The 203,412-nt window shown below is 63.5% G+C and carries 193 protein-coding genes and 5 tRNA genes; 86 read left to right on the top strand and 112 right to left on the bottom strand.

Annotated features, from left to right (window positions below; genetic code table 11):
- Nucleotides 1-227 precede the first annotated feature (227 nt).
- The 5 genes from QZ497_RS01500 (at nt 228) to QZ497_RS01480 (ending at nt 6,531) form a co-directional block, all read left to right on the top strand.
- Entirely contained in the window at nt 228-1,157 is a 930-nt protein-coding gene (locus tag QZ497_RS01500) for an IS110 family transposase (protein ID WP_295470456.1), read from the top strand.
- 286 nt (nt 1,158-1,443) lie between these two features.
- A complete protein-coding gene (locus QZ497_RS01495; protein ID WP_295470455.1) occupies nt 1,444-1,995 on the top strand; it encodes a fimbrial protein in 552 nt (183 codons plus the stop codon).
- Between the two features lie 88 nt (nt 1,996-2,083).
- A complete protein-coding gene (locus QZ497_RS01490) occupies nt 2,084-2,824 on the top strand; it encodes a molecular chaperone (RefSeq protein ID WP_295470454.1) in 741 nt (246 codons plus the stop codon).
- 39 nt (nt 2,825-2,863) lie between these two features.
- Nucleotides 2,864-5,374: a fimbria/pilus outer membrane usher protein gene (locus tag QZ497_RS01485; RefSeq protein WP_295470452.1), complete on the top strand. Its 2,511-nt coding sequence runs from the start codon at nt 2,864-2,866 to the stop codon at nt 5,372-5,374.
- Between the two features lie 44 nt (nt 5,375-5,418).
- Nucleotides 5,419-6,531: a fimbrial protein gene (locus QZ497_RS01480; protein WP_295470450.1), complete on the top strand. Its 1,113-nt coding sequence runs from the start codon at nt 5,419-5,421 to the stop codon at nt 6,529-6,531.
- A gap of 33 nt (nt 6,532-6,564) precedes the next feature.
- Here the strand turns inward: QZ497_RS01480 and QZ497_RS01475 are convergent, their stop codons facing one another.
- The 3 genes from QZ497_RS01475 to QZ497_RS01465 all read right to left on the bottom strand — a co-directional run bounded on the left by QZ497_RS01475 (nt 6,565) and on the right by QZ497_RS01465 (nt 12,515).
- Complete coding sequence (locus QZ497_RS01475) at nt 6,565-8,028, bottom strand: hypothetical protein (RefSeq protein ID WP_295470449.1); 1,464 nt, start codon at nt 8,026-8,028, stop codon at nt 6,565-6,567.
- A gap of 142 nt (nt 8,029-8,170) precedes the next feature.
- The gene (locus tag QZ497_RS01470; RefSeq protein WP_295470447.1) at nt 8,171-10,363 is read right to left on the bottom strand and encodes an autotransporter outer membrane beta-barrel domain-containing protein; all 2,193 of its coding nucleotides are present in this window, start codon (nt 10,361-10,363) and stop codon (nt 8,171-8,173) included.
- A gap of 154 nt (nt 10,364-10,517) precedes the next feature.
- Nucleotides 10,518-12,515 carry a hypothetical protein gene (locus QZ497_RS01465; RefSeq protein WP_295470446.1) on the bottom strand — a complete coding sequence of 666 codons (1,998 nt, stop codon included), beginning with the start codon at nt 12,513-12,515 and terminating at the stop codon, nt 10,518-10,520.
- Nucleotides 12,516-12,815: 300 nt separating this feature from the next.
- Here QZ497_RS01465 and QZ497_RS01460 point away from each other — a divergent pair, with 300 nt between their 5' ends.
- From QZ497_RS01460 to xopAW, 3 genes are all read left to right on the top strand, one after another.
- Complete coding sequence (locus QZ497_RS01460; protein WP_295470444.1) at nt 12,816-13,565, top strand: response regulator; 750 nt, start codon at nt 12,816-12,818, stop codon at nt 13,563-13,565.
- Nucleotides 13,562-14,626, top strand: coding sequence for a HAMP domain-containing sensor histidine kinase (locus QZ497_RS01455; RefSeq protein ID WP_295470443.1), 1,065 nt, complete (start codon nt 13,562-13,564; stop codon nt 14,624-14,626). Before QZ497_RS01460 ends, QZ497_RS01455 begins: the two co-directional genes overlap by 4 nt.
- A gap of 107 nt (nt 14,627-14,733) precedes the next feature.
- Nucleotides 14,734-15,474: a XopAW family type III secretion system calcium-binding effector gene (gene xopAW / locus QZ497_RS01450; protein ID WP_295470441.1), complete on the top strand. Its 741-nt coding sequence runs from the start codon at nt 14,734-14,736 to the stop codon at nt 15,472-15,474.
- A 134-nt stretch (nt 15,475-15,608) separates the two neighbouring features.
- On the opposite strand, the gene QZ497_RS01445 is transcribed toward xopAW, so the two are convergent.
- The 8 genes from QZ497_RS01445 to QZ497_RS01410 all read right to left on the bottom strand — a co-directional run bounded on the left by QZ497_RS01445 (nt 15,609) and on the right by QZ497_RS01410 (nt 21,826).
- Complete coding sequence (locus QZ497_RS01445) at nt 15,609-16,658, bottom strand: AI-2E family transporter (protein WP_295470440.1); 1,050 nt, start codon at nt 16,656-16,658, stop codon at nt 15,609-15,611.
- Nucleotides 16,659-16,764: 106 nt separating this feature from the next.
- Complete coding sequence (locus QZ497_RS01440; RefSeq protein WP_295470438.1) at nt 16,765-17,592, bottom strand: DUF4892 domain-containing protein; 828 nt, start codon at nt 17,590-17,592, stop codon at nt 16,765-16,767.
- 112 nt (nt 17,593-17,704) lie between these two features.
- Nucleotides 17,705-18,559 carry an alpha/beta hydrolase gene (locus QZ497_RS01435; protein WP_295470436.1) on the bottom strand — a complete coding sequence of 285 codons (855 nt, stop codon included), beginning with the start codon at nt 18,557-18,559 and terminating at the stop codon, nt 17,705-17,707.
- A complete protein-coding gene (locus tag QZ497_RS01430; RefSeq protein WP_295470435.1) occupies nt 18,556-19,371 on the bottom strand; it encodes an alpha/beta hydrolase in 816 nt (271 codons plus the stop codon). The genes QZ497_RS01435 and QZ497_RS01430 overlap by 4 nt, the downstream gene beginning before the upstream one ends.
- Before the next feature lie 126 nt (nt 19,372-19,497).
- On the bottom strand, nt 19,498-19,941 hold the full coding sequence (locus QZ497_RS01425; RefSeq protein ID WP_295470434.1) for a hotdog fold thioesterase: 444 nt from the start codon (nt 19,939-19,941) through the stop codon (nt 19,498-19,500).
- 36 nt (nt 19,942-19,977) lie between these two features.
- The gene (gene sixA, locus QZ497_RS01420) at nt 19,978-20,433 is read right to left on the bottom strand and encodes a phosphohistidine phosphatase SixA (RefSeq protein ID WP_295470433.1); all 456 of its coding nucleotides are present in this window, start codon (nt 20,431-20,433) and stop codon (nt 19,978-19,980) included.
- Nucleotides 20,430-20,720 carry a DUF4389 domain-containing protein gene (locus tag QZ497_RS01415; protein WP_295470462.1) on the bottom strand — a complete coding sequence of 97 codons (291 nt, stop codon included), beginning with the start codon at nt 20,718-20,720 and terminating at the stop codon, nt 20,430-20,432. Before QZ497_RS01415 ends, sixA begins: the two co-directional genes overlap by 4 nt.
- 80 nt (nt 20,721-20,800) lie before the next feature.
- Nucleotides 20,801-21,826, bottom strand: coding sequence for an NAD(P)H-dependent glycerol-3-phosphate dehydrogenase (locus tag QZ497_RS01410; RefSeq protein WP_295470432.1), 1,026 nt, complete (start codon nt 21,824-21,826; stop codon nt 20,801-20,803).
- A 292-nt stretch (nt 21,827-22,118) separates the two neighbouring features.
- Between QZ497_RS01410 and QZ497_RS01405 the strand changes: the two genes are divergently transcribed.
- The 3 genes from QZ497_RS01405 to fabB all read left to right on the top strand — a co-directional run bounded on the left by QZ497_RS01405 (nt 22,119) and on the right by fabB (nt 26,000).
- Nucleotides 22,119-24,032, top strand: coding sequence for an ATP-binding protein (locus tag QZ497_RS01405; protein WP_295470430.1), 1,914 nt, complete (start codon nt 22,119-22,121; stop codon nt 24,030-24,032).
- Between the two features lie 221 nt (nt 24,033-24,253).
- Nucleotides 24,254-24,769, top strand: a complete 516-nt coding sequence (gene fabA, locus QZ497_RS01400) for a 3-hydroxyacyl-[acyl-carrier-protein] dehydratase FabA (RefSeq protein ID WP_295470429.1) — start codon at nt 24,254-24,256, stop codon at nt 24,767-24,769.
- Nucleotides 24,770-24,779: 10 nt separating this feature from the next.
- On the top strand, nt 24,780-26,000 hold the full coding sequence (fabB, locus tag QZ497_RS01395; RefSeq protein ID WP_295470427.1) for a beta-ketoacyl-ACP synthase I: 1,221 nt from the start codon (nt 24,780-24,782) through the stop codon (nt 25,998-26,000).
- Nucleotides 26,001-26,273: 273 nt separating this feature from the next.
- Here fabB and QZ497_RS01390 read toward each other — a convergent pair whose 3' ends face one another.
- The 6 genes from QZ497_RS01390 to QZ497_RS01365 form a co-directional block, all read right to left on the bottom strand.
- On the bottom strand, nt 26,274-27,365 hold the full coding sequence (locus tag QZ497_RS01390) for a GlxA family transcriptional regulator (protein ID WP_295470425.1): 1,092 nt from the start codon (nt 27,363-27,365) through the stop codon (nt 26,274-26,276).
- Nucleotides 27,366-27,435: 70 nt separating this feature from the next.
- Nucleotides 27,436-28,287, bottom strand: a complete 852-nt coding sequence (locus QZ497_RS01385) for a proline/glycine betaine ABC transporter permease (protein WP_295470424.1) — start codon at nt 28,285-28,287, stop codon at nt 27,436-27,438.
- Entirely contained in the window at nt 28,284-29,138 is an 855-nt protein-coding gene (locus QZ497_RS01380; protein ID WP_295470423.1) for a proline/glycine betaine ABC transporter permease, read from the bottom strand. The genes QZ497_RS01385 and QZ497_RS01380 overlap by 4 nt, the downstream gene beginning before the upstream one ends.
- Nucleotides 29,135-30,253 carry a betaine/proline/choline family ABC transporter ATP-binding protein gene (locus QZ497_RS01375; RefSeq protein WP_295470422.1) on the bottom strand — a complete coding sequence of 373 codons (1,119 nt, stop codon included), beginning with the start codon at nt 30,251-30,253 and terminating at the stop codon, nt 29,135-29,137. Before QZ497_RS01375 ends, QZ497_RS01380 begins: the two co-directional genes overlap by 4 nt.
- A 129-nt stretch (nt 30,254-30,382) precedes the next feature.
- A complete protein-coding gene (locus QZ497_RS01370) occupies nt 30,383-31,234 on the bottom strand; it encodes a glycine betaine ABC transporter substrate-binding protein (protein WP_295470419.1) in 852 nt (283 codons plus the stop codon).
- A gap of 287 nt (nt 31,235-31,521) precedes the next feature.
- Nucleotides 31,522-31,674, bottom strand: a complete 153-nt coding sequence (locus QZ497_RS01365) for a hypothetical protein (protein WP_295470417.1) — start codon at nt 31,672-31,674, stop codon at nt 31,522-31,524.
- Nucleotides 31,675-31,791: 117 nt separating this feature from the next.
- On the opposite strand from QZ497_RS01365, the gene QZ497_RS01360 reads away from it, so the two are divergent.
- Entirely contained in the window at nt 31,792-32,499 is a 708-nt protein-coding gene (locus tag QZ497_RS01360; RefSeq protein ID WP_295470415.1) for a GntR family transcriptional regulator, read from the top strand.
- A gap of 34 nt (nt 32,500-32,533) precedes the next feature.
- Complete coding sequence (locus QZ497_RS01355; RefSeq protein WP_295470412.1) at nt 32,534-33,388, top strand: pirin family protein; 855 nt, start codon at nt 32,534-32,536, stop codon at nt 33,386-33,388.
- A gap of 267 nt (nt 33,389-33,655) precedes the next feature.
- Here the strand turns inward: QZ497_RS01355 and QZ497_RS01350 are convergent, their stop codons facing one another.
- Both QZ497_RS01350 and htpG read right to left on the bottom strand, forming a co-directional pair.
- Complete coding sequence (locus tag QZ497_RS01350) at nt 33,656-34,384, bottom strand: dienelactone hydrolase family protein (protein ID WP_295470410.1); 729 nt, start codon at nt 34,382-34,384, stop codon at nt 33,656-33,658.
- A gap of 84 nt (nt 34,385-34,468) precedes the next feature.
- Entirely contained in the window at nt 34,469-36,373 is a 1,905-nt protein-coding gene (gene htpG, locus QZ497_RS01345; RefSeq protein WP_295470406.1) for a molecular chaperone HtpG, read from the bottom strand.
- Nucleotides 36,374-36,676: 303 nt separating this feature from the next.
- On the opposite strand from htpG, the gene QZ497_RS01340 reads away from it, so the two are divergent.
- Nucleotides 36,677-36,946: a hypothetical protein gene (locus QZ497_RS01340; RefSeq protein WP_295470403.1), complete on the top strand. Its 270-nt coding sequence runs from the start codon at nt 36,677-36,679 to the stop codon at nt 36,944-36,946.
- 111 nt (nt 36,947-37,057) lie between these two features.
- Here the strand turns inward: QZ497_RS01340 and brnQ are convergent, their stop codons facing one another.
- The 10 genes from brnQ to sdhC form a co-directional block, all read right to left on the bottom strand.
- A complete protein-coding gene (brnQ, locus tag QZ497_RS01335) occupies nt 37,058-38,371 on the bottom strand; it encodes a branched-chain amino acid transport system II carrier protein (protein WP_295470401.1) in 1,314 nt (437 codons plus the stop codon).
- A gap of 427 nt (nt 38,372-38,798) precedes the next feature.
- Nucleotides 38,799-39,683: a succinate--CoA ligase subunit alpha gene (gene sucD / locus QZ497_RS01330; RefSeq protein ID WP_295470399.1), complete on the bottom strand. Its 885-nt coding sequence runs from the start codon at nt 39,681-39,683 to the stop codon at nt 38,799-38,801.
- Nucleotides 39,683-40,849: an ADP-forming succinate--CoA ligase subunit beta gene (gene sucC, locus QZ497_RS01325; protein WP_295470396.1), complete on the bottom strand. Its 1,167-nt coding sequence runs from the start codon at nt 40,847-40,849 to the stop codon at nt 39,683-39,685. The genes sucD and sucC overlap by 1 nt, the downstream gene beginning before the upstream one ends.
- 193 nt (nt 40,850-41,042) lie before the next feature.
- The gene (lpdA, locus tag QZ497_RS01320) at nt 41,043-42,479 is read right to left on the bottom strand and encodes a dihydrolipoyl dehydrogenase (RefSeq protein ID WP_295470395.1); all 1,437 of its coding nucleotides are present in this window, start codon (nt 42,477-42,479) and stop codon (nt 41,043-41,045) included.
- A 174-nt stretch (nt 42,480-42,653) separates the two neighbouring features.
- Nucleotides 42,654-43,877, bottom strand: coding sequence for a 2-oxoglutarate dehydrogenase complex dihydrolipoyllysine-residue succinyltransferase (gene odhB / locus QZ497_RS01315; RefSeq protein WP_295470392.1), 1,224 nt, complete (start codon nt 43,875-43,877; stop codon nt 42,654-42,656).
- A 41-nt stretch (nt 43,878-43,918) separates the two neighbouring features.
- The gene (locus QZ497_RS01310; protein ID WP_295470390.1) at nt 43,919-46,750 is read right to left on the bottom strand and encodes a 2-oxoglutarate dehydrogenase E1 component; all 2,832 of its coding nucleotides are present in this window, start codon (nt 46,748-46,750) and stop codon (nt 43,919-43,921) included.
- 257 nt (nt 46,751-47,007) lie between these two features.
- Complete coding sequence (locus QZ497_RS01305; protein ID WP_295470387.1) at nt 47,008-47,712, bottom strand: succinate dehydrogenase iron-sulfur subunit; 705 nt, start codon at nt 47,710-47,712, stop codon at nt 47,008-47,010.
- An 11-nt stretch (nt 47,713-47,723) separates the two neighbouring features.
- Nucleotides 47,724-49,496 (bottom strand): succinate dehydrogenase flavoprotein subunit, encoded by a 1,773-nt coding sequence (sdhA, locus tag QZ497_RS01300; RefSeq protein ID WP_295470385.1) that lies wholly within the window; start codon nt 49,494-49,496, stop codon nt 47,724-47,726.
- Nucleotides 49,497-49,499: 3 nt separating this feature from the next.
- The gene (gene sdhD / locus QZ497_RS01295) at nt 49,500-49,868 is read right to left on the bottom strand and encodes a succinate dehydrogenase, hydrophobic membrane anchor protein (protein ID WP_295470383.1); all 369 of its coding nucleotides are present in this window, start codon (nt 49,866-49,868) and stop codon (nt 49,500-49,502) included.
- Nucleotides 49,862-50,236 carry a succinate dehydrogenase, cytochrome b556 subunit gene (gene sdhC / locus QZ497_RS01290; RefSeq protein ID WP_056840038.1) on the bottom strand — a complete coding sequence of 125 codons (375 nt, stop codon included), beginning with the start codon at nt 50,234-50,236 and terminating at the stop codon, nt 49,862-49,864. Before sdhC ends, sdhD begins: the two co-directional genes overlap by 7 nt.
- 364 nt (nt 50,237-50,600) lie before the next feature.
- Between sdhC and gltA the strand changes: the two genes are divergently transcribed.
- Nucleotides 50,601-51,890 (top strand): citrate synthase, encoded by a 1,290-nt coding sequence (gene gltA / locus QZ497_RS01285; protein ID WP_295470377.1) that lies wholly within the window; start codon nt 50,601-50,603, stop codon nt 51,888-51,890.
- 95 nt (nt 51,891-51,985) lie between these two features.
- Here the strand turns inward: gltA and QZ497_RS01280 are convergent, their stop codons facing one another.
- The 9 genes from QZ497_RS01280 to QZ497_RS01240 form a co-directional block, all read right to left on the bottom strand.
- A complete protein-coding gene (locus QZ497_RS01280) occupies nt 51,986-52,597 on the bottom strand; it encodes an START domain-containing protein (protein WP_295470375.1) in 612 nt (203 codons plus the stop codon).
- 44 nt (nt 52,598-52,641) lie between these two features.
- Nucleotides 52,642-52,896, bottom strand: coding sequence for a YkgJ family cysteine cluster protein (locus QZ497_RS01275; RefSeq protein ID WP_295470373.1), 255 nt, complete (start codon nt 52,894-52,896; stop codon nt 52,642-52,644).
- Nucleotides 52,897-53,011: 115 nt separating this feature from the next.
- On the bottom strand, nt 53,012-53,725 hold the full coding sequence (locus QZ497_RS01270) for a translation initiation factor 2 (RefSeq protein WP_295470371.1): 714 nt from the start codon (nt 53,723-53,725) through the stop codon (nt 53,012-53,014).
- Nucleotides 53,726-53,819: 94 nt separating this feature from the next.
- On the bottom strand, nt 53,820-55,259 hold the full coding sequence (locus QZ497_RS01265) for a PLP-dependent aminotransferase family protein (protein WP_295470369.1): 1,440 nt from the start codon (nt 55,257-55,259) through the stop codon (nt 53,820-53,822).
- A 231-nt stretch (nt 55,260-55,490) separates the two neighbouring features.
- The gene (locus tag QZ497_RS01260; protein ID WP_295470366.1) at nt 55,491-56,324 is read right to left on the bottom strand and encodes an OmpA family protein; all 834 of its coding nucleotides are present in this window, start codon (nt 56,322-56,324) and stop codon (nt 55,491-55,493) included.
- Nucleotides 56,321-56,677: a DUF4398 domain-containing protein gene (locus QZ497_RS01255; protein ID WP_295470364.1), complete on the bottom strand. Its 357-nt coding sequence runs from the start codon at nt 56,675-56,677 to the stop codon at nt 56,321-56,323. The genes QZ497_RS01260 and QZ497_RS01255 overlap by 4 nt, the downstream gene beginning before the upstream one ends.
- A 10-nt stretch (nt 56,678-56,687) precedes the next feature.
- Nucleotides 56,688-57,506, bottom strand: a complete 819-nt coding sequence (locus QZ497_RS01250) for a transporter substrate-binding domain-containing protein (RefSeq protein WP_295470361.1) — start codon at nt 57,504-57,506, stop codon at nt 56,688-56,690.
- A 185-nt stretch (nt 57,507-57,691) separates the two neighbouring features.
- Complete coding sequence (locus tag QZ497_RS01245) at nt 57,692-58,621, bottom strand: FAD-binding protein (RefSeq protein ID WP_295470358.1); 930 nt, start codon at nt 58,619-58,621, stop codon at nt 57,692-57,694.
- Complete coding sequence (locus QZ497_RS01240) at nt 58,622-59,371, bottom strand: electron transfer flavoprotein subunit beta/FixA family protein (protein ID WP_295470356.1); 750 nt, start codon at nt 59,369-59,371, stop codon at nt 58,622-58,624. It abuts the gene before it with no gap.
- Nucleotides 59,372-59,938: 567 nt separating this feature from the next.
- Here QZ497_RS01240 and QZ497_RS01235 point away from each other — a divergent pair.
- The gene (locus tag QZ497_RS01235; protein ID WP_295470353.1) at nt 59,939-61,594 is read left to right on the top strand and encodes an electron transfer flavoprotein-ubiquinone oxidoreductase; all 1,656 of its coding nucleotides are present in this window, start codon (nt 59,939-59,941) and stop codon (nt 61,592-61,594) included.
- 36 nt (nt 61,595-61,630) lie between these two features.
- Here QZ497_RS01235 and QZ497_RS01230 read toward each other — a convergent pair whose 3' ends face one another.
- Entirely contained in the window at nt 61,631-62,536 is a 906-nt protein-coding gene (locus QZ497_RS01230; RefSeq protein ID WP_295470350.1) for an AraC family transcriptional regulator, read from the bottom strand.
- Nucleotides 62,537-62,715: 179 nt separating this feature from the next.
- On the opposite strand from QZ497_RS01230, the gene QZ497_RS01225 reads away from it, so the two are divergent.
- Nucleotides 62,716-63,768: an NAD(P)-dependent alcohol dehydrogenase gene (locus QZ497_RS01225; RefSeq protein WP_295470348.1), complete on the top strand. Its 1,053-nt coding sequence runs from the start codon at nt 62,716-62,718 to the stop codon at nt 63,766-63,768.
- Here QZ497_RS01225 and QZ497_RS01220 read toward each other — a convergent pair whose 3' ends face one another.
- The 10 genes from QZ497_RS01220 to leuC all read right to left on the bottom strand — a co-directional run bounded on the left by QZ497_RS01220 (nt 63,769) and on the right by leuC (nt 74,253).
- On the bottom strand, nt 63,769-64,575 hold the full coding sequence (locus QZ497_RS01220; RefSeq protein WP_295470345.1) for an IclR family transcriptional regulator: 807 nt from the start codon (nt 64,573-64,575) through the stop codon (nt 63,769-63,771).
- Nucleotides 64,576-64,641: 66 nt separating this feature from the next.
- On the bottom strand, nt 64,642-65,952 hold the full coding sequence (locus QZ497_RS01215; protein ID WP_295470342.1) for an MFS transporter: 1,311 nt from the start codon (nt 65,950-65,952) through the stop codon (nt 64,642-64,644).
- 50 nt (nt 65,953-66,002) lie between these two features.
- Entirely contained in the window at nt 66,003-67,151 is a 1,149-nt protein-coding gene (gene dgoD / locus QZ497_RS01210) for a galactonate dehydratase (RefSeq protein WP_295470338.1), read from the bottom strand.
- A 25-nt stretch (nt 67,152-67,176) separates the two neighbouring features.
- A complete protein-coding gene (locus QZ497_RS01205; protein ID WP_295470336.1) occupies nt 67,177-67,812 on the bottom strand; it encodes a 2-dehydro-3-deoxy-6-phosphogalactonate aldolase in 636 nt (211 codons plus the stop codon).
- Nucleotide 67,813: 1 nt separating this feature from the next.
- Complete coding sequence (locus QZ497_RS01200) at nt 67,814-68,797, bottom strand: 2-dehydro-3-deoxygalactonokinase (protein ID WP_295470333.1); 984 nt, start codon at nt 68,795-68,797, stop codon at nt 67,814-67,816.
- Nucleotides 68,798-69,013: 216 nt separating this feature from the next.
- Nucleotides 69,014-70,126, bottom strand: a complete 1,113-nt coding sequence (gene asd, locus QZ497_RS01195; protein ID WP_295470330.1) for an aspartate-semialdehyde dehydrogenase — start codon at nt 70,124-70,126, stop codon at nt 69,014-69,016.
- Nucleotides 70,127-70,193: 67 nt separating this feature from the next.
- A complete protein-coding gene (leuB, locus tag QZ497_RS01190) occupies nt 70,194-71,276 on the bottom strand; it encodes a 3-isopropylmalate dehydrogenase (protein WP_295470327.1) in 1,083 nt (360 codons plus the stop codon).
- 63 nt (nt 71,277-71,339) lie between these two features.
- The gene (locus QZ497_RS01185; protein ID WP_295470325.1) at nt 71,340-72,104 is read right to left on the bottom strand and encodes a class I SAM-dependent methyltransferase; all 765 of its coding nucleotides are present in this window, start codon (nt 72,102-72,104) and stop codon (nt 71,340-71,342) included.
- A gap of 72 nt (nt 72,105-72,176) precedes the next feature.
- A complete protein-coding gene (leuD, locus tag QZ497_RS01180) occupies nt 72,177-72,818 on the bottom strand; it encodes a 3-isopropylmalate dehydratase small subunit (RefSeq protein WP_295470323.1) in 642 nt (213 codons plus the stop codon).
- A gap of 10 nt (nt 72,819-72,828) precedes the next feature.
- On the bottom strand, nt 72,829-74,253 hold the full coding sequence (gene leuC, locus QZ497_RS01175) for a 3-isopropylmalate dehydratase large subunit (protein ID WP_295470320.1): 1,425 nt from the start codon (nt 74,251-74,253) through the stop codon (nt 72,829-72,831).
- A gap of 147 nt (nt 74,254-74,400) precedes the next feature.
- Here leuC and QZ497_RS01170 point away from each other — a divergent pair, with 147 nt between their 5' ends.
- Nucleotides 74,401-75,279: a LysR family transcriptional regulator gene (locus tag QZ497_RS01170; RefSeq protein ID WP_295470317.1), complete on the top strand. Its 879-nt coding sequence runs from the start codon at nt 74,401-74,403 to the stop codon at nt 75,277-75,279.
- A 115-nt stretch (nt 75,280-75,394) separates the two neighbouring features.
- Here the strand turns inward: QZ497_RS01170 and QZ497_RS01165 are convergent, their stop codons facing one another.
- From QZ497_RS01165 to uvrB, 9 genes are all read right to left on the bottom strand, one after another.
- Nucleotides 75,395-75,850 carry an Hsp20 family protein gene (locus QZ497_RS01165; RefSeq protein WP_295470315.1) on the bottom strand — a complete coding sequence of 152 codons (456 nt, stop codon included), beginning with the start codon at nt 75,848-75,850 and terminating at the stop codon, nt 75,395-75,397.
- A gap of 118 nt (nt 75,851-75,968) precedes the next feature.
- Nucleotides 75,969-76,940 carry a tRNA-dihydrouridine synthase family protein gene (locus QZ497_RS01160; protein WP_295470312.1) on the bottom strand — a complete coding sequence of 324 codons (972 nt, stop codon included), beginning with the start codon at nt 76,938-76,940 and terminating at the stop codon, nt 75,969-75,971.
- A 28-nt stretch (nt 76,941-76,968) separates the two neighbouring features.
- The gene (locus tag QZ497_RS01155; RefSeq protein WP_295470309.1) at nt 76,969-77,424 is read right to left on the bottom strand and encodes a thioesterase family protein; all 456 of its coding nucleotides are present in this window, start codon (nt 77,422-77,424) and stop codon (nt 76,969-76,971) included.
- A gap of 141 nt (nt 77,425-77,565) precedes the next feature.
- Nucleotides 77,566-77,641 (bottom strand) — tRNA-Glu (locus QZ497_RS01150).
- A gap of 44 nt (nt 77,642-77,685) precedes the next feature.
- Nucleotides 77,686-77,761: transfer RNA gene (locus QZ497_RS01145), tRNA-Ala, on the bottom strand.
- Nucleotides 77,762-77,811: 50 nt separating this feature from the next.
- Nucleotides 77,812-77,887 (bottom strand) — tRNA-Glu (locus QZ497_RS01140).
- Between the two features lie 69 nt (nt 77,888-77,956).
- Nucleotides 77,957-78,032, bottom strand: a tRNA-Ala gene (locus QZ497_RS01135).
- Between the two features lie 167 nt (nt 78,033-78,199).
- A complete protein-coding gene (gene gltX, locus QZ497_RS01130) occupies nt 78,200-79,681 on the bottom strand; it encodes a glutamate--tRNA ligase (RefSeq protein WP_295470307.1) in 1,482 nt (493 codons plus the stop codon).
- Between the two features lie 183 nt (nt 79,682-79,864).
- Nucleotides 79,865-81,880 carry an excinuclease ABC subunit UvrB gene (uvrB, locus tag QZ497_RS01125; protein WP_295470305.1) on the bottom strand — a complete coding sequence of 672 codons (2,016 nt, stop codon included), beginning with the start codon at nt 81,878-81,880 and terminating at the stop codon, nt 79,865-79,867.
- 330 nt (nt 81,881-82,210) lie between these two features.
- Between uvrB and QZ497_RS01120 the strand changes: the two genes are divergently transcribed.
- From QZ497_RS01120 to QZ497_RS01080, 9 genes are all read left to right on the top strand, one after another.
- The gene (locus QZ497_RS01120; protein ID WP_295470302.1) at nt 82,211-83,407 is read left to right on the top strand and encodes an amino acid aminotransferase; all 1,197 of its coding nucleotides are present in this window, start codon (nt 82,211-82,213) and stop codon (nt 83,405-83,407) included.
- A gap of 241 nt (nt 83,408-83,648) precedes the next feature.
- Nucleotides 83,649-84,866 (top strand): PepSY domain-containing protein, encoded by a 1,218-nt coding sequence (locus QZ497_RS01115; protein WP_295470300.1) that lies wholly within the window; start codon nt 83,649-83,651, stop codon nt 84,864-84,866.
- Nucleotides 84,863-85,408, top strand: a complete 546-nt coding sequence (locus QZ497_RS01110; RefSeq protein ID WP_295470298.1) for a thiamine pyrophosphate-binding protein — start codon at nt 84,863-84,865, stop codon at nt 85,406-85,408. Before QZ497_RS01115 ends, QZ497_RS01110 begins: the two co-directional genes overlap by 4 nt.
- Nucleotides 85,405-85,737, top strand: coding sequence for a hypothetical protein (locus QZ497_RS01105; RefSeq protein ID WP_295470296.1), 333 nt, complete (start codon nt 85,405-85,407; stop codon nt 85,735-85,737). The genes QZ497_RS01110 and QZ497_RS01105 overlap by 4 nt, the downstream gene beginning before the upstream one ends.
- Nucleotides 85,734-86,312, top strand: coding sequence for a DUF6162 family protein (locus tag QZ497_RS01100; RefSeq protein ID WP_295470293.1), 579 nt, complete (start codon nt 85,734-85,736; stop codon nt 86,310-86,312). Before QZ497_RS01105 ends, QZ497_RS01100 begins: the two co-directional genes overlap by 4 nt.
- A gap of 34 nt (nt 86,313-86,346) precedes the next feature.
- On the top strand, nt 86,347-87,261 hold the full coding sequence (locus QZ497_RS01095) for a metal ABC transporter substrate-binding protein (RefSeq protein WP_295470291.1): 915 nt from the start codon (nt 86,347-86,349) through the stop codon (nt 87,259-87,261).
- A complete protein-coding gene (locus QZ497_RS01090) occupies nt 87,258-88,010 on the top strand; it encodes a metal ABC transporter ATP-binding protein (protein ID WP_295470288.1) in 753 nt (250 codons plus the stop codon). The genes QZ497_RS01095 and QZ497_RS01090 overlap by 4 nt, the downstream gene beginning before the upstream one ends.
- Nucleotides 88,010-88,909: a metal ABC transporter permease gene (locus QZ497_RS01085; protein ID WP_295470285.1), complete on the top strand. Its 900-nt coding sequence runs from the start codon at nt 88,010-88,012 to the stop codon at nt 88,907-88,909. The genes QZ497_RS01090 and QZ497_RS01085 overlap by 1 nt, the downstream gene beginning before the upstream one ends.
- Nucleotides 88,910-89,827, top strand: a complete 918-nt coding sequence (locus QZ497_RS01080) for a zinc ABC transporter substrate-binding protein (protein ID WP_295470282.1) — start codon at nt 88,910-88,912, stop codon at nt 89,825-89,827.
- Between the two features lie 24 nt (nt 89,828-89,851).
- On the opposite strand, the gene QZ497_RS01075 is transcribed toward QZ497_RS01080, so the two are convergent.
- Nucleotides 89,852-90,373, bottom strand: a complete 522-nt coding sequence (locus QZ497_RS01075) for an SgcJ/EcaC family oxidoreductase (RefSeq protein ID WP_295470279.1) — start codon at nt 90,371-90,373, stop codon at nt 89,852-89,854.
- A gap of 167 nt (nt 90,374-90,540) precedes the next feature.
- Between QZ497_RS01075 and QZ497_RS01070 the strand changes: the two genes are divergently transcribed.
- From QZ497_RS01070 to QZ497_RS01055, 4 genes are read left to right on the top strand one after another with little or no spacing between them, the layout of a single operon-like run.
- Nucleotides 90,541-91,728: a sensor histidine kinase gene (locus QZ497_RS01070; RefSeq protein WP_295470277.1), complete on the top strand. Its 1,188-nt coding sequence runs from the start codon at nt 90,541-90,543 to the stop codon at nt 91,726-91,728.
- The gene (locus tag QZ497_RS01065; RefSeq protein ID WP_295470274.1) at nt 91,725-92,390 is read left to right on the top strand and encodes a response regulator transcription factor; all 666 of its coding nucleotides are present in this window, start codon (nt 91,725-91,727) and stop codon (nt 92,388-92,390) included. Before QZ497_RS01070 ends, QZ497_RS01065 begins: the two co-directional genes overlap by 4 nt.
- Nucleotides 92,387-94,717: an ATP-binding protein gene (locus QZ497_RS01060; protein WP_295470272.1), complete on the top strand. Its 2,331-nt coding sequence runs from the start codon at nt 92,387-92,389 to the stop codon at nt 94,715-94,717. The genes QZ497_RS01065 and QZ497_RS01060 overlap by 4 nt, the downstream gene beginning before the upstream one ends.
- A complete protein-coding gene (locus tag QZ497_RS01055) occupies nt 94,714-95,193 on the top strand; it encodes a response regulator (RefSeq protein WP_295470269.1) in 480 nt (159 codons plus the stop codon). Before QZ497_RS01060 ends, QZ497_RS01055 begins: the two co-directional genes overlap by 4 nt.
- Here QZ497_RS01055 and QZ497_RS01050 read toward each other — a convergent pair.
- The 4 genes from QZ497_RS01050 to QZ497_RS01035 form a co-directional block, all read right to left on the bottom strand.
- Nucleotides 95,186-95,617, bottom strand: a complete 432-nt coding sequence (locus QZ497_RS01050) for a universal stress protein (RefSeq protein ID WP_295470267.1) — start codon at nt 95,615-95,617, stop codon at nt 95,186-95,188. The two genes, QZ497_RS01055 and QZ497_RS01050, sit on opposite strands and share 8 nt — an antisense overlap.
- Before the next feature lie 268 nt (nt 95,618-95,885).
- Complete coding sequence (dusA, locus tag QZ497_RS01045; RefSeq protein WP_295470265.1) at nt 95,886-96,893, bottom strand: tRNA dihydrouridine(20/20a) synthase DusA; 1,008 nt, start codon at nt 96,891-96,893, stop codon at nt 95,886-95,888.
- Between the two features lie 138 nt (nt 96,894-97,031).
- On the bottom strand, nt 97,032-97,667 hold the full coding sequence (locus QZ497_RS01040) for a LysE family translocator (protein ID WP_295470262.1): 636 nt from the start codon (nt 97,665-97,667) through the stop codon (nt 97,032-97,034).
- 95 nt (nt 97,668-97,762) lie between these two features.
- A complete protein-coding gene (locus QZ497_RS01035; RefSeq protein WP_295470259.1) occupies nt 97,763-98,299 on the bottom strand; it encodes a glycoside hydrolase family 104 protein in 537 nt (178 codons plus the stop codon).
- Nucleotides 98,300-98,367: 68 nt separating this feature from the next.
- On the opposite strand from QZ497_RS01035, the gene QZ497_RS01030 reads away from it, so the two are divergent.
- On the top strand, nt 98,368-98,655 hold the full coding sequence (locus tag QZ497_RS01030; RefSeq protein WP_295470256.1) for a hypothetical protein: 288 nt from the start codon (nt 98,368-98,370) through the stop codon (nt 98,653-98,655).
- Between the two features lie 4 nt (nt 98,656-98,659).
- Here QZ497_RS01030 and QZ497_RS01025 read toward each other — a convergent pair whose 3' ends face one another.
- Nucleotides 98,660-98,956 carry a DUF1654 domain-containing protein gene (locus QZ497_RS01025; protein WP_295470254.1) on the bottom strand — a complete coding sequence of 99 codons (297 nt, stop codon included), beginning with the start codon at nt 98,954-98,956 and terminating at the stop codon, nt 98,660-98,662.
- 287 nt (nt 98,957-99,243) lie between these two features.
- Between QZ497_RS01025 and tal the strand changes: the two genes are divergently transcribed.
- Nucleotides 99,244-100,170 (top strand): transaldolase, encoded by a 927-nt coding sequence (gene tal / locus QZ497_RS01020; protein WP_295470251.1) that lies wholly within the window; start codon nt 99,244-99,246, stop codon nt 100,168-100,170.
- A gap of 69 nt (nt 100,171-100,239) precedes the next feature.
- On the opposite strand, the gene rssC is transcribed toward tal, so the two are convergent.
- Both rssC and rssB read right to left on the bottom strand, forming a co-directional pair.
- Nucleotides 100,240-100,725 (bottom strand): anti-sigma factor antagonist RssC, encoded by a 486-nt coding sequence (rssC, locus tag QZ497_RS01015; RefSeq protein ID WP_295470248.1) that lies wholly within the window; start codon nt 100,723-100,725, stop codon nt 100,240-100,242.
- Nucleotides 100,725-101,906 carry a two-component system response regulator RssB gene (gene rssB / locus QZ497_RS01010; protein WP_295470245.1) on the bottom strand — a complete coding sequence of 394 codons (1,182 nt, stop codon included), beginning with the start codon at nt 101,904-101,906 and terminating at the stop codon, nt 100,725-100,727. Before rssB ends, rssC begins: the two co-directional genes overlap by 1 nt.
- Before the next feature lie 251 nt (nt 101,907-102,157).
- Between rssB and QZ497_RS01005 the strand changes: the two genes are divergently transcribed.
- Nucleotides 102,158-102,457 carry a PilZ domain-containing protein gene (locus QZ497_RS01005; protein ID WP_295470242.1) on the top strand — a complete coding sequence of 100 codons (300 nt, stop codon included), beginning with the start codon at nt 102,158-102,160 and terminating at the stop codon, nt 102,455-102,457.
- 14 nt (nt 102,458-102,471) lie between these two features.
- Here QZ497_RS01005 and QZ497_RS01000 read toward each other — a convergent pair whose 3' ends face one another.
- A complete protein-coding gene (locus tag QZ497_RS01000) occupies nt 102,472-103,401 on the bottom strand; it encodes a LysR family transcriptional regulator (RefSeq protein WP_295470240.1) in 930 nt (309 codons plus the stop codon).
- A gap of 89 nt (nt 103,402-103,490) precedes the next feature.
- Here QZ497_RS01000 and QZ497_RS00995 point away from each other — a divergent pair, with 89 nt between their 5' ends.
- On the top strand, nt 103,491-103,970 hold the full coding sequence (locus QZ497_RS00995; RefSeq protein WP_295470237.1) for a GNAT family N-acetyltransferase: 480 nt from the start codon (nt 103,491-103,493) through the stop codon (nt 103,968-103,970).
- A gap of 57 nt (nt 103,971-104,027) precedes the next feature.
- On the opposite strand, the gene QZ497_RS00990 is transcribed toward QZ497_RS00995, so the two are convergent.
- Nucleotides 104,028-104,729, bottom strand: a complete 702-nt coding sequence (locus QZ497_RS00990) for a VacJ family lipoprotein (protein WP_295470235.1) — start codon at nt 104,727-104,729, stop codon at nt 104,028-104,030.
- Nucleotides 104,730-104,905: 176 nt separating this feature from the next.
- On the opposite strand from QZ497_RS00990, the gene QZ497_RS00985 reads away from it, so the two are divergent.
- Together QZ497_RS00985 and QZ497_RS00980 are read left to right on the top strand one after the other, a co-directional pair.
- The gene (locus tag QZ497_RS00985) at nt 104,906-105,526 is read left to right on the top strand and encodes an HAD family phosphatase (RefSeq protein WP_295470232.1); all 621 of its coding nucleotides are present in this window, start codon (nt 104,906-104,908) and stop codon (nt 105,524-105,526) included.
- Nucleotides 105,527-105,635: 109 nt separating this feature from the next.
- Entirely contained in the window at nt 105,636-105,905 is a 270-nt protein-coding gene (locus QZ497_RS00980) for a DUF4404 family protein (RefSeq protein ID WP_295470230.1), read from the top strand.
- 58 nt (nt 105,906-105,963) lie between these two features.
- Here the strand turns inward: QZ497_RS00980 and queF are convergent, their stop codons facing one another.
- Nucleotides 105,964-106,794, bottom strand: coding sequence for an NADPH-dependent 7-cyano-7-deazaguanine reductase QueF (queF, locus tag QZ497_RS00975; protein WP_295470227.1), 831 nt, complete (start codon nt 106,792-106,794; stop codon nt 105,964-105,966).
- A 162-nt stretch (nt 106,795-106,956) separates the two neighbouring features.
- Between queF and QZ497_RS00970 the strand changes: the two genes are divergently transcribed.
- Nucleotides 106,957-107,631 (top strand): heavy metal response regulator transcription factor, encoded by a 675-nt coding sequence (locus QZ497_RS00970; RefSeq protein WP_295470225.1) that lies wholly within the window; start codon nt 106,957-106,959, stop codon nt 107,629-107,631.
- Nucleotides 107,628-108,980, top strand: a complete 1,353-nt coding sequence (locus QZ497_RS00965) for a heavy metal sensor histidine kinase (protein ID WP_295470222.1) — start codon at nt 107,628-107,630, stop codon at nt 108,978-108,980. Before QZ497_RS00970 ends, QZ497_RS00965 begins: the two co-directional genes overlap by 4 nt.
- Here the strand turns inward: QZ497_RS00965 and QZ497_RS00960 are convergent.
- From QZ497_RS00960 to QZ497_RS00950, 3 genes are read right to left on the bottom strand one after another with little or no spacing between them, the layout of a single operon-like run.
- A complete protein-coding gene (locus QZ497_RS00960; protein WP_295470218.1) occupies nt 108,971-110,215 on the bottom strand; it encodes a lipoprotein-releasing ABC transporter permease subunit in 1,245 nt (414 codons plus the stop codon). The two genes, QZ497_RS00965 and QZ497_RS00960, sit on opposite strands and share 10 nt — an antisense overlap.
- Before the next feature lie 24 nt (nt 110,216-110,239).
- Entirely contained in the window at nt 110,240-110,923 is a 684-nt protein-coding gene (gene lolD / locus QZ497_RS00955) for a lipoprotein-releasing ABC transporter ATP-binding protein LolD (protein WP_295470216.1), read from the bottom strand.
- 7 nt (nt 110,924-110,930) lie between these two features.
- Entirely contained in the window at nt 110,931-112,181 is a 1,251-nt protein-coding gene (locus QZ497_RS00950; RefSeq protein WP_295470213.1) for a lipoprotein-releasing ABC transporter permease subunit, read from the bottom strand.
- Nucleotides 112,182-112,282: 101 nt separating this feature from the next.
- Here QZ497_RS00950 and QZ497_RS00945 point away from each other — a divergent pair, with 101 nt between their 5' ends.
- Together QZ497_RS00945 and QZ497_RS00940 are read left to right on the top strand one after the other, a co-directional pair.
- Nucleotides 112,283-112,858, top strand: coding sequence for a PilZ domain-containing protein (locus QZ497_RS00945; RefSeq protein WP_295470211.1), 576 nt, complete (start codon nt 112,283-112,285; stop codon nt 112,856-112,858).
- Between the two features lie 43 nt (nt 112,859-112,901).
- Nucleotides 112,902-113,624, top strand: coding sequence for a glycerophosphodiester phosphodiesterase (locus QZ497_RS00940; protein WP_295470209.1), 723 nt, complete (start codon nt 112,902-112,904; stop codon nt 113,622-113,624).
- A gap of 42 nt (nt 113,625-113,666) precedes the next feature.
- Here the strand turns inward: QZ497_RS00940 and sthA are convergent, their stop codons facing one another.
- Both sthA and QZ497_RS00930 read right to left on the bottom strand, forming a co-directional pair.
- Nucleotides 113,667-115,061 carry a Si-specific NAD(P)(+) transhydrogenase gene (gene sthA / locus QZ497_RS00935; protein WP_295470207.1) on the bottom strand — a complete coding sequence of 465 codons (1,395 nt, stop codon included), beginning with the start codon at nt 115,059-115,061 and terminating at the stop codon, nt 113,667-113,669.
- Nucleotides 115,062-115,383: 322 nt separating this feature from the next.
- Nucleotides 115,384-115,695 (bottom strand): hypothetical protein, encoded by a 312-nt coding sequence (locus QZ497_RS00930; protein WP_295470204.1) that lies wholly within the window; start codon nt 115,693-115,695, stop codon nt 115,384-115,386.
- Nucleotides 115,696-116,739: 1,044 nt separating this feature from the next.
- Between QZ497_RS00930 and QZ497_RS00925 the strand changes: the two genes are divergently transcribed.
- Nucleotides 116,740-118,026 carry an MFS transporter gene (locus QZ497_RS00925; protein WP_295470202.1) on the top strand — a complete coding sequence of 429 codons (1,287 nt, stop codon included), beginning with the start codon at nt 116,740-116,742 and terminating at the stop codon, nt 118,024-118,026.
- 102 nt (nt 118,027-118,128) lie between these two features.
- Here the strand turns inward: QZ497_RS00925 and QZ497_RS00920 are convergent, their stop codons facing one another.
- Complete coding sequence (locus QZ497_RS00920) at nt 118,129-119,592, bottom strand: glyceraldehyde-3-phosphate dehydrogenase (protein WP_295470200.1); 1,464 nt, start codon at nt 119,590-119,592, stop codon at nt 118,129-118,131.
- Between the two features lie 190 nt (nt 119,593-119,782).
- Here QZ497_RS00920 and mfd point away from each other — a divergent pair, with 190 nt between their 5' ends.
- The 3 genes from mfd to QZ497_RS00905 all read left to right on the top strand — a co-directional run bounded on the left by mfd (nt 119,783) and on the right by QZ497_RS00905 (nt 126,601).
- The gene (gene mfd, locus QZ497_RS00915; protein ID WP_295470198.1) at nt 119,783-123,232 is read left to right on the top strand and encodes a transcription-repair coupling factor; all 3,450 of its coding nucleotides are present in this window, start codon (nt 119,783-119,785) and stop codon (nt 123,230-123,232) included.
- Nucleotides 123,233-123,243: 11 nt separating this feature from the next.
- Complete coding sequence (locus QZ497_RS00910) at nt 123,244-123,780, top strand: CsiV family protein (protein WP_295470196.1); 537 nt, start codon at nt 123,244-123,246, stop codon at nt 123,778-123,780.
- Between the two features lie 88 nt (nt 123,781-123,868).
- Entirely contained in the window at nt 123,869-126,601 is a 2,733-nt protein-coding gene (locus QZ497_RS00905) for a DEAD/DEAH box helicase (protein ID WP_295470194.1), read from the top strand.
- 159 nt (nt 126,602-126,760) lie between these two features.
- On the opposite strand, the gene QZ497_RS00900 is transcribed toward QZ497_RS00905, so the two are convergent.
- The 3 genes from QZ497_RS00900 to QZ497_RS00890 form a co-directional block, all read right to left on the bottom strand.
- The gene (locus tag QZ497_RS00900) at nt 126,761-127,735 is read right to left on the bottom strand and encodes an aldo/keto reductase (protein WP_295470192.1); all 975 of its coding nucleotides are present in this window, start codon (nt 127,733-127,735) and stop codon (nt 126,761-126,763) included.
- 88 nt (nt 127,736-127,823) lie between these two features.
- The gene (gene ligD, locus QZ497_RS00895; RefSeq protein WP_295470190.1) at nt 127,824-130,319 is read right to left on the bottom strand and encodes a DNA ligase D; all 2,496 of its coding nucleotides are present in this window, start codon (nt 130,317-130,319) and stop codon (nt 127,824-127,826) included.
- A 14-nt stretch (nt 130,320-130,333) separates the two neighbouring features.
- Complete coding sequence (locus QZ497_RS00890; RefSeq protein WP_295470188.1) at nt 130,334-131,230, bottom strand: Ku protein; 897 nt, start codon at nt 131,228-131,230, stop codon at nt 130,334-130,336.
- A 255-nt stretch (nt 131,231-131,485) separates the two neighbouring features.
- Between QZ497_RS00890 and ssuD the strand changes: the two genes are divergently transcribed.
- Complete coding sequence (ssuD, locus tag QZ497_RS00885) at nt 131,486-132,631, top strand: FMNH2-dependent alkanesulfonate monooxygenase (RefSeq protein WP_295470186.1); 1,146 nt, start codon at nt 131,486-131,488, stop codon at nt 132,629-132,631.
- On the opposite strand, the gene QZ497_RS00880 is transcribed toward ssuD, so the two are convergent.
- Nucleotides 132,632-132,949 carry an antibiotic biosynthesis monooxygenase gene (locus QZ497_RS00880; RefSeq protein WP_295470184.1) on the bottom strand — a complete coding sequence of 106 codons (318 nt, stop codon included), beginning with the start codon at nt 132,947-132,949 and terminating at the stop codon, nt 132,632-132,634.
- Nucleotides 132,950-133,049: 100 nt separating this feature from the next.
- On the opposite strand from QZ497_RS00880, the gene soxR reads away from it, so the two are divergent.
- A complete protein-coding gene (gene soxR, locus QZ497_RS00875) occupies nt 133,050-133,511 on the top strand; it encodes a redox-sensitive transcriptional activator SoxR (RefSeq protein WP_295470182.1) in 462 nt (153 codons plus the stop codon).
- 309 nt (nt 133,512-133,820) lie between these two features.
- Here soxR and QZ497_RS00870 read toward each other — a convergent pair whose 3' ends face one another.
- Entirely contained in the window at nt 133,821-134,390 is a 570-nt protein-coding gene (locus tag QZ497_RS00870) for an XRE family transcriptional regulator (RefSeq protein ID WP_295470181.1), read from the bottom strand.
- 101 nt (nt 134,391-134,491) lie between these two features.
- Between QZ497_RS00870 and QZ497_RS00865 the strand changes: the two genes are divergently transcribed.
- The 7 genes from QZ497_RS00865 to QZ497_RS00835 all read left to right on the top strand — a co-directional run bounded on the left by QZ497_RS00865 (nt 134,492) and on the right by QZ497_RS00835 (nt 141,753).
- Nucleotides 134,492-135,409, top strand: a complete 918-nt coding sequence (locus QZ497_RS00865) for a DMT family transporter (RefSeq protein WP_295470179.1) — start codon at nt 134,492-134,494, stop codon at nt 135,407-135,409.
- A 253-nt stretch (nt 135,410-135,662) separates the two neighbouring features.
- Nucleotides 135,663-138,614 (top strand): monovalent cation/H+ antiporter subunit A, encoded by a 2,952-nt coding sequence (locus QZ497_RS00860; protein ID WP_295470177.1) that lies wholly within the window; start codon nt 135,663-135,665, stop codon nt 138,612-138,614.
- Entirely contained in the window at nt 138,614-138,958 is a 345-nt protein-coding gene (locus QZ497_RS00855) for a Na+/H+ antiporter subunit C (RefSeq protein WP_295470175.1), read from the top strand. The genes QZ497_RS00860 and QZ497_RS00855 overlap by 1 nt, the downstream gene beginning before the upstream one ends.
- Complete coding sequence (locus QZ497_RS00850; protein WP_295470173.1) at nt 138,955-140,634, top strand: monovalent cation/H+ antiporter subunit D; 1,680 nt, start codon at nt 138,955-138,957, stop codon at nt 140,632-140,634. The genes QZ497_RS00855 and QZ497_RS00850 overlap by 4 nt, the downstream gene beginning before the upstream one ends.
- Nucleotides 140,631-141,119, top strand: a complete 489-nt coding sequence (locus QZ497_RS00845) for a Na+/H+ antiporter subunit E (RefSeq protein WP_295470171.1) — start codon at nt 140,631-140,633, stop codon at nt 141,117-141,119. Before QZ497_RS00850 ends, QZ497_RS00845 begins: the two co-directional genes overlap by 4 nt.
- Nucleotides 141,116-141,394 carry a K+/H+ antiporter subunit F gene (locus QZ497_RS00840; protein WP_295470169.1) on the top strand — a complete coding sequence of 93 codons (279 nt, stop codon included), beginning with the start codon at nt 141,116-141,118 and terminating at the stop codon, nt 141,392-141,394. Before QZ497_RS00845 ends, QZ497_RS00840 begins: the two co-directional genes overlap by 4 nt.
- Nucleotides 141,391-141,753 carry a Na+/H+ antiporter subunit G gene (locus QZ497_RS00835; RefSeq protein WP_295470166.1) on the top strand — a complete coding sequence of 121 codons (363 nt, stop codon included), beginning with the start codon at nt 141,391-141,393 and terminating at the stop codon, nt 141,751-141,753. The genes QZ497_RS00840 and QZ497_RS00835 overlap by 4 nt, the downstream gene beginning before the upstream one ends.
- Before the next feature lie 27 nt (nt 141,754-141,780).
- On the opposite strand, the gene QZ497_RS00830 is transcribed toward QZ497_RS00835, so the two are convergent.
- The gene (locus QZ497_RS00830) at nt 141,781-142,248 is read right to left on the bottom strand and encodes a hypothetical protein (RefSeq protein ID WP_295470164.1); all 468 of its coding nucleotides are present in this window, start codon (nt 142,246-142,248) and stop codon (nt 141,781-141,783) included.
- Between the two features lie 290 nt (nt 142,249-142,538).
- Here QZ497_RS00830 and QZ497_RS00825 point away from each other — a divergent pair, with 290 nt between their 5' ends.
- On the top strand, nt 142,539-142,781 hold the full coding sequence (locus QZ497_RS00825) for a DUF2789 domain-containing protein (protein WP_295470162.1): 243 nt from the start codon (nt 142,539-142,541) through the stop codon (nt 142,779-142,781).
- 41 nt (nt 142,782-142,822) lie between these two features.
- Here QZ497_RS00825 and QZ497_RS00820 read toward each other — a convergent pair whose 3' ends face one another.
- From QZ497_RS00820 to QZ497_RS00805, 4 genes are all read right to left on the bottom strand, one after another.
- The gene (locus QZ497_RS00820) at nt 142,823-144,304 is read right to left on the bottom strand and encodes a DUF2235 domain-containing protein (RefSeq protein ID WP_295470160.1); all 1,482 of its coding nucleotides are present in this window, start codon (nt 144,302-144,304) and stop codon (nt 142,823-142,825) included.
- A 199-nt stretch (nt 144,305-144,503) separates the two neighbouring features.
- Complete coding sequence (locus tag QZ497_RS00815; RefSeq protein WP_295470158.1) at nt 144,504-146,123, bottom strand: methyl-accepting chemotaxis protein; 1,620 nt, start codon at nt 146,121-146,123, stop codon at nt 144,504-144,506.
- Nucleotides 146,124-146,317: 194 nt separating this feature from the next.
- Nucleotides 146,318-146,722 (bottom strand): TraR/DksA C4-type zinc finger protein, encoded by a 405-nt coding sequence (locus QZ497_RS00810; protein ID WP_295470156.1) that lies wholly within the window; start codon nt 146,720-146,722, stop codon nt 146,318-146,320.
- Nucleotides 146,723-146,961: 239 nt separating this feature from the next.
- Entirely contained in the window at nt 146,962-147,756 is a 795-nt protein-coding gene (locus QZ497_RS00805) for a 5-deoxy-glucuronate isomerase (RefSeq protein ID WP_295470154.1), read from the bottom strand.
- A 471-nt stretch (nt 147,757-148,227) separates the two neighbouring features.
- Here QZ497_RS00805 and QZ497_RS00800 point away from each other — a divergent pair, with 471 nt between their 5' ends.
- Nucleotides 148,228-149,541: a PAS domain-containing methyl-accepting chemotaxis protein gene (locus QZ497_RS00800; protein WP_295470461.1), complete on the top strand. Its 1,314-nt coding sequence runs from the start codon at nt 148,228-148,230 to the stop codon at nt 149,539-149,541.
- A gap of 12 nt (nt 149,542-149,553) precedes the next feature.
- Here QZ497_RS00800 and QZ497_RS00795 read toward each other — a convergent pair whose 3' ends face one another.
- From QZ497_RS00795 to QZ497_RS00785, 3 genes are read right to left on the bottom strand one after another with little or no spacing between them, the layout of a single operon-like run.
- Nucleotides 149,554-150,531, bottom strand: coding sequence for a lysylphosphatidylglycerol synthase domain-containing protein (locus tag QZ497_RS00795; protein ID WP_295470152.1), 978 nt, complete (start codon nt 150,529-150,531; stop codon nt 149,554-149,556).
- The gene (gene clsB, locus QZ497_RS00790; RefSeq protein ID WP_295470150.1) at nt 150,528-151,778 is read right to left on the bottom strand and encodes a cardiolipin synthase ClsB; all 1,251 of its coding nucleotides are present in this window, start codon (nt 151,776-151,778) and stop codon (nt 150,528-150,530) included. The genes QZ497_RS00795 and clsB overlap by 4 nt, the downstream gene beginning before the upstream one ends.
- A complete protein-coding gene (locus tag QZ497_RS00785; RefSeq protein WP_295470459.1) occupies nt 151,775-152,560 on the bottom strand; it encodes an endonuclease/exonuclease/phosphatase family protein in 786 nt (261 codons plus the stop codon). Before QZ497_RS00785 ends, clsB begins: the two co-directional genes overlap by 4 nt.
- A 216-nt stretch (nt 152,561-152,776) precedes the next feature.
- Between QZ497_RS00785 and QZ497_RS00780 the strand changes: the two genes are divergently transcribed.
- The 9 genes from QZ497_RS00780 (at nt 152,777) to QZ497_RS00740 (ending at nt 160,364) form a co-directional block, all read left to right on the top strand.
- Nucleotides 152,777-153,214 carry a hypothetical protein gene (locus QZ497_RS00780; protein ID WP_295470148.1) on the top strand — a complete coding sequence of 146 codons (438 nt, stop codon included), beginning with the start codon at nt 152,777-152,779 and terminating at the stop codon, nt 153,212-153,214.
- Between the two features lie 288 nt (nt 153,215-153,502).
- Entirely contained in the window at nt 153,503-154,042 is a 540-nt protein-coding gene (locus tag QZ497_RS00775; protein ID WP_295470146.1) for a cytochrome b, read from the top strand.
- 97 nt (nt 154,043-154,139) lie between these two features.
- Nucleotides 154,140-156,311 carry an outer membrane assembly lipoprotein YfiO gene (locus QZ497_RS00770; RefSeq protein WP_295470144.1) on the top strand — a complete coding sequence of 724 codons (2,172 nt, stop codon included), beginning with the start codon at nt 154,140-154,142 and terminating at the stop codon, nt 156,309-156,311.
- The gene (locus QZ497_RS00765; RefSeq protein ID WP_295470141.1) at nt 156,281-157,024 is read left to right on the top strand and encodes a DUF3142 domain-containing protein; all 744 of its coding nucleotides are present in this window, start codon (nt 156,281-156,283) and stop codon (nt 157,022-157,024) included. Before QZ497_RS00770 ends, QZ497_RS00765 begins: the two co-directional genes overlap by 31 nt.
- A gap of 119 nt (nt 157,025-157,143) precedes the next feature.
- Nucleotides 157,144-157,233, top strand: a tRNA-Ser gene (locus tag QZ497_RS00760).
- 162 nt (nt 157,234-157,395) lie between these two features.
- Complete coding sequence (locus tag QZ497_RS00755; protein ID WP_295470139.1) at nt 157,396-159,222, top strand: hypothetical protein; 1,827 nt, start codon at nt 157,396-157,398, stop codon at nt 159,220-159,222.
- 79 nt (nt 159,223-159,301) lie between these two features.
- Nucleotides 159,302-159,565: a hypothetical protein gene (locus QZ497_RS00750; RefSeq protein WP_295470136.1), complete on the top strand. Its 264-nt coding sequence runs from the start codon at nt 159,302-159,304 to the stop codon at nt 159,563-159,565.
- 113 nt (nt 159,566-159,678) lie between these two features.
- Complete coding sequence (locus QZ497_RS00745) at nt 159,679-159,915, top strand: hypothetical protein (RefSeq protein ID WP_295470134.1); 237 nt, start codon at nt 159,679-159,681, stop codon at nt 159,913-159,915.
- Between the two features lie 77 nt (nt 159,916-159,992).
- A complete protein-coding gene (locus tag QZ497_RS00740) occupies nt 159,993-160,364 on the top strand; it encodes a c-type cytochrome (RefSeq protein WP_295470132.1) in 372 nt (123 codons plus the stop codon).
- A gap of 3 nt (nt 160,365-160,367) precedes the next feature.
- Here QZ497_RS00740 and QZ497_RS00735 read toward each other — a convergent pair whose 3' ends face one another.
- Nucleotides 160,368-160,532 (bottom strand): DUF6021 family protein, encoded by a 165-nt coding sequence (locus tag QZ497_RS00735; RefSeq protein ID WP_295470130.1) that lies wholly within the window; start codon nt 160,530-160,532, stop codon nt 160,368-160,370.
- Nucleotides 160,533-160,671: 139 nt separating this feature from the next.
- On the opposite strand from QZ497_RS00735, the gene QZ497_RS00730 reads away from it, so the two are divergent.
- The 4 genes from QZ497_RS00730 (at nt 160,672) to QZ497_RS00715 (ending at nt 163,339) form a co-directional block, all read left to right on the top strand.
- Complete coding sequence (locus QZ497_RS00730; RefSeq protein ID WP_295470128.1) at nt 160,672-161,133, top strand: DUF4124 domain-containing protein; 462 nt, start codon at nt 160,672-160,674, stop codon at nt 161,131-161,133.
- A gap of 39 nt (nt 161,134-161,172) precedes the next feature.
- On the top strand, nt 161,173-161,466 hold the full coding sequence (locus QZ497_RS00725) for a DUF6388 family protein (protein WP_295470126.1): 294 nt from the start codon (nt 161,173-161,175) through the stop codon (nt 161,464-161,466).
- Nucleotides 161,467-161,578: 112 nt separating this feature from the next.
- Nucleotides 161,579-162,268: a crotonase/enoyl-CoA hydratase family protein gene (locus tag QZ497_RS00720; protein ID WP_295470124.1), complete on the top strand. Its 690-nt coding sequence runs from the start codon at nt 161,579-161,581 to the stop codon at nt 162,266-162,268.
- Between the two features lie 99 nt (nt 162,269-162,367).
- Nucleotides 162,368-163,339: a magnesium and cobalt transport protein CorA gene (locus QZ497_RS00715; protein WP_295470122.1), complete on the top strand. Its 972-nt coding sequence runs from the start codon at nt 162,368-162,370 to the stop codon at nt 163,337-163,339.
- 240 nt (nt 163,340-163,579) lie between these two features.
- Here the strand turns inward: QZ497_RS00715 and QZ497_RS00710 are convergent, their stop codons facing one another.
- A complete protein-coding gene (locus tag QZ497_RS00710; protein ID WP_295470120.1) occupies nt 163,580-164,293 on the bottom strand; it encodes an amidotransferase in 714 nt (237 codons plus the stop codon).
- A gap of 728 nt (nt 164,294-165,021) precedes the next feature.
- Here QZ497_RS00710 and QZ497_RS00705 point away from each other — a divergent pair.
- Nucleotides 165,022-165,393: a rhodanese-like domain-containing protein gene (locus QZ497_RS00705; protein WP_295470118.1), complete on the top strand. Its 372-nt coding sequence runs from the start codon at nt 165,022-165,024 to the stop codon at nt 165,391-165,393.
- A 45-nt stretch (nt 165,394-165,438) separates the two neighbouring features.
- On the opposite strand, the gene QZ497_RS00700 is transcribed toward QZ497_RS00705, so the two are convergent.
- The 7 genes from QZ497_RS00700 to QZ497_RS00670 form a co-directional block, all read right to left on the bottom strand.
- Complete coding sequence (locus QZ497_RS00700) at nt 165,439-166,245, bottom strand: transglutaminase family protein (protein WP_295470115.1); 807 nt, start codon at nt 166,243-166,245, stop codon at nt 165,439-165,441.
- Nucleotides 166,242-167,201 carry an alpha-E domain-containing protein gene (locus QZ497_RS00695; protein ID WP_295470113.1) on the bottom strand — a complete coding sequence of 320 codons (960 nt, stop codon included), beginning with the start codon at nt 167,199-167,201 and terminating at the stop codon, nt 166,242-166,244. The genes QZ497_RS00700 and QZ497_RS00695 overlap by 4 nt, the downstream gene beginning before the upstream one ends.
- Before the next feature lie 12 nt (nt 167,202-167,213).
- Complete coding sequence (locus QZ497_RS00690; protein WP_295470111.1) at nt 167,214-168,623, bottom strand: circularly permuted type 2 ATP-grasp protein; 1,410 nt, start codon at nt 168,621-168,623, stop codon at nt 167,214-167,216.
- A gap of 434 nt (nt 168,624-169,057) precedes the next feature.
- Nucleotides 169,058-169,396: a ribonuclease E inhibitor RraB gene (locus tag QZ497_RS00685; RefSeq protein WP_295470109.1), complete on the bottom strand. Its 339-nt coding sequence runs from the start codon at nt 169,394-169,396 to the stop codon at nt 169,058-169,060.
- A 194-nt stretch (nt 169,397-169,590) separates the two neighbouring features.
- Entirely contained in the window at nt 169,591-169,830 is a 240-nt protein-coding gene (locus QZ497_RS00680) for a hypothetical protein (RefSeq protein WP_295470107.1), read from the bottom strand.
- A gap of 243 nt (nt 169,831-170,073) precedes the next feature.
- The gene (locus QZ497_RS00675; RefSeq protein WP_295470104.1) at nt 170,074-172,155 is read right to left on the bottom strand and encodes an LTA synthase family protein; all 2,082 of its coding nucleotides are present in this window, start codon (nt 172,153-172,155) and stop codon (nt 170,074-170,076) included.
- 223 nt (nt 172,156-172,378) lie between these two features.
- A complete protein-coding gene (locus QZ497_RS00670) occupies nt 172,379-172,570 on the bottom strand; it encodes a PLD nuclease N-terminal domain-containing protein (protein ID WP_295470101.1) in 192 nt (63 codons plus the stop codon).
- Between the two features lie 172 nt (nt 172,571-172,742).
- On the opposite strand from QZ497_RS00670, the gene QZ497_RS00665 reads away from it, so the two are divergent.
- Nucleotides 172,743-173,669, top strand: a complete 927-nt coding sequence (locus tag QZ497_RS00665; protein WP_295470098.1) for a ZIP family metal transporter — start codon at nt 172,743-172,745, stop codon at nt 173,667-173,669.
- A 4-nt stretch (nt 173,670-173,673) separates the two neighbouring features.
- Here the strand turns inward: QZ497_RS00665 and QZ497_RS00660 are convergent, their stop codons facing one another.
- Together QZ497_RS00660 and QZ497_RS00655 are read right to left on the bottom strand one after the other, a co-directional pair.
- Nucleotides 173,674-174,198 carry a hypothetical protein gene (locus QZ497_RS00660; protein ID WP_295470096.1) on the bottom strand — a complete coding sequence of 175 codons (525 nt, stop codon included), beginning with the start codon at nt 174,196-174,198 and terminating at the stop codon, nt 173,674-173,676.
- 70 nt (nt 174,199-174,268) lie between these two features.
- The gene (locus QZ497_RS00655; RefSeq protein WP_295470093.1) at nt 174,269-174,796 is read right to left on the bottom strand and encodes an ankyrin repeat domain-containing protein; all 528 of its coding nucleotides are present in this window, start codon (nt 174,794-174,796) and stop codon (nt 174,269-174,271) included.
- 330 nt (nt 174,797-175,126) lie between these two features.
- Here QZ497_RS00655 and QZ497_RS00650 point away from each other — a divergent pair, with 330 nt between their 5' ends.
- On the top strand, nt 175,127-175,405 hold the full coding sequence (locus QZ497_RS00650) for a DUF3509 domain-containing protein (RefSeq protein WP_295470090.1): 279 nt from the start codon (nt 175,127-175,129) through the stop codon (nt 175,403-175,405).
- 101 nt (nt 175,406-175,506) lie between these two features.
- On the opposite strand, the gene QZ497_RS00645 is transcribed toward QZ497_RS00650, so the two are convergent.
- The 4 genes from QZ497_RS00645 to aroC form a co-directional block, all read right to left on the bottom strand.
- Nucleotides 175,507-176,199 carry a LuxR family transcriptional regulator gene (locus QZ497_RS00645; protein ID WP_295470087.1) on the bottom strand — a complete coding sequence of 231 codons (693 nt, stop codon included), beginning with the start codon at nt 176,197-176,199 and terminating at the stop codon, nt 175,507-175,509.
- A gap of 299 nt (nt 176,200-176,498) precedes the next feature.
- On the bottom strand, nt 176,499-177,023 hold the full coding sequence (locus tag QZ497_RS00640; RefSeq protein ID WP_295470085.1) for an acireductone dioxygenase: 525 nt from the start codon (nt 177,021-177,023) through the stop codon (nt 176,499-176,501).
- A gap of 73 nt (nt 177,024-177,096) precedes the next feature.
- Nucleotides 177,097-178,257, bottom strand: coding sequence for an MFS transporter (locus QZ497_RS00635; protein WP_295470082.1), 1,161 nt, complete (start codon nt 178,255-178,257; stop codon nt 177,097-177,099).
- Between the two features lie 6 nt (nt 178,258-178,263).
- The gene (aroC, locus tag QZ497_RS00630; protein WP_295470080.1) at nt 178,264-179,355 is read right to left on the bottom strand and encodes a chorismate synthase; all 1,092 of its coding nucleotides are present in this window, start codon (nt 179,353-179,355) and stop codon (nt 178,264-178,266) included.
- A 184-nt stretch (nt 179,356-179,539) separates the two neighbouring features.
- Here aroC and QZ497_RS00625 point away from each other — a divergent pair, with 184 nt between their 5' ends.
- Both QZ497_RS00625 and QZ497_RS00620 read left to right on the top strand, forming a co-directional pair.
- The gene (locus QZ497_RS00625) at nt 179,540-180,529 is read left to right on the top strand and encodes an alpha/beta fold hydrolase (protein ID WP_295470077.1); all 990 of its coding nucleotides are present in this window, start codon (nt 179,540-179,542) and stop codon (nt 180,527-180,529) included.
- A 76-nt stretch (nt 180,530-180,605) separates the two neighbouring features.
- Nucleotides 180,606-181,397, top strand: coding sequence for a hypothetical protein (locus QZ497_RS00620; RefSeq protein WP_295470075.1), 792 nt, complete (start codon nt 180,606-180,608; stop codon nt 181,395-181,397).
- A 272-nt stretch (nt 181,398-181,669) separates the two neighbouring features.
- Here QZ497_RS00620 and prmB read toward each other — a convergent pair whose 3' ends face one another.
- A complete protein-coding gene (prmB, locus tag QZ497_RS00615; RefSeq protein ID WP_295470073.1) occupies nt 181,670-182,578 on the bottom strand; it encodes a 50S ribosomal protein L3 N(5)-glutamine methyltransferase in 909 nt (302 codons plus the stop codon).
- Between the two features lie 388 nt (nt 182,579-182,966).
- On the opposite strand from prmB, the gene QZ497_RS00610 reads away from it, so the two are divergent.
- The 4 genes from QZ497_RS00610 to QZ497_RS00595 all read left to right on the top strand — a co-directional run bounded on the left by QZ497_RS00610 (nt 182,967) and on the right by QZ497_RS00595 (nt 185,581).
- Nucleotides 182,967-183,557, top strand: coding sequence for a cysteine hydrolase family protein (locus QZ497_RS00610; RefSeq protein ID WP_295470070.1), 591 nt, complete (start codon nt 182,967-182,969; stop codon nt 183,555-183,557).
- A gap of 85 nt (nt 183,558-183,642) precedes the next feature.
- Nucleotides 183,643-184,200, top strand: a complete 558-nt coding sequence (locus QZ497_RS00605) for a Smr/MutS family protein (RefSeq protein ID WP_295470067.1) — start codon at nt 183,643-183,645, stop codon at nt 184,198-184,200.
- A gap of 402 nt (nt 184,201-184,602) precedes the next feature.
- Complete coding sequence (folE, locus tag QZ497_RS00600; protein WP_295470064.1) at nt 184,603-185,148, top strand: GTP cyclohydrolase I FolE; 546 nt, start codon at nt 184,603-184,605, stop codon at nt 185,146-185,148.
- Nucleotides 185,149-185,209: 61 nt separating this feature from the next.
- Nucleotides 185,210-185,581, top strand: coding sequence for a glutathione S-transferase N-terminal domain-containing protein (locus QZ497_RS00595; protein ID WP_295470062.1), 372 nt, complete (start codon nt 185,210-185,212; stop codon nt 185,579-185,581).
- Nucleotides 185,582-185,670: 89 nt separating this feature from the next.
- Here the strand turns inward: QZ497_RS00595 and QZ497_RS00590 are convergent, their stop codons facing one another.
- Nucleotides 185,671-186,882, bottom strand: coding sequence for a PLP-dependent aminotransferase family protein (locus tag QZ497_RS00590; protein ID WP_295470060.1), 1,212 nt, complete (start codon nt 186,880-186,882; stop codon nt 185,671-185,673).
- A gap of 83 nt (nt 186,883-186,965) precedes the next feature.
- Between QZ497_RS00590 and QZ497_RS00585 the strand changes: the two genes are divergently transcribed.
- The gene (locus tag QZ497_RS00585) at nt 186,966-187,433 is read left to right on the top strand and encodes a MarR family transcriptional regulator (RefSeq protein ID WP_295470057.1); all 468 of its coding nucleotides are present in this window, start codon (nt 186,966-186,968) and stop codon (nt 187,431-187,433) included.
- A 98-nt stretch (nt 187,434-187,531) separates the two neighbouring features.
- On the top strand, nt 187,532-188,725 hold the full coding sequence (locus QZ497_RS00580) for a benzoate/H(+) symporter BenE family transporter (RefSeq protein WP_295470055.1): 1,194 nt from the start codon (nt 187,532-187,534) through the stop codon (nt 188,723-188,725).
- Nucleotides 188,726-188,943: 218 nt separating this feature from the next.
- On the opposite strand, the gene QZ497_RS00575 is transcribed toward QZ497_RS00580, so the two are convergent.
- Nucleotides 188,944-190,905 carry a methyl-accepting chemotaxis protein gene (locus tag QZ497_RS00575; protein WP_295470052.1) on the bottom strand — a complete coding sequence of 654 codons (1,962 nt, stop codon included), beginning with the start codon at nt 190,903-190,905 and terminating at the stop codon, nt 188,944-188,946.
- Between the two features lie 137 nt (nt 190,906-191,042).
- On the bottom strand, nt 191,043-191,978 hold the full coding sequence (locus QZ497_RS00570; protein WP_295470050.1) for an LD-carboxypeptidase: 936 nt from the start codon (nt 191,976-191,978) through the stop codon (nt 191,043-191,045).
- 140 nt (nt 191,979-192,118) lie between these two features.
- On the opposite strand from QZ497_RS00570, the gene QZ497_RS00565 reads away from it, so the two are divergent.
- Nucleotides 192,119-193,123 (top strand): NADP-dependent oxidoreductase, encoded by a 1,005-nt coding sequence (locus QZ497_RS00565; protein WP_295470048.1) that lies wholly within the window; start codon nt 192,119-192,121, stop codon nt 193,121-193,123.
- Nucleotides 193,124-193,139: 16 nt separating this feature from the next.
- Here the strand turns inward: QZ497_RS00565 and pyrF are convergent, their stop codons facing one another.
- The gene (gene pyrF, locus QZ497_RS00560) at nt 193,140-193,838 is read right to left on the bottom strand and encodes an orotidine-5'-phosphate decarboxylase (protein WP_295470046.1); all 699 of its coding nucleotides are present in this window, start codon (nt 193,836-193,838) and stop codon (nt 193,140-193,142) included.
- A gap of 142 nt (nt 193,839-193,980) precedes the next feature.
- Here pyrF and QZ497_RS00555 point away from each other — a divergent pair, with 142 nt between their 5' ends.
- From QZ497_RS00555 to QZ497_RS00545, 3 genes are all read left to right on the top strand, one after another.
- Entirely contained in the window at nt 193,981-194,148 is a 168-nt protein-coding gene (locus QZ497_RS00555) for a DUF2897 family protein (protein WP_295470043.1), read from the top strand.
- Between the two features lie 240 nt (nt 194,149-194,388).
- Complete coding sequence (locus QZ497_RS00550) at nt 194,389-194,931, top strand: exonuclease domain-containing protein (RefSeq protein WP_295470041.1); 543 nt, start codon at nt 194,389-194,391, stop codon at nt 194,929-194,931.
- Nucleotides 194,932-195,001: 70 nt separating this feature from the next.
- Entirely contained in the window at nt 195,002-195,283 is a 282-nt protein-coding gene (locus tag QZ497_RS00545; protein ID WP_295470039.1) for a pyrimidine/purine nucleoside phosphorylase, read from the top strand.
- Between the two features lie 53 nt (nt 195,284-195,336).
- On the opposite strand, the gene QZ497_RS00540 is transcribed toward QZ497_RS00545, so the two are convergent.
- The gene (locus tag QZ497_RS00540; protein WP_295470037.1) at nt 195,337-197,103 is read right to left on the bottom strand and encodes an ABC transporter transmembrane domain-containing protein; all 1,767 of its coding nucleotides are present in this window, start codon (nt 197,101-197,103) and stop codon (nt 195,337-195,339) included.
- 183 nt (nt 197,104-197,286) lie between these two features.
- Between QZ497_RS00540 and QZ497_RS00535 the strand changes: the two genes are divergently transcribed.
- Nucleotides 197,287-197,475: a PA1571 family protein gene (locus tag QZ497_RS00535; protein WP_295470034.1), complete on the top strand. Its 189-nt coding sequence runs from the start codon at nt 197,287-197,289 to the stop codon at nt 197,473-197,475.
- A 188-nt stretch (nt 197,476-197,663) separates the two neighbouring features.
- Here QZ497_RS00535 and pdxB read toward each other — a convergent pair whose 3' ends face one another.
- The 3 genes from pdxB to rlmM all read right to left on the bottom strand — a co-directional run bounded on the left by pdxB (nt 197,664) and on the right by rlmM (nt 200,231).
- Entirely contained in the window at nt 197,664-198,815 is a 1,152-nt protein-coding gene (pdxB, locus tag QZ497_RS00530) for a 4-phosphoerythronate dehydrogenase PdxB (RefSeq protein WP_295470032.1), read from the bottom strand.
- 42 nt (nt 198,816-198,857) lie between these two features.
- Nucleotides 198,858-199,100: a sulfurtransferase TusA gene (gene tusA / locus QZ497_RS00525; RefSeq protein WP_295470458.1), complete on the bottom strand. Its 243-nt coding sequence runs from the start codon at nt 199,098-199,100 to the stop codon at nt 198,858-198,860.
- 66 nt (nt 199,101-199,166) lie between these two features.
- Nucleotides 199,167-200,231: a 23S rRNA (cytidine(2498)-2'-O)-methyltransferase RlmM gene (gene rlmM, locus QZ497_RS00520; protein ID WP_295470030.1), complete on the bottom strand. Its 1,065-nt coding sequence runs from the start codon at nt 200,229-200,231 to the stop codon at nt 199,167-199,169.
- 202 nt (nt 200,232-200,433) lie between these two features.
- Between rlmM and acnA the strand changes: the two genes are divergently transcribed.
- Nucleotides 200,434-203,178: an aconitate hydratase AcnA gene (gene acnA, locus QZ497_RS00515; protein WP_295470027.1), complete on the top strand. Its 2,745-nt coding sequence runs from the start codon at nt 200,434-200,436 to the stop codon at nt 203,176-203,178.
- Nucleotides 203,179-203,412: the final 234 nt, after the last annotated feature.

The following is a 203,412-nucleotide window of genomic DNA, read 5'->3' as shown; positions in this document are numbered from 1 at the left end:
TTCGCGGCTGAAGCCGCTTGTGTCTTTCGACAGGGTAAAGTCAGAGGTGAGAGGGGTGGATGGCAACTGTTAAGCCGCGGTGCCCTGGAGCACGTGTAGGAGCCCAACTGCCATCCACTCTTTTCACTCTGACTCCAAGCTCGAACAGTTGACTGAGTCCGACCTCGAACAACAAGCGTGAGCCCGTTCAGAGTGACCTCTCGCCCTTAAGCCTAGAGGTTTTTCTTATGACCGCCTACGCCGGAATCGATGTCGCCAAAGATACCCTGCAGATTGCGCTGTATCCCCAGAGCAATAGCTTCTGCACCACCAACACCTCTGAAGGAATCCACCAGCTTATCCAATGGTTAAGTGATAACCGGGTCGAGCAGGTACTGGTTGAGGCCACAGGCGGCTACGAAAGGTTATCGATCAAACTCCTGGCCAAGGCCAGATTCAAGGTCATGCGTATCAATCCGCTGCGTGCTCGCCAGTTCGCTCTGGCGATGGGCAAGCAAGCCAAAACCGACTCGATCGATGCGCAGATGCTGGCCATGTTCGCCCATGCCTTGCGAAAGAAAGAGTTTGTGGTGGTCGATGAAGCGCGCGATAAGTTGACCGAACTGGTGAACCAGCGTGACGCCTTCGTTCAGCAGCGTGATGACAACCGTCGCCGTATTCAACAAGCGCAAGAACCTGAAGTGCAGCAGGCCTATCGGGAGCTCAATGCCAAAATCCAAGAGATGATCAAGGCGGCAGACCGACGCATTGCTGCACAGACTCGACAGGTCGATGGGGCCTTGGTGGACCGCCTGCAAGCGATCAAAGGCATCGGCGCGGTGTCGATCTCCAGCCTGTTTTGCTATCTGCCCGAGCTGGGGGATCTGAGTCGTGGACAGGTGGCGGCCTTGGCAGGAGTGGCGCCTTACAACAACGACAGTGGGACTAAGCGCGGTAACCGGCACATTTACGGCGGACGCGCGAAGCTACGCCGTGCGATGTACATGAGTACCTTGGTGATGGTCCGTTACAACGAGGACTTCAAGAACCGATACGCTCAACTTCGCGCCCGAGGTAAGTGCGCGAAGGTGGCGCTGACGGCGTGCATGCGAGTCCTGCTGGTGAGGTTAAACGCCATGGTGCGAGATGGTGCACCATGGCGAGAGGGTGCAATTTGACCGTTGGTCGATCTTCGGTGAAAGACAGTTGGCTCCTACTCGGCTTGACTGATCAGATCGACCTTAGTCCGTCACACTCATATGAAAATGCGTCGATAAGTTACATCAAATAACGCAGAAAATTCTTACAGACACCGCTGCAAGACGCCGCCTGCCTTCCTCTATGCGTGCAAGACATCTGTGCTTAGCATGCCGCCCCGTCATGACGAAGCATAAAACTTCACCCTTAACTCCATAATTATTTGTTTGGGTCATTAGTGAGCCACCGAACGATAAGGACATTTACGTGAAACAGACTTTCCTCGCACTTTCCCTGGGCGTTTTATCGGCACTGGCCGGCACTTCGGCCATGGCCACTACCGGCACTATCAACTTCGAAGGCAAGATCACCAGCAGCACCTGCCCGATCGAGGTGGTCAACCCCGGTGACGGTTCGGTGGGCAACCTGGTGAAGATGGGCAGTATAGAAGCTTCGCGCTTCACCGCCGTGGGCCAGGAATACAGCGGCAAAAGCTTCGCCCTGCGCCTCACCGACGACGGCAACTGCGGCCTGACCGGCACCGACGACGTCGCCACCGTGACCTTCAATGGCAGCGCGGACACGAGCGGCCAGTATTTCGCGGTGACCCCCACCACAGACGGCGCCAAGGGCGTAGCCATCGTCATCAAGGACAAGACCGGCAGCGTCGTGGCCCCTGGTGCCGAATCGGCCCCCTATGACCTGATCCAGAACGGCAGCACCGACATGGTCTTCAACGCCTACTACCGCTCGCTGGCCGCCACGGTCAGCGCCGGTGCCGCCTCCGCCGACGTGCAGTTCGTCGTCGCCGTCAACTGATAATCCCGTGCCCGCCGCCTGGCTGCCTCCCCCGCGTGGCAGCCAGGCCACGCCCGACACCTCGGTGTCGGGCCTGAGGAAGACACCCATGCCAGGCTTTTTCAAACCCGCTACCGTGCTGCAAGGCGCCTGCCTTGCCATGGCGCTGGCGTTCGCACCGGCCAGCCAGGCCGCCCTGACCCTCAGCACCACCCGTGTCGTCTTCGACGGCGAACGCCGCAGCGCGTCGTTGATCGTCAGCAATCCCAGCAACCGGCCGTTCGCCGTGCAGACCTGGGTCAACACCGCCGCCGATGATGCGGTCACACCGGTGCCTTTCATGCCCTCGCCGGCGCTGTTTCGCCTCGACCCGGGCAAGGAGCAGCAAGTGCAGATCAACGGCCTGCCCCATGACCTGCCAGGCGATCACGAGTCGCTGTTCTACTTCAACGTGCAGGAAATTCCCCAGGCCAGCGGCGACCAGGGCAACCTGCTGAACATCGCCCTGCGCACCCGTATCAAGCTGTTCTATCGGCCCGCCGGATTGCGCGACAACCCGGTGAAGCGCCTGCCAGAGCTGCGCTGGTCTGTCGAGCAGCAGGCCGGCAAAACCCTGCTGGTAGCCCACAACCCAACGCCTTTTCATGTGTCGTTCTCGCGCCTGGAAGTCAGCCAGGGCCAGCAAAACGAACGCGTGAAGAACCCTCGAATGCTGGCGCCACTGCACAGCCAGTCTTACCCGTTGGGCACCCTGAGGCCCGCTGCGGGCCTGAAGGTCACTTGGTCGGCCATCAACGACTATGGCGGGCAGACCAGCCCATTGAGCCAGGACGTTCACGTCTCCCCCTGACGCGGTAACCACCGCGCTTCACACGCAGGACTCTTCATCATGAAGCTTTTACCCGGATGCGGGCACAGGCGCGTACCCGCGTGCCTGCCTGTCGTTCATCCATTCATTCTGGGCAGCAGCGCGCTGCTGCTGGCGACACCCTGCAGCGCCGCGCCGCCCACCGTCGAGTTCCAGTCGTCGTTCATGCGTCAGGCACCTGGCCAGGCCCATGACGCAGGCCTGCAGGCCCTGCAGGCGCTGGCGGCAGGCCAGGACCTGGCGCCGGGCGACTACAAGGTGCAGATCTCCATCAACCGTCGCTACTTCGGCATCCGCGAACTGCGTTTCGATCTCGACCCCAGCGACCAATCGTTGCGCCCCTGCCTGTCCGCCGAACTGCTGGAACAGCTGGGCGTACGGTTGCAAGGCCTGGAACCGCCAGCACTCCAGGGTTGCGTGGACCTGCCCAAGCTGTTGCCGGGCGCCACACTGGACTTCGATACCCGGCAGCTGCAACTGGCCGTATCGGTGCCCCAGATCGCCATGCGCCGCAGCGCCATCGGCGAAGTCGACCCGGCCTTGTGGGACCACGGCATCAACGCCGCCTTCGTCAACTATCAGGTCTCCGCCCAGCAAAGCAGCCACCGGCAGACTGGCCAGCGCAACTCGGACGACCTGTACCTGAATGCCGGCCTCAACCTCGGTGCCTGGCGCCTGCGCAGCAACCACTCGATGCGCCACGACGAACAGGGACGTCGGGACTGGACCCGGGCCTACACCTACCTGCAGCGCGACATGCCGGGCACCCGGGCGACCATGACCCTGGGCGAGACCTTCACCGGCGGCGAGGTGTTCCGCAGCGTACCGATCCGTGGCCTGCTGATACGCTCGGACCTGGAGATGCTTTCCGACAGCCTGCAAGGCTACGCGCCGGTGATTCGCGGCGTGGCGCAGAGCCGCGCCAAACTGGAGGTGCTGCAGAACGGCTACCCCATCTACTCCACCTACGTGAGCGCCGGCCCGTACGCGATCGATGACTTGACCACCGCCGGCAGCGGCGAACTGGAAATCGTACTCACTGAAGAAGATGGCCAGGTACGCCGCTTCACCCAGCCCTACTCGACCATCAACAACCTGCTGCGCGAAGGGGTATGGCAGTACAGCGGCGCGATTGGCCGTTACCACACGCTCTACGACAGCGAAACGCCGCTGCTCTGGCAAGGCACGCTGAGCGTCGGCCTGGGCTGGAACGCCACGCTCTATGGCGGGTTGCTGGCCAGCGACGGCTACCGTGCAACCGCCCTGGGGCTGGCCAGGGACCTGGGGGCCCTGGGCGGGGCGGCCTTCGACGTGACGCGTTCCGAGGCGGATATCCTCACCGCAGACACCCGCGCCGTGCAGGGGCTCAGCTATGCATTGAAGTACGGTAAGGCGTTCACCAGCGGCACCCATCTGCGTTTTGCTGGCTACCGCTACTCCACCGAGGGCTACCGGGACTTCGACGAAGCCATCAGCCAGCGCAGCACTCGCACCCGCTGGCGGGGTAGCCGCCGTAGCCGCCTGGAAGCCTCCGTACACCAGAAGATCGGCAACCACAGCAGCCTGAGCCTGACCTTTTCGCACCAGGACTACTGGGGCAGCGACCATGAGCAACGCCAGTACCAGCTCAATTTCAGCACCCGCCACGCCAACGTGACCTACAACCTGCATGCCTCGCAGTCACTGAGCAACGCGCGCAACAGGGCCGACCGCCAGCTCGGGCTGAGCATCTCGATGCCGCTGGACTGGAAGCACGCGAGCAACGCCACCTTCGACCTGCTGCATCAGGGCGACCGCCAGAGCCAACGGGTGAGCCTGGGCGGCAGCCTGGACCGCAACCGCCTGAGCTACCGGGTAGGCGTGAACCACGAATCCGAGCAGGGCCAGGTCGGCAGCCTGTCGGTGGGCTATCAGGCCCCCTTTGCCAGTGTCGGCGCAGGGGTCGCGCAAGGTCACGATTACCGCAGCGTCTCGCTCAACGCCAGCGGCGCCGTGCTGCTGCACGCTGGCGGTGTCGAGCTGGGCACCAGCCTGGGCGAAACCAATGCCCTGGTCGAGGTGCCGGGGATCGAAGGCGTCGGCGTGCAGAACGCCATCGGTGCACGCACCAGCCAGCACGGCTATGCCCTGGTGCCTTACCTGCGGCCCTACCGCTTCAATGCCGTGACGCTGGAAACCGACGACCTGGGCCCGGAAGTCGAAATCGACAACGGCACCACCCAGGTCGTGCCCAGCCGCGGTGCGGTGGTCAAGGCGCGCTTCGCCGCCCGCAAGGTCAGCCGCCTGATGCTCACCGCGCGCAGCGTGGACGGTCGTCCATTGCCCTTCGGAGCCCAGGTGACCGACCGCCATGGCGAGGTGCTGGGGACCGTGGGCCAGGCCGGCCAGGTGTTGCTGGCCACCCGGCCTGAAGCCCAGACGCTGCAGGTCAGCTGGGGCGAGAGCAGCGCCCCGCAGTGCCGGCTGTCCATCGACCCGTCGACCATGCCACAGCGCCAGGGCTACCGAATGCAGGAGGTCACGTGCGACTGACCCGCCGGCCTCCTTCCCACCCGCCGTCATCCGGAAACGACACCATGACCCCCTTCCGTCCTCGCGCCTTGCCCTGGCTGGCCGCCGCGGTCTGCCTGCAGGCCAGCTCGGCACTGGCCGACAACTATTGCTACTGGCAAATGCCCGCCGGGCCAACCATGCTCTCCTTCGTGCAGAACATCGGAACCCTGTACGTGCCCCGCGACGCACCGGTCGGCACCGTGATCGGCCAGCCCCTGCGCCCCGCGTTCATCCAGCACCCCGGCCCGCACCGGCCCATGTGTTTCTACAAGGACATGAACGGCGGCAATCTGTGGTTCCATGCCCAGGCGTCGGTGCCCATCCATCCGTCACCCTTGCCACCGATCGGCGGCGAGGACACCACGGGCAAGATTCTGCAAACGTCCATCCCTGGCGTCGGCGCGATGATCAGGCTGGGTACCCCCCACCACAGCACCCTGGCCATCAATGCCTTCGTAGCCGATGACGGACGCCCGTTCGTGCCCTTCACGGGCACCCGCCGACCGCACCGCAACCCACTCGAACTCGACATCGAGCTGTACTACATTCGCCCCACGGTGACCCTGGTCAAGACCGGCACGATCCCGACCGGGCCGAACACGCTGACCGGCAGCGAGCTGTTTGGCGGCTATGTGCAGGACCTGGGCAAAGTGTTCCAGTACGGAATGACGGGCACGGTGATCCAGGCGCAGTGCAGTGTCAGCGCCAACCCGGTCAGCGCCGACCCGGTGATGCTCGGGGAATGGGACAGTGCGGACTTCACCGGGCCTGGCCACACCACCCCGGTGGTGCCGTTCAGCATCAACCTGAGCAATTGTGAAACCGACCCTGGCGGCCCGGTCACCACCGCGCACCTGCGCCTCGACGGCCTCAACGGCTCGCAGCCGGTGGGCCCGACCAGCAATGGCGTGTTCAGCCTGACCACCGACTCTGGCGCACAAGGTGTGGGCATCCAGATTCTCAAGGCCGATGGCATCACCCCCATGGAACTGGCAACCGAGGTGCCGATGACCACCCTCACCCCCGGTGACATGGCGCTGCACTTCAATGCCCGCTTCTACCAGACCGAAGCCAGCCGGGACGTAAGGCCCGGCCTGGCCAAGGGTGCGCTGAGTTTCACCCTCACTTACCAGTGAGGCCACGGCCTGCCGGTGCGACCCGGCAGGCCGTCAGGCGCGCAGCGTCGCATTGGCGGTGCCAAAAGCCTGCCAAGTCGTCCCGTTGTCAAAGCTCACCGAAGCCTTGATCTCCAGCGGGCTGCCAACCTTGAAACGCCGCAGCTCCGTGCTGGACAGCTTGCCGGCGGGAAACACCTCGACCGCTGCGTCGACCGGCTGCCTCACCAACACCTCGATGCTGAGCATCTGCCCGGCCTGATCCAGCCCATTGACCTTGAGGTTGACGAGCTGCCCGCTGGCCATGAACGACCAGCGCTGCAGCGAGAAATGCGCCTGGCCACCGCTGGCATCCACGGCAGCGATACTGATCTCGCCAGCGTGGATGGCGTCGCACTGCACCGTCGGCAGGCCATTCAGGCCGCCAACCTTGAGGTTCGATTTGCTCGAACCCTGCGGGTCGTCCACACCTGTTTCGACCACCTCGTAATACACAGGCACGTTGATGTGGCCGATATGTGGCGAAATATGCGCGACAGGCACCCGATACTCGCGCGAGCCAGGCGCGGTCTCGGTGTCGCCGCGCCAACTGCCCAATTCGCCGGGCTGCGCCCACTGCATGAACACCTGATCGGTCTCGTAGAGCACGGCATCGGGGGGAATCACCAGCGTCACACCGTTGATGCCATTGAGCGGGTCAAGGAGCCAATTGCTGCCGCTGCCGGCCGCTTCCTTGATTCGCGGGGCAGGAAGTCTACGCGGTGGCTTGTGCGCGGCAACCGTCAGGACTGTGGCTTGAGCCTGTCGGCTGGCGTTGCCGGCGCGATCCTCGATCTTATAGCTGGCGTAGCGCTGGCCATCGCCACGATCACGGATCAGCTGGCCTTCGAACACCACCTTGATAGGCTGGCCGATGTCATCGCGGGTCAGGGTGCAGCGACCGGCCAGATCAGCCGAGGTAGCCCCTGCCCCCCAGTACCAGCTCAGCACATCACCGGGGGCGGCTACCTGATACGCAGGGAGCGTGCCCTGCAAGCGGTCGTCGTGGCCAAGCAGGTACTGCCAGTCGACGGTCGCCGTATCGAACACCAGGCGCTCGTTGACATTGAGCACCGGCGGGGTCAGGTCGATGGTCACGGGCGTCCTGCCCGACTGCGCCACACTGCCGCTGGGCTGGGTCAGCTCGTACCAGACCTGATGCTCGCCCTGCACCAGATGGAGCACCGGCACGGTGAAGTAGCGATCCTGGTCAGGTATGGCATCGGGATGATCGTCGCTGTGCCATTCGCGCTGCTCGACCAGCTGAGTGGTGACACCGGAGGTCCAGAACAACTTGAGGAGGGTCTTCTGCCCCGGAATGGGCAAGTGTTCCCACGCCGGTACTTCGACCGGCAATGGGACATAGGTCGCGGCGGTTGGCAACAGGTGGGTCTGGTCCCACTGGGGGTCGTCGGGCAGCAAGCCCTCGACCACGGGACCGGGCAGCTCGCGGGGTTGTATCGCAGGGGCGTTGCTCATGCTGGACTCTCCCTGAACAGGGTGTCGAGCGCCAGGCTCGACACCGGTGGTCTGAGTCCATTTAACTCAACACCCGCCGGGGGCGACACTGGTAGAACTGAGCGGCCCGCGATGAGCGCCGCCGCTTGGCGGTGCGAACCCGCTACCAGTTGTAACGAGCCCCCAGGCTGGCCCCCCAAGGCTGTTCGATTCGCTCGCCGTGGCTGAAGGCGAAGTCGGCGTAGACCTGCCAGGTGTCGGAGAACGAGGCCGCCGCGCCGAAACCCAGTTCGCCGCGTGACCCGGACAGGTCGTTGTTGAAACGGTTGTCGTTGACCCGCACCTGGTTGTCATCGGCGAACTCGTGAGCCCACGCCGCTCTGACATAAGGCTGCAGCACCCGCCCCTGACCCAGGTCGAAGTTGCGCCCGGCGGTTGCCCCTAGCTTGCCTAGCAGGGAACGGGTCTGTTCGCCCTCGGCGTACATGCCGTTATCCAGGCGATAGTCCTTGCTGCCCATGACCAGACCCGACAGTTGGGCGAAGGGTTCGAGAAAATAACCGTTATCCAGCTTCAGGTGCCGACCCAGTTCCAGCGAGGCGCCCAGGCCGTTATTGCTGTAGTCGCCGTTGCTCCGCTGCCCATCGCTCAGGGCCACCTCGGCCTTGTTACGCATGCGGTTGAACTTCAGTACGCCATCGAAATACCAGCCACTGGCCTCGTCCAGCCAGGTGGCATAGGCACCGGCGTAGTAGCTGTCGACCTTGCCGTTGGTTGCCCGTCCCAGGTCGAGGTCGGAGTGGCTGTAGCCGGCCATCACCCCGGCCAACCACTGCCCGTCGCCGTAGGCCAGCGGCGTATCGACGCCCAGGCTCAGGCCCTGCATCGACTGGCGATAGCCAAGGCCGGCGCTGTGCTCGACGTCGTAGCGGCTGCCATAGCCACGCATCCAGCCGCCGGCATTGCCGGGATTCAGACGCAGCTCGCCCATCCGCGTGCGCAGGCTGGCCAGTTCGCCATACCAGACCGTCGGCGCGGCATTGAACAGGGCCAGGACGGTTCGGGTGCCCGGGCTGATGGTTTTGGATTCGGTGTCCAGATACCAGTCGTTGTCGCCGCGCTTGACCAGGTCGTACGACCAGGTGCCGAGATCCACCGGCCCCCCCAGCAGGCTGAACTGCGCGTCCCCACCGCCGATATGCACCATGTGCAGGCTGGCTTCGCCCGAGAGATCCCGGCCACTGGCAGTGACTGCCAACTGGTGGCTGCCGCTGGCGTTGCCGGTGACCTCGAGGAAATCGTGCAGGCCGTCGGTGAAGTCGGCCTTCATGGCGAAGGTGCCATTGCCGGAGAGCTGGCCCACCGAGAGCGTATAGAAGGACCGCGGCTGGCCCTGTTCGCCGAAACGCACCGTGCCGTTGTCCAGGCTCAGATTGGCCACCTGGCCATCACCCGCCATGATCCATTGCGCCTGGCTGTTGACCGTCAGGCGCTCGACATTCTTGAGGTTACCGGTGAGGCTGGCGTTGTTCTGCAGCGTCAAGTGAGCCACGGCGCCTGGCTCGGCCACGACATCCCCGCGCAACTGGCTGTTGTCTACGCTCATGTCGGCCTGTGCAGTGCCGATCACTTCCAGCAGCACCCCATTGGCGCCCTTCAGGGTGGAACCGTTGTTGACCAGGATCTCGGCCGTGCTGTCGGGCAGCCCGTAGTCACCCACCAGAATGGCTGAGCCGTGGGTGCCTTCTACGCTGGAGCCGTCGAGGATCAGCCGGTTGGGGGATGCCAGGTCGCTGCCGGGGTTGATGCCCACGCCAACGCCACCGCTGACCGTGGTGTTCTGCAGGCGGGCCTGGCCATTGCCCATTTGCAGGCCCTGGGTGCCACCGCTGATCTGGCTGTCACGTGCGCTGAAGTCGGCCCCGGTTCCCACCTGGACGCCGATGACACCCCCTTCGATGCGGCTGCCCTGCACGCTGGCCGTCGAACCACCGGGAATCCCGGCGATGCTGCCCAGGCTCAGACCCAGCGTAGCGCCGTAAATACGACTGCCAGTCACGTTCGCGTTAGCGTTACGCAGCTGTACGCCAGTGCCGTTGGCGGAAGCGACATCGGAATCCTCCAGCACCAGGCCGCTGGTGGGATCAACGACGATCGCCAGGGTGCTGGCCCCCTGGGCCGTCAAGGTGGCGCCGTTGATGACGCGATAATCCTGAACAGGGTCGCTTTGAGTGATGGTTCTATCGGCGGGAACAAACTCGGCACGTACCTGGTGCCCGATCAACAGCAACGGCAACAATGCAACGGGTCTTAGCCTGTAAAGCGGACGATACAAGTTGCCAGGCAAGTCATACATACGGGCGTCTCCAGCCACTCAACGAAAGGGCGGCAAGACTAAGAAGATGCCCTTTCATTATCCATAAGACTATTCAACATTTCCCGTAGGAATCCTCCTACAACAACCTGGCAACTTGAAGTGCATTTCATCGGCTGCGCTTTTTATATAACGTTCAGGGTATTTCCGGGATCGCCGTCAGATCGCAAGTTTGTCCAGGCGCATCGAGATCCTGCAAGCCAACAATCTTCAACTCGAACTTCGACTCCACCTCTTTGTTATTAACGGTCAACTTGTAAGTCACTTTGGCATAGCCCCAGCCGTTGGCCGTGTCTGTATGCGCGGGCAGGATGTAATCGACGTAGGGCTGCACGAACCATGGCAGGCCACTGGTCTCGGCACCTGCAGGAATGGTCAGGGTCGCGACCAATTCGCTGCCCGACACCTCGGTGGTCTGATCGGCCTCCAACAGCACCCAACGTAGTTCGACCGACTCGCCCGCCACCAGATAGGCGGATGCCGGCACCGCGACCCGATAGCCGATGGCAGCATCTGCCGCACGTTGGCGCAGGGACTGGCAGTTCAGCAACAGGTTGCCGCTGCCTGGGTCAGACAGGTCCGGGAAGGTCGGCGCTGGCAGCTCCACCGGCACGGCCTCGACCTGTACCAAAGTGTCCTTCGAGCGCTGCTCATTGACAAAGTCGGCATGGCTGATGCTGTAGAACACCGGCACTACGCCCGATTGACCGGCCTCGATTTCACTCCACAGTACGTTGAATTCGATAGGGTCTCCTGCTGTCTCGCTGCCGTCGAGAGTACGCGAATCGGCCAGTGGCACACCGTTCCAGTACACCGTGATGACCTCTCCCGCGCCAGGGGGATCGTAGAGCGTGAGGCTGGCCGTGGCATTCTTGCCGGCATCGGCTGGCGTCAGGTGGTTGGGCGTGCCCGAGTCGCCGGTCACCACCAGCGGTGGCAGCCTCCCGTTGATCGGGTCAGGCTCATCCGGGTTGACCGGACCGGGATAGGCCAGGTTCACATCGACCGTGATGCCGTCACCAGCAGGTAACGGAAACGGCGTGGTGCCACGCCTGACCAGGTAAGTCACCGGCACCGACTGGGTGTCTGGGGCGTTGGTGTATTCGTCACGCAGGTGCGCCCAGCTTAACGGGACAACCACCGGAAACGGCGGAAAGCCCTCGCCCACTCGCTTGGGCGTCAACAGCGCACTACCCCAGCGCACGATCACATCATCATCCGGATGGTAGGCGTCAAAGGCGGGAATCTCCACGGTCACCCCAAGGCGCGCATCGGCCAGGTCGATCAGCCCATCGCTGGCCAGGGGCACCACCGGCGAGCGCAGATTGACGGGTAATGGCCCCCTGGCCACCTGGACAGTCTGCACACGCGAGGGGCGGCTGCGGTTGCCGGCCTTGTCGAACAGTTCATAGGCCACGTAATGATCGCCCGACGCGAAACGCTCGATCAGTGCACGCTCGATGAACACCCGGTTATCGAGCGCAAGCAACTGAACGATATCAGGCACGATGGGCTGGTCGGCCGGCGGTACGGTATCGGACCAGACCACAGCCACCTTGACGAACTCACGCTTGTCTTCGACGAAGTCCGGCACGCTCAGCCAAATGCCGCCGTCCGCGTCCAGCTGCGTATCGACAACCGGTGGGATCGGCACCACGGCCGGGGGATCCTCGGCGCCGTAAGGTGGGGTACGGTCCAGGGTGACCGGCTGGTCAGGGGAGTAGTCGAACTGCCCGGAGTTCCAGCTGCGTACGCCATAACGAAATTGGAAAGTGCCTTCCCGGCCATTGAAGTAGCGTGGATCGATACTTTGCAGCAGAGGAAAGGCCTCACTGATGGGGTGGGTGAATTGCTGGCTCCATAGAGGCGAATAGACGGGGTCATCGGGCAGCCGCCACTCCAGAACCAGCTCATCGCTAAGGCCGGGAGGTGGATTGTTGATTCGCCAGTCCGGGACCTTGACCTTGATAGGCGCCGACAACGCCGAAACCGGCAACAGTCCGTCTGCGTCACCGGCAATCGCATCGGGAAATTCCGCCAGCGCCAAGTCATTTCTAGCGCCGTTACGCTCGGCCCGCTGCCGGATGTAAGCCTGTCTTGCCTGGTCCGCACTCTGCTTGCGGTTCGGGTCCATGGCGGAGTCCTCCCTGTCTGTGCCATTGGATTCACGGCTGACCGGCGAGCCGGCACCGCGCTGTACGCCAGTTAACCGCCCAGGCCTGCGCCCGGCCACTGCCAGACTTGCCAGCTTGACAAGCCGACCAGGCCCGACCGGCAGCGCACCGGGCAATTTGTGTCAAACCTGATACATTGGCGACATGCCCACGACATTCACCGCCCGCAAGCTTGCGCAGCGCTTACTGGCGATATGACAGCCAGCGACTCGTTCACGATTCGCCGCCCGCCCTGGCGGCCCCTCAGGCAACAAAGGCCCATGCAAGCATTCACCGACAGCCCCGCCGACGACTCGACCCCAGAACAACGCTGGATCACCCGCGCCTTGATCGTCGATGACGACGTGGCGATCCGTGAACTGCTCTGCGATTACCTGGCGCGCTTCAATATCCAGGCGCGTGGCGTAACCGACGGTGTGCAGATGCGCCAGGCCCTGGCCGAGGGCAACTTCGACGTGGTGGTGCTCGACCTCATGCTGCCCGGCGAGGACGGCCTGTCGCTGTGCCGCTGGCTGCGCAGCACCTCGGACGTGCCGATCCTGATGCTCACCGCGCGCTGCGAGCCCACCGACCGCATCATCGGCCTGGAACTGGGCGCCGATGACTACATGGCCAAGCCCTTCGAGCCTCGCGAACTGGTCGCACGCATCCAGACCGTGCTGCGCCGGGTACGCGACGACCGCAGCGACCAACGCACCACCATCCGCTTCGATGCCTGGCGGCTGAACAGCGTGCTGCGCCAGCTGATCGCCCCGGATGGCCTGGTGGTGCCGCTGTCCAACGCCGAATTCCGCCTGCTGCGGGTGTTCCTCGAACGCCCGCATCGGGTACTGAGTCGTGAGCAGCTGCTCGACGCCGCCCGCGGACGCTCCATCGAGGCCTTCGACCGCAGCATCGACCTGCTGGTCTCGCGCCTGCGCCAGAAGCTCGGCGACGACCCGAAGAATCCGCAACTGATCAAGACCGTGCGCGGCGAAGGCTACCTGTTCGATGCACGGGAGCTGGCGTGATCCGCGCCGCCGACACCCTCTTCGCACGGCTGTTCGGCGGGGCGCTGGCGGCCATCGTGCTGGCCCACCTGTTGGCCTTTGCCTGGTTCACCTACTACGGACAGCAGCCACCCCCTCGCCACGAGCCGCCGCCCCATTTCCAGGCTCAAGAAGCGCACGGGCCGCCGTTTGACCACCGGCCGCCGGCCCCGGGTGAACGCCCCAGGCCGCCGCTGCTCGGGGGGCCGATCGTGCCGCTGGTCTTCCAGTTGATCACCCTGGTCGTCGCCGCCTGGTACGGCGCCAAGGCGCTGGCCAACCCGGTGCAGCGTCTCAGCGAAGCCGCCGAGAGACTCTCGGAGAACCTCGACAGCCCGCCGCTGACCATCACCGGTCCGCGCGAAGCCCGCCAGGCCGCACAGACCTTCAACCTGATGCAGCAGAAGATTCGCGACCAGCTGCAGCAGCGCGGGCGCATGCTTGCGGCGGTCTCCCACGACTTGCGTACCCCCCTCGCCCGTCTGAAACTGCGCGTCGAACAGATTGCCGATGCGCGCCTGCACGACCAGATGAGCCAGGACCTCAACGATATGATCGGCATGATCGATGCGACCCTGAGCTACTTCAACCAGAACCGCCAGAGCGAGGCCATGCAGCAGTTCGATGTGCAGGCCCTGATCGAATCCTTGGCCGAGAACGCTCAGGACAACGGCGACGATGTGACCTACCAGGGAATCTGCCGCCCCCTCAAGACCCAGCCCATGGCGCTGCGCTCGTGCCTGCACAACCTGATCGACAATGCCTTGCGCTATGCCGGCAGCGCCCATGTGGACATCCTGGAAGAGGTCGGACAAGTGCGTATCGCGGTGATCGATCATGGGCCTGGTATCACCGCGCACTTCCACGAGGCGGTGTTCGAGCCCTTCTACCGCCTGGAAGGCTCGCGCAATCGCAACTCGGGAGGGGTCGGCATGGGCATGACCATCGCCCGCGACGCGGCACGACGGATGGGCGGAGATCTGAAACTCGCTGAAACGCCAGGCGGCGGCCTGACCGCGATCCTGCACTTGCCCCGGGCCTGATGTAACACCGCCGATACACAGGCCACATCCCGGCGACAACTGAACCGCTGAAGCTGGCAGCGCCGATGGAAAACCGTCGGCGTCCAACCCTTCAGGGAGTCAGCCCGATGATCAATGGAATCAGTAGCGGTTATTCCAGCTATACCAGCAGCACCCTCGCCAGCACTCAGAGCAAGCGCTTCCAGGAAACGCTGTTGAGCAAACTGGATGCCGATGAAGATGGCAGTGTCAGCCAGGAAGAGCTCAGCTCTGCACTGAGCAGCGACAGCAAGGACGGTATCACCGTCAGCCTGAGCCAGGCGTTCAGTTCGCTGGACAGCGACGATGACGATAACCTGAGCGCCGAGGAACTCGCCGCCTTCGCCCCACCGGCGCCACCGAAGGAAGGCTTCGACGCCTCGGCGCTGGCTGAAGACCTGCTGGGCGCGCTGGACAGCGACAGCGACGGCGCGATCAGCAACGACGAGCTGACCACCGGCCTGAGCGCCGCCGGCAGCAGCGCGGACAGCAGTAAAGTGTTCGATGCGCTGGACACCAATAAGGATGGCAGTGTCAGCGTCGAAGAACTCACTGCTGCACTGCAGCCGCAGCAACCGCCTGGCGGCATGCCACCTGCCCCTCCACAAGGCCAGGCGAGCAGCAGCTTGGGCAGCGAAGGCCTGTTCAGTGCCCTGGACACTGACGATGAAAGCAGCGCCAGCGAGCTGAGCCAGGCTGATAACGCTCAGACCCGCAACGCCAACCCGATGAGCGCACAAGCCCTGAACCGGATGATCGCCGCCCTGGGCGAGCGCTATGACACCGAGGGTTCGCAGAAGGCCGGCCGCTACCTGAATACCGCGGCCTGAGCCGCGGCATTCGAAGCTTGCCTTCCCCTGTAGAAGCGGCTTTAGCCGCGAAAGCGCCAGGAAATTCACCGCAACTGCTGTGAACATCAGGCGCTTCGCGGCTGAAGCCGCTCCTACTGAAAGCCTAAAGAAGCTCAGACGCGAGACGGACGCCGTGCCTCCTCCACCCAGTTGGTCAGCAGGCTGTAGGCCACCGCCAGCAAGGTCGGGCCGATGAACAGGCCGATGAAACCAAAGGCAAGCAGGCCACCAAACACTCCGAGCAGCACGATGACCAGTGGCAGGTTGCCGCCGCGGCTGATCAGGTAAGGCTTGAGCACGTTGTCCACGCCACTGATGACGAAGGTTCCCCACAGGCCCATGAACACCGCCATGCCGTACTCGCCCTGCCAGACCAGCCAGGCGGTGGCGGGAATCCACACCAGCGGCGGCCCCATGGGGATCAGGCTGAACAGGAAAGTCAGAATGCCCAGTACCAGCGCACCGGGAATGCCGGCGATGAGAAAGCCGATCAGCGCCAGCAGCGCTTGGGCCGCTGCGGTACCGATCACTCCATTGACGACCCGCTGTACCGTGCCGGCCACCAGGTCGAGGTACTCCTGGGCACGATCGCCGATCAAGCGCTCCAGCAGGCGCAGCACGAAGGCTGCCAGGCGCGGCCCGTCGCGGTAGAAGAAGAACGCGAAGACGATGCTCAGGCTCAGTTCGAGAATGCCGCCGCCGATCTGTGCACTGCGCGCCAGCAACCAGTTGCCGACCTGGCCCAGGTAAGGCTTGACCGCCGCCATCATCGCCGCGCCCTGCTCGTCGATGGTGTTCCAGAAACCCACCAGGCGCTCGCCCACCAGGGGCAGACCGGCCAGCCACTGGGGCGGGTCCGGCAGGCCGTCGACCTGCACATCACGAATGAAATTGGTGGCATCACGAACGTGATCGGCGAGGTTGAAACCCAACCATACCAAGGGGGCGGCCACCAGAATCAGCCAGCCCAGACACATCAGCGTCGCCGCCACGCTTTCCCGCCCCCGGCACAGGCGGGTCAACAGGCGCATAAGCGGCCAGCTGGCGAAGGCCAGCACCGCGCCCCAGACCAGTGCCGACCAGAACGGCGCCATCACCCAGAAGCACGCCCCCAGCAAGGCCAGCAGCAGAATCTGCACCAGCAGACGGTCGTTATTGAGCATCAAGGCACCCGTTTACGAGTAGGGAAAGACTGAAGGCCCGAGCATAGCGGGCCGGCAGTATCGCCGTCTGCACTGACGTGCGGTCGAGGCAGGTTCAGGGGCAAGGCTAGCGGATTACCTCGAGGCGCAGGCCAGGCTTCTGTGCCTCGGCCACTTCGAGGCGAGCGGCACGCACGCCCTTGGCGATCAGGGCCTCGCGCCAGGCCTCGGCGTGGGCGCCCGCAAGCGTGACCCGCAACGAGCTGTCGAGGTTGAGTCCGCGGGCCAGGGCCATCACCCAGTTATCCTGCGGATCGCCCTTGAGCCGCGCCAGCTCCAGACTGCCGCTGCTGCGCAGTTGGCGCATCAGGGTCGCGGCGGTCGGCAGCAGGTCACCCAGCGGTGCCTGCGCGGCCAGCTGCTCGACATGCAGGTAAGCCCGCCGGTTGCCACGGGTGATGGCGTATAACGCGACCAGGGTGTCCTGCTCAGGCTCGGCCAGGCGCAGCAGCAGATAAGCTTGGCGCTCGTCGGCGCCATACAGCCGCGCGTTGCCGAATACCTGATTGGCCCACAGGCTGCTTTCACCACAGTCGCGGGCCTGGCACCAGAACAGCAATTCGGCACTGCGTGCCTGCAGCGCCTGGCGAGCGGCCTCGAACGCGTCATTGGAGGTGTGGCCGGGAGGCAGTTCGTAGGTCACCGACTGCAGTTGCCCGCGCGCCAGAACCTGGCCGTCGTAGCGTACCTGCCCGCTGATCTTGCGGATCGAACCCAACGGATAGGTACGCTCCTGCTCGGCCGGTGCGCGGTAGTCGACGATCTCGGTATCCAGGGGCCGGGGCACGATATCCAGGTCGCGGCTGCCGGCAACGTCAGCGGCCTGCAGCGTGGTCGGCAGCGACAGGCACAAAGGCAGAAGAAAGGCGCTGAACCCGCGCACTGCGCTCTTCATGGGCAGGCCCGCACAAGAGCGCTATGGAGGCGGAGGGTCGGCGAAGCGGGTTGGTCCATCATGTCTGGCTCCTTTGCAAACCCGCTCAGCCTCGGCAGTTGCCCGGCGCAAGTCAAGAATCGGCGAACAATCGATTGAAACAGTGTGCGACAGCGCAGGCACCGACCTCGTCATCCAGATGCAGGTGATGGCCGCCTGGCAGTTGGCAGACCTCCAGGGGCAGGCCGTCGAGTTGCTCCAGGCGCGGCGCCAGCAGGCCATCCTCGGCCACCACCAGCAGGCCCGGGCACGACAGGCGCCGCACGAAGGCCATGGCCTGCGGCAGGGTGAAACGTACCGGAGTGGGCAGGGTCAGCCGACTGTCGCTACGCCAGGTGTAACCGCCTGGCACCGGCATCAATCCGCGCTGGGCCAGCAGCTCGGCGGCTTCGCGGCTGACCGCCAGCCGCCCGCTCATGCGCGCCAGCACAGCCCGTTCGCAATCACCGTAGACGGGCTTTTTCTTGTCGGCCAGGGCCAGTTGCGCCAGCAACGCCTCACCCAGCCGGGCGGGCGCATCGGTGGCCTCGTCGGTAAGCGGTAGCAGCCCGTCGATGAGCGCCAGGCGTGTGACTTTGTCTGGCACAGCCCCGGCCAGCAGCACGGCAATGATGGCGCCCAGCGAATGGCCGAGCAGGGAGAAGCGCTGCCAACCCAGTTGCCTGGCCACCTGCAATACGTCTTGCACGTAGTCGGGCAGGCTGTAGCCCGTACCGGGTGGACGGTGCCCGGAATGACCATGTCCGGCCAGGTCCAGGGCCACGATGCGCAGGCCCTGCAGTTGCGGAGCCAACCGCGCGAAGCTGTTGGCGTTATCCAGCCAGCCATGCAGGGCGATCACCGGCTGGCCGTCTTCAGGACCATACAGATGCGCCGCCAGCTCGATATGCCCCAGGTCGATGCGCACCTCTTCCACGCGGGTGTTCATGGGCGACGCTCTGCGTGCATGCCCGCCCCCTGGCTCCAACGCTCGAACAGCGTCTTGAGCAGGGCGGCGGTCTCCAGCGGGTGTTCGAGTGGAAACATGTGTCCTCCCAGCATCGACAGGTACTCGCCACGTCGCAAACGCCTGGCCTGCAGGCCATGATGCGGCATCACCACCCTGCTCTGCCGGCCACGGACCATGGCCAGCGGCACGTCCAGAAGCCTGGCGGGCCTTGGGCTGGCGTGGGGAATGCTGCGATAGATGCTGATTTCCGTGGCCGGGTCGAAACGCAGCCTGAAGGTTTCGCCCTCCTGGCGCAGGCCGTGCTGCAAGTAGGCTTCCAGGCACTCGGGATCAAAGCGCCGGAACAGCTGCTTGCTGGCGAAATAGTCCCTGGCCGCATCCAGGCTTTCGAAGGCTTCGCGACGCCCCAGGGTGCGCCCGGCCGGGGTGATGCGATCGATGAACCCCAGGCGCTTGGCCAGGCGGATCAGCCACTGGTCAGTGAGGCCCAGCACCGGAGAGTCGAGCATCACCACCCCGCGATACAACTCGGGACACCGCAGCGCGGCATGCAGATGCAGCAGGCCGCCCAGCGAATGGCCCACACCCCACACCGGCTGGCCCCGTTCGCGCAGGTGGTGGAGCAGTTCGTCGACCAGGTTCAACCAGTTGTCGTTGACCGGAAATCGCGGGTCGTGGGCATGCTGCTCCAGGTGCTCGACGCTGAACTCCGGCGCCAGCGCCGCGAACAGCTTGCCGTAGGTGCCCGAGGGAAAGCCGTTGGCGTGGGCGAAGAACACCGGTTGCGACATGTCTGCGCGCTCTATGGCAATACGATGATCATGATTCTGCGCAGCGGCCCCAGCGCGGGCAATGACCGGAACCGCCATCACACACGACACTCCGGCCATGCCTGTCGCGCAGAACACGGCGCCGGTTCAGCGCGCAGGTGGTTCCTGGCCATGCGGCACCACGGCGACGGTCAGCCGCGAAATGCAGCACAGCTTGCCCTCGTCGTTGCTGATGCGGATATCCCAGACATGGGTGGTGCGGCCGATGTGTACCGGGCGCACCACACCCGTGACGCGACCGCTGCGCACGCCGCGCACATGGTTGGCGTTGACTTCCAGCCCCACGCAGAAGAACTTCGTGGGGTCGATGACCAGGTAGCTGGCCATCGACCCCAGGGACTCGGCCAACACCACCGAAGCCCCGCCATGCAACAGGCCGAACGGCTGGTGGGTGCGCGGGTCGACCACCATGCTCGCGGTCAGCGTGTCGTCGTCGAAGGATTCGAAACGGATGTCCAGCATGGCGGCGATGGTCTTGGCACCGGCCGCGTTGATTGCATCGATCTGCGGAGTTTCACGCCATAGGGTCATGGTCGGTCCTTGATAGTGTTATTGGCGGTTTTGCCGTTATACGTGGCGAATGCCCTGCAGGCGCAGGCTGCCGGCCAGCAGGAAATCGCCCTCCAGCTCTGCCAGGCTGGCCGTGCCCATGGGCGCCGCATCCTGCACGCTGCCATGCGCGAGCAGGCCCACCAGACAACCCACCAACGGCTGGTGGCTGACCAGCAGCACCTCGTCCAGACCCAGCGCTTCGAGCTGGGCCAACGCCTCCGCCGGTGGGCTGTCCGGGGTCAACCAGTTCACCGTGAGCCGGGGGATATCGACAGCCAGTACCTGCTGGACTTCGTCGGCGGTCTGCTGTGCACGCACATAAGGGCTGACCAGGATGCGCTGCAGCGACCGGCCCTGCAGGTGCCGGGCGCTGCAGCGCGCCTGCTCGCGGCCTTCGGTGGTCAGCTCACGCTCGGCGTCGCTACGTGCCTGGTTCTGCGCCTGCCCGTGGCGCAGGATCCACAGCTTCATAGCTTGGGTTCCTCGTCACGCACCGGGTGGGCGGCGGGCGGCACCTCGTGCGGCGCCTCGCCTTGCGGGGCGCGCGGCGTCGGCCAGTCGGCGAACGGCCAGGGCTTCTGGTCGGTATGGAAGGTGCCGAAACGACCGATATGGGCGAGGAACTGGCTCAGGCTGTCGCCGAAGCTCATCAGACTGGCGCTGGGGGCGCCGTAGAACAGCCGGTAGCCCAGTTGCAGCAGGACTACGCCGGCAAGGACGATTTCCGCCAGTTGCCAGACCACCAGGAACACCAGCATCCAGACGATGCGCAGGACAATGGATTCGTGCCGCTTGAGATTGGAGTCGCTCAAGACCTTCTCCCTGATCGATGAGGGCTTCAGTTGAAGCCGGTGGTAGAAATGAAATCGACGTCGGTCTTGGGTTCGCCACGCATCAGCGCCTCGATGACCTGCGCCAGGGTGCGCCCCTCAAAGAGGATCGCATGCAGACCGGCCACCAGCGGCATGTAGACCTTGACCTCCTGCGACTTGGCCTTGAGCACCTTGAGGGTATTGACCCCTTCGGCCACTTCACCCAGGCGGCTGACAGCTTCGTCGAGACTCAGGCCCTGCCCCAGAGCGTAGCCCACCTGGTAGTTACGGCTCTTGGGCGATGAGCAGGTGACGATCAGGTCACCGACTCCGGCCAGGCCCAGGAACGTCATGGGGTTGGCCCCCTGACTGACCGCGAAGCGGGTCATTTCCGCCAGGGCGCGGGTGATCAGCATGCTTTTGGTGTTCTCGCCCATGCCCAAGGCCACCGCCATGCCGGCGACGATGGCGTAGACGTTCTTCAAGGCGCCGCCCAACTCCACGCCGAAACGATCGTTGCTGGCATAGACTCGGAACGTCGGGCCATGCAGCGCGGCCTGGACCTTCTGGCACAGCGCCTCGTCCTCGCTGGCGACCACGGTGGCGGTCAGCGCGTGCTCGGCGATCTCGCGGGCCAGATTCGGCCCGGACAACACGCCGATGCGGGCTTTGGGGGCAATTTCTTCGAGGATCTGGCTCATCAGCTTGAAGCTCTGCGCCTCGATACCTTTGGTGAGGCTGACCAGCATCTTGCCTGCCAGGCGCTCGACATGCTCGGCCAGTACGGCGCGCAGCGCACTGGAAGGCAAGGCGACGAAAAGCAGTTCACAATCGTCGAGGGTCGCGGTGAGGTCGGTGACCGGCTCGACCCCCGGCAGCACCTTGATGCCCTTGAGGTAGCGCGGATTCTCGCGATTCACGCGGATCGCCTCGGCCTGCTCGGGATCACGCATCCACTGGCGTACCGGGTGGCCGTTGGCGGCCAGCAGATTTGCGATGGCGGTGCCGAAGCTGCCGCCACCAAGGACCGCTACAGGTTGCAGTGTGCTCATATACCCATCCATCCGGGGCCATTCGTTCTGGCGACGAGGCATTATACGGTCATGGCAAGGCTCTGTAATGCCGCCTTGCGGCACGGCATGGCAGTCTGCCCATGAAATGCCAGGCAATCTTGGTTAACATGCGCCGCAAAACATGGACAGGCCGCCACCGCGCCCCATGCTCCCGGACGCACATCGACAGGCCTGGCCAAGATCGTCCCGCCCGGGGTCACAGGTCGGTGCCGACAAGGCAAGGGTAGATGTACGCTTCAGAGGCTTTACAGACGCAGCAGGGGTTCATGCCATGAGGCTGCGCCATTGGGACATTCATACACGCACCCAGTTCATCAGCCTCGGCCCGGCGCTGTTGCTGACGCTGGCGCTGACCGCATTCTTTACCTTCGTGCGCCTGCAGGACCTGCGCGAGGAAATCAACCACACCGGCCAGCTCATCGCCAACCAGCTGGCGCCTGCCGCCGAACGCGGCGTGATCACCGATGACGAGGAGTCCCTCAAGGCGCTGATGCGCGCGACCCTGTCGATGCCCAGCGTGCAGTACGTGGAGATCCAGGACAGCAGCAACATGCCGCTGACCTACGTCGAGCAGCCGCCCGACCGGACCCAGCCCGGCCGCCAGCTGGATATTTTCCAGGCGCCCATCCAGGCCAGCGCGCACAGCGCCGGAGCCATGGACCCGCGCCGCTATTCCGCCAACGGTGCGGGCTACCTGGGCCGCGTACTGGTCGGCATGTCCAGCGACACCTTCAATCAGCGTCAGCAGGAAATCCTCCTCAAGGCCGGCCTGCTGGCGTTCATCGCCCTGCTGTTCACCTTCCTGCTGGCCCGGCGCCTGGCGCGCAGCCTGTCGCGACCGGTGAGCGAAATGGGCGAGGCGCTCAAGGCCATGCAGAAAGGTGACTACCACACGCCCCTGCCGGTCATCGACGATGCCGAGCTGGGCGCCCTGGCCCGGCACATCAACAACCTGGCGGCCAATCTGGAAAAGGCCAGCCAGGAACAGCAGCACTCCATGGCGCAATTGATTCAGACCCGCGAGCAGGCCGAGCAGGCCAGCAAGGCGAAATCGGACTTCCTGGCGATGATGAGCCATGAACTGCGCACCCCCATGAACGGCGTGCTGGGTATGCTGCAACTGATGGGCACCACCTCGATGACCGTCGAGCAGGCCGAATACGCCGCCCTGGCCACCGAATCCACCGAGCACCTGCTCAAGGTCATCAACGACATCCTCGATTTCTCGCGTATCGAACGCGACGCCTTGCAGCTCGAGGGCATTGCCTTCAACCTCGCCGAACTCATCGTCGCCTCGACCCAGGCCTTCAACCCCACCGCCCAGCAGCGCAAGCTGTCACTGGAACTCGACCTGCAGGAAGGCCTGGAACGCCTGGACGCGATCGGTGACCCGACGCGGATCCGGCAGATCCTGGTCAACCTGATCGGCAACGCGCTGAAGTTCACCGAAGTCGGCGGCGTCAAGGTGCGTGCCGGCTGGGTCGCGACGGACGATGAGCAGGTCATGCTCACCTGCGCGGTGCAGGACACCGGCATCGGCATCCGTGCCGAGTGCCTGGAGTCGATGTTCGAAGCCTTCCAGCAGGCTGACAGTTCGATTTCTCGGCGTTATGGCGGCACCGGCCTGGGCCTGCCGATCGCCAGGACCCTGGCGGAGCGCATGGGCGGCGACCTGCAGGCGCGTAGCGAGGAAGGCGTGGGCTCGGTGTTCACCCTCACCCTGCCATTGCGCCGAGCCTTGCCAGCGGTGGCGGACAATGCAGTGGCCGATACCGACAGCGAAGAGGCCGTCGGCGAGCGCTGCGTGCTGTTGGTCGAGGACAACCCGGTCAACAGCACCGTGGTCAAGGCCATGCTCAAATCGCTGGGCCTGCGTGTCGAAGTCGCCGTCAACGGTGCCGAAGCCGTGCAGATGGCGCGCTCAGGCCACTATGCGCTGATTCTCATGGACTGCCGACTGCCGGTGCTGGACGGCTACGAGGCCACTCGCCAGATTCGCCAGATCGAGGGCCTGGAACGCCTGCCGATCATCGCCCTGACTGCCAACGCCCTGCAGGGTGACCGTGATGCCTGCCTGCAGGCCGGCATGACCGATTACCTGGCAAAGCCCTTCAAGCAGGCCGATCTGCAGCAGGTTTTACGCCGTTGGCTGGCCTTTCGGGCACCTGTGACTGGCGAGAAATGAGAATTTCCGGCAGTCTTGGCAGTCTGTTCATGAACGGGTCACGGTCGGACGACGAATTTCAGTGTACAGGTGTACATTCATTTCATCGCCACTGTGACTTTCATTACAACGCAACAGTCTATGACTAGGCTGCCGGACATCGTCCTGGCGAAACCGTCCGCCAGGACTGGCGCGTGGCCCCGCTCGGCCAGCGTCGCTAGAGAACATTTTGAGGAGCTCGCATGACCAAACAACACGCCTTTACCCGGGAAGACCTGCTGCGCTGCAGTCGCGGCGAGCTGTTCGGCCCAGGTAATGCGCAATTGCCCGCCCCGAACATGCTGATGGTCGATCGCATCACTCACATCAGCGAAGAAGGCGGCAAGTACGGCAAGGGTGAATTGGTCGCCGAGCTGGATATCAACCCCGACCTGTGGTTCTTCGCCTGCCACTTCGAAGGCGACCCCGTCATGCCGGGCTGCCTGGGCCTCGACGCCATGTGGCAGCTGGTCGGTTTCTACCTGGGCTGGCAGGGCAACCCCGGCCGCGGCCGTGCACTCGGCTCGGGCGAAGTGAAGTTCTTCGGCCAGGTCCTGCCGTCGGCGAAGAAGGTCACCTATAACATCCATATCAAGCGCACCATGCGCGGCAAGCTGGTCCTGGCAATCGCCGACGGCACCGTGAGCGTCGATGGTCGCGAAATCTACAGCGCCGAAGGTCTGCGCGTCGGCCTGTTCACTTCTACTGACAACTTCTAAGGGTACCCGCATGCGCCGCGTCGTTATCACTGGTCTGGGCATCGTTTCGTGCTTGGGCAATGACAAAGACACCGTCTCCGCCAACCTGCGTGCTAGCCGCCCTGGCATCCGTTACAACCCGGAATATGCCGAAATGGGTCTGCGTAGCCAGGTTTCCGGCTCCATCGACCTCAACCTCGAAGAACTGATCGACCGCAAGGTGTTCCGCTTCGTCGGCCACGCGGCAGCCTACGCCTACCTGGCCATGGCCGATGCCATCAAGGACTCGGGCCTCACCGAAGAGCAGATCTCCAACCCGCGTACCGGCCTGATCGCCGGCTCCGGCGGCGCCTCGACCCTGAACCAGATGGAAGCGCTGGATATCCTGCGCGAGAAAGGCGTCAAGCGTGTCGGCCCGTACCGCGTCACCCGCACCATGAGCAGCACCGTGTCGGCGTGCCTGGCCACTCCGTTCAAGATCAAGGGCCTGAACTACTCCATCGCTTCGGCCTGCGCCACCAGCGCGCACTGCATCGGCACCGCGATGGAACAGATCCAGATGGGCAAGCAGGACATCGTCTTCGCCGGTGGCGGTGAAGAAGAGCACTGGAGCCAGTCGTTCCTGTTCGACGCCATGGGCGCCCTGTCCAGCAAGCGTAACGACACCCCCGAAAAAGCCTCGCGCGCCTACGACGCCGATCGTGACGGTTTCGTCATCGCCGGCGGTGGTGGCATGGTGGTGGTCGAGGAGCTGGAGCACGCCCTGGCACGTGGTGCGAAGATCTACGCGGAAGTGGTCGGCTACGGCGCGACCTCCGACGGCTACGACATGGTCGCACCAAGCGGCGAAGGTGCCATTCGTTGCATGCAACAGGCGCTGTCCACCGTCGACACCCCTATCGACTACCTCAACACCCACGGCACTTCCACGCCGGTCGGTGACGTGGCAGAGATGAAAGGCGTGCGCGAAGTGTTCGGCGACAAGGCTCCGGCGATCAGCTCCACCAAGAGCCTCTCCGGCCACTCGCTGGGCGCCGCTGGCGTTCACGAAGCCATCTATTGCATGCTGATGATGGAAGGCAACTTCATCGCCGGCTCGGCCAACATCGACGAGCTGGACCCAGAAGTCGCCGACCTGCCGATCGTGCGTCAGACCCAGGAAAACGCCAAGATCGATACCGTGATGAGCAACAGCTTCGGTTTCGGCGGCACCAACGCCACGCTGGTGCTCAAGCGCTGGCAGGGCAAGTGATCGACTGCTGATCGCTGAAAAGAAAAAGGCCAGTCTGCGGACTGGCCTTTTTTATGCCACTACTGTTCGATCAAGCGCTTTGCTCTGTGGGAGCGAGCCTACTCGCGAAAGCTGACAAAGTCGCTGAGTTTGCTGTGAACGTGAGGCCGCCTTCGCGAGCACGCTCGCTCTCACGGCCTAACTGACCCGTATTGTTTTTTATGCCCGTTGGTTCGGCATCGAGCGCAACCACCTGGCGCATTCAGCCGCAAGGAGGCAGGCCAGGTCCCACGGTCATACCTCTTTCAGCGCCGCCTTCTGTCGCGCCGAGCGCTGGCCGCTGACATTGCCGAAGCGCACCTCCCGAGACGGCGAATAGCCGTAGAACGAGGCGTAGCATTTGCTGAAATGGCTGGGCGAAACGAAGCCGCAGGCCACCCCTACTTCGACTATTGGCAGATCCGAGTGCTGCAGCAAACGGCGGCTCTCGGTGATGCGCAGCTCCAGGTAGTAGCGCACGGGCGTGGTGCCCAGTTGTTCCTTGAACAATCGCTCGATCTGCCGCTTGGAGCGGCCCACGTAGCTGGAAAGCTGGTCCTGACTCAACGGCTCTTCGATATTGGCGCTCATCAGGTTGATCGCCTCGCGCAACGGCTCGCTCATTTTCTCGTGCAGCGATGGCTTGGCGCGCCGGTAGCGCGACTCCTCGAAGGCCAGGATGTCGACGATGGCATCGACCAGCCCGCGGCCGTGCAGGGTGTTGATCCACTCCAGCACCATGTTGAACGCACCGGTCGGACTCGCCGCCGTCAGCCGGTCACGGTCGACCCGGTAGCTTTCACTGGTCACCCGGGCCTCCCGCGCCGTCTCGGCCAATACCGCCCGCTGTTCGGGATGCACGGCGCACTGGTAGCCATCCAGCAGGCCGGCCTGGCCAAGGAACCACGCGCCACTCCATAGCCCGGCCAGCGCCACGCCTTTTTCGGCGGCCAGGTGCAGCAACGCGTTGAGCGCCGGGTGGGCCCGCAGAGGCGTACGCAACCCGGAACACAGCACCAGCAGGTCCAGGCCCTGCAAGGCCATGGGCTCGAGACAGGCATCCGGGCAGATCACCAGGCCCAGATCACTGACCACCGAATCGCCGCTCAGGCTGAAGGTTCGGGTGACGAACAACCCCGAGCGGATCAGGTTGGCGGTGACCAGGGTATCCAGGGCCTGGGTGAAGGCCGGCAACGAAAAATGCTCGAGCAGCAGAAAGCCGACCCGAGCCTGACGTGGCGTATCGCCCTTGTCCCCTACATAACGAAGGTTCTGCCCTTGCAGACCTTCGCTGAATTGTCTTCTCTCGACCAATCGCGGCCTCTTAGCGAAATACTTGTTGTTCATTCCGACTGATCGCCGGCCTGACCGTAGCAGCAAGCGAGAGAGGGCATCATACCCCCTCCCCCAGGCCACACTAGCCAGCCAACGACACCCGGCTACGCTGCAACGCCCCACGGGACAGCCGATCAAGCAGCAAGGCTACCGCCACGATCGCCAGGCCGGCGCGCAAGCCCAACCCCATCTCCATGCGTGTCAGGCCACGGGTGACTTCAGCGCCCAGGCCACCGGCACCGACCAGCCCGGCCAGGACGACCATGGCCAGCGACAGCAGGATGCATTGGTTGAGCCCCACCAGCAGCGTCGGCATCGCGGCAGGAATCTCGATCTTGAACAGAATCGCCCGCGGCGGAGCGCCCAGGGCCTGGCCCAGCTCCAGCAGATCCTTGGGCAGCTGCTTGAAGGCCAGGGTGGTCAGCCGCATCATCGGCGGCACGCCGTAGATGATGGTGGCAATGATTGCCGGGACCTTGCCCAGGCTGAAGACCATCACCGCCGGAATCAGATAGACCCACGGCGGCACGGTCTGCATGACATTCAGCAAAGGGCCTACGGCGGCATCCATACGCTTGTAGCGAGCCGCCAGGATACCCAGCGCAAAAGCGATGCTGACGGATATCAGCACTGACACGCTGACCAGCGCCATGGTCTGCATCGAAGCCACCCACAGTCCGGACAGCAGGCAGAAGCCCAGCATGGCCATAGCCAGCAGCGCCGCCCGCAGGTTGATGAAGAAATACGCCAGAGCGGTTACCGCGGCGATGAGCAGCCAGGCAGGAATGGACAGCAGGGCCATCTCACAGCCCCCCAGAACCCACTCGATCAGCCGGCTGATGGCGGCGAACAGCGGGTGCAGGTTGGCGTTGAGCCAATCCACTGCCGGAGCCAGGTATTCACCCGGCGAAAATCGAATGTCGGCAAGGCTCATGAACGGCCTCCAGTTTCGTTACCCGGGACCAGCCCCTGGGTCATCCGGTCGAGAATCAGGGTGAGGATGACGATGGCGATGGACGCGTTGATCGACTTGGCGATGTCCAGGGTGCGGATCGCGCCATAGATCGACTCGCCCAGACCGCCGGAACCGACGATGCCCGCGATGACCACCATGCCGAAAGCCATCATCAGGCTCTGGTTGACACCCGCCATGATGCTCGGCAGGGCGAACGGCAGGCGGATCTTGAAGAACAGCTGCCAGCCAGTGGTGCCATTGGACTCCCCCAGCTCCAGGAACGGCTTGGGTGTCATGCGTACACCCAGCGCGGTCAGGCGCAGCACCGGCGGTACGGCGACGATGAAGGTGGCGACCAGAGCGGTTCCCGCACCGTAGCCGAGCAAGGCAATGGCCGGCAGCAGATAGATGTACGGCGGCAACGTCTGCAGCAGATCGAGCACGGGCCCGGTAAGCCGATCGAGTGCCGGTATCAGGCCGGCGGCGACCCCCACCGGAATGCCGACTGCCAGCGCCAGGCTGGTGGCGGCCAGTACCAGCGCCAGAGTGCTCATGGTTTCCGGCCACAGGCCCATCAGCTCGCAGAAGCACAAGGCCAGGGCGGTGCCCACCGCGAAGCGCGCACTGCGCGACAGTCGCCAGGCCAGTAGCGCGATCAGTACGGCAACGACATAGAACGGCGCCACGCTGAACAGCCAGTAGGTCACCTGGTAAAGCGCCTTGAGTCCGGCGTTGAAGGCATCGAAGGCCGTCGACCAGTTATCAGCCATCCAGCCGAGGACTGCATCGACGCGCTCGTCGAACGCAGCGGCAAAATCGGCCGGATTCATGACAGATTCTCCAGCGCAGCATCGTGGTGCGCCTCCTGGAACTCATTGGCCACACCCTGCACACCGCGCAGCAGGTCGCGTTGAGTCACCACCCCTACCCGGCGGCCATGCTCGACCACTGCCAGCGCGTCGCGGTCACTGCGGATCAGCAGGTTGATCAGTTCGTCCAGATCGGCACTGGCATCCGCCGTCGGCAGCGTGTCGACATCGCGTTGCGGTTGTGCCGCCCGCCAGACGTCGAGCGGCGTCATCACCGCCGCCGCCTTGACCAGATGCAAGCGCGAGATGCCCGCGACGAAATCGGCTACGTAATCATCGGCCGGGTGCAGGACGATTTCTTCCGCCGTGCCCTCCTGGATGATCATCCCGTCTTTCATGATCGCGATACGGTCACCGATGCGGATCGCCTCTTCCAGGTCGTGGGTGATGAACACCGCCGATTTGCCCAGCGACTTGGCCAGGTCACGGAATTCATCCTGCAGCTGGCGACGAATCAAGGGGTCCAGGGCACTGAACGGCTCGTCCATGAGGATGACTTCGGGGTCGGAGGTGATCGCCCGGGCCAGGCCCACGCGCTGCTGCATGCCCCCCGACAGTTCGGACGGGTAACGATTGACCCAGTCGGACAGACCGACCTTGGCCAGTGCCTGCTCGGCCACGCGATGCCGCTCGGCCTTCGACACACCACGCACCTCCAGACCGAAGGCGGCGTTCTCCAGTACGGTGCGGTGCGGCAGCAGGGCCACGCTCTGGAACACCATGCCGATATGCCGGGCGCGAATTTCGCGCAGCTCGGCCCCCTCGAGCTTGGCGAGGTCCTTGCCCTTGATAAGAATCTGCCCGGAAGTGGGCGCAATGAGTTTGTTGAACATGCGAATCAAGGTGGACTTGCCGCTGCCGGACAACCCCATGATGCAAAAGATCTCGCCGCGTCGCAGCTGGATATTCACATCGGAAACACCTACCACACAGCCGAAATCCTGCAGGATCTGCTTCTTGCTCAAGCCGCGTTCGATATACGCCTGCATGGCGGCCGAGGCGTTCTCGCCGAACACCTTCCAGACCGACTGACAGCTGACCAACACTTCATCAGTGTCATGTTTGACTGTATTCATTTCACACCCGTCGAACCAGAAGCTTCTGGTCTGATTATTGATATCAAGTTCGGCAGATAAGGGCCGCCTGACATCCCGGCGACAGTGATGCCGGGAATTGACGAGACGGCCGCGGGGCGGGTCAGCGCCTCAGTATTTCTTCATGTTTTCCCAGCGCTTGACGAGGTCGGCATTGTTGTCGGTCCAGTCCTTGACTGCCTGGTCCATGGTCTTGCCGTCTTTCACTTCGCCGTTGATGGAGGTGATCACCGACAGCGGTACATAGATGCCCGCGATGGTCTCGCGCGCTTGCGGGTTTTCCGCCGAAAAGCCCTTGCGACCGATCCAGTAGTAGCTCTGTGGCGGAGCGAAGATGCCCTTGGGGTCCTTGAGGAACTTGACGTCGTATTTCTGCGTCATCCAGGACGGTTCCCAGACCGTCACGGCGATCCATTCCTTGCGGTCCACGGCAGACTTGAGCGCCGCGCTCATGGCCGCGCTGCTGCCTTCGATGAGGTTGAGCTTGATGCCGTACGCCTTGACTGCCGCACTGGCTTCATTCATCAGCCCCGAACCCGGCTCGATACCGACGATGCGATTGTTGAATTTGTCGGCGTTGTCGTTGAGCTGCTCCAGCGAGTCGACCGGTACATATTTGGGTACCGCGACACCTTGGTAGAGGCCATGGGAGACCGGCGAGATTTTCTCCAGGCGGTTCTTGTTCTTGTTCCAGTAGTCCTGGGCGACGTAGTCGATCTGCGAGGCAAGAATCTGGATATCGCCCTTGCTCAAGGCGGCGTAGGCGATGCCCCATTCGGAGAAGGTGGTGACCTTCACGGTATAGCCGGAGTCTTCCAGTACCTTCTTGGTGATACCGGTGATGGGGGTGACATCTTCATAGGAAATGGTCCCCATGTTGATGACTTTCTCTTCTGCGTGAACTGGTGCGGCGGCCATGGCGACAACCGACAATGCACAAAGCGCCTTAAACAAACGTTTCATGGTTCATTCCCCTGGTACACAAGTGTTCGGGCCTCTGATGGGAAGCCCCGCTCTTCAAACAGCCGTGTCACAGGAACACGGCTGGTTATTCTTTTTGTTCTGCTTGAGAGCTCACACCCGACATCGACTTGCTGGCAGGACGAGGCGTTGCGCTCTTTGCGCATGCAAGGCAGGGATCAGCCTGAACGGTGTCCAGCCCCCGCATGCGCGAGTTGATGAGGCGAGACTCGCATGCGCAAGAACGGCGGTCAACGGAAATGTATTCTTTGTGTATACCTAAATAAAACTCAAAAAATACAGCTGAACGCCAGGTTTTCCTTGGCTTTCAAGCGATTAGCGAGTGAATTCAAGGTTGTGCGCTTGTCGCTGTCGAACAGGACCCTGTCGTTTTTACGAATGGGCGACGAGCGCTTTTCTGGATGGGTGGTCGGCAGCGGCATCAGAAGGATTCCGGCGCGCGGAGCCAGGCGAAAAACCGGTGGACAGGCGCAGGGCCAGCTTTCAATATCCGTAATACAAATAGCAGACAATCCATCATGACGATCAGAAAACCCACGATGAAAGCCGCCCCCGAACCCGATATTTCTCCCGATCGCAAGGTCGTGCTCGGCGACACCTTGCGTCGGCGCATCCTCAGCATGGAGCTGGCACCGGGCGCGGTGGTCGATGAGCTGGCGCTGTGCGACGAATTCGGCCTTTCTCGTCCGCCGGTGCGCGAACTCCTGCGCCAGATCGCCGCAGAAGGCTATATCGAACTGGAAGCCAACCGCGCCCCACGGGTCGCGGCCATGAGCCACGAATCGCTGCACAGCTTCTTCCTCGCTGCCCCTCTGGTGTACATCGCGACCACCCAGCTGGCAGCCCTGCACGCCAGCGCAGCGGAAATCGAAAAACTGCGCGCCATCCAGGCGCAGTTCCGCCAGGCCATCGAAGCCAAGGACGTCGAGAACCGCATCATCTACAACGACGAGTTCCATCTGGAAATCGGCAAGATGGCCCATAACGACTACCTGATGCCCAGCCTGCGTCGGTTGCTGATCGATCATGCACGCTTGGGCAAGACCTTCTACCGGCATCCAACCAGCCCCGACATGCAGCAGGACCTGGAGCTGGCCTGTGCCCAGCACGATCAGATGATCGAAGCCATCGAGCGCCGCGATCCGCAAGCGGCAGCGGAAATCGTCCGTGAGCATTTCGAGCTGTCGCGCCGGCGCATGGCCGAATATGCCGCGCCCGTAGGGGTAGAAGTCATGCTGGTGTACTGATAGCGCTGGCGTAGACACTCACTGGAGGGCAGCCATGCTGACCATCACCCCACGGCCCGAAACCGTCGAGGGCCATCCGATCCTGCGCCCCCTGCCTTCGGCTCGCTGTCGCAGCGTTGGGCCATTCGTGTTCTTCGATCACATGCTGCCGCATACCTACGCTCCCGGCAGCGGCATGGACATCCAGCAGCATCCGCACATCGGTCTGTCGACCCTCACCTATCTCTTCGAAGGTCAGCTGCAGCACAAGGACAGCCTGGGCAGCGATCAGCAGGTAAGCCCCGGCGAGGTCAGCTGGATGAACGCCGGCAAAGGCATTGCGCATGTCGAGAGAACCCCGCTGGCACTTCGGCAAAGCGGCTCGCGGCTGCATGGCCTGCAAGTGTGGCTGGCGTCGCCGCGGGACCACGAACAGGGCCAGAGCGCCTACAGCCATCACCCGGCATCGCAATTGCCGCAGACTGACAACCTGGGTATTCGCATCCGCCTGATCGCCGGCGAAGGCTTTGGCCTGCGCTCGCCAGTTCCTGTGCTGTCAGCGACGCTGTACGCCGAGTTGCATATGGCGACCGCCACCACGCTGGCGATTCCCAGCGAGCACGAACAGCGCGCGCTGTATCTGCTCGATGGCGATGCCAGCCTGGATGGCGAGCCGCTGCAGCGTCGCACGCTGGTGGTACTGGAGCCGGGCGAAACACCGAACCTGTGCGCCGACTCAGACTGCCACGCGGTGTTACTCGGCGGAGCCCCGCTGGATGGTCCACGACGCATGAGATGGAATTTCGTGGCCAGTGACCTGGCGCTGATCGAGCAGGCCCAGCAGCGCTGGGTAGACGGAGACTGGCCTGTGGTGCCAGGAGAGAACGGCAGGATCGAATGGCCGACCTGACGCCGGACACTCGACTCTGCCGCCGGCAAGCGGCTTTCGCCGCAAGACAGTTCAGGCCGTGGGAGCGAGCTTGCTCGCGAAGACGACGTCACGTTCACCGCAGGTTCAGCGACTTTGCCAGCTTTTCGCGAGGAAGCTCGCTCCCACAGAGCCGCAAAGCGCCTAACTGAACAGTATTGCTTTAGCCGCTACAGAACCAGGACATTCACTGCATCTGCTGCGAATGTGAAGCCGCTGCTACCGAGGCCTGGCTGACCTGTATCCGTGTCAGGCGAAGACTTCACACAGCAGGTTGTACATGCTGGTGAACGCCCGCTTGGAGACCTTGGCGTCGTACATCATCTTGCCCGGCACGTTGGCCGCCGGGTCGGTAAAGGAATGCGCGGCGCCGCCATAGCTGGTGAGCTGCCAGTCGACACCGGCCGCTTCCATCTCTGCCTCGAACGCTGGCAGTTGCTCATCAGGCACCAACGGATCGATGGCGCCATGCAACACCAGCACCGAACCCTTGATGTTCCTGGCATCGGCCGGATCAGGCGTATCCAGGGTGCCATGGAAGGACACTGCGGCCTTCAGGTCGGCACCGGCACGCGCCAGTTCCAAGGCACAGCAGCCACCGAAGCAGAAACCGAAGCTGGCGATACGCTGCGGGTCGAGGCCGACGTCGCTCTGCGCCAGCAGCTGCGTCAGGGCCACCTGCATACGCTGGCGCAGCAACGCTCGGTCGTCCTTCAGCGGCATCATCGCGGCCCCGGCTTCGTCACCGTTCGTCGGACGCACGGATTGGCCGTACAGGTCGGCGAGCAATACCACATACCCCTGCCCCGCCACTTCACGAGCGATGGCTTCGGCGCCCTGGCTGACGCCCATCCAGTTCGGCGCCATGAGCAGGCCCGGACGCGCAGGACCAGGCTCGGCCGGATAGGCCAGGCGCCCTTCGAAGACTTGCCCGTCGATCTGCCAGGTCAGGGTACGAACGGTCACATTGTTGTTCATCAATGACTCCTTAACGAACGGTGGGAATATCATTCATTGCAGAAACAGAAAACCCGCCGAAGCGGGTTTTCATTCAGGCGTTCATCACACCGACAACTCGACCAGCAGCTTGTTCAGACGGCGCACGTAGGCGGCGGGGTCCTTCAGGCTGTCGCCAGCGGCCAGGGCCGCCTGATCGAAGAGAATGTGCGACAGCTCGACGAAGCGGTCTTCGTCCGGCTCGCCGTCGAGCTTGTTGATCAACGGGTGGGCCGGGTTGAATTCGAAGATCGGCTTGGAGTCCGGAACCTTCTGGCCGCTGGCCTCGAGGATCTGACGCATCTGCAGGCCGAGGTCCTGCTCGCCGATGGCCAGGATCGCCGGAGAGTCGGTCAGACGGTGCGAGACGCGCACTTCGCTCACCGACTCACCCAAGGCGGTCTTCAGGCGTTCGACCAGACCTTCCTTCTCCTTGGCGACTTCTTCCTGGGCCTTCTTGTCCTCTTCGGAGTCCAGCTTGCCCAGGTCCAGGTCACCGCGAGCCACATCGACGAAGCCCTTGCCGTCGAAGTCGGTCAGGTAGCTCATCAGCCACTCGTCGATACGATCGGTGAGCAGCAGCACCTCGATGCCTTTCTTGCGGAATACTTCCAGGTGCGGGCTGTTACGCACCTGCGCATAGGATTCGCCGGTGAGGTAGTAGATCTTGTCTTGACCTTCCTTGGCGCGAGCCAGGTAGTCGGCCAGGGACACACTCTGCTCGCCGCTCTCGTCGGAGGTCGAGGCGAAACGCAGCAGGCCGGCGATCTTCTCCTTGTTGGCGAAGTCTTCGGCGGGACCTTCCTTGAGCACCTGACCGAAATTCTTCCAGAAGCCCTTGTACTGTTCGGGCTCGTTCTTGGCCAGTTTCTCCAGCATGTCCAGCACACGCTTGGTGAGTGCCGACTTCATCGAGTCGATGATCGGATCCTTCTGCAGGATCTCGCGGGAAACGTTCAGCGACAGGTCGTTGGAGTCCACCACCCCCTTGATGAAGCGCAGGTACAGCGGCAGGAACGACTCGGCCTGGTCCATGATGAACACGCGCTGCACGTAGAGTTTCAGGCCACGAGGTGCTTCACGCTGATACAGGTCGAACGGTGCACGCGCCGGTACGTACAGCAGCGAGCTGTACTCCAGCTTGCCTTCGACCTTGTTGTGGCTCCAGCTCAGCGGATTCTCGAAGTCATGACCGATGTGCTTGTAGAACTCCTGGTATTCCTCGTCCTTGATCTCGGTACGCGGACGGGTCCACAGGGCGCTGGCACGGTTGACGGTTTCCCACTCTTCGGCCGGCGCTTCTTCACCCTCTGCTGCAGCCTGCTGCTTGGGCAGCTCGATGGGCAAGGCGATGTGATCGGAATACTTCTTGACGATGTTGCGCAGACGCCAGCCGTCGGCGAACTCTTCTTCGCCGTTCTTGAGGTGCAGCACGATACGGGTACCGCGCTCGTCCTTCTCGACGTTGGCCACCTCGAACTCGCCCTCGCCTTTCGACGACCAATGCACGCCCTCGCTGGCTGGCAGGCCGGCACGACGGGTGAACACGTCGACCTGGTCGGCGACGATGAACGCCGAATAGAAGCCCACACCAAATTGGCCGATGAGGTGCGAGTCCTTCTTCTGGTCGCCGGTGAGGTTCTTCATGAAGTCGGCAGTGCCCGACTTGGCGATGGTGCCCAGGTGAGCGATCACATCGTCGCGGCTCATACCGATGCCGTTGTCTTCGATGGTGACGGTCTTGGCGTCCTTGTCGAAGCTGACGCGAATCTTCAGCTCGGCACCACCTTCGAGCAGCTCAGGCTTGGCCAGCGCCTCGAAGCGCAGCTTATCGACGGCATCCGAAGCGTTGGAGATCAACTCGCGCAGGAAAATTTCCTTGTTGGAATACAGCGAGTGGATCATGAGGTGCAGCAGTTGCTTTACCTCGGTCTGGAAGCCCAGGGTTTCCTTTTGAGTTTCCACACTCATGGTCATCAAACTCCAATCAGATGGCACAAGCTGCCGAGGGCGCGGTGGCTGGCAGCGGGTTGTCATCTAGGTGGGGACGCCGTCGAGGATTTCAAGAGCCCCGCGCATAAAGAACCGCCGCTTGAAGCTGCCGCGCGTCAATCAGTGCATTGTGTTGCAACTTTGCAACAACACGAAGCAAGTTTCACAGCCGCCTGAAAGTTCCCCATTCATATCACTTTAATATTCTGACGAATCGCTGGAACTTACGATGAAGTGTCAGGCTCTTAGGCACGTTAGGTATTCAATAAGGAGAAACACCCCATGCGTAAATCTTTTGCCTATGCCTTGATGCTTGCTGCTGCCGTCGGCCTGACCGCCTGCGACAAGAAATCCGAGAACACCCAGCAAGAGGCCAATAAAGCGGCCCAGCAGTCCCAGGAGTCCATGGAGAAGGCCCAGGAAAAAGTGAACGACGCGGCCAAGGAAAGCCAGGAAGCGGCGCAGAAGAATGCAGAAGCCGCCCAACAACGCGCCCAGGAAAACGCCAGCCAGGCACCGGCCACTACGCCGGAAACCGCGCCGAAGCAATAAGTTCCCCGATATAAATAATAAGGCCCGCTTAGTGCGGGCCTTATTATTTTCAAACGCAGCTCGATGTTTATATGGCTTAACGCCATTCATTGTTTCCGACCGCTGTACTGCTTAGGCCAGCGACTCGCGCGGCGCGCCCAGCCAGCGATCCACGGCCACCATGAAGGCGAGCGTGATAACCGAAGGCACCAGCCAGGCCAGACCTTGCGCACTCAGCGGCAGGTTCGCCAGCGCCTGCGGCAGATACTCGGTCAGGCCTGCCGTCTTGATGGCATCCACTGCACCGAACAACAGCGACACCAGCATCACCGGCGCAACGACACGGCTTGGGTGGCGCCACAGGCCATGGCAGAAGCTCAGGGCGACCAGCACGATGCAAGGCGGGTAGATGCCGGTCAGCACGGGTACCGACACTTCGATCAGGCGGGTCAGGCCGAGGTTGGAAACCAGCAGCGAGAACCCGGCCAAGCCTATCACCAGCGTACGATACGAAAGTGGCAGCAGGCGGCTGAAATACTCGGCGCAGGCACAGGTCAGACCGACGGCTGTCACCAGACAGGCCAGGGCGATCAGCGCGGCCAGGAAGCCACTGCCCAGCGTGCCGAAACTGTATTGCACATAGGCATGCAGCACCGCCGCACCGTTACTGGCACCTGCGGCAATCGCGTGGCTGCCCGACCCCAGACGGAACAGGCTGATGTACACCAGCGCAAGCCCTACTCCGGCGATCACGCCGGCGATCACGGCATAACGGGTAATCAGCTTTGGCGACTCCACGCCCCGCGAACGGATGGCGTTGACGATCACGATGCCGAACACCAGCGCACCCAGGGTATCCATGGTCAGATAGCCTTCGGTGAAACCCTTGGAAAATGCTCCATTGCTGTAGGCCGGCAGCGCCGCACCAATATCACCGGCGGGCATCACGAAGGCCGCCACGCCCAGCACGCCCAGGGCAATGATCTTCAACGGGCCCAGGAAACGACCAACGGTGTCCAGCAGGCGGCCGGGATACAACGACACCACCAGCACGATCAGGAAGTACACGAGGCTGTAGAGAAACAGCGCCAGGGGCGTATCACCGGTCAGCGGGGCGACGCCCACTTCAAAGGACACCGTGGCGGTGCGCGGGGTGGCGAAGAACGGCCCCACGGCCAGGTAACAGACGGTGGCGAGGATCAGGCCAGCGACGCGGCCGATTGGAGTGCTGAGGCTGTCCATGGCGCCACCGACACGCGCCAGGGCGATGACGGTCAGGACCGGAAGGCCCACGGCGGTGACCAGGAAACCCAAGGCCGCGGCCCACACGTTAGGACCGGCCTGCAGGCCGACGATGGGCGGAAAAATAATGTTACCAGCCCCTACGAACAGGGCGAACGTCATGAAGCCCAGTGCCAGGATGTCCCGGCCTTTCAATACTTTCATCTAGGAAAACCACACTGCCGGATCAGGAACGATAAAGAAGACTCCCGCGTGGCCGGATAGGGACAGGGGAAATTTGCCGCTCTCGTGAAGCAGGCGTGCAGCGCCTCGGGTCCTTGTGGGAGCCGGGCCGCACCGCGAAGCGTGCAAGGCTATCGAAATAACGCACAAAACGCACTAGTAAAGGGCGCAATACCGATGATCTGCACGGTTTCAAGGCTTTCAATGACGCATGAACGACAGTATTTGCCGGCTGCATGCACGATATGCTCGCAAAGCCAATGATGGGAGCAGCGGCTCGGCCGCGAAGAAACCCGAACGTCAGCGAGAATGCGTCGCTGCCCTCGCGGCTGAAGCCCTTGTAGAGGGTCAGACGTGCAGAAAAGACAAAGGCCACCCGAAGGTGGCCTTTGTACGAAGCAAGTATGACTTACTTCTTCATTTCCCAACCGGTCAGCTCGGCCAGAGCCTTGCCGATGTCAGCCAGGGAACGAACGGTCTTCACGCCAGCGTCTTGCAGAGCGGCGAATTTCTCGTCCGCAGTGCCTTTGCCGCCAGAGATGATCGCGCCTGCGTGGCCCATGCGCTTGCCCGGAGGAGCAGTCACACCAGCGATGTAGGAAACCACTGGCTTGGTCACGTTGGCCTTGATGTAGGCAGCAGCTTCTTCTTCAGCGGAACCGCCGATCTCACCGATCATGACGATCGCTTCGGTCTTCGGGTCTTCCTGGAACAGCTTCAGGATGTCGATGAAGTTGGAGCCTGGAATCGGGTCACCACCGATACCGACGCAGGTGGACTGACCGAAACCGGCGTCAGTGGTCTGCTTGACGGCTTCGTAGGTCAGGGTGCCGGAACGCGAAACGATACCGACCTTGCCTGGCAGGTGGATGTGACCTGGCATGATGCCGATCTTGCACTCGCCTGGAGTGATGACACCCGGGCAGTTAGGGCCGATCAGGCGTACGCCCAGCTCGTCGCACTTGACCTTGGCATCCAGCATGTCCAGGGTAGGAATGCCTTCGGTGATGCACACGATCAGCTTGATGCCGGCGAATGCGGCTTCCAGGATCGAGTCCTTGCAGAAAGGAGCCGGAACGTAGATCACCGAAGCATCGGCGCCGGTGGCTTCAACGGCTTCCTTGACAGTGTTGAACACTGGCAGGCCCAGGTGAGTGGTGCCGCCTTTGCCCGGAGTCACGCCGCCAACCATCTGGGTGCCGTAGGCGATGGCTTGTTCGGAGTGGAAGGTACCTTGCGAGCCGGTGAAGCCCTGGCAGATAACCTTGGTGTCTTTATTGATCAGAACGCTCATTACTTGCCCTCCGCAGCTTTGACAACTTGTTGAGCAGCATCGGTCAGGCTGGTAGCTGCGATGATGTTCAAGCCACTTTCTGCCAGTACTTTAGCGCCCAGTTCAGCGTTGTTGCCTTCGAGGCGAACAACGACCGGGATTTTCACGCCGACTTCTTTCACGGCGCCGATGATGCCTTCGGCAATCATGTCGCAGCGAACGATGCCGCCGAAGATGTTGACCAGCACTGCCGCCACGTTGCTGTCGGACAGGATGATCTTGAAGGCTTCGGTTACGCGCTCTTTGGTCGCGCCGCCGCCTACGTCAAGGAAGTTGGCTGGCTTGCCGCCGTGCAGGTTGACGATGTCCATGGTACCCATGGCCAGACCGGCACCGTTGACCATGCAGCCGATGTTGCCTTCCAGGGCCACGTAGTTCAGTTCGAACTTGGCAGCGTGAGCTTCGCGAGGGTCGTCCTGCGAAGGATCGTGGAAAGCCTTCAGCTTGGGCTGACGGTAGACAGCGTTGCTGTCGATGTTGATCTTGGCATCCAGGCAGTGCAGGTTGCCGTCGGCCTTGATCACCAGCGGGTTGATTTCCAGCAGGGCCAGGTCGTAGTCCTGGAACAGCTTGGCCAGGCCAACGAAGATGTTGGTGAACTGCTTGATCTGGTCGCCTTGCAGGCCCAGTTGGAAAGCCAGCTCGCGGCCCTGGTAAGGCTGAGCGCCAACCAGCGGGTCAACGGTGGCCTTGAGAATCTTCTCAGGAGTGTCGTGAGCGATCTTCTCGATGTCCACGCCGCCTTCGGTGGAGGCCATGAACACGATACGACGGCTGGAACGGTCTACTACAGCGCCCAGGTAAAGTTCCTTGGCGATGTCGGTGCAGGATTCGACCAGGATCTTGGTCACTGGCTGACCATTGGCGTCGGTCTGGTAGGTCACCAGACGCTTGCCCAGCCACTGCTGAGCGAAAGCAGCTGCGTCTTCCTTGCTGCGAACCAGCTTGACGCCGCCCGCTTTACCGCGGCCACCAGCGTGAACCTGAGCTTTTACGACCCACTCGTTGCCGCCGATCTTGTCGCAAGCTTCTGCGGCTGCTTCCGGGGTGTCTACTGCAAAGCCCTTGGATACTGGCAGGCCGTACTCAGCGAACAGCTGCTTACCCTGATACTCGTGAAGATTCATGCTTATTACCGTCTTTGTTTAGGCATTGCGCATTCGGTGCTGCACATCGGGTGTGCCGCACCACCTGTGACCGCTACTCCGGGTCGACTGCGGGAAATTCCGCAGCCGCCTGAGAGGTCGAGTCCGACGGGCTTTCCGCGGTGAGCCCTGGGAACAGGACTCACGACGGGCACCCCGCCGAGGTTTCCGTGTCTTAGCGCTTCTTGCGGTTCTGGATGTGGATGGCGCCGCCATTCACTGCCAGTGCCGCTTCGTGCATCGCTTCGGACAGAGTCGGGTGGGAGAAGACCATCATGCCCAGGTCTTCGGCGCTGGAGCCGAATTCCATGGCGATCGCACCCTGTTGAACCAGTTCTGCAGCGCTCGGGCCGATCACGTGTACACCCAGTACGCGGTCGGTCTTGGCGTCGGCGATGATCTTGACGAAACCGCCGGTGTCGTTGGCAGCCAGGGCACGGCCGCTGGCAGCGAACGGGAAGGTCCCGACGTTGACTTCGACGCCTTCACCCTTGAGGGTCTGCTCGGTCTTGCCGACCCACGCGATTTCCGGGTGGGTGTAGATAACCGACGGGATCAGGTTGTAGTTCATCTGGGCCTTGTGGCCCTTGATGCGCTCGACGACCATGATGCCCTCTTCCGAGGCCTTGTGGGCCAGCATCAGACCACGTACGACGTCACCGATGGCGTAGACGCCTGGAACGCTGGTAGCGCAGTAGTCGTCGACGTAGATGTAGCCACGCTCGTCCAGGGTCACGCCACTGTCGGCGGCCAGCAGGTCGGTGGTGACTGGGCGACGGCCGACGGCCACGATCAGGCGGTCGAAGGTGATCTTCTGCTCGCCGTTGGCATCGGTGTAGGTCACTTCGACTTCTTCGCCGTTGACCTGGGAACCGGTCACGCGAGCGCCCAGCTTGATGTCCAGACCCTGGTTGGTGAAGGTCTTCAGCGCTTCCTTGGCCACGGCTTCGTCAGCGGCTGGCAGGAACTTGTCCAGCGCTTCCAGGACGGTGACCTGAGCACCCAGGCGAGCCCATACCGAGCCCAGCTCCAGACCGATCACGCCAGCACCGATCACGCCCAGGCGCTTAGGAACCTGTTGGAATTCCAGCGCGCCGGTGGAGTCGACGATGACCTTCTGGTCGACCGGAGCCGGCGGAATGTCGATCGGACGGGAACCGGAAGCCAGGATAACGTGTTCGGCTTCGATGACTTCGACAGTGCCGTCGACCTTGGTCAGCTCGACCTTCTTGCCGGCCAGCAGCTTGCCGTGACCTTGCAGGGAGGTGACGCCATTGGCCTTGAACAGGCTGGCGACGCCGCCGGTCAGACCCTTGACGATGGTTGCCTTGCGGCCAACCATGGTCGGAACGTCGATGGAGACGTCACCGGTGCTGATACCGTGGACGTTGAAGCTCTTCTTGGCTTCGTAGTATTTCCAGGAGCTGTCCAGCAGAGCCTTGGAAGGAATGCAACCGACGTTCAGGCAGGTACCGCCCAGCGCCAGCTTGCCGTCCTTGTCCTGGTACTTCTCGATGCACGCGGTCTTGAAACCGAGTTGTGCGGCCTTGATGGCCGCCACATAGCCGCCTGGGCCCGCGCCGATCACTACGACGTCGAATTTCTGAGACATATAAAAGGATTCCTTTTTTAGCTTCGAGCTATCAGCTGCAAGCTGCAAGCTGAGCTGCGGAAAACCGCAGGCCAGCATTACAACACGATAATGACATTTGGGTTACAGCCTCAAGCGCAGTGTCTTGCCGCATTCAACTGCGGCTCGCCGACTGCTGCCTGAGGCGGCCCTACATCAGATATCCAGCAGCAGGCGAGCCGGATCTTCCAGCAGGTTCTTGATGGTCACCAGGAACGTCACCGCTTCCTTGCCATCGATCAGACGGTGGTCATAGGACAGCGCCAGGTACATCATCGGGCGAATCACGACCTGGCCGTTGACGGCCATCGGGCGCTGCAGAATGTTGTGCATGCCCAGGATAGCGGCCTGTGGCGGGTTGACGATCGGGGTCGACATCATCGAGCCGAAGGTACCGCCATTGGTGATGGTGAAGGTGCCGCCAGTCATTTCGTCGATGGACAGCTTGCCGTCGCGAGCCTTCTTGCCGAAGGTGGCGATGCCGCCTTCGATTTCGGCCAGGCTCATGTGCTCGGCATTACGCAGTACCGGTACCACCAGGCCACGGTCGCTGGAAACGGCTACGCCGATGTCCGCATAGCCGTGGTAGACGATGTCGTTGCCGTCGATGGAAGCGTTGACAGCCGGGAAGCGCTTCAGGGCTTCGGTAGCGGCCTTGACGAAGAACGACATGAAGCCCAGGCGTACGCCGTTGTGGGACTTCTCGAACTGGTCCTTGTACTTGGCACGCAGCGCCATGATCTCGGTCATGTCGACTTCGTTGAAGGTGGTCAACATGGCCATGTTCGACTGGGCTTCAACCAGGCGACGGGCCACGGTGGCACGCACGCGGGTCATCGGCACACGCTTCTCGGTGCGGTCGCCAGCGGCAACCACAGGCGCGGCAGCGGCGGCAGCCGGCTGGGCAGCCGGTGCAGCGGCGCCGGACTTCTTGGCTTCAACGGCAGCGACAACGTCTTCCTTGGTGATACGACCGTCTTTGCCGGTGCCTTTCACGTTGGCCAGGTTGATGCCGTTTTCTTCGGCCAGCTTGCGCGCGGCAGGCGCGGCAATGGCGTCTTCATCGGCAGCAGCGGCAGGTGCAGCGGCGGCAGGTGCAGCAGCAGGAGCCGCGGCGGCAGCAGGCGCGGCAGCAGCGGTGGCGCCCGCGTCCAGGGTCGCGATCACTTCGTTGGACAGGACGATGTCGCCCTCGCCTTTCACGATCGACGCCAGCACGCCGTCGGCTTCGGCCAGCACTTCCAGGACGACCTTGTCGGTCTCGATATCGACCAGCAGTTCGTCACGCTTGACCGCTTCGCCCGGCTGCTTGTGCCACTTGGAAATCGTGCCATCGGCAACGGATTCCGGGAAAGAAGGGGCTTTGATCTCGATAGCCATTATCTGTAATTCCTTAATTCGATTACTAATGCGCGAAGGCGTTAAACAGTGAAGGCATCTTGCAGCAGTTTTTCCTGCTGCTCGGCGTGCATCGAAGCGTAGCCACAAGCTGGCGCGGCGGAGGCGTCACGACCGGCATACTCGAGCACGAGGTTGCGGTTGTGGTTGCCCATGCTGCGACGCAGATGGTGCTGGCTGCTGTACCAGGCGCCCTGGTTCATCGGTTCTTCCTGGCACCAGACCACATGCTTGAGGTTGGTATAAGGCGCGATGGCCTCCATCAGGTCGTCCTCGGGGAACGGATACAGCTGTTCGATACGCACGATGGCGATGTCTTCGCGGCCTTCGGCACGGCGCTTCTCGAGCAGGTCGTAGTAGACCTTGCCGCTGCACAGTACCAGGCGCTCTACCTTGGCCGGATCGAGGCTGTCGATTTCCGGGATCACGGTCTGGAAGGAGCCTTCGGCCAGGTCTTCCAGGGTCGAGATCGCCAGCTTGTGACGCAGCAGCGACTTCGGCGACAGGACCACCAGCGGCTTGCGCAGCGGACGGATGACCTGACGACGCAGCAGGTGGTAGATCTGAGCCGGGGTGGTCGGCACGCAGACCTGGATGTTGTGCTCGGCGCACAGCTGCAGGTAACGCTCCAGACGCGCAGAGGAGTGCTCCGGACCCTGGCCTTCGTAGCCGTGCGGCAGCAGCATGGTCAAGCCGCACAAGCGACCCCACTTGTGCTCGCCACTGGTGATGAACTGGTCGATCACGACCTGGGCACCGTTGGCGAAGTCGCCGAACTGGGCTTCCCAGATAACCAGCGCGTTCGGCTGGGTGGTCGAATAGCCATATTCGAACGCCAGCACGGCCTCTTCGGACAGGAAGGAGTCGTACAGTTCGAAGCTCGGCTGGTTCGGCGCCAGATTTTTCAGCGGCACGTAGGCGCTGGCATCTTTCTGGTTGTGCAGTACCGCATGGCGGTGCGAGAACGTACCGCGACCCACGTCCTGGCCGGTGATGCGCACGGGGTGACCTTCGTGCAGCAACGTGGCGTAGGCCATGGTTTCGGCGTAGCCCCAGTTGATCGGCAAGCCACCGGCCTGCATCTTCTGGCGGTCTTCGTAGATCTTCTGCACCTGGCGCTGAACGACCAGACCTTCAGGCAGCTCCAGCAGCTTGGCGGACAGCTCCTGCAAGGTCTTGAGGTCGAAGCGGGTGTCGTGACGCGCGGTCCAGACGTGACCCAGGTAGGGACGCCAGTCGACGAACAGATCGCGGTTCGGCTCCTTGACCAGGCTCTTGACCACGTGCTGGCCGTTGTCCAGCGCGGTACGGTATTCGTCGACCTTGGCCTGTACACCTGCCTCGTCGAAGGCACCGGACTTGACCAGTTGCTCGGCGTACAGCTCACGGGTCGTGCGCTGCTTGCTGATCTGCTGGTACATCAGCGGCTGGGTGCCGCTTGGCTCGTCGGCCTCGTTGTGGCCGCGACGACGGTAGCAGACCAGGTCGATGACGATGTCACGCTTGAACTGCATGCGGTAGTCGATCGCCAGCTGGGTGACGAACACCACGGCTTCAGGATCGTCGCCATTCACGTGCAGGATCGGCGCCTGGATCATCTTGGCAACGTCGGTGGCGTACTCGGTGGAGCGCGAGTCCAGCGGGTTGCTGATGGTGAAGCCGACCTGGTTGTTGATGACGATGTGCACGGTACCGCCGGTCTTGAAACCGCGGGTCTGCGACATCTGGAAGGTTTCCAGGACCACGCCCTGCCCCGCGAACGCGGCATCACCGTGGATGGAAATGGGCAGGACCTTCTCGCCGGTCGAATCGTTGCGGCGATCCTGACGGGCACGAACGGAACCTTCGACCACCGGAGAGACGATCTCCAGGTGCGAGGGGTTGAACGCCATGGCCAGGTGGACTTCGCCGCCTGCGGTCATGACGTTGGACGAGAAGCCCTGGTGATACTTGACGTCACCGGAACCCAGCTCGACCATCTTCTTGCCTTCGAACTCGTCGAACAGCTCGCGCGGGTTCTTGCCGAAGGTGTTGACCAGCACGTTCAGACGGCCACGGTGGGCCATGCCGATCACGACTTCCTTCACGCCATAGGAACCGGAGCGCTGGATGAGTTCGTCCAGCATCGGGATGAGGCTCTCGCCGCCTTCCAGACCGAAACGCTTGGTGCCCGGGTACTTGGTGCCCAGGTACTTTTCCAGGCCTTCGGCGGCGGTAACGCGCTCAAGCAGGTGACCCTGGTTCTCGGCAGAGAACACCGGACGGCCACGGACGCTTTCCAGACGCTGCATGAACCAGTTGCGCTGCTCGGAATCCACGATGTGGGCGAACTCGGCGCCGATGGTGCGACAATATGTCTGCTGCAACGCCTCGAGGATTTCGCGTAGGCTCGCCTCCTCCTTGCCGATGAACAGGTCGCCGGCACGGAACACGGTATCCAGGTCCGCATTGGTCAGGCCGTAATGGTTGATCGACAGATCAGCCGGCACGGGACGTTGCCACAACCCCAGCGGGTCGAGCTGGGCCGCTTGATGGCCACGTACACGGTAAGCCTGGATCAACCGCAACACTTCAACCTGCTTCTTCTCGTGCTCGCTGCTCACACTGCCGGCGGACACCGGTTGAGCACGGCGCTGGTTCTTGGCCAGCAGCACGAAATGATCGCGGATCGTCGAGTGCGATACATCTGTGGCGGCGCTGCCATCGATCGGCAACGTCTGGAAAAAGGTGCGCCACTCTTCTGGCACAGCGTTAGGGTCGTGCAGGTAGAGCTCATAAAGCTCTTCCACATAGGCAGCGTTACCACCGGAAAGGTGGGCGCTGTTCCACATGCGCTGCATCACGCTTTCTTGCATGCTTGGTCACCCTCGGTAAGGGGACACCACCGGCGAAGACACAGAGCAATCTTGAGACGGTCGTGTGCAGCGACCGCAACAAGCCACTAAGGATCACGCAGATAGTCCGGGCACCAGCCCGGATGCCCCTGCTGGTCTCATTTCTTCAAAAGTTAGAGCGATAGCCCACGGGCCACACCCTGGTTAAGACTGCGGCGCCGACAAGCGCCTGCGCCGCAGAGATTACAGTTACAGCGGTGCTACGGTACAGCGGTGTATCAGACGCCACTACCCAGCAGCATGTTGCGCACGTGACCGATGGCCTTGGTAGGGTTCAGGCCTTTCGGACAGACGTTGACGCAGTTCATGATGCCGCGGCAGCGGAATACGCTGAACGGATCGTCCAGGGACGCCAGACGCTCGGCGGTGCGAGTGTCACGACTGTCGGCCAGGAAGCGATAAGCCTGCAGCAGAGCAGCTGGGCCCAGGAACTTGTCTGGGTTCCACCAGAAGGATGGGCAGGAGGTCGAGCAGCAAGCGCACAGGATGCACTCGTACAGACCATCGAGCTTCTCGCGATCTTCCGGGGTCTGCAGACGCTCGATGGCCGGAGCCGGCGTGTCGTTCTGCAGGAAAGGCTTAACCTTCTCGTACTGCTTGTAGAAGATGCTCATATCGACGACCAGGTCACGAATAACCGGCAGGCCTGGCAGCGGACGCAGGACCAGCTTGTTGTTCTTGACCACGGCAGACAGCGGCGTGATACACGCCAGGCCGTTCTTGCCGTTGATGTTCATGCCGTCGGAACCACACACGCCTTCGCGGCAGGAGCGACGATACGAGAAACCTTCATCCTGTTCTTTGATCAGTGCCAATACATCCAGCACCATCAGATCCTTACCGCCGGTATCGACCTGGAAGACCTGGGTCGATGGCGCCGAGTCGGTATCTGGGTTGTAGCGATAAACTTCGACTTGCAACATAGCGGCCACCCTTAGTAAGTACGGACTTTAGGCTCGAACGCCGGTACGGTCTTCGGCGCAAAGTTGACTGAGCGCTTGGCAACCCGCTTCTCGCCCGGGAAGTACAGGGTATGGCACAGCCAGTTTTCGTCATCACGATCTTCGAAGTCTTCACGCGCATGTGCACCGCGGGACTCCTTGCGGGCCTCGGCAGCGACGGCGGTGGCTTCGGCGACTTCCAGCAGGTTCTGCAGCTCCAGCGCTTCGATACGCGCGGTGTTGAAGGCCTGGGACTTGTCGTTGATCTTGACGTTGGCGATACGCTCACGCAGACCAGCCAGTTGCTCGATACCCTTGAGCATGTACTCGCCGGTACGGAACACACCAAAGTAGTTCTGCATGCAGTTCTGCAGCTCGCGACGCAGGGTTGCCACGTCTTCACCGGTGGTGCGCTCGTTCAGAGCGTTCAGGCGGCCCAGCGCGACGTCGATGTCGGTGTCGCTGGCATCGCGGTATTCGACGCCTTCGGACAGCGCCTTCTCCAGGTGCAGGCCGGCAGCACGGCCGAAGACCACCAGGTCGAGCAGCGAGTTGCCGCCCAGACGGTTGGCGCCGTGAACCGATACGCAGGCCACTTCACCGACCGCGAACAGACCGTGGATGACCTGGTCGACGCCGTTGGCGTCCTGGGTGATGGCCTGGCCATGAATGTTGGTGGCGATACCACCCATCATGTAGTGGCAGGTCGGCACGACCGGAACCGGGGCCAGCACTGGGTCGACGTGAGCGAAGGTCTTGGACAGCTCGCAGATGCCTGGCAGACGTGCATGCAGCACTTCCTCACCCAGGTGGTCGAGCTTGAGCATCACGTGGTCGCCATTCGGGCCACAGCCGTTGCCGGCGATGATTTCCTTGACCATGGAACGGGCCACGACGTCACGACCGGCAAGGTCCTTGGCGTTGGGCGCGTAACGCTCCATGAAACGCTCGCCGTGCTTGTTGATCAGATAACCACCCTCACCACGGCAGCCTTCGGTGACCAGTACACCTGCGCCGGCGATACCGGTCGGGTGGAACTGCCACATCTCGATGTCCTGGACCGGTACGCCAGCACGCAGAGCCATGCCCACACCGTCGCCGGTGTTGATCAGGGCGTTGGTGGTCGAGGCGTAGATACGACCCGCGCCGCCGGTGGCCAGTACGGTAGCCTTGGAGCGGATGTACATGGTCTCGCCGGTTTCGATGCAGATGGCGATGATGCCGACGAAGGCGCCATCCTGGTTCTTCACCAGATCCACTGCATAGTACTCGTTGAGGAACACGGTACCGGCCTTCAGGTTGGCCTGGTACAGGGTGTGCAGCAGGGCGTGACCGGTACGGTCGGCCGCCGCGCAGGTACGTGCCGCCTGGCCGCCCTTGCCGAAGTCCTTGGACTGACCACCGAACGGACGCTGATAGATACGACCGGTCTCGGTACGCGAGAACGGCAGACCCATGTGGTCCAGCTCGAAGACCGCTTCCGGCCCAACCTGGCACATGTATTCGATTGCGTCCTGGTCACCGATGTAGTCCGACCCCTTGACGGTGTCGTACATGTGCCAGCGCCAGTCGTCGTTCGGGTCGGCAGAAGCGATGGCACAGGTGATGCCACCCTGGGCCGATACGGTGTGGGAACGGGTCGGGAACACCTTGGTGACCACGGCAGTCTTGTGACCGCCCTGAGCCAGCTGCAGGGCCGCGCGCATGCCCGCGCCGCCGCCACCGACGATGATGGCGTCGAAAGAAAGAGTTTTAGTGCTAGCCATTGATCAGATACCCCAAAGAATCTGCACGCCCCAGACGAAGTAAGCGAACATCGCAACGCCGCAAACGGTCTGGAAGAGGAAACGAATCGCAGTCGCCGACTTGCCCAGCGCCATCGGCGTCAGGTAGTCGGTGGAAATGGTCCACATGCCGACCCAGGCGTGGGCGCCCAGGGCAACCATGGCCAGCAGACTGAAGATACGCATCCAGTTGCTCGAGAACAGCGCATGCCATTCGGCGAAGCCGATGCCGGGGTGAGTGACGAGGTAGCCAATCAGGAAGATGAAATAAGCCGCGAGCACGACCGCAGAGACGCGCTGCGCCATCCAGTCATACAGGCCGGAGCGAGAAAGGTTAGTGACGTTGGTTACCATATCCAGACTCCCGCCAGCACGATCAGTACCACAGAAACGACGATTACGATTTTGGAGCCCAGCTTGCCGCCTTCCAGCGTCTCGCCGACTCCTGCGTCCATGATCAGGTGGCGCACGCCAGCCACCAGGTGATACAGAAGGGCAGACAGCAAGCCCCAGATGACAAGCTTCGCCAGCGGGCTGGTCAGACACGCTTTCACCTCACCGAAGCCTTCCTCGGACGCCAGGGATTTGTCCAATGCATAAAGCATGATGGCAATACCGACGAAGAGAATGACACCGGAGATACGGTGAAGAATGGACGTGTAAGCAGTGACTGGGAGCTTGATTGTCCTTAGGTCTAGATTTACAGGTCGTTGGCTTTTCACGGCTTTTTTTCACACTGAAGAGCCCCTAAACAACAGGGCAAGTTGTTGGGAAGTGCACTGGTCAGGTACCCACTACCCACGAAGTGACGACTGCCTGAAACTGGCTGGAAAGCCCGTGGCGGTCGGACGCCGAGTATAGACAGTTAGGCCACTAATGACAACGCGCAGACCAACCGCCAAAGGTGCATTGCGGCAGTTGGATAAAAGGCGTAAAGGAGTAGGAATAATACGAAAATTCTTATTGCCGGAGCCGCTTTGGAACACGACTTTAGGCAAATTGACTTTAGAATTTATCTCACTATAGTGATGCGGGCCCTGCGTGGGGGGCCTGTCTGATGATTCGAGGCATAAAACAGGAGGCCATATGGCTGACAAAAAAGCGCAGTTGATCATCGAGGGCACAGCCCCCGTCGAGCTGCCCATTCTGACCGGAAGCGTTGGTCCAGACGTGATCGATGTCCGCGGTCTTACCGCCACCGGCCGCTTCACGTTCGACCCCGGCTTCATGTCGACCGCCTCTTGCGAGTCGAAGATCACTTACATCGATGGCGACCAGGGTATCCTGCTGCACCGTGGCTATCCCATCGAGCAACTGGCCAGCCAGTCCGACTACCTGGAAACCTGCTACCTGCTGCTCAACGGCGAACTGCCGACCGCCGAGCAGAAGGCCCAGTTCGTCGCCGTGGTGAAAAATCACACCATGGTCCACGAACAGCTCAAGACCTTCTTCAACGGCTTCCGCCGTGACGCCCACCCGATGGCCGTGATGTGCGGCGTGGTCGGCGCCCTGTCGGCGTTCTACCACGACTCGCTGGACATCAATAACCCGCAGCACCGCGAAATCTCCGCGATCCGCCTGGTCGCCAAGATGCCGACCCTGGCCGCGATGGTCTACAAGTACTCCATGGGCCAACCCATGATGTACCCGCGCAACGACCTGAGCTACGCGGAAAACTTCCTGCACATGATGTTCAACACCCCGTGCGAGATCAAACCGATCAGCCCGGTACTGGCCAAGGCGATGGATCGCATCTTCATCCTGCACGCCGACCACGAACAGAACGCCTCCACCTCCACCGTGCGCATGGCCGGCTCCTCGGGCGCCAACCCGTTCGCCTGCATCGCTGCCGGCATCGCCGCCCTTTGGGGTCCCGCCCACGGCGGTGCCAACGAAGCAGTACTGACCATGCTGGACGAGATCGGCGACGTATCGAACATCGACAAGTTCATCGCCAAGGCCAAGGACAAGAACGATCCGTTCAAGCTCATGGGCTTCGGTCATCGCGTCTACAAGAACCGCGACCCGCGCGCCACCGTGATGAAGCAGACCTGCGACGAAGTTCTCAAGGAACTGGGCATCAACAACGATCCTCAGCTGGAACTGGCCATGCGCCTGGAAGAGATCGCCCTGACCGATCCTTACTTCATCGAGCGCTCACTGTACCCGAACGTCGATTTCTACTCGGGGATCATCCTCAAGGCCATCGGCATTCCGACCAGCATGTTCACCGTGATCTTCGCCCTCGCCCGCACCGTCGGCTGGATCTCGCACTGGAAGGAAATGCTCTCCGGCCCGTACAAGATCGGCCGTCCGCGTCAGCTGTACACCGGCGAAACCCAGCGCGACCTGGTCGCTCTGCAAGACCGCAAGTAAGCGACACGCGAACGACAAAGGGCTGCCATCGGCAGCCCTTTGTGTTTCAGCCAAGGCTTATTCGAAAGCCCTGGCGCCCAGCAACGCAGCTTGGATCAGGGCTTGGCCGCTGCCCGCTCCTTCAGCGCCTTTAGCGTGTTGAACGGCGCATCGACCACGAACTTGTTGCTCAACCAAGACGGCACACTGCCACCCGGATCGGTGTGCACCTGATAGGTCACTTCGGTGCGGTTCGGCCCCTTCGGGGTCAGCTGCCAGAAGCCCTCGACCTCGGCCACCCGTACATAGCCCTTCTCTTCTGGAACATAGGTAGGCTTCTCTACCAACGTACGCCGCAGGCTTCCGTCGGCTTCCTGGCGGGTCGTGACCTCCAGCACCGAGTCACGCGGCGTCACCGGCCACGGCGTCTTGAAGCGGGTGTAGGTCCAGGCCTTGTCGCCTTCATGCTTGAGCAGCTTCTGCGACTCGCATTCGTGGATCCAGGCACAGGCTCCGACCACATCTTCCTGCAAAGCACGCAAACGCTCGACGCTGGCATCGATCACGGTGACGCCGCGGTAGGCCTTGTATTTCGAGCCCGCCACATCACTGAGCCAGACCTTGATGCCCTGCTCATCCTTGGCCAGCTGCCAGTCCTCGGCATAGGCGCCGCTGCTGACCAGTACAGTGACCCCACATACAGCAATCAGGCGGTACAGCGACTTCATTGCCCTACTCCTCTTCTCATGAAAGCGCCCAAGCCGGATGGCGCTCAGGCAGCAGTAGCCTTCTCCCACCAGCCAATCAGGCGAATCGCATCAGCCTGATCGACACCACAGATATCCTGCGCCGCAACGAACTGGCCGCACACCTCGGGACGCTCCGGCCGACCGAACAGGCCACAGAGCAGATCGAACGTCAGGTGCAGACAGCGCACACCTGCCGGCTTGCCGTCAGGCATGCCAGGAATGGGAGAAGTGATCGAAGGTGCTATACAGCACGCACCGCAACCGGAACGGCAGTCCATGACGCGTTATACCTTAAGGACATGAGAAAAAGAGTAGCGATAATAGCCGCCGCCACAAACGTTTGAAAACGCCATAGCAGACGGCAAAACGGGCGCCAGGCCGGCGCAGCGTGTGTTATTGCTTGAACTTGAAGTCCAGCGCTGCACCCTCGACGTCGCGACGGCTTTCGTTACGCATCTGCAGCTGCATTTCATTGCTCAGCAGACGACCGTTGAGTTCGAAATTGCTCGCGTCGCGTTCGGCAGACTTGTCGGAGAACATCGGCGGCAGCAGCGGCTTGCGCTTGCCCGTAATGACATTGGCCGGAGGCTCCAGCTCACGCACCAGGTCCGGTGGCAGGCTCAGGTCGAGCTTGGCCTTGCCGACGCGCACATCCTTGACGGGGGTCTTGTCCTGCTTGCCCTTCTGCGCCTTGGCATCGCCCTTGGCAGCCACCTTGGCGGAAGTCTTGGGCGAGGCCTTGTCAGCGCCCTGCCGGGTTGCGGCGATCTTGCCAGCAGGCTTCAGCGCTTCCGCTTGGCCGTGTGGTTGCAGCGGCTTGGCAGCAACACCGAAATCTTCCTTGTGCAGTTTCACCGGCACCACCGGAACACTGGGCGCCAGCTCATGCACAGACGGCGCAGGCTTTTGCGAGGCCCCACCGGTCACTGCCTGGGCGACCGGCTGCTCGACCGTGGAAGGCGGAATGACTCGCGCTGGCGGCGCAGCGGACACCGACGCCTGAGACTTCGCCGTATCGACTGCCGATTTGGGCGCAGGCGCTTCCCGACCATCACAGGCAGCCAACGCAACGACGACCAACAAGCCGAGACAGCGAAACACAGTCATAAGCGAACAGAAAAATAGGCAGAAAGCCACATGCTGGCCTGTTAAGAAGCCAATGACAAGCCAGCATCCCGATATCGGACGAAAAACCCAGGCATCAGACGCCAGCCGCCTCCTGACAGAGCTGCCGGGCGAGCATCCCCAGGGTCATCAGGGCCCGCTCCGCTTCACGATTCCACGGCATTCCGCAGTTGATGCGGATGCAATGGTTGAATTGCTCGGTATTACTGAAGATCAGCCCTGGCGCGATGCTGATGCCCTGCTCCAGCGCCCGCACGTGCAGTTCCTGAGTATTGACCCGCCCCGGCAGGCTCACCCACAGAATGAAGCCCCCCACGGGCCGGCTCATCTGCGTCCCTTCAGGAAAATACTGCTGCACGGCGAGCTGGTAGGCACTCAGATTCTTGCGGTACTCGACGCGAATGTGCCGCAGGTGGCGATCATAGCCGCCGTTCTCCAGATAAGCCGCCACCCCCATCTGCGTCACACTGCAGGCCGAATGGGTACTGAAGGTCTGTAGGCGCTGGATTTCGGCGTGGTATTTGCCACCCGGCACCATCCAGCCGATACGCACACCCGGTGACAGGGTCTTGGAAAAGCTCGAGCAGTAGATGACCCGGTCCTGGCGATCAAAAGCCTTGAGCGCCTTGGTGCGGCCGATCTCGAACATCAGCTCGCCGTAGATATCGTCTTCGATGATCTGGATGTCGAAATCCGTCGCCAGGCGCAACAGGCTTTTCTGCCGCTCCTCCGGCATGGTCGCCCCCAGCGGGTTGCTCATGCGCGCAGTCAGCACCAGCGCCTTGATCGACCACTGGTTGGCGGCCAGCTGCAGGGCTTCCAGGCTGATCCCGGTGACCGGATCGCTGGGAATCTCGATGACCTTGAGCCCCAGCAGATCCGCCAGCTGCAGCAACCCGTAATAGGCCGGCGACTCGGCGGCGATCAGATCGCCCGGCGCGGTGACCACCCGCAAGGCCATCTGCAGAGCATCCACGCAACCGTGAGTGATGATCACCTCCGAAGGGTCGACCAGCGCTCCGGCATCGCGCATGCGAATGGCCACCTGACGGCGCAACGGCTCGTAGCCGGGGCTGAACATGTAGCTGAAGGCACGCGGACTATGAAAACGGGTGACCTTGGCCAGTTGCTGGTGCAAGGCACGCACAGGCAGATAGTCGACATGCGGCACCGCGGCGCCAAGGGCGAATACCCCTTCGCGCCGCGACTCGACCAGGACCTGCTGGATGATACTGCTCCGGGTGACCAGGCTGGGACGCTCTACCCTGGCGATTTCCGGGGTAGGCGCGGTCAGCGCCGGAGTCTGATGCACGTAGTAACCAGACTGCGGGCGAGCACGAATGAGCCCTTGGTCCTCGAGGTTGGCGTAAGCCTGCAAGACCGTGGCATGACTGACGTTGAGCTGCAGGCTCATCTTGCGCACCGAAGGCACACGCTCGCCAGGCTGGTAGACACCGCGGCGGATGTCTTCGGCGAGTTGGCGAGCGATACGTTGGTACAACAGCAGATTGGTCATGACACGGCCTCGCACCCACTGACTTGTTCTTGTGAAGGAACAACCGTAACAGTTGAAAAGTGTACGGGGACAGTTTCCCCAGTTGCCGGACATTGTGCACGCTGCCAGCAGGATTTGGCAGCCACAGACGCCAAAAACCACGCCCCCCCCCCCGCCAAAAAAGCCGGGCAAAAAGAAGCCCGAAGCCATTCATGGCCTCGGGCTGCGGAATACTACGAACGCGGCACTAACTCACTCGGCTCGCCGAGCCCCTTCGTCAACCTCACGAGGCACCCCAAGACGCCCTTTGTCGTCCGAAAAGACGATCTCGACGCGGCGATTCCGTGCACGCCCGCGCTCGGTGGCATTCACGTCCACCGGGAAGCGCTCGCCATACCCCCGGACCTGAATGCGCTTTTCATCCACGCCCAGATCAGCCAGCAGATCAGCGACGGCCTGGGCGCGATCCTGGGAAAGCTTGAGGTTGCTCTGCCGGTCACCGGTGTTATCGGTATAGCCTTCGACACGCACCACCCGGCGCGGATTGAGCTGCAGGTATTGGACGATCTTCAACATGGTGCGATTCGCCGAGCCCTTGAGCTGCGCATCGCCCTGATCGAACAACACGTCGCCCAAGGTCATCACCAGCCCACGATCACTCTGGGTCGTCGCCAGCTGGATCTGGTCCTCGACCCATTTGCCCTGCTGCTGAACCACCGCCAGCTTGGCCTCGCGCAACGCCAGCTGCAGGCGTTGGCGCTCGAGATCCATCGTGGCCATCTGTTCTTGCGACAAGGTCAGATTGCTGTGCTCACGAGCAATCTCGCTGTAGCGGCTGCTCAGGTAGGCATAGTGCGAAACGTCGCTACCACTGCCGAGGTAGCTGGACAGGCGCTCGGCCCGCGCCAGCGATTCACCCGCACGAATAACGTCCTTGGGGGCGCTGCGCAACACATCCGGATCTTCCTTGACCTTCTGGAAATCACTGGCCGCCTGCTGTAAGGCCTGCCCACTGCCCTGCTGAGCGGCGCAGCCAGCCAAGCTCAGCAGCGCGATACCGCCCAAGAGGCGATAGATACCGTTCATTGGGCCTCCTTGAGCTGCTTGCGCAGACGATCCAGGCGCGTTTCAAGCAGGGCACGCTGCTCTTCACTCTTGAGCGTCAGCGTGCGCGCTTCGGCCAATCGAGCATCCAGCTCCGCCTGTTCGGCCTGCATGCGCGCCTGCTTGTAGGACTGCCGAAGCATGTCGGCCCGTGCCTGGGCGAAGCGCTCCTGCGCCTGCTGCATCTCCGGCTGCTCCTGGGCGTCGGCACCGACGGCCTTGGCCTGGGCGATGGCTTGCTCGGTCAGCTTCATCTGTTCGATAGGCGCGGGGTCATTGGCGCACCCGGCCAGCATGATGGCCGCGACTCCGGCGACCAGAAAGCGAGTACTCACAAAAACATTCCTACTGATTGGCGGCGGGCTGTTGCAACTGGCTCTTCCAGACGTCCAGATTACGCTTGACGGCTTCATCGGCCCGGCCCGAGGCGGCTGATTCTGTCATCTTTTTCGCCAGCTGTCCGCGCAACAGCGGATCGTTGCATACCGAATTGGTTGAGAACGCCAGATGAAAAGCCGGTCGATCAACCACCAGTGGCATGGCTTTCACCTCGGCGGACAGCCCCAGGGTCTGCGCCATGACCATCGCCGAGTAACGCCCGGCCAGGACGTAGTCCACTTCTCCCAGCATCAGTTTCTGCAAAGCCTGGGTCAGGCTGGAAACCGACTGCAACTGCAAGCGAGGCGCCGTCTGCGCGTCGAAGCCGGGCGTGAAACGTGTACGCTGCGAGCGGGCACCGGTGCGGGCCGCCAACTCCTCCAGCGTGGTGACATCGGGCTCCACTGCGCTGCGGGTCCAGACCACGATTTCGTTATGGCTCACCGGCGGCTCGATGAAATCGAAGGCCTGCGCATTGGCACCGCCCGAGGCCGCGTCGGCCAGCAAATCCATCCGCCCACTGCGGACCTCTTCGAGCGCCTGGCTGCGCTTGCCGGCGTAGAGAAATTCGACTCTGACACCCAACTCCTGAACGGCCTGCTTGAGCAAGTCAGCATTGGCGCCCATCAAGTGCCTGGGGTCCTGCGGATCGCGCCACAGGTAAGGCGGGGCATCCGGGCTGCCGCTCACGATCAGGCGTTCACAGCGATCGGCCAACGCGACTTGAGCAGCCCCCAGGCAGACCACCGCCAACAGAACAGCGCCGAGGTTTAGGGATGCGCGCATGCATGATCCTTCTTGAATGAAAAAACCCGTTCGACCGCTCGCGACCTGGAAGCTCGCAATCGGTGAAACGGGTTTTTCTGTCAGCGTGACTTCAGCCGCGAAACAGCCTCACATTCAACAGGAATACCGTCAGTGTGTCGGACTTTTCGCGGCTGGAGCCGCTCCACCAAGGCCTGACCGATCGGTCAGACCGCCTTCTCCAGCTCGGGAACGGCCTCGAACAGGTCCGCCACCAGGCCGTAGTCGGCCACCTGGAAGATCGGCGCCTCTTCGTCCTTGTTGATCGCCACGATCACCTTGGAGTCCTTCATGCCCGCCAGGTGCTGGATCGCGCCAGAGATACCGACGGCGATGTACAGCTGCGGAGCGACGATCTTGCCGGTCTGGCCGACCTGCATGTCGTTGGGCACGAAGCCGGCGTCCACGGCGGCGCGCGAAGCACCTACGGCGGCGCCCAGCTTGTCGGCCAGCGCGTAGAGGTGCTTGAAGTTGTCACCGTTGCCCATGCCACGGCCACCGGAGACCACCACGCGGGCTTCGGTCAGCTCGGGACGGTCAGAGGTGGCCAGTTCTTCACCGACGAAGCTGGACTTGCCAGCATCGTGTACGGCGCCGACCGCTTCGACAGCGGCCGAACCGCCTTCGGCGGCAACCGGATCGAAACCGGTGGCACGTACGGTGATGACCTTGATGGATGCCGACGACTGAACGGTCGCGATGGCGTTACCGGCATAGATCGGGCGTTTGAAGGTATCAGCCGACTCGACAGCGACGATTTCGGAGATCTGGTCGACATCCAGCTGCGCAGCGACGCGCGGCAGGATGTTCTTGCCATTGGAAGTGGCAACGGCCAGCACGTGGCTGTAGCCCTTGGCCAGTTCAGCCACCAGCGGCGCGACGTTTTCCGGCAGTTGATGAGCGTAGGCAGCGTTGTCGGCAGCCAGTACCTTGCTGACGCCGGCGATCTTCGCGGCGGCCTCGGCCACGGCCGAGACACCTGCACCAGCGACCAGCACATGAATGTCGCCGCCAATCTTCTGGGCAGCCGCAACGGCGTTCAGCGTGGCGGGAACCAGAGCACCCTTGTCGTGCTCAGCGATAACCAAAATAGTCATTCAGATTACCTTCGCTTCGTTCTTCAGTTTTTCGACCAGTTCGGCCACCGACTTGACCTTGATACCCGCACTGCGCACCGCAGGGGCTTCGACCTTGACGGTCTTGTTGGTCGAACCGGTGGAAACGCCCAGACCTTCGGGGGTCAGGGTTTCCAATGGCTTCTTCTTGGCCTTCATGATGTTCGGCAAGGAGGCGTAGCGCGGCTCGTTGAGGCGCAGGTCGGTGGTGACGATCGCCGGCAGGCTCAGCGAGACGGTCTGCAGGCCGCCGTCGATTTCACGGGTAACCGCGACCTTGTCGCCGCTGACCTCGACCATGGAGGCGAAGGTGCCCTGTGGGTAGCCACTCAGCGCAGCCAGCATCTGGCCGGTCTGGTTGTTGTCGCTGTCGATGGCCTGTTTACCGAGGATCACCAGTTGTGGCTGCTCCTTGTCGACAACGGCCTTGAGCAGCTTGGCGATGGCCAGGGACGTGAGTTCCTCTGCGGACTCGACCAGCACGGCGCGGTCAGCGCCCAGTGCCAGGGCGGTGCGCAGTTGTTCCTGAGCGGCGGATGGACCGACACTGACCACGACGATCTCGCTGGCCACGCCCTTCTCTTTCAGACGCACGGCCTCTTCCACGGCAATTTCGCAGAAGGGGTTCATGGACATCTTGACGTTGGCCAGGTCGACGCCGGAGTTGTCCGCCTTGACGCGAACCTTGACGTTGTAGTCGACCACTCTTTTGACAGCTACAAGAACCTTCATGGATTCCTCGTTACTCTCCGGTGAATAGAAGTCGCCCGGCCGTGGCCCGGCGATGGAATGCGTCCTCAGCAAGCTATCTGGGGAGTGCAGGCCCGATGCAACAGCGTACGCACTTCGGCCTGGTATCGATCTAAAGCCGACCAACGACCGGCCGGGTGTGTAAAATGCGCCCTGCCCCATACACGGCTCGGAAAGCCTGCACGGCACCCGCCTTACGCCCGTTACAGGGCTGACCGAATCTTCGCCGGCCTGTGGCGAGTGCGAAACCGCCCGTATCTTGACCGCTCGCCACCAGCCGGTCAATACGACATATCGGCCAGTGATGGGGCGCGCCTCTAGGATTTACAAGGGTTTCGGCCATTTCAAACAAACGTTTGTATTGGACCTGGGAACTGGTGTAGATATAATGCCGTCCATTCAAAAGAGCCTCGAATTCGACGCCCGGCAAGGCGCTTAAGACGCTTTTGCCATCACCGCACGATCCCGCTCTGGCCGGGTCGCCTGTTCGGACGTCGTTTATCGCCAGCGTTCATAACAACACCGTGAGCCATTTGTAGGAGATAGCCTGTGGAACGCGAATACATGGAATTCGACGTGGTCATCGTCGGAGCCGGTCCCTCCGGGCTGTCCGCCGCCTGCCGCCTGAAGCAGAAGGCCGCCGAAGCCGGCCAGGAGATCAGTGTCTGCGTGGTCGAGAAAGGCTCCGAGGTAGGCGCCCACATCCTCTCTGGCGCCGTGTTCGAACCCCGCGCGCTGGAAGAACTCTTCCCTGACTGGAAAGCACTCGGCGCACCGTTGAACACGCCGGTGCTGCGCGACGACATCTATGTGCTGCGCAGCGAGAGCACCTCGTTCAAGGTGCCCGACTTCTTCGTGCCCAAGGCCATGCACAACGAAGGCAACTACATCATCTCCCTGGGCAACCTGTGCCGCTGGCTGGCCCAGCAGGCCGAGAACCTCGGGGTGGAGATCTACCCGGGCTTCACCGCCCAGGAAGTGCTGTTCGACGAAGCGGGCGTGGTGCGCGGCATCATCACCGGCGACCTGGGCGTGGACCGCGAGGGCCAGCCCAAGGACGGCCTGTACACCCCCGGCATGGAGCTGCGCGGCAAGTACACGCTGTTCGCCGAAGGCTGCCGCGGCCATCTGGGCAAGCAACTGATCAAGCGCTTCAATCTCGACAGCGAGGCCGACGTCCAGCACTACGGTATCGGCATCAAGGAACTGTGGGAAATCGACCCGGCCAAGCATGTACCAGGCCTGGTGGTACACACCGCCGGCTGGCCGCTGGACAACGACAACATGGGCGGATCGTTCCTCTACCACCTGGAAAACAACCAGGTAGTGGTCGGCCTGATCATCGACCTGTCGTACAGCAATCCCTACCTGTCGCCCTTCGATGAATTCCAGCGCTACAAGCACCACCCGGTGGCCAGCCAGTACCTGGAAGGCGGCAAGCGCATCAGTTATGGCGCCCGCGCCATCGCCAAGGGCGGCTACAACTCGCTGCCCAAGATGGTCTTCCCCGGCGGCGCACTGATCGGCTGCGACCTGGGCACCCTGAACTTCGCCAAGATCAAGGGCAGCCACACGGCAATGAAGTCCGGCATGCTCGCTGCTGAGGCGGTCGCCACGGCACTGCTGGCCGGCCAGCAAGGCGGTGACGAACTGACCGGTTATGTCGAAGGCTTCAAGGCCAGCTGGCTGCACGACGAGCTGTTCGCCTCGCGCAACTTCGGCCCGGCCATGCACAAGTTCGGCTCGATCGCCGGCGCTGGCTTCGCCTTCCTCGACCAGAACATCTTCGGCGGCAAACTGCCCTTCACCCTGCATGACACCAAACCGGACTACGCCTGCATGAAGCTGGCTTCGGAGTCGAAGAAAATCGACTATCCGAAGCCGGACGGCAAGCTCAGCTTCGACAAGCTCAGTTCGGTGTTCCTCTCCAGCACCAACCATGAAGAAGAACAGCCCTGCCACCTCAAGCTCAGCGACCCGAGCATCCCGATCGCTCGCAACCTGCCGCTCTACGACGAACCGGCGCAGCGTTACTGCCCAGCCGGCGTGTACGAGGTAGTCACCCAGGAAGACGGCGAGAAGCGCTTCCAGATCAACGCCCAGAACTGCGTGCACTGCAAGACCTGCGACATCAAGGACCCTTCGCAGAACATCACCTGGGTCGCTCCGGAAGGCGCTGGCGGCCCTAACTACCCCAACATGTAACCCCCCGACACCCCGCAGCCGCCCAGGCTGCGGGGTTCATGCACCGATGCCCAGCCAACTTGACTCCTGCCCCGGGCTGCGCTCGAAGTAACGCTTGTACTCGCGGCTGAACTGCGAGGCACTCTGATAGCCCACCCTCAAGGCCACCTGAGCCACCCCCATGCCCTCCACCACCAGCAATTGCTGAGCCTTGAGCAGCCGCAAACGCTTGAGGTACTGCACCGGGCTGAGCAGCGTCGTACGCTTGAAGTGCTCATGGAAGCTCGACACGCTCATGTTCGCGCAACGCGCCAGGGTTTCCACGTGCAAGGGCTCGGCGAAATGCTCATGCAGGTAATGGATCGAAGCAGCCACGCGCGCGAAATGCCCCTGCTGCTCGACCAACGCACGCAGCACGCCTGCCTGCGGCCCGCGCAAGGCACTGTAAAGCACGTCACGCACCCTGGCCTGCCCCATGACCCGACACTCCACAGGATCGTGCAGACAGCGCAGCAGACGCTCGACGCTTTCGCGCATGCCCACATCGAACTGCACCGAGGTCATCGACTCCGGCGTCTGCAGATGGCTTTCACCTTCGGCCAGCGGCCCCATGGCCTGCACCAGTTCAGCCAGCAGGTTGCGCTCGATGGTCACCGACACGCCGTACAGCGGCATCTCCGGGGCAGCGAAGGTCTCGCACTTGAAAGGCACCGACAACGCCTGGATCAGGTAATGCCCAGCGCCGTACTCGAAAGAGCGCTGCCCCAGGAACGCCACCTTGCTGCCTTGAGCGACGATCATCAGGCTCGGCTCGTAGATCTGCGGGCTGCTGCCCATATAGCTGAATGCACTGATCAGCCGTACTTCCGGCAACAGGGTGTCGACCCAGCCCGGACGATGCGCCAGAGAGCGGATCAGCGACACCAGGGTGGCGTTTTCATCGAGATGACGGGTCAATTGCATAAGGTGCGCCAGTAGAGGATCAGACAGGCCAATCATCGCAGATCCAAGCTGGGAAAGCCCACTCACGCATCCACTGCTGGAGGATCAGGCATGAATCATGGAGAAATCACCATAGCCCGAGATACCCCTGACGAGGACAATGCGTCGCCTCAACACGCTGTCAATTTGCGAGGTTCCTCATGTATACCGCCATCGGTTACGCCGCCCAGTCGCCCACCACCCCACTGGCGCCGATGACCTTCGAGCGCCGCAGCCTGCGCCCCGACGATGTCGCCATCGAGATCCTCTACTGTGGCGTCTGCCACTCGGACATCCACCAGGCCCGTAATGAATGGGGCATCGCCGTCTATCCGCTGATGCCGGGCCACGAGATCATCGGCCGGGTCACCGCTACCGGTCCGCAAGCTACGCGCTACAAGGCTGGCGACCTGGTCGGTGTCGGCTGCATGGTCGACTCCTGCCGCACCTGCGCCGCCTGCCAGTCGAACCTGGAGCAGTATTGCCTGGAAGGCCCGACCATGACCTACGCCACCCCCGACCGGGTGGACGGCAGCAACACCATGGGCGGCTACTCCAGCAGCATCGTGGTCAGCGAGCACTTCGTGGTGCGCATTCCGGACACCCTCGACCCAGCCGCCGCCGCGCCGATCCTCTGCGCCGGGATCACCACCTACTCGCCACTCAAGCATCATGGCGTGCGCGCCGGCCATAAGGTCGGGGTGCTGGGCATGGGCGGCCTGGGCCATATGGGTATCAAGCTGGCCAAGGCCATGGGCGCCGAAGTCACGCTGTTCACCCGTTCGGCCAGCAAGGCCGCCGAAGCCCGCCGCCAGGGCGCCGATCACGTGATCGTCTCCACCGACGCCGAGCAGATGAAGGCGGCCGCCGGACGCTTCGACTTCCTGCTCGACACCATTCCGGTGCAGCACGACCTGAACCCCTACCTGGAAACCCTGCGCTTCGATGGCGTGCACATTCTGGTCGGCCTGATCGAACCCATCGACCCACCCGTGCATGCCGCCAACCTAGTACTGCAACGTCGCGTGCTGGCCGGCTCGCTGATCGGCGGCGTTGCCGAGACCCAGGAAGTGCTGGATTTCTGCGCCGAGCACCAGATCAGCTGCGACATCGAGATGCTCGACATCCGCAACATCAACCAGGCCTACGAGCGCATGCTGGCCGGTGACGTGAAATACCGCTTCGTCATCGACATGGCGACCCTCAAGGCCTGATCAGCCCGCCCCCAGTTCGGCCGAGAGCTGCGCCGCGATGTCCTTGATCAGCGGCACCAGCTCGGCCATCTTTTCCAGCGGCATGTAAGGCACGGTACTGGCGATGCTGATGCCGGCGACGATCTGCCGGCTGGCATCGCGCACCGGTGCGGCCACGCAACGGATAGACGGCTCGTTGTCTTCAAGGTCGAAGGCATAGCCGCCCTGCACATACTCCTCGCGACGCTGACGCAACTGCTCCCAGGTCTGTGGCTCGTGCGCCGGCACGGCGGCCCGTCCAACGGCAGGCAGGCTGACAGCGAACAGGCGTTGCCACTCATGCTCCGGGCTGTCGAGCAACAGCGCCTTGCCGATACCGGTGCGCACCAGCGGCATGCGATGGCCCACCCGCGAACGCATTTCCGGTCCATTGCGGCCCGGATTCTTGTGCAGGTAAAGCACTTCGTCAGCTTCGCGCACCGCCAGGTGCACGGTGTCCCCAGTCAACTCGGAGAGGCGGTCCAGGTAGGGCCTGGCCAATATGGCCAGAGGCAGCTCCTCCCTGGCCTGAAAGCCCAGCTCGATGAGCTTGGGCCCCAGTAGATAGCCCACCTGTGGCATGACCCGCAGATAACGCTCCTGAACCAGGCAACTGGCAAGGCGGTGAGTGGTACTGCGCGTGGTACCGATGGCGCGGGCGATTTCCTTGAGATCCCGAGCACCAGCGGCCACGGCCTGGACCACGGCCAGGCCACGCACCAGGGTCTGGGTGCCGGCCAAGGCCGGCTCTTTGTCGGGACCTGGGGCCACCGCTGAAACCTTGTCCATATTGCATCTGATCCCATCGAGAAAGCTGGCGGCATTATGGGCGCCCGCCCGGCACAGGACCAGCCATCACAGCTCGATACGTTCCACCTTGCCCACCAGCAGGATGTAGGACAGCGCTCCAAGCAGCGCCAGGCAGGCAATGTAGGTAATGGCCGGTGCGAACGAATCGCCCGAAGCCAGGAAGCCGATCACGATAGGCGTGGCGATGGCCGACAGATTGCCGATGAAGTTGAATGTCCCGCCGGTCAGGCCCAGCAGGCGCGCCGGGGCGATGGTCGAGACCAGCGACCAGGTGATCGAAGCCAGCCCGTTGCCGAAGAACGCCACGGCCATGCAGGCGATCACCAGACCGGTGGAGTCGGCATAGTTGGCACCGATGATGGTCGTGGAGATCAGCAGGCCGGTAATGATCGGCAGCTTGCGCGCCAGCCCGACGCTATGGCCACGGCGGATCAGCCAGTCGGAAAAGAACCCTGAACACAGCACACCGATGAACGCCGCGAGAAACGGCAGCGAAGCCAGCAGGCCGGACTTGATGAAATCCATGCCGCGGTACTTCACCAGGTAGGTAGGGAACCAGGTCAGGAAGAACCACAGCGTCGAGTTGAGGCAGAACTGGCCCAGATAGATGCCCCACAGCTTGCGCCGACTGAGCACGATACCCAGGTCTGCCCAGGCGAAGCCGGTCTTGCGCTGCGCGGTATCGGCCTGGATATCCACCAACCCGCCACCCTCGCGGATCAGCTCGACTTCGGCGGCATTGGCGCCCTTGAAGTCACGGGGCTCGCGATACACCAGGTACCAGATGACACCCCAAAGGATGCCGGCTGCCCCCGTGACCACGAACACCATGTGCCAGCCGTAGCGTGCCTGCAGCCAGGCCAGCAGCGGCGTCAGGAAGGCCAGGCCAACGAACTGGCCGGAGGTGTAGAAGCCGATGGCCGTGGCCCGCTCCCGCTCCGGAAACCAGGAGGTCACCACCCGACTGTTGATCGGATAGGCCGGCGCTTCCAGTGCGCCCACGGCCATGCGCAAGACGAACAGCGCGATGAAGCTGGCGGCAAAACCCAGCAACACCGTGGCCAGCGACCAGGCGATCAGTGCCACGGCATAGAGGATGCGCGGCGGCACCCGATCCACCAGCCAGCCACCAGGCAGTTGCATGGCCGCGTAGGTCCAGCCGAACGCGGAAAAGATCAGCCCGACCTCCACCGGGCTCAAACCCAGCTCGCTGGTCAGCGCCGGCGCGGCGATGGACAGGTTGCTGCGGTCGAGGTAGTTGATGACCACGGTAATGAACAGCAGCACCATGATGAAGTAGCGCTTGCGGGTCGGCGTGGCCAGACCAGCGGCCGAGTCCAGAGTCCGAGTGTGCATGGGGTTCGCCTCTTGTTGGAGTTATCGGAAGGCAGTTAGCGGTCAGCGAGTTACCACTCGGCGAAACTGCCGTCGGCGTGACGCCAGATCGGATTGCGCCAGCGGTGGCCGATGGCGGCTCGCTCACGGACATACTCTTCGTTGATTTCGATACCCAGGCCCGGCCCGTTCGGGATGCGCACCATGCCGTTGTCGTAGTCGAACACCTCGGGATGGCGCACGTAATCGAGCAGGTCATTGCTTTCGTTGTAATGGATGCCCAGGCTCTGCTCCTGAATGAAGGCGTTGTAGCAGGCGGCATCGAGCTGCAGGCAGGCCGCCAGGGCGATAGGCCCCAACGGACAATGCAGGGCCAGGGCCACGTCATAGGCTTCGGCCATGTTGGCGATCTTGCGCGTCTCGGTAATGCCGCCAGCGTGCGAGGCGTCCGGCTGGATAATGTCGACGTACCCTTCACTGAGCACACGCTTGAAGTCCCAGCGCGAGAACAGGCGCTCGCCCAGGGCGATCGGCGTACTGGTCAGCGGCGCCAGCTCCTTGAGCGCTTCGTAGTGTTCGCTGAGCACTGGCTCTTCGATGAACATCAGCTTGAACGGGTCGAGTTCCTTCATCAGCACCTTGGCCATCGGTTTGTGGACCCGGCCATGGAAATCCACGCCGATGCCGACATTGGGCCCGACTGCGTCACGCACGGCAGCAACGCTGGCCAGGGCGCGGTCGACCTTGTCGAAGGTGTCGAGAAATTGCAGTTCTTCGGTACCGTTCATCTTCACTGCGGTAAAGCCACGCGCCACCGCCTCCTGGGCCGCGCGCGCGGTATCGGCCGGCCGGTCGCCGCCGATCCAGGAATACACGCGGATCTTGTCCCGCACCTGGCCGCCAAGCAGGTCGCTGACCGACACCCCCAGGGCCTTGCCCTTGATGTCCCACAAGGCCTGGTCGATTCCGGCCAGGGCACTCATGTGAATCGAGCCGCCGCGGTAGAAGCCGCCGCGGTACAGCACGGTCCAGATATCTTCGATATTGCGCGGATCCTTGCCGATCAGATAATCGGCCAGTTCCTCGACGGCCGCAGCGACAGTGTGCGCACGACCTTCGACCACAGGCTCCCCCCATCCGGTCACGCCCTGGTCGGTCTCGACTTTCAGGAAACACCAGCGTGGCGGAACGATGAAGGTGGTCAGTCGGGTGATTTTCATGGTTGCGTCTCTCTTGTTCTGTGTTTTAGCGACTGCGATGGGTGCGGCCTTGCGTCCAGGCATGGACGTAGGCGCTGGCGCGTCGGGCGACCTCGTCGCGTGTCAGGCCTGGCTTGAACAGGCCCGAGCCGAGACCGAAGCCACGCGCACCGGCGTCCAGCCAGGGCTGCATGTTGTCTGGCGTGATGCCGCCCACCGGCAGCAGCACGGTGCCAGCCGGCAGTACAGCCAGCCAGGCCTTGGCCACCGCCGGGTTGAGCTGCTCGGCCGGGAACATCTTGAGCACATCGGCCCCCTCATCCAGAGCGGCGAAGGCCTCTCCTGGTGTGGCCACACCAGGCGACAGGTACAGGCCTTCAGCCTTGGCTGCGCGCAGCACTTGCGGATCGCTATGGGGCATGACGATCAACTGACCACCGGCCTCCTTGACCTGGCGAGCCTGTGCGGGGTGCAGCACGGTCCCCGCACCGATCAGGCAGTCGGCAGGCAGCAGCCGACGCAGCAGCGTGATGCTGTCCAGCGGCGAGGGTGAATTGAGCGGCACTTCGATAACCCGCAAACCGGCCTCATACAGCACCTCTCCGATGCCAGGTGCCTCTTCGGGACGCAGGCCGCGCAGGATGGCCACCAGACCGTTGCGTTCGAGTGTTTCGACAAGCATGTCAGAGCTCCTTGAGCAGATCGGCAGGTCGCATGGTCAGCAGGCCTGCCTGCCGGGCGACCTGCCACAAGCCGCGCTCGGTGGCCTGTTCGACCAGCGTCACGGCGGGAAACTGGAAGACCTGCAGGGCACGCTGGTAGCGCTTGCACAAGGCATCGCTGCCCACCAGCACGACCTCAGGCAGCGGCACGTCAGGTGCCCGCAGCAGCGCACAGAGGCCCGCCAGCTCATGCCCGACCAGCAGGCCGGAAAGGTAATCGACCTGAGCGCTGCCACTCAGTTGGCCAGTGAGGCCCAGCGTGCGAGTACTGAATATGGTCGCCAGCGGCCCGGCCACGCCCTCGGCAGCGCGTGCCACCGCCACGCCACGGTCGAAGGCGGCTTCATCGAAGCCCGTGGTCGGAGCCATGGTGCGTCCCAGCAGGGTATGCGCGCAGAGCGCCGCGTAGACTTCGCCGGTCATGAAGGTGTCGAAATGCACGATACGTCCCTGCTCCACCCGCACCCACTTGCTGTGGCTGCCGGGCAAGCCGATCAACAGCGGGCCGGCATGCTGGCCCCAGGCTTCGAGGACACCGAGCACCTGGGTTTCTTCGCCGCGCATGACGTTGGGCAGCACCGAAGCCTGGATGACCCCAGGAATGATATGCACGTCGTGGCCACGCCGACTGCGAACCACGGTCAGCGCGGCGCTGAGTGCATGGAGGCTGGCTGGGGTCGACTGGTAGGCGGCTTCACGCCAGCCCTGGGCACTGCCAACCATGCCACAGGCGATCACTGGCAGTTGTGGATCGGCCTGCAGCCAATCGCCAATGGCCTGCTCCAACGCCAGATCAAAACCACTGACCGAAGACGAGCCGGTCGCAGGCAACTGCATGATCCCGGCGCTCAGCGAGCGACGCTCCAGAACCCGGCCTTCGGCGCCCAACCGATAAGCCCGCAGTGAGGTCGTCCCCCAGTCGAGGGCGATGAGTTGCGCTTGCATCGCGACACCTGTTGTTTTTTTTCAGTGAGTGCGAGGCGGACTATAAACCTGCGCGCGCGAATATCTCAATATATAAATTTCAATCCCATATATTGGGATATAGAGAGCTATCTCCATTTGATGTTCCGTTGGCGGAATCACTGAAAAGCTCGCATAAAAAAACCCGCGCCCTGGGAAGGACGCGGGTTTGTCTCAGGCCGCTGGTGCAGCGAGCGATCAGCGCTCCAGCAGAATCCGCAGCATGCGACGCAGCGGCTCGGCAGCGCCCCACAGCAGTTGGTCGCCTACAGTGAAGGCGCCCAGGTACTGCGAACCCATGTTCAGCTTGCGCAGACGGCCAACCGGAACGCTCATGGTACCGGTGACCGCAGTCGGGCTGAGCTCCTTGATGCTGGCTTCACGATGGTTCGGCACCAGCTTGACCCACGGGTTGTGCTGGCTGATCAACGCCTCGATATCGGCGATCGGCACGTCCTTGTTCAGCTTGATGGTCAGCGCCTGGCTGTGGCAGCGCATGGCACCGATACGCACACAGATACCGTCGACCGGGATCGGGTTCTTGAAGCGCCCGAGAATCTTGTTGGTCTCGGCCTGGCCTTTCCACTCTTCACGGCTCTGGCCGTTGGGCAGTTCCTTGTCGATCCAGGGAATCAGGCTGCCGGCCAGTGGCGCACCGAAGTTTTCAGTCGGGAAGGCTTCGCTGCGCATCGCGTCGGCGACCTTGCGGTCGATGTCGAGGATGGCGCTGGCCGGATTGGCCAGGTCGTCGGCCACCGCGCCATTGATGGCACCCATCTGGCGGATCAGCTCGCGCATGTTCTGGGCACCGGCGCCCGAGGCCGCCTGGTAGGTCATGGCGGTCATCCAGTCGACCAGGCCGGCTTCGAACAAACCACCCAGCCCCATCAGCATCAGGCTCACGGTGCAGTTGCCGCCGATGTAGTTCTTGGTACCGGCGTCGAGCTGCTGGTCGATGACCTTGCGGTTGACCGGGTCCAGCACGATCACGGCGTCATCCTGCATGCGCAGGCTGGAGGCCGCGTCGATCCAGTAGCCTTGCCAGCCGGCTTCACGCAGCTTGGGGAATACCTCGTTGGTGTAGTCGCCGCCCTGGCAGGTCAGGATGACATCGAGGGTTTTCAGTTCGTCGATGCTGTACGCATCCTTCAGGGGCGCCACATCCTTGCCTACTGCCGGGGCCTGGCCGCCAACATTGGAAGTGGTGAAGAACACCGGCTCAATGAGGTCGAAGTCCTGTTCTTCAAGCATCCGCTGCATGAGCACGGAACCGACCATGCCACGCCACCCGATCAGACCTACACGTTTCATCGCAACACCTTAGCTAAAAGTGGGACCGCCGCCTTACCCCCTGGCAAACGACGGCGGGCCAGAGAGATTACAGATTTCGCAGCGCCGCGACTACCGCATCGCCCATTTCACGGGTACCAACCTTCTGCTTGCCTTGCGACCAGATGTCGCCGGTGCGCAGGCCCTGGTCCAGCACCAGGCTGACGGCTTTCTCGATGGCATCGGCTGCGTCGCCCAGGTTGAAGCTGTAGCGCAGCATCATCGACACCGAGAGGATGGTCGCCAGCGGGTTGGCGATGCCCTGGCCGGCGATGTCCGGTGCCGAACCGTGGCAAGGCTCGTACATGCCCTTGTTGTTGGCGTCCAGCGAGGCCGACGGCAGCATGCCGATCGAACCGGTGAGCATCGAAGCCTCGTCGGAAAGGATGTCGCCGAACATGTTGTCGGTGACGATCACGTCGAACTGCTTGGGCGCGCGCACCAGTTGCATGGCGGCGTTATCGACGTACATGTGGCTCAGCTCGACATCCGGGTAGTCCTTGGCGACCTGCTCGACCACTTCGCGCCACAACTGGCTGGAAGCCAGGACGTTGGCCTTGTCTACCGAGCACAGCTTCTTGCCGCGTACACGAGCCATGTCGAAACCGACGCGGGCGATGCGGCGGATCTCGCTTTCGCTGTACGGCAGGGTGTCATAGGACTGGCGCTCGCCGTTCTCCAGCTCGCGGGTGCCACGTGGCGCGCCGAAATAGATGCCGCCGGTCAGCTCACGAACGATGAGAATGTCCAGGCCGGAGACGATTTCCGGCTTGAGGCTGGAAGCCTCGGCCAGTTGCGGGTAGAGAATGGCCGGACGCAGGTTGCCGAACAGGCCCAGTTGCGAACGGATCTTCAGCAGGCCGCGCTCAGGACGGATGTCACGCTCGATGGTGTCCCATTTCGGGCCGCCCACGGCGCCCAGCAGCACGGCATCGGCGGCACGCGCACGTTCCAGGGTCTCGTCGGCCAGCGGCACACCGTGCTTGTCGATGGCCGCGCCGCCGATCACGTCGAAGGCCAGCTCGAAGCCCAGGCTGTACTTGTCGTTGGCCAGCTCCAGCACCTTGACCGCCTCGGCCATGATTTCCGGACCGATACCATCACCTGGGAGAATCAGAATCTGCTTGCTCATAACATCCTCGATTGTGTGCGCTGCACGGCGCGCCTCCTGAGGACGCCGCCGGCAGCCAGAAACTTATCGTTCGGCCCACAGCACCAGAACATCGGTGCTGAACGAGCCGTCTTGCCTGATCTCGAAGTATTCGCGCACTTCCGCGCCCATGGCCTGCTGCAATTCGCGAATCGCCGTGCGCAACGCCTCGGGTGTGCGCATGCGCTCGACCCAGGAGCCGAACTCCAGATGCAGGCGCTGGCGGCTGTGACTGCGGGCGAACAGCCCCGCTTCGCTGACCTGCTGCAGCCATTCGGCGGCCGAGTAGTCGCGTACGTGGCTGGTATCACGCAACACCTCGACGCTCTGCAGATAGGTATCCAGCAATGGACTGCCTGGCGACATCACGTCGATGAAAGCCGCCACGCCACCCGGCTTGAGCACCCGACGCACTTCGCGCAGGGCCAACCCCAGGTCGCTCCAGTGGTGCGCCGAGTAGCGGCTGAACACGAAATCGAACTCGGCGTCGGCGAACGGCAGCCGCTCGGCGGCGCCGCACTGCGTCCGCACGTTGGGCAGGCCACGCTCCTGGGCGGCAGCGGCGACCACGTCGAGCATCGCCTGCGAGAGATCATACGCCACCACCTCGCCTACCGACGCGGCAACGTTGAAGCTGACATGCCCGGCACCACAGCCCAGGTCCAGCACCCGCGCATCGGCGCGGCCAGCCACTTCGGCCTGCAGCAGGGCGAATTCGCTGCCTTGCGCATGCACGGAGCTGTTGAGGTAAGCACTGGCCTGTTCACCGAACTGGCGCTGAACGACCTGGGTATGGGCGGAGCCTGTCATCTTGGAGATCCTTGAAAAGAGTCACATCAGGAGCGGCTTCGATTGCGAAGCCGCTCTGCGATCAAGCCTGGATCAGTCGCGAAACAGCCACGGCTGAGTGGCGCGGTGCTTGGCTTCGAAAGCCTGGATCGCCTCGGCGTCGACCAGGGTCAGGCCGATGTCGTCCAGCCCGTTGAGCAGGCAGTGCTTGCGGAAGGCGTCGACTTCGAAGCTGTAGGTCTTGCCGTCAGGACGAGTCACGGTCTGCGCCTGCAGGTCGATGCTCAACTGGTAACCCGGTTCGGCCTCGACCTGCTTGAACAGTTCGTCGACTTCCGCGTCGCTGAGGATGATCGGCAACATGCCGTTCTTGAAGCTGTTGTTGAAGAAGATGTCGGCGTAGCTCGGCGCGATGATCGCGCGAAAGCCGTACTCTTCCAGTGCCCATGGTGCGTGCTCGCGGCTGGAGCCGCATCCGAAGTTCTCACGGGCCAGCAGGATGCTAGCGCCCTGATAGCGGGCATGGTTGAGCACGAAGTCCGGGTTCACCGGCCGCTTGGAGTTGTCCTGGTAAGGCTGGCCGACATCCAGGTAGCGCCACTCGTCGAACAGGTTCGGACCGAAGCCGGTGCGCTTGATCGACTTGAGAAACTGCTTGGGGATGATCTGGTCGGTATCGACATTGGCACGGTCCAGCGGCGCCACGAGGCCGTTGAGCTGGGTAAAGGCTTTCATGCTGGGCTCCTTATTGCTGGATCAGTTCGCGAACGTCGATGAAGCGACCGGTAACCGCGGCGGCGGCAGCCATGGCCGGGCTGACCAGGTGGGTCCGGCCACCGGCACCCTGGCGCCCTTCGAAGTTGCGGTTGGAGGTCGACGCGCAGTGCTCGCCGGAACCCAGGCGGTCGGGGTTCATCGCCAGGCACATCGAGCAGCCAGGCTCGCGCCACTCGAAGCCTGCATCGATGAAGATCTTATCCAGCCCTTCACGCTCGGCCTGTTCCTTGATCAGGCCCGAGCCTGGCACGACGATGGCCTGCTTGACGGTCCCGGCCACCTTGCGGCCTTTGGCGATCTCTGCCGCAGCACGCAGGTTTTCGATGCGCGAGTTGGTGCAGGAACCGATGAATACGCGGTCCAGCTGGATGTCGGTGATCGGCTGGTTGGCCTTCAGGCCCATGTACTTCAGCGCCCGCTCGATGGAACCACGCTTGACCAGATCCTGCTCCTTGGCTGGGTCCGGCACGTTCTGGTCGACGGCCAGAACCATTTCCGGGGAAGTACCCCAGCTGACCTGCGGCTTGATCTGCGCAGCGTCCAGCTCGACCACGGTGTCGAACACCGCATCCGGGTCGGAGACCAGGTCCTTCCAGGCCTCGACAGCCTTGTTCCAGTCTTCGCCCTGAGGCGCGAACGGACGACCCTTGACGTATTCGAGGGTCTTTTCGTCAGTGGCCACCATGCCGACACGGGCGCCCGCCTCGATGGACATGTTGCAGATGGTCATGCGCCCTTCGATGGACAGGTCGCGGATCGCGCTGCCAGCGAACTCGATGGCGTGGCCGTTACCGCCAGCGGTGCCGATCTTGCCGATCACGGCCAGAACGATGTCCTTGGCGGTGACGCCGAACGGCAGTTGGCCTTCGACACGCACTAGCATGTTCTTCATTTTCTTGGCCACAAGGCACTGGGTCGCCAGCACGTGCTCGACCTCGGAGGTGCCGATACCGTGGGCCAGCGCGCCGAATGCACCATGTGTGGAGGTGTGCGAGTCGCCGCAGACCACGCTCATGCCCGGCAGGGTCGCGCCCTGCTCCGGACCGACGACGTGGACGATGCCCTGGCGCGGGTCGTTCATCTTGAATTCGGTGATGCCGTATTCGTCGCAGTTGTCATCCAGGGTCTGCACCTGCAGGCGTGACACCTGGTCGGCGATGGCTTCGACACCGCCCTTGCGCTCGGCAGTGGTCGGCACGTTGTGGTCTGGCGTGGCGACGATGGAGTCCACGCGCCATGGCTTGCGGCCGGCCAGGCGCAGGCCTTCGAAGGCCTGTGGCGAAGTCACTTCATGAATGATGTGACGGTCGATGTAGATCAGCGACGAACCATCGTCGCGTTCCTTGACCACATGGGAATCCCACAACTTGTCGTAAAGCGTTTTGCCAGCCATCAGACGGTTCCTCATCAGCGTCTTTCTATGCCTTGGGTAATCGCACTGGATGACCCCTTGGCTTGTGAGGAGAATGCTAGGGTTTGTGGTTAAATAACTCAAATTCATAATTTTTATGCTTTGGATAACCAACTGGAATCCACCGCCATGGACCTCGCCAACCTCAACGCCTTCCTCGCCGTCGCCGAAACCGGCAGCTTCTCCGGAGCCGGTGAACGCTTGCACCTCACACAGCCGGCCATCAGCAAGCGCATCGCCGGCCTGGAACAACAGCTCGACGTACGCCTGTTCGATCGCCTGGGGCGCGAAGTCAGCCTCACCGAAGCTGGTCGCGCCTTGCTACCTCGCGCCTACCAGATTCTCAACGTGCTGGATGACACCCGCCGGGCACTGACCAACCTGACCGGACAGATCGGCGGTCGCCTGACTCTGGCTACCAGCCATCACATCGGCCTGCATCGCCTCCCCCCGGTGCTGCGCACCTTCACCCGCCTCTACCCACAGGTGGCGCTGGATATTCAGTTTCTCGATTCGGAAATCGCCTACGACGAGATTCTGCACGGGCGCGCAGAACTGGCGGTCATTACCCTGGCGCCGGAGCCGCACGGCCTGGTACGCGCCGTAGCGGTCTGGGACGACCCGCTGGATTTCGTCGCAGCGCCAGAACACCCATTGGCCAACAGCGGGCCGATGAACCTGGAAGACATCGTGCGCTACCCGGCGGTGTTTCCCGGTGGCAACACCTTCACTCATCACATCGTCAGCGGCCTTTGCGAAGCGCGCGGGCTCAAGCCCGATATCGCGATGAGCACCAACTACCTGGAGACCATCAAGATGATGGTCTCCATCGGCCTGGCCTGGAGCGTGCTGCCGCGCACCATGCTCGACGACCAGGTGGCACGCATCCCACTCCCCGGCATCCAGCTCAGCCGTCAGCTCGGCTACATCCTGCACACCGAACGCACCCTGTCCAACGCCGCACGGGCGTTCATGGCGCTGCTCGACGCGCAGCGCACCGACAGCTGAGCAACGCCTGCGCCTGACAGGCACAAAAAAGCCCGAGTACGCGGCGCTCGCGCTACTCGGGCCCTGTCACTCACAGCTTGCGTACATCGTCATCCTTGCCCAGGCCGACCAGCGTTCACGCCTTGCCGCCTTCGATGACGTCCTGGCGTGGGCTGATGGGAATACGCCGAGGCTTGGCCTCTTCAGGTACATGACGCGCCAGGTCGATGCTCAGCAGGCCATGGGACAGATTGGCGCCACTGACCTCGATATGGTCCGCCAGGCGGAAGAACAGCTGGAATTCGCGACGGGCAATGCCCTGGTGCAGGTAGGTGATGCTCTGGTCGGACACCGTACGGGCTTTGCCGGTGACGGTGAGCACACCGTTCTCGACCTGGACGTCGAGGTCCTGCTCCTGCATGCCGGCGGCGGCAATGACGATGCGGTAATGGTCTTCGCCGTGACGCTCGACGTTATAGGGTGGGTAGCTGCCAGTCGCCTCGTTGCCGTCGAGGGATTCGAACAGGTCATTGAAACGGTCGAAACCCACCGAACGACGCAGCAGTGGAGCCCACGAGAATGCAGTCGACATGATGACTTCTCCTGTATTCAGTCAGTGATGACAACCTGGTGTGGTGAATCACCACACTCGCGATCAGTGATCGCATGCCTCCCAAACTGTGGACGGCCGCTGCAATTTCAAGAGCCATTTATCCTGCGACAGCGCGCCGTTGGTCCGGCACGTATCCCAATAGCTCGCTGATACGCTGGCAGTCGGTTTCACGGCGCAACAGATCGAACATCGTGGTAGCCTCGGGATAGCTTTTGGTCAGCAGCACCAACCACTGCTTGAGCCGGCCCGGTGCCTGCAGCGGTGTCAGCTTGGCCTGGCAGGCCTCCCAGAACACCCGCAGCATGGGCTGCAGGTCGGCCCAGCCCAACGGACGAACCTCCTCGCCCTGCGCCGCCGCAGCGATCTGCAGGGCCAGGTCAGGCCGGGCCACCAGGCCACGCCCGAGCATGTAGTCCTGCGCGCCGCATACCGAGCGGCAGCGTTGCCAGTCTTCCACGGTCCAGATTTCACCGTTGGCCACCACTGGCACCTTGACCACTTCCTGGATGCGCGCAATCCACTCCCAATGGGCCGGCGGCTTGTAGCCATCGACCTTGGTGCGCGCATGCACCACGATGCGCGCCGCGCCGCCATCGGCCAGCGCACGGGCGCAGTCCAGCGCCTGATCGGTGTCGGCGTAGCCCAGACGCATCTTGGCGGTCACCGGAATCGGCCGCGGCACCGCACGGCGCACCTCACTGACGATGGCATGCAGCAGCTCGGGTTCGCGCAACAGGATGGCCCCACCCCGCGAGCGATTGACGGTCTTGGCCGGGCAGCCGAAGTTCAGGTCCAGCACTGGCGCACCCAGCTCACAGGCAAAAGCGGCATTTTCCGCCAGGCATACCGGGTCGGAACCCAGCAGTTGCACATGCATGGGCACGCCGGCAGCGGTGCGTGCACCGTTGTGCAGTTCTGGCGCCAGCTTATGGAAGTAGGCAGCCGGCATCAGCCGGTCGGTGATGCGGATGAACTCGGTCACGCACCAGTCGATGCCGCCGACGTGGGTCAGCACATGGCGCAGAATGTCATCGACCAGCCCCTCCATGGGCGCCAGGGCAATTTGCATGGATCACGCTCGGAAAAAGTGCGGCAGTTTACTGGGCGCCGCCGGGATTGGGAATCGGCTGGATCGCCGCGCCGTAGCCACTGATGAACGACTCCGGCATGCGCCGTGGACGGCCAGTCGACAACTCGATACACACGAAGGTGGTCTGAGCACGCAACAGGGTCACGCCATCGGCCGGGCGGCGCAGTTGAAAGCGGCGGGTCATCTTCAGTCGGCGGTCCCAGTCGACGATCCAGGTGGCCAGTTGCAGCGCGTCATGCTCGTAGGCGCTGGCCAGGTAGTCGATTTCGTGCCGCACCACCGCCATGGCGCGGTCCAGGCGTCGGTATTCGCTAAGGTCCAGGCCCAACTGTTGGGAGTGACGCCAGGCGCAACGCTCTAGCCAGGTGACGTATACGGCATTGTTGGCGTGCCCCAGACCGTCGATGTCCTCGGCGGCGACACTCAGATCGATGATGAATGGATCGGCCAGGTCCCAGACCATGCGTGCTCCTGCTGTGAAGGCGAGATGAGCGGCAGTTTAGCAAGGCTGGGGTTGCCGCGGAGGCGGGAATATAAACGGCAGAAAAACAAAAGGGCCATTCAACAATCGAATGACCCTTGGGCCCGCATAAGCGGAAAATCGTGGCGTCCCCTAGGGGACTCGAACCCCTGTTACCGCCGTGAAAGGGCGGTGTCCTAGGCCACTAGACGAAGGGGACGCAAAACCTTCAGTCAGATTCGCCTGCTGGCGAACCCTGGAAATTGGTGGAGCTAAACGGGATCGAACCGTTGACCTCTTGCATGCCATGCAAGCGCTCTCCCAGCTGAGCTATAGCCCCGAATTTAACGCCCTGCGGCGGAGCTTGGCTTGCGCCTTACTCGGTGAAACTGGCGTCCCCTAGGGGACTCGAACCCCTGTTACCGCCGTGAAAGGGCGGTGTCCTAGGCCACTAGACGAAGGGGACAAAACCTTCTTTGATCGGCTTTCGCCGATCGATTCACAGTCATTGCTGGATGACTCTGAACCTCTAATTTGGTGGAGCTAAACGGGATCGAACCGTTGACCTCTTGCATGCCATGCAAGCGCTCTCCCAGCTGAGCTATAGCCCCACATCAGTGGACGGGGCGCATATTAAGAGCGATTCGAAGTCCTGTCAAACTTATTTTCGAGAATTTCTAAAAAATTTTTCCAACAGAACAAACACTTACCGCCCGCGTCCCGGTAAACCGGACCCGCAAGGGCCGCCGGACGGTCGTCCGGCGGCCCGACCGCTTCTTCAGCCGATGGCTGCCAGCAGCTTTTCCCATTCCTTGTTTTCTTTCTTCGACACCCCACCCAGAAGATCAATGGCCTGGCGCAGACGGAAGCGCGTCAGGTCCGGACCCAGGATCTCCATGGCGTCGAGCACCGACACCGAGCTGGCCTGGCCGGTGATCGCAGCGAACATCAGCGGCATGGCATCACGCAGCTTGAGCTGCAGATGATCGACGACCACCTGGATGCACCCGGTGATCCTGTCCTTTTCCCACTGGCGCAGCGACTCGAGTTTCCAGAGGATCAGCTGCAGCAACTGGCGCACCTGCTCAGGCGACAGCTTCTTGTGTTCGAACAGCGCCGTGTCTGGCGTCACGCCGCCGGCAAAGAAGAATCCGGCCAAGGGTGCAATCTGGCTGAAGGTCTCTACCCTGCCCTGCACGTGCGGCGCGATCTTCATCAGGTATTCGGGATTCAGCGCCCATTGCCGGACCCGCGCGGCGAACTCTTCGACCGGCAGCTCGCGCAGCCACTGGCCATTGAGCCACGACAGCTTCTCGATATCGAAGATCGGCCCCCCCAGGGAGATACGCGACAGGTCGAAGTTGTCGACCATTTCCTGCAGGGTGAACTTCTCGCGCTCGTCGGGCATCGACCAGCCCATGCGGCCCAGGTAGTTGAGCATCGCCTCAGGCATGAAGCCCATGCGCTCGTAGAAAGTTACCGAGGTCGGGTTCTTGCGCTTGGACAGTTTGCTCTTGTCCGGGTTACGCAGCAGCGGCATGTAGCACAACTGAGGCTTCTCCCAGCCGAAGTATTCGTAGAGCAGAATCAGCTTCGGTGCCGATGGCAGCCACTCTTCGCCACGCAGGACATGGGTGATGCCCATCAGGTGGTCGTCCACCACGTTGGCCAGGAAGTAGGTGGGCAGGCCATCAGCCTTCATCAGCACCTGCATGTCCATGCGGTCCCATGGGATCTCCACGTCGCCACGCAGCAGGTCAGGCACCACGCAGACACCTTCGCTGGGCACCTTCATGCGGATCACGTGAGGCTCGCCAGCAGCCAGGCGGCGCTGCACCTCCTCAGGCGGCAGCAGCAGTGCTCGACCATCGTAGCGCGGGGTTTCGCCACGGGCCTGCTGCTCTGCGCGCATCTGCTCCAGCTCTTCGGCCGTGCAGAAGCACGGAAACGCATGCCCCATGTCGACCAGTTGCTGGGCATATTGGCGATAGATATCGCCACGCTCGCTCTGCCGGTACGGACCATGCGGACCGCCGACATCCGGACCTTCGTTCCACTCGATGCCCAGCCAGCGCAGCGCGTCGAAGATCTGCTGCTCGGACTCGCGGGTCGAACGCAGCTGGTCGGTGTCCTCGATGCGCAGGATGAACTCGCCGCCATGCTGTTTGGCAAAGCAGTAGTTGAACAGCGCAATGTAGGCGGTGCCGACATGAGGATCGCCGGTCGGCGACGGTGCGATACGGGTACGAACGGTGGTCATGAAAAATCCCGGTTGAGGTCGATCAAACCGGGGATATTAGCAGGCAGCCCACCCACCGCTCCACCGTGGGAGCGGCTTTAGCCGCGAAGAGACCTAGAGACTCCACGCCCGCGCCTGGAACCTGGCGCATTCTTCGCGGGCAAGCTCGCCCCCACCGCCTGAACGTCCCTCCTGTCTGGGGCGCTAGACCTGCAGCAGGCGATCACGCAGCTTGGTGATCTCGTCGCGCAACTGCGCAGCGGCCTCGAATTCCAGATCGCGAGCCAGGTCGTACATCTTCTCTTCGAGCTGGCGGATGCGCTTGGTGATCTCGCTTGGCGAACGCAGCTCGCCCTCAGCCCTGGCCTGCTCCTCGGCAGCCTTGGCCGCGCCCTTGCGTTTCTTGCTGCGCGCCCCCGGCACGGTGGCGCCTTCGAGGATGTCGGCCACATCGCGGGACACGCCCTTGGGCACGATGCCGTGGGCCTCGTTGAAGGCCACCTGCTTTTCCCGCCGCCGCTCCGTCTCGCCGATGGCCCGCTCCATGGAGCCGGTCATCTGGTCGGCATACAGAATCGCCCGGCCATTGAGGTTACGCGCCGCCCGGCCAATGGTCTGGATCAGCGAACGCTCGGAGCGCAGGAAGCCTTCCTTATCCGCATCAAGGATGGCCACCAGCGACACCTCCGGCATGTCCAAGCCCTCACGCAGCAGGTTGATGCCCACCAGCACATCGAAAGTGCCCAGGCGCAGGTCGCGGATGATCTCCACCCGCTCCACGGTGTCGATATCCGAGTGCAGGTAACGCACCTTCACCCCGTGGTCGCCCAGGTAATCGGTGAGGTCCTCGGCCATGCGCTTGGTCAGCGTGGTGACCAGCACCCGCTCTTCGGCCGCCACGCATTTGTGGATCTCCGACAACAGGTCGTCGACCTGGGTCAGCGCCGGGCGCACCTCCACCTGGGGGTCGACCAGCCCGGTAGGGCGCACCACCTGTTCCACCACCCGCCCGGCATGCTCGGCCTCGTAGGGGCCAGGGGTCGCGGAAACGAAAATGGTCTGCGGTGTCACCGCCTCCCACTCATCGAAACGCATGGGCCGGTTGTCCAGCGCCGACGGCAGGCGGAAGCCGTATTCCACCAGCGTTTCCTTGCGCGAGCGGTCCCCCTTGTACATCGCCCCCACCTGCGGAACGCTGACATGGGACTCGTCGATCACCAGCAGTGCATCCGGCGGCAGGTAGTCGTAGAGGGTCGGCGGTGGCGCACCCGCAGGCCGACCAGACAGATAGCGCGAGTAGTTCTCGATGCCATTGCAGTAGCCCAGCTCCAGCATCATCTCCAGGTCGAAGCGCGTGCGCTGCTCCAGACGCTGGGCCTCCAGCAGCTTGCCAGCCCCGCGCAGATACTCCAGGCGCTCCTGCAGCTCGACCTTGATGCCCTCGATGGCCTCCAGCAGGGTTTCCCGGGGCGTCACATAGTGGCTCTTGGGGTAGAAGGTGAAACGCGGCAGCTTGCTGATCACTTCGCCCGTAAGCGGGTCGAAGGCCGAGAGGCTCTCGACCTCGTCGTCGAACAGCTCGACGCGGATCGCTTCCAGGTCCGATTCCGCCGGGTAGATGTCGATGACATCGCCCCGTACACGGAAGGTAGCGCGGGCGAAGTCCATGTCGTTGCGGGTGTACTGCAGGTCGGCCAGGCGCCGCAGCAGTGCGCGCTGGTCGAGTTTGTCGCCACGGTCGATGTGCAGGACCATGCGCAAGTAGGTTTCCGGGCTACCCAGGCCATAGATGCACGACACCGTGGTGACGATGATCGCGTCCTTGCGCTCCAGCAGTGCCTTGGTGGCGGAAAGCCGCATCTGCTCGATATGGTCGTTGATCGACGCGTCCTTTTCGATGAAGGTGTCCGACGACGGCACATAGGCTTCGGGCTGGTAGTAGTCGTAATAGGAAACGAAATACTCCACCGCGTTATTCGGGAAGAACGCCTTGAACTCGCCATACAACTGCGCGGCGAGGGTCTTGTTCGGTGCCAGTACCAGGGTCGGACGCTGCACCTGAGCAATGACATTGGCGATGCTGAAGGTCTTGCCGGAGCCAGTGACCCCCAGCAGGGTCTGGTGCGACAACCCGGCCTCGATGCCTTCGACCATCAGGCGGATGGCTTCTGGCTGGTCGCCGGCGGGGGCAAAACGGGTGACGAGCTGGAACTCGGACATGACCGGCCTCTCGGTGATGATGCCTGGAAAACGACGAACCCGGCAGGCACCACCGGGGTGCCGCCAGGTCGGACTGTGCGGGCGTAGACAACCAAGATGGAGCCGCCGGGGCGGTCTTTCAAGTCGGCGCCTGCAGGCCCTCTGTATAGATGGAGGCTACAACGCGGGCGGGGTTCGCTAAAAAAATCGAAATATCCTGAAAAAACTGCCCCGCCAGCGTCGCCCTGCCGCGCGATGCTCACTATACTCGGACCCCGCTATGCACTGCTCTGGGGCATCGGGTCCGGAGCGTGCCTTTCACTCACTCCCAACTCAGAGCCGCCGCAAACAATGAGCCTGTTCTCCGCTGTCGAAATGGCACCACGCGATCCTATCCTGGGCCTCAACGAAGCATTCAACGCCGACACCCGCACCGACAAGATCAACCTGGGCGTGGGCGTCTACTGTGATGAAGACGGGCGCATTCCGTTGCTGCGCGCGGTGGCCAAGGCCGAAGAAATCCGTGTGGCCCAGCACGCCCCACGTGGCTACCTGCCGATCGATGGTATCGCCGCCTACGACCAGGCCGTCCAGAAGCTGCTGCTGGGTGTCGACTCGCCACTGATCGCCTCGGGCCGCGTGCTCACCACCCAGTCGGTGGGCGGCACCGGCGCGTTGAAGATCGGCGCCGACTTCCTCAAGCAACTGCTGCCCGGCGCCACCGTGGCCATCAGCGACCCAAGCTGGGAAAACCACCGTGCGCTGTTCGAGACCGCCGGTTTTCCGGTGCAGACCTATCGCTACTACGACGCCGCCAGCCATGACGTGAATCGTGCCGGTATGCTCGAAGACCTGCAGAACCTGCCCGAGCGCTCGATCATCGTACTGCACGCTTGCTGCCACAACCCGACCGGCGTCGACCTGAGCCTGGACGACTGGAAAAAGGTCCTGGAAGTGGTCAAGGCGAAGAACCATGTACCGTTCCTCGACATGGCCTACCAGGGCTTCGGCCAGGGCATCGCCGAAGACGCCGCCGCCGTGCGCCTGTTCGCCGACTCCGGCCTGACTTTCTTCGCCTCCAGCTCGTTCTCCAAGTCGCTGTCGCTGTACGGCGAGCGTGTTGGCGCCCTGTCGATCATCACCGACTCCAAGGAAGAAACCGGCCGCGTGCTGTCGCAGGTCAAGCGCGTGATCCGCACCAACTACTCCAACCCGCCGACCCACGGTGCAATCATCTCGGCCGCCGTGCTCAATGACCCGGCGCTGCGCAGCATGTGGGAAGAAGAGCTGGGCGAAATGCGCGTACGCATCCACGGCATGCGCAAGGCCATGGTCGAGCGCCTGGCGGGCAACCCGGCCGGCCAGGACTTCAGCTTCGTCGCGCGCCAGCAGGGCATGTTCTCCTACTCCGGACTGACCGCCGCCCAGGCCCAGCGCCTGCGCAACGAATTCGGCATCTACGCCCTGGATACCGGACGCATCTGCGTGGCGGCACTGAATCAGAAGAACATCGATCAGGTGTGCCAGGCCATCATCCAGGTACTGTAATTCCCGCACCTGAACGACCCGCCGCTACGCCGGTAACGGCGGGTATCTCCTCTTCCGGCCGCCTTCTCCGCCCGCCTCAGAAATATTTTTTTACACTTTATCGCTACTGGTTATTACGGGTATTTAGTTCTCATTCGTCTTTATCTGCATAGTCGGCCACCTTTCCATGCACCCACGGCCGGGTTACAGATGCCGACGCGGCCTTGCCGCGACGCCACCCGCGAAACGAGACACGCCTGCAATGTCCAAGAAATCCCGCTCCAAACTCTGGTTCCTGGTGCACAGCTGGGTAGCCTTGCCGATCTGGTTCTTCGTGCTGATCGTCTGCGTCACTGGCACCCTGGCGGTGGTCAGCAAGGAAATCCTCTGGCTGACCTACCCGGAAATGCGCCACAACCCGCCATCGGACGAGGCCGAACGCCTGCCGTTCGAGCAGGTGCGGCAACGCCTGGAAAAGAACGAACCAAGCCTGGACATCAGTTCGATTGCCCAACCGGATGGTGACTACTTCGCCCTGAACGTGCGCGCCACCTACCCCGATGGCCGCTCGACGACCCTCTACGTCAACCCCTACACGGGGGCGGTCCAGGGCTCGGCACCGTCCTTCGACTTCCGCCAGTTCACCCGCGCCCTGCACGGCTGGTGGCTGGTACCGTTCACCAATGGTTTCTCCTGGGGCTGGTACATGGTCTCGCTGCTGGGCATCCCGCTGCTGGTTTCGCTGGTCACCGGCCTGGTGGTGTACAAGAAGTTCTGGAAAGGCTTCTTCAAGCCGACACTGCGCGTCAGCCAGGGTGCGCGGATCTTCTGGGGCGACTTCCATCGCCTCAGCGGCATCTGGTCGATCTGGTTCATCCTGGTCATCTCTGTGACCGGCACCTGGTTCCTGATCCAGGCAATCCTTTATGACAACCAGATCAGCATCTCCAGCTATGTGCCCGCCGCATCGATCATCCCCCACAAGGAAGTGCCACTGACCGCCGACGGCGCGCCCGCACCACGCATCAGCCTGGACCGTGCCGTGGCCACCGCGCAGGCCCGCATCCCCGGCCTGGAGGCCAGCCACGTCAGCTTTCCGGCCAACGCCTACAGCAACCTGTTCATCGAGGGCCGCAGCTGGTACCCGCTGATGTTCCAGACCGCCGAGATCAACCCCTACACCGGCGAGGTCGCCTCGACGCACCTGCTGTCGGACCGCAGCAAGCTCGAGTTCGTCACCGAGTCGATGCGGCCATTGCATACCGGTGACTTCGGCGGCATCTGGATCAAGCTGATCTGGGCGTTCTTCGGCCTGGTGCTGAGCATGATGGTGTTCAGCGGCCTGCTGATCTGGAGCAAGCGCACCGTCCAGGCGACCCTCGCCGCCCTCAAGCGCGAAGCCAGGACTGCCAACACACGCCCGGCCGCACCGGCATCCGAGCCGGTCATGAACAACGAGCGCGCGGAGGCCTCTCTGTGAACAAGACTGCAACCGTCAAACCGTCCCCCTCGCCCCTGGGCCGCCTGTGGCACAAATGGCGTTTTCACATCAACGTGCTGCTAGTGCTCATCCCATTGGGCTTCATGCCCAAGTACTTCGCCGACGCGGCGCTGTTTCGCGGCGACATGGGGCTGGGCCAGCGCGAGATTGGCGAAGTGCCGGTCGGCCCGTGGCGTATCACCTTGGCCGAGCAACGCAACGAAGCGCCGATGCCCAATGGCAACCTGGGCTACACGAAGAATTTCAACGCCGCGCTGTGCACCGCGTGCAAGGACCAGGTCAAGGCCACCTACCTGCGCATCGGCAAGCCGCGCAGCCTGCGCACCGCCGGGGTGATCTTCTTCGGCTCGGGCTACCGCATGGGCGCGCAGATGATCATCCCCGCCGACACCGACCCCAAGGCCGACCTGTGGATCACCATGGAAGGCTGGGACGGCAGCGTGCACCAGGCCTCGATCCCGCTGGAACAGGCATCGCCCCTTACCGTTGCCTGGTTGAACAAGCAAGGAGTCAAACCATGAGCAGAACCGCCCTTCCCCGCCGCCTGGCGCCGCTGCTGCTGATCGCCCTGGGCCTGAGCGGCACGGCCCTGGCACACAACCCGATCTGCCAGTGCGAGCAGGTCGACGCCGAGAACATCCGCTGCACCGGGGGCTTTTCCGACGGCAGTGCAGCCCCGGGCGTGACCCTGGACGTCATCGGCTACGACGAAACCATTCTGGTGCCCGGCAAGCTCGGCGCCGATTCAACCCTGACCTTCAAGAAACCCGATACCGAGTTCTACGTACTGTTCGATGCCGGCCCCGGCCACGTCGTGGAGATCGACCAGGCGGACATTGCTTCACGATGAGCACCTCGACCCGCCAGATCATTCGCCCGGCCGGCGCCGGGCATGAAACCCTCCAGGTGCTGCTCGCCTGCCTGCTGATCCTGCTGGTCGCGGCTGGCGTGATCGGCCTGCGCGGCGAAAGCCACGAGCCCGACGCCCTGGCGAATCATCAGCTCGACGCTCGCCGCGACCTGACCGCCGCCGAACAGGGCCTGTACGCCGATCTGCGCGTGGCACTGGACGAGATTCGCCTGCTGGCCGAGGAGCAAACCGCCCCGGTCAGCGTCGAGCAACTGGCCGAGGAAGGCCTGCCACCGTTCACGGCGGACCCGAGCGCCATCACCCGCGGTGCCCACCAATGGCAGATGAGCGGTGACAGCTACCTGGGCATCAGCCAGTCGCTGCCAGTCGCCGGTTCCTTCCTGCTGCGCCACCCCCGGCAAGACGACGACGCCGAGCAGCCCGACATCTGGGTCAACCGCAGCACCGCCACAGGCGCGCCCGCCGAACTGAGCGACCAGGCGCTGATCGCCGCCGGCTGGAAACAGGTCGTCACCCGTTTCGACGCCGGCGTCACCCGCCAGCACCGCCACTGACCCCATGCCCTCACGCACAGAAGATCGCCAGACCATGTCCATTTCCCTGTTCCGCCACCTGCTGCTCGGGCTGTTCGCCGCACTGATGCCGACCCTGGCCAGCGCCGCCGACGGCCAGCCGCTGCGTATCGGCATCACCCTGCACCCGTACTACAGCTATGTCAGCAACATCGTCGGTGACAAGGCGGAGGTGGTGCCGCTGATTCCTGCCGGCTTCAACCCGCATGCCTACGAGCCCCGGTCCGAAGACATCAAGCGCATCGGCACGCTGGACGTCATCGTGCTCAACGGCGTCGGCCATGACGACTTCGCCGACCGCATGATCCAGGCCAGCGAAAAGCCCGATGTACCCGTGATCGAAGCCAACGCCGACGTGCCCCTGCTGGCCGCCACCGGCATCGCTGCACGCGGCGCCGGCAAGGTGGTCAACCCGCATACCTTCCTGTCGATCAGCGCCAGCATCGCCCAGGTGAACAATATCGCCCGCGAACTGGGCAAGCTCGACCCCGCCAATGCCAAGACCTACAGCAGCAACGCCCGCGCCTACGCCAAGCGCCTGCGGCAGATGCGCGCCGATGCCCTGGCCAAGCTGACCCAGGCCCCCAACGCCGAGCTGCGGGTCGCCACCGTGCATGCCGCCTACGACTACCTGCTGCGCGAGTTCGGCCTGGAGGTCACCGCCGTGGTCGAACCGGCACACGGTATCGAGCCCAGCCCCAGCCAGTTGAAGAAAACCATCGACCAGCTGCGCGAGCTGGACGTGAAGGTGATCTTCTCGGAAATGGACTTTCCGTCTACCTACGTCGAGACCATCCAGCGTGAGTCGGGGGTTCGCCTCTACCCGCTGTCGCACATCTCCTATGGCGAATACAGCGCCGACAAATACGAGAAGGACATGACCGGCAACCTCGACACCGTGGTGCGGGCCATCCAGGAGAACGGCGCATGACCGCTGCCCAGTCCCTGCACAGTGTCGCCAGCGGCCCCGCCGTGAGCTTTGCCGAGGTCAGCCTGGTCCTGGGCCGCACGACCATTCTTGACCGCGTGAGCTTCAGCGTTCGCCCCGGCAGCGTCCACGCCCTGGTCGGCCCCAATGGCGGCGGCAAGAGTTCGCTGATCAAGACGCTGTTGGGGCAGATGCCACACCAGGGCGAACTGAGCCTGCTGTGGCCAGCCGCCACCGGCGTGGTCGGCTATGTGCCACAAGCCCTGGAATTCGACCGCGGCCTGCCGATGACCGTCGAAGACTTCATGGCCGCCATGTGCCAGCGCCGCCCGGCCTTCCTCGGCCTGTCACGTCACTACGCCGCTGCCATTGGCGACGCGCTGGAGCGGGTCGGTATGCAAGACAAACGCAAGCGGCGCATGGGCGCGCTGTCCGGTGGCGAGCGGCAGCGTGTGCTGCTGGCCCAGGGGCTGATTCCCGCACCGCAGCTGCTGGTGCTCGACGAACCGATGTCAGCCCTCGACGAACCGGGTATTCAGGTCTTCGAGCGCCTGCTCGGCCAGTGGCGCGCCAGCGGCATTACCGTACTGTGGATCGAGCACGACCTGGACGCGGTCAAGCGCCTCGCCGACCAGGTCACCGGCCTGAACCGCCGCGTGCTGTTCGACGAGTCCGCCGCCACCGCCCTGACCCCGGAACGCCTGCTCACGCTGTTCTCCGCCCACCCTCGCCCGACAGGAGAAACGGCCTGATGTCCTACGATAGTTTTCGCCAGTTCATCCAGGACCTGGCCAGCACCGGCTACCTCCCCGAAGCGCTGGCCTACGGCTTCGTGGTCAACGCGCTGCTGGCCGGCCTGCTGATCGGCCCGGTACTGGGCGGCCTGGGCACCCTGGTGGTGGTAAAGCGCTTCGCCTTCTTTTCCGAGGCCGTGGGGCATGCCGCGCTGACCGGCGTGGCCATCGGCATCCTGCTCGGCGAACCCTACACGGGTCCTTATGGCAGCCTGTTCGCCTACTGCCTGCTGTTCGGCATCCTGCTCAACTACCTGCGCAACCGCACCGGCCTGACGCCTGACACCCTGATCGGCGTGTTTCTGTCAGTGTCGCTGGCGCTGGGCGCCAGCCTGCTGCTGGTGCTGGCCGGCAAGATCAACGTACACATTCTGGAAAACGTGCTGTTCGGCTCGGTGCTGACCGTCAACGGCGATGACCTGCTGGTCCTCACCGTGGTCGGGGCGTTGGTCATGGGCCTGAGCCTGCCGTTGTACAACCGCATCATGCTGGCCAGCTTCAACCCGCAACTGGCGGCCGTACGCGGCGTGGCGGTCAAGGCCCTGGACTACCTGTTCGTGGTGCTGGTGACACTGATTACCGTGGCCGCCGTCAAGGTCATCGGCGCGATTCTGGTCGGTGCCCTGCTGGTCATCCCCGCTGCCGCGGCCCGGCTGCTCAGTCAGTCGCTCAAGGGCTTCTTCTGGATCTCGGTGCTGATCGCCACCGTCAGTACGCTGTGCGGCATCCTGCTGCCGATCCTCTTCGACCTGCCGGTGCCTTCCGGTGCGGCCATCATCCTGGTCTGCGGTCTCGCCTTCGCCCTCGCCGCCATCGCACGCGGCCTGGTGCCCAGCCTCAAAGGGAATATCGGATAAATGACTCTCTCCAAACTGCGCGGCGTGACCTTCGCCCTGACCCTGGCGTTGCCGCTGGCAAGCCTGCCAGCGCCCCATGTACTGGCCGCCGAAGCCAAGCCGGTGGTGGTCCTGGCCAGCCTGCCGATCACCTACGGCCTGGGACAGATCCTGCTGAAAGACAGCGGCGTGGTGCTGGAACGCGCGGCGGCTGCCAACCTCCCCGGCTCACGGCAGACCGCCTACTTTACCGGCCGTGGCGCCGAGCCCTTGCGCAAGCTGGCGCAGAATGCCGATGCGGTGATCGGCCTGCGTTCGATCTGGAGCGAGGACCCGCTTTACCCCAACGCCCGACGCAGCAATATCCGCATCGTCGAGATCGACGCCGCGCGGCCGGTGGATGGCGCCCTGCCCGGCGTGGCCCTGCAGCCGGGACAAAGCGTCGATGGTCTGAATGCCCAGCCGTGGCTGGCCAGCCACAACCTGGGGCGCATGGCTGACGTGCTGGCCGCCGACCTGGTGCGCCTGGCACCGACCGCCAAACCACGCATCGAAGCCAACCTGGCGGCGCTCAAACAACAGCTGCTCAAGCTCAGTGCGCAAAGCGAACAACGCCTGGCCCAGGCCGACAGCGTCGCGGTGGTCAGCCTTTCGCCGCGCCTGGACTACCTGATCGCCGGCCTGAACCTGGAGCGCGTGCCCCAGGAGTTGCCCAGCGACGAACAGTGGAGCAACGAAGCCCTTGCCCGCTTGACCGAGAACCTCAAGGAGAGCCAGGTTGGTGTAGTGCTCGACCATCGCGAACCCGCAGCCCCGGTCAAGGCCGCCATCGAGGCGGCCGGCAGCCGGGTGCTGGTGGTGGGTACGGAAAGCGACGATCCGCTGGCTGACCTGCAGAACGACGCGGCCAAACTGGTGGACGCCCTGCTCCAGGGCTGAGCGAGCCCACCAGGCGAAGCTCGATCAGTGGCTGGCATGCATGACCGGCTGCACTTCCGGCATTGCCGAGGAGTGGTGATTGAGGATTTTCCACTGACCATCGACCTTCTCGTAAAGGAAGGTGTAGCGGGCCTGGACATCCCGGGTCTTGCCGTCGGCGTCGGTCAGGGTAAAGGTGTAGACACCACTGTCCATGGCCGCGTCAGGACCCAGTTGGCGAATCTCCCGATAGTTGATGCGGCCCACGGGCTTGAGCGCCAGAAAATGCTGGAAGTAATCGGTGATCTGCGCAGGCGTGGCGCGTACCTGGTTCGACACCGTAGGCTGGAGCACCGCATCGGCGGCGTACAACTGGGTGACCGCCGCCGCGTCGCCGGTTTGCAGCGCAGCGTTCCAGCGCTCGAACAAACTGGCGATCTCGCGCTGTTTCGCGTCGCTGGGCAGTGACGCTACGGTGCGATACACATAGGGCGCTTCCGGGGCGGCCGTTACCAGGGGGGCGGCGACGGCCAGGGTCAGTGCCAGTAAGGTGCGTTTGAGGTTCATGGTTCACTCCTGCGGGTTGGTCTGGCAGCGACTTTGCCGTATCGCCCCGCCGCGGCCATCGGCCGATCGGAGTCATTTGTGTATGCCATCTGGCAGATAGGCAGCCACGCCATCGTCGGGTTTTAATAACGACCTGGCGCCCTCAAGGCGACCTCCAGGAGCCTTCCATGCACGACCCTGCCCAAGACCCTGCCAGTGCCCTGGCCATCCGTACCCAATATCGCCAGTCACAAAGCCGTGCGGCACGCCTGCGCCTGCTGGTCGACACCGGTCGCGAGCTGACCCGCCTGACGCCGGATGCCATGCGCCAGCAGGTCCTGCGGCGTGCCTGTGCATTCGTAGCCATGGACCATGGCCTGCTACTGGAATGGGAAAGCGATGCCCCAGTGCACGCCACCGCAGGCCTGGGCAGCCAGGACCGCCTCGACGAGCTGGCCGCACTGGCCAATACCAGCACCCAGGAGCCGGCTTGGGCTGAAAACGTCGAGGGCCGCTGGGCCCAGGTGCTGAGTCTGCCCTTGCGCGGTTCTGAAGAGCGTCCCTTTGGCCTGCTGCTGTTGGCCAACAGCAGCGTCGGCAGTGCGCCGGACAACGAGGACGTCGAATCGCTGAACCTGCTGGCTACGCTGCTGGCTGCACACCTGCAGAACAACCGCTTGTTGCAGACGCTGTTGCACCGCGAGCGAAGCATGTCGGAGCTGGTTCACCGCTTGTTGAGCGCACAGGAAGATGAGCGCAAACGAGTGGCCTACGATCTGCACGACGGCCTGGCCCAGACCCTCGCTGGCCTGCACCAGCGCCTGCAGGGCTTCGCCGGTCGCTGTCCGCCGCTGCCCGAGCGGCTGGATCACGACCTGCAGGCCATTCTCGATCTGGCGCAGCACTGCGTCGGTGAAGGGCGGCGGCTGATCGGCGGGCTGCGCCCCAGCGTGCTGGACGACTTCGGGCTGTTCCAGGCCGTCGACAAGGAGGTCGATCGATTGCGCGAAGCCGGCATTCAGGTCAACTGGTTTTCCCGCTCCTTGTCGCGCTTGCCCGGCCACGTGGAAATCGCCCTGTTCCGTATTGCCCAGGAAGGCATCAACAACATCCTCAAGCATGCGCGCGCCAGCAGCGTGAAGCTTGAACTGGAATTGCACGAAAGCCATGTCGCACTGCTGCTCGAAGACGACGGCTGTGGTTTCGACAGTGCCTGCCTGCCCGCCGCTGCGGCAGGCCAGTCCCTGGGGCTGGTGGCGATGCAGGAACGCGCCAGTCTGCTCGGCGGCCGCTTCAGTTGCATCAGCCGTCCCGGAGGCGGCACCCAGTTACGCGCTATCGTTCCGCTGTATTCCCACGACAAGGCTTGCTCATGAATGATCCGTTGCGCCTGGTCATCGCCGATGATCATGAAGTCACCCGCACCGGCTTCGTCGCGCTGCTGGCTGACCATCCCGAGTTCGCGGTAGTCGGCCAGGCCTGTAATGGCCAAGAGGCAGTGACGCTGTGCGAAACGCTGCACCCGGACATCGCCATACTCGACATTCGCATGCCGGTGCTCAACGGCCTGGGCGCCGCGCGGCTGATGCAGCAACGCCTGCCAGCGGTGAAGGTGGTGATTTTCACCATGGACGACAGCACCGACCACCTGGAAGCGGCGATCAGCGCCGGCGCCGTCGGCTACCTGCTCAAGGACGCCCGTCGTGATGAAGTCATCGACAGCCTGCGACGCGTGGCCCGTGGCGAGGAAGCCTTGAACGGTGCGGTCAGCGCACGCCTGCTGCGGCGCATGGCCGACCGCAACGCGGGCGCAGCGACCCTGCCCGCCCTGGAGATACTCACGGCTCGAGAACGCCAGGTTCTGCAACTGGTGGCCAGTGGTTGCAGCAACCGTGAGATTGGCCTGCGCCTGGGCATCACCACCGGCACCGCCAAGGCCCACGTAGAGCGGGTGATCGCCAAACTCAATGCCGCCGACCGTACCCAGGCGGCCGTGCGCGGCGTGGCTCTGGGCCTGGTGCCGGGCCAGTGGTCGTGAGCGCCCCCGGCCTGGCCAGTCGCTGGGCCGACCTGCCGTTGCGCGGCAAGGCACTGGTGGCCATTGCCTTGCCCTTGATCCTGCTGCTGGGTTCGCTGGTCCTGATCTACATCAGCGAGCGCCAGGCCGCACGGGCCGAGGAAGATGTGCGCCGCGTGCTTCGCGTACAAGGTGATATACAGACCGTGCACACCCAACTGGCCGAGGCGGCCGCGAGTGTACGCGGCTACCTGCTGACCCGTCGCGAAGACTTTCTGCCCGCCTACCTGCAGGCCCGCACCCAGATAGCCGCCGCCCTGCAGCGCCTCGATGGCCACGTACGCGACCAGCAAATGCGCGATCATCTCAAGGCCATCGCCCCCCTGATCCAGACCAAGCTTGAGGGCCTGGACACCTTGCGCACGCTGAAGAACAGCGACGGCGATACGATCGCCCTGATCCTGACCGAGAACAAACACACCCTCGACCACCTGCGCGACTACATCGGCGTGATGCGAACCCGGGAAGACACCCTGCTGGCCGAACGCAGCGCGGCCGCCGCCGCAACCCGCCAACGCCTGCTGCTATCCACCCTGCTGGCCGCCGGCAGCGGCCTGATGGGCGCCATCGTCGCCGTGCTGCTGCTCTCCAAGGGCATCGTGGCCCGGGTCCAGCGGGTGCAGGGCAATGCGCAGCGCCTGGCCATGGGACAACCCTTGCAGCCGCAACCACCGGAAAACGACGAAGTCGGCCTGCTGGGTCAGCGCCTGGTGGAAGCCGGGCAGCTTCTGGCCGAGCGCGAGCGGGCACTGCGTGACAACGAGGAGCGCCTGCGGCTGATTATCGATGGCGTGAAGGACTACGGCATCTTCGCCCTCGACACCCAAGGCCATGTCACCAGCTGGAATGCCGGGGCCGAACGTATCAAGGGCTACACCGAACAGGAAATCATCGGGCGCCACTTTTCGCTGTTCTACCTGCCCCAGGAGTGCCCGGAGCATCCTGCGCTGGCCATGAGCGAGGCCACCCGCGACGGCCATTACACCGAAGAAGGCTGGCGCTGTCGCAAGGACGGCAGTCGCTTCTGGGCCAGTGTGGTACTGACCGCCCAGTACGACGCCAGAGGGGAGCTGCGCGGCTTCTCCAAGATCACGCGTGACATCAGCGACCGCCGTGCGGCAGACATTGCGCTGCGCACCGCGCGGGAGGAGGCAGAACGGGCCAGCCGGGCGAAGAGCGAGTTTCTCTCGCGGATGAGCCACGAACTGCGGACGCCGCTCAACGCCATCCTGGGGTTCGCCCAACTCATCGACATGGAGGCGAGTCACCCGCACAAGCCCCAGGTCGGCCACATCCTGCGCGCCGGTCAGCATCTGCTGACCTTGATCAACGAGGTGCTGGACATCGCGCGGATCGAGGCCGGCCGGCTGGCATTGAACCTTGAGGCGGTACCGGTCAGCGATGCCCTGCAAGAGGCCGTGGCGCTGGTCGGCCCGTTGGCCAGCGAGGTCGGGGTCGAACTGACAGAGCTGCCCCCTCTTCCCACCGACTGCGGTGTCAGCGCCGACCGCCAGCGTCTGACGCAGGTGTTGCTCAACCTGTTGTCCAATGCGATCAAGTACAACCGCCCTGGCGGTCGGGTGTGGCTGGAGGTGGAAGTGCGTGGCAAGACGCTGGCCATCGCCGTCAACGACACCGGCCAGGGCATCGCTGAAGAGCAGATGGACAGGCTCTTCAAACCCTTCGAACGGCTCGACCCCGCCCCCGGCGTAGAAGGCACTGGTCTGGGCCTGGCGCTGAGCAAGAGTCTGTTGCTGGCCATGCATGGCAGCCTGCAGGTGCAAAGCGTCGTTGGCCAAGGCAGCCGCTTCACCCTCGAGTTGCCCGCCGTTGACGTACCCCCCACCCACCGACCCACGCTGGCGGCCCCGATCAGCGAGCCACGGCCGGTCAGGAACGAAACATTGGGACATCGCGGCACCGTGCTGTGCATCGAGGACAACCTGTCGAGCATGGCACTGATCGAAACCCTGCTGCAGCGCCGTCCCGGCATTCGCCTGTTGTCGAGCATGCAAGGCCAACTGGGACTCGACCTGGCCCGGCGCCACGCACCGCAGCTCATTCTCCTGGACGTCAACCTGCCGGACCTGCAAGGCCTGGAAGTGCTGCGGCGCGCACGCCAGTGCCCGCGCACGCAGAACATACCCGTGCTGATGATGACCGCCGATGCCAGCGAGGCGACCCATCAGGCGCTTCGCGCTGCAGGCGCTACGGCGATTCTGACCAAACCCCTGAACATCCCGGCCTTCCTGACTTATCTGGACCAGTACCTACCGGAGCGAACATGAATCAAGACCTGCGCGTTCTGATCATTGATGACCAGCGCCCCAATCTGGAACTGATGGAACAACTGCTGGCTCGCGAGGGCCTGACAAACGTGCTGGGCAGCACCGAGCCGCTGCGGACTCTGGACCTGTTCAACAGTTTTCAGCCCGACCTGGTGATTCTCGACTTGCACATGCCGGAGTTCGACGGCTTCGCCGTACTGGAACAGCTGGGCCGACGCATTCCAGCCAACGACTACCTGCCCATCCTGGTGCTGACCGCCGATGCGACACGCGAAACCCGCCTGCGCGCCTTGGCACTCGGTGCCCGCGACTTCATCAGTAAGCCGTTGGATGCACTGGAAACCATGCTGCGCATCTGGAATCTGCTGGAGACCCGCCTGCTCTACAAGCGTCTGCGCGAGCTGTTGCCCGCCGGAGGTATCGAGCTGCTGCGCCAGCCATCAGGCCCGGCGCAGCAAGAGGGTAAGGTCACTTGATGAGGATGACCGGAACCTTCACATCATGGATCACCCGGTTGGCCACCGAACCCAGCAGCAGACCACCAAAACTGCCCAGTCCGCGTGTGCCCATCACCACGGTGTCGCATTCCAGCTTCTTGACCGCCACGGCGATCTGCTCGGCGACATGGCCCAAATCGACATGGGTCTCATGCACGATGCCACCGGCCTTGAGCTGATCGCTGGCCGACTGCAACACATCACGCGCCTCGTTGAGCAATCCCGCGCGCACCCCCTCGATCATGTCCGGGGCCAGGTAATCGCCGTAGGCCATGGGGCTGGACTGCACGTTCAGCACATGCACCTCCAGCGGGCGGGCCATCTGACCGGCGAGACCGATGACATATTCCAGCGCATGGCGGGCGTGGACCGAACCGTCGAATGGAACCAGAACCTTGTGCATGGCTGCTCTCCTGCAAGTGGGTATGCCTGCAACATAGCCCCCTGCAAACCCGCCAACCAGCACGATCCGTCGCCCCTTTGACCCAGGGCAAGCCTGGCTGAAATAAACCACGCGTGACCGCCCCGCCCGTTGATTACCCGACTGTCGGATGCTCATGGAAGGTACGGCCTGAGACACTCTTTAGGGGTGGTATTAAAGCGATGCCAAATGATAGGTAAAACGCGGCCCCCGTTCACGAGAGCCGGTATCGGCGAACGGCCTGCGGCGCTCAGCGTCCTTCGAGAATCTGCGCGGCCTGGTCGAACAGCGCCAGCGGCTGCTCGGCTTTCTGAATGTCGGTGGAAAGAATCTGGCGGAAACGCCGCGCCCCCGGAAAGCCCTGGGCCAGGCCAAGGATGTGCCGGGTGATGTGATGCATGTTGCCACCGCGCGAGATGTAATCCACCACATAGGGACGCAACGCCGCCATGGCCTCGGCGCGACCAATGGGCGCGTGGGTGGCGCCGAACAGCCGCTGATCCACTTCGGCGAGCAGATACGGATTGTGGTACGCCTCGCGGCCGAGCATCACCCCATCGAAGGTCTGCAAGTGTTCCTCACAGGCGTCCAAGGTCTTGATGCCGCCATTGAGGACGATCTCCAGGTCCGGGAAATCGGTCTTCAACTGCGCGGCCACGTCGTAGCGCAACGGCGGGATCTCGCGGTTCTCCTTCGGCGACAAGCCTTCGAGAATGGCGATACGCGCATGCACGGTGAAACTGCGGCACCCCGCCTCGCGCACCTGGCCGACGAAATCGCACAGCTGCTCGTAGCTGTCACGACCGTTGATGCCGATCCGGTGCTTGACCGTCACCGCAATGCCCACCGCATCCTGCATGGCCTTCACACAGTCACTCACCAACCCCGGATGCCCCATCAGGCAGGCGCCGATCATGTTGTTCTGCACCCGGTCGCTGGGGCAGCCCACATTGAGGTTGACCTCGTCATACCCCGCCGCCTCGGCCAGCCTGGCACAGGCCGCCAGGTCCGCCGGGTTGCTGCCACCCAACTGCAACGCCAACGGGTGCTCCGCCTCGTGATGCCCCAGAAAACGCTCGCGATCACCGAACAGCACCGCGCCGGTGGTGACCATTTCCGTGTACAGCAACGCATTTTTCGACAGCAGGCGCAGGAAGTAGCGGCAATGACGATCGGTCCAATCCATCATCGGCGCCACGGAGAAGCGGCGGGAGGGCACGGATTGGGCAGTAGAAAGGGGAACGGTATCGGCTTGCATGGTCACGGTCTGGCTTCGACATCTGGGGAGACAGGCCAAGGGTGGCGAGGCCGCCTCGGCGCGGGTCGCGTAGTCTATCAGGAAGTGACCAGGGACATGGCGGCCCAGCGTCGCGTCATCAGCCGCCTCATCATCGTTTCAGCGCCGGCTTTCCGCGAGCATCCGCACCGCCAGCCCAGCCAGCACCGTGCCCATCAGCCAGCGCTGCACCACTTGCCACAGCGGTCGCCCGGCGAGGAACACCGCGATGGAGCCGGCCATCACCGCGATCAGGGCGTTGACGCTGACACTGATGACGATCTGCGTGGCGCCGAGCGCCAGCGATTGCAGCAGCACGCTGCCGTGGCCTGTCGGTTCGATGAACTGCGGCAGCAGCGACAGGTACATTACGGCGATCTTGGGGTTCAGCAGGCTGGTCAGCAGGCCCATGCTGAACAGCTTGCGCGGGCTGTCCACCGGCAGGTCACGCACCTGGAACGGCGAGCGTCCGCCCGGCCTGAGCGCCTGCCAGGCCAGGTACAGCAGGTACAAGGCCCCGCCCAGGCGCAGAGCATCGTAGGCATAAGGCACGGCCATCACCAGCGCGGTGATGCCCAGCGCTGCGCACAGCATGTAGCAGACAAACCCCAACGCCACGCCACCGAGAGAGATCAGCCCGGCCGTGCGCCCCTGGCAGATGGAACGGGATATCAGGTAGATCATATTGGGCCCGGGGGTGAGCACCATGCCCAGGCAGATAAGGGCAAACGCCAAGAGGCTGGAGAGTTCGGGCATGAGGTCAACATCCTGTCATGAGTGGCGATGGCTGGCACTATAACGTCACCGGCCGCCAGACGGCGAGGTCGGACAGCCTTTATTGGAAACTGCCTTCACGCCAGTTCACCCCCGCACGCGGTATACATCGCCAGCAGGTCGGCTGCGGGCTTCTGTGCTTCCATACGTTGCTCACTGTAGACCTCCAGCAAGGTTGCCAGGCGATGCTCGCGCTGCCCGTAGCCAGCACCCGGCAGGCTTGCCCAGATGGGCGCAGCGGCGGCAATCGCCCGTTCGATCCGCCCGGCCTGTATATAGGGCAACGCCCCGCATTCAGTCAGCAGCTTTACCGCTGCCAGGTCCTGGGCTTCAGGGATGAAACGCCCGATGAAGCCATACCGGCGGACGATGGCGTCCCACGTACGCGCCAGGAACTGGTAGCGCCCTGCGGCAGTGCTGCTGATGCCGTAACGCGCAAGCGCGACCAGTACGCGCGGATGGGTCGTGTAGTCGGTAAAGAGCTTGCCGCCCACCAGCACGTTATAGCCGTCGTCCGAGGCCTTGATCGTGGAAGTCCCCTCCGACCAGGCCAGCATGTCGAGAAAGGCCAGCACATTACTGCCGCCGGCCTGTGATGAATCGATACGAGCCATGAAAGCCCTCCAAAAACCAACACCTCCTGGCGCCTGTGCTAGGGGGGCAAGCGCTCGTGCATAGGGAGATGAGAAATGAATATGAAATACCTGCTGCCACTGCTGTTGCTCAGCGGTTGCGCGGCACCGGTGAAGGCGGCCGCGAAACCAGTGAAAAGGGCCATACCGTGCGCTGCGATGCCAGCCCGGCCGACCATCCAGCGCCATCGTTCGATTGGTGGCCTTCGGACAAGGTCAAGCTGCGTCTTGGGGCACAGTCGAGCGGCGGCAAGCACACTGTCTCCAACGTCAAGAAGCACCGTGGCTCAAGCCTTAGCGTCGCCGAACTTCTGGTGTGGAACGCCCAGAAGCTCTGAGCATTCAGAACGGCGCCGGCCCCTCGACACTGAACACATCCCTTTCCTCTGCCACGCGGTCGTCGTCCGTGTGGTGGTCCCATGCCAGCAGCACCGCGCCGTCGCTGGTCGTGGTCACCTCCAGCCCCTCGGTTTCGGCCAGCATTTCCAGTACCTGATGCCAGTCCTGGTCTGCGTCGGTATCCAGACGATGCACCAGTACCCGCCGCTGCAACTGGGCAGCAGGCGAATTGATCATGCTCGCCACTCGCAGCCCCAGCCGCTCCAGCCCGCTCAAGGTTTCTCGCTCCTGTTGGTTCACTTCACGTCACCTTATCCATGAAAACGAAAAACTGTACATTCATACAGTGTTTGTAAGAATCATATCCAAGCACGTGAGAAAAGCCAATTTCCTCATGCAAGACATTTCTACAAGGTGAGCAAGATTCAGTGGTGAGAACCTGGCTGCCAGGCATCCGCGGGAACAAGCCGGGCGAACAACGCTCCAATTCAGTCAACGTCACGCATTCGCGCCCTTGTCGGCCACGCCCTTGAGTGGTCGGCGGCGCTCGGGTAATGTCACTTCACCGCACAGGACAGAGCACGCTCATGACTTCCAAGCTGGAACAACTCAAAGCCATCACTACCGTAGTAGCCGACACCGGCGACTTCGACGCCATTGCCCGCCTCAAGCCGGTGGATGCCACCACCAACCCTTCCCTGCTGCTCAAGGCCGCCTCCAGCGAAAGCAACGCCGCCCTGCTCCAGGAAGCCTTCAGCGGCAGCCAGGGCGATATCGGCCTGGCCTGCGACCGCTTTGCCGTCGCTATCGGCCGCAAGATCCTCGACGTGGTACCCGGCCGCGTCTCCACCGAGGTGGACGCCCGCCTGTCCTTCGACACCCAGGCCATGATCGAACGCGGTCAACGCCTGATCGGCCTCTATGAAGAAGCCGGCGTCGGCCGCGAGCGCATCCTGGTCAAGCTGGCCTCGACCTGGGAAGGCATCCGCGCTGCCGAGAAGCTCGAGAAGGAAGGCATCCAGACCAACCTGACCCTGCTGTTCTCCTTCGCCCAGGCAGTGGCCTGCGCCGAGGCTGGGGTGTTCCTGATCTCGCCGTTCGTGGGCCGTATCTATGACTGGTACAAGAAGTCCACCGGCCAGGAATACACCGGCGCGCAAGATCCGGGCGTCCAGTCGGTCACCCGCATCTACAACTACTACAAGGCCAACGGCTACAACACCGTGGTCATGGGCGCCAGCTTCCGCAACATCGGTCAGATCGAACAACTGGCCGGCTGCGACCGCCTGACCATCAGCCCCGAGCTGCTCAAGCAGCTGGCCGAAGACCAGGGTAGCCTGGAGCGTAAGCTCAACCCTGGCCAGGGCGGCGAAGCACGGCAAAGCCTGAGCGAGAAGGAATTCCGCTGGCTGTCCAATGAAGATGCCATGGCCACCGAGAAGCTGGCCGAAGGTATTCGTCAGTTCGCCCGCGACCAGGAAAAGCTCGAGGCCCTGCTGTCAGCCAAGGCCTGATGTGAAAAAGGGCGATACTCTTGCGAGATCGCCCTTTTCATTCATGTGTGTCCCGTCGGCTTGCGCTGCTCAGCGCTGCCCTTCCAGCGCGTTGACCAGGTCATGAAACGCCTCGCGATTGGACTCGTTGAGCCCCATCAGGATCTTGTGCGCTTCCAGCACCTTGGCCTTGACCACTTCTTCCCCCTGATCCTGCGATGGCAGGTCAGTCAGGCATTCCGGGCAAGGCACCGGATGGTCGACGATATTGAACACCTGATCGAAACCCATCGACTGCAGCAGGCGCGTGATGTCTTCGTGGGTCGTGACCAGCGTCGGCAACAGCCCGACCTTCTGGCGCGACAAGATGGAGAGCTTGGCCAGAAGACCAAGGGTGGTGCTGTCAATGCTGCGCGTTTCGGTCAGATCGATCACCACTGCCGAAAAATTCAGCGCCGTGAAGATCCGCTCGATAGTCGCATCCAAGGCCGAGCACAGGGTCAGTCGCACTTCGCCCACGAACTTCAGAACGAATGTGCCTTCCTGCTCGGCGAACTGGATTCTACCGGTACTCATCAAAGATTCCTGCTCAACACTAACAAGGCGATATCATCCGGCATCTCCCCTAGCGTAGCCAATTCGAAAACCCGACGCAGACCATCCAGGCTGCCGCCCGCTGTCTTGACCAGTTCAGGCAAGGCAGCTTCCTTTTCCTTGAGTGTATCACCGGGTAGCAAATCCAGTATGCCATCAGACAACAGGGTCAGGCTGAAGGAGTCTGGCAACTCGCACACATAGTCCTGATAGGTCGCTTCCTGAAAAAGGCCGACCGGCAGGCCGCGTCCTTCCAGGTAACTGCCCTTGCCCTCGCTGAACAACACCGGCAATGGCAGGTGGCCGCCAACGGCATAGGTCAACGTCCCTGCCTGCTCATCGATCACCCCGCCAACCATGGTCACGTGCTTGCCGAGCTTGCAACTGATCAGGCCACGGTTTATGTGCCCCAGTACATCAGACGGCTTGAACTCGGGCAACGTCCCGCTGCGCTTGTATTCGAACAGCAGACGCGTGGTCATGAACTTCAGCAATACGGTGATGAACGCCGAAGACGCCCCGTGCCCGGACACATCCGCCAGGTAGAATGCCACCCGGCGCTCGTCGACGCGAAAGTAATCGACGAAATCACCCGACAGATACAACGACGGGATGATCTGATGCGCGAAGCTGAACTGCTCGGTGGCCCACGGGCTGGTCGGCAGCATGTTCATCTGCACCTGTCGACCGGCGTCCTGATCCTCCTGCAGCAGGTGCAGGCTGGCTTCGAGTTCGCGATTGGCGGCCTCGAGTTTTTCACGGTAAAGCTCGTTCTCGCGCTCCAGCCGTGCACGATCAAGGGCACGGCGAACCGAATGTTCGAGTACCGCGAGATCTTCCAGAGGTTTGATCAGGTAGTCGGCAGCGCCCAGGCGCAGGGCCTCGACGACATCGCTCATGACACCCGCGCCAGACACCACGATCACCGGCATCTGCGGCGAGTTCGCGGCCACCTGGCGGATCAGCTCCAGGCCGCCCATCTGGGGCATGCGCAGGTCACAGATCACCAGATCGGGCTTTTCCTGTTCGAAAATCTCTATACCTTGCTGGCCATTGGTAGCCTGCAGGACATCGAAGCCACTGTCTTCCAGGTAGGCGGCGATACTCGCGCGCACGACCTCGTCGTCATCGATAATCAGCAGCGTTGCACTGGTTTTAGGCATGTGGGCAAACGGCGCCAGATCAGGTTGGGGTAGACGGACCGGTGCGTGCCGGGCCCTGCTTACCGGATTCGCTTTCTAGCCACTCTGCACGACTTTTGCCGTATCTCCAGAGGTGCCCTTCAAGGCGCAGACGGTACTCCCATCCGCCGGGCGTTTCAAGCGAACTTCCACCCTTGAATTGCGTCTTTACATCGCAAATCACCCAGAGTTATAAGAACAACAAATTCAGCAACCAAAACAAAGGAAGTCGCATGAGCCGAATTGATCAGGGATATGCCGAAAAGCGCGATTTCATTCGCATGCGCGTCGATGCCGATATCAGCATCATCCATGCCGGGCAAGTGATTCCGGCTGTATGTCTGGATTTGTCCAGCACCGGGATGCAGGTTCAGGCGCCACGAGCCTTCGCCATCGGCGACCGGCTCAGTATTCGCATCGACTCCGATCACCCGGCGCTCAAGGGCCTGGAAGCCGAGACCGAAGTGGTCTGGCTGGCCGATCAGGACGGTGGCGGGCAGAAGCTTGGGCTCTCGATCATCTCCATGAGCTGATGGGCGCCAGGCACTTATAAAAGTGTCGACTGCTCGAACAACGCTCTTAATTGCCCAATCATCCAGATGTGCGCGTCACTGCGCGCGTACTTGCGGTGGCTGTAGAGCCTCAACGCATAGGGTTCGATCTCGAACGGCACGTCATGCAGCACGATGTCGGCCGCCGGTACCAGACGCTCGGCCGCAGGTTGCGGAATGGTCATGATCAGGTCGCTGCTGGCGATAATGAATGGGCAGGCCAGCACCGACGGAATCTGCAGCGCCACGTCGCGGTGCAGACCCATGCGCCGCAGCACCAGGTCCACGACGCCGGTCGCCTCGCCCCAAGGCGTCACCACCACATGCCGCTCGGCCAGATAGGCTTCGAGATCAAGCGATTTGTGGATTCGCGGATGCCCGCGCCGCACAATCACCACATAACGCCCTGAAGTCCACTCCAGGCTGTCGATACCCATGGGCAGGCTGTCGCGCTCCTCGCCATAACCCAGGGCGAAATCGACCTGCCCACTGGCCAGCTCATCCACGCAGACCTTGCGCCCGGCCTGCACCACCTTCAATTGCAGGCGCGGCGCGCAGTCCTGTAGGCGTGCAACCAGATTTGGCAGCAACTGCAAGGCAGTGAAATCGGTGGCCGCGAAGGTGAAGACTCGCTCGCTGGTCAGCGCATCGAAGGGTGCCCAGCCGCCCAACTCGTCACTCAACCCGCCCAGGCTGGCCGCCACCGCCGTTGCCAGGCGTTCGGCACGTTGCGTTGGGTACATGCGGTTACCCTGGCGAACGAACAGTTCATCGCCTAGCGTATCGCGCAGACGCCCCAAGGCGTGGCTGAATGCCGAGGCGCTGAGCGACAGTTCGTGCGCAGCACCGGCCACGCTGCGGTGGCGATGCAGGGCATCGAAAACCAGCAGCAGATTGAGATCCAGACGGCGCAAGAGCGGATGCATGGTGTTCATAAGGACCTGTATGAATTGCACTACATGCAGTCTACCTGCTGCACTAGGCTGAACGCCTGTCCAAATCAGGAGCTTTTACCTTGAACCTGCACATCCGCCCTGCCCACCGTGACGACGCCGCACAGATTCTGACCTTCATCACCGACCTGGCCGACTACGAAAAGGCTCGCCACGAAGTGCAGGCCAGCATCGAAGATATCGAGCGCAGCCTGTTCGACGAGGCGTCCACGACCCATGCACTGATCTGCAGCCGGGATGAGCAACCGATTGGCTTCGCCGTGTATTTCTACAGCTACTCCACCTGGCTCGGCCGGCACGGGCTGTATCTTGAGGACCTGTACATCGCGCCACAGCACCGGGGTACCGGCGCTGGCAAGCTGATGCTCAGGCATTTGGCGCGCGAAGCCGTAGCGCGCCAGTGCGGCCGCTTCGAATGGAGTGTGCTGGATTGGAATGAGCCGGCGATCCGCTTCTACGAATCGATCGGCGCGCAGCGCCAAGGCGAATGGGTGCGCTACAGACTGGAAGGCGAAGCGCTGAGTGCCTTCGCCGCCGGCTGAACACCTGCCGCCGCAGGGGCCAGGCGAATGCCCGGCGCAGCCTGCGACCAGCCAGGATCAGAAGTCGTCTTCGACCTGACCATCCTTGACCTTGAACTCGCGGTTCTGCAGGAAGGCATTGCGCACGAAGGTGTACTTGTCGCCGGTAACCAGGCGCTCGGCCGACAGCAGGCTGGCGCGGGTATCGACCAGGCTCACGCCTAGGGCGGTATTGCGGGTCGGTACGTGGTCGATATAACGCCACGGCGCGGTGTAGGTGTCCGGGTACTTGGCGAACGCATCGCGCACGGTGCTGGGGCCGAGTAACGGCAGCACCACGTAGGGGCCACTGCCCACGCCCCAGTAGCCGAGCGTCTGGCCGAAATCTTCGTCGTTGCGCTGCAGGCCCATGCGCGTACCGACGTCGATGAAGCCGAGCAGGCCGAAAGTGGTGTTGACCAGCAGGCGCGCCGTGTCGACACCGGCTGCCTGTGGCTTGGCCTGCAGCACGTTGTTGGCCAGGTTGCCCACGTCACCGATGTTGTTGAAGAAGTTGTGCACGCCGTCCTCGACGAACTGCGGAGTCACGTACTGATAACCCTGGGCGAGCGGCTTGAAGGTATAGCGGTCGACCGTGTCGTTGAAGCGGAAGATGACCCGGTTGACGCCCTCCCATGGGTCCTCTTCGGCGGCCTGGGCTGCCACCGGGAGCAACGCGGCACTGGCACACAGAGACAAGCCGGCCAGTCGCCGGATAAAGCCGGTACGCGGTACGGGCATGACGCAAACTCCTGATTGAGGGTGGCAGCCGGGCACACGCGCCCTGGCAAAGGCGAGCAGTATAAAGCCTTCACGCACGATGAGGCAGACCTGCTCGAATCTGTCGCGGTCACCCGCCATTCATATTTCTGTCATACCCATCGGGTAGCGTTCTGGCTATTTCAGAGACTTGCGCCATGCTCGCTCCGGTCAATACGCCATTACCTGCCTTCTCCGCCCTGCTCTTCGGCCTGAGCGGCTGCCTGGTGGACTTCGGCGGGCAGGCGTCCAGCCAAGCCCTGGCGGCAGGCACTGGCCTCGATAAACATGCCCGCCTCACCCCTGGAGCACTGGAAAGCCTGCAGAGCCTGCGTCAGCAAGGCATTCCGTGCGCCTGGCTGGACGACCTGCCCGACGCGCACAGCCAGACACTCTGCGCCCCGCTGGGCGAACTGATCGTCGCCACCGCGCGCAGCCCGGTGAGCTGGCCGGCGCCCGATGCCTGCTGGCTGGCGCTGATGACCCTGAAGGTCAGCCAGCTTGAAGGCTGCGTACTGGTCAGCGGCAACCCTCTGCTGCTGGAGTCGGGCCTCAATGCCGGGCTGTGGACCATCGGCCTGGCCTCATGTGGATCGCTATGCGGGCTGGGGCCCGAGCAGTGGGAGGCGCTTGACGTCACTGAGCGCGAACGCCGCCGGGCACAGGCCACGCTGCATCTCTACAATATCGGCGCCCACTCGGTGATCGACCATCTCGGCGAACTGGAATCCTGCCTGGCCGACATCAGTCTGCGCCGCCGCAAAGGCGAAAAGCCCTGACGCACGTCAGAGGCGAAGCCAGCGCTCCTGGATTACTCTTGATAGCACCACGGACCTTTCGTCCCCTGACGCAGTCCATGGGAAAGACCTATCGAAGAAGGAGCACGCCATGCCTGCCCGCGACCTGCAAGAACAACTGGATGCCCTGCGCGAGCAACTGGACCGCAACCCGCCACTGTCGGAAACCGAGCGTGTGCACCTGCACGAGCTGATGCAACAAATTGAAACCAAAATCCAGCTGGAACAGGCCACTCACGAACAGGACAGCAGCCTGGTCGATGGCGTGAACCTGGCGGTCGAGCGCTTCGAACTGGAACACCCCGGCATCGCAGCGACCTTGCGCAACATCGTCCAGACGCTGGGCAACATTGGCATCTGAGACACAGCCGCTACGCAAAAGGCCCGTCACTCGACGGGCCTTTTTCATTCGCTGGCGATCACTGGCGGGCCAGGCGCCCGTTGTTCGGTAGCAGCGCCTCTGTGCTGCGGTACGGGTTGATGTCCAGGCCGCCGCGGCGCACGTAGCGCGCATACACTGTGAGCTTTTCCGGGCGCAGCAGGCGCTGCAGGTCGAGGAACATGCGCTCCACGCACTGCTCGTGGAAGTCCGAGTGCTGGCGGAAGCTGACGATGTAGGCCAGCAGACTGGCGTGATCGAGCGCCGCGCCACGATACTCCACCACCACGCTACCCCAGTCCGGCTGGCTGGTCACCGGGCAGTTGGACTTGAGCAGATGGCTGTGCAGGCTTTCCTCCACGCTCCGCGAGGCATCGCAACGCAGCAGTTCGGGACGCGGGTGGTCATAGCTGTGTACCTCGATATCCAGCTCGTCGATGCACGGCCCCGGCAGGTCGGCAACGCCTTCAGCGCTGATCTGCGCCAGGCTGCGGATACTCACGCCGACCGGCTTGCCGGCGGCGGCGGAAAGGTCCTTGACCAACACCGCCTGCAGCTCGCCCTGGGTGGCGAACACGCTCTGGTTCAGCGAATTGAGATACAGCTTGAACGACTTGGACTCGATGATGTTCGGCGAGTCGGCCGGCACGCTGAACTCGGCAATGGCCACCACGGGCTTGCCGGACGGCAGCAGCCACGACAGCTCGTAGCAGTTCCACACATCGACCCCCTGATACGGCAGGCTCTCGGCGCTCAGGCCCAGCTCGGCCCATTTCGCGGCACGCGGGATGGGATAAAGCAGCTCGGGGGTGTAGGTGGCGACGTACTCACTGGACTTGCCCAGTGGCGAGTGTTCGGCGGCGGGATGCATGGCAGTATCGGAACCTCAGAAAATAACCCGCGCAGTCTATCCGTTTTGCGTGCAGCTTTCAGCGCCGCCTGGCTCGCGCCCCGATTACAACCTTGTAAGCTTGGCCCTTTGCGCCGCCCGGCGGGTTATAAAGCACGCATTGCCTCAGCCGGACGCGCCACCATGAAACTACTGATCGTCGAAGACCAGCCCAAGACCGGCCAGTACCTGAACCAGGGGCTCAGCGAGGCTGGCTTCGACAGCGAACTGGTCGATGAGGGCCAGGCTGGCCTGCAACGCGCGCTGAGCGGCGACCATGCGTTGCTGATCCTCGACGTGATGCTGCCCGGCCTGGACGGCTGGGCGATCCTGCAGCGCCTGCGTCAGGCTGGCCTGCACACGCCGGTGCTGTTGCTCACCGCACGCGACGCCGTCGAAGACCGGGTGCGCGGCCTGGAACTGGGCGCCGACGACTACCTGATCAAGCCCTTCGCCTTTTCCGAACTGCTGGCCCGGGTGCGCACCCTGCTGCGCCGCGGCACACCCCTGGACACCCGCCTGCAAGCCGGCGACCTGCACCTGGACCTGCTACAACGCCGGGTCGAGCGTGCCGGCAGGCGCCTGGACCTGACCGCGAAGGAGTTCGCCCTGCTGGAGCTGTTGTTGCGCCGCCAGGGCGAAGTGCTGTCCAAATCCCTTATCGCCGCGCAGGTCTGGGACATGCATTTCGACAGTGACACCAACGTCATCGAGGTCGCCATCCGCCGCCTGCGCATGAAAGTCGACGATGAGTTCGACACACGGCTGATCCACACCGTGCGCGGCATGGGCTACGTGCTGCAGGAACAGGCTCCATGAAACTGTCACTGCGCAGTCGCCTGGCCCTGCTGTTCGCTGCCTGCACCGCGTCGGTGTCGCTGATTGCCGGGTTGCTGTTCGACCAGGCCAGCGCCCGGCACTTCATGGAACTCGACCAGCACCTGTTCGACAGTCGCCTGGCCAGCCTGCGCGCAACACTGGGCGAGGTCACCGAGCGTGCCGCCTTCGAGGCCCGAAGACCTGCCCTGCACGGCATGACCGAACACGCCGAGCTGCACCTGCGCATCACCGACAGCCATGGGCAGGTATGGCTGGACGACACACCGGCATTGCGGGCCCTGCCCGCCAGCGAAGGGCTGCATACCCTGAACGAAGGCGACGTCGCCTATCGGGTGTTGAACACGCGACTACAGCCGCAGCGCGCCGATTCTCCGCGTGTGAGCCTGCTGCTGGATATCACCCACCACCAGCAATTCCTGCAGGGCATGCAGCGGCTGATCTGGCTGACCGTCGGTCTCTGCGCACTGGCTACCGCCCTGCTCGGCGCCTGGGCCGCGCGCCGTGCCCTGCAACCGCTGCAACGCATGGGCGAGGTGGCCAGCGGCGTGTCGGCCAGCTCGTTGGCCATGCGCCTGCCGGAGCAGGCCATGCCGCCGGAGCTGGCGCAGCTGGCGGTGACTTTCAACGCCATGCTCGACCGCCTGGAGCAAGGTTTTCAGCGCCTTTCGGCGTTCAGCGCCGACATCGCCCACGAGTTGCGCTCGCCGCTGTCCAACCTGCTGACCCAGACCCAGGTGGTGCTCAGCCAGCCACGCGCGCTGGATGACTATCGCCAGGCGCTGCTGGGCAATCTAGAGGAATTGCAGGGGCTGACTCAGCTGGTCAACGACATGCTGCTGCTCGCCAAGGCTGACCAGGGGCTGCTGACGCCAGGGCGTGATGCGCTGCGCCTGGAAGATGAAGTGGACAGCGTACTGGAATACTTCATGCCACTCGCCGAGGAAGCCGGCGTTAGCCTGAGTCGCCAGGGACAGGCCACGCTCCAGGGCGACCGCATGCTGCTACGTCGAGTGCTGGCGAATCTGCTGGGCAATGCGCTGCGCTTCACCGCGCCCGGCAAGCGCGTCGAGGTGAAACTGCAAGGTGTCGATGAGGCGGTGGAACTGAGCGTCGAAAACCCCGGTGCTGACATGCCACCCGAGGTACTGGGACGGCTGTTCGACCGTTTCTATCGCGCCGACCCGGCGCGCAGCGGTGGCCATGAACATGCCGGGCTGGGCCTGGCGATCAGCCGCTCGATCGTCGAGGCACATGGCGGCACCCTGAGTTGCGAGTCAGCCCTGGGGCTGACCCGCTTCGTCGTGCGGCTGCCGCGGGGTCACTCGTAACGCAGCGCCTGGGCCGGCTCGACCTTGGCCGCGCGCCAGGCCGGATAGATGGTCGCCAGGAAACTGAGGATGAAGCCGGCACTGCAGATCAGCAGCACGTCACCGCTTTGCAGCTCCGATGGCAGGTTGCTGATGAAGTACACGTCGGAGCTGAAGATGTGCTGCCCGCTGATGCGTTCGACCCAGCCGACCAGGGCGCTGACGTTGAGCGCGGCGATGACCCCGAGCACGCCACCGATCAAGGTGCCGACCACGCCGATCAACGAACCCTGGACGATGAAGATGCCCATGATCTGCCGCGGCGTTGCGCCGATGGTGCGCAGGATGGCAATGTCGGCGCCCTTGTCGTTCACCACCATGATCAGCGTGGCGATGATGTTGAACGCCGCCACGGCGACGATCATCAGCAGCAGCAGGCCGATCATGGTCTTTTCCATCTTCATGGCGCTGAACAGGCTGCCCTGGGTATGGGTCCAGTCATCGGCGCGGTAGCCGTCGCCCAGTCCGGCGGCGATGGCGGCGGAGACCTTGGGCGCCTGGTACAGGTCCTTGAGCGCCAGGCGCACGCCCTGTACCTGGCCCGGTTGCCAGCGCTGAATCTGCCCGGCGTCGGCGATGTTCATCAACGCCATGGAGCCATCCAGCTCGGCACCCACCTTGAACAGCCCGACCACGGTCAAGCGCTGCAGGCGCGGTGTGATGCCACCCGGCGCGTTGCTGATTTCCGGAACGATCAGGGTCAGGGTATCGCCGACATTCACACGAAAGCGGCGTGCGGTAATCTCGCCGAGGACCACACCGAACTCACCGGGCTTGAGGTTATCCAGGCTGCCGCGGGTGATGTGCTGGGTGACGATGGACACCTCATGCTCACGGGCCGGGTCGATGCCACTGATCTGGATCGGCTGCATCGCGCCACGGTAGGAAAGCATGCCTTCCATCTCAGTCAGTGGCGCGGCGGCCACGACCTCGGGGTTGTGGCGCGCGGCGTCGGCGACCTTCTGCCAGTCGTCCAGCGGCTTGGCGCCGAGGATCGAGGCATGCGGGACCATGCCGAGGATGCGTGAACTCATCTCGCGCTGAAAGCCGTTCATCACCGACAGCACGACGATCATGGCCAGCACGCCGAGCGCCAGGCCGATCATCGACGTCATGGAGATGAACGAGATGAAATTCTTGCGCCGCTTGGCTCGCGTGTAGCGGGCACCGATGAAGATGGATAAGGGTCTGAACATTCGCAGGGCACCAAGTGGGCTGAATCAGACGGCGACCAGCTGGCCGTCTTCCAGGCGCAGGACACGGTCCATCTGCCTGGCCAGGTTCATGTCGTGGGTCACCACCAGGAACGCGGTACGCGACGCTGTGCTCAGCTCGCGCATCAGGTCCTGAATGCCCTGTGCGGTATGGTGGTCGAGGTTGCCGGTGGGCTCGTCGAGCATCACCAGGCCCGGCTCGTTGACCAGCGCCCGGGCGATCGCCACGCGCTGGCGTTCGCCGCCAGACAGCTCGGCCGGCTTGTGCGCCAGGCGATGACTCAGACCGACGCGCTTGAGCAGTGCGGTGGCGCGCTCGCGAGCGGCCGGAATGGGCGTCTTGCCGATCAGCAGCGGCATGCAGACGTTCTCCAGCGCGGTGAACTCCGGCAGCAGGTGATGGAACTGGTAGACGAAACCCAGTGCGCGATTGCGCAGCAGGCCACGGGCCTTCTCGCCCAGCGCCGAGAGTTCTTCGCCGGCCAGCCATACGCTGCCCTGGGAGGGGGTATCCAGGCCGCCCAGCAGGTTGAGCAAGGTGCTCTTGCCCGAACCGGAGCTGCCGACGATGGCCACGCGCTCACCGGGGAACAGCTCCAGCTGCAGGCCGGACAACACCACCACCGACTCAGGGCCCTCCTCGTAGGATTTACCCAGGTTGCGGCAACTCAATACGGCTTTTTCAGACATGCCCGACTCACTCATAACGTAGCGCCTCTGCCGGCTGGGTGCGCGCTGCGCGCCAGGCCGGGTACAGGGTGGCGAGGAAACTCAGGAGCAATGCGGCGCCACAGACCTGGAGCACGTCCTGGGTCATCAGCTGCGACGGCAGGTAGTCGATGAAGTAGACGTCCGCATTGAGAAACTTGTGGCCGATCAGCTTTTCCAGCCCGGCGATGGCGCTGCTCACGTTGAGCGCGGCCAGGATGCCGACACCGGCGCCGATCAGCGTGCCGACCACGCCGATCACCGTGCCCTGGACCATGAAGATCGCCATGATCTGCCCCGGTGTGGCGCCCAGGGTGCGCAGGATGGCGATGTCGCCTTTCTTGTCGTTGACCACCATCACCAGGGTGGAAATGATGTTGAACGCCGCCACCGCGACGATCAGCAGCAACAGCAGGCCGATCATGGATTTTTCCATGCGGATGGCCTGGTAGAGGTTGCCGTGGGTGCGCGTCCAGTCACGCGAGTAATAGTGGTCACCCCCCAACTGCTGAGCGATCTGCCAGGCACCGCGGGGGGCCTGGAACAGGTCGTCGAATTTCAGGCGCAGGCCCTGCACCTGATCCGGCTGCCAGCGGCGCAGGCGGCCGAGGTCCTCGATATTGGTCAGGCCCAGGAAGCCGTCGATCTCGCCGGCACCGACGTGGAAGATGCCCGCCACCGTGAAGCGCTTCATGCGCGGGAACATGCCTGCCGGGGTCACCGCCACTTCAGGGGCGACGAAGGTCAGTTTGTCGCCCACCGCGACACCCAGCCTGGCCGCCGCACGGTCGCCGATGATGATGCCGAACTCGCCGGGGGCCAGCGCGCTCAAGGCCCCCTGGCGAATGAACTGGCCGATGATGGAAACCTTGTCTTCCTGGCTGGGGTCGATACCGTTGAGCAGGACTTTCTGCACGGTGCCTTCATGGCTGAGCAGACCCTGCATCTGGGTGAACGGCGCAACGGCCAGCACTCCGGGATTGGCCGCAACCTTCTCGGCGAGCTTCGGCCAGTCGCGAATCGGCTCGTCGCCCTCCACGGTGGCGTGGGGCACCATGCCAAGAACACGGGTACGCATCTCATGATCGAAACCGTTCATGACCGACAGTACGACGATCATCACCACAACGCCCAGGGCCAGGCCGATGATCGAAGTCAGGGAGATGAAGGAGACAAAATGGTTACGTCGCTTGGCGCGTGTGTAGCGTGTGCCGATGAAGGCAAAAAGAGGTCTGAACATTTAAGGAATTGTTCGCTGGAATGGGACATCCGTGTGGCGGGCCGGCAGACGCGGCCTTACACTCGAGACTCTCTGACCACAGCCGCAGGCACGGGTTCGCCATGTCGACACTAGACGAAGAAAGACGCCGCGAATACTACCGTATCGAAGACAGCGTCGCACTGGAAATTAACCCCCTCACCGAGGCGGCGAGCTGCACCATGCCGCGTATCACCGCGCTGTTCCAGCTGCTCAGTGAGCTGCATGTCAGCGAGTTCGAATCCCAGCATCTGTTGCGCCAGCTCGACGACCGCGACCGCGTGCTCAATGGTTTCCTCAAGGCGCTGAGCAAGCGCATCGACCTGCTCGGCCAGGTGGTGGCGCACACCGCGCTTGGCGAACTGGGCACCCCGCAGGCGGTGCTGCTCTCCGAGGGTGGCATCCAGTTCGACTCTGCACAGATGTACGGCCCCGGCTCGCGGCTGTCGATCAAGATGGTGCTCATGCCCCAGGCCGCCGGCATGATGCTCGAAGCCCGGGTCCTCACCTGCAAGGCCAAGGGCTCCGACACCTTCGAAATCGACACCGAATTCGTCGACCTGCCCGACGCCCAGCGTCAGCTGCTGGCCCGCCACGTTCTGCAGCGCCAGGCCCAGCAGCGCCGGCAGGCACGTGAACAGGGCGAGCGCCCCGATTGACCCCCTTCGACAGCCATGGCGTTTCCCGCCTACAGGAGTATCTGTGACACTCATCTACGGCCACCGCGGCGCCAAGGGCGAAGCACCGGAGAACACCCTCGCCAGTTTCCGCCAGTGCCTCGACCACGGTGTGCGCCGTTGCGAACTGGACCTGCACCTGTCGCGCGACGGTGAACTGATGGTCATCCACGACCCGACCCTGAAGCGCACCACCGACCGGCGTGGCAAGGTCAACGAACACCTGGCCGCCGACCTGGTGACCTACGATGCGCGCAAGGGCGGCCCGGGCTGGAACCAGCCCTGCCCTATCCCGCGCCTGGAAACGCTGTTCGAGCAATGCGACTTCGAGCACTGGCAGCTGGAGGTCAAGAGCGCTTCACGCACCCGCGCAGCCAACACCGTGCTGGCGATCCGTGAACTGGTGCAGCGTTTCGGCCTGCTGGACAAGGTGACCATCACCTCCAGCTCCCGCGAAGTACTGCGCGCCGCCATCGAGCTGACCCCGGACATCTCCCGCGGCCTGGTGGCCGAGTATGCCTGGCTGGACCCATTGAAAGTGGCGCAGAGCTACGGCTGCGAGATTCTCGCGTTGAACTGGACGCTGTGCACCCCTGAACGCCTGCTCAAGGCGCAGCGCCAGGGTTTGCACGTGTCGGTATGGACGGTCAACGAACCGGCGCTGATGCACCGGCTCGCGGACTTCGGCGTAGACAGCCTGATCACAGACTTTCCCGGTTTGGCCACCGCCACCCTCGGGAGTCGCTGAAGCAGGTCTCTCCGGCCGGCTCAGGCCACCGGCCGGAGCCGCTTAAAAAAGCCGGTTGAGACCGTCGTAGGCAGCTACCCGATAGGCTTCGGCCATGGTCGGGTAGTTGAAGGTGGTATTGACGAAGTACTTCAGGGTATTGGCTTCACCCGGCTGGTTCATGATCGCCTGGCCGATGTGCACGATCTCCGAAGCCTGGTCGCCGAAGCAATGCACGCCCAGAACCTGCAAGGTTTCGCGGTGGAAGAGGATCTTCAGCATGCCGACGCGCTCGTCGGAGATCTGCGCCCGGGCCATGCCCTTGAAGAACGCCTTGCCCACCTCGTAAGGCACCTTGGCCTCGGTCAGCTCGGCCTCGGTCTTGCCGATCGAGCTGATCTCCGGAATGGTGTAGATGCCGGTCGGCACGTCGTTGACGTAGCGCCAGCTGCCATTGTCCACCACGCTGCCAGCGGCCGAACGCCCCTGGTCATAGGCGGCACTGGCCAGGCTCGGCCAGCCGATCACGTCGCCGGCACCATAGATGTTGCTGACCGCCGTGCGATAGTTCTCGTCGACCTCGATCTGGCCGCGGCCGTTGGCCTGCAGGCCGATGTTTTCCAGGCCCAGACGGTCGGTGTTGCCGGTGCGGCCGTTGCACCACAGCAAAGCGTCGGCCTTGATCTTCTTGCCCGATTTCAGGTGCAGGATCACGCCGTTGTCGATCCCCTCGACCCGCTCGTACTCCTCGTTGTGGCGAACCATCACGTTGTTGTTGCTGAAGTGATAGCTCAGGCCCTGGGAGATTTCCTTGTCGAGGAAGCTCAGCAGCTGGTCGCGGTTGTCCACCAGTTCCACCAGCACGCCGAGACCGCTGAAGATCGATGCATATTCGCAACCGATGACCCCGGCACCGTAGATGATCAACTTGCGAGGGGTGTGGCTGAGGCTGAGGATGGTGTCGCTGTCGTAGATGCGCTTGTGGCTGAAGTCGATATCGGCCGGGCGATAGGGCCGCGAGCCGGTGGCGATGATGATCTGGTTGGCGACCAGCTTGTCGACCACACCATTGGTGCAGACCACGTTGACGCTGTTCTCGTCGGCGAAACTGCCAGTACCGAAGAACACATCGACCCGATTGCGTGCGTAGTAGCTGGTGCGCGAGGCCACCTGCTTGGCGATCACCACTTCGGCGCTCTTGAGCACGTCGGGAAAGGAGAACCAGCGCGGCTCGCCGATGGCGCGGAACATGGAGTTGGTGTTGAACTGGATGATCTGCTTGACCGCGTGACGCAACGCCTTGGAAGGGATGGTGCCGAGGTGGGTGCAGTTACCGCCGACCTGGCGACGGCTGTCGACCATCGCCACCTTGCGGCCCGCCTTGGCGGCGTTCATCGCCGCACCCTCACCGGCGGGGCCGGACCCCAGAACCACTACATCGTAGTTGTAGACAGCCATGCGTACTCCTTCAGAACGGGCCGGGCGCCACCTGGCGGCCTCGGCTAAATCACGCGGTGCAGTCTAGCGCTGCGCTCAAGCCGGGAACATTAACCCTTGGTCGTGATGATGGCCAGGGGTAATTGGCGCTCGGTCGCTGGTGACCCGTACTTTGCCGAACGTTCCGCACAGGCACACAGCCGGCACAAGCGGTTTGGCCGCAATACGGATCGCTCAGACCGCTGGAGCTCTATGCCTTCAGGGAAGCCTTCAAACATCTTCGTTTGGTACTCGCTCTGGTTTTTCAACATAGCTCGCTCGGCCTAATCGAGCGGTAGTGAGCCTAGTAGTCGATGACCACACAGCCGTCCCGCCCCTTGACGCCCGCCGCACCGCGCGAGCCCACGGAGGAACTGGTATTGATGGTTCCACCACCTCCCGCCGCCCCGCCCCCACCAGCCTGGGCACAACGACTGGCACGTGCCGTATCGGCCTCCTCAGCGTCGCGCAGCGCCTCAGCCGCCTCGGCCGCTTCGATGGCCACTTGCTCGGTGATGACCAGGATGTCTGGTGCAGCCCGCTCCTCAGCTTCGTCCAGGCGGAGAATCCGCTCCACACGGGCGACCTCGCCCTGGCCATAGCGAATTCGCCCCATATGCCTGCCCGCTTCGTCCGTTCCGGAAATCCCGCCATTGCCGGGCGACTCACTGCCGCCACGCAGACCACCGGCCTGACCGCCAGCACCGGGCCCCAAACCACAGCCCGACGCTGACACGACACCGCCCGCGCCACCCACGCCAGGTGTATTGCTGAATCCATTACTCGAGCTTCCGCCACCCCCTCCCAGCCCCCCATTGGCAACCCATGCGGTCGCGGTCGACTTCGCCCCGGATGACTCAGTCACAGCGATGCTGCTGAGCCCCCCGGTACCGCCATCGCCACCACCAGCCCCCACGTCACCGGCCCTACCCGCTTGCCCGCCGAGCCCCACAGTCACCTGCAACGAAGCACCTGTATCGATTACTACACTGCAGACCATCGCAGAACCACCGCCACCGCCCCCGCCACCCGCACCGCGCCCCTTGAGCAACCCGTCGAAAGCACTGCCACCTCCTCCACCGCCGCCGCCCGCGCCGATCAGGGTGAACGTCAACCGGGTAACCCCGGCAGGCGGCTTGAATTCGACCTGAGTGCCACCCCGTTCGTAAACCTGAGTGGCAGCATGGAGCGTCCCGCTAAATACGGCGATGCACAATAGCCCGCCCCACATCCCTGCTCTGAACATACCTGTCCCTCCTCTGACACCCGTACCTCGCTAGCCGGCAGTTGCTCGATAGGCCGTCCAATCGTCCGACTTGCAATGCGCGCCACCATATTAGGCGGACACCACCGCGACAGGAGCTCTATGAATTGGTAGGTCTTCTCTAGCGTGTAGCGCATCCGTACCTGTGCACCAAGTGCGGCGCGAGCCCCCAAAACCATGCTTGAGCGCCCACCTACCGGTACATCCGCACCCGCTTCCTGAACAAAGGCTGAACGAGAGAACCAAGGGTTCGGCAAAGGCTCGGCAGCGGTTGTGAGAGGGCATTTTTACAAATATTGTTACAAATAGCCCTCAACCGGACGCAGATCCGGTGCGCTGCCCGGCAGCGTGCAGACTGACCAACAACCCCAATATCCAGCCTGAAGAGTCAGAGCCATGACCTCCACACAAAACAAAGGCAAAGCGATCTTTCGCGTTGTCAGCGGCAACTTCCTCGAGATGTACGACTTCATGGTCTATGGCTTCTATGCCACGGCCATCGCCAAGACCTTCTTCCCTGCCGACAGTGCATTCGCGTCCCTGATGCTATCGCTGGCCACCTTCGGCGCCGGCTTCCTCATGCGTCCGCTGGGCGCGATATTCCTCGGTGCCTACATCGACCGCCATGGCCGCCGCCAGGGGCTGCTCATCACCCTGGGCCTGATGGCCATCGGCACCCTATTGATCGCCTGTGTGCCCGGCTATAACAGCATCGGCCTGGCCGCGCCGTTGCTGGTGCTGCTCGGCCGTTTGCTGCAAGGCTTCTCGGCCGGCGTGGAACTGGGCGGCGTGTCGGTTTACCTCGCGGAAATCTCCACCCCTGGCCGCAAGGGCTTCTTCGTCAGCTGGCAATCGGCAAGCCAACAGGCTGCCGTGGTCTTTGCCGGCCTGCTGGGTGTGGCCCTCAACCATTGGCTGAGCCCCGAAGAAATGGGTGACTGGGGCTGGCGCGTGCCGTTCTTCGTCGGCTGCCTGATCGTACCGGCGCTGTTCATCATCCGCCGCTCGCTGGAAGAATCGCCCGAGTTCGAAGCCCGCAAGCACCGCCCAAGCCTGGGCGAAGTGATGCGCTCGATCCGCCAGAACTTCGGCCTGGTACTGGCCGGCATGGCACTGGTGGTGATGACCACCGTGTCCTTCTACCTGATCACCGCCTACACCCCGACCTTCGGCAAGAGCGAGCTGCACCTGACCGACCTGCAAAGCCTGCTGGTGACCATGTGCGTGGGCGTGTCCAACTTCATCTGGCTGCCGGTGATGGGCTCGGTGTCCGACCGTATCGGTCGCAAGCCGCTGCTGGTCGGTGCCACGGTGTTGGCCATTATGACCGCCTACCCTGCCCTGTCGTGGCTGGTGGCGCATCCGAGCTTCGGCAACCTGCTGATCGTCGAGCTGTGGCTGTCGTTCCTGTATGGCAGCTACAACGGCGCCATGGTCGTGGCCCTGACGGAAATCATGCCCGCCGAAGTACGCACCACCGGCTTCTCGCTGGCCTATAGCCTGGCCACCGCCACCTTCGGCGGCTTCACCCCGGCAGCCTGCACCTGGCTGATCCACGCCCTGGACAACCGCGCTGCACCAGGCATCTGGCTGACCGGTGCCGCCATTCTGGGCCTGATCGCCACGCTGAACCTGTTCAAGGCCAAGGGCGCGGCCAGCGGTCGACTGCAGACCGCCAGCTAAACGCATAAATCGCGGACAAAAAAACGGGTCGAACATTCGACCCGTTTTTTTATGCCGCCCGGTCAGACCGGGCGACCTGTAGATCGCTGCGCTACGCCGCGATTACTTTGGAAAGGCTGGTGGGTTGACGCCCGCCATGTCTTCCATCACGCGGACCACCTGGCAGCTGTAACCGAATTCGTTGTCGTACCAGACGTACAGGACCACACGGTTATCGTTGGCGATGGTCGCTTCGGCATCGACGACACCGGCATGGCGCGAGCCGACGAAGTCGGTGGAAACCACTTCCTGGGAGCTGACGTAGTCGATCTGCTTGTGCAGGTCGGAATACAGCGCGGTATGGCGCAGGTATTCGTTGATCTCGTCGCGGGTGGTGGCCTTTTCCAGGTTCAGGTTGAGAATGGCCATCGAGACGTTCGGCGTCGGCACGCGAATCGCGTTGCCGGTCAACTTGCCAGCCAGCTCGGGCAGAGCCTTGGCAGCGGCGGTGGCAGCACCGGTCTCGGTGATGACCATGTTCAGCGCGGCGCTACGGCCACGGCGCGAACCCTTGTGGAAGTTGTCGATCAGGTTCTGGTCGTTGGTGTACGAGTGAACGGTCTCGACGTGGCCGTTGACGATGCCGAACTTGTCGTTGACTGCCTTGAGCACCGGCACGATGGCGTTGGTGGTGCAGGATGCCGCCGAGATGATCTTGTCTTCCGGGGTGATTTCACCGTGGTTGATGCCATGCACGATGTTCTTCAGCTTGCCCTTGCCAGGCGCGGTGAGAATCACGCGGTCGACACCCGGGCAGGCCAGGTGCTGGCCCAGGCCTTCGGCATCACGCCATACACCGGTGTTGTCGACGACCAGAGCATTCTCGATGCCGTACTGGGTGTAGTCGACTTCGCTCGGGTTCTTGGCGTAGATCACCTGGATCAGGTTGCCGTTGGCGGTCAGGGTGCTGTTTTCTTCGTCGATGGTGATGGTGCCATCGAACGAACCGTGTACCGAGTCACGACGCAGCAGGCTGGCGCGCTTGACCAGGTCGTTGCTGGCACCCTTGCGCACCACGATGGCCCGCAGACGCAGGCCGTCGCCGCCACCGGTCTTCTCGATCAGGATGCGCGCCAGCAGGCGGCCGATGCGGCCGAAGCCGTACAGGACCACGTCCTTGCCCTTGCGCGGGCTGTTGCTCTGCTGACCTACCACGCTGGCCAGTTCTTCACGCACGAACTGCTCGGCGCTGCGGCCGTTGCCTTCGGCCTTGAACTTGACGGCCAGACGGCCCAGGTCCACCGAGGCGGCACCCAGCTTGAGCTCGCTCATGGCCTTGAGCAGGGGGAAAGTCTCGTGTACGGACAACTCGCTCGCATCGGACTGGCGATGGCGGGCAAAGCGGTGGGCTTTGAGAATCGCGATGACTGAACGGTTGATCAGGCTGCGGCCATAGATCGAAGTGACCACATTGTTATTGCGGTACAGCTGGCCAAGGAGCGGGATCATCGCCTCGGCGAGGGCTTCACGGTCGATCCATTCACCAAGACACTGGTCGGGCTTCTGAGTCACGGGAACCTTCCACATGTAGGGGCTGAAAAAAGGGGCTACATTATGACCGCGCCAGTGTTTATGAGCAATGCGCGGCCATCAGATGTTCTGACACTACATAAACGAAAAAGATCAAAAGGCGCTCGATGCGCTGGAAAACTGACAGCCACCGCCCTCGCCCGTTACAATCGCGCCCCCTGTCGCATCGCCTGGAGCCAGACCGTCCGTGCCCGTCCTGCGTCTACCGCAACAGCCTGCCACCGCCGGCAAACAACACTGGGGCAACCTGCAAGGTGCCGCCCTGAGCCTGGCCATCGCCGAGGCCGCCAGTGCCGCGCGGCGTTTCACCCTGCTGCTGACCGCCGACAGCCAGGGCGCCGAACGCCTTGAACAGGAACTGAAATTCTTCGCCCCGGAACTGCCGGTGCTGCATTTCCCGGACTGGGAAACCCTGCCCTACGACCTGTTCTCGCCCCACCAGGACATCATCTCGCAGCGTATTGCCAGCCTGTACCGCCTGCCGGAGCTGGAGCATGGCGTGCTGGTGGTGCCGATCACCACCGCCCTGCACCGCCTGGCGCCGACCAAGTTCCTGCTCGGCAGCAGCCTGGTGCTGGACGTCGGCCAGAAGCTCGACGTCGAAGCCATGCGCACGCGCCTGGAAGCCAGCGGCTACCGCTATGTCGACACGGTCTACGAGCACGGCGAGTTCACCGTACGCGGTGCGCTGTTCGACCTGTTCCCGATGGGCAGCAAGACGCCCTACCGCATCGACCTGTTCGATGACGAGATCGAAACCCTGCGCACCTTCGACCCGGAAACCCAGCGTTCCATCGACAAGGTCGACTCGGTGCGCCTGCTGCCGGCGCGGGAGTTCCCGCTGCACAAGGACGAGGTGGTGCGTTTCAAGGCACGCTTTCGCGAGCGTTTCGACGTCGACTTCCGGCGCAGCCCGATCTTCCAGGACCTCAACAGCGGCATCATCCCCGCCGGTATCGAGTACTACATTCCGCTGTTCTTCGAAGAAACCTCGACCCTGTTCGATTACCTGCCCCAGGACACCCAGGTGTTCTCGCTGCCCGGCATTGAGCAGGCGGCGGAAAACTTCTGGAACGACGTGCGCAATCGCTACGAAGACCGGCGCATCGACCCCGACCGGCCGCTGCTGCCGCCGGCCGAGCTGTTCCTGCCGGTGGAAGACTGTTTCGCACGCCTGAAGCAATGGCCGCGAGTGGTGGCCAGCCAGCAGGACATCGAGGCCGGAGTCGGTCGCGAGCGTTTTGCGTCCCAGCCACTGCCGGACCTGGCCATCGAGGCCAAGGCCAGCCAGCCGCTGGCGGCGCTCTCGGGCTTTCTCGACAGTTTCCCGGGCCGGGTGCTGTTCACCGCCGAGTCGGCCGGCCGCCGCGAAGTGCTGCTGGAACTGCTCGAACGCCTGAAGCTGCGCCCCAAGACGGTGGAAGGCTGGGAAGACTTCGTCACCGGCGACGAGCGCCTGGCGATCACCATCGCGCCCCTCGACGAAGGCCTGGTGTTGGACCAGCCGTCCCTGGCGCTGATCGCCGAAAGCCCGCTGTTCGGCCAGCGCGTCATGCAGCGCCGACGCCGCGAGAAACGCGCCGAACATGGCAACGATGCGGTCATCAAGAACCTCACCGAGCTGCGCGAAGGCGCGCCGGTGGTGCACATCGACCACGGCGTGGGCCGCTACCAGGGCCTGGCGACCATCGAGGTCGACAACCAGGTCGCCGAATTCCTCACCCTGGTCTATGCCGACGACGCCAAGCTCTACGTGCCGGTGGCCAACCTGCACCTGATCGCCCGTTACACCGGCAGCGACGACGAACTGGCACCGCTGCATCGCCTGGGCTCGGAAACCTGGCAGAAGGCCAAGCGCAAGGCTGCTGAGCAGGTGCGCGACGTCGCCGCCGAGCTGCTGGACATCTATGCCCGTCGTGCGGCGCGCAAGGGCTACGCCTTCGAAGACCCGAAGGCCGACTACGCCACTTTCAGTGCCGGTTTCCCTTTCGAGGAAACGCCCGACCAACAGGCCAGCATCGACGCGGTACGCGCCGACATGCTTGCCGCCAAGCCCATGGATCGCCTGGTATGCGGCGACGTCGGCTTCGGCAAGACCGAGGTGGCCATGCGCGCGGCGTTCATCGCCGTGCACGGCGGCCGCCAGGTGGCGGTGCTGGTACCCACCACCCTGCTCGCCCAGCAGCACTACAACAGCTTCCGCGATCGCTTCGCCGACTGGCCGGTGAAGGTCGAGGTGATGAGCCGCTTCAAGTCGGCCAAGGAAGTCAGCCAGGCGGTCAGCGACCTGGCCGAAGGCAAGATCGACATCGTCATCGGCACCCACAAGCTGCTCTCCGACGACGTGAAGTTCAAGGACCTGGGCCTGGTGATCATCGACGAGGAGCACCGCTTCGGCGTGCGCCAGAAGGAGCAGCTCAAGGCGCTGCGCAGCGAGGTGGACATCCTCACCCTCACGGCCACGCCGATCCCGCGCACCTTGAACATGGCGGTGTCGGGCATGCGCGACCTGTCGATCATCGCCACCCCGCCGGCACGCCGCCTCTCGGTGCGCACCTTCGTGATGGAACAGAACAAGCCGACGGTCAAGGAAGCGCTGCTGCGCGAACTGCTGCGCGGTGGCCAGGTGTACTACCTGCACAACGATGTGAAGACCATCGAGAAGTGCGCCGCTGACCTCGCCGAACTGGTGCCCGAAGCGCGCATCGGCGTCGGCCACGGGCAGATGCGCGAGCGCGAGCTGGAACAGGTGATGAGCGACTTCTACCACAAGCGCTTCAACGTGCTGGTGGCCTCGACCATCATCGAGACGGGTATCGACGTGCCCAGCGCCAACACCATCATCATCGAACGCGCCGACAAGTTCGGCCTGGCCCAGTTGCACCAGTTGCGCGGCCGGGTCGGGCGCAGTCACCACCAGGCCTACGCCTACCTGTTGACGCCGCCGCGCAAGCAGGTCACCGCCGATGCGGAAAAACGCCTGGAGGCCATCGCCAATACCCAGGACCTGGGCGCCGGCTTCGTGCTGGCCACCAACGACCTGGAGATCCGCGGCGCCGGTGAACTGCTCGGCGATGGCCAGAGCGGGCAGATCCAGGCGGTAGGGTTCACCCTGTACATGGAAATGCTCGAACGCGCGGTCAAGGCGATCCGCAAGGGCGAGCAGCCGAACCTCGACCAGCCTCTGGGCGGCGGACCGGAGATCAACCTGCGCGTACCGGCCCTGATCCCCGAAGACTACCTGCCCGACGTGCATGCGCGGCTGATCCTCTACAAGCGCATCGCCAACGCCACCGACGAAGAAGGTCTCAAGGACCTGCAGGTGGAAATGATCGATCGCTTCGGCCTGCTGCCCGAACCGACCAAGAGCCTGATGCGCATCACCCATCTGAAACTGGTCGCCGAACAGCTGGGCATCACCAAGATCGATGCCGGCCCGCAAGGCGGGCGCCTGGAGTTCGGTGCCGAAACGCCGGTCGACCCGCTGACCCTGATCAAGCTGATCCAGGGCCAGCCCAATCGCTACAAGTTCGAAGGCGCCACCGTGTTCAAGTTCATGGTGCCCATGGAACGCCCCGAGGAGCGTTTCAATACCATCGAAGCGCTGCTTGAGCGCCTGACCCCGAAATCTGCCTGAAGGATGCGTGCATGCGCCTGTACCGTTCATTGATCCTGCTGTTCACCGTGCTGCTGGCCTGCGCTGCAGCACCGGCCTTCGCCGCCGACCGCTACCAGGTCGAGGCCATTCTGTTCCGCCAGATCGGCGAACCGGCGGCGACCCCGCAACCGGCTCCCGAGCACTGGGATCGCGGCGCGCCACGGGTCGGCCAGGCCGAGCAGCGCGCCACCGCCCTCGACGCCACGGCGCAGAAGCTCGAAGCCAGCGGCAAGTACCAGGTGCTGCTGCATAAGGCCTGGCAGCAAACCATCGGCAGCGAGCCCAGCGTGATGGCGGTGACCGAGGGCGACGAGCGCTTCGGCCACTTCGCGGTGGAGGGCACCCTGAGCGTGGCCATTGATCGCTTCACCGACTTCGACGCCGAATTCTGGGTCAACCAGCTCGACAACCACGGCATCCTGCTGGGCAGCGAACGCCTGAAGCAGAGCGCCCGGGTCAAGAACGGCGAGCTGACCTTCCTCGACTACGGCAGCCTCGCCCTGCTGATCAAGGTATCGTCGCTCTGAGGCCTGGGCGGCGACGCCCGCTCACCTCCGCAGCAAAAGGCGGGTACACTGCCCGCCTCGTTAAAAGACCGCAGGGCCTCACACACCGGTGTCATCGATTTTCGAAAAAGTCCTGGCCAGCGCCTGGACGCAATTCTTCAAAGCCCAGACTCTGGAGCGCGGACGCACCTATGCCCGGCAGAATCGCGTCAGCCTGGAGCAGGTCGGCGACCAGGTGGTGCGTACCCGTTGCCTGGGCAGCGCTGGCGAGCGTTACAGCCAGTCACTGATCTTCAAGGACCCGGCACAGACCCGCCACTACCTGGTCTGCACCTGCACCTGCCCGGTACGCCGGGACTGCAAGCATTGCGTTGCCGCGCTGGAATTTCTCAGCAGCCCGGCCAACCGCCAGGCGCTCGCCCTCGCCCGCCCGGCCGCAGTCGAAGACAGCCCGCCTGCGTTGCCAGAGCGGCTGATCGACGACCTGCAGCCGCGCCCACGGCTGATCCTCGCCAGCCTTGAGTTCACCGCCTTCGAACCGCGCAACGGTCGCATGCAGCGGCAGATCCAGCACCGTGCCGCGCTGGCCTTCGCCTACGGCAAGCACTACGCCACCGGCACCACGCACGTGAGCATTCTGACCAGCACGCTGGGCAGTGACCTGGTGAACCAGAAGAGCGACATCCTCGAAACCACCGCCACGGAAATCCTGCGCATCCGTCGCCAGGGCGAGCGCGAACGACAGTACCGCCAGCGCCTGACCGACCTGGGCTTCAAGGTCGCCACCCGGCAGAGCAAGGCCCTGCCCGACAGTGCCGGGGAAATGTACGAGCTGCCGGGCGACAAGGCCTGGCTGCATTTCGTGCTCGACGACCTGCCGAAACTGCGTGACGAAGGCTGGGAAATCGACATCCGCGATGGCTTCGGCTTCGACGTCACGCCGGTGGACGACTGGTACGCGGTGATCGACGAGCAGGACGACCGCAACTGGTTCGACCTGGAACTGGGCATCATCGTCAACGGCGAACGCCTGAGTCTGCTGCCGATCCTCGTCAACCTGCTGCGCAGCCACCCGGAGTTGATCAACCCGGCCGACGTGGCACGCCGCGGTGACGAAGAACAACTGCTGGTGCAACTGCACCATTTCGCCCAGCAAGGCGGTGGCCCGGTGCAAGTGGCATTGCCCTATGGCCGTCTCAAGCCGGTGCTGGCGACCCTGGGGGAATTCTTCTGGCGCGAAGCGGGCAACACCAGCGTGCGCCTGAATGCCGCCGATGCCGCCCGCCTCAACGAGCTGGACGACCTGCCGCTGTCCTGGGAAGGCGGCGAGCGCATGCGCCACTTCGCCGAGCGCCTGGCACGCATCAAGGATGCGCCGGTCAGCCTGCCCGACGGCCTCAACGCGCAGTTGCGGCCTTACCAGCTGGAAGGCCTGAGCTGGATGCAGGCGCTGCGCGAACTGGAAGTGGGCGGCATCCTGGCCGACGACATGGGCCTGGGCAAGACCTTGCAGACCCTCAGCCACCTGCTGCTGGAAAAGCAGCAGGGGCGCCTCGACCGCCCGGCGCTGGCGGTGATGCCCACCAGCCTGATCGGCAACTGGCTGGATGAAGCGGCGCATTTCACTCCGCAGCTCAAGGTCCTGGCGCTGTACGGCGCGCAGCGTCACCAGGAGCTGGACGATCTGCAGGGCTACGATCTGATCCTCACCACCTACGCGCTGTTGCCGCGAGATGTCGAGCACCTGGAAAAGCTGGCGCTGCATGTGCTGATCCTCGACGAGGCGCAGTACATCAAAAATCCCAAGAGCAAGGCCGCCCAGGCCGCGCGGCAACTCAACGCGCGCCAGCGCCTGTGCCTGTCCGGCACACCGCTGGAAAACCACCTGGGTGAACTCTGGTCGCTGTTCCACTTCCTGATGCCCGGCTGGCTGGGCAGCAGCAAGGAATTCAACAGCAACTACCGCACCGCCATCGAGAAACATGGCAATGCTGCACGCCTGCAGCATCTCAACGCGCGAATCAAGCCGTTCCTGCTGCGCCGCACCAAGGAACAGGTGGCCACCGAGCTGCCGCCCAAGACCGAGATCATCCAGTGGGTGGAACTCAACGACAGCCAGCGTGACGTGTACGAAACCGTGCGCCTGGCCATGGACAAGAAAGTCCGCGACGAGATAGATCGTAAGGGCATGGCGCGCAGCCAGATCGTCATCCTTGAAGCACTGTTGAAGCTGCGCCAGGTGTGCTGCGACCTGCGCCTGGTCAACGACATGCCGGTCAACCCGCGCCATGGCAGCTCGGCCAAGCTGGCCGGATTGATGGAGATGTTCGAAGAGCTGTTGGCCGAAGGGCGGCGCATCCTGCTGTTCTCGCAGTTCACCTCGATGCTGGAACTGATCGAGCAGGAACTGCAGGGGCGCGGCATCGACTATGCCCTGCTGACCGGCTCGACCCGCGACCGGCGCACGCCGATCCGCGAATTCCAGGAAGGCCGTCTGCCGGTGTTCCTGATCAGCCTCAAGGCCGGCGGTACGGGTCTGAACCTCACCGCCGCCGACACCGTGATCCACTACGACCCGTGGTGGAACCCGGCCGCCGAGAACCAGGCCACCGACCGCGCCTATCGCATCGGCCAGGACAAACCGGTGTTCGTCTACAAGATGATCGCCAGGAGTACGGTGGAAGAGAAGATCCAGCGCCTGCAGCAGGAAAAATCGGCGCTTGCCGCCGGCGTTCTGGAAGGCCGCAGCCAGGGTGACTGGAAACTTGGCGAGGACGACCTCAAAGCCCTCTTCGCCCCCCTGCCCCCTGCCCCGAAAAAAGCGCGGCGCCAAGCGGGGTAGGCGCGGCCTCAACCACAGCAGTCGTCAATCAGGCCGGCAGAGCTTGCTCGCGATGATCGCGGCAGGCTCGCAACAGATGAATCGGGCTTACCAGCCTTTTCGCGAACACGCTCGCTCCAGCAAAAGCCGGAGTGCGTCTGACCGACCTGTCGTGGCGGGTCAGCCTTTGACCAGGGCGATCAGTTGCTGGCGCTGGGCATCGCTCAGGGTCGGACCAAAACCCGCGCCAGCGTTCTCCGCCATGTACTTCGGGTTGCCCGTTCCAGGAATCACGCAGGTCACGGCCGGGTGCGCGAGGATGAACTTCAGCGCCAGTTGCGCCCAACTGTTGACCTCGACCTGCGCCGCCCAACCCGGCAGCGGCTTGTCTTTCAGGCTGCGCAACAACCCTCCGCCGCCAAACGGGCGATTGCAGATCACCGCGACACCGCGCTCGCGGCATAACGGCAAGATGCGCGCTTCGGCGGCGCGATCATCCAGCGCGTAGTTGATCTGCAGGAAGTCCAGCTGCTCGGCCCTGAGCACCGCCTCGACCTGATCGTAGGCCGACGCCGTGTAATGACTGATACCCAGGTAACGAATTCGTCCCTCGGTTTTCCATTCACGCAATACCGGCAGATGGGCCTGCCAGTCGACCAGGTTGTGAATCTGCATCAGATCGATGCGATCGGTGCGCAACAGGCGCAACGACTCTTCCATCTGCGCGATGCCCTCCTGGCGCCCGCGGGTCCAGACCTTGGTGGCGAGGAAGGCCGGTGAGCGCGGCTCATGGATCGACAGCAGCTCACCGGTGGTCTGCTCGGCACGGCCATACATCGGCGAACTGTCGATGACACTGCCACCGGCGGCGAACAGTGCGTCGAGCACTTCACGCAACTGCTTGTACGCCGGGCTGGAGGTGGCCACATCGAAGCCGCGGTAGGTGCCCAGGCCCACCACCGGCAAGGGCTCATTGCTGGAAGGGATGACACGGGTCTGCATGGCGCGGCCTCCTGGAAGACGCGAGGAAGGGTTAGGCGCAGGCAAGGTCGCCGGACGTTCGCCACCGCTGGCCGAATCGATACCCAGGACGGCGGCGGCGCCGGCAGCCAGGGTCAGCAGGCGGCGGCGCGTGAGGCTCGAGCAATGGCGCATGCGGAACTCCTTGCGGGTCTGACGGCAACGGCTTTACACAGACCCTAGCCGCTGTGGGCGGATTCGCAACGCAAGATGTCCTCACCGTTCAGGCTCCGGCGCCCAGACGCTGCCACATCGCCTGGGTGATGCGCTGGCGGTTGTGATAACCCGCCCAAGGGTCTTCATGCAGCTGGCGCAGGTGCTCGCCGAGATTGCCGATGTGCCATTGGCCAGCGGACGTCAGCGTTGTCAGCTCGTCACGACGAATGGGCACCGATACCGGCAGGCCTGGCCGTGCGCGTACCGACCAGGCCGCGACCGTGGTGCCGCCACGGGTGTTGCGCAGGTAATCGATGAAGATCCGCCCCACCCGGTTACGTGGGCCCGCCGTTGCCGTGAAACGCTCGGGCAGCTGGCGGGCCATGAACTCGGCCAGCGCCTTGGCGAAGCCTTTCACCTCGTCCCACCCGGCGCGGCGGGACAGCGGCACGACGACGTGCATGCCCTTGCCGCCGCTGGTCTTGATGAAGGCCTGCAAACCCAATTCGTCGAGCACCGCCAGCAGCATCTGGGTGGCCTCGATCATCTGCTGCCAGGGCAGTGTCGGGTCGGGGTCCAGGTCGAGGATCAGGCGGTCCGGGGTCTCGATACGATCACTGGTGGCGCCCCAGGTGTGCAACTCGATGACACCCATTTGTGCCACGCCAGCCAGCGCCTGGACACTATCGATCTGCAGCAGTGCCGCGTGCCCCGGGTCCAGGGCGGGGTCCAAGCGGGTGATGTGCGGGATTCGCAGGCCCTGTGCATGCTTCTGGAAGAATTGCTCGCCTGCGATGCCTTCAGGACAACGCAGAAACGCCACCGGGCGCCTGGCCAATTCTGGCAGCAGCCAATCGGCGACCGCTTCGTAGTACTGCGCCAGTTCGATCTTGCGGGTGCCACTACGCGTATCGACGACCCGTTCCGGGTGGCTGATCGCCACACCGGCCACCCGGCTACCGCCCTTGCTGGGTGCCTGAGCGTTGGGCGCGGCGGGCGGACGCGGGTGTTCACGGACAATCTCGTGTGCCGACTTGTCAGTGCGCAGGCCGATGAACGAGGCCTGGCGCAGGACACCCTCGCGGGTCCACTCGGCGAACTGCACCTCGGCCACCAGCCGTGGCTCGACCCAATGCGCCTGGCGCACGCTGCTGGCGGAGGGTTCGCGTATCAGCGGGCAACGGTTGCAGCGCAACGGGTCGAGGTGCTCCTTGAGTTGTCTGAGTGCCAGGGCACTGAAGCCGGTGCCGACCCGCCCGGCATACACCAGGCCACCGGCCTCGGCGTCGTTGACCGCCAGCAATAGCGCGCCGAAGCTGCCGCGGCTGCCCTGTGGCGGGGTGTAGCCGACGATGACGAATTCCTGGCCCATGCGGCATTTGAGCTTGACCCAGTCGCCATTACGACGGCTTGCATACAAACTGCCACTGCGCTTGCCGATCACCCCTTCCAGGCCCATGGCGCTGGCGCTTTCGATGATTTCCTGCGGGCGGGCGGCAAACGCCTGGGAAAACCGCAACAGCTCGCCGCGGCGCCCTGCAAGTTTCTTTTCCAGCGCGGCACGCCGCTGCTCCACCGGCTGCTCGCGCAGGTCCTTACCGTCCAGCCAGGGCGCATCGAACAGGTAATAGAGAATGTCCTGGTCACTGTGTTGGTCAAAGGCCTGTTGCAAGGCCTGGAAGTCCGGCAAACCGTCGCGGTTCAGCACCACCACCTCGCCGTCGAGCCAGCTGTCGCCCAGCCCCAGCGCCGTAATGGCCTTGGCTTGCCGGGGCATGCGCGCGGTCCAGTCATGGCCGTTGCGGCTGAACAGGCGCACCTCGCCGTCGCGGACACGAGCAAGGATGCGATAACCGTCGAACTTGATCTCATACAGCCAGGCCCCACTCGGCGGGGTGTCCGTCAAGCTGGCCAATTGCGGTGCCAGCGTATCAGGCAGGGCCGCCTTTCGGCGCTGCGGCTTGGCAGGGGCGGCGCGTTGGGGTCGGTCTTCCAGGCGTCGGTCGCTGAGCACGCTGTCCGGACGCTCGGCAGTAATGTCACCCTCGCCCGCCGAGCGGGCCACGGCATCATGGCGCTTGATCAGCAGCCACTGCTGGCGCTTGCCACTGCCCTTCAGCCGAGTGCGAACCAGCGCCCAATCGCCGCCCAGTTTCTCACCCTCCAGGGTGAACTCCAGCTTGCCGGCCTCATAGCCCTGCCGTGGGTCGCTATGGGGTTGCCACGTGCCGCGGTCCCAGACGATCACCTCACCGGCGCCATACTGCCCTTCAGGAATACGGCCTTCGAAACGCGCGTAGGCCAGCGGATGATCCTCCACCTCGACAGCCAGCCGCTTCTGGCTCGGGTCCAGGCTTGGCCCCTTGGGCACCGCCCAGCTCTTCAGGGTGCCGTCCAGTTCAAGGCGAAAATCATAGTGCAGGTGGCTGGCGTCATGCTTCTGGATCACGAAGCTCAGCGCCTGCCCACGCCCGCTGCGCTTGGGGCGGCTGGCAGGCTCTGGCGGTTCGCGGGTGATATCGAAGCGGCGTTTGCGGGTGTATTCGCTGATCGGCCTGGGCATGCTCGACTCCTTGCTCAACTGGCCCGGCGGCGACGCTGGCCCTTGGCGCCACCGCCCGCGCCGGTCGCGCTCTGCGCTTTGCCACCCGCCTTGCCGGCGGGGCTCTTGCGTGCGGCTTTCTTGCCTGACAGGCTCTGGCGCAGCAGTTCGGTCAGGTCGACCACATCGGCCTGGCGACGCTCATCGGGCGCTTCTTCGTCACTGACCGTATGCAGCTTGCCGTGCTTGGCCTTGGTCTCCACCAGAGCCATGATCTTTTCCTGGAAGGTGTCGCGGTAATCCTGTGGCTGCCAGTCGACACTCATGTCCTTGACCAGCTTGCGGGCCATGTCGCGTTCGGCCTTGCTCAGGCTGACATCGGTGACCGCCTCGCTGAGTTCCAGGGTGTCATCCATATCGCGCACCTCGGCCGGCCAGCGCAGCAGCACCAGTACCAGCGCGGAGGCCAACGGCATCACCGCTGCCAGGTGTTCACGGGTGTGCAGCACCACGTTGGCCAGTGCGACGCGCTTGCTGTCGTGCAAGGTTTCACGCAACAGGGCATAGACCTTCTCGCCGCGTTGCGTGGGGGCGAGGAAGTAAGGCCGGTCGATGTGCTGCAGGGGAATCTGCTGGCTGTCGACGAAGCCGAAGATATCGATGGTCTGGGTGGCCTTGGGGTGCGCCGCACGAATCTCCTCCTCGCTGAGCACCACATAGCGGTCTTTCTCGTACTCCACGCCCTTGACGATATTCTCGGCGCTGACCTCCTTGCCGGTGGCCTTGTTGACCCGCTTGTAGCCCACCGGGTCCATGCTGCGCTTGTCGAGCCAGTCGAAGTCCACGCCCTGCGCGGAAGTGGCCGAGATGAGTGCCACCGGGATATGCACCAGCCCGAAGCTGATTGCGCCTTTCCAGATTGCCCTTGCCATGTCCAGCAGCTCCCTGTTGTCTGCCTGGTGGATGACTGCCAAGGGCGACGCAAAGTTTCAGCGAGGAGACAACCGCACCTTGAGCGAGTGTCGCAAAGGTGAGCGCAAGGCAGTGACCTGCCGCGACAGAGACCGTGACGTCGATATATTCGATAAAAATCTAAAAATATTAATTTAAGTTCTTTTACGGAATAAATATCAGCTCTTATAACAGGGCTGACATTTTCCCAGCCGCCCCGCCTGCAAGGACCCGTAATGAACGTTTTCTGGTTTCTACCCACCCACGGCGATGGCCACTACCTGGGCACCACTCAAGGTGCCCGGCCGGTGACCCTCAACTACCTCAAGCAGGTCGCACAGGCGGCTGACGATCTGGGTTACTACGGCGTGCTGATCCCCACTGGTCGCTCCTGCGAGGACTCCTGGGTGGTGGCCTCGGCCCTGGCGCCCCTGACCCAGCGCCTGCGCTACCTGGTAGCGATACGGCCTGGGATCATCTCTCCGACCGTATCGGCACGCATGGCCGCGACGCTGGACAGGCTGTCGGGCGGGCGGTTGTTGATCAACGTGGTGACCGGCGGTGACCCGGACGAGAACCGTGGCGACGGCGTACACCTCAGCCACAGCGAGCGTTACGAGGTGACCGACGAATTCCTGCGCATCTGGCGTCGGGTACTGCAGGGTGAAGCCGTGGACTTAAAGGGCAAGCACTTGCACGTCGAAAATGCCAAGGCGCTGTATCCGCCACTGCAAAAGCCCTACCCGCCACTTTACTTCGGCGGCTCGTCCGAGGCTGCCCACGACCTGGCCGCCGAGCAGGTCGACGTCTACCTGACCTGGGGCGAACCCCCTGCCGCCGTCGCCGCCAAACTCGCCGACGTGCGCGAACGCGCGGCGCGCAACGGGCGTACGGTGAAGTTCGGCATTCGCCTGCATGTGATCGTCCGCGAAACCAGTGAACAGGCTTGGGATGCTGCGGCGCGGCTGATCGAACCGATCAGTGACGAAACCATCGCCGCCGCACAGAAGTCCTTTGCCCGCTTCGACTCCGAAGGCCAGCGGCGCATGGCCGCGCTGCACGCTGGCCGACGCGACAACCTGGAAATCGCCCCCAACCTGTGGGCCGGGGTCGGCCTGGTGCGCGGTGGCGCGGGAACCGCGCTGGTGGGCAACCCTCAGGAAGTGGCGGCGCGGATCAAGGAATATGCCGACCTGGGTATCGAGAGTTTCATCTTTTCCGGCTACCCGCACCTGGAAGAAGCCTACCGCTTCGCCGAACTGGTCTTTCCGTTGCTGCCCGAGCCTTACGCCAGCCTTGCCGGTCGCGGGCTGACCAACCTGACCGGCCCGTTCGGCGAGATGGTCGCCAACGACCTGCCCCCGCAGCAGGCCCCACGTTGATCAACCGTTGCTGGCGATCTGGCTGAGCACCTGATAACTGCCGAACACCGCAGCCTTGACCCGATGCTGGCGGATCAACTGCTGCAGATCGGCCACCCCCGGCTCCAGATTGCGCAACGCGACTTCGCAGGCCTCACGCGATTGCCACAGCACCTGATGCAGGACCCGCAGGCCATCTTCGCTGGCCTGCACGCTGGCAGTGATGAAACCGGGGCAGGTACAGGTGAAACGCTGGTCCACTGCAGCCAGCGCAGCGACCAGGCCCGACTGCTGACGTGGCTCGATGCTGAATTCGACGACTTGACTGTAGACGGGCATGAAAATCTCCATGAATGATGCGGCCATGCAAGATGTTGCAAGGGACAGGCGCGCAGGTTAAAACCTCGAGTTAACTAGAGGTCAAGAGGCGGATTGCAACATGGATCAATCAGCGGTCGGCAAGCCCCGGCCTTACCTGAGCGTCGGCCAGCTGGCCGCACGCAGCGGCGTGGCGGTCACCGCCCTGCACTTCTACGAAAGCAAGGGACTGATCAGCAGCCAGCGCAACGCTGGCAATCAGCGCCGCTATCCCCGCGAAGTGCTGCGCCGCGTGGCTCTGATCAAGGTGGCGCAGCGCCTGGGCATTCCACTGGCCAGCATTCACGCCGCCTTGCAGGCGCTGCCGGAGGGACGTAACCCCACTGCTGCCGACTGGCAGAAGCTTTCCGGGCAGTGGCGCAGCGAACTGGATGAACGCATCAGCCAACTGACCGCCTTGCGCGATCAACTGACCGGCTGCATCGGTTGCGGTTGCCTGTCGATGGAGGCCTGCCCGCTGCGCAACCAGGGCGATACACTGGGCCGGCAGGGCAGCGGGCCGCAATTGCTGGAGCAGTCTTGAGACAACGATATATGGGTCGGTAGGCTTCAGCCGCGGAAGATTTCGCTCGGCCCCTGCAGATAAGCAGAGGTTGCCCGCCCTTCGCGGCTAAAGCCAATACGGGTCAGTTCGTCGTTATGGGGCTCGGTGGAAGCGGCTTTAGCCGCGAAAGCGCCAGGCAACTCGGTGCATCTGTTGTGAACAGGCGGTCGCTTCGCGGCTGAAGCCGCCTACCCGGCCTAACTGATCAGCATTGCGGCTAAAGCCAATACTGTTCGGTTAAGCGCTTTGCGGCTTTGACGGAGCGAGCTTGCTCCCACAGGGCTTGGACTACAGCACCACCGTGCGAACAAAACGCAGCAGCGCGGCACCTCGGTTGTGAAATGCGTGGGTCTGGTGACTGGAGAACATGAAGAATTCGCCAGCCTCGATCCGATGGGGCTGCTCGCCGCCGCCCAGTTGCAACGTCAGCTGACCTTCGATGACATAGACCTGCTGGCTCCAGCCCTCGGGGTCCGACTCCGCCTGGTAACAGTCGCCCGCCTCCAGACTGAACTCCCACAATTCCACCTCACGCCGGGCCAGTGCCTTGGACAGCAGCACGGCCTTGCTGCCCGGCCGACCGCCAGCCCAGGCCAGCTCGTTGATGCGGCTGTGGTCCTGGACGTCAGGCGCCTGGATCAGATCGCTGAAGGCGACATCCAGGGCCTCTGCCACACGATCCAGGGTCGCCAGGCTGACATTGTTCTCACCCGCCTCGATGGCTACCAGCATGCGCCGGCTGACGCCCGAGGCATCGGCCAACGCGCTCTGGCTGAGACCCGCAGCATTGCGCAGGCGGCGCACGTTGTGCCCCACGTGCTGCAGCACCGGCGCACGGTGCGAATTTACTTTGTGCATCATATTGCTCACTCGAAGCGGTTGCGCATTATACTGCTCATCTTGCGGCGCATTGTGCGGCGCAGCGTTCCCGTCCTGCAAGACTTCACACCGGTACTGTCATGAAATCGCCCACCCGCCTGCCGCACATCAGTAAGGCAGAAGCTGTCCTGATCTTCATCACCATGCTCTGGGGCGGCACTTTCCTGCTCGTCCAGCACGCCATGAGTCTCAGCGGCCCGATGTTCTTCGTCGGCCTGCGCTTCGCCGCCGCTGCACTGTTCGTCGCTCTGGTATCGGGTAAGGCCCTGCGTGGCCTGACCCTGCTGGAACTGCGCGCCGGCCTGTTCATCGGCACCGCGATCATGCTCGGCTACGGCTTGCAGACCGTCGGCCTGCAGAGCATTCCCAGCAGCCAGTCGGCGTTCATCACGGCTCTCTATGTGCCCTTCGTACCGCTATTGCAGTGGCTGGTGCTGGGGCGTCGCCCTGGGCTGATGCCCAGCCTGGGTATCATGCTGGCATTCACTGGCCTGATCCTGCTGTCCGGCCCGCAGGGCGCAGCGCTGAACTTCAGCCCCGGCGAGATCGCCACCATCATCAGCGCCGTGGCCATCGCTGCGGAAATCATCCTGATCAGCGCCTACGCCGGGCAGGTCGACGTGCGCCGCATCACCGTGGTGCAACTGGCCACGGCCTCGGCCCTGGCGTTCCTGATGGTGGTCCCCACTGGCGAGCGCCTGCCGACGTTCTCCTGGCAACTGCTGGGCATCGTCCTCGGCCTGGGCGCCATGAGTGCGGTCATCCAAGTGGCGATGAACTGGGCGCAGAAAAGCGTCTCGCCCACCCGTGCCACGGTCATCTACGCCGGCGAACCGGTCTGGGCCGGCATCGCCGGGCGCCTCGCCGGTGAGCGCCTGCCTGGCCTGGCCTTGCTTGGGGGTGCGCTGATCGTCGCTGGCGTGATCGTCAGCGAAATGAAGAAGCGCCAAGCTGCCAGCACGCCGCAGACCGATGCCGTCATTCACAAGGCCGAGTGACATTCGCCGGGCGCGAGCCGGTCGCGCCCCTTCCCCCCGGTCACTGACGCGGCCGCACGGACTTTCGCTGCACCGCGACGGTCACAGTTGCTGTAACCCCCTCCTGCCAAACTGACCAACCGGGATGATGCCAAGCGAGCTGATGCTGTTATGGCATCAGACATTTTTTGTAGGAAATTACCCGGGGCGCGAGTTTGGCGATGAACATACTGGCACGTATGATGCTTAACATTTCTTCGCAGAATAGAAGCCTATGTCCCTGATAGTTCTACTGCTTCTGCCCTTCATCGGCAGCTGTCTGGCGGCCTTTCTGCCGCACAACGCGCGTAACGCCGAGTCTCTGCTCGCCGGGCTTATCGCCGTCACCGGCGCCTTGCAGGTGGCGCTGTGGTATCCACAGATCGCCGATGGCGGGGTCATCCGCGAGGAATACCTGTGGCTGCCCAGCCTGGGCCTGAACTTCGTCCTGCGCATGGACGGCTTCGCCTGGCTGTTCGCCATGCTGGTGCTGGGCATCGGTACCCTGGTTTCACTGTACGCGCGCTACTACATGTCACCGGATGATCCGGTGCCACGCTTCTTCGCCTTCTTCCTGGCCTTCATGGGCGCCATGCTGGGCCTGGTAATCTCCGGCAACCTGATCCAGATCGTGTTCTTCTGGGAGCTGACCAGCGTTTTCTCCTTCCTGCTGATCGGCTACTGGCACCATCGCAACGACGCGCGCCGCGGCGCCTACATGGCCCTGCTGGTCACCGGTGCCGGTGGCCTGGCCTTGCTGGCCGGCGGTCTAGTGCTGGGCCATGTGGTGGGCAGCTACGATCTGGACCGAGTCCTCGCCGCAGGCGACCTGATTCGCGCCCATGCCCTGTACCCGGTGCTGCTGACGCTGATCCTGATCGGTGCGCTGAGCAAGAGCGCGCAATTCCCCTTCCACTTCTGGCTGCCCCACGCCATGGCCGCGCCGACTCCGGTATCGGCCTATCTGCACTCGGCCACCATGGTCAAGGCCGGCGTATTCCTGCTGGCGCGGCTGTGGCCGGCACTCTCCGGCTCCGAGCAGTGGTTCTGGATCGTCAGCGGCGCCGGCGCCTGCACCCTAGTGCTCGGCGCCTTCGCGGCGATCTTCCAGAACGACCTCAAGGGCCTGCTGGCCTACTCGACCATCAGCCATCTGGGCCTGATTACCCTGCTGCTCGGCCTCAACAGTCCGCTGGCTGCAGTAGCGGCGGTGTTCCACATACTCAACCACGCCACCTTCAAGGCCTCGTTGTTCATGGCGGCCGGGATCATCGACCACGAAAGCGGCACCCGCGACATTCGCCGCCTCAGCGGGCTGGTGAAGATGATTCCCTATACCGCCACCCTGGCCATGGTCGCCAGCGCCGCGATGGCCGGGGTGCCGTTGATGAATGGCTTCCTGTCCAAGGAAATGTTCTTCGCCGAGACGGTGTTCATTTCGTCCTCGGCCTGGGTGGAAATGGCCCTGCCCGTGGTGGCGACCGTGGCCGGTGCGTTCAGCGTGGCCTACTCGTTACGCTTTACCGTAGACGTATTCTTCGGCCCACCGGCCAAGGACCTGCCGCTGCTGCCCCACGAGCCACCGCGCTGGATGCGCATGCCCGTGGAGTTGCTGGTGCTGGCCTGCCTGGTGGTCGGCATCTTCCCGGCGCAATCGGTAGGCCCGCTGCTGGCTGCCGCCGCCAGACCAGTGGTCGGTGGTGAACTGCCCGAGTACAGCCTGGCGATCTGGCACGGCTGGAACGCCCCGATGATCATGAGCCTGATCGCCATGGCCGGCGGCATCGCACTCTACCTGCTATTGCGCAACCCGCTGCGCAGCGAGCGCTTCGCCGGGCCGCCACTGATCGGTCGCCTGAACGGCAAGCGCTCGTTCGAACGCCTGCTGGTGGCGCTGATGCACTGGGCGCGGCGCTTCGAGCGGCTGATGACCACGCGCCGTCTGCAAGCGCAACTGTTCGCCCTGGTACTGGCGGCGGTGGTGCTGGGCTTCATCCCCATGTATCTCAGCGGTCTGACCTGGGGGGACCGGCCGAAGATCCCCGGCTCCGGGGTATTCGTGACCCTTTGGCTGATCGCCATTGCCTGCGCCCTGGGCGCGGCCTGGCAGGGCAAGTACCACCGCCTCGCGGCACTGATCATGGTCAGCGTCTGCGGACTGATGACCTGCATCACCTTCGTCTGGTTCTCGGCACCCGACTTGGCCCTCACCCAGCTGGTGGTCGAGGTGGTCACCACGGTGCTGATCCTGCTCGGCCTGCGCTGGCTGCCGCGCCGTAACGAAGCGGTGGCGGCGACCAGTACGCGCTTCAAGGCGCGCGCACGCCGGGTTCGCGACTTCACCCTGGCGGTGCTGGTCGGCGGCGGCATGGCGGCACTGTCCTACGCCATGCTCACCCGGCAGACACCGAACATGATCTCGTCCTATTACCTGAGCCGCGCACTGCCCGAGGGCGGTGGCACCAACGTGGTCAACGTGATGCTGGTGGACTTCCGCGGCTTCGATACCTTCGGTGAAATCACCGTACTGGGCGTGGTGGCCCTCACCGTATTCGCCCTGTTGCGACGCTTCCGCCCCCCCAAGGAGAGCATCCCGCTGCCAGCCCAGCAGCGTCTGCTGGCCCGTGACGTGGCCACCGACCTGGTCAACCCGCGCAGTGCCAGCGACACCGCGCTGGGCTTCATGATGGTGCCGGCGGCGCTGGTGCGCCTGCTGCTGCCGATCGCCTTCATGGTGTCGATGTACCTGTTCATGCGTGGCCATAACCAACCGGGCGGCGGTTTCGTCGCCGGCCTGGTGATGTCGGTGGCGTTCATCCTGCAGTACATGGTCGCCGGCACCCAGTGGGTCGAAGCGCACATGAGCCTGCGCCCGCAGCGCTGGATCGGCACCGGACTGATCTGCGCGGTGCTCACCGGTCTGGGCGCCATGGCGTTGGGCTACCCGTTCATGACCACCCACACCGCCCACCTGCACCTGCCGATTTTCGGCGACCTGCACGTGGCCAGCGCGCTGTTCTTCGACATCGGCGTGTATGCCGTGGTGGTCGGCTCGACCCTGCTGATCCTCACTGCGCTGGGCCACCAGGCGGTGCGCAGCCATCGACCCACCTCGCTGCCCAAGCCATTAGGGGCACCGACCCCGGCACCGGCGGTCGTCGTTCATTCACAAGAAGGAGCCCTGTGATGGAAGAAGTCATCGCCATTGCCATCGGCGTACTGGCCGCCTCGGGCGTCTGGCTGATCCTGCGGCCACGAACCTTCCAGGTCATCATGGGCCTGTGCCTGCTGTCGTACGGTGTCAACCTGTTCATCTTCAGCATGGGCAGCCTGTTCATCGGCAAGGAGCCGATCATCAAGGACGGCGTGCCGCATGACCTGCTGCACTACACCGACCCGCTGCCCCAGGCGCTGGTACTCACCGCCATCGTCATCAGCTTCGCCATGACCGCGCTGTTCCTGGTAGTGCTGCTGGCCTCGCGCGGGCTGACCGGCACCGACCACGTGGACGGTCGGGAGCCCAAGGCATGAGTGGCATCAACCAGTTGATCATCGTGCCCATCCTGCTGCCCCTGCTGACTGCCGGGCTGATGCTCTGGCTGGGCGAGAAACATCGTCCGCTCAAGGCACGCATCAATCTGTTCTCCACCATGATCGGCCTGGCCGTGGCCATACGCCTGCTGATGTGGGTGCAGGAAAGCGGCGGCATGGGCTCGATCGGCGTCTACATGCCAGGCAACTGGGAAGTGCCCTTCGGCATCGTGCTGGTGGTCGACCACCTCTCGGCGCTGATGCTGGTGCTGACCGGGATCATCGCCGTGTGTGCGCTGCTGTTCGCCCTGGCGCGCTGGGACAAGGCTGGAGCAAGCTTCCATGCGCTGTTCCAGATCCAGCTGATGGGACTGTATGGCGCATTCCTCACCGCCGACTTGTTCAACCTCTTCGTGTTCTTCGAGGTGCTGCTGGCGGCCTCTTACGGCCTGATGCTGCACGGTTCCGGACGCGCTCGGGTGTCGTCGGGGCTGCACTACATCGCGATCAACCTGCTGGCCTCGTCACTGTTCCTGATCGGTGCGGCACTGATCTACGGCGTGACCGGTACCCTGAACATGGCCGACCTGGCGGTGAAGATCCCCCAGGTCAGTGAAGCCGACCGGGGCCTGCTGCATGCGGGCGCGGCGATCCTGGCCACGGCGTTTCTGGCCAAGGCCGGCATGTGGCCGCTGAATTTCTGGCTGGTGCCAGCCTACTCGGCGGCCAGTGCGCCGGTGGCCGCGATGTTCGCGATCATGACCAAGGTCGGCATCTACACCCTGCTGCGTCTGTGGACCCTGTTGTTCTCCGAGCATGCCGAAGCCTCGGCATTCTTCGGTGGCGAATGGCTGATCATCGGCGGCATGCTGACCATCGCCACGGCAGCGGTAGCGATCATCGCCGCCCAGCGCCTGGAGCGCATGGCCAGCCTGAGCATTCTGGTCTCGGCGGGCATCCTGCTGTCGGCAATCGGCTTCGCACAACCGGGCCTCACTGCCGGTGCGCTGTTCTACCTGGTCAGCTCGACCCTGGCACTGAGCGCGCTGTTCCTGCTCGGCGAGCTGATCGAGCGCACGCGCTCGGCCAACCAGTACGGCGAAGACGAAGACGCCGACCAGTTGCCGCACAATCTGGAGTCTCTGCACCCACCGCGCGGCAGCAATCTCGACGAAGAAGAGAACATCGTGGTCGGCCAGGTGATTCCCATGACCATGGCCTTCCTGGGCTTGTGCTTCGTCGCCTGCGCCCTACTGGTCATCGGCATGCCGCCGCTTTCCGGGTTCATTGGCAAGCTGACCCTGCTCAATGCCTTGCTCAACCCTGAGGGCCTGGGCAGCGCCAGCAACCCGCCGGTTTCGCTGGAAGCCTGGCTGCTCATCGCACTGCTGGTGTTTTCTGGCCTGGCGGCACTGATGTCGTTCGTGCGCCTGGGCATCCAGCGTTTCTGGACACCTCGGGAAACGCCATCGCCGCTGCTGCGCCACAGCGAGTACCTGCCCATCGTGCTGTTGCTGGGCCTGTGCATCACCCTGACCTTCAAGGCCGAGCCGCTGCTGCTCTATACCCAGCAGACTGCCGCTACCCTGCATGAGCCCCAGCAATACATCCAGTCGGTAATGGCCACTCGCCCACTGCCGGGCACCACCCTCAACACCTCGCAGGTGCAGCCATGAAACGACTGTTCCCCGCTCCGCTGTTGTCCCTGGCGCTCTGGGGGCTGTGGCTGGTGTTGAATCTTTCCCTGAGTGCCGGGCACATCCTGCTGGGCGGCCTGCTGGGCTTTCTCGCCCCACTGATGTTCGCCTCGCTGCGGCCGATGCCGGTGCGCCTTAGCAAGCCAGGCACCATCGTGCGCTTCATCTTCAACGTCGGCATCGACGTGGTGCTCTCCAACCTGCAGGTGGCGCGCACGGTGTGGACGCTCAAGCGTCGCCCGCCGCGCTCGGCCTTCGTGCGTATTCCGCTGGAAATGCGCGATGCCCACGGCCTGGCGGCCCTGGCCATGGTGTGTACCGTGATCCCCGGCACGGTCTGGTCGGAACTGGCGCTGGACCGCAGCATCCTGTTGATGCATGTGTTCGACCTGGAGGATGAAGCGCGCTTCATCGAACACTTCAAGAGCACCTACGAGCGCCCCTTGATGGAGATCTTCCAATGAGTGACCTGCTCAGCCTGGCGATACTGGCCAGCCTTTCGATATTCGCCCTGGCGATGGTCCTGACCCTGTTGCGTCTGTTCCGCGGCCCCTCTGCCCAGGACCGGGTGCTGGCGCTGGACTACCTGTACATCACTGCCATGCTGATGATGCTGGTGCTGGGCATTCGCTATGCCAGCGACACCTATTTCGAGGCGGCGCTGCTGATCGCCCTGTTCGGCTTCGTGGGCTCATTCGCTCTGGCCAAATTCCTGCTGCGCGGTGAGGTGATCGAATGACCAGCGACGTGCCGTACTGGGTCGAAGTGGTAACCGCCATTCTGCTGCTGACCAGCAGCCTGTTCACGCTGACCGGTGCGATTGGCGTGTTGCGCCTGAAGGACTTTTTCCAGCGCATGCACCCGACCGCGCTGGCCTCGACCATCGGCACCTGGTGCGTGGCCCTGGCGTCGATCATCTACTTCTCGGCCCTCAAGCAGGCACCGGTGGTGCATGCCTGGCTGATCCCGATTCTGCTGGCCATCACCGTGCCGGTCACGACTCTGCTGCTGGCCCGTACCAGTCTGTTCCGCAAGCGCATGGCCGGCGAGGACGTACCGCCAGAGGTCAGCGGCGACCGCCCGGCCCAGGAAGGCTGAAGCCCGAGGATTCGAATGGCAGGCAGGTCATTCGCTGGGGCGGAAGTTCAGCTCGCCCTTGCGCCACTTGGCCGCCTTGGCGATGGCGGCCTTCAGGGTCGGGGCCAGTCCGGTCTGCAGGGCCTCACGGGCCGCGAACACCATCATTACCGCATACCCCTGCTTGAAGACGATACCCTGGCCTGCGTCGGTCTCGACGAAGGCGTACTCGCCCAGGCCATGAATGGTCGCCTTGAGGTCACGAAAGCGCAGCTCGAACTTGCCCCCTTCACGACTGGGCAGCACCGCGGCGCGAAAATGGTCGCCAACCTTGAGCTCCAGGCGCGATTTATCATCGACCACCAGATTGTTTTCGGTGTCGATCTCGGCCATGTACAGGCCCTCAGGCGACTGTTCGGCGATATAGACGAAACGTGATTGAAACTGCTTAACCAACTTTGCACGTAGATCACCGAGCACGAACAAGGCATGCGTATCCAGGTTACTTACAGCCAAAGTAAAAACTCCCGAAAAACTGAAAAATGAACCGCCCGGTTAATACCGCGCAGTGGACCGATCCTGTTATCACTCCTGAAAGGGCCGAGAGAAGCCCTGAAATCCCCGAGACGCTCTGCATCCGCTGATGCAGGCAGGCGGGGATTCTACCGGCTCTGACTGTCTATGGCACCCGGCGCGTGATTACAGTTCATATTAATTGTCGAAGTACAGTGAATATCGATCGAACTCTGAAGTGCGAACACACTCCGATCGAGAAGAATGGATCCAACTATTTGAAGGAGATGATCATGGAATTGCCCACTCATACACTCAATGATCTATTTGAACAGCTCGGCCTGGAATTTGATGATGCCAGTATCGAAGCATTCATTGCCGAGCATAGACTGCCTGATGGCGTGAAGCTGATCGATGCCGAGTTCTGGACACCGCAGCAGGCCGGATTTCTCAAGGAGGAACTGCGTGAAGACGCCGACTGGGCGCCGGTGGTCGATGAGTTGAACGTGCGCCTGCATGAGAAACCTGCCTCATAGGCCGACAGGCTGTAGCGACGCAGGCTGCACGCTCCATCGCGTCAATGCGGGTACCCCGGTTGCGCCACGTTGGCGTGAATGACCCGACCGCCGGTCTGCGGCGCATGGACGAACAGCGCATCGCCCAGCCCGCCCAGGGTACCGATGACCGGTCGCCAATGCGCCGAATGGTGGATGTAGCGACGGCTCAACAGAAGCTCCTCGGCGGTACTGAGCGCCACCTCATCGCCCCTGGCCTGTGCGATGAGGCGTTGTGCCACGCCCTGCAGTTCGTCGGGCAAGGCCAGTTCCGCGCTGTCTGTGATGGCTTGGAACGGCACCCCTTCATCACAGGCCAAGGCGTGCATGACCCGCAGGTGAACCCGCGACAGGTGTCCCAGCACCTCGCGGCGCAGGCAGACCGAGGCCATGACCAGTTGCTTGCCCAACGAGGTGTCACAACCACGACTGGCTACTTTCGAACACTGCACCTGCAAGGATGCCGAAGGGTCGGCCGGATCGATCCAGCGCTGGCCATCGAGTGCCTCAAGGTCGGCCTGTGCCTGCTGCCAGAGCGAGCTGTGCGCAAGCGGCGCGCTGCAGTCGACCACCGCCGTGCGCGGCCGGGTCAGCAGGACGTCCTCGACCATGCAAGGCAGGTAGCCACCGCCGATGTCCGAATGCGCCCCCGGCAACACGATCTCACGCGACCAGCCAGGCTGGATGCTGTTCAGCGCGAAGTTGCGCCGCCGTTCATCGCGTGCCACCAGGTGCAACACCTGCCGTGCGCAGCCGGCCGGCAAGTAGAGATTGACCCGCCGGTTACTGGCATCACGCACGTTGCCCAGGTCACGCCAGCTGCCTATCGCCGCGACGGTGTCGAACAACCCCACGACCATGACCTGGATGGAGCCCCGCGCCCAACCGACCTCCTCGGCCCAGGCGACCTGCTCATCATGCAGCAGCGCTTCCAGCACGCCGCGCTCACGCTTGAGCACCTCGTTGACCAGATGCCTGGCCGACGCCGCCCCCCGGCTGAAACCAAACAGATCCAGCTCCAGGGCCTGGATCACGCAGCCGGGATTGTGCACAGCGAAACTGGCCAGCGCGGCATTCAGCTTCTTCATGGCCACCTCCACTTTGGCCAATACACCGGTCGTGCCACGCCCGAAACTCTGCCCCGACCACAACGCGTCACGCCGCCCGGACTTGGTCCCCACGCCGCCAATATAAACAGCGTAATAAACTCGCCATTCATTGTTTTCCAGCACGGCACGAGGCGATTGCCGATAAAGTTCGGCCAGTCGCGCGATATTGGTCAGGTCATTACTGTAACTGCTCGAAGCCTTTTCATGGCGCCCGGCACACGCGGCCGTGTGATGGCGTTCGCCCGCTTGCATCGCAGCCCGGCAATCGGCGCCGATTCGCGTATTTACACGGTTATTTCCGGTGCCATCGAAGAAAATGCCGACCCTGGCGGTCACCCGCCGTGGCGCCCGCCTGTCGTCCTCGACTGCGGCGCGCCCATATATATTATTGTTCATCGTGTATCCATCCTTAGATGCGAGCGACTACAAACTTGCCACTAACGCGTTATACGCAATAATGAACAGCTTGCTCAGCACTCCACGACAGTCAAGCATTCATATGTATTTCAGAACTTTCCTACATCAATAGTTTTATTAAAGCGACGCCGTTGTGTCCGCCACCTGACCGGCCCGGCACGCTGGCGCTACTCGTGGTTCAGGCGCCGAGATGCTGTTCGGGCCGATAGCCCAGGCGCAGCCCACCCCAGTGCCGACCACGGACCATGATCGGCACCGACAGGTCATGCATCAGTTCACCGGTGTCGCGGGCATAGGTCTGCAACAGCACCGCCTGTTGATGGCTGCCGCAGCGAATGCCCGTGCGGTCGTCGAACTTGCGCTTGCTGCGGTTGCGCGCGGTGTCCAGCGCCGGATCACCGGTCAGCGGCTGATTGAAGGCGGCGTTGTGGGTCGGGACATAGCCCTGCTGGGTACAGGCGATGGCGAACACCAGCCCCTCGTGGCGCTTGAGCAGCGGCTCCTGTACCTCAGGCAGTACCTGGTCGGTGTAGCGGTCGAAGCGGGTATGAAAGCGTGGCGGGACGGTGCCTGGAATCGGCTGATAGTGGCGGTCGAACAGGTCATCCAGGCTGACCACGCCTTGCGTGATGTCAGCCTCGAAGCGCGCCGCGATCTGCTGCGCGCCTTCACGGGCCAGGTCGTAGATGCGCTGGTGATAATCGTCCAGGCCCACCTGCGCCAGACGCTGGCTGATGGTTTCGGCCTGCTGCTCCATCTGCACGGCCGCTTCGGCCAGCCGGGTGGTCTGCTGGTCACTGACAGCCAGGTCGCTGCGCATCTGGTCGACGGCGACGAACAGATGGCTCAGTTGCTCCTGATTGGTCTGGGCGCCCTGGGCGATTTCCGCCACCTGGCTTTCGACGCCGGCCGCCAGGTCGGCCATGCGCCCCAGGTGTCGGCCGGTGTCCTCGACCTGGCTGACGCCGCTGCCCAGGTCGGCAGACAACTGCTGGATCTGCGCCACCACCTGGGCGGTACGCTGCTGGATATCGGCGACCATCTGCCCGACCTCCTCGGTAGCCGTCGCGGTACGCCCGGCCAGGCCCCGCACTTCGTCGGCGACCACGGCGAAACCACGGCCATGCTCGCCGGCCCGAGCCGCTTCGATGGCGGCATTGAGGGCCAGCAGGTTGGTCTGGCTGGCAATCGACTGGATGACCTGGGCCACGCGTTGGATCTCTTCACTGCGCTGGCTGAGGGCCCCGATGACTTCCCGGCTGTCCAGCGCCAGCTGGCTCAGGCGATGCATGCGCTCGATGGATTCGGCCAGTACGCTACGCCCGGCCTCGCTGCTGTGCCGCACTTCGCTGGCCGCACCCAGGGCCTGCTGGCTCAACTGCGCGGTCTGTTGCTCGGTGGCGATCATCACATGCGCACTCTCGCTCACCTGTTCGGCGGCCTTGAGCTGCGACTGCACCCTGTCAGCCAATTGCCGCACGGCAAAGGACACGCTGGCTGCCGACAGCGCGTTGTGACTGGTGGTGTGGGAAAGATCACGGGTCAGCCGGGTGATATCGCTATCGGCCTGCGCAACGCTACCCGCCTGCACGCTGGGCCGACGTAGCCAGGGCAGCCAGATCAGCGCCACGCCCAGGGGCAGACTCGCCCACAGTGGCAGAAGGCTCGAACCGGCGACCAGCAGCAACAGGCACACCCCCAGGCTCTGGGCGGCGCCGAGCAACCAGGCGGGTAAAGAACGAGGTTTCTTCGCGGCGGGTTCTGCCAGCTTCCCTGCAAACGAAAGGTTTTCGGCCATGCTGTTCATCCCTGTGTTTCTTCTTTTTAGAAGTCGATTAAACGCCAGGCAACGGCCATTAGCCATGATCCGTTAGTGGTAGCTGGCCCTCATGAAGTGAATGCAGCCGGAAAAACGACGAACGGCGGCCACAACGAAACCGGGAGGCAATCGCTTGCCTCCCGGTCGGTGTCGCCCAACGCTGCCAGGTCGAATCAGTACTGGCGCTGATGCTTGTCGATGGACTCGTGACGCTCTTGCGCTTCGATGCAGTAGCGAGTGGTCGGGCTGATCAGCAAGCGCTTCAGGCCGATCGGCTCGCCGCTGTCATCGCACCAGCCAAAGGTGTCGTCAGCGATGCGCGTAAGGGCCATTTCCAGTTGTGGCAGCATGCGTTGGTCGCGCTCGATGGCGTTCACCAGCCAATGACGCTCTTCTTCCACGGAAGCGGCATCGGCAGGGTCTGCCGGGCTATCCAGGCTCTCGATGGCGGCACGACTCTTCTCGATGCGCTCATGGATTTCAACTTTCATGGACTGCAACAGCTCGACGAAGAAAGCGTGCTGCTCGGCATTCATGTAGTCATCGGCCGGCATGGCCAGCAACTGTTCCTTTGTCATTGATTTCTCTAATAAAAAACGTGCATTTAGCCGATCTGCAGAGGATCCGTGCGAGCCCCTGAAAGCGCCCGGCTTTCACGGCGAGGCCTCGGACTCCGGTCACGAGGGGCGGCAGTCTAAGGCCGCCTTGCGCACTCGGCAACCCACCTGCCCTGCGAATGACCAACAATTAGGGCAAAGACCTGTAAAAAAGCAGGGTCATGCACCCTGAGGCTGGCCCCTCGAGTCAGCAGCAGCCATCACAGGTCGTGCCAGTCGGCGTCGCGACGCCCTGGCAGTGGCGAGGCGGCCTTCACGCTCAGGCAATAGCTTTCACAACCCAGGGGCACACTCAGCGGATGCAGCCCCTTGGGCAGGCTGACCAGGTCATGATTTTCCACCGCCATGGCCTGGTCGATATGCCGGTCGAAGGTGTATACCCGCTGGAACACGAAGCGGTCGACCGGGCTGACCTGGTGGTAGCAGAGCTCTTCGACAGTGTCTGCCAACGCGTCGCCTTCAGGCGCTTGCACGGGCGGCAGGCAGCCGGACGAATAACCGGGCGGCGCATGCACTTCGATCACCAGCAGTGAATGAATCAACTGGGCATCGGACAGCACTTCGTAGACCAGACAAGTGCCGGTGCCCTTGCCGCGCATGCTGCGGCGCATGCTGTCAGGCGTGATCAGCCGCGCGGGAAAAGGCCCACCCTCAGCGCCTGGCGCCGAGCAGACCGCCAGGCTGGCCGGCCCCAAGGCGAGGAACTGCGCCTGGCTATTGGGCGGCAGATAGATCGCATAAGGGGGCCGGCGCTCGAACACCGAATGCCGCGCACCGATATTGGCCCAGCCAAAGGCGCCCTGCCCCTGTGCCTCGCCATTGACGCTGACGCGCCCTCCCAGCACCACCACACACTGTTCTCGGGCCTGTGCCGCCAAGGGCAGGATCTCTCCAGCCTCAAGGCGATAAGCGGCAAAGCCCAGGGACATCGGCTCGGCAACGGAGGAACCGACAATGCGCGTGCCGGTCGGGTTGCTTTTGCTCAGCAGACTCATGAGGACCAGCTCCTGTTGGCATTCTGCACTGCTCGGCAGTGCTCGCGGACGGGCGAACGCCACAGGCTGCGTGGCCGATCGACGCTTCAGCTGGAGGATAGGTCTGCCTGCGAACCCGTGGCCCGAAGGCCATTACCTCATGTCGGAAAATCCGCCCTTGCTGTTCGACGCTGTCAGGTCGTAGCGCGAAAATAGAGAGAAGCTATTGAACTAACTTACACACTAACAACACTTCAATGACAGCGACGCGATGTTCTTCGGAAATGTTCAACAAATATGGGGAATCCTGGGCCTGCAAAGGGTGCTAGACACGGATGCGGCGTATTCGCATGAGCGAATTCATTTGAAAGAATGAATTGTACAAAGTAGCAAACTGACATCAATATTTTCGTCAACGCGCCAGGAACGGGTGCGTGCCGTCCCGCACACTCAGGGAAATGACTCGTGCTCAACCTCTCTGAGTCTGCCGCCATGTTCTTCAAATCCAACAGTAAAGAAATCGCTGCCCTGCAACAGGTCATCGAACAGCAGGCCAGCCTGCTCAAGGCCATCGACCGGTCGATGGCCAGTATCGAGTTCGACCTCAATGGCGTGGTGCTGAGCGCCAACGACAATTTCCTCACGACCATGGGCTATCGCCGCGAAGACATCGTCGGCAAACAGCACCGCATGTTCTGCACCCCGGAAGACGGGCGCAGCAGCGAATACGACCGCTTCTGGTCGCGCCTGCGCAGTGGCGAGTTCGTTTCCTCGACCTTCCGGCGCCTGGCCAGCGATGGGCATACCGTGTGGCTGGAAGCCAGCTACAACCCGGTGCGCGATGCTCAGGGCAAGGTGGTGAAAGTCATCAAGTATGCTGCCGACGTCACCCAGCAGGTCGAGCAAGCCAACGAAGCACGCAGCAAGCTGGAGGCGATCGACCGTGCCATGGCGGTGATCGAGTTCAGCCCTGATGGGCATATCCTCAAGGCCAACGCCAACCTGACCCGCACCATGGGCTACAGCGAGGCCGAGCTGGTCGGCAAGCACCATCGCATGCTGTGCCCGCGAGAAGTGGCCGAAAGTGCCGAATATGCTGACTTCTGGCGGCGTTTGAACAAGGGTGAGTTCTTCAGTGGCCAGTTCCACCGCAGCGGCCGCAACGGTCAGCCGATCTGGCTGGAAGCGACCTACAACCCGATTTATGACGCCAGTGGCAAGCTGTGGAAAGTCATCAAGTTCGCCTCCGACATCACGCCACGGGTCGAACAGCACGAACGTGACGCCAGCAGCGCCGCGCAGGCGTATCACATCTCGGTGGAAACTCGCAAAGTCACCGAACACGGCACCGAAGTGATCCAGCAGGCGGCCGAGGAAATGCGTCAGATCTCGCTGAACATCGAGGACTCGTCGCGGATCATTACCCAGCTGGGCGCGCGTTCAGAGCAGATCACCGCCATCGTCAACACCATCCGCAGCATCGCCGAGCAGACCAACCTGCTGGCCCTTAACGCGGCCATCGAGGCCGCCCGTGCTGGCGATCAGGGTCGTGGCTTCGCCGTGGTGGCCGATGAAGTGCGCCAGCTGGCAGGCCGCACCAGCCGCTCGACAGCGGAGATCTCCGAGATGATCGACATGATCCAGAGCGAAACCCGCCAGGCCATCGACAGCATGGACAACACGCGCACCACAGCGGTCAAGGGTGTCGACCTGGCCGACCAGGCCGGCTCGGTGATCGTCAAGATCAGCGAAGGCACCAATAACGCCGTGGACGCGGTGAAGATGTTCGCCAAGCTGGGCCACTGACCCACGGCCGGCTCAGCCGGCCGCGCGGTTCTTCTCGCTGAGGGCCTTGGCACGTTTTTCCAGCACCAGGTACACCACCACCGCCAGCAGCAACGGCAGCAGGAAATAGATCGCCCGGTAGCCGATCAGTGCGGCCAGCAGTGTGCTCTTCGAGAACTGATGGGCCAGCAGGGTGATGAACACGGTTTCCAGCACCCCGAGGCCTGCCGGGATGTGGGTGATGACCCCGGCGATGCTGCTGATCAGCAGCACGCCGAGAATCGCCGGGTAAAACGCCTTTTCCGGTAGCAAGGTGAAGATCACCAGGGCCATCAGCGACCAGTTCAACGCGCCCAGGCCGGCCTGCAGCAGGGCCTGCCCCAACGAAGGCAGAACGATCTCCTGATCCCGCACCGTCCATGAGCGCCGCCTGGAGAAGCGGCAAGCCAGCAGGTAGGCCGCGCACAGGGCCAGCAATCCGAGACCGATCAGGCGTAGAGTCGTCGAGCCGATCGACCACTCAGGCGGCAGCTTCAGAAAGCCTGCGGAAAACACCACCCCGGCCAGCAGCATGTAGCCCAACCAGTTGGTGATCAGGCTCAGGCTGAGAACACGAGTGATGGTCGGCACATCCAGACCCAGCCGTGAGTACAGCCGGTAGCGCAAGGCGATACCGCCGACCCAGGAACTGAGGTTGAGGTTGAAGGCGTAGCAGACGAAGGTCACCGGGATCACCTGGGCGATGCTCAGCCGGTGGCGAGTGTAGAAACGCGCGAGGATATCGAAGCCGCAGTACACCAGGTAACTGGTGGCGGCCACCCCAGCCGCCAGTGCCAGGGTGCTGGCCTTGTAGGAACGCAGGGCCTGCAGCACTTCCTGCCAGTCGAGGTTCTTGACCAGCAGGAACAGCAACACCGGCACAGCGATGAAGAAGAACAGCTTCAGGCCCCGCTTGGCCCACATCCAAGAGGGCGAATGCCCGTTGCGCTCCACGGTGCCGGCCTGGCTCATGAGGTCTTCTCCTGATTGGACAGCTCGGCAGCCGCCTGCTGTTGATCCTTGATGACGCGGGCTTCAGGCATCACGTCCTTGGCCCGCAGCGGCTTGAGGCGCATGCCATGTACCGGGAACAGGCCGGCGATGGCCGGGAAATGCCGCAGGAAGTGGAAGCACAGAAAGATCATCGGTGCCCGCCACCACTGGCCACGTGCCGCGCCCTTGAGGGTGATCGGTACGCTGTGGGCGGCGGCCAGGCCCATCAGATGTTCCTGCAGGTGCTGGTTCAGGCGCGCATCGCGGATGAACAGGTTGGCCTCCAGGTTCAGTGCCAGGCTCAGCGGGTCGAGATTGCTGGAACCGACCGTGGACCACTCATGATCGATCAGCGCCACCTTGCCGTGCAGCGCGCGCTGCTTGTACTCGTGGATCACCACACCGTCGCGCAGCAGGTAGGTGTAGGTCAGCCGCGAGCAGACGCGCACGAAGGGCATGTCCGGCTTGCCCTGCAGAATCAGCGTGACCTTCACCCCGCGTCGCGAGGCGTTGCGCAATTCGCGCAGGAAGCGGTAGCTGGGAAAGAAGTAGGCATTGGCCAGGGTAATCCGCGTATTGGCCTTGCGGATCGCCGCCAGGTACTGCTCTTCGATATCGGTGGTGTGCTGCTGGTTGTCACGCTCGGCCAGCAGCATGCGCGCACTGCCGGCATGCTCAAGGCGCAACGGCACCGGTTCCAGGCGCCTGCGCACCGCCGGGCTGAGCATGTGCAGGGCGCTGTGATGGATATCGGCGATGATCGGCCCACGCACCCGCACCGCGTAGTCCTGCTTGGCAGTCAGGCCGGTGTCGGTCATGTGATCGACGCTGTAGTTGATGCCGCCGATGAACGCCTGTTCGCCGTCGATCACCACCACCTTGCGATGCAGGCGGCGGAACAGGTTGGTGCGCATGCCCATGAAGCGCGGCTGCGGATCGAACAGCTGGATCTGTACGCCGGCGTCGATCATCTGCTTGACGAACACCGAGCTGAGATCGCAGGTGCCGTAGTCGTCGACAGTGACCACCACTTGCGCTCCATTGCCGGCCGCTTCGATCACCGCCTGCTGCAGCCCCTCACCAATGCGATCCTCGAAAATGATGAAGGTCTCGATCAGCACCTGCCGACGGGCGCTGCGGATCGCGTCGAACACCGCCGCATAGAAGTCTTCGCCATTGATCAGCAACTCCACCGAGTTGCCATCACGCCATATGCCTTGGGTCACAAGCTCACCTCCACGGCCAGGGGCGCATGGTCGGACAGATGCGACCAGGGCCGATTGGACAACACACGCGGGCGGCGGCTCTGCGCATTGGCCACGTAGATGCGGTCCAGGCGCAGCAGCGGCCAGCGCGCCGGAAAACTGCGCGCCGCAGCGCCGGTGTGATGCACGAAGACTTCATGCAGGCCGGTGCCTTCGAGCAGCGCATCGGCGCGCAGGCGCCAGTCGTTGAAGTCGCCAGCGACGATTACCGGCTCACCCTCGGGCAGACGCCGGACCAGTTGCGCCAGCAGGCGGATCTGCTGTTCACGGTGCTTCTCGCGCAGGCCCAGGTGTACACACACGGCATGTACTTCGCCGAACTGCGGCACCTCCAGCACGCAGTGCAGCAGGCCACGCTCTTCGGTGCCATGAATCGACACATCGAGGTTCTCGTGACGCACGATGGGGTATTTGGAGAGCAGCGCGTTGCCGTGGTCGCCTTCCGGATAAACCGCATTGCGGCCATAAGCGAAGCTGCTCCACATGCTGTCGGCGAGGAACTCGTACTGGGAGATGGTCGGCCAACCCTCGACCCGGCTGGCATGGCGCTGGTGCTCACCATGCACCTCCTGGAGAAACACCACGTCAGCCGACACGCTGCGCACCGCTTCGCGCAGCTCCGGCAGGATGAAACGGCGATTGAAGAAGCCAAAGCCCATATGCATGTTCATGGTCAGTACGTTCAGTGAGAGGCTGGCCGATACCGGCTGCCGGGCGCCGACGGGCGGATGGGCACGGGTCAACAACGCTTGCTCCTTCTGGGACCGGCGGCGGGCCAGGGACAACCTGCCGTTCAGAGCATATGAAGCCTGCCGGGCCAGGGGGTTCCGTCGCTTGTCGGGCAGCGCCGGTCGCGCCCTGGCGCGGCTGCCGGTGGTCGTTGCGCACGGAACTTTGCCGTCGCGCAACGATTCACCCGTTGACGGCAAGCCCCATGCTGGACGGCCAGGAGGCCCACCATGAAACCTGTCATTGCCCTGCTTCTGCTGTGCGCCTGCCCACTGGCCCGTGGCGAGGCCTGCGATGTGACGACTCGGCCGGCCAGCGGCCAGGTGCCGGTGGTCCAACCCCACCAGTGCTACGAGTATCAGGGCATGCCCGAAGGCTCGATCGACTGGTCGTGCAGCAATCAGGACCAGGGCGCCAGCCCCAGCAGCAAACGCAAGGTCGCGCGCTGCCCACAGGGTGCCGTGGCGTCCTGCTCGGCGACCCTGACCCAGGAGTCGCTGGCCAGTGAACGCTCGGCCAGCCGCGAGCCAGGCCAGGACAGCCCGAACATTCCTGATGGCGCGCGGGTGATCACCTGGTACTACGAGGTGCAGCCGCAAGGCCAGACCCAACGTGACTGCGAGCACAATGGCGGGACCTTCACCTTTCCGGTGCAACCCGGTCCTTAGTCCGCGCCCCTGCTCAACAGTCAGCGCCCCCCAGGCGCGGGCGGCCAGGGAACGATCTCCCAGGTCTGCGCTCTATCGGCCTGACAGCGCCGTCCTCGCTGGTCGGCAGCATGGCGCTGCGCGCTGATGAATATTGCCTAGACTCAGCTGAAGCCGTTTGCCCCCTGCGGTAGGCACAAGCCTTGCTTGGCCTGTGCAACCGCGCGACAAGCGGCTGAAATCCGTCGCATCAGGCAACTTGGTGAGGGATGTCTCGCCGTTCGATCAACCCTGGTTTGGAATCCTGCTGTGGCCATTCTTTCTGCGCATCGCTACACCCCGAAAGCCCGCTGGCTGCACTGGGTCATGGCTGCTCTGGTCGTGCTCGCCTACTGCCTGATCCTCAGCCGGACCCAGTTCGAGCGGTTCTCGCCTTATCGCGCGATGGTCGTCCAGGGACACTTCATGGTCGGCCTGTTGCTGCTCGGCCTGGCGTTCTTCCGGGTCGCCGAGCGACGCCGCCACAGCCCCCCGTCCATCAACCCGCCCTTGCAAGGCAGCCTGCAACGCCTGGCGACCCTGACCCATTACCTGATGTACGCCTTTCTGTTCGTCCAGCCGGTACTCGGCCTGCTCACCGTGATGGTGGAAAAAGGCGCCTTGCCGATCGTCTTCACCGGCTGGTCGATTCCCTGGCCGCTGACCACCTCGGGGCACGTCGCCGAGCGCTTTGAAGACCTGCACAAGTTGTTCGGTTCACTGTTCTATTTCGTCGCCGGCTTGCATGTAGTCGCTGCGCTCTGGCACCACTTCATCCGCAAGGACGACACCCTCAAGCGCATGCTGTAACCCGCGTCGAATTCTGCATCACAGACCTGCGTGCAGGCAGAAGGACAGGCTATGATCTGCGCCTGATTATTTTGCCTACATGATTGAAGGACTTTTCATGCGCACGCGGCTGTTGACTACCTTGGCAGTGATCCTGGGTTCGGTTTCCTCCTTTCAGGCCCAGGCCAGCAGTGACGACTCCTGCTATCCACGCTGGTCGCTGATCAAGGAAAACCTCGAGGCGTGCAACAACCTGCCTTTCCTCAGCCCCGGCAACGACTCCCAGGTCAACCTGCGCCTGCTGCTCGCCGACAAAGGCGCATTGCCGCTGAACCCGCAACCGCTGCAGGCCATGGACTTGGATGCCGGCTACGGGCCAGTCCCCTTCCCGACTTATCGGCTGCGCCCGGCGGACAAGCCGAGCGATCCTGACCCCTCGGCACCGGCCAATCCTCGTCTGACGCGCCTGCAAGCCATGGGCCTGGCACTGCCCGAGCACAGCGCCGGTGATGACTTTCTCCAAGGCGAAGGCAGCCGTTGTCGCAGTAACGATGCCTTTGGCGCCCTGGACTTCATCGGGCAGGTGCTGGACAGCTCGGACATCACCGACCCGGAACGCAAGCCCCTTGCCGAGGCGCGCCTGCAGATGCTCGGTGCCTGCAGTTGGGAGCCCGCGCAGCAGGCCAGCCTGATCCCCGCCAGCCTGCCCTCGCCCGCCGCCCAGGCATTCGCGACCTACCTGCGCGCCGCCGCCGACTTCTATAGCGGTCGCTTCGACGAAGCCAGCCAGGGCTTCACTGCACTGGCCGGCAGCTCCCAACCCTGGCTCAAGGAAACCGCGGCGTACATGAGCGCGCGCACGCTGCTCAACCAGGCGCAGCAGGACGCTTTCGACGAATACGGCCAGCTCACCGAAGAAATCGCCGACAAGGCCCTGGCGCAACAGGCCGCTCAGCGGCTGCAGGCCTACCTGTCTGCCTGGCCACAAGGGACCTATGCAGCTTCGGCCAGGGGCCTGCTGCGCCGGGTTTACTGGCTCAGCGGCGAGGATGAACAACTGACCACCGAGTACATCTGGCAATTGACCCAGGCCCGCGAAGAACAGCGCAACGTCGACCTCGACGAACTGGTCAACGAGATCGACCTCAAGCTGTTGGGCGCAGGGACCGGCATTCTTCCCGACCCCATGCTGATGGCCGTCAGCGATCTGCTGATGATGCGTGAACAGAACCAAACGCGCCTGTCGCTGGACGATCTGCAGGCCCAGAAGGCGGTATTCGACAGCCAGCCGGCGCTGTTCGACTACTTGCAGGCCGCACATGCCCTGTACGTGCAGGACGACCCGGCCAAGGCCCTGACCTTGCTACCCGCGGCCCCGGCGGCCAACCTCGACTACTTGGGCTTCAGCCAGCAGATGCTGCGTGGCCTGGCCCTGCAGGCCCGGCAGGACTGGAAAGGCGCGCAACAGACCTGGCTGGCAATCCTGCCCCAGGCCAAGGCGCCCTTGCAGCGCGAACAACTGGAGCTGGCCCTGGCGATGAGCTACGAGCGCGACGAGCAACTGGCGCGGGTGTTTGCCAGCGACTCGCCGATCCGCTCGCAGCAGGTGCGCAACATCCTCCTCAGCCATGTGGCCGATGCCGAGCTGCTGCGCCAGCAAACTACCCAGGGCATGGATGAACAGGAACGCCAGCTGGCGCTGTTCGTGTTGCTGTACAAGGATCTGCTGCGCAGCCGCTACGCGGATTTCGCCGAAGACTTCAAGCGCCTGCCCAGCCCGATGGCCGGCGAAAACCTTGGCCGTGCGCTGGACTACTTCTACTTCAACCAGCAGGCGCCTACCCTGGCGATGTTCCTGTGGCAGGGCGACAAGGCCGAGTCCGGCTATGCCTGCCCGAGCATCGCGCAGACCGCCGCCGCGCTGCAGGCCGACAGCAAGGATCCCAAGGGGCTGAACTGCCTGGGCGAGTTCATCCTGCGCAATCGCCTGGACAGCATGTCCCTGGATCAACGCCGCGACGCCGACACCCTGGGCGGCACCGCACCGGGCTTCGCCGGCGAGGTGTATTCTCGCCTGGACGGCTATCGCCAAGTGATCGACAACCCCAAGGCCGGTCGCGACGAGAAAGCCTACGCACTGTTCCGCGCGATCAACTGCTACGCCCCCTCCGGCTATAACAGCTGCGGCGGCCAGGAGGTCGAGCCGCCGGTGCGCAAGGCCTGGTTCCGCCAGCTCAAGACCACCTACGCCAGCACCCAATGGGGCCAGATCCTGCAGTACTACTGGTGAAATCCGTGAGGGTATGGCGCTGGCTGGCGCTGTTCGGCCTGCTCGGCGCCTTGCCGGCAGCCGCAGCGGTAGACGCCCGCCACTACGATGCCTTCTGGCTCTGGGCCGGCGTCGAAGGGCAACCGGTGCTAGCCGAGGCCAGGACCCTGTACCTGCTGCAGGGCCAGGTCAGCCAGTCGCGACGCAGCGGCCAGGTCAACTTCATCGCCCAAGGCCCGGCGGTCAGCCGCCTGCCGCAGCCGGAACTGTGGATCGTCTACCGCGCCCACACCCTGCGTTGGCCAGAAGCGGTATACCGCCAGCTGTTCGCCCAGGTGCAACGCTGGCGGGCCGCAGGCAACCCAGTGGTCGGTATCCAGATCGACTTCGACGCGCGTACCCGCTACCTGGACGAATACGTCAGTTTCCTGCACGACCTGCGCCAGCGCATGCCCGCCGACTACCGCCTGAGCATCACCGGCCTGCTGGACTGGAGCAGCCACGCCGACGCCAACGCCATCGCCGAGCTCAAGGGCGTGGTCGACGAAGTGGTGGTACAGACCTACCAGGGCCGCCACAGCATCCCCGACTACGGCGCCTACCTACCCCGCCTGAGCCGCCTGGGCCTGCCATTCAAGGTGGGCCTGATTCAGGACGGCCATTGGCAGGCCCCCGACTTTCTGAGCGACAGCCCCTGGTTCCGCGGCTACGTGGTGTTCCTGCAGAACCGCTGAGCGCCGCCGAGCGCTTTTTTCGCTTAAGCGCATGAAAAATCTGAAAAAACATTTGCATAAGAAAAAGCGTTCGACTACATTAGCGCACCTCGACGGACGCAACGTCCGAAACGAGCTACGGTGAGATGTCCGAGTGGTTTAAGGAGCACGCCTGGAAAGTGTGTATACGAGAAATCGTATCGAGGGTTCGAATCCCTCTTTCACCGCCAAATTCGATGTAGACAAAAGCCCCGGCCTGCAAAGTCCGGGGCTTTTTGTTTATGCCCATGCAGCCCGACGCTTCCGCCTCTGGCCCACTCGCAGCTATGATCCGGGCATCTTGCATCTCTTGATGAGGATGCACCTGCCCTGGGCACAAGGTCCCCTGCACCATGCTCGAACGCCCCTATAAGGATGACGACTCGCTGCTCGTCCTGATCGTCAAACTGCTGTTCAACCTGGCGCTGCTGGTGGTGCCGTTCATCATTCCGTTTTTCCTGCCGCCGCTGCTGGTGCTGGCCTACTGGCTGGGCGCGCACTTGGCCGAGTGGCTGGAGAACCGCATCACCGGCGAGGTGAACGGCACTTTCGTGTGGGTGCTGGGTGGTTGCCTGGGGTTGAGTGCGCTGGTTGCCACCCTGGTGTCGCCGGGGCTGGCCGGCACGCTGGCCGGGGTGCTGTGCTTCGTGGTCCTGCTGCTGGTGCATGAAGGCTGGAAGCGGCTGGCGGGGCTGACCTTCAAGACACCACCGCAAGGCCCGGGCCTGACCCGCACGCGCTCCACCGCCAGGCCGGGCACCAGCGCTTGGAGTGGGCCAGCGCCGGTGACACCGCAAGGTGAAGCGGTGCGCGTAATGCAGTGCAGCGAGTTCGTCATGGGCGGGCCGGCGGTGTGCGACTACCTGCTGCCGGACGGCAGCGTGATCAACGGCGGCGGAGCCTCCACCGCCTTCTCCCCGGACGGGCGCTACTTCGTGACCCCTGCGCCGTCGCGCACGGACTGGCCGCTGCTGATTCTCGACCGGCAGCTCGGCCTGCTGCATGTCTGCGACGTACAGAGTCGCTTCTGGGAGATCGACGAAGTCAGCGACACCACCATTATCGGACGGCAGAGCCCGCTGACCGACGACAGCGCCTGGGCGGCGCAGATCGACGAGCTTATCGCCCACGGCCAGACCCACGAGATGCATGAAGTGGCGGGCCTGAAAATCGCCAACGACCAGTGGCAATACCTGCAGCAGCGCCAGGAACAGGCCTTTCCTGCACCACCGCAGGCTGGTGGCCCGTCGTTCACCTGGCGCCCATGCATACCGGATGACCTCACCGTGCTGGAGAATCCGCTGGATCCGTTGTGGTACCCGGAGGCGCAGATCAGCGTCGACGGGCAGCCCAGTGGTCTGCGCCTGTCCATGCAGTTCCCCAAGGTGGCCTGGCGCGCCGACGGCCTTGCCCTGGCCTGCCTGGCCAGCCAGGGCGATGATCGGCAGAGCCACTGGTGGGTCTGGGACCGCGAGTGGAGACGCCTGCCGCCACTGACCGATCTTGCCGACTACATGCCACGCGCGCTGACATACGGCGCCGCACAGCTGGACCGCAACTCCCTATACCTCGAATGGGAACTCATGCAACCCTACCTCGCCGATGATGAGCAAGGCACGCTGAGCGGCCTGACTGCCAGCGCCTTGGAAATCGACGGCAAGGTGTTCGAACAACCGCGAATCATTCAGCGCGCCTCGCTGCACGAGCCGACTCAGGAACGAGTGCAGAGCGCGCCCCTGGCGGGCGGACAACGCCTGGAGTGGCAGCGTCTCTACGTGGACGAAGCCCTGTCCTGGCCGGTGTATCGCTGTTATCTGGGGAGCCAGGCGCTGCCCGGTGAATGGCTGCTCGACCATCGGATCAGCCCCAAAGGCCAACAGGTCGCCCTGGTGGCCTATGCCCCGCCGCCAGCGGCGCCCCACCGGCTGGCATTGCTGGATGCCGCCAGCGGCGAGGTGACCTGGCTGCCAGGCGAGTTCCTGGCCGCGCAACTGCAGGGGCTGAGCGATGAACACCTGTACCTGCTGCATATAACAGGTCGCCTGCAGGTCGCCGCGCCGCCCTCTCTGGAGCAAACCTTGCTGCCTGGTCTGCCGGACATGCAGAACGCCGCAGCTTTTCTGGAAACCGGGGAAAACCAGCGTCTTTATTACTCCAGAGCCCGCATTCCGACGAAATGACCGTTCGGTTTAGAAATCTGATCTAGGGTGAATTCGGAGCGGCCCGCGACGGGCCGGCAGTCGAGACAAGGAGTAGATCATGCGCAGATCGGTCATATCCCTGCTGGCGGTGTTCGTATTGGCCGCCGCGCTGCCCTCGGTGGCCATTGCCGAAAACGAACTGGAAAAAGGCGTACGCCACGATAACCGCGAGCTGGACAAGGGCGCGGATCATGACGCCAAGGAAGTCGACAAGGGCGTGAAGCACGATGCCAGCGAAGTGGACAAAGGTGCCAGGCACGCCGATGACGAGCGTCACAAGGCCGACAAGCATGTCGACAAAGAAGTCAAGAAAGACCTCTGATCGCCGCAGGTCGCGCTGGCGTGGCCGGGCGGCAGGCGCTTTGTTAACCTGTGCGGCTCCGCTTGGTTCGGGGCGAGTGCGCGACTGGCGCGCTCCAGCACCTGGAAACCGCCATGAGCCGAAGCCTGCGCCACACGCCGATCTTTCCCATCACCTCTGCGACTTCCGAAGCCTGGGACAAGGCCCACTGGCATCGAGCCTGGCGCCGTGCCGAGCGTCAGCGCCTGGGCTGTCGCCCGTTCAGCGAACCCCTGCCGGAGCGAGCGTTCTTCAACCCATGGACGATGAACAAGGACGGTAAGCACTGGCGATCCGCAACGCCTCTCGGCCACCCGGTCATGCGCAAGTAAGCGGCATCACCGAAGTTTTCCTGGTGCTGCGCCTGGGGTAGCATCCTCGGCCTGATGCCAAGGGCTGTCCGGATGCCATGATCAAGAATTGCTTACTCATCCTGCTGATGCTGTTGCCTGTGGGCCTTGCCCAGGCTGCCGGCGATGCCGAAGCCGGCAAGGCGGTATTCACCAAACTGTGCTCGGGCTGCCACAAGATCGGCCCCTATGCACGGGCGGCGTTCGGCCCCCAGCTCAATGGCGTCATTGGCCGCCAGGCGGGGCACACCGACGACTACAAGTACACCGAGGCGATGCTTAACTCCGGGATCGTCTGGACCCGTGAGAACATCGCCCGTTTCGTCAAGGACCCCAGCGGCATGGTGCCCGATACGCGCATGAAACTCTGGTGGCTGGGCAATGACCAGCGCATGGAAGACCTGCTGGAGTACCTGCAGGCCAACCCCTGACCCTCAGCGTTCTGGCGTGTCGTAGGGCGGATAGTCGTCCTTGGGCTGGCGATCGTTCGGCGCATCGGCAGGTGCCGGCGGGTCGACCTGCGGGTCTTCGAGGTCTGGCGACTCATGATCGAAATCCAGGTCGTCAGGCTTGTGGGTATCAGGGGTTCGAGCAGACATGCAACCTCCGCAACATGATGGGCGTTGTAAGACTGTGAGCCGCCCGGGTCATGAAGGTGCACCCCGGATGGACGAACGGTAGGCCGTTGTCTGGCACTTGCGCCCAGTGCTAGCCTTGCGCCATCCACGGAGGGAATTCATGTCACGTCATTCGTTTCTGGCCATCTGCCTGCTGGCCACCGCCCTGCCCGCCTGCGCCGATATCTACAAATGCACCTCTGCCGAAGGTCATGTGAGCTTCGCCGCGGTCCCCTGCGAACCCGGCAAGGGCGAAACCACCGTGCAGCGCGGCGGCCCGCCATTGGCGACGCCGGATATCCCGCGCGAGCACATCCAAGAGGTCTACCAGCGGGCGATCAAGAACCTGCAGATTCCTGGCAAGGCCAACGTCAAGGTCATCGAAGGCGAGAACTACAAGAAGCTGCAGGTCAGCCGCCTGCCGCCTCCTACGGTCGCCTCGCAATGCGTCAGCCCTTTCTACGAAAGTGGCTGCTTCGATCCCTCGGCCGGCCAGTCATCCTTTGCCGAAGCGCTGCGCAGGGCCGCCGCAACCGGTGCGGCGATCCCGCCGGGCTTGCCAGGCAGCCTGCGAAACCCATAATGGCGCCTTTGCCCAGCCAATAGCCGAAGGACGCCTGGAATGAACCTCAACGACTGGCAACAAGCCGCCCTGGCCCGCTACCTCGCCGACCACCCGACCCTCAAGGATGAAATCGCCGCGCTGAGCGAACGCGAGCAGGCGCAGCAGGTGCAATGGGCCTTCGAGGACGCCGCCGAGGAACAGGGTATCGAGCCCTGGGAACTGGCCATCGAACTGATCGCCGAGTCTCCCGAGCAACGTCAGGCCATGCGCCTGGAGGCGCACCGACAGGTTGCCGAAGCACTGGGCATGGACTGGGAAGAATATTGCTCGTTCAACGATATCCAGCTGTGACCCGCGGCTGCAGGCGTGGCCGACCGGGCCTTCGGTGACCCGTGAGTCAGTTCTTTACCTGCGCGCGGGGTATGCGTAACGTCTGCCCATCACGCCCAGAAGGAACCGTTCCATGAGTGACCTGCTCTCCTATCAGTTCGACGACGGTATCGCCACGCTGACCCTCAGCAACGGCAAGGTCAACGCCATCTCACCGGCGCTGATCGACGCGCTCAATGCCGCGCTGGATCAGGCCGAGAAAGACCGAGCCGTAGTGATCCTCACCGGCCAGCCGGGCATCCTCTCCGGCGGCTACGACCTCAAGGTGATGACCGCCGGCCCCGAGGCCGCCATCGCCCTGGTTGCCCAGGGTTCGACCCTGGCCCGCCGCCTGTTGTCGCACCCCTTCCCGGTCATCGTTGCCTGTCCCGGTCATGCGGTGGCCAAGGGCGCCTTCCTGCTGCTGTCGGCGGACTACCGCATCGGTGCCGCCGGCCCCTTCCAGATCGGCCTCAACGAAGTGCAGATCGGCATGACCATGCACCATGCGGGCATCGAGCTGGCCCGCGACCGACTGCGCAAGTCAGCCTTCCACCGTGCGGTGATCAACGCCGAGATGTTCAGCCCGGAAGCGGCGCGGGACGCCGGCTTCCTCGATCAGGTCGTGGCCGCGGAGCAGTTGCTGGAGACCGCTCGCCAGGTGGCCGGCAACCTCAAGAAGCTCAACATGAATGCCCATCGGCAGACCAAGCTCAAGGCCCGCCGCGCCTTCCTCGAAACCCTGGACGCCGCCATCGAGCAGGACCGCCAGCATCTGGCCTGAAACGAACTCCTGGCCCCAGCCATACTCTGAACAACCGGCGTGCGGCCACGCCCCGCGCCGCCTCCTCTCCAGCATCCTTGCGAAAGAAGCGATACCGACATGGGCCGAGTAGTTGCAGCAGCGGTTTACAGCGCAGGCAGGAAAGTCAGCGACATCACCCTTGAAGAAGGTGCAGCCTGGGCCGCCAAGCCGGGCCACTTCGTCTGGATCGGCCTGGAACAGCCCGACCCGCATGAACTGGCCAGCCTCAAGAAGCAGTTCAACCTGCACGAGCTGGCCATCGAGGATGCCCTTGAGGTACACAGCCGGCCCAAGCTGGAAACCTTCGGCGACGCGCTGTTCATCGTCACCTATGCACCGGTGCGCGAGGCCGGCAAGCTGGTGTTCATCGAAACCCATATCTTCGCCGGCAAGGGCTATGTGATCACGTCGCGCAATGGCCATTCCAAGTCCTACAGCGCCGTACGCCAACGCTGCGAAGCCCGGCCGCTGCTGCTGTCGCACGGCGAGGACTTCGTCCTGTATGCACTGCTGGATTTCGTCACCGAGAACTACCAGCCGGTGGCCGAGGCCATTCATTGCGAACTCGAAGAGCTGGAGCAGAGCGTGCTGGCCGGCGCCATGAGCGATGCGCACATCCAGCGCATCCATGGCCTGCGTCGTGACCTGCTGCGCCTGTGGCGCTACCTGGCGCCCATGGTGGAAGTGGGTGAAGAACTACAGAAGCTCAGCTTCCCGTTCATCGACAAGAACATGCGGCCGTACTTCCGCGACGTGGAAATCCACGTCAAGCGGCAGATGGAAGACCTGGCCAACCTGCGCGACCTGGCCAGCCAGACCATCGAGATCGGCCTTTTGCTGGAGTCTTCACGGCAGGGTTTCATCCAGCGCAAATTCGCCGCCTGGGCGGCGATCCTGGCCTTCCCCACGGCCATCGCGGGCATCTACGGAATGAACTTCGAGAACATGCCGGAGCTGAGCTGGCACTACGGCTACTTCATCGTGCTGGGGGTCATCGTCGGCGGTTGTGCCGGGCTGTTTGCCAGCTTCAAGCGTTCGGGCTGGCTGTAGAACGCTTTGCGGCTTTGAAGGGAGCGAGCTTGCTCGAGAAAAGCTGGCAAAGTCGCTGAGTTTGCTGTGAACGTGACGCCGCCTTCGCGAGCAAGCTCGCTCCCACGGCCGGAACTGACCAGTATTGGCATTAGCCGCAAAACGACCGCATGTTCACAGCAGATGCGCTGAGCTTCCTGGCAATTTTGCAGCTAAAGCCGCTCCTACCGAGCTGCCTGAGGCAGCCCCGGCGCAGGGTCGTCAGGCCGATTGCGCCACGAAACGCAGCATCCACTCGCCCACCACGCGACCGTGATGGTCGTGACCCAGGCCCGACAGGGCCCTTTCATAGAGTTCCTTGCCCAGCGACTCCTGACGAATGTGCATCAGCGCCTTGGAGTAGTCGTGAATGAACTCCGGATGCCCTTGGAAGCACAGCACCTGGTCGTCGATGTGGTAGGCCGCGTAACGGCAGAAATCGCTGGAGGCGATGACCGTGGCGTTTTCCGGCAGGCGGGTCACCTGGTCCTGATGGCTGATCAACAGGGTCATGGTTTCCAGGCCTGGTGACATCCAGGGTGCGGAGCGCTCGATCCGGTAATGGTGAATGCCTACGCCCCAGCCCTGCGTCGCACGCTCGGTCTTGCCGCCCAGCAGCAAGGCCAGCAGTTGATGACCAAAACAGATGCCCAGCAGTTTCTCACCACGCTGGTAGAGGCCCAGCAGGTAGGTCTTGAGCACCTGGATCCAAGGATCACTGCCAAACGAGTCGGCCTTGCTGCCGGTGACCAGATAGGCATCGAAGCGCTCCGAGTCGTCCGGGTAGTCGCCCTGCATGACGTTATGGATGACGAACTGCGCCTCGATGGGTTGCCCCGAGAACAGCACTTCGAACATGTGCCCGTAGCCGCGGTAGGGGTCGACCAGTTCGGGGCGCAGAATGTCGGTTTCCAGAATGCAGATGCGTAACGACATGAAAAGTAACCTGAAACGGTAAAGGGAAATGATTCAGCGCGCCCAGCCTGCCCGCATACCCATGGCAACGCAAGGGCCATTGCGCACGCCCGTTGCGGCGACAGGTATTACAGGGTCGCTTCCAGGCCCTGTCAGGCGGCTGGATTTCTGCCAACCTGATTCCATCGAGCGACAAGCCGGCCCAGCAGACGAACGGTATGGCCAATGGCGAGGCGTCTAGCCAAAGCATCGGCTGCGGTCCCGACAATCTTTGATAATTTTTGAAGCTTAAAACATGAGCCGAAAGATCAAAGCATTCTAAATCTCATGAAACCCGGGCTCTAAGGTTAAATCAGTCATTACATGGTCTTTCGGGGCCGGGGTGGGCAGATTCGCAGATCAACAACGATTTTCGGAGCTTCCCACCGGGCAGGGCGCAACAACATCGCTTAGCGCGCCGGCGGATCGCGGACAGGAAAACGCGCCCCACCTGCCCATGGCAGCACTCTTCCCCTGGTGGGCCAAAAGCTCGGCTTCTCGGCCCTTCGGGTTGTGCAGGAATAACAACAAAAGGCAGTCAGCCATGTTCAAGTATTCGAAACTTCGTCAGGCGGGGCTCATTCTGTTCGGAACCATCCTGGTGCTCATCGTACCGAATCTCTCGCGCCTGTTCGGCTGAAACGGCAAACCCCTGTCGGTCGGCAACCGTCTGTGCCACCCTGTCTGGAAGGACCAACGGAGACAGACTCATGCACAGATGGATAGCCCTCGCCGTGTTGACCTGGAGCATCAGCGCTCATGCGGGGGACGTGACCCAGGCCGCGGCTGTGGCCGCGCTGAAGGAAGGTCGGCTGGCCGTGGACGTGCGCAGCCAGATCGAGTACGACGCCGGCACCGTACTCAATGCCGTGCGGGTCGACCCGGTGCGACTGGTCAATCAGATGAAGCAGGTGCTCACTGACCGCAATACGGTATTCGTGATCTTCGCCAGCACCGACGAAAAAGCCGACAAGTACCAGAATCGCCTGAACAAGGCCGGCTATCTGAGCGTGATCAACGGCGGTAACTACGAAGAGCTGCACAACGCGCTCTATGACATCACCGACGACCCTGCCGAATGATCGCAGACAGGCCCGGGCCGCCTTGCTGGCGACCGGGCCTGTTGTTCACTGATGCTGCGTCTGGCCCATGGGCGGGGCCGGCTCGACCAGCACCTTGGCGTGCATCTGCTCGAAGCCACCGCCACGGCGCATGCCGCGCACCGGACAGGCGTCCAGGTAATCCAGCCCCACCGCCACCTTGAGGTGCCGCTCCGGCACCGCCAGCTGATTGGTCACATCGAAGCTGTACCAGGCGTCATCCAGCCAGGCTTCGGCCCAGGCATGGCTGGACAGGTGCTCACTGTCCTGGGTGCACAGGTAACCCGACACATAGCGCGCCGCAATGCCCAGGCTGCGGGCACAGGCCAGAAACGCATGGGTATGGTCCTGACACACCCCGGTGCGCCCGGCAAAGGCCTGGGCTGCGGGAGTATCGACCTCCGTCGCGCCCGGGGTGTAGACCATGTGCTGGTGCAACGCCTGCATCAACCCGCTCAGTGCCTGCCGGTCGCGGCGCCCCGCACAATGTTCGGCGGCGAACGCCCGCAGGGCTTCGTCGGCCTCGGTCAAGCGCGTGTAACGCAGAAATGGCAACGGTGACTGGTCGTCGTGCTCGGCTTCGCGGCTGGGATCGATCTCCACCTGGCCCCGCGCGGTGATGACGATCGACTCATGGGGCTCGTCGAGGGTCAGCACGTGCAGGATGTTGCCATAGGGGTCGATCTGCGCGCGCACCGCGCGCGGCAGGTCCAGTTGCCAGCTGAGGATCTTCTGCCGCTCGCTGTCGTGCGGGGTCAGGCGCAGGTACTGGATGCTGGCGCGCACCTGAGCTTCATAGCGATAGCAGGTCTCGTGGCTGATCGAGAGTCTCATGCGGCCTCCAGATAGGACGTGTGAATGGCGTCGCCCAGCTCGGCGATCAGGGGAATGAAGTCGTTCAGCCAGGCATGCAGGCCAGCCTCGAGCACTTCGTCGATGCCGGTGTAACGCAGCCGGGCATGCAGCTCGGCGACCATGCGCTGAGCGGGACGACCGTTGACGCCGGGCAGGCTGGTAAGCACTTCTTCGAGTTCCTCAAGGCAGGCCAGCAGCGAACGCGGGGTGTCGGCACGCAGCAGCAGCAACTCGGCCACGTGACGGGCGCCCGGCGCCTCACGGTACAGCTCGGTATAGGCCTCGAAGCACGACAGCGCACGCAGCAAGGCGCTCCACTGATAGTAGCCAGCGGCCGAGCTGTCGGCGGCGGCCTTCACGTGGGAGCCGCGCAACTCGAGCATTTCATAGCGTGCGTCGAGCATGCGCAGGGTGTTGTCGGCGCGCTCGATGAAGGTCCCCAGGCGAATGAAGCGGAAGGCATCGTTCCGCATGATGGTGCCGTAGGTGGCGCCACGGAACAGGTGCGCGCGCTCCTTGACCCACTCGCAGAAACGGCTCATGCCGTAGCGGTTCAGGCCCTGCTGGGCAATGCCGCGGATCTCCAGCCAGGTGGAGTTGATGTTCTCCCACATGTCGGCGGTGATACGCCCGCGCACCGCATGGGCACAGGCACGCGCCGCGCCCAGGCAGCTGTAGATGCTGGCCGGGTTGCTGGCATCGAGGGCGAAGAAATGCAGCATGCGTTCGGCGTGCAAGGCGCCGTGGCGCTCCTTGTAGGTGTCCAGTGTGCCGGTGATCAGCAGCGGCATGGCGATTTCGTCCAGCCCGTCGCCGCGCCCGTCCTGAGGCATGAGCGACAGGGAATAACTGACGTCGAGCATGCGGGCGAGGTTTTCCGCCCGCTCCAGGTAACGCGACATCCAGAACAGATCTGAGGCAGTTCTACTCAACATAGGCAGGCATCCTTAATCCTCGACCACCCAGGTGTCCTTGGTGCCGCCACCCTGGGACGAGTTCACCACCAGCGAGCCTTCACGCAAGGCCACCCGGGTGAGCCCGCCGGGCACCACGCGGGTTTCGCGGCCAGACAGGACAAAGGGACGAAGATCGATGTGTCGCGGGGCGATGCCGTTCTCGACGAAGGTCGGACAGGTCGACAGGGACAGGGTGGGTTGGGCGATATAAGCATGTGGCCGGGCGATCAGGCGGGCACGGAAGGCTTCGATCTCGGCACTGGTGGCCGCCGGGCCGACCAGCATGCCGTAGCCACCGGAGCCCTGGGTTTCCTTGACCACCAGATCCTTGAGGTTGGCCAGCACGTGGGACAGCTCATCGGGCTTGCGGCACTGCCAGGTCGGCACGTTCATCAGGATCGGCTCCTCGTCGAGGTAGAAGCGGATCATGTCGGTGACGTAGGGGTAGATGGACTTGTCGTCGGCCACGCCGGTGCCGATGGCGTTGGCCAGCACCACGTTGCCGCTGCGGTAGGCCGACAGCAAGCCCGGCACGCCCAGCACCGAGTCGGGCCTGAAGGCCAGCGGATCGAGGAACGCGTCATCCAGGCGCCGGTAGATGACATCCACCGGTTGCGGCCCTGAAGTGGTACGCATGAAGACCCGTTCGTCACGCACGAACAGGTCTGCCCCTTCCACCAGCTCCACGCCCATCTCTCGCGCCAGGAAGGCATGTTCGAAGAACGCACTGTTGAAGCGCCCGGGCGTCAGCACCACGACGCGCGGATTATCCAGCGGGCTGGAGCTTTTCAGAGTGTCGAGCAGCAGGTTCGGGTAGTGGTCGATGGGTGCGATGCGCTGCGCGGCGAACAGCTCGGGGAACAGACGCATCATCATCTTGCGGTCTTCGAGCATGTAGCTCACGCCGCTGGGCGTGCGCAGGTTGTCTTCCAGGACGTAATAGGTACCGTCGGCATCACGCACCAGGTCGACCCCGGAAATGTGCGAGTACAGGTCGCGGTGCAGATCCAGGCCCTGCATCGCCAGCTGGTACTGGTCATTGGCCAATACCTGGTCAGCCGGCACCACGCCCGCCTTGATGATGCGCTGTTGGTGATACAGGTCGGCAAGGAACATGTTCAGCGCCCTGACGCGCTGGATGCAGCCACGCTCCACCACCTGCCATTCGCTGGCAGGAATGCTGCGCGGAATGGTGTCGAAGGGGATCAACCGCTCGGTGCCCTGCTCATCCCCATAGAGCGTGAAGGTGATACCTGCACGGTGAAACAGCAGATCGGCCTCGCGCCGGCGCTGGGCCAGCAGTTCAGGAGGGGCATTTTCCAGCCACCGGGCGAACTCCCGGTAATGCGGACGGACCAACCCGCCCGCGTCATACATCTCATCGTAAAAGTTACGGGTCATGCCGAACTCCTTGTCACCCTGGACACAAAGGCCATCGCAAAGCCCGTGCCACTGGCATAAACCGTTATTTTTCAAATACTTGAATATTCGAAAGTGTTACCTGGCACCATTTCCGTGCAATCAGACGCACAATTTCACACCCCACGCCTCATTCTCAGGCAGCCGCGGCTAAAAACTATAGGCCATATAGAGAGCATTGATTATTCATGGAGCCAGCAATTAGCCACAATTCCTCTCGCAGCCACCGCGAAGTCCCGGCAGCACGGTGGTGCAACGAATCACTGACAATCTTCCCGTTTAAGCCACTGCTCGCAGTGGTTTTTTTTTGCCCCGCCGGAACCGGAGTGCAGCCCTTGCACCGCCATGAAACAACGAAGGCCCGAGCGGAGTGATTTGCGCTCGGGCCTTCACGGCTGCGGTATTGCCTGGGAGGTTCAGTTCAGGCGACGGATCTCATGCTTGACGCCCCAACCTTCGACCTCGCCATCCAGCGGCGAAATGGCCGCCTGCAGGTCCTGCTCGAAATCACCGATGCCGTGGTAAGTGGCATACATCACTTTGCTGACCTGCAGGTGCCAGGCGCCATCCTCCCGCTCATTGACCTGGGCGTTGAGCGACTCGCCGCGAAACTGCCGGGCAGCCTGCCTGGCCCTTCGCTCATCCGGAAATACCGCGTAGAACTCGATGGGATGGATACGGGCGAAATCGAATCCGCCCTCTTTCATGCAGCGCAGTACGTGGCTGCTGATGTCTTCGTGATTGGCTGTGCTCATGAAACGTCCTCCTATGCAACGATAGATAGAGTTTCAATGCCCGCCGAACAGAGCTCGCGCCCGGATACGGCAAGGCGATCAAGCATGGAGCTGGGCGGTAGCGGCCCGCAGCAGACGCGCTACCGACAGGGACAGGCCCTCACGGACCTGAAGTGCAGATTAGCTCCGCGATCTCCGGACCGCCAGACGGTACGTCAACCGGAGACCTCAGTAATGGAAATGATCTGGACACTGTTGTAGTCCTTCAGCGTCTTGACCGTCGGCTCTACGCTGCGTCCTTCCAGATCGTTCAGGTCCAGTTCCGTCGCCAGCGGGTACAGCTTCGGGCGCAACAGGCGGGCAACCTCCTCATGCGTCGGCTGCTGCAACGAATCCATCGTCAGGCGTTGTTGCACGCCATCCTTATCCAGATACGAAACGGCCCACTGTTTCATCAAAACCTCCGCAAAACAGCCAGACAATCGGCTTACGTGATCTTGACCGGTACAGCAGCGGGTTCGTTCAGAGGATTTTCGACGGATGTTGCCGAGTGGGACGCGATTGGCAATACCTGCATGCCAGGCGGCGCCGATGTGTCGGGCGAGATGGGCTGAAAGGTCACGACCGGGGCTGGGCGCAAGTACCCCACAGGGCGGCTGCCGGGGCTGGCAGCGACCTGCGGGGGTCAGGGGCGGGTGTCAGTTCTTGCTGGCTTCCACCCCGGCGGTGTTGTCCAACAGGCTCTTGGTCGCGGTCTGGATGAAGCTATCCAGGCGACGCTTGAGCTCGTCGGTCTCCGGTGCATCCGGAATGACCTCGGCCGAAGGCTGGGCCCCGAGCTGGTACTCCAGCACCTTGGCCGGCATGTCCACCGGCTCGATGAGGATGCGATTGCCACTGAGGATGCCGACCACCTGCTCGCTGCCGGACGGCTTGATCACGCCGAAGCCCTTGTCGCCCTCAGGCAGGTTCAGCAGGTCGCGACCCCAGCACTGGTGACGGGTTTCGCCGCCCAGGCGGCCCATGATGGTCGGCACCACGTCGACCTGGGTGCCGACGACGCTGCTGCGCTTGCCGAACTTCTCCTGGATGCCGGGGGCGATCATCAGCAGCGGAACGTTGAAACGCCCCAGATCCATTTCGGTGAGCTGGCGATTGTTGCCGAAGCCATGGTCGCCCAGCACCACGAACAGGGTTTCCTTGTAGTAAGGCTCCTTCTTGGCCTTCTCGAAGAACTGCCCCAGCGCCCAGTCGGAATAGCGCATCGCGGTCAGGTGCTCATCCAGCGAGCCGTGGCCGGTGACCCGCTCCACCGGCAGGTCCTTGGGCAGCGCGTAAGGCGTGTGGTTGGACAGGCTCTGCAACAGGGCGTAGAACGGCTTGCCCTGACCCTGACGGGCCTTCAGCTCCTGCGCGCCACGGTCGAACATGTCCTGGTCGGAGACGCCCCAGGTGGGGTCCGAGAACACCGGGTTGACGAAGTCGTTGCGGCCAACGAAGTTGGTCATGCCCTGGTTGCTGAAGAACCCGGACTGGTTGTCCCAGGCGAAATCGCCGTTGTAGACGTACACGTCGTCGTAGTTACGCCCGGTGCTCAGCAACTGCGGCAGGCCGGACAGCTTGTGGCTGCCTTCCGGGGTCTGCATCAGGTATTCGAAGCCCGGCAGGTTGGGGAAGCAGGCCATGGTGGCGAACATGCCCTGGTGGGTGTGGGTGCCGTTGGAGAAGAAGTGGTCGAACAGCAGCCCCTCCTCGGCCAGCTTGTCGAAATACGGGGTGATCTTGGCATCGCTGCCCAGCGCACCCACCGAATGGCCGGCAAAGCTTTCCAGCAGGATGACCACCACGTTGCGGATCGGCAGAGTGTTCTGCGCCGGCGGGGTGAAGTCACGGCGAATCGCGGCCTTGTCGGCCTCGACCAGCTTGTCGTTGGCGGTCAGCAGCATGTCGCGAACGGTCTGCTGGGCCTGGTCCTGTGGCAGGGTGGCCTTCCAGATATTGTCACGGTCCTCGGACATGCGACTCTTGGCGGCGGCGATCAGCGTCAGGGTGCCGTTCAGGCCCAGCTGGTTGGCGAAATTCGACTCGGTGGTGTAGGCATCACCCCAACGCAATGGCGGACCTTGGCGCAGGGTGCCACGCGCAGCGACCACAGCGACCAGCAGGATCACCACGAACACCCCGGCACGCAGGTACCAGGGTGCTCCGGCCGAGGCGCCGACGCTCGACGCCAGCGCCTGACGCGGCCGGGCAAGACGATCGAAACCCTTGAACACCAGGCTCAGCAGCCAGGTCACCAGCGCCCAGGCCAGCAGGTAACGCACCACCGGGAAGCCATACCAGAGCATGCTCAGCACAGTCTTGGGGTCTTCCTTGACGTACTGGAAGACCAGACCGTTGAGGCGCTGGTGGAACTCACGGTAGAAGTCCATCTCCATCAGGCCGAAGAACAGCGTGAGGCTGCCGACCAGGGTCAGCCAGAAACGGAACACCCCTCGCGCACGCATGGCACGCAGGCTGAACACCGCGAAGAACAGCGGAATCAGCAGGTAGACGGTCAAGCGCAGGTCGAAGCGCATGCCATTGGCCAGCGCTTCGAGAAAGGTGGACATCGGCGTGTCGCCGATCATCTCGCGGTTGTACACCAGCAGGCCGATACGCAGCAGGGTGTACATCACCATCAGGGCCAGGCCGCTGAGCAGGGTATAGAGCAGGTGATGCTTGAGCGTGGGTTCAGGCAGGCGGGACAAGGCGTGCCGAGAGGCGTCCGTTTTGGCCATGGATAGGAGGTCCGCAGGATTCGAGGTTGTAGTGGAAGGCCCTGGCGGCGTGACGGGACGCACACGTGAGGATCACGAATGCGCGTACCGCAGGTCCGCAGGGGAACCGCCGACTTCAGGAAGACGGCGGCCGATGATCGCCGCGCATGATGATCCAGGCAATGTGAAAATTATGTGGGAACACAATTGCTTAGGTTTTGTACGAGAAACCGGCGAGCGACGGTCAGACGCGCAGGTTGCCACGCGGTCCGGCCAACGCCCAGATGATCAGGCCAAGCACCGGCAACAGGGCGATGAGCAGTACCCAGAGAATTTTGATGCCCACCTCGGCGCTGCTCTTGAGCACGTGCAGGATGGCCCAGATATCCAGGGCCAGAATGATCAGGCCGATGAGGCTGTTGAAAGTCGATCCCATGATGGTACTCCCCGAACAAAGGTGGTAAGGCTGTGGCAGACCCCTGTCCGGTATATCGGGCCAGGAGCGTTCCACTACAGAACCTGCCGGCGATGAAAGGTTTCCATTGAACCAAGCGCTCGCCGCAACGCTCGCAAACCAGAACTGCATCGTTTCACAAGAGGTCACTGCCATGCCCGCCCCTGCTCCACTGCGCTCGCTGCGCTCGACCTGGTCCGCACAGGTCCAGGCCGCTCCCCTGCTCAGCCTGGGTTTCCTGCTGGCCATCCTGATCGTACTGGGCCTGGGCGTCGCCAGTCTCTACAACGCCTTCAATGGCGCCAACCAGGCCAACCTCGACCACGCGCTGCTGGGCGGCAGTGCCGGTTTCCTGGCCACCGCGCTGGGCGCGGTCATGGCCGTGGTACTGCGCGACATCAGCCAGCGCACCCAGGACATCATGCTCGGTTTCGCAGCAGGCATGATGCTCGCCGCCAGTTCCTTTTCGCTGATCCTGCCGGGGCTGGATGCCGCGCGGGAGATCACCGGCACCGGGCCGCTGGCGGCGGCTACGGTGGTCACCGGCCTGGGCCTTGGCGTGCTGCTGATGCTCGGCCTGGACAAGTTCACCCCCCACGAACACGAGAGCGTCGGACGCCAGGGACCGGAATCCGAGCGCATCAACCGGGTCTGGCTGTTCGTGCTGGCCATCACCCTGCACAACCTGCCCGAGGGCATGGCCATCGGCGTCAGTTTCGCCGGTGGCGACATGAACGTCGGCTTGCCGCTGACCAGTGCCATCGCCATCCAGGACATTCCTGAAGGCCTGGCAGTGGCCCTTGCCCTGCGTGCCACCGGGCTGTCGCCGCTTAAGGCGATGCTGGTCGCGGTCGGTTCGGGCCTGATGGAGCCCCTGGGCTCGGTGGTCGGGCTGGGCATTTCCAGCGGTTTTGCCATCGCCTACCCGCTGAGCCTGGGCCTGGCTGCCGGAGCGATGCTGTTCGTGGTGTCCCACGAGGTGATTCCGGAAACCCACCGCAATGGTCACCAGACCTCGGCCACCCTGGGCCTGATGGGCGGCTTTGCGGTGATGATGTTCCTCGATACCGCGCTGGGCTGACGGATCAGGCCTCGCCTTGGCGCGCCTTGAGCGCCGGGGCGGCATGAATACCGACCTCGGCGGCCAGCTCCAGCACCCGCTGTTCGTCACAGCCGTACACCAGCACCGCCTGCAGTTCGTCATCCAGCGGCTGGCTGAAGTCCATCAGTACATAGCCGCCCATCTCCTTGTTCATGCTGCCGAGCTGGATCTGGATGCGATTCAGGGCGGTCAGCGGCTCGGTCTTGGCCAGTTGCTTGGGCTTGATGTTGAACGGCACGCTGGGCCCGAACGAGGCGACGATCTGCGCGAACAGGTCCATGTAGCTGTCGGCCTGGAACAACACGGTGTCCGGCAGGCTGCCCACCACCACCCACTCACCCAGGGGGATCGGAAAGCTGTCGTCGTAGTTGATGTCGGGATTGGCCGCCAGGAAACCCGCCGGGTCGGCGTAGGCCTGCGCGGCTTCGTCGGCAATGCGCTCGATATCCGGCTCGCTCATGCAGCCGGAGCTGATCTTGCTGATGAGTTCGAGCAGTGAAGCTTTCATGGGGGATCCTCGGCCGGCGAAAAGAGGCGCGCAGGATAACGGGAAAACCCGCCCGCCTCCATCGCCAGGGTCAGCCGAAGCGGGCCAGTTGCTCGGCTGTCTCCGGAGCGCCCATGGCCTGCGCAGCACCCAGCGCGGTCACGCCACGCGCATCACGCGCCAGTGGGTCGGCGCCTTGCGCCAGCAGATAGTCAACAATCGCCGTGCGATTGAACATCGCCGCCATCATCAACGCAGTGCGTCCATCGGCCGAGGCCCCCTCCACGCTGGCACCGGCCTCGATCAACGCTTTGACCACCGCTAGGTCGCCCTTGAAGGCTGCGCCGGCGATCGGGCTCTGGCCGTTGTCGTTACGAATCTCGGGGTCAGCCTTATGACGCAGCAGCACCTGCACCGCTGGCAGATGCCCGTGATAACTGGCCAGCATCAGCAGCGTGTCGCCCTTGTGATTGCGCAGGTTGACCGGCAGGCCCTTCTCCAGCAGGCGCTCGAGCATCAGGGCATCACCCTGGCGAGCGACATCGAAGACCTGCTCAGCGAACTCGGCGGCTTCTTCATCGGTCATTACCTGGGCGGCGTTGGGGTGTGCATCGGTCATGTGGCGCTCCTTGTGGCGAATCCGGCATCTATGTCTTGCAACAGATGACCGCCAGTCTTACCGGCGGTTCGTTCTGCGTCAAAACCGTCGCGTCTATCAGATTGATAGAGAAGATTGCGGAACTCTACCGGCCTTTCGCGGTTGTGGGACGACCGGCAAAATGCAGGATGCCCGACGGGCATTCATGCAAATTGCACGACGCACGATTTGAACTGGTTTTTTAAGTCATTGATTTTAAAGGATTTAATTATTTATCAAGTCTGGCACAGACACTGCAATCCATTAGGTCAGAACGTTTTCCCATTGCTTGGACTAATGGAGCTGCCAGACATGACTTTCATTCAGGAAAAATTCGCCTCGGTCTTCTCCGACTATCAGGTCACCACCCAGGCTCGCCCAGACGGCGGCGTGCTGCTGACCCTGCGTGACCAGCAAGGCAAGGAGACTCGTCGCTGCGTGTCTTACGCTCAGCTTCATACCCCCGTGCAACTGGAATGGGTCATCAGTGCCATCCGTCGCGACCTCGCCGCACAAGCCAGCGAGCTGCCAGCCATTTCGATGCTGCAAAGCCAGCACCGTTTCGACCTGCCGACCTATCACAGCCGCTGAGTCGATGGCGCCATTCGGCGCCGCCCACTGCATTTCCACACCCTCGTTTGTACCGCAGCCTTGGCGCTGCGGTTTTTTTTGCCCGTGCGTAATGCCCCCGCTCAGTGAATGAGTCCGCGGCACAACGCCTCGCCCACCGCCTGGGCGCGGTTGGCCACTCCCAACTTGCCGTAGATGGCCTTGAAGTGATACTTCACCGTCGACTCGGAAACCGCCCGGATACGTGAAATCTCATGGTTGGTCTTGCCCTCCCGCGCCCAGCGCAGAATCTCCAGTTCGCGCTCGCTGAGCGCCTGGGAGCGCAGCGGCACACCCCGCCCGACCAGATGCAGCACCGGTACCAGGCTGCTGACCAGGTACTTGTCTTCGTTATCCAGATGGCGTTGCAAACCGCCCAGCGTGCACACCGAGATGACCCCGGTACTGGCCGAGCAATGACTGGCGTAACCGTAGGACTGCGCAGGCAGCAGCCCGGCTCGGCGCAACGCCTGCAGATAATGCGGGGGCGCCGGGTACAGCCGCAGTGCGTCGCGCCAGTCGACGAAGCCGAGCTGGTTGCGACAATGACGCACCACGGGGTCATCGGCCAACGGGTAATCCTTGAGGAAGAAGTCCGCCTGGGCGGGCGGCAGGTTGGCCCCCACACAGGTCAGCAACAGGGGTCCCTTGAACTGATAGAACAGCGCCAGCGTGCAGTGGCACTCCTGACACAGCCAGTGCAAGGCGTTTTCGATGGCCAGACGGCCATCCGGTTCGGCGATACTGCTCAGCATCTGTCTTACGAGTAAGTTCATGATCGTGCGGCGGGTCCTGGCACGGCGTCACGCCGCTGCAAGGCGGCGCGGACGACACGGGTTGATCCAGCCGGCGAACTTACATGAAGCGAAAAGCCGTTTATCCCCCAGGTGAACAATCAGCACTTGCTGACTTTCAGACGACGCAAGTCCTACCCGAAGCTCGGACTCGCCCGACGTTTACTGCAAAGACCAAGACACCCTGAAAGGGACCGGCCCGGATCACGCCTGCTGACCTGTATTGCGGCTAACGCGGCCGGCACAGGCGGAAACACACCCGGCCCAGGGCAGTGACGGGTTCAGTAATCCAGGCGCGGGAAACGCCGGGCGATGTCGTCACCGGTGGCCTGGTCGGGCTGCTCATCGGCCGCGGCAGCCAGCCTGGCCACAACCAGGCAAGGGTTGTCGCCGCTATCGACCCAGTGCGCGGTGCCGGCCGGCAGCTGGAGCAGGTCATGCTTTTCGCAGACCAGTACCTGCACGCAATCACCCTGGCGCAGATAGACCATGGCCCGCCCGGCCAGGAACCAACGCAGTTCGTCGGTGCCCGTGCGATGTTCTTCGGTCCAGCCAGCCGGGAGTGGATCTTGCGGCCCGTCCTGGCTGACCACCTGGCGAACGCTCAGACCGTATTCGGCACAAGCGGCCTGCAACTGGGCCTGGGCAGCGGCGTCCAGTTCACCCGGCGCCACCCGCCCCTGCACCGTGCGCCGGGCAAAACCGATGCCCTGCCCGGCCAGGGTCGCGGCGATGTCCTCAAGGTGGTTGAGGACCTTCAGGGGGACCTCGGGGCTGGACAGTGAGTAAACGAACAGGCTGCTCATCGAAGGACTCCTTGGCCGGCACAGCGAAGGCGTCGCCGCCGGCTCGAAACGAAACACGGGTTGCCGGCGACCATCAGACGGCCCGGCGCGGTAGATATAGGATCAGCAGGCTGGCACCCAGTGCCGCCAGGCTGGCGATGGCGAAGGTCCAGGCAGGCCCCAGACTGGTCCAGGCATAGCCGGAATACAGCGCACCCAGCGCCCCACCGATGCCCGACAGCGCCGCATAGAACGCCTGGCCCTGGCCCTGCTGGCGCGCGCCGAAGCTGTGGCGCACGAAATGAACCGCCGCGGCGTGAAAACTGCCGAAGGTGGCGGCGTGCAACAGTTGCACCGGCAGCAGCACCAGCAGATGGTCGGCCCACTGGCCCAGCAGCAGCCAACGCAGCGCGGCGAACAGGAAACTGAGCATCAGGACCTGGCGTACCGCAAAACGCTGCAGGATCCGCCCCATGGCCATGAACATCAACACTTCGGCGACCACGCCCAGCGCCCAGAGTAAGCCGATCATTCCGCGGCTGTAGCCGAGGGCTTCGAGGTGCAGAGTCAGGAAGGTGTAGTAAGGCCCGTGGCTGAGCTGCATCAGGGCCACGCTGCCATAGAACGCCAGCACGCCTGGGCGCAGCAACTGAGCCAGGAAACCGCTGGCGCCATGTGTCTCGGCATCGACGGCGGGCTGGGCATTGGGCACCTGCCAACTGGCCAGCGCGATACCGGCCATGATCGTCATGACGATCCACGGATAGAGCGCCAGGCTGAACCACTCCAGGGCCAGCCCCAGCACCACGACGGCGAGCATGAAGCCCACCGAGCCCCAAAGACGCACCTGGCTGTAGCGCCAGGGCTGATCCTTCAGGTGTGCCAGGGTGATGACCTCGAACTGCGGCAGAATCGCGTGCCAGAAGAACGCGTGCAAGGCCATGACCATGGCCAGCCAGAGGTAGCTCTTGTCCACCAGGATCAGCGAAAAGGCCAGCAGGGTACAGGCTGCGCCAGCGCGCACGATGACCAGCCGCTGGCCGGTGCGGTCGCCCAGCCAGCCCCACAGATTGGGAGCGATGCAGCGCATCAGCATGGGAATGGCCAGCAACTCGCCAATGCGCGCGCTGGGGAACCCCAGGTAATGCAGATAGAGCGCCAGGAACGGCGCCGAGGCGCCGAGCAACGCGAAATAGAACAGGTAGAAGCCGGACAGCCGCCAGTACGGCAGGCTGCCCGAGGACGGCTCGGCCAAGGCGCCTTACAACTGGCCGAGCACTGGCGTGGTGACACGCACGTCGGCGTTCTGTGCCCGATGGCGCATCAGATGGTCGAGCAGCACGATGGCCATCATCGCCTCGGCGATGGGTGTGGCGCGAATGCCGACACAGGGGTCGTGCCGGCCCTTGGTGATGACATCCACCGAGTTGCCATGCACATCGATGGAACGCCCAGGGGTGGTGATGCTCGAGGTCGGCTTGAGCGCCAGGTGCGCAACGATCGGCTGGCCGGAGGAAATACCGCCGAGGATGCCGCCGGCCTGGTTGGACAGGAAACCCTCCGGGGTCAGCTCGTCACGGTGCTCGGTACCGCGTTGCGCGACACTGGCGAAACCGGCACCGATCTCCACGCCCTTGACTGCATTGATGCTCATCAGCGCATGGGCCAGGTCGGCATCCAGGCGGTCGAAGATCGGCTCGCCCAGGCCCGGCATCACGCCTTCGGCGACCACGGTGATCTTCGCGCCCACCGAATCCTGATCACGACGCAACTGGTCCATGTAGGCTTCCAGCTCGGGCACCTTGTCCGGGTCGGGCGAGAAGAAGGCGTTCTGCTCGACGCAGTCCCAGGTCTTGAATTCGATGGGGATCGGCCCGAGCTGGCTCATGTAGCCACGCACGCGGATGCCCTGGCTGGCCAGATACTTCTTGGCGATGGCGCCGGCCGCCACGCGCATGGCGGTCTCGCGCGCCGAGCTGCGGCCACCGCCACGGTAGTCGCGCTCGCCGTACTTGTGGTGGTAGGTGTAGTCGGCGTGGGCCGGGCGGAACTGGTCCTTGATCGCCGAATAGTCCTTGGACTTCTGGTCGGTGTTGCGGATCAGCAGGCCGATGGAGGTGCCGGTGGTGCGACCCTCGAATACGCCGGAGAGGATCTCGACCTCATCGGCCTCCTGGCGCTGCGTGGTGTGACGGCTGGTACCCGGCTTGCGACGATCCAGGTCACGCTGCAGGTCTTCGACGCACAGCTCGACGCCGGGCGGGCAGCCATCGACGATAGCGACCAGCGCCGGGCCATGGCTTTCGCCGGCGGTGGTGACAGTGAACAGCTTGCCGAAAGTGTTGCCGGACATGCAGAGGCTCCGAGAAAGACCAGTTCGATCAGGTTGTGTACGAAACATCGCTGAGCACGATCATCGACCTTTCGTACAGACCCTGGGCAGGCGCGCAGTATACGCAGGCTGGCCGTGCAGTTCACCCTCGAACCTTCAGGCAGGCCACGCGTCCAAGGCTCAACTCCTCAATAATGGCCATCTGATGCATCTCGCAAGATTCCTCCGGCAAGCCCTGACCGTGCTCTGCCTGTTCAATGTCCTGGGCGCCGCCCAGGCCGCCCCCAGCGTATTGCAACGACCGATCAGCGTGCAGACCGACCGCGGCACCCTGTACGGCACCCTGCTGCTGCCGCGCGCCACCACACCGGTGCCGGTGGTGCTGATCGTGGCGGGCTCCGGCCCGACCGACCGCAACGGCAACAACCCCGAGGGCGGGCGCAACGACAGCCTCAAGCAACTGGCCGTGACCCTGGCCCGGCATAACATCGCCAGCGTGCGCTATGACAAGCGCGGTGTGGCGGCCAGCAAGGCGGCCACGCCCAACGAGCGAGATCTCAGCGTCGAGCGCTACGTGGCTGACGTACTGGCCTGGAGCCGCCAGCTGAAGAGCGACAGTCGCCTCGGCCCGCTGGTTCTGCTCGGCCACAGCGAAGGCGCGCTGATCGCCTCGCTGGCAGCCCGCCAGGCGGGGGCCAGCGCGTTGATCAGCGTGGCCGGTACCGGCCGCCCGGTCGACCAGGTGCTGCGCGAACAACTGCGCGAGCGCCTGCCGGCCCCCTTGCAGCAGCGCAGCCAGGAGCTGCTCGATGAACTCAAGGCCGGTCGTACCGACGACCAGGTGCCGCCCGATCTGCAGGTGGTGTTTCGCCCCAGCGTGCAGCCCTACCTGATTTCCCTGCTGCGCCAGGACCCGGCGCAAGCCTTCGCCGACAGCCGCGTCCCGGCGCTGATCATCCAGGGACGGCATGACATCCAGGTCAACGTCGAAGACGCCGAACGGCTGCACAAGGCGCGGCCCGACGCCCGCCTGGTACTGATCGATGGCATGAACCACGTGCTGCGCATCGTGCCGCAGGACCTGCAGCAGCAGTTGCGCTCGTACCGCAACCCGAACCTGCCGCTGGCCAGTGAACTGACCGAGCAGATCGTGCAGTTCATCGACCAGTTGCCGACCATTTCGCCGAAAACTTAAGAAATCGGCCGACAGGCCGATACGCAGACAATTGGCAGGATGTCTGCCACCAGGGCCCTGGACAGGATCGTCACGCATGACCGAAAGCACCGAGGCTGTCGAAAAGACCGCCGAAACCGATGACAACGCCGCACCGCCACAGCCGTGGGACGATGTTGTACCCGAACACTTCCAGATGCTGCGCCTGGCCCCGCTGCCCACCGATCGCGCCACCGGCGGGCGGCCACTGCGCTTCGTGCAGCTCGGCAAGGCCGAGCGACACAGCAAGGAGCTCAGCCTGCTGCGCCTGAACATCCAGCTGCCCGGCCAGCGCGTGCGTCGCGAACAGAACCACCTGGACGTCTGGGCCGACCATCAGACCCGCACCGTGCGCTTCGCACCGGATTCAGGGCTGCAGGTCGAACCCTGGAACCGTGGCCTGGGCCGCTTCATCATGGCCCACGCCATCCACTGGGCACAGAAACACTGGTCCGGCTACAAGATCGACAGCTTCCCGCTGGCCAGCAAAGACGGGCTGAACGAAGACACCCGCCTGCGCCGCGATCACTTCCTGCGCACCCAGGGCTTCCAGGTCGGCTATGCCGATGCCCAGCACATGAAGGGCAGCATCAACGAAGTACAGGTCGGTAACCTGAACAACACCTGGAACAACGAAAAGGTGCAGATCGTCGAGATTCTCGACGCCGCGCAGATGCTGGAAAAGGCCGAGCAGCGGCTGCAGGAACAGGAAGTGACCATCCGCAAGCATGAGGAACGAGTCAACCAGTACCGCCGCGACGACGCCGGCCTGCGCTTCACCATCGCCTGCCTGGTGACTTTTGCGGTGTTTCAGGCGGGGTTGCTGATCTGGATTGCCACCCACCGCTGAGGCGCCTCACCCGGAAGGCGCGGCATTAGATGCAGTACCGTTCGGCTAAACACTTCCCGGCTTTTATTGGAGCGAGCTTGCTCGCGAGATGTTCGCTTAAGCGGCATGTGGCCGGTGGGAGCGGCTTTAGCCGCGAAAGCATCAGGAAATTCACTGCATCTTTTGTGAACAGGCGGTCGCTTCGCGGCTGAAGCCGCTCCTACCCGGTCTAACCGAACAGTATTGGCTTTAGCCGCGAACGCCTGGGGCGCAGTTCATTCACAGGGCAGATTCTAGCGGCGCGACTCGAACAGGGCGCGGTGCTCGCGGCACTGTTCGGCGGTGAGCATGAACACCCCATGGCCGCCGCGCTTGAAGTCCAGCCAGGCGAAGTCCACTTCCGGGTACAGCGCCTGCACGTGAACCTGGCTGTTGCCGACCTCGACGATCAGCAGGCCCTTGTCGGTGAGGTGGTCGGCGGCTTCGCAGAGCATCCGGCGCACCAGGTTCAACCCGTCATCGCCGCAGGCCAGGGCCAGCTCGGGCTCATGCTGGAATTCTTCGGGCATGTCAGCGAAGTCTTCGGCGTCGACATACGGCGGGTTGGACACGATCAGGTCGAAGCGTTGCCCCGGCAAGCCGTCGAAACCATCGCCCTGCACCGTGTACACGCGTTCTTCCAGGCCATGGCGTTCGATGTTCTGGTTGGCCACTTCGAGGGCATCGAAGGACAGGTCGGCCAGCACCACTTCGGCGTCGGGGAACACATCGGCACAGGCGATACCGATGCAACCGGACCCGGTGCACAGGTCGAGAATACGCGCCGGATCCTGGGCCAGCCAGGGTTCGAAACGCTCTTCGATGAGTTCGGCGATCGGCGAGCGCGGAATCAGTACGCGGTCATCGACGATGAATGACATGCCGCAGAACCAGGCCTCGCCCAACAGGTAAGGCGTCGGCACACGCTCGTCGATACGCCGACGGATCAGGCGCTGCACCTCGGAAATCTCGTCGACCTCCAGGCGGCAGTCCAGGTAGCTGTCGGCGATTTCCCAAGGCAGGCTCAGCGCGCCCAGGACCAGCTGCCGTGCCTCGTCCCAGGCATTGTCGGTGCCGTGGCCAAAAAACACGTCTTCCTCATGAAAGCGGCTGACAGCCCAACGGATATGATCGCGCACGGTGCGCAAACGGGAAGTGATCATGGGCAAGCTCCTTGAGAAAAACGGCGAACGATTCTATCAGCACTGGCCAGCCGGTGAGTGACGGCAGGCAAAGGAGTGTCTACCATTGCGCCACGTCCAGCAAGGCAAACAGCCACCACCACGCCCCCGTTTTTTGCATCCGGCAAGCTGCTAAATCCGGGGGCATGCGATTGTCAAGATTCACATCGGCGCTCGCTCGGAGGACAATGTGACAAAACAGGCCATGCACGAACGTCACCTAAGAGGGTTGCGCACCACGCGCAGATACGGCGGACAACCGCCGCGAACCACCCCTCTCGCGGATGTGCCAGCCCGCCCACGAGGTGCCCGCAACACCACCCGGCGTCGCTTGCACAAGGCCTGAAAGCCTCATTTGAAGGAGCCCCAGATGTCTTCTCCCAAGACCATGTTTCAACTCAGCGGTCGGGTCCACGCCCGTGCCAGCCTGAACAACGCCACGCTGATCGTCATCGACGCCCAGAAAGAGTACCTCAGCGGCCCGCTGGCGCTGACCGGTGTGCATGAAGCGCTGGCCAACATCGGCCTGCTGGTGGAAAAGGCCCGCGCCGCCAAATGCCCTATCGTGCATATCCGCCACCTGGGCACCGTGGGCGGCCTGTTCGACCCGCAGGGCGAGCGCGGCGAGCTGGTTCCGGAACTGCTGCCCCAGGAAGGCGAGCACCTGGTCGAGAAGCGTCTGCCGAACGCCTTCAACGGCACCGGCCTGCATGAGCTGCTACAGAGCCTGGGGCGCCTGGACCTGATCGTCTGCGGCTTCATGAGCCATTCGAGCATCAGCACCACGGTACGCGCCACCAAGGACTACGGCTACCGCTGCACCCTGGTCGACGACGCCTGCGCCACCCGTGACCTGCCGACTCCCGACGGCGTGGTCAGCGCCGAGGTCGTGCATCGCACCGAGATGGCGATCATGGCCGACAACTTCGCCACCGTTGCCCTGACCCGCGACCTGATCTGAGCCCCTCCGGGCTGTCCGATACAGCCCGCGGCCACGCGCGTGCGCCGCCCTCCCCCGCGCCGGGCCTGGCGCCACGAGGTTTTACATGCAAGACGATGACTTTTCCCTGTTCCAGAGTGAAATGCGCGGCGTGAAGCGCATCGAACAGGTCTTCGCCGACACCGGCAAGCCCAAGGCCGACCGCCGCCAGCTCAATCGCCTGCGGCAGTCCGCCACCGCCAGCAGCGAATCGATCACGGTCGACGGGCTGTCCGACCAGTTCGTCATCGACGTAGGCCCGGAAGACCCCCTGCACTGGGCACGCGATGGTGTGCAGGAAGGCCAGATGCGCAAGCTCAAGCTGGGCCAGATCAGCTTCGAAGGCAGTCTGGACCTGCATGGCATGAACGTGGAGGTGGCCCGCGAAACCCTCTGGGAGTTTCTGGCCGAAGCCACCAAGCTGGAAATCCGCTGCGTGCGGGTGACCCACGGCAAGGCGGTGCGCCTGGACGGCAAGCGGCCGATGATCAAGAGCCACGTCAACACCTGGTTGCGCCAGCACCCGCAGGTGCTGGGCTTCTGCTCATGCCAGCCAAGACACGGCGGCACCGGTGCGGTCTACGTCATGCTGCGGCGCACCATGCTCGAAGGGCGCGACGAGTAACGCCGCACCCGTCACTGACCGGTTCAGCGCCCGCCAGGACCGGGACCACCGGGGCCTGGTCCCGGTCCTCCCTGGTGATGACCGCCCCCACCGGGCCCACTAGGGCCCGGCCCCCAGAACGGCCAACAGCCGGACACCGACGCCAATACGGCGATGAACATCGCGATTTTCACTACTCGAATAACCATGGATCTCACACTCTCGGACAAAGGTCAGGAATGACCTGCACGCATGAGACCGCGGCCGGACCACGAAGTGGGTAGCCATTGGGTAGTCGCTTGGTCAGCGTATTGATACACAAGCCCTGCCCTGCCGGCGTAATTACGCCTCAGCCATACACCTGAGCGCAGCGCTCGGGTAGTATGTGCGCCCTGATCGCCATCCATACGGAAACACACTCCTGTGACACTGGAACAGAACTACACCGCCATCCTGGGCCAATTGGGTGAGGACGTCAGCCGCGAAGGCCTCCTCGACACCCCGAAACGCGCCGCCAAGGCCATGCAGTACCTGTGCCGCGGCTATCAGCAGACCCTCGAAGAAGTCACCAACGGTGCATTGTTCAGCTCCGATGCCAGTGAAATGGTGATGGTCAAGGACATCGAGCTGTACTCGCTGTGCGAACACCACCTGCTGCCGTTCATCGGCAAGGCCCATGTGGCCTACATTCCCAGCGGCAAGGTTCTGGGCCTGTCCAAGGTGGCGCGCATCGTCGACATGTACGCCCGCCGCCTGCAGATCCAGGAGAATCTCAGCCGCCAGATCGCCGAAGCCATTCAGCAGGTCACGGGCGCGCTGGGCGTGGCCGTGGTCATCGAAGCCAAGCACATGTGCATGATGATGCGCGGTGTCGAGAAGCAGAATTCGGCGATGATCACCTCGGTGATGCTCGGCGAGTTCCGTGAAAATGCTGCCACACGCAGCGAATTCCTCAGCCTGATCAAGTAAACACGCCGAACGGCCGGCCTCGCCCAGGGTGCCGGCCGGTTCACCTGCGGAGGCTCCCCCCATGCTCATGAAAGCCCTGCGAGTCGGCCTCGGCCAGCTCATCGTGCTTGGCGACAAACTGACCCGCCCGGCCCCACTCAAGCGCAGCACCGAGGCCCAGGCCAAGGTCGAACAGGCTGCCCGTGACCTGGCGCTGTACCAGTTCCACGCCTGCCCGTTCTGCGTCAAGACCCGTCGCACGCTGCACAAGCTCAATGTGCCGGTGGCCCTGCGCGACGCCAAGAATGACCCGGTCGAGCGTCAGACCCTGCTGGAACAGGGCGGCCGGATCAAGGTGCCGTGCCTGCGCATTCAGGACGGCGACCAGGTGACCTGGATGTACGAATCCAGGGTCATCATCGACTACCTGAACCAGCGCTTCGCCAACGCCTGAGTCGCCTGGCGCGGCTGACTCCAACATGCCGCCTTCGTCTGGCTGCGCAGCCATATCCGCCAGCCAGCGACGGCTGGCCGGATAGGCCGTCAGGTCGAAACCGCGCCGCTGCGCGGCAGGGGTGTCGACGCAGAAGTAGAAGACGACTTGAGCAACCCCTGACGCAGCACCTCGGCCAGCCGCCCCAGCCCTTCGTCGAGGCGGGACGGGTCGATGTGGCTGAAATTGAGTCGCAGATAACCCGGGTTGGCATCCGGATCGACAAAGAATGGCTCACCCGGCATGAACGCCACATCCTGGGCCAGCGCGGCATCCAGCAAGGTGCGGGTGTCCAGCGGCTGCTTCAGGGTCAGCCAGAAGAACAGCCCGCCCTGCGGAGTGTGCCAGTCAGCCAGCCCGGCGAAATGCCGCTGCAAGGCCACATCGAATGCGTCGCGACGCTCGCGATAGAACTCGCGCAGTGCGGCCAGATGACTACGGTACTGCTCGCTGCCGATCCACTGCAACGCCTGCCACTGGCCGAAACGGTTGGTGTGCAGGTCGGCGGACTGTTTCAGCCGCAGCAGGTGCGGGAACAGGTCGGGACTGGCGATCAAGTAGCCGACGCGCAGCCCCGGCAACAGGGTCTTGGATACCGTGCCGGTGTAGATCCAGCTGGCCTTGCGCAGACGGCTCACGATCGGTCGCGACTGCACAGCGTCGAAGGTCAGCTCGCGATACGGTTCGTCTTCGATCAGGGTGACCTCGAACTCGTCGAGCAGGCCCGCCACCGCGTCGCGGCTGGCTTCGCTATAGCGCACCCCGGACGGATTCTGGAAAGTCGGGATCAGGTAGGCGAAGGCTGGGGCGTGATGCTCCAGGCGCTGGCGCAAGGCGACCAGGTCCGGCCCTTCGGCGCCTACCGGCACGCTCAGGCAGTCAGCGCCGAACAACTGGAAGATCTGCAGAGCGGCCAGGTAGGTCGGCCCTTCGACGATGATCTCGGTACCCCGGTCGACATACAGTTTGGCGGCCAGATCCAGAGCCTGTTGCGAGCCACTGATCACCAGCACCTGGCTGGCCTGACAGTCGATGCCCAGGGCACGGGCCTCGGCGGCCAGCGCCTCGCGCAGGGCCGGTTCGCCCTCGCTCATGCCGTACTGACCCAGGCCCGCAGGCATGTCGGCCCACTGCACGGTCGGCAGCATCGACTCGGCCGGCAGGCCGCCTGCAAAGGACATCACCTCCGGGCGCTGGGCCGCTGCGAGGATCTCACGGATCAGGGAACTCTTGAGGCGCGCAACACGTTCGGAAAAAGCCATGGACATTCACCGCTAGCCGGAGGAAAGGGAAATACGTCAAACTTGTTGACCAACCCTACGACGCCTTCCGTGGATACGTCAACATGCTTGACCTTAAAAACTGCATCGACCAGCAACGGGCCATGGAAGACTTCTTCTTCGGCTACCAGGCCTTCACCGCCAAGCCCGATGAAATGCTCGAACGCCGAGGCTTCAGCCGAGTGCATCAACGCATCCTGTTCTTCATCGCCCGCTATCCGGGGCTGAGCGTCAAGCAACTGCTGGCGCTGCTGGGTGTGACCAAACAGGCGCTGAACATGCCGCTGCGCCAGCTGATCGGTATGGACATGGTGGTCAGCAGCACGCCGCCAACCGACAAGCGCAAGCGCCTGCTGGCGCTGAGCGACCAGGGACGCCAGTTCGAACAGGCATTGCGTCGCGAGCAGGTGCGCCTGCTGCAGCGGGTGTTCGATGAAGCCGGTCCGGAGGCCGTGGCAGGCTGGTTGAAGGTTAACCAGATGCTCGGCACGACCACCGCCGCCTCGCGCAGCGACGCGCCGGGCCAGGACTGAACTGTACGGCCCAATACGCCAGTCGCTGTATCGTGAAAGCCCTGCCTGCGGCGTTTAGGCTTGGCGCCTCGTTTTTACGCGTCATGAAGGAATAACGCATGTCAGCCACCGCCCTGAAGACCCCATTGCGACCGCTGGCGGACTCTTCACCCTATTCGCTGGTCGCCGGTTTCATCGCCATGATGACCGGCTGCACCAGCTCACTGGTGCTGATGTTCCAGGCCGGCCAGGCGGCCGGACTGAGCAGCGGTCAGATTTCTTCGTGGCTGTGGGGGCTGTTCATGGGCATGGCGCTGTGCAGCATCGGCCTGTCGCTGCGCTATCGCACACCCATTACCGTGGCCTGGTCGACCCCGGGCGCGGCGTTGCTGATCACCAGCCTGGGCGGGGTCAGCTACCCGGAAGCGATCGGTGCATTCATCACCTGTGCAGCCATGATCACCCTGTGCGGCATGACCGGCACTTTCGAGCGCCTGGTCAAGCGCCTGCCCGCCTCTCTTGCCGCCGCACTGCTGGCCGGCATCCTGTTCAAGATCGGCAGCGAAATCTTCATCGCCGCCCAGCACCGGACCGGGCTGGTACTGACGATGTTCTTCACCTATCTGCTGGTCAAGCGCGTTTCGCCGCGCTATTCAGTGCTCGCCGCCTTGCTGGCCGGGGTGGTGATGGCCGGCGCACAGGGCCTGCTCAACTTCAGCGGTTTCAACCTGGAACTGGCCGTGCCGGTCTGGACCACACCAAGCTTTTCCCTGGCCGCGACCATCAGCATCGGCATTCCGCTGTTCGTCGTCGCCATGGCTTCGCAGAACATGCCTGGCATCGCGGTGCTGCGCGCCGACGGCTACGACACGCCCTCCTCGCCATTGATTACCGTGACCGGCCTGGCGTCGTTGCTGACCGCACCGTTCGGCGCCCACGGCATCAATCTGGCGGCGATCAGTGCCGCCATCTGCACCGGCCCCACAGCCCATGAAGACCCGCACAAGCGCTATACCGCAGCAGTGTGGTGCGGGGTGTTCTACGGCATCGCCGGGCTGTATGGCGCCACGCTGGCAGCGTTGTTCGCGGCCTTCCCCAAGGAACTGGTGCTGTCCATCGCCGCGCTGGCGCTGTTCGGCTCGATCATCAACGGCCTGAGCGTGGCGATGAGCGAGCCCAGCGAGCGTGAAGCAGCGTTGATCACCTTCATGGTCACCGCCTCGGGCCTGACGCTGTTCTCGGTGGGGTCGGCATTCTGGGGCATCGTCGCCGGCGTATTGACCCTGCTGATTCTCAACACGCGTGCGCGCTGAGTCAGCGAGTCAAATCAGGCCGGCTCGCGGCTCAAGCCAATACAGTTCGATTAAGCGCTTTGCGGCTTTGTGGGAGCGGCTTTAGCCGCGAAGATGCCAGGAAACTCACTGCATCTGTTGTGAACATGCAGTCACTTCGCGGCTGAAGCCGCTCCTACCCGGCCTAACTGACCAGTATTGCGGCTAAAGCCGCGCCTACCGGGTGACATGACGCCCACCTAGAGGCGGAAGTGCCCGACCATGCCTTTCAGTTGCGCGCCCAGGTTGGCCAACTGGGTACTGGATGCCGCGTTGCCCTGCATCGCCTGCGCCGACTGATCGGCACTGCTGCGGATGCTGGTGACGCTGCGGTTGATTTCCTCGGCGACCGAGCTTTGCTGCTCAGCTGCGGCAGCAATCTGCTGGTTCATCTGCTGGATGGTCGACACGGCGCTGGCGATGCTGCCCAGCGCGCTTTCAGTCTGCAACGCATCCTCCACTGCCAGCCGCACCAACTCGCCACTGCCCTGGATCTGCTCCACCGAGGCGCGGGCGCCGCTGCGCAAGCTGACCACCAGGTTTTCGATTTCTTCGGTCGACTGCTGGGTGCGCCGCGCCAGGGCACGCACCTCGTCGGCCACCACCGCGAAGCCGCGCCCCTGTTCTCCGGCGCGCGCCGCTTCGATGGCGGCATTGAGAGCCAGCAGGTTGGTCTGTTCGGCGACACTCTTGATCACCCCCAGCACCTGATCGATGTTCTGCACTTTGGCGCTGAGGTCCTCGATGCTCTGGCTGGCCGAGGTCGACGAACGCGCCAGCGCCTCGATGCGCTGCATACTCTGGCGCACCACCGCCTGGCCACTGACCACCTTGTCGTCGGCACTCTGCGCCGCCAGCGCGGCCTCTTCGGCATTGCGCGCCACATCGTGAACAGTGGCGGTCATCTGGTTCATGGCCGCGGCCACCTGCTCGGTCTCTTCGCGCTGGCTGTTGACCTCAAGGTTGGTCTGCTCGGTGACTGCCGACAGATCCTGGGCCGAGCTGGCCAGTTGCTCGATGCCCGATTGCAGACCGCTGACGATCTGGCTGAGGCCGGCGCTCATCTGTTGCATGGCCTCGAGCAGTTGACCGATCTCGTCACGACGCTGCGCGTCGATGCGCCCGCTCAGATCGCCGGCGGCAATACGCCGGGCCTGGTCGATGACCTGGCGCAACGGCGCGACGATCAGGCGGGTGATGAGCAGCGATGCGACCAGCCCTACCAGCAGGGCCGCCACCGAAGAAACGATGATGTACAGCGTGCCTGTGCCGATCTGCGCCTGCATCGACTGGTCTTCGGCCGAATACAAATGGCGTACGCGGTCGGTCACCTGACGGGCGTTCTCTGCCAGCTGCCGGTCGATCAGCGCCTGGCGTTCCAGCAGCCCGGCGTATTCCTGGAGCTTTTCGTTGAAGTTACCGATATGCCCGGTGACCTCACCCATCACTGACTGGTAACCGGGGTCGTTGATCGCGGCCTTTAGCGTTTCGGCCAGGGCCCTGGCCTGCTCGGCCTCTTCGATATTGCGCTTGGGCACCTCGTCGCCGGCCGTGGCGCGGCGGCTCTTTTCCAGGCGGGTACGGGCCTGGTCGAGGGCCACCAGCATCAGGCGCCCGACCTGGCTGATACTGGCGGCCTGCTCGATGAACTGCGCGCCGTCCTTGCCCTGGGAATCCTTCAGCGTCCAAGTGCCGTCATCGGTCAGGCCCGCGCGCAGCAGTTCAAGGCTGTTGGACACGCTGTCCACCGACCAGCTGGCCATCTCCAGGGCCAGGTCCTTGCTCTGGTTGATATCGACGACGGCATCGAACGACTGGCGATAGGCGGCCAGCGCCTGGCGCACCTGGCTCATTACCTCGGCACTGGCTGGCGAACGGTCGCCCAGCAGCTTGGCCTGCTCATCGAGACCCTGCAGGCGGGTGTGCACCTGCTCAACCAGCTTGGGGTTGCTGGTCACCGCGTACGCCTGCTCCAGCAGGCGCACGTCGAGCAGTTCATCGTTGAGCGCGGACATCTGCTTGAGGCCGGTGAAATCCTGGCTGATGTGCTGCAACGACCAGACGCCTACCCCAGCGACCAGTGCGGTCAGCAGCAATACCAGACCAAAGCCCAGACCAAGTTTGCGGGCCATCCCCAGGTTGGCGAATCCGGTCGACACCATAGCCTCTCACTCCCCAGCAGAACTCCGTCCAGCATGCAGGTTCGCAATGCCAACAGCGAAGCACAAGACGCCAGTCGCGCAACAGTGGCAAAAAGCTATGCGCAGGTCGCTTTCAGAATGCCTGCACCGATGACCGCCTAGCTGCGGAACAGCGTAGCGACTTGCAGGGTACCGGCATCAGCGTCCAACACCGCTTCGGTACCCAGCGGCACGGCCTGGTTGACCTGACCATGCCCCACCGGCAGGCCACCCAGCACCGGAATGCCCAGCCCGCCCAGGCGCTCCTGCAGCACGTGGGCGGGGGTAATGGCGCCCCCGGCACCGGCTGGCACGCTGAAGTCGCCCACGGCCACACCGGCCAGGCGCTGCAACAGACCGCAGTTACCCAGGTGGGTCAGCATGCGGTCGATGCGGTAGGCCGCTTCCCCAACATCCTCAAGCAGCAGGATGGCGCCTTCAAGATCCGGCATGAACGGCGTGCCGACGCAGGTGCCGAGTATCGCCAGATTGCCCCCCAGCAAACGCCCCGACGCGCGCCCCGACGTGCGCACGCTGCCAGTCGCAGCCTCGCGGTCGGCGAGCAGACGCACCGGCTCACGACTCATCAATACTTGGCGCAGGCCGTCACCGTAGGGATTACCGGGTTGCAACTGGTTGGCCACCGGGCCATGCACGGTCGCCAGGCGGGCCTGGGCCCAGAGCAGGCCATGCAAGGCGGTGATGTCGGAAAAACCGACAACCAGCTTGGGGTCACGGCGCACTGCCGCCAGGTCGAGCTGGCCGAGAATACGCTGCACGCCATAACCGCCGCGATTGCAGATCACCGCGCGGATCTGCGGGTCAGCCAGGGCGTGGTTGAGATCGGCGAGCCGGTCGGCGTCAGTGCCGGCGTAGAAGGAATGCCGCTCGAAGGCATGCGGGTACACCTTCGGCCGCAGCCCCCAGCTTTCCAGCTCTGCGGCGGCCGCCTCGATGCGCGCGGGCTCCACCGGCCCGGCAGGCGACACCAGCGCCACCGCATCACCAGGACGTAATACAGAGGGGTACAGGACAGGCACAGCAGCGAGTGACATCGAAAAGCTTCCCGGCAGGCGGCAAAACTGCAATTTAGGGCAACCATCCCGCCAACTCAAGCCGGCCTCGGTGAACATGGCTTGCTGCGTAATCGATGAGCGACTTCAATGACGATTCACGCCAATACCGAGGAACCGCCATGAGCCCATTACCCAATCGCCGCTTCGTCCTGAACAGACGCCCTTCCGGGCTGGTGAGCCGGGACGACTTCGGCTTCGAAGAGGTACCCGTGGGCGAACCGCAAGACGGTCAGATCCTGGTGCGCAACCTGTACCTGTCGCTGGACCCGGCCATGCGCGGCTGGATGAATGAAGGCAAATCGTATATCGAGCCGGTCGGCCTGGGCGAGGTCATGCGGGCGCTGGGCATTGGCGAAGTGATCGCCTCCCGGCACCCGCGCTTTGCGGTGGGCGACCATGTGCAGGGCGCACTGGGTGTGCAGGATTACTTCCTTGGCGCCCCCAAGGGCTTCTACCCGGTAGACCCGCAAGCCGCGCCGTTACCGCGCTATCTGTCAGCCCTGGGCATGACCGGCATGACGGCCTACTTCGCCCTGCTGGAAGTCGGTCAGCCCCGCGAAGGCGAAACGGTGGTGATTTCCGGCGCAGCCGGCGCGGTGGGCAGCATCGCTGGGCAAATCGCCAAGCTCAAGGGCTGCCGAGTGGTGGGTATCGCCGGCGGTCCGGCCAAATGCCGCTCGCTGATCGAGGAACTGGGCTTCGATGCGGCCATCGACTACAAGAACGAAGACGTCGCCGCGGCATTGAAACGCGACTGCCCCAAAGGCGTAGATGTCTTCTTCGACAACGTTGGTGGGGAGATTCTCGACACGGTGCTGGCGCGCCTGGCGCCCAAGGCGCGGGTAGTGATCTGCGGCGCCATCAGCCAGTACAACAACAGTACACCCGTCAAAGGACCCGCCAACTACCTGTCACTGCTGGTCAATCGCGCACGCATGGAAGGCTTCGTGGTACTCGACTACGCCACCCGCTACGCCGAAGCGGCACGGGAAATGGCCGGCTGGATCGCCGAGGGCCGCTTGCACAGCCGCGAAGATGTGGTCGAGGGCCTGGAAACCTTCCCCGAGACCCTGCTCAAGCTGTTCAACGGCGAGAACTTCGGCAAGCTGGTGCTCAAGGTCTGAGCACGCGCGGCGGGTTTCAGGCCAGTTCGGCGACCACCGCCGCCAGGGCCTGGGCCGGGTCGGCGGCCTGGCTGATCGGCCGACCGATCACCAGATAGTCGGAACCGGCCTCCAGGGCCTGGCGCGGGGTCAGGATGCGGCGCTGGTCGTCCTGGGCGCTGCCGGCCGGGCGAATGCCAGGCGTGACCAGCTGCAGCGACGGGTGCGCGGTCTTCAGCGCCCGGGCTTCCTGGGCCGAACACACCAGGCCATCCATGCCGGCCTTCTCGGCCAGGGCCGCCAGGCGCAACACCTGCTCCTGCGGCTCGATATCCAGGCCGATACCGGCCAGGTCTTCGCGCTCCATGCTGGTCAGCACGGTCACGCCGATCAGCAGGGGCTGCGGACCAGTGCGCTGCGCCAGCACCTCGCGGCACGCCTGCATCATGCGCAGGCCGCCGGAGCAATGCACGTTGACCATCCACACGCCCATCTCGGCAGCCGCGCGCACGGCCATGGCGGTGGTGTTGGGAATGTCGTGAAACTTGAGGTCGAGGAATACCTCGAAACCGCGCTCGCAGAGGGTCGCCACGATGCCCGAGGCGCTGCTGGTGAACAGCTCCTTGCCGACCTTGACCCTGCACAGCTTCGGATCGAGCTGATCGGCCAGCTTCAGGGCGGCTTCTCGGGTCGGGAAATCCAGGGCGACGATGACAGGGGTCTGGCAAGCGGACATGAGCGGGTTCTCAGCAAGTCGAAATCGGCGCGCATTGTAGCCGATCTGGCCGTATGGCGGTGCACAACCTGTACCACCGGCATACACTTGAACCATCGGGCGCTGTCGTGGCTCAAAATGTCATCACCACAAGGAGTGCGCTATGCCCTGGTATGCCTGGTTGATTCTCATCGTGGCGATCGGCTCCATCGTCGGCGGCCTGCTGCTGTTGCGTGACACCGCGCAAAAGCTGCCGCTGACCGAGGAGCAGCTCAAGCGGGTCCATGAACGCAACGCGGAAATGGACGCGAAGGAAGCCAAGGATCGCTGACCCTCCCTCCGGGCGGCCCTCGGCCGCCCGTCTTCGAATACCCCTCTGCAGCGCGTCATCGCGCTTCCTATGGCCTCGGCATTGTCGGCACCCGCCGCCCGGCGTGCCAACCAGCGGGGAAAAGGCACCTTTGCCCACCCCTAGGGTCAATCCGGGAACGCAGCCAGGCACAGGGCGGCGAACATGGCTACGCTGGAGGCTGTCGCCTGTATATCGAAACCGTTGGATGGGAGCTTTGACATGCCGCATTGGCTGGTGATTGACCTGGAAGCCACCACCGAGGAAGGCGGTTGGCCGGTCACCGAGATGGAAATCATCGAAATAGGCGCGACGCTGGTGAACCAGGACGGCCGTGAGCTGGACCATTTCGAGCGCTTCGTGCGTCCGGCACGGCGCCCGCTGCTGACCCAGTTCTGCAAGGACCTGACCCACATCGCTCAGCACAACATCGACACGGCCGAGCCCCTGGAGAGCGTCTGGCCCCAGTTCGAACGCTGGCTGGGCCATCACCGCGCACGGGTGGTGGGCTGGGCCAGCTGGGGCGACTACGACCATCATCAACTGCAGGAGGAATGGCGCAGCCATCGCCTCGACAGCTCGCTGCGCCAGATGCCCTACGTCAACCTCAAGCACCGCTTCGCCCAGGCGCGCCAGTTGCAGCGACCGGTAGGACTCAACAGCGCCCTGCAACTGGCCGGCATGCACTTCACCGGCCAGCAGCACCGGGCCCTGGTCGACGCCCGCAACACCGCACGCCTGCTGCCGCTGATCCTGCCCGCCTGACAGGCGTGACGTCGACCAGAGCCTTGTGCATACTGGCCGGCCCTATTTTCAGCCTCTGCAAGGAACCCGCATGTTCAAGGTCAACGAATATTTCGACGGCACCGTCAAATCCATCGCCTTCAGCCAGGCCGAAGGCCAGGCCACCATCGGTGTGATGGCTGCCGGTGAATATGAATTCGGCACTGCCCAGGCCGAGATCATGCACGTCATCTCCGGTGAGCTGGTGGTCAAGCTGCCGGGCAGCGACGCCTGGGAAACCTTCGCCAGCGGCAGCCGTTTCAACGTGCCCGCCAACAGCAAGTTCCAGCTCAAGGTCAGCGTCGATACCGCCTATCTGTGCGAATACCGCTGAACCCACACCCTGGCAGGGCCGTTCGGCCCTGCCGCATGCGCCACTGACCGGCGTTACCCTTCGAGATTGAATTGCAGCGCCGCCAGCCGTGCGTAGAGCGGGCTGCTGTCGATCAGTTGCCGATGGCTGCCGATGGCCACCAGCCGCCCATGCTCCAGCACGGCGATACGGTCGGCGTTCTGGACGGTGGCCAGGCGGTGCGCGATGACCAGCGTGGTACGCCCCTGCATCAGGCTCGGCAAGGCCTGCTGGATCAGGTGCTCACTCTGCGCATCCAGCGCACTGGTGGCTTCGTCGAGCAACAGGATCGGTGCGTCCACCAGCACCGCCCGGGCGATGGCCAGGCGTTGCTTCTGGCCACCAGACAAACCCAGCCCGCCCTCCCCCAGCCGCGTATGGTAGCCGTCCGGCATCTGGCTGATGAACTCGTCGGCATGGGCGACACGTGCAGCGGCGCGCACCTGCTCGTCACTGGCATCCGGCCGCCCGTAACGGATGTTGTCGGCGATGCTGCCGAAAAACAGCGCCGGGTTCTGCGACACCAGGGCGAAGTGCCGACGCAGCTCAAGCGGATCGAGTTGCCGCAGCGCCACGCCCTCCAGGCTGATCTGCCCCTGCTGCGGGTCGTAGAAACGCAGCAGCAGGTCGAACAGCGTCGACTTGCCCGCCCCCGAAGGGCCGACCAGCGCCAGGGTTTCGCCCGGTTCGACGTTCAGGTTCAGGTCATCGATCACCATGCGCTCGGGCCGCGACGGATAGGCGAAGCTCACACCCTGCAGCGCCAGACGCCCGACAATGCGCTCTGGCAATGCCTCAGGGACCGGCTGCGGCGCGCGCACTTCGCTGCGTGCCTGGAGCAGTTCACCGATACGCTGCGCCGCGCCGGCCGCGCGTTGCAGCTCGCCGATCACTTCGCTGATGGTGCCGAACGAGGTGCCGACCACCAGGGCGTAGAACACGAAGGCCGCCAGCTCGCCATTGCTGATCCGCCCTTCGATGACATCCATGCCACCGACACGCAGCATGACCGCCACGGCGCCCAGCACCAGGACGATGACCAGGGTGATCAACCAGGCACGCTGCAGGATGTGCCGCCGCGCGGTAGCAAACGCCTGCTCCACGGTGGTGGAAAACTGCTGGCGGTCCAGCGCCTGATGGTTGTAGGCCTGTACGGTCTTGATCTGCCCCAGGGTCTCGGCGACGTAGCTGCCGACCTCGGCGACGCGGTCCTGGTTCTGTCGTGACAGGCGCCGTACCCGGCGCCCGAAGATCAGGATCGGCGCCAGCACCAGCGGCAGCGAGATCACCACGATGCTGGTCAACCGCGGGTTGGTAACGAACAGCAGCACGATGCCCCCGGCCACCATCAGGGCACTGCGCAGGAACATCGATAACGACGAACCCACCACCGACTGCAACAGGGCGGTGTCGGCGGTCAGCCGGGACTGGATTTCCGAGCCGCGGTTGTGCTCGAAGAAACCAGGATGCAGGTCCAGCAGATGGGCGAACACCGCCCGTCGCACGTCGGCCACCACCCGCTCGCCGATCCACGACACCAGATAGAAACGGATGAAGGTGCCGGCAGCCAGCCCCAGGGTCAGTACGCCGAACACGGCGATGGAACGATTGAGCAGTTCGGGAGAGCGGGTCATGAAACCCTGGTCGACCAACAGGCGAATGCCCTGCCCCATGGACAGGGTAATGCCGGCAGTGACGATCAGCGCCAGCAAGGCGGCGCCGACCCGCCAGCGATAAGGTGACACGAAGCGCCAGGCCAGGCCGAGGGCCTGGCGCCGGCTGCCGTACGATGCTGAAACCATGAACTCTGACCGCCTGTGGTACTCACATGAAAAGCCAAGGCTACACTGGCCTTGCCCAAGCGTCTGCCGCAAGACGGGAAGTCGACCGGTGGAGCCGGAACCAGGCCAACGACCGTGGGCTGTCATGGCACGGTCATCCTGGGTGATTAAGTTTGAATGCAACACCTGATGAGGAGACGGACCATGAGCTTGCAAACGCACGGCAACCGAGTCGAGGTCATCCGCACCCAACCCGGCCAACCGGTCGGCGGTGCAATCCTGGATGAAAACGGTCAGGAAACCCCGATCACCGAGGCGATGGTGCAGCAGGCCTGCCAGGAATGCGACCAGCACTGGGTGACCCCGGAGCACGCCGCAGAACACACGGACTGAAGCGTCCGGCCCTCGAAGACCCGGCCCTGTGCCGGGTTTTTCATGCCCGGCGCTAGCGAATACCGTGGGAGCGAGCTTGCTCGCGAAGGCGGCGTCACGTTCACAGCCAACTCAGCGACCTTGCCAGCTTTTCGCGAACAAGCTCGTTCCCACAAAGCCGTAAAGCGCTTGATCGAACAGTATTGGACCTAACCGAGCTGGGTGCCCAGCGCGGTCATCCATTGGCGCAACTGAGCCAGCGCCTCGCCATCGCCTTCCAGCCGCACCCGCAACGCGTCGATCTCGCGGCGCGGCGGGTAATGCTTGCGCAGCGCGTCGAAGGCCTGGCGCTGGCTGTGCACATCGCCTTCCAGCGTGCGTCGGAAATCGGCATCGTCACGGCGCGGGTCATAGACACCCCGGCAGACCATCGCCAGGGCCCAGGCCGGGTCGCTGGCGCCGTCCAGGGTCACCTGGGCCAGCCAGGGACGCGGCAGCAGGTCGTGCAGACGAATGCTCGGCGCCGCACCGAGGAAGCGGCACAGGGCCTGGTAGATCTGCTCGGTGCCGCGCTGCCGGCCATCCAGGCTGTAGCCGGCAATGTGCGGCGTGGCCAGTGTGCAGAGTTCGGCCAGCGGCACATGCACCTGTGGCTCGCCCTCCCAGACATCCAGCACCGCCTGCAGGTCGTCACGCGCCAGCATCACCTCGTACAGCGCCTGGTTGTTCACCACCGCGCCACGGCTGGCATTGATCAGCCAGGCCCCTTGGCGCAGGCGCTGCAAGCGTTCACGGTCGAGCAAATGCCAGCTGGGATGCTCGCCGCTGCGCTGCAGCGGGGTGTGCAGGCTGATCACATCACATTGCTCGATGATCTGCTCCAGGCTCACGTAGTCGCCGCCCTCGGTCTGCTGGCGCGGCGGGTCGCAGACCAGCACCGTCCAGCCCAGGCCGCGCAGCACCTCGACCAGACGGCCACCCACCTGACCGGCGCCCACCACACCGTAGGTGCGGCTGTCCAGCGTCACGCCTTCCAGCTCGGCCAGGGTCAACAGGCTGCCCAGCACGTAATCGACCACGCCACGGGCATTGCAACCCGGCGCGCTGGACCAGCCAATACCGGCTTCGGCGAAATAGTCCAGGTCGAGGTGGTCGGTGCCGATGGTGCAGGTGCCGACGAAACGCACCGGGCTGCCAGCGAGCAGCTCACGGGTCACCGGGGTGATCGAACGCACCAGCAGGATGTCGGCGTCGGCCAGCGCCGCACGGTCGATGGCGCGCCCCGGCAAGCGGCGGATGGAACCGAAGCCGGCGAAGAACGCGTCGAGCAGCGGGATATTTTCATCAGCGACGATCTGCATGGTGTGCTCCGCAGAAAAGGTCAGGTACAGGGCACGACGCGGTCAGTCGGCTTTCTTGCGGATCCAGTACAGGTAGGTGTCGGCTTCGGCGCGTTGCGCGACCAGCTCATGACCCAGAAATACGCAGAATTTGGGGATGTCGCGCTGCGTGGAGGGGTCGGTGGCGATGACCTTGAGCAGGCCGCTGGCCGGCAGGTCGCGGACTTTCTGGTGCAGCATCATCACCGGCTCCGGGCAATTCAGGCCGGTGGCGTCCAGGGTCGCGTCGACGGTGAGGTGTTCGATGGGTTCAGGCATGGGGCACTCCGGAAACAGGCGGGCATTGTCGCCCAAAAGAACCTGCGCGACCAATCAGGCCCGCGTCAGGTCCAGGCGGCGCAGGTGGCAGGTCACTTCCTCGCGGTCGTGATACAGCTGCTTGCAGCCGATCGACACTTTCACGCCACGGGTCTTGAAGCCCTCCTCGATACGCTCGAGCAGGCGCCGTACTTCAGCGTAGCGCTGCTTCATCGGCAGCTTGAGGTTGACCACGGCCTCGCGGCACAGGCCCTCGCCCAGCCAGGTTTCCAGCAGTGCGGCGCTGCGCGCGGGCTTCTCGACAATGTCACAGACCATCCAGTCGACGGTCTGCCGTGGCTTCCAGGTGAAACCGTCGGTCATCAGGTGCTGCACCAGCCCGGTTTCCATCAGGCTTTCGGCCATCGGCCCGTTGTCGATGGCGGTCACCAGCATGCCGCGACGCACCAGCTGATAGGTCCAGCCGCCGGGTGCGGCGCCCAGATCGACCCCGGTCATGTCATCGGACAACCGCGTGTCCCACTGCTCACGGGGAATGAAATGATGCCAGGCCTCCTCCAGCTTGAGAGTCGAACGGCTGGGTGCCTCGCGGGGAAACTTCAGACGCGCAATGCCCATCGGCCACATGGCATGGTTACCGGCCTCGGCGAGACCGAGGAACACCTCGCGACCACTCTTGAAGGTCAGCAACAGGCGCGGCAGCCGTGGGTCGTCGCGCAGGCGCCCGGCCTGGGTCAGGGCCTTGCGCAGCGGCACCTCGAACTTGCGGCAGAAGGTCGAGAGTTCCTTGCCGTCATTGGTGTCCAGCACCTCCAGCCACAGGCTGCCGCACACCGGGTAGTCCTGCAGCTGCGCCAGCAGCACGCTGATGCGGTCGCTTTCCGGCAGTTCGACGAAGGCCCCGCGGGCCCATTGCCGGGGGAAGATCAACTGCTCGAAACGCTGGCCCTGCATCAACCGTTGCGCACCGCCGGGCTCCAGGCAGATGAACTGCGCACAGGCGCTGTCCGGCTTGGCCTTGGCGTAGCCGGCCACGTCAAGACGTGCAGCGATATCGGCGATTTCCGAGCAGACTTCGCCTTCGAAGCCGGGTCGGCAGTGCATAAACAGCGTATTCATGGGCGAGGATGCAGCCTGCAAAGATCAAAGCCGCGCATGATAGCCGAAAGCGGAACCTCTGACTCGGCCCGAAGGTCCACACCAACAGTATGGGTACCGGCGGCGTGTGCCGCGCTGACCGTTACCAGGTCCGAACCAGGCAGTCTCGTGGCCCCGCCCTGAGGCTTGCAGGACGTCAGAATACCGTTCAAGGAGCCGTTCCATGCCCTCCCTCGATAGCCTGAAAAGCCAGAAGACACTGGCCATCCAAGACAAGACCTACCACTACTTCAGCCTGCCGGAGGCCGCCCGCAGCCTTGGCGAGCTGGACCGCCTGCCGATGTCGCTCAAGGTGCTGCTGGAAAACCTGCTGCGCTGGGAAGACGGCCAGACCGTCACCGGTGACGACCTCAAGGCCCTGGCCGGCTGGCTCAAGGAGCGCCGCTCGGACCGCGAGATCCAGTACCGCCCGGCGCGGGTGCTGATGCAGGACTTCACCGGCGTGCCAGCGGTGGTCGACCTGGCCGCCATGCGCGACGCCGTGGCCAAGGCCGGCGGCGATCCGCAGCGCATCAATCCCCTGTCACCGGTGGACCTGGTGATCGACCACTCGGTGATGGTCGACACCTATGGCAGCGATGACGCCTTCGCCGAAAACGTGGCCATTGAAATGCAGCGCAACGGCGAGCGCTACGCCTTCCTGCGCTGGGGCCAGAGCGCCTTCGACAACTTCAGCGTGGTGCCACCGGGCACCGGCATCTGTCACCAGGTGAACCTGGAATACCTGGGCCGCACGGTGTGGACCAAAGAGGAAGACGGCCGCACCTACGCCTTCCCGGACACCCTGGTGGGCACCGACTCGCACACCACCATGATCAACGGCCTGGGTGTGCTGGGCTGGGGCGTCGGCGGCATCGAGGCGGAAGCGGCGATGCTCGGCCAGCCGGTGTCGATGCTGATTCCCGAAGTGATCGGCTTCAAGCTCACCGGCAAGCTCAAGGAAGGCATCACCGCCACCGACCTGGTGCTGACCGTGACCCAGATGTTGCGCAAGAAGGGTGTGGTGGGCAAATTCGTCGAATTCTATGGCGATGGCCTGGCCGACCTGCCCCTGGCCGACCGCGCCACCATCGCCAACATGGCGCCGGAATATGGCGCCACCTGCGGTTTCTTCCCGGTGGACGACGTGACCCTGGACTACCTGCGCCTGTCCGGCCGCCCCGCCGAGACCGTCGAGCTGGTCGAGACCTACTGCAAGGCCCAGGGCCTGTGGCGCCTGCCCGGCCAGGAACCGGTATTCACCGACACCCTGGAACTGGACATGGGTGAAGTACAGGCCAGCCTGGCCGGCCCCAAGCGTCCGCAAGACCGCGTCCCCCTGCCCCAGGTCGCCAAGGCCTTCGAAGATTTCCTGGGCCTGCAGGTCAAGCCGGCGCAGGTCGAAGAAGGCCGCCTGGAGAGCGAAGGCGGTGGCGGTGTGGCAGTGGGTAATGCCGAGCTGGTATCGGGTGAAGCCGAATATGAATACAACGGCCAGAGCTACCGGTTGAAGAACGGTGCGGTGGTCATCGCGGCCATCACTTCCTGCACCAACACCTCCAACCCCAGCGTGATGATGGCTGCTGGCCTGCTGGCCAAGAAAGCGGTGGAAAAGGGCCTGCAACGCAAGCCCTGGGTGAAGAGTTCGCTGGCACCCGGCTCCAAGGTGGTCACCGACTACTACCGCGCTGCCGGGCTGACCCCTTACCTCGACAAACTCGGCTTCGACCTGGTCGGCTACGGCTGCACCACCTGCATCGGCAACTCCGGCCCGCTGCTGGAGCCCATCGAAAAGGCCATCCAGCGCTCGGACCTGACCGTGGCTTCGGTGTTGTCGGGCAACCGCAACTTCGAAGGCCGCGTGCATCCGCTGGTCAAGACCAACTGGCTGGCCTCCCCGCCCCTGGTGGTCGCCTACGCCCTGGCTGGCAATGTACGGGTCGACCTGAGCCGCGAACCACTCGGTGAAGGCAGCGACGGCCAGCCGGTGTACCTGCGCGATATCTGGCCGAGCCAACAGGAGATCGCCGAGGCGGTCAGCCAGGTCGACACCGCGATGTTCCGCAAGGAGTACGCGGAGGTCTTCGCCGGCGACGAGCAATGGCAGGCCATCGAAGTACCGCAAGCCGCCACCTATGTCTGGCAGGACGACTCCACCTACATCCAGAACCCGCCGTTCTTCGCAGACGTGGCCGGCCCGCTGCCGGTGATCGAGGACATCCGCGAGGCGCGCATCCTCGCCCTGCTCGGCGACTCGGTGACCACCGACCACATTTCCCCGGCTGGCAACATCAAGGCAGACAGCCCGGCGGGCCGCTACCTGCGCGAGAAGGGTGTGGAGCCCAAGGACTTCAACTCCTATGGGTCGCGACGCGGCAACCATGAGGTGATGATGCGCGGGACCTTCGCCAACATCCGCATTCGCAACGAAATGCTCGGCGGCGAGGAAGGCGGCTATACCCTGCATGTGCCCAGCGACGAAAAATTGCCGATCTTCGATGCCTCGATGCGCTACCAGCAGGAAGGCACGCCCCTGGTGATCGTCGCCGGGCAGGAGTACGGCACCGGTTCCAGCCGCGACTGGGCGGCCAAGGGCACCAACCTGCTGGGGGTCAAGGCGGTGATCGCCGAGAGCTTCGAGCGTATCCACCGCTCCAACCTGGTGGGCATGGGCGTGCTGCCGTTGCAGTTCAAGGCGCCGCATGACCGCAAGAGCCTGGGGCTGACCGGGCGCGAAATCCTGAGCATCAAGGGGCTGACCCAGGCCGAGCTGCGCCCCGGTATGGACCTGACCCTGAACATTCGCTTCGAGGACGGTCGCCAGCAGGACATCGAACTGCTGTGCCGCATCGACACCCTCAATGAAGTGGAGTACTTCAAGGCCGGTGGCATCCTGCACTACGTGCTGCGCCAGCTGATCGCCGCCTGACGGCGCGATGGCTGGCAGGGCTTTAGCCGCAATACTGTTCGCTTAAGCGATATGTGGCCGGTGGGAGCGGCTTTAGCCGCGAAAGCGCCAGGAAATTCACTGCATCTGTTGTGAACAGGCGGTCGCTTCGCGGCTGAAGCCGCTCCTATGTATGGACTCGCCCCACACTGTCAACACGCTTTGCTTTAAACACTGCTGCCCGGTTGCATCTATGTATCAGGCCTATTCGAGGAA

The sequence above is a fragment of the uncultured Pseudomonas sp. genome, assembly GCF_913777995.1.
Classification (GTDB): domain Bacteria; phylum Pseudomonadota; class Gammaproteobacteria; order Pseudomonadales; family Pseudomonadaceae; genus Aquipseudomonas.
Note: the sequence above shows the minus strand (reverse complement) of the source record. Positions and strands in the feature narration are given on the sequence as shown.

Bases quoted from the DNA above. Each gene is read 5' to 3' on its own strand.
- QZ497_RS01355 (WP_295470412.1), top strand. From the start codon at position 32,534: ATGCTGACCATCACCCCACGGCCCGAAACCGTCGAGGGCCATCCGATC.
- QZ497_RS01095 (WP_295470291.1), top strand. From the start codon at position 86,347: ATGTCCATTTCCCTGTTCCGCCACCTGCTGCTCGGGCTGTTCGCCGCA.
- rssB (WP_295470245.1), bottom strand. From the start codon at position 101,906: ATGCCTAAAACCAGTGCAACGCTGCTGATTATCGATGACGACGAGGTC.
- ligD (WP_295470190.1), bottom strand. From the start codon at position 130,319: ATGCCCAGGCCGATCAGCGAATACACCCGCAAACGCCGCTTCGATATC.
- QZ497_RS01425 (WP_295470434.1), bottom strand. From the start codon at position 19,941: ATGACCCTATGGCGTGAAACTCCGCAGATCGATGCAATCAACGCGGCC.
- QZ497_RS01440 (WP_295470438.1), bottom strand. From the start codon at position 17,592: ATGAAGAGCGCAGTGCGCGGGTTCAGCGCCTTTCTTCTGCCTTTGTGC.
- QZ497_RS01200 (WP_295470333.1), bottom strand. From the start codon at position 68,797: ATGCAAGCGCAACTCATCGCCCTCGACTGGGGGACGACCTCACTGCGG.
- QZ497_RS01405 (WP_295470430.1), top strand. From the start codon at position 22,119: ATGAGGCTGCGCCATTGGGACATTCATACACGCACCCAGTTCATCAGC.
- QZ497_RS00765 (WP_295470141.1), top strand. From the start codon at position 156,281: ATGGGGCCAGATCCTGCAGTACTACTGGTGAAATCCGTGAGGGTATGG.
- QZ497_RS00665 (WP_295470098.1), top strand. From the start codon at position 172,743: ATGCCCGCCCCTGCTCCACTGCGCTCGCTGCGCTCGACCTGGTCCGCA.
- QZ497_RS00845 (WP_295470171.1), top strand. From the start codon at position 140,631: ATGAAACGACTGTTCCCCGCTCCGCTGTTGTCCCTGGCGCTCTGGGGG.
- QZ497_RS00700 (WP_295470115.1), bottom strand. From the start codon at position 166,245: ATGAGACTCTCGATCAGCCACGAGACCTGCTATCGCTATGAAGCTCAG.
- QZ497_RS01370 (WP_295470419.1), bottom strand. From the start codon at position 31,234: ATGAAACGTTTGTTTAAGGCGCTTTGTGCATTGTCGGTTGTCGCCATG.
- aroC (WP_295470080.1), bottom strand. From the start codon at position 179,355: ATGTCCGGCAACACTTTCGGCAAGCTGTTCACTGTCACCACCGCCGGC.
- pdxB (WP_295470032.1), bottom strand. From the start codon at position 198,815: ATGCAGATCGTCGCTGATGAAAATATCCCGCTGCTCGACGCGTTCTTC.
- QZ497_RS00725 (WP_295470126.1), top strand. From the start codon at position 161,173: ATGAACCTCAACGACTGGCAACAAGCCGCCCTGGCCCGCTACCTCGCC.
- QZ497_RS01365 (WP_295470417.1), bottom strand. From the start codon at position 31,674: ATGCCGCTGCCGACCACCCATCCAGAAAAGCGCTCGTCGCCCATTCGT.
- gltA (WP_295470377.1), top strand. From the start codon at position 50,601: ATGGCTGACAAAAAAGCGCAGTTGATCATCGAGGGCACAGCCCCCGTC.
- QZ497_RS00750 (WP_295470136.1), top strand. From the start codon at position 159,302: ATGCGCAGATCGGTCATATCCCTGCTGGCGGTGTTCGTATTGGCCGCC.
- QZ497_RS01310 (WP_295470390.1), bottom strand. From the start codon at position 46,750: ATGCAAGAAAGCGTGATGCAGCGCATGTGGAACAGCGCCCACCTTTCC.
- QZ497_RS01085 (WP_295470285.1), top strand. From the start codon at position 88,010: ATGTCCTACGATAGTTTTCGCCAGTTCATCCAGGACCTGGCCAGCACC.
- fabA (WP_295470429.1), top strand. From the start codon at position 24,254: ATGACCAAACAACACGCCTTTACCCGGGAAGACCTGCTGCGCTGCAGT.
- QZ497_RS00930 (WP_295470204.1), bottom strand. From the start codon at position 115,695: ATGGGGCGAATTCGCTATGGCCAGGGCGAGGTCGCCCGTGTGGAGCGG.
- QZ497_RS00575 (WP_295470052.1), bottom strand. From the start codon at position 190,905: ATGGTGTCGACCGGATTCGCCAACCTGGGGATGGCCCGCAAACTTGGT.
- QZ497_RS00655 (WP_295470093.1), bottom strand. From the start codon at position 174,796: ATGACCGATGCACACCCCAACGCCGCCCAGGTAATGACCGATGAAGAA.
- sthA (WP_295470207.1), bottom strand. From the start codon at position 115,061: ATGGCTGTCTACAACTACGATGTAGTGGTTCTGGGGTCCGGCCCCGCC.
- QZ497_RS01120 (WP_295470302.1), top strand. From the start codon at position 82,211: ATGAGCCTGTTCTCCGCTGTCGAAATGGCACCACGCGATCCTATCCTG.
- QZ497_RS01090 (WP_295470288.1), top strand. From the start codon at position 87,258: ATGACCGCTGCCCAGTCCCTGCACAGTGTCGCCAGCGGCCCCGCCGTG.
- QZ497_RS00950 (WP_295470213.1), bottom strand. From the start codon at position 112,181: ATGTTCAGACCTCTTTTTGCCTTCATCGGCACACGCTACACACGCGCC.
- QZ497_RS01485 (WP_295470452.1), top strand. From the start codon at position 2,864: ATGAAGCTTTTACCCGGATGCGGGCACAGGCGCGTACCCGCGTGCCTG.
- QZ497_RS00620 (WP_295470075.1), top strand. From the start codon at position 180,606: ATGACCGAAAGCACCGAGGCTGTCGAAAAGACCGCCGAAACCGATGAC.
- gltX (WP_295470307.1), bottom strand. From the start codon at position 79,681: ATGACCACCGTTCGTACCCGTATCGCACCGTCGCCGACCGGCGATCCT.
- QZ497_RS00535 (WP_295470034.1), top strand. From the start codon at position 197,287: ATGAGCTTGCAAACGCACGGCAACCGAGTCGAGGTCATCCGCACCCAA.
- QZ497_RS01055 (WP_295470269.1), top strand. From the start codon at position 94,714: ATGAATCAAGACCTGCGCGTTCTGATCATTGATGACCAGCGCCCCAAT.
- QZ497_RS00920 (WP_295470200.1), bottom strand. From the start codon at position 119,592: ATGTGGAAGGTTCCCGTGACTCAGAAGCCCGACCAGTGTCTTGGTGAA.
- QZ497_RS00945 (WP_295470211.1), top strand. From the start codon at position 112,283: ATGTCGACACTAGACGAAGAAAGACGCCGCGAATACTACCGTATCGAA.
- QZ497_RS01070 (WP_295470277.1), top strand. From the start codon at position 90,541: ATGCACGACCCTGCCCAAGACCCTGCCAGTGCCCTGGCCATCCGTACC.
- sixA (WP_295470433.1), bottom strand. From the start codon at position 20,433: ATGAAGCTGTGGATCCTGCGCCACGGGCAGGCGCAGAACCAGGCACGT.
- rssC (WP_295470248.1), bottom strand. From the start codon at position 100,725: ATGAGTACCGGTAGAATCCAGTTCGCCGAGCAGGAAGGCACATTCGTT.
- QZ497_RS00850 (WP_295470173.1), top strand. From the start codon at position 138,955: ATGAGTGGCATCAACCAGTTGATCATCGTGCCCATCCTGCTGCCCCTG.
- soxR (WP_295470182.1), top strand. From the start codon at position 133,050: ATGGATCAATCAGCGGTCGGCAAGCCCCGGCCTTACCTGAGCGTCGGC.
- QZ497_RS01205 (WP_295470336.1), bottom strand. From the start codon at position 67,812: ATGCTTGTCGAAACACTCGAACGCAACGGTCTGGTGGCCATCCTGCGC.
- QZ497_RS00740 (WP_295470132.1), top strand. From the start codon at position 159,993: ATGATCAAGAATTGCTTACTCATCCTGCTGATGCTGTTGCCTGTGGGC.
- QZ497_RS01435 (WP_295470436.1), bottom strand. From the start codon at position 18,559: ATGAACACCCGCGTGGAAGAGGTGCGCATCGACCTGGGGCATATCGAG.
- tal (WP_295470251.1), top strand. From the start codon at position 99,244: ATGACTTCCAAGCTGGAACAACTCAAAGCCATCACTACCGTAGTAGCC.
- QZ497_RS00650 (WP_295470090.1), top strand. From the start codon at position 175,127: ATGACTTTCATTCAGGAAAAATTCGCCTCGGTCTTCTCCGACTATCAG.
- QZ497_RS01280 (WP_295470375.1), bottom strand. From the start codon at position 52,597: ATGAAGTCGCTGTACCGCCTGATTGCTGTATGTGGGGTCACTGTACTG.
- acnA (WP_295470027.1), top strand. From the start codon at position 200,434: ATGCCCTCCCTCGATAGCCTGAAAAGCCAGAAGACACTGGCCATCCAA.
- QZ497_RS00805 (WP_295470154.1), bottom strand. From the start codon at position 147,756: ATGAGTCTGCTGAGCAAAAGCAACCCGACCGGCACGCGCATTGTCGGT.
- QZ497_RS01250 (WP_295470361.1), bottom strand. From the start codon at position 57,506: ATGCGCGCATCCCTAAACCTCGGCGCTGTTCTGTTGGCGGTGGTCTGC.
- QZ497_RS00870 (WP_295470181.1), bottom strand. From the start codon at position 134,390: ATGCACAAAGTAAATTCGCACCGTGCGCCGGTGCTGCAGCACGTGGGG.
- leuC (WP_295470320.1), bottom strand. From the start codon at position 74,253: ATGGCTGGCAAAACGCTTTACGACAAGTTGTGGGATTCCCATGTGGTC.
- QZ497_RS01475 (WP_295470449.1), bottom strand. From the start codon at position 8,028: ATGAGCAACGCCCCTGCGATACAACCCCGCGAGCTGCCCGGTCCCGTG.
- sucC (WP_295470396.1), bottom strand. From the start codon at position 40,849: ATGAATCTTCACGAGTATCAGGGTAAGCAGCTGTTCGCTGAGTACGGC.
- QZ497_RS00670 (WP_295470101.1), bottom strand. From the start codon at position 172,570: ATGGGATCGACTTTCAACAGCCTCATCGGCCTGATCATTCTGGCCCTG.
- QZ497_RS01270 (WP_295470371.1), bottom strand. From the start codon at position 53,725: ATGACTGTGTTTCGCTGTCTCGGCTTGTTGGTCGTCGTTGCGTTGGCT.
- leuB (WP_295470327.1), bottom strand. From the start codon at position 71,276: ATGAGCAAGCAGATTCTGATTCTCCCAGGTGATGGTATCGGTCCGGAA.
- QZ497_RS00755 (WP_295470139.1), top strand. From the start codon at position 157,396: ATGCTCGAACGCCCCTATAAGGATGACGACTCGCTGCTCGTCCTGATC.
- QZ497_RS00745 (WP_295470134.1), top strand. From the start codon at position 159,679: ATGAGCCGAAGCCTGCGCCACACGCCGATCTTTCCCATCACCTCTGCG.
- QZ497_RS00985 (WP_295470232.1), top strand. From the start codon at position 104,906: ATGCTCGCTCCGGTCAATACGCCATTACCTGCCTTCTCCGCCCTGCTC.
- fabB (WP_295470427.1), top strand. From the start codon at position 24,780: ATGCGCCGCGTCGTTATCACTGGTCTGGGCATCGTTTCGTGCTTGGGC.
- QZ497_RS01390 (WP_295470425.1), bottom strand. From the start codon at position 27,365: ATGAACAACAAGTATTTCGCTAAGAGGCCGCGATTGGTCGAGAGAAGA.
- QZ497_RS00795 (WP_295470152.1), bottom strand. From the start codon at position 150,531: ATGAGCCAGGCCGGCACCGTGGAGCGCAACGGGCATTCGCCCTCTTGG.
- QZ497_RS00855 (WP_295470175.1), top strand. From the start codon at position 138,614: ATGGAAGAAGTCATCGCCATTGCCATCGGCGTACTGGCCGCCTCGGGC.
- QZ497_RS01265 (WP_295470369.1), bottom strand. From the start codon at position 55,259: ATGACCAATCTGCTGTTGTACCAACGTATCGCTCGCCAACTCGCCGAA.
- QZ497_RS01075 (WP_295470279.1), bottom strand. From the start codon at position 90,373: ATGAACCTCAAACGCACCTTACTGGCACTGACCCTGGCCGTCGCCGCC.
- QZ497_RS00815 (WP_295470158.1), bottom strand. From the start codon at position 146,123: ATGGCCGAAAACCTTTCGTTTGCAGGGAAGCTGGCAGAACCCGCCGCG.
- QZ497_RS00625 (WP_295470077.1), top strand. From the start codon at position 179,540: ATGCATCTCGCAAGATTCCTCCGGCAAGCCCTGACCGTGCTCTGCCTG.
- xopAW (WP_295470441.1), top strand. From the start codon at position 14,734: ATGATCAATGGAATCAGTAGCGGTTATTCCAGCTATACCAGCAGCACC.
- QZ497_RS00770 (WP_295470144.1), top strand. From the start codon at position 154,140: ATGCGCACGCGGCTGTTGACTACCTTGGCAGTGATCCTGGGTTCGGTT.
- QZ497_RS00890 (WP_295470188.1), bottom strand. From the start codon at position 131,230: ATGGCAAGGGCAATCTGGAAAGGCGCAATCAGCTTCGGGCTGGTGCAT.
- QZ497_RS00910 (WP_295470196.1), top strand. From the start codon at position 123,244: ATGCGCCTGTACCGTTCATTGATCCTGCTGTTCACCGTGCTGCTGGCC.
- leuD (WP_295470323.1), bottom strand. From the start codon at position 72,818: ATGAAAGCCTTTACCCAGCTCAACGGCCTCGTGGCGCCGCTGGACCGT.
- QZ497_RS00660 (WP_295470096.1), bottom strand. From the start codon at position 174,198: ATGAAAGCTTCACTGCTCGAACTCATCAGCAAGATCAGCTCCGGCTGC.
- htpG (WP_295470406.1), bottom strand. From the start codon at position 36,373: ATGAGTGTGGAAACTCAAAAGGAAACCCTGGGCTTCCAGACCGAGGTA.
- QZ497_RS00780 (WP_295470148.1), top strand. From the start codon at position 152,777: ATGAAACCTGTCATTGCCCTGCTTCTGCTGTGCGCCTGCCCACTGGCC.
- QZ497_RS01160 (WP_295470312.1), bottom strand. From the start codon at position 76,940: ATGCAAATTGCCCTGGCGCCCATGGAGGGGCTGGTCGATGACATTCTG.
- QZ497_RS01155 (WP_295470309.1), bottom strand. From the start codon at position 77,424: ATGGTCTGGGACCTGGCCGATCCATTCATCATCGATCTGAGTGTCGCC.
- QZ497_RS01105 (WP_295470296.1), top strand. From the start codon at position 85,405: ATGAGCAGAACCGCCCTTCCCCGCCGCCTGGCGCCGCTGCTGCTGATC.
- QZ497_RS01430 (WP_295470435.1), bottom strand. From the start codon at position 19,371: ATGTCGCAACCGGTGTTCTTCGCCCACGCCAACGGCTTTCCCTCGGGC.
- QZ497_RS00720 (WP_295470124.1), top strand. From the start codon at position 161,579: ATGAGTGACCTGCTCTCCTATCAGTTCGACGACGGTATCGCCACGCTG.
- QZ497_RS00570 (WP_295470050.1), bottom strand. From the start codon at position 191,978: ATGTCACTCGCTGCTGTGCCTGTCCTGTACCCCTCTGTATTACGTCCT.
- QZ497_RS00735 (WP_295470130.1), bottom strand. From the start codon at position 160,532: ATGTCTGCTCGAACCCCTGATACCCACAAGCCTGACGACCTGGATTTC.
- QZ497_RS00925 (WP_295470202.1), top strand. From the start codon at position 116,740: ATGACCTCCACACAAAACAAAGGCAAAGCGATCTTTCGCGTTGTCAGC.
- QZ497_RS00585 (WP_295470057.1), top strand. From the start codon at position 186,966: ATGCTTGACCTTAAAAACTGCATCGACCAGCAACGGGCCATGGAAGAC.
- QZ497_RS01080 (WP_295470282.1), top strand. From the start codon at position 88,910: ATGACTCTCTCCAAACTGCGCGGCGTGACCTTCGCCCTGACCCTGGCG.
- QZ497_RS00610 (WP_295470070.1), top strand. From the start codon at position 182,967: ATGTCTTCTCCCAAGACCATGTTTCAACTCAGCGGTCGGGTCCACGCC.
- QZ497_RS01005 (WP_295470242.1), top strand. From the start codon at position 102,158: ATGAGCCGAATTGATCAGGGATATGCCGAAAAGCGCGATTTCATTCGC.
- odhB (WP_295470392.1), bottom strand. From the start codon at position 43,877: ATGGCTATCGAGATCAAAGCCCCTTCTTTCCCGGAATCCGTTGCCGAT.
- QZ497_RS01415 (WP_295470462.1), bottom strand. From the start codon at position 20,720: ATGCTGGTGTTCCTGGTGGTCTGGCAACTGGCGGAAATCGTCCTTGCC.
- QZ497_RS01000 (WP_295470240.1), bottom strand. From the start codon at position 103,401: ATGCATCCGCTCTTGCGCCGTCTGGATCTCAATCTGCTGCTGGTTTTC.
- sucD (WP_295470399.1), bottom strand. From the start codon at position 39,683: ATGAGCGTTCTGATCAATAAAGACACCAAGGTTATCTGCCAGGGCTTC.
- ssuD (WP_295470186.1), top strand. From the start codon at position 131,486: ATGAACGTTTTCTGGTTTCTACCCACCCACGGCGATGGCCACTACCTG.
- QZ497_RS00675 (WP_295470104.1), bottom strand. From the start codon at position 172,155: ATGGCCAAAACGGACGCCTCTCGGCACGCCTTGTCCCGCCTGCCTGAA.
- QZ497_RS01260 (WP_295470366.1), bottom strand. From the start codon at position 56,324: ATGAACGGTATCTATCGCCTCTTGGGCGGTATCGCGCTGCTGAGCTTG.
- QZ497_RS00695 (WP_295470113.1), bottom strand. From the start codon at position 167,201: ATGTTGAGTAGAACTGCCTCAGATCTGTTCTGGATGTCGCGTTACCTG.
- QZ497_RS00540 (WP_295470037.1), bottom strand. From the start codon at position 197,103: ATGGTTTCAGCATCGTACGGCAGCCGGCGCCAGGCCCTCGGCCTGGCC.
- QZ497_RS01245 (WP_295470358.1), bottom strand. From the start codon at position 58,621: ATGACTATTTTGGTTATCGCTGAGCACGACAAGGGTGCTCTGGTTCCC.
- QZ497_RS01065 (WP_295470274.1), top strand. From the start codon at position 91,725: ATGAATGATCCGTTGCGCCTGGTCATCGCCGATGATCATGAAGTCACC.
- QZ497_RS01275 (WP_295470373.1), bottom strand. From the start codon at position 52,896: ATGGACTGCCGTTCCGGTTGCGGTGCGTGCTGTATAGCACCTTCGATC.
- QZ497_RS01305 (WP_295470387.1), bottom strand. From the start codon at position 47,712: ATGTTGCAAGTCGAAGTTTATCGCTACAACCCAGATACCGACTCGGCG.
- QZ497_RS01030 (WP_295470256.1), top strand. From the start codon at position 98,368: ATGAGAAATGAATATGAAATACCTGCTGCCACTGCTGTTGCTCAGCGG.
- rlmM (WP_295470030.1), bottom strand. From the start codon at position 200,231: ATGAATACGCTGTTTATGCACTGCCGACCCGGCTTCGAAGGCGAAGTC.
- QZ497_RS00865 (WP_295470179.1), top strand. From the start codon at position 134,492: ATGAAATCGCCCACCCGCCTGCCGCACATCAGTAAGGCAGAAGCTGTC.
- QZ497_RS01225 (WP_295470348.1), top strand. From the start codon at position 62,716: ATGTATACCGCCATCGGTTACGCCGCCCAGTCGCCCACCACCCCACTG.
- QZ497_RS00595 (WP_295470062.1), top strand. From the start codon at position 185,210: ATGCTCATGAAAGCCCTGCGAGTCGGCCTCGGCCAGCTCATCGTGCTT.
- QZ497_RS01445 (WP_295470440.1), bottom strand. From the start codon at position 16,658: ATGCTCAATAACGACCGTCTGCTGGTGCAGATTCTGCTGCTGGCCTTG.
- lpdA (WP_295470395.1), bottom strand. From the start codon at position 42,479: ATGTCTCAGAAATTCGACGTCGTAGTGATCGGCGCGGGCCCAGGCGGC.
- QZ497_RS01360 (WP_295470415.1), top strand. From the start codon at position 31,792: ATGAAAGCCGCCCCCGAACCCGATATTTCTCCCGATCGCAAGGTCGTG.
- uvrB (WP_295470305.1), bottom strand. From the start codon at position 81,880: ATGTCCGAGTTCCAGCTCGTCACCCGTTTTGCCCCCGCCGGCGACCAG.
- QZ497_RS00900 (WP_295470192.1), bottom strand. From the start codon at position 127,735: ATGCGCCATTGCTCGAGCCTCACGCGCCGCCGCCTGCTGACCCTGGCT.
- QZ497_RS01035 (WP_295470259.1), bottom strand. From the start codon at position 98,299: ATGGCTCGTATCGATTCATCACAGGCCGGCGGCAGTAATGTGCTGGCC.
- QZ497_RS01170 (WP_295470317.1), top strand. From the start codon at position 74,401: ATGGACCTCGCCAACCTCAACGCCTTCCTCGCCGTCGCCGAAACCGGC.
- QZ497_RS00565 (WP_295470048.1), top strand. From the start codon at position 192,119: ATGAGCCCATTACCCAATCGCCGCTTCGTCCTGAACAGACGCCCTTCC.
- QZ497_RS01490 (WP_295470454.1), top strand. From the start codon at position 2,084: ATGCCAGGCTTTTTCAAACCCGCTACCGTGCTGCAAGGCGCCTGCCTT.
- QZ497_RS01220 (WP_295470345.1), bottom strand. From the start codon at position 64,575: ATGGACAAGGTTTCAGCGGTGGCCCCAGGTCCCGACAAAGAGCCGGCC.
- QZ497_RS00980 (WP_295470230.1), top strand. From the start codon at position 105,636: ATGCCTGCCCGCGACCTGCAAGAACAACTGGATGCCCTGCGCGAGCAA.
- lolD (WP_295470216.1), bottom strand. From the start codon at position 110,923: ATGTCTGAAAAAGCCGTATTGAGTTGCCGCAACCTGGGTAAATCCTAC.
- pyrF (WP_295470046.1), bottom strand. From the start codon at position 193,838: ATGTCCGCTTGCCAGACCCCTGTCATCGTCGCCCTGGATTTCCCGACC.
- QZ497_RS00640 (WP_295470085.1), bottom strand. From the start codon at position 177,023: ATGAGCAGCCTGTTCGTTTACTCACTGTCCAGCCCCGAGGTCCCCCTG.
- QZ497_RS00545 (WP_295470039.1), top strand. From the start codon at position 195,002: ATGTTCAAGGTCAACGAATATTTCGACGGCACCGTCAAATCCATCGCC.
- QZ497_RS00880 (WP_295470184.1), bottom strand. From the start codon at position 132,949: ATGCCCGTCTACAGTCAAGTCGTCGAATTCAGCATCGAGCCACGTCAG.
- QZ497_RS00580 (WP_295470055.1), top strand. From the start codon at position 187,532: ATGTCAGCCACCGCCCTGAAGACCCCATTGCGACCGCTGGCGGACTCT.
- QZ497_RS01410 (WP_295470432.1), bottom strand. From the start codon at position 21,826: ATGAGCACACTGCAACCTGTAGCGGTCCTTGGTGGCGGCAGCTTCGGC.
- QZ497_RS01350 (WP_295470410.1), bottom strand. From the start codon at position 34,384: ATGAACAACAATGTGACCGTTCGTACCCTGACCTGGCAGATCGACGGG.
- QZ497_RS00550 (WP_295470041.1), top strand. From the start codon at position 194,389: ATGCCGCATTGGCTGGTGATTGACCTGGAAGCCACCACCGAGGAAGGC.
- QZ497_RS00990 (WP_295470235.1), bottom strand. From the start codon at position 104,729: ATGCCCGTACCGCGTACCGGCTTTATCCGGCGACTGGCCGGCTTGTCT.
- QZ497_RS01465 (WP_295470446.1), bottom strand. From the start codon at position 12,515: ATGGACCCGAACCGCAAGCAGAGTGCGGACCAGGCAAGACAGGCTTAC.
- QZ497_RS00715 (WP_295470122.1), top strand. From the start codon at position 162,368: ATGGGCCGAGTAGTTGCAGCAGCGGTTTACAGCGCAGGCAGGAAAGTC.
- QZ497_RS01230 (WP_295470350.1), bottom strand. From the start codon at position 62,536: ATGCAATTGACCCGTCATCTCGATGAAAACGCCACCCTGGTGTCGCTG.
- QZ497_RS00970 (WP_295470225.1), top strand. From the start codon at position 106,957: ATGAAACTACTGATCGTCGAAGACCAGCCCAAGACCGGCCAGTACCTG.
- QZ497_RS01375 (WP_295470422.1), bottom strand. From the start codon at position 30,253: ATGAATACAGTCAAACATGACACTGATGAAGTGTTGGTCAGCTGTCAG.
- QZ497_RS00820 (WP_295470160.1), bottom strand. From the start codon at position 144,304: ATGAACAATAATATATATGGGCGCGCCGCAGTCGAGGACGACAGGCGG.
- QZ497_RS00590 (WP_295470060.1), bottom strand. From the start codon at position 186,882: ATGGCTTTTTCCGAACGTGTTGCGCGCCTCAAGAGTTCCCTGATCCGT.
- QZ497_RS00800 (WP_295470461.1), top strand. From the start codon at position 148,228: ATGTTCTTCAAATCCAACAGTAAAGAAATCGCTGCCCTGCAACAGGTC.
- QZ497_RS00825 (WP_295470162.1), top strand. From the start codon at position 142,539: ATGGAATTGCCCACTCATACACTCAATGATCTATTTGAACAGCTCGGC.
- QZ497_RS00690 (WP_295470111.1), bottom strand. From the start codon at position 168,623: ATGACCCGTAACTTTTACGATGAGATGTATGACGCGGGCGGGTTGGTC.
- QZ497_RS00965 (WP_295470222.1), top strand. From the start codon at position 107,628: ATGAAACTGTCACTGCGCAGTCGCCTGGCCCTGCTGTTCGCTGCCTGC.
- QZ497_RS00840 (WP_295470169.1), top strand. From the start codon at position 141,116: ATGAGTGACCTGCTCAGCCTGGCGATACTGGCCAGCCTTTCGATATTC.
- QZ497_RS01500 (WP_295470456.1), top strand. From the start codon at position 228: ATGACCGCCTACGCCGGAATCGATGTCGCCAAAGATACCCTGCAGATT.
- QZ497_RS01380 (WP_295470423.1), bottom strand. From the start codon at position 29,138: ATGAATCCGGCCGATTTTGCCGCTGCGTTCGACGAGCGCGTCGATGCA.
- QZ497_RS01100 (WP_295470293.1), top strand. From the start codon at position 85,734: ATGAGCACCTCGACCCGCCAGATCATTCGCCCGGCCGGCGCCGGGCAT.
- QZ497_RS00860 (WP_295470177.1), top strand. From the start codon at position 135,663: ATGTCCCTGATAGTTCTACTGCTTCTGCCCTTCATCGGCAGCTGTCTG.
- QZ497_RS01185 (WP_295470325.1), bottom strand. From the start codon at position 72,104: ATGACAGGCTCCGCCCATACCCAGGTCGTTCAGCGCCAGTTCGGTGAA.
- QZ497_RS00645 (WP_295470087.1), bottom strand. From the start codon at position 176,199: ATGAACTTACTCGTAAGACAGATGCTGAGCAGTATCGCCGAACCGGAT.
- QZ497_RS00680 (WP_295470107.1), bottom strand. From the start codon at position 169,830: ATGAAACAGTGGGCCGTTTCGTATCTGGATAAGGATGGCGTGCAACAA.
- QZ497_RS01040 (WP_295470262.1), bottom strand. From the start codon at position 97,667: ATGCCCGAACTCTCCAGCCTCTTGGCGTTTGCCCTTATCTGCCTGGGC.
- dusA (WP_295470265.1), bottom strand. From the start codon at position 96,893: ATGCAAGCCGATACCGTTCCCCTTTCTACTGCCCAATCCGTGCCCTCC.
- queF (WP_295470227.1), bottom strand. From the start codon at position 106,794: ATGCATCCCGCCGCCGAACACTCGCCACTGGGCAAGTCCAGTGAGTAC.
- QZ497_RS01480 (WP_295470450.1), top strand. From the start codon at position 5,419: ATGACCCCCTTCCGTCCTCGCGCCTTGCCCTGGCTGGCCGCCGCGGTC.
- QZ497_RS00730 (WP_295470128.1), top strand. From the start codon at position 160,672: ATGTCACGTCATTCGTTTCTGGCCATCTGCCTGCTGGCCACCGCCCTG.
- dgoD (WP_295470338.1), bottom strand. From the start codon at position 67,151: ATGAAAATCACCCGACTGACCACCTTCATCGTTCCGCCACGCTGGTGT.
- QZ497_RS01215 (WP_295470342.1), bottom strand. From the start codon at position 65,952: ATGCACACTCGGACTCTGGACTCGGCCGCTGGTCTGGCCACGCCGACC.
- brnQ (WP_295470401.1), bottom strand. From the start codon at position 38,371: ATGAAAGTATTGAAAGGCCGGGACATCCTGGCACTGGGCTTCATGACG.
- prmB (WP_295470073.1), bottom strand. From the start codon at position 182,578: ATGATCACTTCCCGTTTGCGCACCGTGCGCGATCATATCCGTTGGGCT.
- QZ497_RS00685 (WP_295470109.1), bottom strand. From the start codon at position 169,396: ATGAGCACAGCCAATCACGAAGACATCAGCAGCCACGTACTGCGCTGC.
- QZ497_RS00960 (WP_295470218.1), bottom strand. From the start codon at position 110,215: ATGTTCAGACCCTTATCCATCTTCATCGGTGCCCGCTACACGCGAGCC.
- QZ497_RS00835 (WP_295470166.1), top strand. From the start codon at position 141,391: ATGACCAGCGACGTGCCGTACTGGGTCGAAGTGGTAACCGCCATTCTG.
- QZ497_RS01050 (WP_295470267.1), bottom strand. From the start codon at position 95,617: ATGCACAAGGTTCTGGTTCCATTCGACGGTTCGGTCCACGCCCGCCAT.
- QZ497_RS00555 (WP_295470043.1), top strand. From the start codon at position 193,981: ATGCCCTGGTATGCCTGGTTGATTCTCATCGTGGCGATCGGCTCCATC.
- QZ497_RS01460 (WP_295470444.1), top strand. From the start codon at position 12,816: ATGCAAGCATTCACCGACAGCCCCGCCGACGACTCGACCCCAGAACAA.
- QZ497_RS00810 (WP_295470156.1), bottom strand. From the start codon at position 146,722: ATGACAAAGGAACAGTTGCTGGCCATGCCGGCCGATGACTACATGAAT.
- QZ497_RS01340 (WP_295470403.1), top strand. From the start codon at position 36,677: ATGCGTAAATCTTTTGCCTATGCCTTGATGCTTGCTGCTGCCGTCGGC.
- QZ497_RS00605 (WP_295470067.1), top strand. From the start codon at position 183,643: ATGCAAGACGATGACTTTTCCCTGTTCCAGAGTGAAATGCGCGGCGTG.
- sdhD (WP_295470383.1), bottom strand. From the start codon at position 49,868: ATGGTAACCAACGTCACTAACCTTTCTCGCTCCGGCCTGTATGACTGG.
- sdhA (WP_295470385.1), bottom strand. From the start codon at position 49,496: ATGGCTAGCACTAAAACTCTTTCTTTCGACGCCATCATCGTCGGTGGC.
- QZ497_RS00710 (WP_295470120.1), bottom strand. From the start codon at position 164,293: ATGTCGTTACGCATCTGCATTCTGGAAACCGACATTCTGCGCCCCGAA.
- QZ497_RS00705 (WP_295470118.1), top strand. From the start codon at position 165,022: ATGCACAGATGGATAGCCCTCGCCGTGTTGACCTGGAGCATCAGCGCT.
- QZ497_RS01385 (WP_295470424.1), bottom strand. From the start codon at position 28,287: ATGAGCCTTGCCGACATTCGATTTTCGCCGGGTGAATACCTGGCTCCG.
- asd (WP_295470330.1), bottom strand. From the start codon at position 70,126: ATGAAACGTGTAGGTCTGATCGGGTGGCGTGGCATGGTCGGTTCCGTG.
- QZ497_RS01115 (WP_295470300.1), top strand. From the start codon at position 83,649: ATGTCCAAGAAATCCCGCTCCAAACTCTGGTTCCTGGTGCACAGCTGG.
- QZ497_RS01470 (WP_295470447.1), bottom strand. From the start codon at position 10,363: ATGTATGACTTGCCTGGCAACTTGTATCGTCCGCTTTACAGGCTAAGA.
- QZ497_RS01165 (WP_295470315.1), bottom strand. From the start codon at position 75,850: ATGTCGACTGCATTCTCGTGGGCTCCACTGCTGCGTCGTTCGGTGGGT.
- QZ497_RS01240 (WP_295470356.1), bottom strand. From the start codon at position 59,371: ATGAAGGTTCTTGTAGCTGTCAAAAGAGTGGTCGACTACAACGTCAAG.